We start from the raw sequence: 179,091 nt of genomic DNA on the forward strand, positions 1-179,091 counted from the left end.
ATCGTCAGGTACGGCCCACACCGGGCGTAGCGCACACCCTAGCTCCGTCGGGCGGCGCGAATCCGGACATCACCCGCAGCGCAGTCCATCTCTCACTCCTCCACCGAAAGGCGCACGATGACCACCTCCACGACCGACCCCATCATGGCCCGCATCACCGCCGCCGTCACCGAATCTCGTTCAGGCGATACCGATTCCGCCCGCGCCGCCCTCGTCGCCCTGTGGTCCGAGATCGGCCCGACCGGTGACCCCCTGCACCGCTGCACCCTCGCCCACTACCTCGCCGACCTCCACGACCATCCGGCCGAGGCGCTCACCTGGGACATTCGCGCGCTCGACGCCGCCGACGCCCTGACCGACGACCGCCTCGGCGCCCACCACGCGGGCCTGCGGGTGGCCGGGTTCTACCCGTCCCTGCACCTCAACCTCGCCGACAACTTCCGCCGCCTCGGTGTCTTCCCGGCCGCCGCGCACCATCTCGACGCCGCCCGCGCCCGCGTGGACACCCTCGCCGACGACGCCTACGGCACGACCATCCGCCGCGCCCTCGACGAACTCACCACCGCCGTCGCCGCCGGGGACACGGCCCGGCGCGCCACGCACTGATCACGATCACCACGCTCGGGCGACGCCGTCGCCGGAGCGTGGTGATCGTCTGTCCGGGAACGGGACGCGGGCTGGAAAGTTGCGGCGAGGGTGGGGCCGTTACCATCGTGATGCTCGGCGGGCGTCGAGGAAACCGGTGGAAATCCGGTGCGGTCGCGCCACTGTGAACAGCCAGACCCTCTCCGGCGAGCACACGACAACCACCCCGTTGGGCGCGTCACCCGAGGAAGGTCTCACCCTGTGATCCTGCTGCTGTCCACCTCCGACACCGACCTGCTGAGCGCGCGCGCGAGCGGCGCCGAGTACCGGTGGGGCAACCCCGCCCGGCTGCTCGTGGCGGACCTGCCGGAGCTGCTCGACGGCGCCGACCTGGTGATCGTGCGCATCCTCGGCGGCAAACGCGCCTGGGAGGACGGCCTGGACGCGATCCGGGCGAGCGGCGTGCCGATGGTCGCCCTCGGCGGTGAGATCGCCCCCGACGCCGAGCTGATGGAATGCTCGACGGTCCCGGTGGGCGTGGCCGCCGACGCGCACAACTACCTCGCCGCCGGTGGCGCGGAGAACCTGCGTCAGCTGCACCACTTCCTCTCCGACACGGTGCTGCTCACCGGCCACGGCTTCGAACCGCCCGTGCAGCTGCCGAGCTGGGGCGAGCTCGAGCGCTCGGCCCGCATCCTGGAACCGCACGCCCCCACCGTCGCGGTGGTCTACTACCGGGCCCAGCACCTCGCGGGCAATACCGGCTACATCGACGCGCTGTGCACCGCCATCGAGGCCAAGGGCGCCCGCGCGCTGCCGGTCTACTGCGCCTCGCTGCGCACCGCCGAACCGGAACTGCTCGCCCTGCTCGGCCGCGCCGACGCGCTGGTGGTCACCGTGCTCGCCGCGGGTGGTAGCAAGCCCGCCACCGCCTCGGCCGGTGGCGACGACGAGGCCTGGGACGTGGCCGCGCTGGCCGCCCTGGACGTGCCGATCCTGCAGGGCCTGTGCCTGACCAGCGGTCGCGCCCAGTGGGAGGGCAACGACGACGGCCTGTCCCCCCTCGATGTGGCCACCCAGGTGGCGGTGCCGGAATTCGACGGCCGCGTCATCACGGTGCCGTTCTCGTTCAAGGAATTCGACGCCGACGGCCTGTCCACCTACGTGCCCGACGCCGAACGCGCGGCCCGCGTCGCCGGGATCGCGGTGCGCCACGCGCGCCTGCGCCACATCCCGGCCGCCGACAAGCGCATCGCGATCATGCTCTCGGCCTACCCGACCAAGCACGCCCGCATCGGCAATGCCGTCGGCCTCGACACCCCCGCCTCGGCCATCCGCCTGCTCACCGAACTGCGCGCCGCGGGCTACGACCTCGGCGCACCCGGCGAGATCCCCGGCCTGGACCAGGGCGACGGCGACGCGCTCATCCACGCCCTGATCGCCGCGGGCGGCCAGGACCCCGACTGGCTCTCCGCCGAACAGCTCGAGGGCAACCCGATCCGCATCGGCGCCGCCACCTACACCCGCTGGTTCGAGTCGCTGCCCGAGGACCTGCGCGAGGCCGTGGTCGAGGCGTGGGGCCCGCCGCCCGGCGAACTCTACGTCGACCGTTCCGCCGACAAGGACGGCGAGATCGTCATCGCCGCCCTGCGTTTCGGCAATGTGGTGCTCATGGTGCAGCCGCCCCGCGGCTTCGGCGAGAACCCGGTCGCCATCTATCACGACCCCGACCTGCCGCCGAGCCACCATTACCTGGCCGCCTACCGCTGGCTGCAGGCACCCGACGGCTTCGCCGCCGACGCCATGGTCCACCTCGGCAAGCACGGCAACCTGGAATGGCTGCCCGGCAAGACCCTGGGCATGTCCGCCTCCTGCGGCACCGACGCCGCCCTGGGCGATTTGCCGCTGATCTACCCGTTCCTGGTCAACGACCCGGGCGAGGGCACCCAGGCCAAGCGCCGCGCCCACGCCACCCTGGTCGACCACCTGATCCCGCCGATGGCCCGCGCCGAGAGCTACGGCGACATCTCCCGCCTCGAGCAGCTGCTCGACGAGCACGCCAATATCTCCGCCCTCGACCCGGCCAAGCTGCCCGCCATCCGCCAGCAGATCTGGACCCTCATGCGCGCGGCCAAGATGGACCACGACCTGGGCCTGGCCGAACGCCCCGAAGAAGACGTCTTCGACGACATGCTGCTGCACGTCGACGGCTGGCTCTGCGAGATCAAGGACGTCCAGATCCGCGACGGCCTGCACATCCTGGGCCAGGCCCCCGAGGCCGAGATGGAACTCGACCTGGTGCTGGCCATGCTGCGCGCCCGTCAGCTGTGGGGTGGCGAGCAGAACGTCCCCGGCCTGCGCGAAGCCCTCGGCCTCAGCGAAGCCGGTGACGAAGCCCGCGAGCGGGTCGACCTGGTGGAGGCGCGCGCCCGCGAACTCCTCGCCGCCCTCCAGGCCACGGACTGGTCGGTGGACGCCGTCGACACCCTGGTCGGCGACTACGCCACCGCCGTCCTCGCCGGGGGCGACCGTCACGCGACCACCGCCGCCGTCCCCGCCACGACCAACCCGCCCGCCGCCACCGCTGACGCTGATGCCGTGGCCGTCGACTCCGCTGCAGCCGCCACCGCTGCGGCTCCCGCCGACGCTGCTGCTGGTGCCACCGCGAACGGGACTGCGTTCTCGGACGACGAGACCGCGCGCCTGGACGCGGTCAAGACCGTCCTGCGTTTCGCCGCCACCGAGGTCGTCCCCCGCCTGCGCGAGACCAGCATCGAGATCGCTCGCGTCCTGCACGCCCTGAACGGCGGCTTCATCCCCGCCGGTCCCAGCGGTTCCCCCCTGCGCGGCCTGATCAACGTGCTCCCGACGGGCCGCAACTTCTACTCCGTCGATCCCAAGGCCGTCCCCTCGCGCCTGGCCTGGGAAACCGGTCAGGCCATGGCCGAATCGCTGCTTGCCCGCTACCTGAGCGACCACGGTGAGTACCCGAAGTCGGTGGGCCTGTCGGTGTGGGGCACCTCGGCCATGCGGACCTCCGGCGACGACATCGCCGAGGTCCTGGCCCTGCTCGGCGTGCGCCCGGTCTGGGACGAGGCCAGCCGCCGCGTCACCTCCCTCGAGGTCATCGCCCTCGACGAACTCGGCCGCCCGCGCATCGATGTCACCGTGCGCATCTCCGGCTTCTTCCGCGACGCCTTCCCGCACGTGCTGGCCCTGCTCGACGACGCGGTGCGCCTGGTCGCCGACCTCGACGAGCCCGCAGAGTCCAATTACGTGCGCGCGCACGCCCAGTCGGATCTGGCCGAGCACGGCGACACCCGCCGCGCCACCACCCGCATCTTCGGCTCCAAGCCCGGCACCTACGGCGCGGGTCTGCTCCAGCTCATCGACTCCAAGAGCTGGCGCACCGACGACGACCTCGCGCAGGTCTACACCACCTGGGGCGGCTACGCCTACGGCCGCGACCTCGACGGCGCTCCCGCCGCCGACGACATGCGCACCGCCTACCAGCGGATCGCGGTGGCGGCCAAGAACACCGACACCCGCGAACACGACATCGCCGACTCCGACGACTACTTCCAGTACCACGGCGGCATGGTCGCCACCGTGCGCGCGCTGACCGGCAAGAACCCCGAGGCCTACATCGGTGACTCCACCCGCCCCGACGCCGTGCGCACCCGCACCCTGTCGGAGGAGACCGCCCGGGTCTTCCGCGCCCGCGTGGTGAACCCGCGCTGGCTCGAGGCCATGCGCCGCCACGGCTACAAGGGCGCTTTCGAGATGGCCGCCACCGTCGACTACCTGTTCGGCTACGACGCCACCACCAATGTGGTCGCCGACTGGATGTACGAGAAGCTCACCGAGAGCTACGTCTTCGACGAGGTCAACCGCAAGTTCATGGAGCAGTCCAACCCGTGGGCGCTGCACGGGATCGCCGAGCGCTTGCTCGAGGCCGCCGAGCGCGAGCTCTGGGAACAGCCCGAGCAGGAGACCCTCGACCGGCTGCGCCAGATCTACCTGGAGACCGAGGGCGAGCTGGAGTAGCTTGCCGCCGGACTGGAATGCGTTCTACTGTGAACGTATTACAGTGTAAGAAAGGGTGTCGATGAGTAACTCTCCGGCGTACTTCACGCAGGTCGACGGCGTCTTCCGGCCGACTCCGTTCTCGATGAGCCTGTGGGCACCGAACACCCTGTCCGGGCCGCCGGTGTGCGGGCTGCTGGCGCGCGAGGTCGAGCGGCGCTACTGCACCGGCGGCTTCGTCCCGGCGCGCCTGACCGTCGACCTGCACCGGGCGGTGCCCGCCGTGCCGCTGACGGTCGTCAGCGAGGTGATCCGCGACGGGAAGCGGGTGCGCGCGGTCTCGCTCGAGCTGCGCGCCGAGGACGCGGTGGTGGTGCGGGGCAGCGCGCTGCTGCTCGCGCGCTCCAACCAGCCCCCGGGCGAGGTGTGGCGACCCGACCGCGACCGGCCGCTGCCCCCGGCCAGCGCGCTGGCGCGGATCGACGAGGCCATGCACCTGTTCGGCAGCGACGGCCACGCCGAGGGCTGGTCGCCGAAGATGACCGAGCACCAGAACGACACCCGCAAGCGCAAGTGGGTGCGCAATATCCCCGTCGTCGACGGCGAGCCCGCCTCGCCGTTCTGCTTCGCCGCCATGACCGGCGAGCAGACCAGCCTGGTCACCAACTGGGGCACCGAGGGTATCGGCTTCATCAATACCGATGTCTCGATCACGTTCTCGCGCATGCCGATCGGGGTCGACATGGGCATCGAGGCGGAGAGCCACCTCAGCGACGACGGGATCGCCGCGGGCGCCGCGGTGCTCTACGACGAGCAGGGCGCCTTCGGGATCTGCACCACCACCGCGCTGGCCAACGAGCGGCACCAGATCCGCGGCGCGGTGATCGACGAACTGGCCGACACCATCTTGGCCGCCGGGCAGCCGGTCACACCGGATCGAGCCCGCTGAACGCCAGCCCCACCGTGGTCGCGCACAGCACCGTGCCGACCGCGGTGGTGGCGAGCAGATAGCCCAGCGCGAGCAGCCGGGCAGGTGGCAGCAGGGCCAGCACCACGGCCGGGATCAGCAGCACCGCCAGCGTGGCCGCCCAGCTGAGCCAGAACGAGGTGGCGATCGGTTCGAGTTCGGCGAAGGCTACCGGCCGCGGTACCGGGACGTGCCAGGCGCTCTGCACCGCGAACGTCGCCGGGACCAGCACGAACACCGCCACGAACACCCCGAGCCCGACACCCCAGCCCGCCCGCCACCTGACCTGCTCCACCCGCGTCACCTTTCCCCGTCCCGCACCGGCCTGCCGGTGCCATGCTGCCTCGAGCGGCCCCGCCCCGCGCAGATCCACCCGTTCGGTGGCGATTCCCCGGACCGGTCAAGCCAGGGTGACCAGCAGTTCGTCGGCGACGGTCTCGACCTTCACCATGCCCCCGGTCAGATACAGCGTCGCGGCGCGCGGACGGCCGTCGGCGAGCGAGATCACCGACACCGCCTCCACGCGGGCCCCGGTCAGCACGACATACGGATCCTCGTCGGTGACGTCGAAGGCGGTGTACTTGCCCGACGCGGCCACGTACTCGATATTGACCGGGTCGACCAGCGGCTCGAACGGGTCCCGCCACGGCGCCACCCCGATCCGCAGCTCCTCGCCGTCGAGCCCGGCGTCCAGCAGCAGCGTCGACCCGTCGTGGAAGGTGAACTCGATCGGCCCCTCGCTGCGATCGATGTCCGTGCCGAGGACATAGAACATCCGGCGCACGGCGATGATGGTCGCGTCGACGGCGGCATTGAGCGCGCCGCGGCCGTGTTCGTCGTTGTCGGACACGGGTTTTCCCCTGACGGTCGATCTGCGCGCGGACGAGTCATCATGTCGCCGCGGCGCACCACCGCGCAACTCCACCCCGGCGTGTTCGGGCAGTGCCGCCGGGCGCTCGTAGAGTGGGGCCATGGCGGACTCCACCCCGGACGGCACCGCGCTGCGCCGCGCGAGCGCCCTGCTGGCCGGGCGCCGGATCGTGGTGGTCACCGGTGCGGGCCTGAGCACCGACAGCGGCATTCCCGACTACCGCGGTCCCGGCTCGCCGCCGCGGAACCCGATGACCTATCAGCAGTTCGTCGGTGACCCGGAGTTCCGGCAGCGGTACTGGGCCCGCAACCACCTCGGCTGGCGCCGCATGGACGCCGCCCGCCCCAATCCCGGGCACCGGGCCCTCGCGCGCCTGGAACGCGCGGGCGTGGTCGCGGGGGTCATCACGCAGAACGTGGATCTGCTGCACACCAAGGCGGGCGCGCGCCGGGTGATCGACCTGCACGGCACCTACGCATCGACGCGGGTTGCTCGGAAACGCTGTGCGCCTTGGCCGATCGGCTGACCGCCGCACCGGCACCGGACCTCGCAGCTCCTGCCGCCGGGTGCTGAACGCGCCCTCGCCGAACGGTCCGGCCCGCTCGCGGGCAGTGGTCGATGCGGGGTGAAATCGGCGGTCACTTGATCCCTCCGTGCGGGGCCCGGACGCGGCGTGGGTAAGCTCGGCGCACCAGTGCATGAAGAGTTCCACCCGCGGCGCGATGTTTTCCTCGCAGCGGGGTTGTCGGCCCTCGTGTGGGCCGAATGATCGACCCCCACTTGCCAGCCGATCAGAACCAGGGCTTTTCCATGACCGATACCGCCGTTGCCGAATCACGCCTCACGCACCGCCAGACACTCACCATTCTGTCCGGCCTGCTACTGGGGGTGTTCCTCGCCGCGCTCGACCAGAACATCGTCAGCGTCGCGATCGTGCGGATCGCGAACAGTCTCGACGGGTTCGACGAACAGGCCTGGGCGACAACGGCGTATCTGATCACCGCCACCGTCACCACGCCGCTCTACGGCAAGCTCGCCGACATCTACGGCCGCAAACCGTTCTATCTGATCGCCATCGCGGTGTTCGTGATCGGCTCGGCGGCCTGCTGCTTCGCCACCACCATGTACCAGCTGGCCGGGTGCCGGGCGGTGCAGGGCATCGGCGCTGGCGGGCTGATGTCGTTGGCGTTCACCATCGTCGGCGATATCGTGCCCGCCCGCGAACGGGTCCGCTACCAGGGGTATTTCCTCATGGTGTTCGGCATCGCGACGGTGCTCGGACCGGTGGTGGGCGGATTCCTGTCCGGCTACGAGAGTCTCGGCGGCATCGAGGGCTGGCGCTGGGTGTTCCTGGTGAACGTGCCGGTGGGCGTGATCGCGTTCCTGGTCGTGGCGCGGGTGCTGAACGTGGCGCATGTGCGCCGACCCAGCCGGATCGACTGGTTCGGCGCGGCGACCCTGGTGGTGGGTGTGGTGCCGCTGCTGATCGTGGCCGAGCAGGGGCGCCTGTGGGGCTGGACCTCGCAGAAATCGCTGCTCTGCTACGGCATCTGCGTGGCGGGCCTGCTGCTGTTCCTGCTGGTGGAGTATCTGATGAAGGACGCGGCGCTGATCCCGCTGCGCCTGTTCCGCAATTCGACGTTCAGCATCGCCATCCTCGGCGGCTTCCTGGTGGGTGTCGCGATGTTCGGCGCGATCACCATGGTGCCGCAGTACCTGCAGGTCGTGCGGGGGTTCTCGCCCACCGAGGCGGGGCTGCTCATGCTGCCGCTGGTACTGGGAATCATGGTGGGTTCGCAGCTGTCGGGCCTGATCACCAAGGCGAGCGGCCGCTACAAGGTGCTGCCCGTATTGGGCGCGCTCATCCTGGCGGTCGGCTGCGCGCTGTTCGCCCGGGTGGACTTCGACGGGCCGCTGTGGCAGCCGCTGGCCTACAGCACCATCATGGGTTTCGGGCTCGGTGGCTGCATGCAGACGCTGGTGATCGCCGCGCAGAACGCGGTGGGGCGCACCGAGATGGGGGTGTCGACCGCGGCGGCGACCTTCTTCCGTCAGCTCGGCGGCACCCTCGGCGTCGCGGTGTTCCTGACGGTCCTGTTCGACCGGCTGCCCGGCTCCATCCTGGGCGCCTTCGGCGGCCACCTGCCCGCCGGTTTCGACGCCGAGCAGCTCGCCGCCCTGCAGAGCAATACCAGCGGGATCGCCGCGCTGCCCGACGAGCTGCGCATCCCGATCCTCACCGGGTTCACCGACGCCATGCACAGCGTGTTCTTCCTGGCCGCCGACCTGGCCGTGGTGGCGTGCCTGGTGCTGGTGTTCATGAAAGAGATCCCGCTGCGCGAGGATCCGGTGCCCGGCGAGGACGCCGAGGCCACGCTGCTGCGCGATGTGAGCCTGCACGATGCCCAGGAGATGGCGGGGCAGTTGCGGCCCGCCGCCACCGGCCGGGTGATCGCGGGCCTGCTGCGGCGCGATGACGCGCGGCCCGTGTCGGCGGCGATCCTCACCCTGATCGACCAGCACGGGCGGCAGGTCGCGCGCGGCAGCGGCGATGCCGACGGCGCGTATGTCATCGAGGCGCCGGAGCCCGGCAACTATGTGCTCATCGCCGCGGCGCCGGGACATCAGCCCGAGGCGGTGAGCGTATCGATGGGCGAGCGCGCCCAGCACGTGGACCTCATGCTCATCGGGGCAGGAGAGCTCACCGGTGTGGTGCGGTCCGCGCGCCGGGGCGAGCCCCTGTTCGGGGCGACCATCACGCTCACCGACGCGGAGGGTGATGTCGTCGGGGCGGCCATCACCGGCGAGGACGGGGTGTACGTGTGCCGCGATGTCGTCAGCGGGACCTACACGCTGGTCGCGGTGGCCGACCACATGCGCCCGGCCGCGGTCGCGCTGACCGTGCCCGATACCGGCTCCCTGCACCACGACATCGATCTGGAGCCGATGGCCATCCTGGTCGGCTCGGCCTGGGTCGACGGTGACCGTCCCGTCGCCGACGTGCAGATCACCGTGCTCGACGCCGGTGGCGACCAGGCGGCCACCACCCGCACCGACGAGAAGGGCCGCTACCTGGTGCCGGACCTGCCCGAGGGCGAGTACACCGTCGTGGCCCGCGGCTACCCGCCGATCGCCAGCCAGGTCTCGGTCACCCGGGGCGAGATCACCCACGACGTCACCCTCGGCTACGACACCGAGGAATCGATACACCGGCGCTGACCGGTCATCCGGCCGCCGGTTCGAGGCCCCGCAGCAGCCGGGCGCGATAGGTGCGCACCGCCGCGACCACGGCGAACACCGCGGTGAGCGCGCCGAGTACGATCCGCACCGAATGCGCCACCTCGACCTCCCGCACCGTCCGCCGCAGTTCCTCGATGGTGTGCTGGTCGCGCTCGTCGAACAGGATCGTCCAGCGTTCCCACAGGTACAGCGCCGACAGCAGGAACAGCCCCGACACCAGCGACACCAACGAGGCCACCGTCCACACCCGGGCGGTCCGCGCCCACACACTGACGGCGGTAGCCACGATCGCGGTCACCATCAGCACCGCCCCCAACGGCCGCATCACACTACCCACCGACACCGCCGCGGTGAACTCGTCGGCCACGATCAGCGACCGCGGAATATCGTGAAAGTAGTTGGGATACAGGAACACCGTCTCAGCGATCATGGTGCAGAACACCAGCGTCGCGAGCGCGGCATAGAGGGTGGTAGCGGTCAGTGAAACGGTGAGTGTGCGCATGATTCCAGCAAAGCCCGAATCCGCCCCCACCACATCCGGTATCAGCCCTGATCCCGCATCAGGGTGTCCCTAGGGTGCCGGATGCGTGGCCGGTCGCCACGGGATCCGCCCATTGCCGTCACCGGTACTCGTGCGCTGCTCGGACCAGTCCCACAGCGGTTGCAGCGCCTCGGCCAGCAACGCGCCCTCGGTGGTGAGTTCGTAGGCCCCGCGCGGACCGTCCTTACGGGTCAGCCCGGCGGATTGGAGCTGCTGCAACCGGTCCGAGAGCATGCTCGACGAACAGTTGCCCATCCGCCTGCGCAGGTCGAGGAAACCGAGCGGTCCCGGCTCCAATTCCCAGACCACGCGCAGCATCCAGCGCTGCCCGAGCAGATCGATGGCGGCCAGGATCTTCGCCGACGGCTCGGCCGGGGCACCGTCGTCCGCAGTTGCGCTTCTCATTCAGAAGCACGATAGTTGCTTCTGAATCAGAAGCATGCGACGCCGTGCGGGTCGGCGGGAGGAGACGATCGATGGAACGGGTGCAGCGGCGGGTCGTGTTGGTGACCGGGGCCTCGCGCGGAATAGGCGCGGAAGCCGCGGCGCAGTTCGGGGCGACCGGGGCGCATGTCGTGGTCAACTACCGGGAGAAGCGCAAGCGGGCCCAGGTCGTGGTGGACGGGATCGTCGCGGCAGGCGGCAGTGCGTCGGTGCTCGGTGCGGACGTGTCGGATCCGGCGGCGGTCGAGGGAATGGCCGCCGAGCTGGGGGAGCGGTTCGGGCGCCTGGATACCCTGGTGCTCAATGCTTCCGGGGGGCTCGAGCGCGACGCCGATCCCGGGTACGCGCTGCGCCTGAACCGGGATGCCCAGGTGCGCCTGGCGGTTTCGGTGCTGCCGCTCATGCCCGAGGGTGGACGGATCGTGTTCGTCACCAGCCATCAGGCGCATTTCGTGCACGAGCAGGGCGAGGTGCCCGCCGGGTACGCCCCGATCGCGCTGAGCAAGCGGGCGGGTGAGGACGCGCTGCGGTCCCGGATCCCCGAATTCCGGGATCGCGGAGTGGGGTTCACGGTGGTGTCCGGCGACATGATCGACGGCACGATCATCGTCCGCCTCCTGGAACGCCGCGACCCCGGCAGCGTCGCCGCGCGCCGCGCCGCGGGCCCGCTCCCGACCGTCGAGGAATTCGCCCGCGTCATCGTGCGCGCTGGCACAGAACCCGCCACTCTCGGCCAGACCTTCTACGTCGGCGGCGAGGATTTTCTCACCGTATCGGCCCGGTGACGGCATCGGACAGTTGATCACCATGCTCTGGTGGCGGCATCGCCCGAGGGCGCACCGCCACCAGAGCGTGGTGATCGCATGTCCAGGTCTCAGGCGCGGGTGGTGGCTTCGCGCTGGAGTTCTAGGGCGATGTCGATGAGCTGGTCTTCCTGGCCGCCGATGAGTTTGCGGCGGCCCGCGCGGACGAGCATCTCGGCGGCGGAGACGTTGTAGCGTTCGGCTTGGCGTTCGGCGTGGCGCAGGAAGCTCGAGTAGACGCCCGCGTAGCCCATCATGAGGGCCTGCCGGTCCAGCAGGCATTCGGTGGGCATGGCCGGGCGGACGACGTCTTCGGCGGCATCGGTGACGGCGAAGAAGTCGACGCCGGTCTCGATGCCGAGTTTGTCGCAGACACCGATGAACGCTTCGACGGGGAGATTGCCCGCACCCGCGCCGAAGCGGCGGGCGGACCCGTCGATCTGGGTGGCGCCGGCGCGCACCGCGTACACCGAATTCGCCACCGCCAGACCGAGATTCTCGTGGCCGTGGAAGCCGACCTGGGCGTCGGCGCCGAGTTCGGCGACGAGCGCGCCGACACGATCGGAGACCTGTTCGAGCACCAGCGCCCCGGCGGAGTCGACGACATACACGCACTGGCAGCCCGCGTCGGCCATGATGCGGGCCTGCTTCGCCAGCGCTTCCGGCGGCTGGGTGTGCGACATCATCAGGAAGCCGACGGTCTCCAGACCGAGTTCGCGGGCGTACCCGAAATGCTGGACGGAGACATCGGCCTCGGTGCAGTGCGTGGCGACCCGGCAGATCGTGGCGCCGTTGTCCCGCGCGATCGCGATGTCCTCCTTGACACCGACACCGGGCAGCATGAGGACGGCGATGGCGGCGTTCTTCGCGGCCTCGGCGGCGGTCTTGACGAGCTCCTGCTCCGGCGTGCGGGAGAACCCGTAGTTGAACGAGGACCCGCCGAGGCCGTCGCCGTGGGTCACCTCGATGACCGGCACCCCGGCCCCGTCGAGCGCGATGACGATGTCACGGACCTCGGCGGCGGTGAACTGGTGACGCTTGTGGTGGGACCCGTCACGCAGGGACGTGTCGGTGACCCGGATGTCGAGTTCGGCGGAATAGACCATGGTTCGCTCCTTACACCCGCGCCGCGAGGATCTGCCCGGCGACGACTTCACCGACGCGGGTCGCGGCGGCGGTCATGATGTCGAGATTGCCCGCGTAGGGCGGCAGGAAGTCCCCGGCGCCCTCGACCTCGACGAACACCGAGACCTTCGCCAGCCCACCGGATACCAGCGAGGGCTCGTCGAACTGGGGTTCGTTGAGCAGCCGGTAGCCGGGCACATAGGTCTGGATATCGGCGACCATCCGGTGGATCGACGCGCGGATGGCGTCGTGGTCCGCGTCCTCGGGGATGGCGCAGAAGATGGTGTCGCGCATGATCATCGGCGGCTCGGCGGGGTTCAGGATGATGATCGCCTTGCCCTTCCGGGCGCCACCGATGGTCTCCACCCCCCGGCTGGTGGTCTTGGTGAACTCGTCGATATTGGCGCGGGTCCCCGGCCCGGCCGACACCGACGACACCGACGCCACGATCTCGGCATAGGTGACCGGCACGACCCGGGACACGGCGGCCACGATCGGAATGGTGGCCTGGCCACCGCAGGTGATCATATTGACGTTCGGCGCGTCCAGCAGCGCGTCCAGGTTCACCGGCGGCACCACCGCGGGCCCGACCGCGGCGGGGGTGAGATCGACCGCGCGGATACCGAGTTCGGCATAGCGGGGCGCGGCGGCCCGGTGCACGTAGGCGGAGGTGGCCTCGAAGACGATGTCCGGCTTCTCGTCCTGGGCGAGCAGCCAGTCCACCCCGTCGGCCGAGGTCTCCAGCCCCAGCCCGCGGGCCCGCTTCAACCCCTCGCTGCCGGGGTCGATCCCGATCATCCAGCGCGGTGTGATGGATGCCGACCGCAGCAGTTTGTAGAGCAGGTCGGTGCTGATATTGCCGGATCCCACGATCGCGGCGTCGACGGTCCCCTGGGACACGGTCGCCTCCTGAAGAGTAGGGAGCGCGCGTTCACGGCGCTCGGGATGGATCAGACGAAACGCAGGTCCACGGCACCGAGTCCGGTGAACTCCGCGCGGAAGTCGTCACCGGCCCTGGCATCGATGGCCCGGGTGCAGGAGCCGGGCAACACGACATCGCCCGCCCTCAGCCGCACCCCGAAGCTCGCGACCTTGCGCGCCAGCCACGCCACCGCGATCAGCGGATCACCGAGCACGGCATCGGAACGCCCTTCGGCGATGACCTCGCCGTTGCGGGTGAGCACGGCGTCGATGGCGGTGACGTCGATGTCACCGGGTGCCACGCGCGCCTTGCCCAGCACGAACCCGGCCGAGGACGCGTTGTCGGAAATGGTGTCGCACAGGCTGATCCGCCAGTCGGTGATGCGCGAATCGATGAGTTCGATGGCGGGGGCGTAGGCGACGGTGGCGGCGCGGACATCGTCCTCGGTGCAGTCGGCACCGGGCAGATCGGCGCCGAGCACGAAGCCGACCTCGACCTCGACCCGGGGCAGCAGGAACGCCGAGGTGTCGACCGGGGTGTCCTCGAACAGTTCCATGTCGGCCAGCAGGTGACCGTAGTCGGGTTCGTCGACGCCCATCATCTGCTGCATCGCCACCGACGACAGCCCCACCTTGTGCCCGACGATCCGGCCGCCGCCGTCCAGCTTGCGCCGGATATTGAGCAGCTGGATCTCGTAGGCGTCGACCACATCGATGTCCGGGTACCGGGCGGCGAGGGGGGACACCGCCACCCGGTCCCGTTCGGCGCGCGCCAGTTCGTCCGCGAGCTCGGTGCGCACGCTGGTTGTCAGCATCCTGGTTCCTCCTCTGGTGATGCGTTCCCATCCTGGGTGCGCGCGGGCCCGTCGGGATCGGACGTTCCCGCTGGATGGGCGGGAATCCCGGTGAGCCCGCCCGGAACCAGCGCGCAGACCGCCACCAGCACCACGGTGAGAACGGCGATGGTGGCGAACACCAGGTGGATCGCGCCCGCGAGTACGTCCGGGGTGGCCGCGCCGGTGTCATCGAGCCGCGCGTTGACCAGCGCGCCGAATACCGCCACCCCCACCGCGCTGCCCAGCGACCGCGCGAACATGGTGGCCGAGGTGACGACTCCGCGCTCGGACCAGCGCGCACTGGTCTGCGCCGCGATGAGCGTGGGGGTGGCGACCAGGCCCATGCCCGCGCCGACCACGAAACACGAGACCGCCACCTGCCACAGCTCCGAGTGCTCGTCGAGCAGCAGGGTGCTCGCCGCACCGAGCGCCGCGACCGAACTGCCCAGCACCGCGCACGCCCGGAAGCCGAAGCGCAGATACACCTTTCCGGCCTGGGCGGCCGACAGCGGCCAGCCGAGGGTGAGCGCCCCGGTGACCAGCCCCGCGACCAGCGCGCTCGACCCGAGCACACCCTGATTGAACAGCGGCACATAGGTCGTGAACCCGAACAGCAGCGCGCTGCCCAGCACCGCGGCCACCGCGCCCGCGACGACCACCCGGCGGGTGAACACCCACAGCGGCAGAATCGGTTGCGCCGCCCGCGTTTCCGCCACCACGAACAGCAGCAGGGCCAGCGCGGCACCGCCGAAGACCGCCAGGGAGGTCGGTGACCGCCAGGCCCAGGCGTGCCCGCCTTCGAGCAGCCCGAGGACCAGCCCACCCGCGCCGAGCGTCAGCAGGATCGCGCCGAGGTAGTCGATGCGGCGCGGCTGCCGGGTCACCGATTCCTGGAAGTGCCGCACCAGCGTCCACCCGGCCAGTGCCGCCAGCGGCAGGTTGACCAGGAAGATCCAGCGCCAGCCCAGATAGTCGGCGCAGATCCCGCCCAGCAGCGGCCCGGTCACCGAGGCCACCGCCCACACCCCGGCCAGATAGCCCTGCACGGTGGCGCGTTCGGCCAGGGTGTACAGGTCGCTCGCGATGACCATGGTGGTCGGCTGGATCGCGCCCGCGCCGATACCCTGGACCGCCCGGAACACGATGAGCGCGAGCATGCTGCCCGCCAGGCCGCACAGCAGCGACCCGAGCGCGAACACCACGACCCCGCACAGCATCACCGGCTTGCGGCCGAACGCGTCGGCCAGCGCGCCGTAGATCGGGACCGTGATCGCCTGGGCGAGCAGATAACTGGTGAACAGCCAGGGGAACAGCGCGAAATCGCCGAGGTCGTCGGTGATCGCCAGCACGGCGGTGGCCAGGATGGTCGAGTCCAGCGCGACCAGGCCGGTGGCGAGCATGAGCGCGGCCAGCACCGGGCCACGGTCCGAGCCGAAGCCGACCTCGGCCCGTACGGTATCGGTTGCCAACGGGCACCTCTCGGCTCAGAAGCGGATACGGACCTGATCGCTGGTGGGCCGGGCCTGACACGCGAGGGTGTAGCCTGCCTCGATGTCGTCCTGGTCGAGGATCGCCGACGGCGGCGTGCTCACCGCGCCGTCGAGGACGGTGCACGCGCACGATCCGCATTCGCCCTCGCGGCAGGAATAGGGCACGTCCAGGCCGTCGGCGAGCATGACGTCGACGAGGGTGCGGGAGCGCGGCCAGCGCAGGGCGTGCACGGCGCCGTCGAGTTCCACCTCGACCTGGGCGGCGTCGGCGTCGGCGTCGTCGGCGGGATCGAGGGGTTCGGGTGCGGCGAACGGGTCACCCGAGAGCGAGACGAACACCTCGGTGGTGATCCGCTCGCGCGGCCAGCCCGCCCCCGACAGTGCCTCGGTGACCGCCGCCATGAATGGTGCGGGCCCGCACACGAACGCCTCGTAGCCCGGATACGGTGCCGCGAACCGTGCCAGCTGCGGCCCGCTCGGCAGGCCCTGGAGTGATTCCAGCCAGTGCGCCACGGTGAGCCGGTCCGGATACCGTTCCGCCAGGTCGCGCAGGGCCGCGGCGAAGATCACCGACTCCGGACCGCGATTGGCGTAGAACAGCACCACCCGGCCGGTGCCCCGGACCAGCGCCGAGCGCAGGATCGACAGCACCGGCGTGATCCCGCTGCCCGCCGCCCACAGCAGCAGATCGGTGTCCAGGGAGGCCGGGGTGAAGGCGCCCTGCGGTGGCAGTACGTCGAGGGTGTCACCGACGGAGACGTTGTCGCACAACCAGTTCGAGCCGTAGCCGTCGGCGGTGCGCTTGACCGTCACCTGCGGCGGGTCGCCGGTGAACGGCGAACTCGCGAGGGAGTAGCAGCGCGCGACCGGCTCGGGTCGCTCGCTCGGGATACGCAGGGTGAGGAACTGGCCGGGACGGTAGGCGAAACGACCGGCGGCTTCCGGCGGCACGTCGAAGACGAGCGAGCGCGCGTCGGCGGTCTCCTCGATCACCGCGGCCACCCGCAGCGTCACCACCCGTGGAACCTCGGCTGTCGTCACTGGTGCCCTCCTCGCTCACAGAACCGGTGTGCCGACACCGTCGCAGCCCGCCGCCCGCGCGGACCCTGCGGTTCCCGGTGGCCGGGAGATCGCCGCGCGAGTGCCCGCTGACCGGGAAGACCAGGGCGGATGCCGGACGCGGCGACCCTAGCGTCGGCGGCGTGGACACTCGATCTCCCGGGGGCGCCCGATGAACCGCATGCAGCACACCGTCGCGCTGGTGACCGGCGCGGCAGGGGGAATGGGCCGCGCCCATTGCCGTCGGCTGGCCGAAGAGGGCGCCGACATCATCGCCGTCGACATCGACTCCGCCGCCGCCGAACTGGCGGCTACGGCGGCCGAGGTGGCGGCGGTGGGCCGGGTCTGCGTGACCGGCATCGCCGACGTGCGGGACCAGGCCGCCCTGGATGTGGCGGTCGCCGACGGCGTCGCCGCGCTGGGCAGGCTCGACGTGATCGTCGCCAATGCCGGGATCTACGCCGACCTCGGCTCGTCTTGGGAACTCACCGACCAGGCCTGGCAGCGCACCGTCGACATCAATCTCACCGGCGTGTGGCACACCGTGCGCGCGGCGGTGCCCGCGCTGACCGACGGCGGCTCGATCGTGATCGTCAGCTCGACCAACGGCCTGGTCGGGGCGGCGTCCGCCGCGCACTACGCGGCGAGCAAGCACGCGGTGGTCGGTCTGGCCCGCACCCTCGCCAACGAGCTGGGCCCGCGCAATATCCGGGTCAATACGGTGCATCCCGGGTCGGTGGCCACGCCGATGATCCTCAACGACACGGTCTACGCCAAGCTCCGTCCCGATCTGCCGCATCCCACGCGGGCCGACGCGGCCGAGGTGCTGGCCCGCCGCACGCTGCTGCCGGTGCCCTGGGTCGACCCGGTCGACGTCAGCAATGCCGTGCTCTTCCTCGCATCCGACGAGTCCCGTTACGTGACGGGAACCCAGCTCGTGGTGGATGCCGGACTGACTCAGAAGGTGTGACATGGGACGAGTTACGGGCAAGATCGCGCTGGTCACCGGCGCCGCGCGCGGCATCGGCCGCGCCCAGGCCATCCGGCTCGCCGAGGAGGGCGCCGATATCGTCGCCGTGGACATCTGCGGTCCGGTCGAGTCGGTGCTGACCCCGCCCGCGAGCGCGGCGGACCTCGCCGAGACCGCCGCGGCTGTCACCGCGACGGGCAGGCGGGTCGTCACCGCCACCGTGGATGTGCGCGACGGGACCGCGCTGCGCGGCGCCGTCGACGCGGCCGTCGCCGAACTGGGTGGGCTCGATATCGTCTGCGCCACTGCGGGAATCAGTTCCAGCGGCGGCGCGCTCGAGCTGACCGAACAGCAGTGGCAGACCATGATCGATGTCAACCTGACCGGCGTCTGGCAGACCTGCAAGGCCGCCACCGGGCACCTGATCGCCCGCGACGGTGGCGCGATGATCCTCACCAGTTCGATCGCCGGACTGCGCGGCCTGGTCGGGGTCGCCCACTACACCGCGGCCAAGCACGGTGTCGTCGGGCTGATGCGCTCCCTCGCCAAAGAGCTGGCCCCGCACCACATCCGGGTGACCTCGGTGCATCCCACCAATGTCGACACGCTCATGATCCAGAACGACTCGGTGCGCCGCGCGTTCCGGCCCGATCTCACGTCACCCACGCGGGAGGAGTTCGCCGAGGCCGCGGTCACGATGAACATGCTGCCGATTCCGTGGGTCGACCCGGTCGACATCGCCAACGCCACCCTGTTCCTGGCCTCGGACGAGGCCCGCTACATCACCGCGGTGACCCTGCCGGTCGACGCGGGCAGCACCCAGCGCTGACACACACACGAAAGCGGGGGCCTGGTCACCAGGCCCCCGCTTTGTGTGCGCCGATGTCAGGCGGTGCCGGACTCCTTGCGGGTCAGGAACGCCAGCACGGCCGACTCGAACTCGTCCTTGCGCTCGATCATCGCCCAGTGCCCACAGTTCGGGAACACGTGCAGTTCGGCGCGCGGGATGGTCCGCATCGGGATGAGCGCCATATCGAGGGGGCTCACCCGGTCGTCACGGCCCCAGGTGATCAGGGTCGGGGCCTGCACCTTGTGCAGCATGGCCCACGGCGGCGGCACGTCGGCGGCCTCCATGGCGCGCACCATCATGGCGAAGGCGGCCTTGCTGTACATGCGGCGGGCACTGTCGAGGGTGGCCGGGTCGGTGGCCTGGGTCCAGCGTTCCTCGATGAGCTCCTCGGTGACCATGGCCGGGTCGTAGACCATCGAGTGCAGCCACTGGATCAGCCGCTCCCGGGTGGGTTCCTCGGTGAACTCCTGGAGCAGCTTGATGCCCTCGCCCGGGCCGGGGCTGAACAGGTTGCGGCCGATCCCGCCGATGGTCACCAGCTTGCCGACTCTGTCGGGATGCGCGATGGCGTAGTTCAGCGCCACGCCGCCACCCATCGAATTGCCGATGATGTCGACGGTGTCCAGGCCCAGCGCGTCGACGAAGCGGACCACCGCTTCCAGCGCGGTGACCATGGGGTGTCCGCCGAAGTCGTCGCTGACGCCGAAACCGGGGAATTCCAGGACCAGGCAGCGGAACCGGTCGGCGAAGGCCGCGAGATTGCCGCGGAAATTACGCCAGCCGGTGACGCCGGGCCCGGAGCCGTGCAACAGCAGCAGCGGGGGACCGTCCCCGATCTCGTGATAGCGCAGGACACCCGCGTCGGTGCGGATCTCCTTCAGGGTGTCGGCGTAGCTGGGTTCGGTCATCGCGGGTCCTCCGGGGTGTGTGGGTGCGGGCTCACGCGTGGGTGCCGCCGTCGATACGGATCTCGGTGCCGGTGATGAAGGCGCCGTCCTCGGAGACCAGCATGGCGATCACCCCGGCCACCGCGGTCGGGTCGCCCATGCCCGCGCCACCGGATTCCCGGTCGGTCGGCAGCACCGGCGACAGCTTCGAGAACAGCGCCCAATCCGCGTCCGCCGGAACGTAACCCGGGGTCGCGTCGGTGATGCCGGACTTGATGCTGCCCGGCGCGACACACACCGCGCGCAGCCCCTTGCCGCCGAACTCCAGCGCCAGGGCGTGCGTGAAGGACTGGATGCCGCCCTTGCTCGCCGCGTACGCCGCCATGTACGGGTGCGCGAACGCCGCCGAGGTGGAGCTGAAATTCACCACGCTGGCACGGGAATTCGCGAGCAGCGCGGGCAGCGCCTCGCGGACCACCAGGAAGGTGCCGGTGAGATTGACCCGCAGGATCAGGTCCCACAGCTCCAGGGAGGTCTGTTCGGTGTGCGAGGCGCGCAGGATGCCCGCGGCGTTGACCAGGGAATCCAGGCCGCCGAGGGTGTCGACCGCGCCGCGCACGCCGTCGATCACCGACTGTTCGTCGCCGATGTCGATGGTCAGGGTGGTGAGCCGGTCGGCGGTGCCGCGTTCGGTGGCCTGGGCGCGGGTGGCGGCCAGGCCGTCGGCCGAGACATCGGCGCCGACCACGCGGGCGCCTTCGTCGAGCAGCCGGAGCACGGTGGCCTGGCCGATGCCGGAGGCGGCGCCGGTGACGAGGGTGCGAAGGTCGTCGAGTCTGTTCATGGGATGTCCTTCGGGTCGGTGGCTCACCCGAGCCGGCCGGGCACGGGCTCGTGCCGCAGCTGGTCGGTGGCCAGAGTGCCTGCGCGGACCGCGTTCTCGATCGAGTCGCGCAGGGCGGGGCAGGTGGGGATCGAGCCGCTCGGTTCCCCGAGGGCGGCCCGGCGGGCGAACTCCGGGCACGCGGACTCGGCGTCGTCGAGCCATTGCACGCTGGTGTGGCTGGGACTGAACTTCTCGGCCAGCACCTTGTTGCCGCAGGTGGCGCATTGCACGGGTTGCATGATCGCCCCCTCAGCGTTGCCCGGCGGCACGACGCGCGGCGATATAGCCGAACACCATCGCCGGGCCGATGGTGGCGCCCGCGCCCGCGTAGTCGTTGCCCATGACCGCGGCCGAGGTGTTGCCCGCGGCGTAGAGGCCCGGGATGACGGTGCCGTCGGCGCGCAGCACCTGGGCGTCGGCGTTGTAGACCAGGCCGCCCTTGGTGCCCAGATCACCGATCCGCACGCGCAGCGCGTAGTACGGGCCCTTGTCCAGGACATCCAGTGCCGGGGTCGCCAGGGTGGGGTCGCCGTAGTAGTTGTCGTAGGCGCTCCCGCCGCGCCCGAAGTCGGCGTCGTGGCCGTCGCGGGCAAACCCGTTGAACCGCCGCACGGTCGTACCAAGGGACTCGGCGGGGACACCGATGGCGGCGGCCAGCCCGGCGAGGTCCGGCGCGCTGTGCATCAGCCCGGTCGAGGTCCAGGAGGCCGGGAACTTCTGGCCGGGCACGATCCCGCCGATCGGGTAGCGGCTCTTGGCCTTCGCGTCGAAGATCAGCCAGGCCGGATCGTGGCGACCGGCCAGCTGCGCGTGCACGAAGGTCACATATGGCGAGGCCTCGTTGGTGAAGCGCGCCCCGGTGCTGTCGACGATGATCGAGCGCGGAATGGACCGCTCCGAGACCAGCACCTGATTGATGCCCTCCGGCCGCTGGAACGACGGCATCCACCAGGCATCGTCCATCAGGTCCACCGCCGCGCCGACCTGCTCCCCGGCCACGATGCCGTCGCCGGTGTTGTCGGTGGAGGCCGCGCTGAAGTTGTCGCGGCCGCCCTCGGGCAGGTAGCGCTTGCGCAGCGCCTGATTGTGCTCGAAACCGCCGGTGGCCAGCAGCACGCCGTCGCGGGCGCGGATCCGGAACTCGCGGCCGTCGCGTTCGGCGAGTACGCCGAGCACAGCGCCGGTGTCGTCGGTGATCAGCGACCGCAGGGGCGTGTTCAGCCACAGCGGCACCCCGGCGTCGCGCAGGGCCAGCCGCAGCCGGGCGATGAGCGCGCGGCCGAGGGTGTCCATGTGCCTGCGCAGCACGATCGCCTTGATCGCGCGCAGCCCGGTGAGCAGCGCGGTCCAGCGGGCCTTCCAGGTGCGGGTCACCATATTGAGCTGGACGAAGTCCTTGGAGGTGATGAACAGCCCCGGCGGGGTGGCCAGAGCGGCCGGGCGCAGCAGATCCTCGTCGGCGCCGAGCTGCTTCAGATCGACCGGCAGCGGCTCGATCGAGCGACCCGCCGGACGGCCACCGGGCGCTTCGGGGTGATAGTCGGAATAGCCGGTGCACCACTGGAACCGCAGGTGCGGGCTGGTCTCCAGGAACTCCAGCATGCGCGGGCCCGCGTCGATGAAGGCGTCGAGATTGGCCGAGGGCACCCGGTCACCGACGACGGCGTCGAGGTAGGCGCGCACGTCGGCGCGGGCATCGCCCAGGCCCTCGCGCAGCAGCACCGGATTGTTGGGCACCCAGATGCCGCCGCCGGAGAGCGCGGTGCTGCCGCCGTACACCCCGGCCTTCTCGATGACCAGGGTGTCCAGGCCGCGCTCGGCGGCGGCCAGCGCGCCGGTGAGCCCGCCCGCGCCGCTGCCGACGACGAGGAAACCGACTTCGTGATCCCAGTGCTGTTCGGTCGCGGTCATGCTCGCCTCAGCCCACGACCATGTCGTCCTGCGACCAGAACGCCCGCATGCTCGCGATCCGCGCGTTCTCGTCGAAGGTCATGACATCGATCGGCTCGAGGGTGAAGTCCTGGTCGCCGAACCGGGTGACCACCCGGAAACTGAACGCCGCGCTGTTGCCCGCGACCCGCACGAAGAACAGTTCGCTGGAGCGCTCCAGCTGTTCGAAGGACTCGTAGAACTTCCGGATCGCCGCGTGGCCGACATGCGGTTCGCTGCCGACCGGGTCCTCCACCGTCGCGTCCTCGCGGTAGAGGGCGACGATGTCGGCAGCGGAGCCGCTGCCGACGGCCTCCACGTAGTCGCGCACCGTCGCGCGGATGTCGTCGGCTGAAGCCATCGTCTCGCTCCTGAAATATCGAAAAGGGGTTGGTGGTGTGAACGGAACCACATCCGGGGGCCGGTCGGTGGCGGTCCGTCCCGGCCAGCGGGAGGGACCGCCGCCGGGTCAGTCGCCGAGGATGTGGCGCACGGCGAGGTGGCTGAACAGCATGGACGCGCCGATCGGATTGCCGCCGCCGGGATAGACCTCGCCGCTGACGGCGGCCATGGTGTTGCCCGCGGCGTAGAGCCCCGGAATCGGCGCGCCCGCGCGGTCGAGCACGCGGGCCGCGGTGTCGGTGCGCAGACCGCCCTTGGTGCCCAGATCGGAGATGCCGAACGCGGCCGCGTGATACGGGCCCTTGTCGATCGTCACCAGCGGCGGTTCGCCGTTCGAGAACGCGCGGTCGTAGGCCTCGTCGCCGCGCCCGAAATCGGGATCGACGCCCGTGGCGACCATGTCGTTGAACCGGGCGACGGTCGCCTCGAGCTCCGCCGCCGGAACGCCGATCTTCGCGGCGAGTCCGGCGAGGGTGTCGGCGGTGTGCCACAGCCCGGCCGCCACGTACTTCTCGGTCTCGACCATGGACACATTGGTGGCCTTGATCGGCGGGACCTCGCCCTCCTTGTCGTCGTAGATCATCCAGAACGGCAGGCGCAGGCCGCGCTCGCTCATCTGCCGGATCACCTCGCGTCCGAGCCGGTCGTAGGGAGCAGACTCGTTGACGAACCGGCGCCCGTCCTGGTCGACGAAGATGCCGCCGGTGAACCACAGCGCGAAGGCCGACCGCCCGTCCGGATGGGTCAGCCCCGGCGACCACCACGCCTGATCCATCAGGTCGGTATCGGCGCCCGCCGCGATCCCCGCCTGATGCGCCAGGCCCTGATTTCCCCAGGGCCCCATGGTGTCCCGCGCCTCACCGGGCACCCCGTAGTGCACGCGCAACTCCGCGTTCTGCTCGAAACCGCCCGCCGCGAGCACCACCCCGCGCCGGGCGCGAATGGCGTGCCGGGCGCCGTCGCGTTCCACGATCGCCCCGGTGACCGCCCCGTCCTCGACGACGAGTTCGACCAGCGGCGACTCCAGATGCAGGCGCGCGTGCGGGTAGGCCGACAGCGCGCGCAGGAAACGCCCGATCAGCGCCTGGCCGCCGATCAGCAGCTCCGGCAGCGGGGCGCCGAGCCGGTCGGTGTCGAGCGGGCCGCGCAGCGATTCCCGCAGCGGGCCCAGCTCGGCGGCGGGCAGCGGGGTGGGCATGATGTGGCGCTGCCCGTCCAGGCGGGCCTTGGGGGCCTTGCCGAAGTAGTCCGGCCACGGGAGCATCTGGAAGGCGAAATGGTCGTCGGCCTCGAGATACTCGATGAGGTCGCGGCCGCGGCGCACGTAGGTCTGTTGGAGCTCGTCGGGGGTGCGGTCGCCGACGACGGCGCGGTAGTAGGTGAGCGCGTCGTCGATCGTGTCGTCGGTGCCCGCCCGCTCCAGCACCGGGTTGCACGGGAACCACACCCCGCCGCCGCCCGAATAGGCGGTCGTGCCGCCGAACTTGTCGGTCGCCTCGACCACCGCGACGCTGAGCCCCTCGCGGGCGGCGGTGTAGGCCCCGGCCAGGCCACCGCCCGAGCCCGCGACCAGCACATCCACCTCGTCGTTCCAGTCCACCACTGTTTCCTCCTGGTACCACCTCGAATTGCCGACGACGGTAGGTGCGGGGACCGGGCGCGCGGTGCAGATCGTCCCGATCACCGGGAGGCGATCGAAGCGCCGAATGTGCCGGTCAGCGGGAAGGACATCTGCTGGTGGCGGGCGCGCGGACCTAGCGTCGCCGCGGAGAACCGGTCTCCATCGAAAGGTAGGCACTGTGAACCCCGAGACCCCATCGGCTTCCGCCCCCGGCCCCGCCGACGTCGACGTGGTCGTCGTCGGCGCGGGCATCGCCGGTCTGTACGCCCTGCACCGATTCCGCGGCAGCGGGCTGTCGGTGCGGGTGTTCGAGGCGGGCGCGGGCGTGGGCGGCGTCTGGTACTGGAACCGCTACCCGGGCGCGCGCTGCGACGTGGAGAGCGTCGACTACTCCTACTCCTTCGACGACGCGCTGCAACAGGAGTGGGAGTGGAGCGAGAAGTACGCCACCCAGCCCGAGATCCTGGCCTATCTCGAGCACGTCGCCGACCGATACGACCTGCGCCGCGATATCGAATTCCGCACGCGCGTCACCGATATCGTGCTCGACGAGCAGACCCTGCGCTGGCAGGTCGCCACCGACACCGGACGCGCGGTCTCGGCCCGCTTCGTGGTGCTGGCCACCGGCCCGCTGTCCAATGCCAACACCCCCGCCATCGACGGCCTCGACACCTTCGCGGGACGGGTCCTGCACACCTCGCACTGGCCGCACGAGGGCGTCGATCTCACCGGGCAGCGCGTCGGTGTCATCGGCACCGGGTCCTCCGGCATCCAGACCATTCCGTGCCTGGCCGAGCAGGCCCGGCAGCTGCACGTGTTCCAGCGCACCGCCAATTACAGTGTGCCCGCGGGCAATACGCCGCTCAGCGCGGCCGATCGGGCGGCGCAGAAGGCGAACTACGCCGAGCGCAGGCGGTTGTCGATGGCCAGCGGCGGCGGATCACCGCACCAGGCGCACCCGGAATCCGCGCTGGCGGTGAGCGAACAGGAACTGCGTGACGCCTACGAGCAGCGGTGGGCGCTGGGCGGGGTGCTGTTCAGCAAGACCTTCCCCGACCAGCTGGTGAACCTGCCCGCCAACGACACCGCCCGGCTGTTCTGGGAGGAGAAGGTGCGCGCGGTCATCGACGACCCGCGGGTGGCCGAGCTGCTCATCCCGCGCGATCACCCGATCGGCACCAAGCGCATCTGCACCGACACGAACTACTACCAGACCTACAACCGCGACAATGTCGCGCTGGTCGACCTGAAATCCACGCCCATCACCCGTATCGACGCCGACGGTGTGCACACCACCGACGCGCACTACCCCCTCGACACCCTGGTGCTGGCCACCGGCTTCGACGCCATGACCGGGTCGGTCGCGCGGATGAACATCGTCGGCCGCGGCGGGGAATCGCTCAACGAGGCGTGGCGGGAAGGGCCGAAAACCTATCTGGGACTGGGGATGACGGGCTTCCCCAACCTGTTCAACCTGACCGGGCCCGGCAGCCCCTCGGTGCTGGCCAATATGGTGCTGCACTCGGAACTGCACGTCGACTGGGTGGCCGAGGCCATCGCCTACCTCGACAGCAGGGGAGCGGTGGCCCTGGAAGCCCGGCCCGACGCGGTGGCCGACTGGGTGCGTGAATGCGCGGCGCGGGCGGCGGGAACCCTGATGACCCAGGCGAATTCGTGGTATCTGGGCGCGAACATCCCGGGCAGGCCGCGGGTGTTCATGCCCTTCGTCGGCGGGTTCGGGGTCTACGGGCAGATCATCGCCGAGGTCGCCGCCGCCGGATACAAGGGCTTCGACATCCTCGAGGGGTGAGACACGACGACGGGGTGCCCGCGCGGGGCACCCCGTCGTCTGTTCAGGCCGCGAAGCCGCCGAAGCCGCCGCGGTAGAACAGCAGCGGCTTGCGGTCCTCGGCGGCCCGCAGCGCGCCGACCCGCGCCAGCACGAGGGTGTGATCGCCTGCGTCGTGCTCGAGTTCCACACTCACCTCGATCTGCGCGAGCGCCCCGGCCAGCGCGGGCGCGCCGTTGCCCGCCCGCTCCCACTCGACCCCGGCGAACTTGTCGGCGCCGCTCACCGCGAACTGGCGGCACAGCGCGCTCTGCTCTTCGGCCAGGATATTGACGCACAGGGCGCCTTGGGCGCGTAGCAGCGGCCAGCTGGTGGAGGTCTTGGCCGGGCAGAACGACACGTACGGCGGGTCCAGCGAGACCGAGACCACCGACTGACAGGTGAACCCGAGCGGTCGCGTCCCGTCGTGGGCGGCGATCACCGCGACGCCGGTGGCGAAGTGACCGAGCACCCGGCGCAGCTCGGCGGCCGGGATCCCGGCCTCGACGATGACGTTGTCAGCATTCATACCCCCACCCTCGACGGTGCGGGGTCGGTGACTCAAGATGTTCTCCCGGTCAGCGGTTGTCGACCGGCCGAGTGTGTCAAGCGTGGTTGCTACCATGCACCGATGGCGACTCCCGACCCCGATCCCGGCGTGCCCAACCTGCCGCCGACCAGCTGGGCGGTGCTCGCCATGCTCTCCTACGAGGAGGAGATCTCCGGCTACGACCTGAAGAAATGGGCCGACTGGAGCCTGCGCTACGTCTACTGGACCCCGTCCTACAGCCAGATCTACGCCGAGCTGAAGAAACTCGAACAGCACGGTTTCGCCAGCTCCCGCCTCGACCACGACAACGCCATGCGCGGGCGCCGCCTCTACCGGATCACCGACTCCGGCCGCGCCGCCGTCACCACCTGGTGGAACAAGGCCCCCGTCGACCCGTCGGTCCTCAAACACCATGTGCTGCTGCGCGTCATGTTCGGCCACCTCGGCTCCCCGGACCGGCTCAAGCAGATCCTGCGCGACCACATCGCCGACGTCGACCAGCTCGAACAGCGCGCCGCCATCGACGCCGAAGCCGCCAAATCCGAACCCGGCTGGGCCTATTCGCAGATCGTGCTCCAGTGGGCCCAGCGCCACTACGCCGCCGAACGCGAACTCGCCGAACAACTCATCGCCGACATCGACGCCGCCGCCACCGTCCTGGCCGGTGCCGAACACGACGACCGCACCGACTACCCCCACCCCACCCCCGGCCGCTGGCGTGAGATCGAACAGCGGGTCCGCGAGGAACACGAGGACACCGACGCGATCGACCGGTGACGCGGCGTCCTCGCGTGACCCTCGGGCCGTGCCGGGGGGACGCGGCTGTTGGTGGAGTGCGCGTAGGCAGGGGAGGCCGGACGCCCAGGCCGTGGCGGGGCGCAGAGGTGGCCCTATGCCGGACCGAGGACGTTGCGTACCATCGCCCACACTTCCTGACGGGCGGCGAGGGTGGCCGACAGGGACGGGATGGTCAAGAACCCGTGGAACAGGCCGTTGTAGCGGCGGTGACGGACTGCGACGCCGTCCCCGGCCAGGCGCTGGGCGTAGGCGTCTCCGGCGGAGCAGGGTGGATCCAGCTCGGCGGTGACCACCACCGCGGGCGGGAGTCCGGCGAGCGAGGCGGCCCGGGTCGGGACGAGACGGGGGTCGTCGGTGCCGTGGGGGGCGTACTGCTGCCAGTACCAGCGCATGGCGCGGGTGGTGTTGTAGTGGCCGGTGCCGAAGCGGCGGTAGGACTCGGTATCGAAGTCGTCGTCGATGACGGGATAGAGCAGGATCTGCGCGGCCAGGGCCGGACCGCCGTGGTCACGAACGGCCAGGGCGACGGTAGCGGCCAGATTCCCACCCGCGCTGTCCCCGGCCACCGCGATCCGCGCCGGATCCCCGCCGTACTCGCCCGCGTGTTCGGCGGCCCAGCGCAGGGCGGCGAGCATGTCGTCGTGCGCGGCCGGACCCTGATGTTCGGGGGCAAGGCGGTAGTCGACGGAAATCACCACGGCACCGACTCCGGCCGCCATCGAGCGGCAGAACTCGTCGTGACTGTCGAGATCGCAGAACACGAAACCACCACCGTGCGCGAACACGATCACCGGCAGCGCGGCGCCGTCGGCTGGTAGCGCGGTGCTGTGGGTCGGCACGGTGGTGCTGTTGTCGATCCGCGGCAGTGCTCCGTTCGATGGCCGTGTGGCGGTGTCGACCTGCGTTGTGGCGCTGTCGATCTGGGGAGAGACAGCGGCGGCGGGCTCTTGCGGTCGATAGATCCGCAGGGGTAGGGGGCCGCCGGGGCCGTCGATGGTGACGTCGCGGGCGGTGTGCATGGCGGGAAGGCGTCGCAAGGGGCCGCGTCTGGCCTTGATGGCGGCGCGGACCTCGGTGGGGTGCATGGTGGCGACGTCGGGGAAGCCGGTGTCGAGGGCCGTCAGCATCGCGGCCACTTCCGGGTCGGGGACGGCGCCCGGGCCGGTGGTCGGGAAATCGCGCACGGTCACGGGTTCTCCTGGGGGGGTCGGGGACGGGATCGGTGCTGGTCCACCGGTGTCCCGGTCACCGTAGGGGCGGTGGTGGGCGGCGCGAACCGCGTTCTCCCACTGGGCGGAAACCCGCGCCGCGGGGGCGGCGGCCGCTGCCTACGGTCGGCGGATGAGCACCGTCTATGTGATCGACACCGTGGTGACGAAACCGGGCCGGGCCAGGGACTTCGTCGACGCCTACCTGCGCGACTACGCCCCCGGCGCGCGCGATCGGGGGATGCGGCTGGAGCACCTCGTGGTGAGCCCACCGGTGTGGTTCACCGACGCGCCGAACACCGTCATCGCGACCTGGACGCTCGACAGTGCCGAGGACTGGTGGGCCATGACGTGGCGTGGCCGCCCCGACGAATCCGTGCGCGGCTGGTGGACGCGGGCCCAGGAATGGATTCTCGACCGTTCCCGCCACACCGCCGCTCCCGCCGACGAGGTGGACGGGCTCAACGATGTATGAGGTGATCCGGCTCGTGCACCTGTCCCCGGCCGCCGACAGCGCGGCCCTGACCGCACGCCTGCGCGCGTGGGCCGCGCCGAGTCGGGACGACCGTGCCACGGCATCTCTGCCCGCCCACCTGCGCTGGTGCGCGGGCACCGCCCGGCACGCCCTGATCCAGCCGACCCTGCCCGGCGTCCGCAACGGCGGTGACCTCCTGGTGCACCTGCGCTTCGACGACCCCGACACCTGCTCGGCCGCGGCGGCCCAGCTCGACGCGGTGCTGGCCGACCCGACTGTGACTCACCTGGACGGCGCCGAATACACCGGCGGCACAGCAGGATCCGCCGATCCTCACACCCCCGCCACCGTCCACCGCGTCCTGCTGCTGCGCGTCGCACCCGACACCCCACCCGCCACGGTGCGCGCCTTCGAAGCCGACCTGCTCCGCATGCCCACCCACATCCCGACCATCCGCTCCTGGCAGCTCAGCACCGTGCGCCACCCCACCGGATCGATCCCGTGGACCCATGTCTGGGAACAGGAATTCACCGACCTCGCCGCCTTACAGGGCCCCTACCTCCTGCACCCGATCCACTGGGCCCACGTCGACCGCTGGTTCGACCCGGAATGCCCGGAGTCGATCGTCCGCGACCGCGTCTGCCACAGCTTCTGCCCGAACGAACCACTCCCACCCACCTGACGACCTACACACGTCGGCCACCGCGTCGCCGCCGAGCGCCGGATCGAGCGCGGTCCGGCGCTCGACGCCGAGCTCGGCGTAGTCCTGCTTCGGTGTCGAGTTCGGGCGCGGTCCTCCTGCGGCGTCGTGCTCGGCCGCGGTCCTGAGCCGGATCGGCAGCGACCCCGTGGCTCAATCCGTCGGTGCTGCTCGCGGATACGTGTGCCGCCGAGGTACGACGGTCGGTCGAGGGTGCGGCACGGCCCAGACGAGCCTGTCCGGGGACACCCTCGACCGCGAGCAGCTCCTGCGCTACCCGCGTGATCAGGGCGAGGACCCGAGGCGGGCGGATGCGTCGGCGGCCCCGGCTCAGGCCGTACGGGTGGCCTGCGGATAGGCGTGCGGTCGGGGTGCGGGGCCGCCGGTGAGGGGGCGGGGGTGCTGCTGGAGGGTCGGGTGGACCCGGACGCGGCCGTCGTCGACGTGGCGCCAGATATTGAGCGCGGTGGTGCGGACCGGCGCGGTGAGGCGGTGGTCGAACAGGAGACGGTCGACGGGGCCGCAGACCGAGACCGCCGCGACGGCGGGTTCGCCGAGTTCGCCGATGGGGGCCGCGATACAGCCGAAGCCGGGGAGCGACTCCTCGCGTTCGACGGCGATGCCGTGCGCGCGCACCTTGGCCAGTTCCGCGTCGAGCTGGGCTTTGGTGCGGGTGCGCGTGGCGGACTGCCCGGCGAGCACCTCGGCCAGCCGGTGCTCGCCGGAGTGGGCCAGGATCGCCTTGCCCACCGCGGTACCCGCCGCGGGCCGCCTGCCGCCGACTCGGGTCGGGACGGCCGCGGCCAGATCGCCGCCGACCTTGTCCAGGTACACCACATCCGGGCCGTCGAGCACGGCCAGATGCACCACGAACCCGGTGACCCGGTGCAGTTCGTGCAGGAACGGCATGGCCGCGCGATGCAGCCGGTCCTGGTGCACGGCCAGCGAGCCCAGCTCCATCAGCCGCAGGCCCAGCTCGTAGTCGCGCCCTTCGCGGCGTAGCCAGCGCAGTTGCACGAGCCGCTCCAGCATGCGATGCGCCGAGGACCGGGGTAGGCCGGTCCGGCGCACGATCTGGGCGAGGGTGAGCCTGCCCGGCCCGTCGAAGGCGTCGAGCAGCAGGGACGCGCGATCGAGGATCGCGCTGGGGGTGGTGGCCTCGGCCTGGATGACCATGGAGCGCTCCATTCGGATTACGAGCTGATGCCGAGTCGCATATTTCGATTAGGCATATACCTATTGATACCATCTGCTGTGCCCGTTGTCACATGAATGGCTCGAGGTGTATCGACGACGAAGGCCCCCGATCCGGGCGCGCGGCGCGGATCGGGGGCCTGTGACGGCGGGTGGGCGGACTACATGGCCGCCAGCGGCTCGCTCCCGGACCAGTCGTGGCCCCAGTAGCTGTCGGCGGTGATCTCCTCGGCGGTGTAGTACCGCTCGTCGACGCGCATGCCCTCGGTGCCGAACTCGATGTCCCAGCCGCCGGGGGCGCGCACGTAGAACGACACCATCTTGTCGTTGGTGTGCCTGCCCAGCGTCGAGGACACCGAGAACCCGTCCTTGGTCACCCGGTCCAGGGCCTGGCCGACCGCGTCGAGGCTGTCGACCTCGACCATGATGTGCACCAGCCCGGGCGCGCCCGCGTGCGGCGCCGGGCACAGCGCCAGGCTGTGGTGGCGCTCGTTGATGCCAAGGAAACGCACCCGCATCGGCCCGAACTCCGGCGGCGCCGGAATCCGGAACGCGCCGCGCGGCAGGAAGCCGAGCACCTCGGTGTAGAACGCGAACGCGCCGTTCGGGTCCATGGTCGGCAGCACCACGTGGCCCAGCCCCTGCGCCCCGGTGACGAACCGCGCGCCGAAGGGCGTCACCACCGGGCTGTGGTCGAGCACCGCGCCGTGGAACACCTCCAGCGTGGCTCCGGTCGGATCCTCGAAGGTGATGACCTCCTCGACCCGGCGCGCGTCGGCCTCCTCGACCGAGAGCGGCTTGACCGCGATCCCGGCGGCGGTCACCGCCTCCCGCACCCGGACCAGCGCGGCGTGGTCCCGCACCTCCCAGCCGATGGTCACCACGGCGTCGGTCTCGCCGGGCACCACGGTGATCCGGGCGGCGCGTTCGTCCATCCGCAGATACAGCGCGTCCGGGTCCGGGCCGCTGCCCTGGGCGAAGCCGAGCACGTCGAAGGCGAAGGCGCGCCAGCGGTCCATGTCGGCGGTCTGGATCGTGACGTAGCCGAGGCCCTTGATGTCTGTCATGTCGGTGTGTCCTTCGTGGTGGTTCGGTCAGATCATCGAGCGCAGGTTGTCCGCGGGCTCGATACCCAGCGAACTCAGCGCCGAGGCGTGGTAGACGGTGCTGGGCACGTGGATGGCGTGGGCCAGGCCGACGTGAGCGTCGCGCCAGAAGCGTTGCAGCGGTTTGTCGGTGCGCATCGCGTTGCCGCCGGAGCGGGCGAAGATCTGGTCCACCGCGGTCACCGCGCGCCAGGCCGCGCGGACCTGGGTGCGCCGGACCGCGGCCCGCTCGGCGAAACCGATCTCCTTGCCCGCCTCGACCAGATCGAAGACCCGGTCGACATTGCTCAGCAGTTCCTGGCGGGCGGCATTGATGTCGGCGGCGGCCTCGCCGATGGCGAACAGCACATACGGGTCGTCCTTGACCGCGGTGCCCTGGGCGCCGACCCGGTCGCGCTGGTAGTCCAGGTGCGCGGCCAGCGCGCCCTCGGCGATCCCGACCACCGCCGAGCTGATGCCCAGCGGGAACATCGTCGACCACGGCATCTTGTACAGCGTCTCGGTGACGCCGTATTCCCGCTGCGCGGTGCCGTCGATGACGTGGTCACCGTTCATCACCCGGTAGTCGGGCACGAAGGCGTCCTTGACGATGATGTCCTTGGACCCGGTGCCCTGCAGGCCAACCACATTCCAGGAGTCCTCGACGATGGTGTAGTCCTGGCGCGGCAGGATCATGTGCAGCATGGTCGGCGGCAGCGCCATCGACCCGTCCGGATTGCCGAGCATGGCGCCCAGGAAGATCCAGTCGCAGTGATCGGTGCCGGAACTGAACTGCCAGCGGCCGTTGAAGATATAGCCGCCCTCCACCGGCCGGGCGATGCCGGTGGGCGCGTACGGCGAGGCGATCCAGGTGTCGTGGTCGTCGGCCCACACCTCGTCCTGCACCTTCGGGTCGGCGAAGGCCAGCTGCCACGGGTGCACGCCGACGATGCCGGTGATCCAGCCGCTGGCGCCGTCCAGGGCGGCGGTGGCCATCACCGTTTCGGCGAACTCGCGCGGGTGCGCCTCGAATCCGCTGTATTTCTTGGGCTGCAACAGGCGGATCGAGCCCGCGTCTTTGAGCAGCCGCGCCGTCGCGTCGGGGAGCTGTCCGTGCCGCTCCGCCTCGGGAGCCTGCGCGCGCAGCTGATCGGCGATCGCGGCGATGTTGTCGAGAACCTTGGTCATCGCGGGTGGTGCTTTCTGTTCGGGGGAATCAGGACAGGGTGTTGATGACGGCGCCGCGGGCGATATTGTCGGCCACCTCGGCTTCCCAGCTGGTCACCGCGCGCTCGGTGTCGATCTCGAACTCGAAGCGCTTGGTCATGTCATCGGTGACGTCCTCGACGTCGACGTAGAACTGCTTGTACCAGCGGCGCAGCTGGTAGACCGGCCCGTCCTCCTCCGACAGCAGCGGATTGTCGATGGGGGCCTTGTTCTTCCAGATGGCCACGTCCTGCTCGAAGCCGTACTCGACGCCCTGGGCGAACTGGGCGGCCATCGCGTTCGCGTCCTCGTCGGACATGCCCTGCGGCTTCTTGACCATCGCGCCGTACTGCAGCACGAAGGAGTTCTCGCTGACCGGGTAGTGGCAGTTGATCAGCACCGTCTCGATGGTCATGCCGTTGGCCTCGCTCCAGAGCCAGTCGACCATGTACGACGGGCCGAAATACGAGGCGTCCGAACGCAGGGTGGAGTTCGGGTCGTCGTAGCTGGTGCCCACCTCGATGTCGTGGCGCGGGGTCGAGCGCATGTACTGGGTGGCGACGGGGCCCTCGAAGACGTTCTTGAAGTAGCGCGGAAAGGCGTAGTGCACGTAGAAGAAGTGCGCCATGTCGACCACGTTGTCGACGATCTCGCGGCAGTGCGAGCCCTCGATGAGCATCGAGTTCCAGGTCCAGTCGGTCCACTCCGGGGTGCCGTAACCCTCGATCTCGGGGATGGTCACCGCGTCGGTGGGCTTGCTGCCCTGCGGGTCGTGCCAGATGTAGAGCTGGCCGTTGCGTTCGAGGGTCGGCCACGAGCGGGTCTTGGCCAGTGGCGGCACCCGGCGCGCGTAGGGGATGGCGGTGCACTTGCCATTGCCGCCCCAGCGCCAGTCGTGGAACGGGCAGGCGATCGAGTCGCCCTTGACGGTGCCGTGCGCCAGATTGCCGCCCATGTGACGGCAGAACCCGTCGAGCACGTGCAGGGTGCCGTCGGTCTCGGACTGGAACACCACCAGCGTGGTGCCGAAAGCCTTGACCTCGTGCGGCTTTCCGTCGCGGAACGACGAGAGCAGCCCGAGGCAGTGCCAGCCGCGGGCGAAGCGGGTGGGCGCAGCGGCGGCCTCGATCTGACGATAGTCGGCGGTGGCGTCCAGTGATCGGCCGTTCGGCGGGTTCTCCGGCATCGAAACCTCCATGGTCTGACGGAGCGGGATGAGCTGCGCCGATGGTCGCGCCGTGAGCGGGTGCCCGCGCCGCCGTGTTCCCGGTCAGCGGACATGTTTTCGGCGCGACCGGGCGGTGTCCCGATCAGCGGGAGAGGAACCGGTCACAGCGTGCGTGCGGTTCTAGCGTGACGGCACCTGCCGAAGAGAGGACTGCTCATGGGTGACGTCGCGATGGTGCTCGAGACCGAGGCGATCCGGGTGTTCGCCGCGGCCGCGCGCTCGGACAATCCGGCCTACCGGCTCGCCGAGCACCCGGTGGTCCCGCCGACCTTCCTGCCCGCCGACACCGCGCCGGGCGAACGCGCCGAGACCGATCACCGGTTCTTCGGCCCGCCGCCGCGCGCCGGCGACCGGCTCACCCTGGTCCGCGCCGCCGCACCCGCCGAATCGCTGACCCGCTACTTCGACCGCACCGGCGGCCTGGTCGCCGAATCCTGGGCGGCCACCGACACCTTGCGCGGCGTTCCCGCCACCGCCCAGGCCACCGCGCAACTGGCCACCTACGCCACCGACTGGCTCGGCGCGGAGAACATCCGCCGCTTCCGCACCCGCGCGGTCCGGGCCCTGTCCTCGGGCGAAGTGCTGACCTGCACCGGCCGCATCACGCAGAGTTACCGGCAGGACGGCGAAGCCCGCGTGGACGTCACCCTGTGCGGGACCGACGCGGCGGGCACCGTCGTCGTCCGCGCCTGGGCGAGCTTCGCCCACGACCGACCCTGAGCAGGAGCGCCATGACCGACCCCGACCTCGCCGCCCGGATCGCCCGACTGGAGGCCGTCGCCGCCATCACCGCGGTGAAACACCGCTACTTCCGCGCGTGCGACGCCAAGGACCCGACCGGCTTCCTCGCCTGCTTCGTGCCCGGCGCGCCGCTGGACTACGGCCCGCTGGGCACGCACGACGCCGAGGGCATGGCCGCGCTGTTCGCCTCGATCGCGCTGCGCCGGGTCGACGACGGACCCGCCGTCCTCGACATGCATCACGGCGTGCACCCCGACATCACCGTGCACGACGACACCACCGCGAGCGGCGCGTGGACCCTGAAGTTCCGGCAGGTCAACCTGCTCACCGGCACCGAATCGGTGGCCACCGGCGAATACGCCGACGAGTACCGGCGGGTGGACGGCGAGTGGCGGATCGCGCGCAGCACCTTCACCCAGCTCTGGTCGATCACCCGACCACTCGGTCCGGACCATCGCGTGAAAAACGGCTGAATCGCTTCCGGACAACCGTCCGAAATGGTGGAGTGTTCATAATGCACATCGAGGTTCGGAGGTAGTTCGACATGACGCGACGCTACGAAGGCAAAGTCGCCTTCATCACCGGCGCGGCCCGCGGCCAGGGCCGCGCCGAGGCGGTCCGCTTCGCGGAGGAGGGCGCGAACATCATCGCGATCGACGCCTGCGCGGAATTCGCCAGCACGCCCTATCCGGGCGCCACCGAGGCCGATCTGGCCGAGACGGTGCGGCTGGTCGAGGCGGCCGGGGGCAAGATCGTCGCGAGCAAGGCCGACGTGCGGGACTTCGACGCGCTCGCGGCGGCCCTGGCCGCGGGCATCGAGCAGCTGGGCCGCCTGGACGTGGTGGTGGCCAATGCCGGGATCTGTTCGGCGGCGCTGTCCTGGGAGATCACCGCCGAGCAGTGGCAGGAGACCGTCGACGTCAACCTGACCGGCGTCTTCCATACCGCCAAGGCCGCGGTGCCGCACCTGATCGCGCAGGGCGAGGGCGGGGCGATGGTGTTCATCAGCTCGGTCTCCGGCCTCAAGGGCACGCCGTTCACCGGCCACTACGTCGCCACCAAGCACGCCATCACCGGCCTGGCCAAGACCATGGCCAACGAGCTGGGCGAGCACCGCATCCGGGTCAACACCGTGCACCCGGCCGGGGTGGCGACCGGCATGCAGCTCCTCGACATGGGCCCGCTGCTGGAGAGGTACGCCACCACGCTGGCGCCCATCTTCATGAACGCCCTGCCCACCTACATCACCGAGCCGACCGATATCGCCGCCGCGGTGGCGTGGTTGTGCTCGGACGAGGCGGTGCACGTCACCGGCGCGCAGATCCCCGTGGACATGGGCAACCTGAATCGCTGACCGTCCCGGATTGGTATTTTTATACCGCCCGCTCTAGGGTGGTATAAAAATACCAACTGGAGGCGTGATGGTGGAGTTGAAGTCGCCCGCGGAGATCGAGCGCATGCGGGTGACCGGCCGGTTCGTCGCCGACGTGCTGGCCGGGGTGCGGGCCGCGGCGGCCGTCGGGGTGAATCTGCTGGAGCTGGAAGCGTATGTGCGGGAACGGATCCGGGAGCGCGGCGCGGTGTCGTGCTACTGGGACTATTCGCCCTCGTTCGGGCGCGGGCCGTTCCGCAATACCGTGTGTCTGTCGGTCAATGACGCGGTGCTGCACGGACTTCCGTTCGACTACGTCCTGCGGGACGGTGACGTGCTGACCGCCGATCTGGCTGTCTCCCTCGACGGCTGGGTCGCCGACGCCGCGGTGACCACCATCGTCGGCACTCCCGCGCCCGCCGATCAGCGCCTCGTCCGTGCCACCGAGGACGCCCTCGCCGCCGGGATCGCGGCCGCGCAACCGGGCGGGCGCCTGGGTGACATCTCCGCGGCCATCGCCGCCGTCGCCCGCGACTACGGCTTTCCGGTGAACACCGAATTCGGCGGCCACGGCCTGGGCCGGACCATGCACGAGGACCCGCACGTCGCCAACGGCGGCCGGGCCGGTCGCGGATTCCCGCTGCGGCCCGGGCTCACGATCGCCATCGAACCGTGGTTCGCCGCGGGCACCGACCGCGTGGTCACCGATGCCGACGGGTGGACCATCCGCTCGGCCGACGGCTCCCGCTGCGCGCACAGCGAGCACACCATCGCCATCACGGCCGACGGGCCACGCGTCCTGACGCTGGCGGACTGATCAGGCGGATTCGGCGACCGGCTCGGCGCGGTAGATCCCGGCCAGCTCGGTCAGCGGGATGTCCAGGGCCTCGGCCAGGCCGACGACGGTGCCGAAGGCGGGCGAGGGCAGGCGGCCCGACTCGATCTTGCGCAGGGTCTCGGGGGAGATGCCCGCCGCGTGCGCCACCTCGGCGAGCTCGCGGTCGCCGCGCGCGGACCGCAGGCGGCGGCCGAGGCGGCGGCCAGCTTCGACCTGGGCGGGGCTGAGGGGGAGGCGCACCATGGGATAGAGGGTAGGGGCGGTATTTAAATACCGCAAGTCGCCGTCGCCGGGATGAGACCTGGTGGTTTGCTCGGCGGTCGCGAAAAGGTCTACGTCGCAGGGGGTTTCGAATTTCCCCGTTACCCCCTCGTGAGTTATAGCGATAGCGCATCATGAAGGGGTATCCAGTCGATCCCGGGGTAGGTCGGATCGGCGAGTCGGAGGGAAATCCCATGAAGTTCAACCGTGTGCTGGCCGCCTGCGTGCTCACCGTCGCCGCGACCGGCATCACCGCCGCCACCGTCCACGGCGCTCCGGTCGCCGGACCCACCGTCAGCGGGGTCGACGGTGCCGTCGCCTATACGGCCACCGTCGCCCCCGACGGCTCGCAGACCGGCATCACCCTGGCCGCGGGCACCTTCGAACTCGCGCCCGGCGCGGTCGCGGTGCTCGCCCCAGACGGCAGCCGGGTCGGGCTCATCCCGACCACGGTGCAGACCGTGGCCGGACCGGCCGTCCAGGTGATTCCCGAGGTCGACGCGACCGCCACCACCCTCACCCTGACCCCGGTCGGCGCGCCCGCGCCGAACCCGGTGGCGCTGCAGCAGATCGACCAGACCGGCAATATCGTCGCCGGGATCGCCATCGGCTGTGTGATCGGCGCGCTCATCGGGCTGATCTTCCTGTTCGTCAGCGCGATTCCCGGCTGTGTCATCGGGGCGGTGATCGGCGGCATCATCGGATCGAATCAGTAGTTGTTCCCGGCGCGGGGTGGGCGTCCGCGCGCCCACCCCGCGCGGGTCAGCGGGTTCCGCTCCGGATGTCGGTGAACGCGCCGTCGAGGAGGACGGGGACGGTGTGATCGGCGTCGAGGTCGACGGCCAGGGCGACGTCGTCAGCGAACCCGATCGCGGCGAGTTCACGCCCGGAGGCGCTGTCGGTGATCAGTTCGGCCATCGCCGGTGTGCCGCGGAAGGTGCTCGCGGCGGCCCTCGCCTCGGGGGAGAGCGCGCCGATGCCCCGCTCACTCAACGCCGTCACCAGCGCGCCCGCCCCGAGCCAGTCCTCGATGGCGGGCCGCACGGTCTCGGTGCCCGGCCACTGCTCCCCGGCCGGGACGACGGCGATCGGCCGATCCACCCCACCCCAGCCGTCCTGATCCACCAGCCACGCCGCCACCGCGGCCACATTCCGCAGGCACGCCGCCACCACCGGGGTATCCCGCACGGTGGTGGCGATCGCGGAACCGTTGGGGGAGGGCAGCACCAGCCGCTCGGTCACCGGTGCCCGGCGCAGGGCGGCCGGGGACAACGACCACGGCGCGTCCGGCCCGGCCTCGCGACGACCGACCGCGAGCGCGGCCCGATGCTCAGCGGCGAAGGCCCGCGCGGATTCGTCCCGCCAGCGGTACGGGTACACGACGGTCCCGGCGGCGGTCGCGATCGACACCGAGGTCGTGAACGACAGCACATCGATCACCACCACACACGCCGCCCCTGCCCCGATCGCCGCCGCGCCCGCCCGGCCCCACTCCACCCGCACGCCGAACCCCTGCTGCTGCGCCCACTGCGGTGACACCCGAACCTCCCGTTCCTCGGACGAAACCTCCAGTCCATCATGAGAATCCGGCGCGCGCCACGACCCGGTCGCGTGGGTAGTGGGCATCCCTGGCCGGACTGGCGCCGCCTCGACGGCTTCCGGGGACGCGCGACCCCCGCGCCTGGAGTGGATCAGCGGACGTACGACGGGGTGAGATCCCTATCCGCCGGTGGGCGCAGGCGGCGGAGGGTGCCGTCGATGCTGGTGACGTAGAGGGACCAGCCGTCGCCGTCGCGGGCGAGGCGGGCCGAGGTGGGGCCGATGGGCGGGGGATCGGGGATCAGGTCCTGCGGGGTGGTCCAGCCGGTGGCCAGGGTGCACCAGGTGCCGGTGGCGGTGTCGAGCTGGTAGACGCTGCCCGCGTAGTCGCCGGTGACGAAGGCCAGGCCCGACGCGGTGAGGTCGAGATCGTCGAGGCCGGGCAGGAGGCCGTCGGAGAGCGTGGCGAGCACGGTCGGGCGGTCGGGGGCGTCGAGGGGGACGCGCAGGATCTGGGAGGTGGCGATGTCCTCGGTGAGCACGGCCCGGTGATCGGCGGTGAGGGCCAGGCCGTTGGGGCGCGGCACCGGGGACCAGCCGAGGGTGAATTCGCCGGTGGCGGGCCGGTACCGGCTGATCCCGACCGGTGGCCACGGCACCGAGAGCTGGGAGATCAGCAGATCGCCGTCGGGGAGCAGCAGGAGCCCGTTGGGCTGCACCAGATCCGGCAGCAGCACCGTGACCGTCCCCGTCGCCAGGTCCAGCTGGCTGAGGGTGCCGCCGCCGGACGGCGTGGACCCGTCCCCGGTGACGAAGTACAGGGTGTCGCCGTCCAGGCGCAGCCCGGCCGGATTGTCCAGCCCGGTCAGGAGGGTGGTCACCGTGCCGTGCGCGTCGACGTGCAGCAGTTCCCCGCGCACGATGCCGCTGAGATAGAACCCGCCCCGGCCGTCGGCCTCGAGATTCTCCAGGCCGCCCAGGTCACCGGCGACGACATCGACCTGCCAGCCCGCGGCGCAGCCGGGCGGACCCGCCTGCGCCGGGGCGGCGGGACCGAACCCGAGCACCGCCGCCACCACGAGTGCCGATGCCGCACAGGGGATTCCCCGGTTCCGTCCACGCATGGCGGCAGCCTACCGGGGGTCGGGCGCCGCCGCCGGATCCCGCTCGCCGAGCCAGGTGGTGAGCAGCGCGGGCGCGGCCGCGTCGGTGGCGAGCGCGGTCCGGTCGTCGGTGGTGAGCTCGACCGCGGCGAACTCGGCCTGCCAGTGCGCCCGCCGGTCGTCGTCGCCTGCCGACACCGCGAGCTCGGCCAGCGCGGCGTAGGCCCTGGCGCGGTCGGCGGCGCTCGCGGTGTTCGCGAAGCGGCGCAGGCCGGTCTCCAGCGCGCGGGTGGCGGCACGCTCGTCGTTCTTGAAATCCCGCAGGATCCGGGCATTGTCGAGCACCTTGCGCAGCCCCGTCAGCGCTGTGGACCCGCCGTACTCGAGCTCCATCGGCTCGTCCCGCTGGATGACGATGATCGTATTGCCGACCGGATCGACCAGGCTGAACCGCGACTGCCCCGGCCGGAACCGGGTGATCCGCGGATACCCCTTGGCAGGCACCCTGTTGTAGTGCGCACGCAGCGCAGCGGCGTACTCGGCGTGGCGGGCGGCGACATCGTCGACCATCAGCAGGGCGGCCGCCCGCTCGACCGGCAGCTCTACCCCCGGCGGTGGCGGGGTGAAATGCAGTGCGCACCCGTGCATCTCGACAGCGCCGTAGAGATAGGGCCGGGTCTGCTCGTAGGTGACGGTGAAGCCGAGCGCGCGATAGAAGACGAGAGTGGCGGCCAGATCGCCGCTCCACAGCAGGGGTACCGCAGTATCAGTGGTCACCGAGCCGACCCTACGAACGTTTTCCCGATCGCGCCCATGCCGATTCCGGCCGGGATCGACGAGCCCGCCGACGGTCCCGGCGCTAGGCTGCGAGCATGACCAATCGCCTGGGTGAGGCCGCCACCGCGAACTACGTCCTGCTCACCACCTTTCGCAAGGACGGCACGCCGGTGGCCACGCCGGTCTGGGCGGTCGCCCGCGCGGACAAGCTCTACGTCTGGACCGTCACCGACAGCTGGAAGGTCAAGCGGATCCGGCGCAATGCCGAGGTCACCGTGCAGGCCTGCAATGCCCGCGGCGGCGACGCCCACGGTGCCGTCGTCAGCGGGACCGCCCGCCTGCTCGACGGCACCGAGACCGAGCAGGTGCGCTCCTGGCTGCGCCGCAAGTACTGGCTGACCGGCCCGCTGGTGATCCTCGGCAGCAACCTGCGCCGCGGCAAGGACGGCACCATCGGTATCGAGATCACCCCCGCCTGAATTCCCCCGAACCCATATCCGGTACCGCTGGTATCGGATACTCTGGGCGCATGGCCGAGAAACGCAATCGCGCAGTCATCGTCGCGGGCGCGCGCACCCCGTTCGTGCGCGCGTTCACCGACTTCACCCGGCTCGACAGCATCGCGCTGGCCGGGGCGGCCGTGCGCGGGCTGCTCGACCGCAGCGGGATCGCGCCCGGGGAGATCCAGTCCATCGTGTGGGGCGGGGTGGTGCTGCCCAGTCACGCGCCCAATATCGCGCGCGAGGTGGCCCTGGACCTGAACCTGGACTTCGGCTGCGAGGGCTACACCGTCACCCGCGCCTGCGCCTCCGGTCTGCAGGCCGTCACCTCGGCGGCGGCCGCGATCGAGCGCGGCGAATACGACATCATGATCGCCGGGGGCAGCGATTCCACCAGCAATGCCGAGATCAAGCTGCCGCAGAAGGTGGTGCACGCGGTCGCGCCCGTCGCCCTGGGCAAACCCAAGGCCAAGGACTATCTCGACGTGGTCCGGCAGCTCGCGCCGTTCACCGACGTGCTGCCGCGTCAGCCCAAGATCGCCGAGCGCACCACCGGCGAGGTGATGGGCGAGTCGGCGGAGAAGATGGCCCGGATCAACGGCATCAGCCGCGCCGACCAGGACGCCTTCGCCGTCCGCTCGCACCACCGCGCGGCCGCGGCGATCGCGTCCGGCCGCTTCGCCGACGAGGTGGTGCCGCTGACCACCCCGGCGGGAACTCGCATCGAGACCGACGGTCTGGTCCGCGCGGGCACCAGCGTCGAGAAGCTGGCCGGTCTGCGCCCGGTGTTCGCCACCGACGGCACGGTCACCGCGGGCAATGCCAGCCCGCTCACCGACGGTGCCGCCGCGGTGCTGCTGATGAGCGAGGAGAAGGCGCGCGCCCTGGGCTTCACCCCGCTGGCCGCGTTCCGGTCGTGGAGTTTCGTCAGCGTGGACCCGGCCGACCAGGTCCTGCTCGGTCCGGCCATCTCCATGCCGCGCGCCCTGGACAAGGCGGGGCTGTCCCTGGCCGATATCGACCTCGTCGACATCCACGAGGCCTTCGCCGCGCAGACTCTGTCGGTGCTGCGCATGCTCGAGAGCTCCCGGTGGGCCAAGGAACGGCTGGACCGCGACGAGCCGGTCGGCTCGGTCGACATCGACAGGCTCAATGTGCACGGCGGGTCGATCTCGCTCGGTCACCCCTTCGGCGCGACCGGTGCGCGCATGGTCACCACCATGGCCAACGAGCTCGCGCGGACCGGCAAAGAGACGGCGCTGCTGGGGATCTGCGCCGCGGGCGGGATCGGTGCGTCGGCGGTGCTCGAGCGGGTCTGAGTACGGACGATGACGGTGCGCCCTGCCGTCCCGGCGGCCTCGGGGTGATCTGGCACGGGTAGCCGGTAAGGCCCGACGATCCGCGGCGGCGAGGGGCCTGCCGAACCGGGCGATCCCGGCTGCCGTGGTGCGTACTCGCGCCACGCCCCCGGCCCGTCGCCGGTATGGCAGCGGGCCGATAGCGGGTCTGAGCTAGCGCGCGGAGATGGCGTGATAGCGGCTGAGTTCGGCGGCCGCGTCGAGCATGTCGACGCCCTGGGCCGTGAGTTTGCGCTGCCAGCGATCCAGGGCGGTGGCGAGTGCCGCGGTGCTGCCCGCCGAGCGGACCTGCCGCACGATCTCGGCGATAGTGCCGAGGAGGTAGCCGCCGCGGCGGAGGAGATGGGCGAGTTCGGCATCGCGGAGGTCGGTGGGGCCGTAGCGGCGGTAGCCGGTGGCGGGATCGCGTGCGGGGGTGAGGATTCCGGCGTCTTCCCAGGCGCGCAGGGTCGCGGGGGTCACCTGGAGGCGGTGCGCGAGTTCGCCGATGGTTCTGGTGCCGGTTGGGAGCTCGGGGGCGCCGTCGGGTGCGGCGGTGAGGTGGCCGACGGCGCGGCGGACGGCGGCGAGTGTTTCGCGGTCGTGGAGTAGCTGGGTGTGGCCGCGATCGATGAGCGTCAGCGCTTTGTCGAGGTCGTCGCCGTGCAGGGCGAGCATGATCGCGCCCGCGGTCGCGTGCCCGAACGCGGCGATCAGGGCGAGGTAGGCGCGCAGGGCTGCGGCGTGCGCCTCGGTGTAGATCCGGTAGCCGGTGGGGGTGCGCTCGGCCGTGGGCAGGAAGCCCGATTCCTCGTAGTTGCGGACCGCTTGGGTCGAGATGCCGTGCTCGCGGGCGAGGTCGGCGGGTCGTAGGTTTCTCACTGGTTGGAGACTTTACCCGGCTCGATCAGGGATATTCATGGCAAAGTCTCTACCGTTCTTTCAACGATACGATCGAGACACATGAGCCAGGAAATCACCACCTTCGTCCCGTCCTCGTGTGCCGTGCTGGCGCTGGGGGAGCCCGCCCATCGCGAACCCGGCTTCGCCCTGCTCCGCAACGAGCTGGTGCCCCGGCTGGTCGAGCGCGGTTTCCGCTCGATCGCCCTCGAAACCGACCGGGTCGCCGCCCTCGCCGTGAACGACTACGTGTGCGGCGGACCCGGCACCCTCGACGAGGTGCTGCGCTCGGGCCTGTCGCACGGCTTCGGCGAAACGACGGCCAACCGCGAGCTGATCGCGTGGCTGCGCGCCCACAATGCCCAGCGGCCCGCCGCCGACCACGTCACCTGCCACGGTTTCGACGCCCCCATGGAGACGATGAGCGCCCCCAGCCCGCGCCGCCACCTCGAATTCGTCCGCGACTACCTGGATCTGGACCTCGACATCGCCGAGCTGCTCGGCCCCGACGACCGCTGGAGCCGCACCGAAGCCGTCCTGGACCCGGCCGCCTCCCCGGGCGCGACCCCCGAAGCCGACCGGCTGCGCGTCCTGGCCGACGACCTGCTCGTCACCCTGCACACCCGGGCCCCCGAACGCATCGCCACCACCTCCTACCCCGAATGGCGCAGGGCCGCACTCCATCTCACGGCCGCCCTGGGACTGTTGCGCTACCACCGGGCCGCTGCACAGCCCCTCGACCCCGCCGCCCGCTGGTCACACCTGTCGGCCACCCGCGACGCCCTCATGGCCCAGAACCTCCTCGACCTCCGCACCGACGAAGCCCGCCGCGGCCCGACCCTGGTCTACGCGCACAACCTGCACCTGCGCCGCAACGCGAGCACCATGCGGATGGGCCCGATGGACCTCACCTGGGCCGGTGCGGGCGAAATCCTCGGCGCGCTGCTGGGCGAGGAGTACACGGTGATCCTCGGCAGCCTCGGCCGCAGCGATACCCTCGGCCTGGCCGACTCCGCGCCGGGCACGTACGAGAGTGCCCTCCAGGACAGCGTCGAGACCTGGGGACTCACCCCGGCCTCGGCCCTGGCCGCAGCCGGGACTCGCACGGACATCACGCCCGACCAGGGCTACTTCCCCCTCGATCCGGATACCGTCGCCGGATCGGACGCCATCCTCCACCTGAACACTGGTCACCCGAACCCCGACGAAGGCTACGAGCGTTATATCGATCGCGCGCGTCGCGAGGCCATCCGCTGACGCGCCAAGGCTGCCCGATGACGGTCGGCACACCACGCCGCGCGCGTCACGCCTGACAGCGGCCCGCACGGGACAACGTCAGTCCGGCTGCCGGTAGCCATGCCCATGCCCTGCCCGTGCCGGTGCCCATGCCCTGCCCGTGCCCTGCCGGTGCCGGTGCCGGTGCCCGTGCGCGTGCGCGTGCGGGTGCCCGTGCCCGTGCGCGTGCCGGTGCCGGTGCCGGTGCCGGTGTCAGTGTCCGCGTCGGCATCGCCTCCGCATCCCGATGTCATCACCGTCGAGCGGCTACACAGCGAGCGTCCGGCCTCGCGCCACGACGACCCGCCGGTGTGGTGGTGGGTGGTCCGGCGCGGGGCCGAGTTCACCAGGCGACCAGCTCCTCGAGGTATTCGGCCACCCCGTCCTCGTCATTGCTCGCCAGCACCCGATCGGCCAGGGCCAGTACCTCCGGACGGGCGTTGGCGGGGGCCAGGGCGGTGCCCGCCCAGGTCAGCATGGCGATGTCGTTGGTGGCGTCACCGGCGGCGGCGACCTCGACCAGGTCGATGCCGTCGAGGGCGCACAGCCGGGCCAGTGCGCTGGCCTTCGACACGCCCGCCGCCGCCATCTCCATGTACGGCGCGCCGGAATGTGTGAGCTCCACCCCGCCGACACCCGCGGCGGCCGTGGCGCGGTACAGCTCGGCACCGGTGACCTCCGGATGCCGGGCCACGATCTTCACCATCGGCTCGGTGCGGGTCGGCAGAACATCCGAGACCGCCATCTCCTGCGGGTCGCGATGGTGATCGGCGAAGGTGCACAGGGCCGCGTAGGCGGGTTCGGCGACGAACTGGGTCGCGCCGACCGTCGCGAACACCACACCGGGAATCAAGGTGCGGATGCGGGTCATCGCGGCCACCGCGGACTCGGCGTCGATCGAGACGGTGTCGATGATCTCGGGCGCACCGGTGGCGAGATCGAGCAGCACGGCACCGTTGGCGCACACCACCTTTCCGCGGAATCCGCACGACAGCGCGAATTCGTGCACGGAGTGCCGCGCCCGCGCCGTCGCCCACACGACCTCGATCCCGGCCCGCTGCGCCGCGGCCATGGCGGCGGCGGTGCGCGGCGAGATACTGCGATCGGAGCGCAGCAGGGTGCCGTCGAGGTCGGTGGCGAACAGCCGGATGCGAGTCACCCGACCATGCTGTCACGGCCCGCTGGAGCCCCGGTGGAGCCGGTGACTCAGGTGGCCTGGCTCACCGAGGACATGTGGAAGTCCGGGATCCGCAGCGGCGGCATGGCGGCGCGGCTGAACCAGTCCTTCCACTCCCGGGGCAGGGTGAGCTGGGTGGCGCCCGCCTCCGAGACCCGGCGCAGCAGATCCAGGGGGCTCTCGTTGAAGCGGAAGTTGTTCACCGCCCCGGTGACCGCACCGTTCTCGACCAGGTACACGCCGTCCCGGGTGAGCCCGGTCAGCAGCAGCGTCGCCGGGTCGACCTCGCGGATGTACCACAGGCAGGTGAGCAGCAGGCCGCGTTCGGTGCGGGCGATCATGTCGTCCAGTGACGCGTCGCTGCCGCCGGTGAGCAGCAGGTTCTCGCCGGGAACCGTGGCGGGAGCGTCGAATTCGGCGGCGGTGGCCCGCGGATACACCAGCGACTCGATCACCCCGGAGCCGATCCAGTCCACCCGCTGCGCGGACAACCCGTTGTCGAACACCGACAGCGACTCCGACGACGACGGCGTCGCCACGAACGGCCGGTACTCCAGACCGTTCGCACCGGGATCGGAGAACAACGTCAGCGGGATATCGGTGAGCCGCTCGCCGATCCGGGTGCCCCCGGCCCGGGCGAAGGCGGTGTGCCCTTCGTGCGCGCCACGGCCCTCCATCGACCAGGCCAGATAGATCATCAGATCGGCCACCGCCGAGGGCGGCAGCAAGGTCTCGTAGCGCCCGGCGGGCAGCTCCACCCGGCGCCCCGCCCAGTCCAGGCGGCGCGAGAGCTCGGCGAGCAGGCCGGGAGTGTCGACATCGGTGAAATCGGCGGTGCCGACCCCCACCCACGCGCTCGCCAGATCCGCGCCCGCGCCGCGCTTTCCATTGATCTCCACCGAGCCGGTCGGCTGGCGGAACCGGCGGCGGACGCCGGTGGAGGTACCCAGCCAGGTGGTGTGCACCTGATGGTGGGCGAAACCGTAGAGCCGGTCGGTGCCGTCGAACCCGGTCGACAGATCGCGGGCCAGCGCGGTGAACACGTCGATCTCGGTGGCGCCGGGCGCATGATCCCAGGTGGCGGTGTCGTCGTCGGTGGGCTCGAGCAGCGGCATGGCGTCGCGGGACGGCGTCGCCGCGCGGGCCGCCTCCTCGCTCGCGCGCACCACCGCCTCGATCTCGTCCGGATCCACACTGGTGGAGCTGATGCTGCCCACCCGCGCGGAGTTCGGGCCGTCGCGCAGCACGGAGATCACCGCCCAGTCCCGGGAGACCGAGGAACCGTTGGTGGTCATCGAATTGCCCGCCCAGCGCAGCGAGGCCTCGTGCGCGTCGGTGACGATCACGATCGCCTCGTCGGCCTTCGACGCCGCCAGCGCCCGCTCGACCACGGCGCCCGCCGGGAACACACCCGCTCCGGTCACTGTCCGCCCTCCGTCCGGGTGTTGAGAATACTGACCCCGCGCACCAGCACCGACGGGCAGCCGTGACTGACCGCCGCTACCTGCCCCGGCTGCGCTTTACCGCAGTTGAACGCCCCGCCGAGCTGCCAGGTGCCCGGCCCGCCCACCGCCTCCATCGACCCCCAGAAATCGGTGGTCGTGGCCTGGTAGGCGACATCGCGCAGCTGACCGGCCAGCTCCCCGTGACGGATCCGGAAGAACCGCTGCCCGGTGAACTGGAAGTTGTAGCGCTGCATATCGATCGACCACGACTTGTCGCCGACGATATAGATCCCGTCCTCGACCCGGGAGATGAGTTCGGCGGTGGTGGTGTCGCGCACCGGATCGGGCTGCAGCGACACATTCGCCATCCGCTGGATCGGCACGTGGTGCGGGGAGTCGGCGTAGGAGCAGCCGTTGGACCGCTCCAGACCGAGCCGCGGAGCGAAGACCCGGTCGAGCTGATAACCGACCAGGACCCCGTCGCGCACCAGATCCCAGCGCTGCCCGGCCACGCCCTCGTCGTCCCAGCCGACCGTGGCCAGCCCGTTGACCTGGGTGCGATCCCCGGTGACCTGCATGATCGGTGTCCCGTACCGCAAGGTGCCCAGCTGGTCGGGAGTGGCGAAAGACGTGCCCGCGTAGGCGGACTCGTAGCCGATGGCGCGATCGTATTCGGTGGCGTGACCGATGGATTCGTGGATCGTGAGCCACAGGTTCGTCGGATCGATCACCAGATCGGTGGGACCCGCGACGACACTGGGCGCCTTCACCTTCTCGGCCAGCCACTCCGGGATCCGCGCGAGTTCGCCCGTCCAGTCCCAGGTTCCGTCGGCCCCGGTGACGTACTCCCAGCCGCGGCCCGCGGGCGCGGCGAGGGTGCGCATGGTCTCGAACACCCCGGCCGCCGAATCCACGGTGACCGCTTCCAGTTGCGGATGCAGGCGCACCCGCTGCTGGGTGATCGAGGAGCCCGCGGTGTCGGCGTAGAAGCTCTGCTCCTTGACCTGCAGCACCGAGGCCGTCACATGGTCGACCCCGTCGGCGCTCGACAGCCGCTCCGAATAGTCCTGCAGCAACGCCACTTTCTCGGCCGTCGGCACCGCGAACGGGTCCAGGTCGTAGGCCGACACCCAGGACACGTCGGCGTAGCGCGGTTCGTCGGCGAGTTCGACACGTTCCCGATTCAGCGCGCGCAGCGTGCGCGCCACGGTGACCGCGCGCCGCGCCACCTCGGCGGCGGTCTCGGGGGTGAGCGCGGCGTGCGAGGCGAAACCCCAGGTGCCCTCGACGATCACGCGCACCGCCAGCCCCACCTCGGTCGCGTCGGTGACCGCCTCGACCCGGCCGTCGCGCAGCCGGATCGATTGCGTCACCAGACGTTGCACGCGCAGATCCGCGTGGTCGGCGCCGGCCGCGCGCGCGGCCGAGAGCGCCGCCTCGGCGAGGGTGCCGAGCCCGAGCGCGCGGAACTCCTCGTCCACATCCCTGGAAGTCGTGGTATCGCTCACCGGACCTACGCTAGCCGCTGCCACCGACACACGGGCGCCGTGCGCGCCAACGTGTCCGCTGCCAGTGCGGATTTCGCGTCGCCGAGCGCGAAAAACCGGGCCAGGCAAGCCCCGCCGCGGACGCGCGGGGGTCACGCTCCTCCCGCCGGGAACAGCGCCGATGACGTAGGGTGCCCGCGTGCCGCCTTCCGCCCTGCGTGATCGAAAAAGGGAACGAACCCGCCGTGCGATTCTGCTTGCCGCGGTCGACTTGTTCGAGGCGGGCGGCTATGAGGAGACCACGGTCGCCGACATCGCGGCCGAGGCCGAGGTCGGCACCCGCACCTTCTTCAACTACTTCGCCAGCAAGGAAGAACTGCTCTTCCCGGAACCCGACGACCGGGTCCGCGCGGCGGTGGCCGCCATCGCCACCCGGCGCCCGGGCGAGCGGCCGGTAGAGGTCCTGCTGCGCGCGCTGCGGGCCGCGGGCGACAACCCCGGCGAACACCGCGCGGGCGATCTGAGCTCACGCATCGCCGCCCTGCGCGCCCAGGTCTCGCGCACGGTGCCGTCGGTGAGCGGGCGCGCCGCGCACGCCCAGCTGATCGCCCAGCGCGAGATCGCCCGTCAGCTGCACGCCGCCTTCCCGCACGAGCTCGACGAGATCGGCGCCGCCGCCTTGGTCGGCGCGGTCGTCGGCGCGGTGTCGGGCGCGCTGACGGTGCTGTTCCAGCAGCCCAGCATCGAGGACGGTGAACACCTGCACCGCAAGATCCACGAGACCACCTCGCGGGTGCTGCAACCCTGGCTGACCGCCGCGGCGCCGGTCGAACCGGTCCGCTAACCGAACTGCTGCCAGCCCAGCCGCACCACCATCACCACCACCACGACCAGCAGCACGATCCGCACGAACCCCGCGCCCCGGGCCAGCGCCATCCGCGACCCCACCAGCGCCCCGGCCACATTCGCCACCGCCATCCCGGCGCCCAGCCCCCACAGGATGTGCCCGGTCGCGCCGAGGAACACCAGCGCGCCCACATTCGACCCGCAGTTGATCACCTTCGCCATCGCCGCCGCCCGCACGAACTCGGTGCCCAGCAGGGTCGCGAAGGTGATGATCAGGAAGGTGCCGGTGCCCGGCCCGAGCAGGCCGTCGTAGAGGCCGATCAGGCCCGCGGCCAGCGCGACCACCAGGATCACCCGGCGCCGGGTCGGCGGATGGGTGGCCATCGTCATGCCGACCGAGGGCCGCAGGGTCACGAACACCGCCACACCCACCAGCACCACCATGACCAACGGGATGAACAGGTCGCGGTCGATCAGCGAGACCGCCGCGGCACCGCAGGCGGCGGTGATCGCGGCGATCACCGCACCGGGGACCAGGACCTTCCACTGCATCGGCACCCGGCGGGCGAAGGTGACCACCGCCGTCGCGGTGCCCGAGAGCGCGGCCAGTTTGTTCGTGCCCAGCGCGGTCTGCGGGGCGATGCCGGGCATCACCAGGAACAGCGTCGGCAGGATGATCAGCCCGCCGCCACCGACCACCGCGTCCACCCAGCCCGCCGCGGCCGCCGCCACCAGCAGGACCGTCCAGTCTCCCAGTTGCACCCGACCAGGCAATCAAGATCACGCGCGAAAAGCCAGCTCGGGCCTAGGCTGGGCCGGTGCGCCGGTTCAGCTTGTGGCTCCGCGACCGACCCGTCGTCGCCGATCTCCACCTCGCGATCTTCCTCATGGTGCTCGATGCCCTCGGCGTGGCCGACGAGCCGCATCCGGCCGTCTACCTGGCCTTCTCCGCCGTCCTGCCGCTGCCGCTGATCCTGCGCCGGGTCTACCCGCGGGCCATGGCGGCCTCGATCTTCGTGCTGTCGATCCTGTGCACGCTGGTCACCGCCGCGATCGGCGGCGACACCACCGGGCACGTCGCGCTGATCGGGCTCGGGGTGATGCTCTACACCCTGGTCGCCTACGTCGGCAGGCGCGACGGGCTGATCTACCTGGTCTGCCTCGCGACCGACCTCGGGTTGTCGCTGTGGTTGCTGCGCGAACCCGAGGGCGGCGACATCGCGCTGGTCGGGGTGATCTACGCGCTGTGCTGGACGCTCGCGGAGTTCAACGGCGCCCGCCACGCCTACGACGCCGAGGTCGCCGCCCGGCTGGCCGTGGCCGACTACGACAAGGAACGTCGCGCCCACGAGGCCGTCGCCGCCGAACGCACCCGCATCGCCCGCGAACTCCACGATGTCGTCGCGCACGCGGTGAGCGTGATCATCGTGCAGGCCGACGGCGCCAAGTACGCCCTGCGCCAGGACCCCGAGGTGGCCGAACGCGCGCTGGCCACCATCGCCGGGACCGGCCGCGACGCCCTGCGCGAACTGCGCCGCACGGTCGCCCTGCTGCGCACCGAGCACGCCCCGGAACTGCTCCCGCAGCACGGCAGCGCGGGCATCGCCAAGCTGGTCGAGATGATGCGCGAGGCCGGGCTGGCCGTCGACCTGGAACTGGCGGGCGAACTCGACGACATCGCGCCCGAAGTCAGCCTGGGCGTGCACCGGATCGTGCAGGAATCACTCACCAACACCCTGCGGCACGCCGAGGCCAGCCCCAAGGCCGTGGTGCGGGTGCATCGCCACGACGACGAGGTGGTGGTCGAGGTCACCGACAGCGGCGGGGTACCGGTGCGGCCGAGCACGGCGCCCGGCGGCGGGATGGGCCTGGTCGGCATGCGCGAGCGGGTCGCGGTGCTCGGCGGCACCCTCTCGGCGGGCAGGCTCGACGACGGGCGCTGGCGGGTCCGCGCCGGTCTGCCACTGCGGACCGACCAGGACTGACCGGGCCGTTGGGGCAGGGCTCGGCCGTTAGGGTAGGGAAATGCCGATCAGCGTGCTCGTGGTGGACGATCAGGAACTCATGCGGATGGGCCTGAAGATGGTGCTGGGCGCCCACCCAGACATCGAGGTGATCGGGGAGGCGGCCAACGGCGACGAAGCGGTACGCCGCGCGGGGGAGCTGCGCCCGGACGTGGTGCTCATGGACGTGCGCATGCCGGTCGTCGACGGCGTCACCGCCACCGGCCGGATCGTCGCCGCGGGCGACGGCGTCCGGGTGCTCGTCATGACCACCTTCGACCTCGACGAACACGCCCTGGGCGCGCTGCGCGCCGGAGCCAGCGGATTCCTGCTGAAGGACACCCCGCCCGAGGACCTGATCTCGGCGATCCGCAGCGTGGCCGCCGGGGACGCGGTCGTCTCGCCCAAGGTCACCAAGCGCCTGCTCGACCGCCTCGTCGCCGACGACCCCGCCGGTCTGCGCGACCCCGGCGTGCTCGACGTGCTCACCGCCCGCGAACGCGAGGTGCTCGAGCAGATCGCGGCCGGGCGGTCCAATGCCGAGATCGCCGCCGCGCTGTTCCTGTCCGAGGCCACGGTCAAGACCCATGTGGGCCGGGTACTGACCAAACTCGGGCTGCGTGACCGGGTGCAGGCGGTGGTGCTGGCCTACGAGACGGGCCTGGTCCGGCCGGGTGGCTGAGCGGGCCGGGAGAAAAATCGGCCGCTCGTGCGTTGTAGGGGGAGATCGTCCGAAAGGATCGCCATGACCGCCCTGCTGTTCGTGCTCTACCTCGTCGTCGAGATCGCCGCCCTGATCGGTCTCGCCCAGCTGATCGGTGTCGGTTGGGCGCTGCTCGTGCTGGTGGCCGTGTCCGGCGTGGGTCTGCTGCTGCTGGGTGCCCAGGGCAGGCGGGTCTTCGAGCGGTTCCGCCGCGCCGCGCGCGGGGAGGTCACCGCGGAGAGCGCGGTCGCCGACGGGCTGCTCGTCGCCACCGGTTCGGTGCTGCTGTTCGTGCCCGGCCTGGTCACCGGTCTGGTCGGGTTGCTCGCGCTGTTCCCGCCCACCCGCGCGCTGCTGCGCCCGGTCCTGGAGAAGCTCGGCACCCGCCGCTTCGGGCCGCTGCCGTCCTTCGCGCCCTCGCGGTACCGGGGCATGGTCGTCGACGCCGACAGCGGTGATGTGGTCGACGGCGTGGTCGTCGGGCAGTGGTACGACGACGGACACACCAGCGGCCCAAGGGCACTCGGCTCCGCCTGATCCCGGCGATGCCGCCTTCGGGCGCGGGAGGGTCTACAGTGTCCGGATGGCCACCGAGCAGATCACCATCACGGTGAGCGAGCAACTGGCCGACGCGGTGCGCAAAGCGAGCACCGCCGCCGGACAGTCCCTGTCGGATTTCACCGTCGCCGCCTGGCGACTGGAACTCATCGCCGCCGAGGCGGGCGGGCACACCCCCGCCGGGTTGCGCCAGGGCGACGTCCACGCCCTGCTGTCCCTGCCGACCTGACGAATCGCCGATACGGCAGACTGGGTGACCGTGAGTACCCAGTTGCTGATCGGCGGTCGTTTCTACAGTTCCAGCTCCCCGGACGCGACCGCCATGGCGGTCACCGACGGCACCGTGGTCTGGCTCGGCGCCGAAGCGCCCGGCCGCGCCCTGCACCCCGACGCGGAGATCGTCGACCTCGGCGGCGCCTTCGTGGCGCCCGCCTTCGTCGACCCGCACGTGCACGTGACCGCGCTCGGCCTGCAGCTGACCGGACTCGACCTCGGCGCCACGGCCTCGCTGGCCGACCTGCTCGCCGCCGTGCGGACCCACGCCCAGGCGCACCCCGACGGCGTGCTCATCGGCGAGGGCTGGGACGACACCACCTGGCCGGAGGGCAGGCCACCCACCGTCGCCGAACTCGACGACGCGGCGGGCCCCGGCAGACTGGTCTATCTCGCGCGGGTCGACGCGCACTCGGCGGTCGCCTCCTCGGCGCTGCTGGACGCGGCCGGACCGCTCGGTGAGGGCTTCACCCGCGGCGAGCCCGTCCGCGCCGACGCGCACCATCGCGTGCGTGCCGTCGCGCTCGCCGAACTGGGTCGCGCCCAGCGTGATTCGGCTCGCGCCGCCGCCCTGGACGCGGCCGCCGCGCACGGCATCGTCGCGGTGCACGAATGCGCCGGACCCGACATCTCCGGCCGCGACGACGTGCGCGAACTGCTCGCCTTCGACCACGGCGTGCAGGTGCGCGCCTACTGGGGCGAGGCCGTGCGCACCGTCGAGGAAGCCCGCGCGCTGGTCGCCGACCTCGGCGTGCACGCCCTCGGTGGCGACCTGTTCGTCGACGGCTCGCTCGGCTCGCACACCGCCCTGCTGCGCGAGAACTACGCCGACGCGGCGGGCTGCGGCAAGAGCTTCCTCGATGCCGACGCCGTCACCGCGCACCTGCTGGCCTGCACCGAGGCCGGGATCCAGGCGGGCTTCCACGCCATCGGCGACGCCGCCCTGGACACCGTGGTCGCCGGATTCGCCCGCGTCGCCGCCGAACTCGGCGGACCGGCGGTCGCCGCGCGCGGGCACCGGGTCGAGCACGCCGAGATGATCGACGCGGCCGGGATCGCGCAGCTCGCCGCCGTCGGCGCGATCGCGTCGGTCCAACCGGCCTTCGACGCCACCTGGGGCGGACCGGACGGCATGTACGCCACCCGCCTCGGCGCCGAACGCGCCGCGGGCCTGAATCCCTTCGCCGCCATGGCCGCCGCGGGCATCTCCCTCGCCATCGGGTCGGACGCTCCCGTCACAGTGATGAATCCCTGGGAGCAGATCCGCGCCGCCGCGCACCACCGCACCCCGGGACACGGACTCTCACCACGTGCCGCGTTCGCCGCCGCCACCCGTGGGGCCTGGCGCGCCGGTGGCGTCCGCGACGGCGTGGCGGGCACCCTCACGCCCGGCGCGCCCGCCTCCTACGCGGTCTGGGACGCCGGTGACCTCGTCGTCGCCGCGGCCGCCGACACCGTCCAGCGCTGGTCCACCGACCCGCGCTCCCGCGTGCCCGGCCTGCCCTCGCTCGAGCCCGGCGCCCCCCTGCCCACCTGCCTGCGCACGGTCCACCACGGCACCACGATCTACTCCGCCTGACCGGCCGACCTCGCGAATCACGGAGCCCCACACCATGATCGACCCCGCCACCGGCCACCGTCGCGACCCCGCGCCGGGTACACCGGGCGAGCCCGACAGCGAAGCGGCCGACGCGGTGCGCTCGGACGCCCGGTCCACCGCACCGGCGGACGGCCGATGGGGTCAGGCGCTGCTGCTCCGCATGCTCGCCGCCGTGCTGGGTGGGCTGCTGCTGTACGGCAGCTTCCCGCCGCGGCCGTGGTGGTTCCTGGCGCCGGTCGCCGTCGCCCTGCTCACCCTGGCGGTGCGCGGGCCCGGGAAGCCGCGTGGTGGCTTCGGGTACGGAATGCTCGGCGGACTGGCGTTCTTCCTGCCGCTGCTGCCGTGGACCGGCATCTATGTGGGACCGGTGCCGTGGCTGGCGCTGTCCACAGCCTGTGCGGTGTTCTTCGGGCTGTGGGGGGTGCTGGCGCGGTGGCTGAGCGCGCTGCCCGGCTGGCCGGTCTGGCTCGCGCTGGCCTGGACCACCGCCGAATGGGCCAGATCGAACTTTCCGTTCGGCGGATTCCCGTGGGGGCGCATCGCTTTCGGCCAGGCCGACGGTTGGTACCTGCCGCTGGCCGCCTACGGTGGCGCACCCCTGATCGGCTTCGCCGTCGCCTTGACCGGCACCGGGCTGGCCGCGCTGGCCCTGCGTGTACGGGCCTGGCTGCGCACCCCGGCGCCGCGCACCGCCGACCGCGCGGTACGCCGCGGATTCGCCACGGCGCTGGTGGCCGTGTCCGTCATGCCGCTCGCCGGAGCGATCCTCCGGCCGACGCTGCCCGCCCCGGACGCGGGCCACCGGTCGATCACGGTGGCGGCCATCCAGGGCAGTGTGCCGCGCCTGGGCCTGGACTTCAACGCCCAGCGCCGCGCTGTCCTCGACAATCACGTCCGCCGCACCGAGGAACTCGCCGACGACGTCGCCGAGGGCCGCGCCCCGCGCCCCGACGTCGTGATCTGGCCGGAGAACTCCTCCGATATCGACCCGCTGCGCAATGCCGACGCCGCCGCCCTGATCACCCGCGCATCGACCAGGATCGGCGCGCCGATCCTGGTGGGCTCGGTCCTGGTGAACGGCGACCGCACCACCACCAACTCGGTGATCGTCTGGAACGGTGCCGACGGACCGGGGGAGCGGCACGACAAGAAGATCATCCAGCCCTTCGGCGAATACCTGCCGATGCGAGGTTTCTTCCGTTTGTTCTCTTCCTATGCCGACCGCGCCGGATATTTCGTTCCGGGAACAGGTGACGGAACGGTCACGGCCGCCGGGATTCCGATCGGCGTGGCGACCTGCTACGAAGTCGCCTTCGATCGGGCATTTCGGGAATCTCTGGCATCGGGCGCGCAACTGCTGACAGTGCCGACCAACAACGCCACCTTCGGCGAGAGCGAAATGACCTACCAGCAACTGGCGATGTCGCGGGTACGCGCGGTGGAACACGGCCGGGCCCTGGTGGTCGCGGCGACCACCGGCGTCAGCGCGATCATCACCGCCGACGGCGCGCTCGCCCAGCAGAGCGCGCAGGTGGTCCCGGCCGCTCTGGTGGCGAGCCTACCGTTGCGCGACACGTCGACAATCGCTTCGCGAATCGGCCCAGCCCCGGAACTGGTGTCCGTTATCCTGTGCGCGATCGGCGTCGGGCTGGTGTTTTTCCGGCGCCGCCGAGTGAATCCGACGCAGGATGCGCGGAGTTCGGACAATTCTGAATAAGCGGTTTGTTTCAACCCGGGGGAAGCGGGCGAAAGTCGCCGCTGTAGGGGTGTAATCCATTGAGCTCGAAATAAATCCACCTCGGTAGCCATCCGGCTGCCGGAGTACTCCGAATCATGGGCGTGGAAAAGCCACGCCCTGGGCCTTCTCGTGCCCGGGCGCTGCTCGGGGAGTCGTGAGACAAGGCAGAACGGAGTGCTTGATGAGTTCAGTGGCCACCGACCGCGTCAGCTCATGCGTCACCGACGGGGATGTCGGCCAACCGTTCGCCCTCTCACCCGGCCAGACGGCGCTCTGGTACGCGCAACGGATCAGGCCCGACATCCCGCTCACCATCGCCCACTACGTCGAACTGCATGGTGCTCTCGACGTCGGCAGGCTGCTCTACGCGGTGGAGCGCTACGGCGCCGAATCCCAGGTGGGACACGTGCGCCTACTCGAGGTCGACGGGGTGCCCCACCAGCGGGTGGACCCCACCTGGCGGCCCGGCTGGGCTCGGATCGACCTTCGCGGCGAACCCGACCCCCGGGCCGCCGCACTGCGCTGGATGAACGATCACGCCAGCACCCCCATCGATATGGAGCGCGAACCGCTCACCATCAATGTCGTATTGCGGATCGGTGACGAGGACTGGTTCTGGTACGAACGCGGTCACCACATCGTGATCGACGGTTACGGTGCGATGAACGCGCTCACCCGCACCGCCGAGATCTACACCGCCGTCGGCGAACAGCGCGAGCCGTCGGTCTCCCGCGCCGCCGCGCTGGTGGATCTCTACGCCGACGAGTCCCGCTACCGCGAGTCCAGCCGCTTCCGCGCCGACCGGGAATACTGGATGGAACAGCTCGCCGGGGTCGGCGAGCCGATGACGCTGTCCTCGGTGACCGCCGCGGGCGACACCCACGACCCGGGCAGGCACCGCGCGACCGCCGTGCTGGCCCCCGAGGTCGACACCCTGCTCACCGACGCGATCGCCACGCACAGTTCGGCCAACTCCGCGCTCATCGTCGCCGCGCTGGCCGCCTACGTCCGCTCGGTCACCGGGGACCCGGATGTGGTGCTGAGCCTGCCGGTCTCGGCGCGCACCACCGTCGCGCTGCGCCGCTCGGCCGGTGTGGTGTCGAATGTGGTGCCGCTGCGGGTGCGTTTCGACGCGCACACCACCGTCGCCGACGTGGTGCGCCAGACCGAACTGCAGATCACCGGCGCGCTGCGTCATCAGCGCTACCGCTCCGACGACATCCGCCGCGACTGCGGGTACTCGCGCGACGCGCGCGGGTTCTTCGGGCCGATGGTCAACATCATGCTCTTCCACGACGAGCTGAAGTTCGACGAGATGGCCGGGCAGTTGCACGTGCTGGCCACCGGCCCGGTCGAGGACCTGTCGATCAATATCTACAACGGCGACGGCGGCCGCATCCAGCTCGACTTCGAGGCCAACCCCAAGCTCTACGGGGAGACCGAGGTCGCCGCGCACCACGGCCGTTACCTGGACTTCCTGGCCCGCTTCCTGGCCGCCGACCCGAGCACCCCGGCCCACGCGCTGACCGCGATCACCGCCGCCGAGCGGACCACCGTGCTGCGCACCTGGAACGCCACCGAGATGCCGGTGCCCCCGGCCACCCTGGTCTCGCTGTTCGAGGACCAGGTGCGCCGCAGCCCGCACGCCGTCGCGCTCGAATTCGGTGACCGCGCCATCGGCTACACCGAGCTCGGCGACCGGGTCAACCAGCTGGCGCGCGAACTCCTCGCGCGCGGCGCCGGGCCCGAGACCACCGTCGGATTGTGCCTGCACCGCAGCATCGAGATGGTCATCGGCATGTACGCGGTGCTGGCCACCGGTGCCGCCTACCTCCCGCTGGACCCCGAACACCCGGTCGACCGGATCGACGCCGTCGTCACCCAGGCGCGGCCGGTGTTCGTGCTGACCGCCGCCCGCGACGGCGTGCGGCTGCCCGCCGGGACCGAGCGCCTGGACCTCGACACCCTCGATGTCACCGGCCACCGCATCGCGCCGATCACCGACGCCGAGCGGCCCGCGCCGCTGCGCGCCGACCAGCTCGCCTACGTCCTGTTCACCTCCGGCTCCACCGGAAAACCCAAGGGCGTCGGCATCACCCACGCCGCCATCGTGAACCGGCTGCGCTGGATGCAGGCCGAGTACACCCTCGATCACACCGACGCGGTGCTGCAGAAGACCCCGGCCACCTTCGACGTGTCGGTCTGGGAGTTCTTCTGGCCGTTGCAGGTCGGCGCCCGGCTCGTCGTCGCCGCACCCGACGGGCACCGCGATCCCGCGTACCTGGCCCGCATCATCACCGAGAAGTCCGTCACCACGGCACATTTCGTGCCCTCGATGCTGTCGCTGTTCGTCACCGATCCGCGGGTGCGCGGCGGGGCCGGGCTGCGGCGGGTGTTCTGCAGCGGCGAGGCGCTGCCCGGTGCCACCGTCGCCGATTTCCACGCCGCGCTGCACGGCCCCGACGGTGGGCCGGAGCTGCACAACCTCTACGGGCCCACCGAGGCCGCCGTCGACGTCACCTACTGGCCGTGCCCGGCCGAGGCGACCACGGTGCCGATCGGCTCGCCGGTCTGGAACACCCAGACCTATGTGCTCGACACGCACCTGCGGCCGGTGCCGCCCGGCGTGGTGGGTGAGCTGTACCTGGCCGGGGTGCAGCTGGCCCGCGGCTACCTCGGCCGCCCCGATCTCACCGCCGACCGGTTCGTGGCCAACCCGTACACCCCCGGCACCCGGATGTACCGCACCGGCGACCTGGCTCGATGGCAGGTCGAGACCGGCGTGCTGGAATACCTGGGGCGCACCGACTTCCAGGTCAAGATCCGCGGCCTGCGCATCGAGCTCGGCGAGATCGAGTCCGCGCTGCTCGCCCAGGAGGGCATCGCCCGCGCGGTCTGCGTGGCCAGGGCGGGCCGCACCGGCGAGGACGAACTGGTCGGCTATGTGGTCGCCGCCGCCGACGCACCCGCGCCCGACGTCACCGCGCTGCTGTCCGGGCTGCGCCGGGGCCTGCCGTCCTACATGGTGCCCTCCGCGCTGGTGGTGCTCGACGAACTGCCGCTGAGCGCCAACGGCAAGGTCGACCGCAAGGCCCTGCCCGCCCCCGCGTCCGGGGTGCGGCTCACCACCGGGGCCGCCGCGCCGCAGACCGAACTGGAATGCGCGCTGGCCGAGATCTTCACCGAGGTCCTCGCGCTGGACGGCACCACGATCGGGGTGGAGGACAGCTTCTTCGACCTCGGCGGCAACTCGCTGATCGCCGCGCGCGCGGTGGCCCGGATCAACACCACCCTCGACGCCAACCTCACCATCCGCAACCTGTTCGAGGCGTCCACCATCGCCACCCTGGCCGCCTACATCGGCACCCACCGGCCCGAAACCTCCACGCCCAAACTGGTTCCGGTGCACCGGCCCGAGCGCGTCCCGCTCTCGCTGGCCCAGCAGCGGCTGTGGATCCTCAACCGCTTCGCCGAACACGCCGCCGCCTACAACATGCCGCTGGCCCTGCGGCTGACCGGCCCGCTGGATCTCGGCGCCCTGCGCGCCGGTCTGCGCGACGTGCTGGAGCGGCACGAAAGCCTGCGCACCAGTTTCCCCGAGGGCCCCGAGGGGCCCTACCAGCTGATCCAGCCCGCCACGCACCTCGAGCTCGAGCCGATCGACGCCATCGCCGCCGACGTGCCCACACTCGCCGCCGAGGTCGCCGGTCGCGGCTTCGACCTGCGCGCCGAGACCCCCCTGCGGGTAGCCCTGTACCGGGTCGGCGCCGACGATCACCTGCTGCTGGTGGTGCTGCACCACATCAGCGGTGACGGCTGGTCGGTCGCCCCGCTCGCCCGCGACCTCATGGTGGCGGTGAGCGCGCGCGCCGGTGGCGCGGCACCGCAGTGGACGCCGCTGCCCGTGCAGTACGCCGATTTCGCGCTGTGGCAGCGCGAACTGCTCGGCGCCGAAACCGATCCCGAGGCGCCGCTGGGCAAGCAACTCGGCCACTGGCGCCAGGCCCTCGCGGGGCTGCCCGATCAGCTGGACCTCCCGCTGGACCGCCCGCGGCCGCTGCAGCGCGACACCGGCGGCGACACCGTGGCCTTCACCATCGATGCCGAGATCCGGCGCGCGGCAGGCGAGCTCGCCACCGCACACGGGGTCAGCATGTTCATGGTGCTGCACGCCGCGCTGGCCACCCTGCTGGCGCGGCTGTGCGGCAGCACCGACATCACCGTCGGCACGCCGATCGCGGGCCGCTCCGATCCGGCGCTCGACGAGCTGGTCGGCATGTTCGTCAACACCCTGGTGCTGCGCACCGAGGTCGACCCGGCCGCGGGCTTCGATCGCATGCTGGCCCAGGTCCGCGACACCGACCTGGACGCCTTCGCCAACCCCGACGTGCCGTTCGAGCGGCTGGTCGAACTGGTGAACCCGGAGCGCTCCACCACCCGGCACCCGCTGTTCCAGGTGATGCTGTCCTACGACCGCACCCCGGAACTGCGGATCGAACTGCCCGGCGTGGCCGCCGAACTCGTCCCGCTGGAGACCGGCGTGGCCAAGTTCGACCTGCAGCTCGAGGTGCGCGACAACCACGACGACGGGCCCCTCGAAGCCGAATTCGGCTTCGCCACCGACGTCTTCGACCGCGCCACGGTCGAGGCGATCGCCCGCCGCTTCACCGCGCTGCTCACCGCCGTGATCGCCGCACCGACCACCCCGACCGGCGATCTCGACCTGCTCGACCGCAAGGAGATCGCCCGGCTGGTGCCCATCGCCGGTGCCCCCGCCGAGCCCGCGGGGACCCTCGCGCGGCTCTTCTGCGACACCGCCCAGCGCCTGGCCGACGCGGTCGCCGTGCGCTACCTCGGCTTCGACACCACCTACCGCGAGCTCGACGAACGCTCGAACCGGCTGGCGCGCAGCCTGATCGCGCACGGCGCCGGTCCCGAGTCGGTCGTCGCGGTCGCCCTGCCGCGCAGTCTGGAATCGATCGTCGCCGTCTGGGCGGTCGCCAAGACCGGTGCGGCCTATGTTCCCGTCGATCCGGCCTACCCGGCCGAGCGCATCGCGCACATGATCGGCGACTCCGGCGCGGTGCTCGGGCTCACCCTGCCCGAGCACCTCGCCGCCCTGCCCACCACCACCGGCAAGCATCGCCGCGCCCCGGAGTGGCTGGTCTTCGGCACCGCCGACTTCGAGGCCGACTGCGCGAGCCGGGCGGCCGGTCCGGTCACCGACGCCGACCGCAGGCTGCCGATGCGGCCCGGTCAGCCCGCGTATCTCATCTACACCTCGGGCTCGACCGGCACCCCCAAGGCGGTCGTCGTCACCCACGCGGGCATCGCCTCGCTGGCCAGCGAGCAGACCCAGCTGTTCAAGGTGGGCGACACCTCGCGCACCATGCACTTCTCCTCGCCGAGCTTCGACGCCTCGGTGCTGGAACTGCTGCTCGGCTTCGCCGCCGGTGCCACCATCGTGGTGGCCCCCGCCGACCTCTACGGCGGCGCGGAACTGGCCGCGTTCCTGCGCTCGGAGCGCATCACCCATGCCTTCATCACCCCGGCCGCGCTGGCCACCGTGCCCGCCGGGGACTTCCCCGAACTGGGCACCGTGATCGTCGGCGGCGAGGCGTGCTCCGACGAGCTGGTCGCCACCTGGGCGGGCCGGTACCGGATGCACAACATGTACGGCCCCTCGGAGGCGACCGTCGCGGTCACCGCCAGCGCGGCCGTGCTGCCGGGGGAGCCGGTGCCGCTCGGCGGACCGGTGCGCGGCATGCGGCTGTTCGTGCTCGACGGGCGGCTGCACCCGGTGCCGCCGGGCACGCCCGGTGAGCTGTACGTCTCCGGGCCCGGCCTGGCTCGCGGCTACCTCGGCAAGCTCGCGCTCACCGCGCAGCGTTTCGTGGCCAACCCGCACGGCCGGGTGGGCGAGCGGATGTACCGCACCGGTGACCTGGTGGTCTCCGATCCCGCCGGGCGCCTGCGGTTCCTCGGCCGCGCCGACGACCAGATCAAGATCCGCGGCTTCCGCGTGGAACTGCGCGAGATCGACCACGTGCTGCGCGAACACCCGGGCGTGCGCTCGGCGCTGACGCTGGTGCACGTCGACGAGCAGGGCCAGCAGCGGCTGGCCTCCTACGTCACCGTCGACGGCCCGGTCGACCCGGCCGCCGTCCTCGACACCGCGCGCGGCAGGCTGCCCGGCTACATGGTGCCCGCCGCCCTGGCGGTGCTGGACCGGATGCCGGTCACCCCGGCGGGCAAACTGGACCGCAAGGCCCTGCCCACCCCGGAATTCGCCGCCACCGCGGGCTCCCGCGCACCGCGCACCCACCTGGAGATGCGGGTCGCCGCGGTGTTCACCGAGATCCTGGGCCGCCCGGTCCCCGGCGCCGAGGACAGCTTCTTCGACATCGGCGGCAACTCGCTGCTGGCCACCCGGCTGGCGGCGGCGCTGCACGCGGACTTCGAGGTGGACCTGCCGGTGCGGCAGATCTTCGACGCGCCGACCGTGGCGGGGATCGCCGGACTGATCGCGGAAGCGCCCCGGACGCAGCGGGTGGCGCTGGCGGTACACACCCCGCGCCCGGGACGCATACCACTGTCGCTGCCGCAGCAGCGGCTGTGGTTCCTGAACCGATTGTCCCCCGAATCCAGCGCCTACAACATCGCGTTCGTCTTGCGAATCGGCGGAGATCTGGACATCGCCGCCCTGCGCGCCGCCCTCACCGACCTGGTGGCCCGGCACGAGGTGCTGCGCACCGTCTTCCCCGAGGACCTCTCCGGCGCCCAGCAGGTGGTCCTGCCGCTGGCCCAGGCGGTGCCCACCGTGGAACCGGTCGACACCGACGCCGCGGGCGCGCGAGCGGCACTCACCGCACTGGCGCGCACCGGCTTCGACCTCACCCGCCAGACCCCGCTGCGGATCTCGTTGCAGCGCACCGCCGTAGGCGAACACCTGCTCGGCGTGGTCGTGCACCACATCGCCGCCGACGGCTGGTCGCTCGGCCCGCTCACCCGCGACCTGGCGGTGGCCTACGTGGCCCGGACGGCGGGCGCCGCCCCGCTGCGCGAACCGCTGCCGGTGCAGTACGCGGACTTCAGCCTCTGGCAGCGGGCCGTGCTCGGCGCCGAGGACGATCCGGAGAGCATCGCCGCCACCCAGGTGGCGTACTGGCGCGCGGCGCTGGCCGAACTGCCCGACGAGCTGCCGCTGCCGTTCGACCGGCCGCGCCCGGCCGAACCGGTCGGCGAGGCGGGCACGGTGCGCTGCGCGGTCCCGGCGCGGCTGCAGGAGGCCATGGCCGAGCTGGCCGCGCAGACCGGCGTCAGCCTGTTCATGGTGGTGCGCTCGGCGCTGGCGGTGCTGCTGCGCGGGGTCACCGGCGGGCGCGACATCCCGATCGGCACCCCGGTCGCGGGCCGCACCGACGTCCAGCTCGACGAGCTGGTCGGCATGTTCGTCAACACGCTCGTGCTGCGCTCCGACGTCGATCCCGACCACAGCTTCGTGGAACTGCTGCACGCCGACCGCGACACCGAACTGGCCGCCCTGGCCCACGCCGACCTGCCGTTCGAACGGGTCGTCGACGCGCTCGGCCGCGACAGCCGGGCGAGCAACCGGCACCCGCTGTTCCAGGTCGCGCTGAGCATGCAGGACGACCGGACCCCGGAACTGGAACTGCCCGGCCTGCACCTCAGTGCCGAGGAACTCGACATCGCCCGCGCCAAGTTCGACCTGGAACTGCGGGTCGCGCCCGGCGACGCCGACGGACAGCGCTACGAATTCGTCTACGCCGCAGAGCTTTTCGACGAGACGACGATCGCGACGCTGGCCGAGCGGTTCGTGCGGATCCTCACCCAGATCACCGCCGACCCCCGGCAGCTGGTCCGCGATCTCGACCCGCTGACGGTCACCGAACACCGCACCTTGGTGCCCGCCCAGGGCCCGGCCATGGTGACCCCGGTGGTGCTGTCCGACATCGTCGAACGCGCCGCCACCCTGTTCCCGGACCGGCCCGCGCTGCGCTGGTTCGCGGGCGGCAGCGTCGCGGGGGAGATCGGCGAGCTCGACTACGCCGAGGTCGCCCACCGGGCGCACCGGCTCGGCCGGGCGCTCATCGCGCGCGGCATCGGGACCGGTGACCGGGTCGCGGTCGGGCTCACCCGGTCACTGGACTGCGCGCTGGCGATCTTCGGTGTCGCCTCCAGCGGTGCCGCGTTCGTGCCCGTCGACCCGCGCTACCCGGCCGACCGGGTCCGGCACATGCTCACCGACTCCGGTGCCCGCGCGGTCCTCACCAGCAGCGCCGACGCCGACGCGCTGCGCGAGGCCGCCGGGCCGCTGGAGACCCAGTGGCTGCTGATGGACGACGACACCCTGCACGCCGAGCTGGCCGGGTACTCCGGCGCGCCGATCACCGACGCCGACCGGGTCCGCCCGGTCCGCCCGGCCGATCTGGCGTATCAGATCTACACCTCCGGCTCCACCGGTCTGCCCAAGGGCGTCACCGTCACCCACAGCGGGCTGGTCAGCCTGGCACTGGACCTGCGCGAGCGGATGGGCCTGGACCGCTTCTCCAAGACGTTCTTCTTCTCCACCCCCAGCTTCGATGTCTCGGTGCTGGACATGCTGCTGGCGGTCTACTCCGGCGCCGAGATGGTGATCGGCCCGATCGACATCTACGGCGGCGACGAACTCGGCGCGCTGCTCGACCGCGAGCACGTGACGCACACCTTCCTCACCCCGGCCGTGCTGGCCTCGATCGACGCCGAGCGCTGGCCGCTGCCACACCTGCGCGGGCTGATGGCCGGTGGTGAGGCGGTGCCGCCGGACCTGGTGGCGAACTGGGCGCCGGGGCGGCGGTTCGTCAACGCCTACGGGCCCACCGAGTTCACCGTTATCGCGGCCATGTCCGAACTGCGCGTGGGGGTTCCGGTCACCATCGGTACGCCGGTGCGCGGCTCGCGCGCGCTGGTTCTCGACGAGCGGCTGCGCCCGGTCGTGGTCGGCGTGCCCGGCGAGCTCTACATCGGCGGCGCCGGGATCGCGCAGGGCTACCACCGGCGCCTGGGCCTGACGGCCGGACGTTTCGTGGCCGATCCGTTCGGCCCGGCGGGCAGCCGGATGTACCGCACCGGTGACGTGGTCCGCTGGACGCCCGCGGGCGAGCTGGACTACCTCGGCCGCAGCGACCACCAGGTGAAGGTGCGCGGCTTCCGCATCGAACTCGGCGAGATCAGCGCCGTGCTCGGCAGTCACCCCGAGGTCCGTTTCGCCCACACCGAGGTGCGCACGATCGCCGGTGACGACCGGATCGTGGCCTGGGTGCAGCTGTCCGAGGACACCGACCCGGCCACCCTGGCGGAGGTGCGCAACCACGCGGTCGCCCACCTGGCCGGGCACATGGTGCCCGCCTCGCTGACCCTGCTGGACCGGGTGCCGCTGACTCCGGTCGGCAAGCTGGATCGCGGCGCCCTGCCCGAGCCGGAGTTCACCACCGTCGCGGGCCGGGCACCGCGCACCGAGTCCGAGCGCCTGGTCGCCCGGGTGATCGGCGAGCTGGTCGGCGCGTCCGAGGTGTCGGCCACCGACAGCTTCTTCGACGTCGGCGGCAATTCGCTGCTGGCCACCCAGCTGGTGGCCCGGCTGGCCGCGGCCAGCAATGTGCGACTGGAGGTGCGCACCGTGTTCGCCGCGCCGACCGTCGCGGAACTGGCCGCGCTGATCGATTCCGGCCCGTCCGGGGACGACAACCGGCCCGAACTGGTGCGCGCGATCCGGCCCGAGCGGATCCCGCTGTCGGCGGCCCAGCACCGGCTGTGGTTCCTCAACCGGTTCAACGCCGGTGCGGGCCGCGAGAGCCAGTCGGCGGGTGCCTACAACATCCCGGTCGTGCTGCGCCTGCACGGCACCGTCGACCTCGATGCGCTCATCGCGGCTTTGCACACGGTGCAGCGACGGCACGAAACGCTGCGCACGGTGTTCCCGGAGAGCTCGGGGGAGCCCGAGCAGCTGGTGCTCGACCCCGAGGTCGCCGCGGTGACGTTGTTCCACGCCACGGCCGCCCCGCACGAGGTCGACAGCGCGGTGACGAGGTTCGCCACACCGGGATTCGACCTGGCGGCCTCGGTCCCGATGCGGGCCGCGCTGATCACCGTCGACCACACCGGGCTGCCGGTGCCCGCCCGGGCCAAGCTGGCCGTGGCCGGGTCCAAGGAGCACGTGCTGGTGCTGGTCGTGCACCACATCGCCATGGACGGCTGGTCACTGGAACCGCTCGCCGCCGAGGTCGCTGCCGCCTACCGGGCCCTCCGGGCGGGCGAACCGGCGGGCGCGGAGATCCCCGAGATCCAGTACGCCGACTACACGCTGTGGCAGCGTGACCTGCTCGGCACCGAGGACGACCCGGACGCGCTGATCAGCAAGCAGCTCGCGCACTGGCGCGGGGTGCTCGACGGCCTGCCCGAACTGCTGTCGGTCCCCGCCGACCGCTCGCGCCCGCCGGTGCCCTCCTACCGGGGCGGCACCGTGGACTGCGCGGTCGACGCGGCCACCCACCGGGCGCTGCGCAGCATCGCCACCGCCAACAACGTCAGCATGTTCATGGTGCTGCACGCCGCGCTGGCGGTGCTGCTGCACCGGGTCACCGGCACCGACGACATCGCGGTCGGCACCGCCAGCGCCGGGCGCGGGCACCCCGCGCTCGACGCGATGATCGGCATGTTCGTCAACACCCTGGTGCTGCGCACCGAGGTCGCCGACGACCAAGCCTTCGTCGACCTGCTGCGCACCGTCCGCGACGGCGACCTCGACGCCTTCGCGCACGCCGACCTGCCCTTCGAACGGCTCGTCGAGGTGCTCAATCCGGCGCGCTCGCAGGCACATCACCCGCTGTTCCAGGTGATGCTCTCGGTGCGCAACACCCCGGTCCGGATGCTGGAGCTGCCCGGCCTGCGGATCGAGGCGGTCGATACCGACGCGGGCATCGCCAAGTTCGACCTGCAGTTCACCTTCCAGGAATCCCAGACCGCCGACCGGGTCGGTGACGGCATCTCCCTGTCGGTGAACTACGCCGCCGACCTGTTCGACGAGGTCACCGCGCGCAAGCTCGGCGACCGGCTGGTCCGGCTGCTCACCGCGGTGGCCGCCGACCCGAACACCGCCGTCGGCGACCTGGCCCTGCTCGACGCCGTCGAGTGGACCGCGCTGGCCCCGGTGCACGGCAGCCGGGCCGACCGTCCGGTCACCCTGCCCGTGGTGTTCGGCGCCGCGGTCGCCCGCTCTCGCGACGGCGTCGCGCTCAGCGCGGGCGACACGGTGGTCACCTACGATGCCCTCGACCGCTGGACCAACCGGCTGGCCCGGGTGCTCATCGCGCACGGCATCGGCCCGGAAAGCCTGGTGGCCCTGGGTATTCCGCGCTCGGTGGAATCGGTGGCGACCATGCTCGCGGTCGCCAAAGCCGGTGCCGCCTTCGTGCCGGTCGACCCGAACTACCCGGCGGGGCGGATCAGTCACATGCTCACCGACTCCGGCGCGGTCCTCGGGCTCACCCTGCTCGCGCATCGCGACCGGCTGCCCGGCGACACCCGCTGGCTGGTCCTCGACGACCCGCACACCAGGGCCACGGTGCTGGGCACCGACGACTCACCGGTCACCGACGCCGACCGGATCCGTCCGCTGCGGCTGGCCAACCCGGCCTACGTGGTCTACACCTCCGGGTCCACCGGCACCCCGAAGGGCGTGGTCGTCACCCACGGCGGTCTGTCCAACTTCGCCGCCGAGACCGCCGAACGTTACGACGTGCGCCCCGGCAGCCGGATCCTGCACTTCGCCACCCCGAGCTTCGACGGCGCCCAGCTCGACATCCTCTTCGCGCTGGGTGGTGCCGCGACCCTGGTGATCGCCCCGGCCGGGGTGGTCGGCGGCGAGGACCTGCGCCAGCTGTTCATCCGGGAACGGATCACGCACGCGTTCATCACCACCGCCGCGCTCGGCACCGTCGACCCGGCGGGCGTGCACTCGCTCGCGCACGTTCTCGTCGGCGGCGAGGCACTACCGCCGGACCTGCTCGCCCGCTGGGCACCCGGCCGCAACTTCTACAACGTCTACGGCCCCACCGAGACGACCATCGTCACCCTGATGCCGCAGCCGATGAGCCCGCAGGGCCCGATCACCATCGGCGGCCCGATCCGCGGGGTGGCCGCCACCGTGCTCGACCGGCGCCTGCACCCCACGCCGATCGGTGTCACCGGCGAACTCCAGCTGGCCGGTTCCGCGCTGGCCCGCGGCTACCACAACCGGCCCGGCCTGACCGCGCAGCGCTTCGTCGCCGATCCCTACGGTGCCCCGGGCGAGCGCATGTACCGCACCGGTGACCTGGTGCGCTGGCGGGCGGGCGCGAGCTCGGCGCTCGAGGTGGAGTACGTCGGCCGCACCGACCACCAGGTGAAGGTGCGCGGATTCCGGATCGAACTCGGCGAGATCGACGTCGCCTTCGGCAGGCACGGCGATGTCGAGTTCGCCCTCACCATCGGGCACACCACACCGGCGGGGGCGACCGCGCTGGTGTCGTATGTCAAGGTGCGGGACGGCTCGGCACCGACCACGGCCGACCTGCTCGACCACGTGGGCGAGCACGTGCCCAACTACATGGTCCCGCAGGTGGTCATGCTGCTCGACGAGGTGCCGCTGAGCCCGGTCGGCAAGCTCGACCGCGCCCGGCTGCCCGAACCGGTGTTCAGCACCACCGAGGGCTACCGCGCGCCGGTGACCCCGGCCGAGGTGGCGCTGTGCGCGGTCTTCGCCGAGGTGCTCGGGCTCGAGCGGGTGGGCGCCGACGACGGCTTCTTCGAACTCGGCGGCAACTCGCTGCTGGCCACCAAAGTCGTTGCCGCCCTCCGGGACCGGGGCTTCGAGATGCCGGTGCAGATGATGTTCGGCGACGCCAGCCCGGCGGGCATCGCGGCCCGGCTCGACTCCGGCGACGCCGAGGCGGTGATGGCCGCGGCCACCGGCCCGGTGCTGGCGCTGCGGCCCTCGACCGGCCCGCACGACACCCCGCTGTTCTGCGTGCACCCGGCGATCGGCCTGTCCTGGTGCTACGCGGGCCTGCTCACCCACCTGGCCCCGCAGCGCCCGCTCTACGGCCTGCAGGCACCGCACGTGTCCGGCGACGACGGCTTCACCTCGATCCCCGAGGCTGCGGGACACTATGTCGCGCACATCAAGTCGATCCAGCCGCACGGTCCCTACCACCTGCTCGGCTGGTCGCTCGGCGGCCTGATCGCGCACGAGGTGGCGGTCCAGCTGCAGGAGCTGGGCGAGGACGTCGCGCTGCTGGCCATGCTCGACAGCTACCAGCTCGGCGACCGCTGGCTCGACACCGCGATGCCCAGCGTCGCCGACATCCTCGGCGAGTTCGGCGCCGATCTGCTCGACGGCGCGCCCCTGCCCGCCGACCTCGATCTGCCCGCCGCGGCCGATCTGCTGCGGGCGCAGCCGGGCCCGTTCGCCGCGCTCTCGGTGGAGAACCTGCAGCGCCTCTACACCGGCTACGCCGACGGCACGGTGATGGCCAATCAGTTCCGGCCCCGCCGCTACGACGGTGACCTGCTGTTCTTCACCGCCGCGGCGGACGAGATCAACGCCGCCGACCCCGGCCGCCGCGCCGAGGCCTGGCAGCCGTTCGTCACCGGCAACATCCACAACCACGACCTGCCCTGCAGGCACGCGGCGATGACCACCCCGGACTCGCTGGCGGCGATCGGCCCCGTGCTGCATCGCCACCTCGACGCGGTCCCGGAGATCACCGTGTGCGGCGGCGGCCAGAAGGAGATGCGTCCGTGAGTTTGGCGGTAGAAGTGCGTGGCCTGGCCAAGAGTTACGGCAAGGTCCGCGTACTGAAGGAGATCGACCTGGAGATCCCGGCCGGGACCGTGCTGGGCCTGCTCGGGCCCAACGGCGCGGGCAAGACGACGACCGTGCGGATCGTCACCACCCTGCTACGACCCGACGCGGGCTCGATCCGGGTCGCCGGGGTCGACGTGCTGGCCGACCCGGCCACCGCGCGCACCCGGATCGGGCTGTCGGGCCAGTACGCCGCGGTCGACGCGAACCTCACCGGCTACGAGAACCTGCGCATGGTGGCCCGCCTGTACGGCATGTCGCAGAAGCAGGCCGTGGCCCGGGTCGAGGAGCTGCTCACCGCGTTCGGCCTGGACTACGCGGCAGGCCGCCGGGCGGGCACCTACTCCGGCGGTATGGCCCGGCGCCTGGACCTCGCGGGCGCGCTGGTGGCCCGGCCGCCGGTGGTGGTGCTCGACGAACCCACCACCGGCCTGGATCCGCGCGGACGCCTGGACATGTGGAAGGTGATCGGCGACCTCGTCGACGACGGCACCACCGTGCTGCTCACCACCCAGTACCTCGAGGAAGCCGACCTGCTCGCCGACCGGATCACCGTGATCGACAAGGGCGGGGTGATCGCGCGCGGCTCGGCCGACGAACTCAAGACCTCCATCGGCGGCGACCGGCTCACCGTCACCCTCGCCGCCGGGCAGAACCCGAGCGCCGCGGTGTCGGTGCTGCGGCAGGTGGGCGTCGGCGAGCCGATCCACGAACCCGGCACCGACGAGGTCTCGGTGGTCGTCGGCAACGGCTCGCGCACCATGGTCGAGGCCCTGCGCCGCCTCGACGACGCCGGTGTCTGCGTGCTCGACGCCGAGGTGGTGCGGCCCACCCTCGACGATGTGTTCCTGTCCCTCACCGGAACCCCGGCCGCGCCCCTTCCGGAACCCGAAACCGACGAAGTGCAAGAGGAGATCCTGTCGTGAGTGCCCCGGACCTCGCGGTCGACGACTACGCGACACGCGACCTGCCCATCCAGCCGCCCACCCCACGCCCCGCCGTCCCCGTCGAGGTCCAGCCGCGCGCCCGGTTCCTGCGCGACAGCGGGATCGTGGCCTACCGCAACCTGCTCACCATCCTGCGCGTACCGACGCTGCTGGTGACCGCCACCGTCCAGCCGCTGATGTTCGTGTTCCTGTTCGCCTATATCTTCGGCGCCTCGCTCGGCGGGGACCAGTACCGGGAATTCCTGCTGGCGGGCATCTTCACCCAGACCGTCGCCTTCAACGCCGCCTTCACCACCGTCGGGCTGGCCGGTGACCTGCAGAAGGGCATCATCGACCGGATGCGCACGCTGCCGATGTCGCGGCTGGCGGTGCTGATGGGCCGGACCCTCTCAGACCTGGTCGTCAATATCCTGAGCCTGGGCGTGATGGTGATCTGCGGCTACATCGTGGGCTGGCGGATCAACGGCAGCGTCGCCGACGCGGCGCTGGCCTTCGGCATCATCCTGCTGTTCGCCTTCGCCATGTCCTGGGTCGGCGCGCTCACCGGCCTGATCTCGCCCACGGTCGAAGTGGCCCAGAGCGCGGGGCTGATCTGGATGTTCCCGCTGTCGTTCATCTCCTCGGCGTTCATCTCCGCGCAGACCCTGCCCGGCCCGCTGCGCACCATCGCCGAATGGAATCCGATCACCGCCGTCTCGGCCGCGGGCCGCAAACTCTTCGAGAACGACTCGCCGCCCAGCTTCGGCACCCCCACCGGGTGGCCCGCCGACAACTGCGTGCTCTACGCGGTGCTCTGCTCGCTGGCGATCCTCGCCATCGCCATGCCTGCGGCGCTGCTGCAATACCGCAAAGTCGCCAGCCACTAGCCGCGATACGCCGAAGGCCGCCTTCCCGGACGGGAGGCGGCCTTCGGCGTATCGATTCTCTCTCGGCTACCCGCGGCGGCGGGTCTTGAGCAGGTCGAGGCGCTCCTTGAGCAGCTCCTCGAGCTCTTCCTTGCTGCGACGTTCCAGCAGCATGTCCCAGTGGGTCCGCGGCGGCTTGACCTTCTTGGTCTCCACCGAGGTGCCCTCCATGAGCTGACCCTCCTGGCCGTTCCGGCACAGCCAGGTCGGCGGGATCTCCGCGTCGTCGGCGAACGGGACGTCGAACTCCTCACCGTTGTCGGTGCGGTAACGGGCGATCCGGCGCGGGGCCAGGTCGTGGTCGCGATCGGTCTCGTAGCTCACCGCTCCGAGCCGACTGCCTCGGAGTACGCGATCTGCCATGTGTGCTCCTGTGTTGTGTGGCGGCTGGCGCCGTGGGTTCTGTCATACAACCAACGCGCGCGAAGTCTGAACTGTTCCATTGTAGTCGCTGCCCGCTGAGCGAGACCTGCGCCGCCGGATCGGGGGGCGGGCGGCTAGGGTTTCGCAGCATGTCGCGCAGTCGCCTGCTGTCCTGCCTGTGGTGCGGGCGGGAGATCGTGGATTCCGAATCGGGTCGTCGTCGCCGGTATTGCCGCCAGTCGTGCAGGCAGCGGGCCTACGAGCACCGGAGCAGCCTGAAGGGAACCGGGATTCCGGAGGACGCGGTGGTGCTCTCCGCCCAGGAGGCCGCCGATCTGGCCGATCGCTGGTTCGCCGCCCGCTGCGCCGCCGAGGATGTGGCGACCGCGGTCGGCGAGGGCGCCGACGTCACCGAACTCGCCGAGCTCAGCGCCACCCTGGTCCAGCTCGCCCGGGAGGCCGAGCGGCTACGCTAAGCCGTGACCGGCTCGTCGCCGGAGCGCGCACGCAGGTACACCGCCGTCGTGCCCGCGCCGAGGAACAGGGCCACCGCCGCGGCCGCGCCCAGCGTCGCCGGGTCCGGCGCGGTGAGCGGCTGACCGCGCAGGGCCTGCCAGAGCACCAGGGTCAGCAGCCCGAAATAGCCGATCACCGCCACCCCGAGCAGCGCGGCCCGGGAGGTCTCCGCGCGCAGCCAGCGGTAGCGCGGCGCCAGCGCGGCCAGCACCACCGCGAGGACCAGCAGCACCTGGATGCCGTGCAGGCCGACGAAGTGCGGGATGCGCAGATCGCCGCCGGTGGTACTCCAGTGGGTGATCGGCATCGCGCCGAGCCCGTCCCGGGCGGCATCGCCCGCCGCACCGGGCCGCACGGTGTGCCCGGCCATCAACCCGACCACGGTGCCGTCGGACTGCCGCACCAGCTGCGGGCCGGTGAAACCCATCAGATAACCCAGCGCCATCCCGGTGATCGCCAGCCACAACCCTGCCTTCAGCGCGATCCGGGTCGGCCGGTCGGCCAGCTTCTGCCACGAGATGATCAGCGCCAGCACCAGAGTCGCGAGGAACAGCCCGGGCACGCCCGAGGCGAACACCTGCTGACCGATCGTGTTCACCGGATCGGTGGCGGTATTGAAGTGACTGAAGGTGCCGCGCGCGGCCTGTAGCGCGATGAATCCGACATCGGCGATCCCGGTGACCGCGATGACGGTCCCCAGCCACCAGGTCGCCCGCCTGCCGCGATGTGGCAGCCGCAGGATCCAGGCCAGCGTCAGCCCGTAGACGGCGAACGCGAGACCGAACTTGGCCGGTTTGAGCCAGACCGACTCGCCCAGCAGCATCCGGTCGTCGACGATCATGCCGACCACCGACACCAGCACGAGCGCGGTCATCACCGCGGAGTTCACCAGCAGCGGCCGGTGCCAGGGGTGTCCGTCGCGGGGCCCGGCGGACGCGAACGCGAAGCGGGGCAGGGAGCGGGGGAACTCGATCGTCGCCATGGTTCGACGGTAGGAATCCGGTGTGCTCCAACACCTCCCGCTGCGGAGCGGGATCACCGCCCGTACCCGGGTAGGGGGTCGGCCTTACCCGGGTTCTAGGGGTCAGATGCCCATGCGCCAGATCGCGGCGTCGACCGCGCGCGGCGAGATCGTCGCCAGGGTCTGCAGCACCCGGGTGTAGCGCGGGTAGAGCTCGATCGGGCGGGTGCGGATCGCGGTGAGGATCCAGGCGGCCGCGTCCTCGGCCGACAGCGCCGCGGCGTCGGCGTATTTGCCGGTGGGCGCGATCATCTCGGTGCGCACCAGCGGGAAACCGAGCGTGGTGACGTGCACCCCGCGCGCCCTGGTCTCCGCGCCGAGGCTGCGCCCGAACGCGCCCAGCGCCGCCTTGGACGCGTGATAGGCGGTGAACAGCGGCATCGATCCGGCCGCGACACCCCAGGTCGCCACATTCACGACGTGGCCGTCGCCCGCCTCGAGCATCGAGGGCAGCAGGCCCATGGTCAGCCGCGCGGCACCGAAGTAGTTCAGCGCCATGGTGCGCTCGTAGTCGTGGAAGCGGTCGGTGGCCTCGGCGGCACCGCGCCGGATGGACCGGCCCGCGTTGTTGACCAGCACGTCGATCCGGCCGTACCGCTCGAGCAGGGTCTTCACCAGCTCGTCGGTCTGCTCGGCGTCGGCGAGATCGCAGGGGAGCATCTCGGCGTCGCCGCCCTCGGCGCGCACCGCGTCGCGGACCGCGGCCAGCGGCTCGGGGGTGCGGGCCACCAGGATCACCCGGGCGCCCGCCCCTGCGAGCGCGTGCGCGGCGGCCTTGCCGACCCCCGAGGACGCGCCGGTCAGCACGACGGTCTTGCCCGCGATCTCGTGACGTTCACCGAGCACCAGCCGGGCCAGCGCGCGGGGGAGCGCGGGTGGGTTGAGCAGCACCGATTGGGCGAGTTCGGCGAACACGGGATCTCCTGTCGGACGGGGCGCATGAATTGACTAATCAGTAAATTACAAAATGGTCAGTGTGGCGTCAACGATAGCGCCGCCCGATGGTTGGATGGATCGGTGAGCACAGCCGGAACCAAGGGCGTCCCGCGTCCCGAACGCGAACAGCAGATTCTCGACGCGGCCGTGGCCGAGATCGGCCGCGTGGGGTACGCGGGCCTGTCGCTGGCCGATGTCGCCGCGCGGGCGGGAGTGTCCAAGCCGCTGGTCTACACCTATTTCCAGTCCAAGGACGGGCTCTACATCGCCTGCGTGCAGCGCGCGGCCACCGTGCTCTACGACGCGATCGAGGGCGCGATCACCGGTCCCGGCGGGCTGACCAAGGCCGAGCGCACCCTCGACGCGATCTTCGCCGCCCTCGAGCCGCGCCCGCACGACTGGACCGTGCTGTTCGATCGCTCGCACCCTGACGAGGGTCCGGCCGCCGAGGTCTCCCGGACCGCGCGCAGGCGGATCGCGGCGCAGGCGGCGCGCGGGGTCGCCGACGCGATCGGCGCCGTGGCCGTCACCGACCCGGTCGACCTGTCCGCGCTCACCGATGTCTGGATGGGCGCGGTGACCTCTCTGGTCCTGTGGTGGCTGCGGCACCCCGAGCAGACGGCGGCCGAGATGACCGCCCGCTGCCACCGCCTGCTCGGCGCGCTCCGTACCGTCCGCTGACCGTCAGGCGCTGATCGCGTCCTCGGGCAGCAGATCCGCCAGCAGCGGTGCCCATTCGTGGCGCCGGTGCGGGAAGCATCGGTCGAGCAGGTCCCGCATGATCGCCGGGGCGATGGAGGCGCCGGGGGAGGCGCCGAGCAGCCCGGCGACGGTGCCGTCGGCGCCGGTGACCAGCTCGGTCCCGAATTCGAGCACGCCGCCGTGGCGCGGATCGGGCTTCACCAGCTGCGCGCGCTGCCCGGCCTGGACCAGCTCCCAGTCGGCGGGATCGGCGGTCGGGTAGAACCGCTGGAGCTGCGCGAACTTGCGCGTCGGTGAGGCCAGCAGCTGCCCGATCAGGTAGCGCACCAGGCCGAGATCGCGCAGGCCCGCCGCGGCCATCGGCACGATATTGTGCGGCCGCAGCGTGGTGAACAGGTCGGTCAGCTTGCCGTGACGCAGCAGCCGGGTGCTGAAGGTGGCGTAGGGACCGAACAGCAGGGCGCCCCCGCCGTCGACTTCCCGCCGGTCCAGATGCGGCACCGACATCGGCGGCGCGCCCAGATCGGCCTGGCTGTAGACCTTGGCCCGGTGCTCGGCCACCACCGCCGGATTGTCGGTGCGCAGGAACTGCGCCCCCAGCGGGAACACCCCGTAGCCGCGCACCTCGGGCAGCTTCGCCCGCTGCAACAGTCGCAGCGCGTACCCGCCCGCGCCGACGAACACGAACCAGGCGCGCACGGTGAAGCGCCTGCCGCTGTCGAGATCGCGGCCGCGCACCGTCCACAGCCCGTCCTTGTCGCGGCGCAGCCCGGTGATCTCGCGCCGCAGCCGCACGGGATGACCCGCCTCGGTCATGGTGGCCAGCAGGGCTCGGGTGAGCGCGCCGAAATCGATATCGGTGCCCGCGAGGTGCCGGGTGGCGGCCATCGGCTCACCGTCGGCGCGCCCGCGCACCAGCAGCGGCGCCCACTCGGCGATCACCGCGCGGTCCTCGGTGTATTCGAGCCCGGCGAACGCGGGCAGCGCGCGCAAGGTCGCGTACCGCTGCCGCAGGTAGGCGATATCGCGCTCGCCGAAGACCACGGTGAGATGTGGGGTCGGGGTGAGGAACAGGGCGGGGTCCAGCGCGTCCCGGTGGGCCAGGGCGGACCAGAACCGGCGGGAGAGCGCGAACTGGTCGGAGATGGCCGCGGCCCGGGTGCCGTCGGCGGGGTCGGGCATGTAGTTCAGTTCGCACAGGCCCGCGTGCCCGGTGCCCGCGTTGTGCCACGGATGACTGCTCTCCGCGGCGGGCTCGCCGAGCCGCTCGAACAGCGCGATCGACCAGTCCGGCGCGAGGGTGCTCAGCAAGGCGCCGAGCGTGGCCGACATGATGCCGCCGCCGATCAGCACGGCATCGAGAACCTCGGCGTCCCCGGCGGTATCGCGCGGAGTGGGTGTCGTAGCGGTCATGATCGGAACCTCCCTGTGCGGTGTCCGACCATCCTCACGCCGCCCGGAGTCATCCGTCCAACACGGATTCAGGCGGGATATGATCCGGAAATGGATGATTCGGGCGAGCCGGGTGCCCAGGCGCTGGCCCCGCTGCTGGCCGCCTTCGACGCCGCGGCCACCGAGGGGCACTTCACCCGCGCGGCGGAGCGTCTCGGGGTGCCGCAGTCCTCGCTCAGCCGCCGGATCCGGGCGCTCGAACACGCCCTGGGCGTGGTGCTGTTCCAGCCGGTCGGACGCGGGGTCACCCTGACACCACAGGGCCGCGACCTGCACGAACGCACCCGCGGCGTGGTGCGCGCCCTCGACGACGCGGTGCGGCGGGTGCGCGCCGACGCCGACCCCGAGAGCGGACTGGTCCGCTTCGGCTTCCCGCTCACCCTGGGCCCGGTGAGTATCCCGTCGCTGCTCGCGCAGTTCCACACCCGCGCGCCCCGGGTGCGCCTGCACCTGGTGCAGGCCCACGGCGAGGAACTGGCCGACCAGGTCCGTGACGGCCGCCTGGACCTGGCGGTAATGATCCCGCCGCCGCCCGATCTGCCCTCGCTCGATCTGGGCCGCCAGCGCATCGCGCTGCACGTGGCCCGCACCCACCCCCTGGCCGCGCGCACCCGCGTCGACCTCGCCGAACTCGCCGACGCGGCCTTCATCGCCAACCCGCCCAGCTACCACCTGCGCACCCTGCTCGACACCTGGTGCGCCGCAGCCGGTTTCACGCCGCGCGTACTGTTCGAGATCACCGAGTTCGAGACGGTGCGCGCGCTGGTCGCCCTGGGGCTCGGGGTCGCGCTGCTGCCCGCGGCGGAGGTGCCGCAACCGGATCTGGCCGTCGTACCCATCGATGGCGAACGCGACCGCGAGATCGGCCTGGTCTCGGGAGACCATCGGCCGACACTCGCGGTCGCGCGGCTACGGGAATTCCTGATCGACCGCGGGGCGGCGATCAGTGGAGCGTGAGGATCAGTCCTGGGCGACACCGGCGTCGACGCCACGCGCGGCGAGCCACGGGTGCGGGTCGATCGGGGCGCCGTAGAGCGAGCCGTCCGGCACGTGCACCTCGTAGTGCAGGTGGGGGCCGGTCGAATTGCCGCGGTTACCGACGGTGGCGATGACGTCACCGGCGTTCACGTGCTGGCCGACCTGGACCAGGATCTCGTTGACGTGACCGAACACGCCGATGGTGCCGTCGTCCTGCTGGACCCGGACCCACAGGCCGAAGCCGGTGGCGGGACCGGTCTCGATGACGGTACCGTCGGTGACGGCGAAGATCGGCGCGCCGATCGGATCGCCGAAGTCGATGCCGTTGTGCGCGGTGCCCCAGCGGGCGCCGAAGTAGGAGGTCAGCCGGCCGTTCACCGGGCGGACGGTGTGCGGTCGCGGCGCGATGAACGGGATCTCCGGCAGCGCGACCTCGACCGCTTCGCGGTGCTCCTCCCACGCGATGGGCGCCGAAGCGGCCTCGCCCTGCGGGCCCTGGGCCTCGGCGGGGGTGTAGGAGGTGAAGCGGTAGGGCGACTGGCCCTGGGCGACGGCCTCGGTGCTGCTGGCCGCGATGGTGGTGGGGGACGGGGCCTCGGCGTCGCTGAAGGTGGCGACGGAGGTACCGACGAGTGCGGACAGAGCCACCGCACCCGCGACAACGCCTCCCCAGCGGCCGGCGAAGGCGTCGGAGACTCGAGCAGATAACGGGTTGGTCACGAACATGTCTCGAACGTATCGAAGCCGTGACCTCGGCGGCGAATCCTGTGGCTGCGATCACGAACCGCTATAACCCCAGTTGATCTATAACAGGGGTGTAACGAAAGTCCTACATTCGGATGACGACCGGGGGAAATGCCGCCGGAGCAAGATCATTGCCGGACCTGCGGAATCGGCGCACACTGATTCAGTGGACGCTAACGGAGTTCGGGCCATCACCGCCCTGTCCGACCCCACCCGGCGCGCGATCTTCGAGTCGCTGCCCTCGGGTGCGCGCTCGGTGGCCGAGCTCGCCGCCGCCACCGGGATCACCAGCTCGGCCGCCTCCCAGCACCTCAAGGTGCTGCGCGAAGCGCACCTGGTGGCCATGCGCCGCGACGGCAACCGGCACCTCTACTCGCTGGACCCGCGCGGGCTCAGCGACGCGCGCGACTATCTCGAGCAGTTCTGGCCCAGCGCGCTGGCCGCGCACGCCGCCGCGTTGCGCGACGCCACCGGCGGCTTCCCCGCTCAGCCCACCCGGCGGTAACGGGAGGACTTGGTCGACTCGGCCCAGTCCTGCTTGTCGAGCTGGGCGTCGACCGCGGCGAGCACCTCGGGGACGCCGATCCGCAGCAGGCCGGGGTCGGGCGTGCGGGCGTCCGGGTCGCCGACCTGGCCCGCCCAGAGCACCGCGTGCCTGCCCAGCAGATGCGCGGGCGGTCCGCCGCGGCGCGGCGGGGTGGGGCCGAACAGCAGCACAGTGCGGGTGCCGAAGGCGGTCGCCAGGTGCGCGACGCCGGTGTCGCCGCTGATCACCAGCGCGGCCTCGGCCACCGTGGCCGCCAGATCGGTGAGGTTCTGCCTGCCCGCCAGCACGCGATCGTCGGGCAGGCCCGCCTGTGCCGCCACCTCCATCGCGATCTCGCGTTCGAACGGGTCGCCGGTGAGGACCACGCCGCGGCCGAGGACCAGCAGGTGGCGCACCACCGCGGCGAAGCGCTCCGGCGGCCAGCGGCGCGCGGGCGCGCCCGCGCCGATGTGGACCACCACGCAGTCGCGGCGGCTGATCGAGGCCACCGGCGGGACCAGCCCGAGATTGCGGCGATCGGCGGCGATGCCCTCGAATTCGAGCAGCTTGCACCACCGGTCGACCACGTGCACCTCCGGATCCCAGCGGGGGCCCGCCAGTTTCGGCAGCTCGGGGGTGCGGTGGCCGATGATCCGCGCGGCGCCTGTGTCGGCCAGGGCCCGCGCGCTCGCGCCGTCGGGACCGTGCAGGTTCACCGCCAGCTCGGGGGCGGGGCCGTCCCAGATGAGGGCGGCCGGATCGGCGGTGGGGACCAGTTCGTCGACCGAGGAGATCAGGTCGACGATGCGCTCCAATCGATGGGGAGCAGCCAGGATGATCCGGCTGCGTGGTTCGGCCCGGCGCAGGGCACGCAGAGCCGGGACCGCGGCGAGCAGATCACCGAGGCCCCGAGCTTGCAGCACGAGTACAACCGACACTTCTTTGTCCTACCCGGCGACTGTGCGGACCAAACGTTCGTGCAGGTGTGGACGTGGCCGCCGTCACGGCGGTCGCGACACGATCACGGCGCCAGCTAATATCGGGAAAACCAGAGCGACCGGGCATAACATCTCGTCATGACGACAAATACCGTGCTGGAGAGCCCGATTGCGGCGCTGGCCAAGAAGACCTGGCAAACGATTCTGGTCACCGGCGTCCTCGCGGTGGTGCTGGGCATCATCATCCTGGTCTGGCCCGGTCCGTCGCTGCTCGTGGCGGGCGTGCTGTTCGGTATCTACATGGTGGTCAGCGGCATCTTCCAGCTGATCGCCGCCTTCACCCACCTGCCCAGCACCAGCTTCCGCGTGCTGTCCTTCATCTCCGGTGTGCTGTCGCTGATCATCGGTGTCTTCTGCTTCCGCGACGACATCACCTCGATCGTGCTGCTGGGCCTGTTCATCGGGATCGGCTGGCTGTTCCGCGGGGTCGCGATGCTGTTCGCGGCGATCGCCGACAAGGGCGTGCCCGGCCGCGGCTGGCAGATCTTCTACGGTCTGCTCAGTGCCATCGCCGGTGTGGTGCTGATCGTCTGGCCGATCAGCTCGGTGGCCACCCTGGTTCTGGTGGTCGGCATCTTCCTGATCATCATCGGCATCATGGAGATCATCACCGCCTTCGGCGTCCGCAAGGACGCGCACCTGCTGGACGCGCAGGTGTAGACGACCCGCCACGGAAAGTTCGTCGGAAACCGGCCGGTGCCTTCGGGCACCGGCCGGTGTCGTCTCTACTACGCTCGGCGTTCATGGATTTCGTTTATAACCTGGTGGTCGTCACCCACCTGCTCGGGATGGCCGCCGTGGTCGGTGGCTATGTCGCCGGGCGTCCCGCGGTCTCGGAACTGATGGTCTGGGGTGCGCGGGCCCAGCTGATCACCGGCATCGCGCTGGCCGGGCTGGCCTCCGCGATCGACTCGCTGGGCAAGGACCCGAACACCACCAAGCTCGCGGTGAAGCTCGCCATCGCGGTGGCGGTCTGCGCGTTCGCCGAGATCGCCCGGGCCGACGCCAAGCGCGGCGAGCGAGCCGACTGGATGACCGACGCCGCCGGTGGGCTGGCCATCCTCAATGTGCTCGTCGCCGTGCTCTGGGTCTGAGCGGCGGGAACCGGGTCAGTCCGCGGCGCGCGCCAGCTTCGCCAAAGCGACTGTGGCCGAACGGAGTTCGCCGATCTCGGTGAGCGGCTCGGCGTAGCCGACGCGGGTGCGCGCCACCCCGCGGGGCGTCTCCACGCGCAGCTGGAGGCCGTAGCGGTCGGCGCGTTCGCAGCTCGCCGCGGTGGCATCGGGGAACCCGCCCAGGTGCCGGGCCATCTCCAGCAGCGTGTCGGCGTGGTCGGCATTGAGGTGGGCGATGCCGGGGGCGGCCCGCGGCACGATCGGATCAGGTTGCGCGGCAAGGTATTCCGCCGCCGAGGCCGAATCCATCCGGCCGTAGCCGCCGACCCAGCGCACGCGCTGCACCCGCAGCACCCACAGGGTGAAATCGCTGTAGTCGATGTAGTATCGGGCCGCCGGGACCGCGGCCAGGTGCGCCGCGCGCGCCGCTTCGGCCTCGGCGCCCTCGGGACGTTCGACCACTCCGGCCAGGGTGATCCTGGTGCCCGCCAGCGGGTCCGCCGGGATGTCGGGGGTCACGATGGCGATGCTCGCGCGCGGGTCGGCGGCCAGATTGCGGCCGTGCTCGGCCATATGCGACACACTGAGCACCGGCGCTCCGTCGAGCAGGCCGTAGGTGATGAACGAGGCCCACGGTGCCCCGTCGGTGGTCAGGCTGGCCAGGGTGCCGATATTGGTCGCCGCCGCGATGGTGCGGGCCTCCTCGGCGGCCGAGGGGTGGGCCTCGTTGGCCAGGGGAGTGGTCGGCAGCGGGATGGCGGGTGCGTCGCCGGGGTCGCCGTGGTCGAGAGTCATGGCCACAGCGTATCCACCCGGGCCGCTCGGCGGGGGGTGCTCGACAGCCAGCTGCGCAGGGCCTGGTAGACGGCGTCGTGGTTGAGCAGGCTGAAGTGGTTGGCCGCTGGCACGTGCAGGCCGTTCACCCCGGCCAGCCCGATCCGCCGGGTCCGGCCGCGTCCCGAGCCGCTGCCCGCGAGCACCAGGCCGTCGCCGATCACCCGGCCCACCGGATGCCGGGGGCTGCGGGTGATGGTCGCGGTGACGAAGTAGTGGTCGGCGTGCGCGAGCAGCGGCACCTCCTGCACGGCCCGGGCGCGCAGGGTGTCGACGTCGAGATCGCGCCAGTCCTCGTCGACGAGCGAGCCCTGCCGCAGATCGCGGATGCCCGCGCTGCGCCTGCGCAGCAGCGCGCCCAGCGGCCGGGTCTCGGGCAGCAGGTCGAAGGCCGCGGCGGCGTAGTGGACGATCTGTTCCAGCGGGGCACCCAGGTGCGGCGAGCCGAGGCAGACCACCTGCCGCACCGCGCGCACCCAGTCCGCGTCCTGCCGCTCGGCCAGATGGCACGCGCCCCGGGCGACGAGTCCGCCCATCGAATGCCCGATCAGGCAGATCTCGTGCACCGGCAGCGGCCAGCTCGCCACCAGCCGTTCCAGCAGCGCGGCCAGCTGGGCGGCGTTCTCGGAGATGTGCAGGCCGGTGTTGTAGCGCAGGTACACCGGGGTGTAGCCGAGCTCCTGCTCGAGCAGCTCGCCGTAGTCGGGCCCGCCGCCGAGCCGCCAGGCGTGTTCGGTCTCGACCAGGCCGTGGACCAGGACCACCAGCCGCGAGGTGGGCACCGTGGTGTGGGCGGGCAGCTGCTCGGGTGGCACCGGGGCGCCGTCGACGCGAATGGTCATGGGGGAGGCCAGGATCGGGGCCTGGTCCTCGAGCGCGTCACCGATGAGGCCCTGTAGCGCGGCCAGCACACCCGCGCCCCAGACAGTCCGCGAGGGCGCGGGCACCCCGGGCACCTGCACCGCGCTCGCCACCTCACCCACCACGAAGCCGGTGCCACCGACCACCGCGTACACGCTGTCGGTGATCGCGTCGTGCACGACCTTCACCGGATCGGCGGCCACGCCCACCCCGGTGCGCACCGCCGCGAAGACGCGATCGGAGATGGCCCGGTGGATGGCCGCGATCCCGTCGACCGCGCCGACGAATTCGTCACCGGCCAGCCGGGTGAGGGCCTGTACTTCGGCCTGGGATTGGGGGAGCTGCTCCGTCACGGGTTTGAGAGTACAACTGTGCACTGAAAAAGGGGCAGTTCGGTCCGTTTCTGAGAGTAGTCACAATCATCATGGTGATACGCAGATATGCGCATCGAAATATATATGCGACCGAGAAGTCAAAAGCCGAAAATCGGCAAGGACGGCCGGGGGTGGCCGCCCTTGCCGCGCAGGGGATTACACGTGGTGGACGATGGCGTACCACAGCGCTCCGCACGCCCCGGCCACGAACAGCGGGGACAGCACCCACGTTTCGACGCGATTGCCGGTCCGCTCGATGACGGGAATCCGGGTGCGGAAGGGGAAGGGCCACAGCAGACGGCAGCCGCGGTCGGTGAGACAGTCACCGAGCAGATGGGCCAGACAGCCCAGGCCGACGCAGATCGGCAGCCAGGCGGGCCGGTCGACGATCCAGTGGTCGACGGCGAAGGTGCCCGCCGAGGCCAGCACGATGACGGTGCCGTAGGTGCGCAGGCTCTTCCCGGGCGGGCACAGGTGCAGGGACCGCACGGCCAGCGCCAGCAGGAAGAAGACCAGGCTCAGGGTGAACGGACGGCCGAGCCAGTGCTCCCCGGCCCAGGTGGCCGCGACGGCGGCGACCACGAACAGCAGCGAATGGGTACCGTGCCGGTGTCCGCCGGAGGCCCAGGAGATGAAGCGGCACAGGTGATGGGTCACCGGACCGAGGACGTGCGAGATCGTTCCGCTCGGATGATCGGCGTCCGGCAGCAGGGCCGCGCCCGCGGTGAGCAGCGTGCCCATGATGAGCTCGGCGATCCCGAATCGGGTTGTGTCGCTGTCGAACAGGGGGAAAGCGGCGACGGTGAGCGGCAGCGCCGCGGCGGTCGCCGCCCAGGCCAGCGCCCCGCTCGTCGCGTGTGAATGTCCAAGCACCCCTGAACGTTAGAGGACCTCACTATCCGGGCGCATATGCCCAGGACCGCGGTTCCGCGCACCCTCGAGCCGAAAGGTTGCGGGGCCGCGGCGGCGCTGGTTGCATCGGCCGGGTGACCGAAACCATCGACGTACCCCGCATCGTGCACGCCTCCCGGGAGGTCGCGGCGAGCGCCGCCGCGATCTTCGAACTGATCGCCGACCCGGCCCAGCAACCGCGCTGGGACGGTAACGACAACCTCGCCGAGGCGGTATCGGGCCAGCGGGTCCGCGCCACCGGTGCCGTGTTCACCACCACGCTCACCAACGGGGCCGACCGGGACAACCACATCGTGGAGTTCGAGGAGGGCAGGCGCATCGCGTGGAACCCGTCCGAGCGCGGTAAGACCCCGCCCGGGCATCTGTGGCGCTGGGAGCTCGAGCCGATCGACGACACCCACACCCGGGTGACCCACACCTACGACTGGACCGAGCTGCGCGACGAGCTGCGCCAGGTGCGCGCCAAGGCCACCACCGCCGACAAGCTCCAGGCCTCGGTGGACCGCCTCGCGGCGCTGGCGGAATCCGGCGCCTGACGCCTTTCCCGCAGCGAAACACCCTGTGACTCCGGCAGAGTCACAGGGTGTTTCGCTGTCAGCGGACGATCAGGCCAGATCGAACCGGTCCAGCTCGCTCACCTTGGTCCACGCGGCGACGAAGTCGTGCACGAACTTCTCCTTCGCGTCGTCGGTGGCGTAGGCCTCGGCCACGGCCCGCAGCTGTGAGTTCGAGCCGAACACCAGGTCGACCCGGCTGCCGGTCCAGGTGACCGCACCGGTGGCGCGATCCTTGCCCTCGAAGACGTTCTCGTCGCCGGGCGAGGGCGCCCAGGCGGTGCCCATGTCCAGCAGGTTGACGAAGAAGTCGTTGGTGAGCGTGCCCGGCCGGTCGGTGAACACACCCAGCGGCGACTGCTGGTAGTTCGCGCCCAGCACTCGCAGACCGCCGATGAGCACGGTCATCTCCGGCGCGCTCAGGGTGAGCAGGTTCGCCTTGTCGATCAGCAGGTACTCCGCCGGGATCTGCGCGTCCTTGGCGAGGTAGTTGCGGAACCCGTCGGCGGTGGTCTCCAGGGCGGCGAACGACTCGATGTCGGTCTGCTCCTGGGTGGCGTCGGTGCGACCCGGCGTGAAGGGCACCGTCACCGGGAAACCGGCGGCCTGCGCGGCCTGCTCGACACCGACCGCGCCACCGAGCACGACCAGATCGGCGAAGGATACCTGCGCCCCACCGGCCGCGTTGAAGGTCTCCTGGATGCCCTCGAGCACCCGGATCACCTGCGCGAGCTCGTCGGGCTGGTTGACCTCCCAGCCCGCCTGCGGCTGCAGCCGGATCCGGCCGCCGTTGGCGCCGCCGCGCTTGTCGCTGCCGCGGAACGAGGACGCCGCGGCCCAGGCGGTGGTGACCAGCTGGGCGACGGTCAGCCCGGCGGCCTGGATCTGGCCCTTGAGCGCAGCGATGTCGCTGTCGGCGACGAGTTCCCCGGTGCGCGCGGGGATCGGGTCCTGCCAGAGCAGTTCCTCCGACGGCACCAGCGGGCCGAGGTAGCGGGCGACCGGGCCCATGTCGCGGTGGGTGAGCTTGTACCAGGCGCGCGCGAAGGCGTCGGCGAACTCGGCCGGGTTCTCGAGCCAGCGGCGGGTGATCGGCCCGTAGATCGGGTCGACCCGCAGCGACAGGTCGGTGGTGAGCATGACCGGGGTCTGCTTCTTGTCCGCGTCGAACGGGTCGGGCACGGTCCCGGCCCCGGCGCCGTCCTTCGGCACCCACTGGTGCGCCCCGGCCGGGCTCTTGCTGAGCTCCCACTCGTAGCCGTAGAGGGTTTCGAGGAAGCTGTTGTCCCAGGCGGTCGGGGTGGGCGTCCAGATGCCCTCCAGGCCGGAGGTGATCGCGTCCGCGCCGACGCCGGTGCGGTAGCCGCTCTTCCAGCCCAGACCCTGCTCCTCGAGCGGGGCGCCCTCGGGTTCGGGGCCGACGTGGTCGGCCGGACCGGCGCCGTGGGTCTTGCCGAAGGTGTGGCCACCGGCGATGAGCGCGGCGGTCTCCTCGTCGTTCATCGCCATCCGGGCGAAGGTCTCGCGGATGTCGATGGCGGCGGCGATCGGGTCCGGATTGCCGTTGGGGCCTTCGGGATTGACGTAGATCAGGCCCATCTGCACCGCCGCGAGCGGGCGTTCCAGATTGCGCGGCCCGGTGTAGCGCTCGTCGCCGAGCCAGGTGCGCTCGGGACCCCAGTAGACGTCCTCCTCCGGCTCCCAGGCGTCCACGCGGCCGCCGCCGAAGCCGAAGGTCTCGAAGCCCATCGACTCGAGCGCCACATTGCCCGCGTAGACGATGAGGTCGGCCCAGGACAGCTTGCGGCCGTACTTCTGCTTCACCGGCCACAGCAGCCGACGTGCCTTGTCCAGGCTGGCGTTGTCGGGCCAGCTGTTGAGCGGGGCGAAGCGCTGCAGGCCCGCGCCCGCGCCGCCGCGGCCGTCGCCCACGCGGTAGGTGCCCGCCGAGTGCCAGGCCATCCGGATGAACAGCGGGCCGTAGTGGCCGAAGTCGGCGGGCCACCAGGGCTGCGAGGTCGTCATGACCTGTTCGATATCGGCCTTGACCTCGGCCAGATCGAGGGTGGCGAACTCGGCGGCGTAATCGAAGTCCGCGCCGAACGGGTTGGCCACCGGCGGGTTCTTCTGCAGGATCGAGAGGTTGAGCTGATGCGGCCACCAGTCGGCATTGCTGCCGCGGGTGTCCGCGGCTGCGAAGGGACGGTGCGACGCTACGGGGCAACCACTTTCACCCGGTTCCGTGTTGGCTTCCGCGATGGGTGGGTGTTCCTCGGGCACGGTGATTCCTTTCAGGACGGTGATCGTGATGACGAGCAATCGGGGCACAGGCCCCAATAGATGACCTCGGCCTCGTCGATGACGAAACCCTGGTCATCGGGCGCCGTCAGGCAGGGCGCATCGCCGACCGCACAGTCGATATCGACGATCACGCCACAGGATCGGCACACCAGGTGATGATGGTTGTCACCGACACGGGTCTCGTATCGGGCGACGGTGCCCATGGGCTGGATCCGCCGGAGCAGGCCCGCGTCGGTGAGGACCCGCAGCACGTCGTAGACGGCCTGCTGGCTCACCGTGCCGAGGGATTCCCTGACCCGGCCGATGATCACGTCGGTTTCGGCATGGGGCTGGTGATGCACCGCGGTGAGCACCGCAAGGCGCGGCGCGGTGACGCGGAGCGAGGCCGCGCGGAGCATCTGCTCGAATTCCGACTTACTGGACACGTTCCAGATTATGACTCATTCCAGATGAGAAGGGAAGGCTTTCGGGCGACGAGTTGTGTCCGCAATCTGCGCCCCGGCCGCGCGGGGCCGCTATCCTGCCGGAGTCCGTTCCTCGAACAAAGGTTGGTTTCACGGTGAATGCGGTGGTCGATGCACCCGATATCGCGTCGAAGGTAGGGCACTACTACCGGATGGACGGCACCTACGAGGTGGGCCGGGAGAAGGTCCGCGAATACGCCAGGGCGGTCCAGGACTACCACCCGGCGCACTGGGACGAGGACGCCGCCGCCGCGCTCGGGTACAAGGGCCTGGTCGCGCCGCTGACCTTCGTCTCCATCCCGGCCATGGCCGCCAACCGGAAGCTGTTCGAGACGGTCGTGGTCGGCTACGACACCTTCGTGCAGACCGAGCAGGTCTTCGAGCAGCACAAGCCGATCGTCGCCGGGGACCGGCTGATCACCGACGTGGAGCTGTCCTCGGTGCGCCGGATCGCGGGCAAGGACCTGATCACGGTCACCAACACCTTCACCGACGAACTCGGCGAGACCGTGCACGTCATGCACACCACGGTCGTCGGCGTCACCGGCGAGGAGGTGGACCCGGCGATCACCACCGCGGTGGAGAACATCATGGTGCACGGGGTGAGCATGTTCGGCCGCGCGGCCGAGCCCGTCGACGACGGCGGGGAGGTGCCGCGCCGTCCCGAGGGCGAGCTGCGGCTGTCCACGGCCGGGTCGACCCGCGCCCCCGGCACCACGCTCTCGTTCGACGACCTCGAGGTCGGCACCGAGGTGACGCTGCGCGACGCCAAGCTCACCCGGGGCGACCTGGTGAACTACGCGGGTGTCTCCGGCGACAACAACCCCATCCACTGGGACGAGCGGGTGGCCGGGCTGGCCGGGCTGCCCGACATCATCGCCCACGGCATGCTCACCATGGGCCTGGGCGCCGGGTTCCTCTCGTCCTGGTCGGGCGACCCGGGCGCGGTCACCCGCTACGGCGTGCGGCTGTCGAACTACACCGTCGTCGACCGCGCGGCGGGCGGTCAGGTGGAGTACACCGGCAAGGTGAAGTCCCTCGATCCCGAGAACCGCAGCGCGGTCATCCTGATCGTGGCCAAGTCCGGTGGTCGCAAGATCTACGGTCTCGCCACCGCCGACATCCGCTTCCGCTGAGCCGTCCGGCGCCCGGGTTCAGCCCGCGGCGGCGGTGGCAGCCGTTGCCGCGGTGCCGGATCCGGGCGTCACCGGGAGTACCCGCACGCGGGTGCTGTTGACCGCGGCCGCGCCGCTGAACACATCGGTGCGGCCCGGGTCGTGCAGCAGGTTGACATTCGCGCCGCCGTGCGCGGCCGCGACCGTCCAGCCGACGCCGGGTTCGCGATGGCCCCAGCCGTGCGGGATCGCCACGACCCCGGCGCGGATGTCGGTGCTGAGCTCCACCGGCACCACGATGGTGCCCGCCGGGGATTCGACAGTGGCCGGGGCGCCGTCGGCCAGACCGCGCGCGGCCGCGTCGTCGGGGTGCATGAGCACGGTGCAGCGGTCGCGGCCCTTGACCATGGTCTCGATATTGTGCAACCAGGAGTTGTTGCTGCGCAGGTGCCGTCGGCCGATGAGCTGCAGGTCGTAGCCGTCGGCGGGGGTGTCGGCGGTGTCGACGGCCTGGCGGGCGGCGGTGAGGAAGTCCGCCGGTGCCAGCCGGACCTTGCGGTCGCTGGTGCCGATGAGCTGGCGTAGCCGGGGCCGGCGCGGGCCGAGGTCGATGCCGCCGGGCGTGCGGCGGATCTTGCCGACGGTCAACCCGTCGCGGCCGCGCCGCAGGATGCCGTACGGGCCGGTGGCTATGGCGGCCGCGGTCAGCCGCGCGGGGCTCAGCTGCTCGAACACGCCGGTGAGCGCGCGGCCGGTGACGCGCCGGGCGGGCAGCGGAACCAGTTCGGTGATCAGACGCGCCAGGATCTGCCAGTCCTCGAGTCCGTCGGCCGGTGGCTCGAAGACCCGCGCGTCGTAGCGGATGTTGTTGCGGACGCTGAACACCGGGAACACCAGATTGAGTTCCTCGCGTTCGAGCGCGGAGATGGGCGGCAGCACGATATCGGCGTGCCGGGTGGTCTCGGTGAGGTACATGTCGACGGCGACATAGAAGTCCAGCGAGGCCAGCGCCTCGTCGAGCCGCCCGCCCTGCGGCGTCGACAGCACCGGGTTGCCCGCGTAGGTGATCATCGCCCGGATCCGGCCGGGGCCGTCGGTGAGGATCTCCTCGGCCATGACCGCTGCGGGCAGTTCGGTGCGGAAGGACTTGTGCTTGCCGGAGCGGTCGGTCCACGCGCCGTAGCCCATCGGCAGGTATTTGCCGAAGCGGGCGGCGTCGACGGGCGGGGTGGCGAACATCTGGCCACCCGCGCGATCGAGATTGCCGGTGACGGCATTGATCGTGTTCACCAGCCAGTGGGTGAGCGTGCCGGTGGTCTGCAGACACACGCCGAGCCGCGCGTAGAGCACCGCCGATGGTGCCGCGGCGTGGTCGCGGGCCAGCCCGCGGATGGTCTCGGCGTCGACCCCGGCGTGCGGTGCCATCCGCTCCGGGGTGGTGTCGGCGACCAGCGCGGTGATCTCGTCCCAGCCCGAGCACTGGGCCCGCACCGCCCGTTCGTCACAGAGCCCCTCGGTGACCAGCACGTGCAGCATCCCCAGCAGCAGGTACAGGTCGCCGCCGGGTCGCACGGCCACGTGCTCGTCGGCCAGCCGGGCGGTCTCGGTGCGCCGCGGATCGATGACCACCACCGTGCCGCCGCGTGTGCGTACCTCCCGGATGCGCCGCTTGGCATCGGGCATGGTGGTGATGGACCCGTTGGACACCGCCGGGTTGGCGCCGAGCACCACCAGCCGGTCGGTGCGGTCGATATCGGTGACCGGCATGAGCACATTGGCGCCGAACATCCGCCACGCCACGAACTCCTGCGGGAACTGGTCCATCGAGGAGGCGGAGAAGAAGTTCCTGGTGAGCAGGGCGGCGCGCAGCGCGGCGCCGTAGATCACCGAGGAGCTGTGCGCGGCCGGATTGCCCATGTACATGCCGATGGCGCTGGGCCCGTGGGCGGCGCGCACGGCCCGCAGCCGCTGCCCGATCTCGCGGAAGGCCTCGTCCCAGCCGATCGGCTCGAAGCCGTCGCCGACCCGGCGCATCGGGGTGCGCAGCCGATCGGGATCGTGGTGCAGCCCGCCCATCGCGGTCGCCTTGGGGCAGATGTAGCCCCGCGACAGCACGTCGTCGGGATTGCCCTCGATGCGGGTGACCCGCGTGTCCTCGACCGTGACCAGAATCCCGCAGTGCGCCTCGCACAGGCTGCATTGCCGCGCGATCGTCGTGCTGTCCACCGTATTTCCCCACTTCCGCCGGAACCGCTGGTCTCACGCTAACCCGGCGCGGCACGCCGCAGATCCGTCCACGGTCGGATCTTTCCCCAGCGGTACGGTGAGCCCGGGTAACGATCCCCGGGTCGGTCCCGACACCCCAGCGAACCGTTTTCCGCCCGAGTGAGGAGCAGAAATGTCGTGTTCTCCCGTCCGCGGCGGGCTGGTCGCCGCCGCGATCACCGCTGCCGCCGTCACCGGTCTCGCGCCCGTGGCCGCCGCGCAGCCGACCTACTACGACCCCGTCATCACCCCGTGTAGTCATCTGTTCCGCACACCGCTGGAGCTGCCGCGCCCGGGCACCGATGTCTACTGGAGCCCGTTCGGCACCGGCGGCATCGTCTGCTACGACGACGGCACCGGCATGGAGAACTACTACCAGCGCGACCCGTGGGGCCGCTGGCACGACATGAACGAGCTCGCCCCCGGCCACTTCTTCTACGTCGTCTTCGACTCGACCGTGCCCGATCAGGCCACCTGGGGCTGAGCCGCGGTCACCACCGTTCCCGGAGCGCGGCGGCGATCGTCGCGAGCGCGGCCGGGTCCGTCATCCGCCAGTGCGTGGCGGGGACCAGGTGGTTACGGACGGTGCCGGTGAGGGCGGTGGTCCACGAGTCCGCGGCGGTGGTGCCGGTCGGGTCGTCGGCGGCGGCGGTGAAGAAGACGAGGTCGCCGTCGAACGGGCGTGGGCGGTAGGCGGCGTCGAGGGGGAGCGCGTCGAGCGCGGTGGTGAGGAGGCGTTCGATGCGGTCCGGGCCCAGCGTCGCGAGCGGACCGGCGTGCTCGGCCAGCCGCCGGGCCAGGTCAGGTAGGTCGGCGGCGGCGTCGAGTTCGCCGGTGTCACCGGTGAATCCGCCGAGCAGGTCGGCGGTGGTGACGGTGCCGCTGCGCGCGGGCACGGCGCAGGTGAGGGTGCTGTCGAGCATGGCCAGCAGCGCCACCTGCTCGCCCTCGGCCTGCAACTGCACCGCCATGGCGTGCGCGAGCACGCCACCCAGCGACCAGCCCAGCAGGTGGTACGGGCCTTCGGCCTGGACCGCGCGCAGATGCTTGACGTAGAGCCGCGCCCACTCCTCGATGGAATCCGGCAGCGGCTCCGCCGAACTCAGGGCCGGGGACTGCAAGCCGTAGAGCGGGCGGTCGGGGTCGAGGTGGGCGGCCAGACCGCTGAACGACCAGGCCACACCACCGATCGGGTGCACGCAGAACAGCGGTTCGCGGCTGCCGGTGGTACGCAATGGCAACAGCACATCGAAGGCCGCGTCGGTGCCCGCGCTGTCGGCGCCCGCCGCCCGCAGGCTCGTGAGCAGCCCGGCCGGGGTGGGCGTGGTGAAGATCCAGGTGACCGGAACGGTCGCCGCCACGGCCTCGCCGAGCTGGGCGGCCAGCCGGGTGGCGCTGAGCGAGGTGCCGCCGAGTTCGAAGAAGTGGTCGTCGAGCCCGACCCGGTCGACCCGCAGGACCTCGGCGAAGATCTCGCAGACGGTCCGTTCGACGGCGGAGCCGGGGGCGCGATAGGCCCGGACGGCGAGGTCGGGGGCGGGCAGGGCGGCGCGGTCGAGTTTGCCGTGGGCGGTCAGCGGGAGGCTGTCGAGGACCACGACCGTGTTGGGCACCAGGTGAGTGGGCAGGGCGCGGGTGGCCCAGGCGAGGACGTCCTCGGCGACCACCGGGTGGCCCGATGCGGGCACGACATAGGAGACCAGCACGGTCGCCCCCGCCTGGTTCGTCCGTCCGAGGGTGACCGCGGCGCCGATCTCGGGACGTTCCGCGAGCACGGCGTCGATCTCCCCGGTCTCGATCCGGAAGCCCCGGATCTTGAGCTGGAAGTCGGTGCGGCCGCGATAGTCCAGGTCACCCGCGGGGGTCCAGGCGGCGAGGTCGCCGGTGCGGTAGAGCCGGGTGCCCGGGTCGAACGGGTTGGCGACGAATCGTTCGGCGGTGAGGTCGGGGCGGCCCAGATAGCCGGTGGCGAGCTGGGTTCCGGCCAGATACAGCTCGCCGGGGACGCCGACCGGCACCGGCCGCAGCCACGCGTCCAGGACGTAGACGCGGCTGTTCCAGACCGGCGCGCCGATCGGCACACTCACGGTGTCGGCGGCGTCCACGCGATGGCTGGTGATCGAGACCGCGGCCTCGGTGGGCCCGTACACATTGAACAGCGCGAGTCGCGGTGCGGCGGTGACGATCCGGCGCGCCAGGGCCGGGGACAGGGCCTCGCCGATGGCGAGGATCCGGCGCAGCGTGCCCGGAATCCGCACGGTGAGTAGGGCTTCCAGCAGGGAGGGCACCGCGTGCAGGGTGGTGACCCCGGTGCGGTCGATCAGCTCGGCGAGGTAGGCCGGATCGCGATGCCCACCGGGTGCGGCGAGCACCAGGCGACCGCCGCACGTCGCCGCCGACCAGAACTCCCACACCGACAGATCGAAGGTGGCCGCCGTCTTCAACAGCACGGCATCCCCGGCGGTGAGCCCGAATTCGGCGGTCTTCCAGCGCAATTGGTTGACGATGGCGGCATGGGACACCGCCACGCCCTTCGGCCGTCCGGTCGAGCCGGAGGTGAAGATGACGTAGGCGGTGTTCGCCGGGCGCAGGACCGCGCGGCGATCGCGATCGGTGAGCGGGGCGTCGTCGTAGACCGAGAGATCGAGCCGGTCGACCACCCGCACCGGCGCGCCGTCGGCCGCGAAACCGGTGGCGGCGTCGGTGAGGACGAGCACCGGCGCGGCCGCCTCGAGCAGGTACCTGGTCCGCGCGGCGGGCTGCTCGGGATCGATCGGCACATACGCGCCACCGGCGGCCGCGACCGCGTACATGGCCACCACCAGCTCGGGGGAGCGCCGGAATGCCAGGGCCACCCGCGATTCCGGGCCGACCCCGGCCGCGACCAGATACCGGGCCAGGCGATGGACCCGCGCACCCAGGTCGGCATAGCTCCAGTGCCGGTCCTCGGCGACCAGCGCCGGTGCGTCCGGGGTGGCGACGACCGTCGCGGCCAGCAGCGCGGGCAGGGTGGTGGCGCTCTCCCGGGACCGGGCCGTGCGATTCCAGGTATCGAGGATGGTCGCCCGCTCGGCCGGGGCGAGCAGGTCGAGGGTGTGCAGGGGCGCGCCCGGTTCGGTGACCACCGCGGTGACGAAGCGGGCCAGCCGGTCCAGGAATCCGCGCACGGTCGCCCCGTCGAACAGGTCGGTGGCGTAGGTGCAGTAGCCGGTGATCCCGGCGGGCGTGCCGTCGGCGGTGTAGCGGTCGGCCAGGATCAGATGCAGATCGAACTGGGACAGCGCCCGGTCCAGCTCAACCGACTCGACCTCGACCTCGGGCAGTGCCATCCGCACCTCGGCCAGGTTCTGGAACGACAGACCCACCTGGAACAGCGGATGCCGGGCCGTGGAGCGGGCGGGGTCGAGGACCTCCACCAGACGTTCGAACGGCACGTCGGCGTGCGCGAAGGCGCCCAGGTCCGCGTCGCGCTGGCGCACGAGCTGCTCGGTGAAGCTCGCCGCGCCGTCGACCCGGGTGCGGAAGACCAGGGTGTTGACGAACATGCCGATGAGCTCGTCGAGCACCGCCTCGCCGCGTCCGGCGACCGGCGTGCCGATGGCGATATCGGTGGTGCCGGACAGCCCGGACAGCACCACGGCCAGCGCGGTGTGCACGGCCATGAACAGCGTCGCCCCGTGCGCCCGGGCCAGTTCGGTGAGCGCGGCGTGGGTGGCGGTGTCGAGGGTGAACGGTTCCCGGCCGCCCGCGTAGGACTGGACCGCGGGGCGCGGCCGGTCGCGGGGGAGGTCGAGCTGATCGGGCAGCCCGGCCAGGGCCTCGCGCCAGTAGGTGAGCTGGGCGGCGCCGAGGGAATCGGGGTCGGTGTCGTCGCCGAGCAGTGCCTGCTGCCAGACCGCGTAGTCGGCGTACTGCATGGCCAGCGGCGGCCAGGCGGGTGAATTGCAGTGGGCGCGTGCGATGTAGGCCGTCACCAGGTCGCGGGTGAGGGGGCCGCCGGAGAAGCCGTCGGCGGCGATGTGGTGCACCGTGAGGGCGAGCACGAACCCGGCCGGGTCGGCGGTGAACAGCGTGGCCCGCAACGGAACCTCGGCGGTGACGTCGAAGGTGGTGGACACCAGATGCACCACGGCACTGCCGATATCGGTAGTGGTGTCGTCGATACGCAGTCCGGGGATCTCGGGATGATCGACGGGCAGCACGACCTGTGTCGGCGTGTGGTCCACGGCCGGGTAGACCGTGCGCAGGATCTCGTGCCGGGCCACCACATCGGCGAAGGCCGACCGCATGGCCGCGATGTCGAGCGCGCCGGTGAGACGCAGCACCACCGGGATGTTGTAGGCGGCGGTGCCGGTGTCGAAGCGGTTGAGGAACCACATGCGCTGCTGGGCGGGCGAGAGCGGCAGCCGGTCCGGGCGCGGGCGGGCGCGCAGCGCGGGACGGCGGTCCGCACGGGTCAATCGGGTGATCTCGCGGGCGCACTCGGCGACGGTCGGGGCGGCGAAGAGCACCCGCACCGGAACGCGCACGTCCACGGCGGCACCGAGCCGCGCGGTGACCCGGGTGGCCAGCAGGGAGTTGCCGCCGCGCTCGAAGAAATCGTCGTCGGCGCCGACCCGGTCGGCCCCGAGCAGCTCGGCGAACACCTCGGCCACCAGACGTTCGGTGCCCGGCGCGGGCTCGCGGTAGGGGCGGGTGGCGAACACCGGTGCGGGCAGCGCGGCCCGGTCGACCTTGCCCGCCGCCGACACCGGCACCCGGTCCAGCACGACCACCGCCGCGGGCACCAGGTGCGCGGGCAGCAGCGCCGCCGACCAGCGGGCCACCGCGGCGGGATCGAGCTCGCGCCCGGTCACATAGGAGACCAGCGCGGTCTCCCCGGCCGGATTCGGCGCCCCCACGGTAAGCGCGAAACCGATGCGCGGGTGCCGCAGCAGCACGGCGTCGACCTCGCCCGGCTCGATCCGGAAGCCACGGATCTTGATCTGGAAATCGCCACGCCCCAGGTATTCCAGTTCGTGCGTATCGGGCACCCAGCGGACGAGATCGCCGGTGCGGTACATCCGCTCGCCGGGCCCGGCCCACGGATTCGCGACGAACCGCTCCGCCGTCGCCGCGCCGCGCCCGCGATAGCCGCGGGCCAGTGCGGGCCCGGCCAGATACAGCTCCCCGGTGACGCCCACCGGCACCGGTCGCAGCCGCTCGTCGAGGACCATCGCGTGCGCGCCCGGGACGGGCCTGCCGATGGTGACCCGCGCGTCGGCGCGCAGCCGGGCGTAGCTGGTGCCGATGGTCGCCTCGGTCGGGCCGTAGCCGTTCAGGAAGCGGCGGCCCGGCTGCCAGGCGGCCAGTAGCTCACCGGTGGTCGCCTCGCCACCGGCCGACACGCAGGTCAGGTCCGGGAGGGCAGCGGGATTCAGGGTGCTGAGCAGTGCGGGCGTGATGATCGTGTGGGTCACCAGTTCGGCGCGCAGCAGGTCCTCGAGCTCGGCACCGCCGACGGTGTCCGGCGGCGCGACGACGAGGGTGGCGCCGCGGTGGAAGGCGGTGGTGATCTCCTCGATCGACTGGTCGAAGCTGGGTGAGCAGACATGCAACATCCGGTGCTCGTGGCGCAGGTCCATCAGTGCGGCCGAATGCCCGATGAGGGCGCCGAGCCCGGCGTGGGTGACGGTGACGCCCTTGGGCCGTCCGGTGGAACCGGAGGTGTAGATGACATAGGCGGCGTGGTCCGGGCGCAGCGGTGCCCGGCGGTCCCGGTCGCGGACGCGGGTCGCGGATTCGGCCGCGATCCTGGCCCGCACGGCCGGATCGTCGAGGACCAGCCGCCGCACCGGGGGCAGGCCGGTGGAGGTGTCGACGGGCAGTGCACCGGCCTGCGCGGTGACGGTGAGCACGAGGCTCGCGCCGGAGTCGGTGAGCATGTGCCGGACCCGGTCGGCGGGATAATTCGGGTCGACCGGCACATACACCCCGCCCGCCTTCGCCACCGCCCACAACGCGAGAATCGACGCATACGACCGGGAAACAGCCACGGCCACCACGGTTTCCGGCCCGACACCCTCCGCGACGAGCACCCGGGCGAGCCGGGCGGACTCGGCGTCGAGCGTGCCGTAGGTGTAGGTCCGGCCCTGATCCCGCACGGCGATCCGGTGCTGGCCGTACCCGGTGCCACGCACGAGCAGTTCGGGCAGGGTGGCCCGCGTCGGCGGCGCGGGAACGTCACCGAGGGCGAGCAGGGTGGCGTGTTCGGCGCGGGTGGTCACCGGGAGATCACCCACCGGCGTGTGCGGGGCGCGGGCGATCGCGGTCAGGATGGTGAGCAGGCGGCTGCCGAGCTCCTCGGCATCGGCAAACCCTGCGGCGCAGGATATTTCGAGGTGAGTGCCGGTCTCGGGTGCCAGCACGGCGAGATCGGTGTCCGGCGTGGGGGAGTTCGCGCTGTGGAACGTCACTTGACTCCGGGCGTGAACGCGGCCGTCGCTGTCGGGGGAGACCGGCTTCTGGCCGTGGTCGTCGGGGCGGACCGGGTCATGGACGTGGCCGTCGAAGGCAACCCGGTTCTGGCCGTGGCCGTCGAGGGTTACCTGGCTCAGGGAGTGGTTGTGGCCGAGGAGCGCGGCCAGTTCGCCGAGGGGGATCCCGGCGTGCGCGAGTGCCGCCGCTTCGGCGCGGTGGGCCCGAGCGAGCAGGTCGGTGAAAGGAGTGGCGAGGTCGACGCCGGTGCGGACGATAAGGGGTTGCGGTGTGGTGGCGGCGATCACGATGTCGTCGGTGCCGCTGAGGCGCGCGAGCACCACCGCCAGCGCCGAGCGCACCAGGGCCGACCAGGTCACGCCCGCGGACTCGCCCAACCGGTGCAGATCCCGGCGCACAGCCGGAGGCAGAGTCACCCGAGCGTGGTCGGTGCCGGTTTTCCCACCGGGCAGGCCCAGCGGGCCGGGCAGACCCGCGAGAGTCCGCCGCCAGAAACGAGAGCGGGTGAGCGGGTCGGCCTGGGCTGAGCCGCGTTGATCGGTGACCGGTGCCGCCGGGTCGGTCGGAGTCGCGCCGAGTTGGTCGATCAGCGGTGCCGCCGGGTCAGTCGGAGTCGCGCCGAGTTGGTCGATCGGCGGTGCGGCCGCGTCGGTCGGAGTCTCGCCGGGCTGCACGGTGGGGTGTGCCGCTGTGCTGTCCGGGGCGGTGCCCAGTTGGTCGGCGAGGCGCGCTGCGGGGGTGTCCGGGTGGGTGACGAGGGCGTCCAGGGCGGTGCGGAGGCGGTTGGTGACGGCCTGGGCGGCGGGGTCGGAGACCAGGTCGCGGCGGTATTTGACCTGGACCTGGGTGGTGGTGCCGAGGAAGACCAGGATGGTGAGGGGGTAGTGGGTGTGGTCGGCGCCGCGGAGGTCGTCGATGTGGAGGTCGCCGAGTGCGCCACCGGCTCGGCGGAGTCCTTCGACGTCGACGGGGAAGGACTCGAAGGCCAGCATGGTGTCGAAGAGTTCGCCGAGGCCGCTAGCTCGCTGGATCGCGCCGAGACCGAGGTGGTGGTGGTCGAGCAGGGCGGCCTGTTCGGTCTGGACCGCGCGCAGCAGCTCGCGCGCGGTGCCGTCGACGCGCACCCGGACCGGGATCGCGTCGACGAACAGGCCGATCATCTCGCCGACCCCGTCGAGATGCGGCGGACGGCCGGAGACGGTCGCGCCGAAGACCACGTCGGTGGCGTCGGTGGTCGCGGCCACGACCAGGCCCCACGCGGTCTGGAACACGGTGTTCGCGGTGACCTCGGCCGTGGCGGCCAGCGCAGTGAGGGCGCCGGTGCGGGCCGCGTCGAGGGTGAACTCGCACAGGCCGAAACCGGTGCCGGTGGCCGGGGGCCAGGTGAGTTCGGGCGCGAGCACGGTCGGGCGCACTCCGGCGAGGGACTCCGCCCAGGCGCGTTCGGCCAGCGTCCGGTCCTGGCGGGTGAGCCAGGCGAGATAGTCGCGGTAGGGCCGCACCGCCGGGAGCGGGGTGGCGTCGCCGTCGGTGGCGTAGAGGACCAGCAGTTCCTTCATGAGCAGCGGCATGGACCAGCCGTCGAGCAGGATGTGATGCCCGGTCAGCACCAGGTGGTGCCGTCCGGAACCGGTGCTGTACACCGTGAATCGCAGCAGCGGCGCCAGTTCCGGATCGAAGCCCGCGTGCTGATCGGCGACCAGCAATGCCGGGAGCTCGCCCTCGCCGAGGTCGTCGACCACTCGCAGCGGCGCGCGCAGGTGTTCGGTGACCAGCTGCACCGGCGTGCCGTCGGCCGCGGTGACGAAGGCCGAACGCAGGTTCGCGTGCCGGGCCAGGACGGTGTCGGCGGCACGGCGCAGCCGGTCGAGGTCGAGCGGACCGGTGAGGTCGGCGACGAGCTGGATGACGTAGGCGTGCACCGATTCGTCGAGCAGTTCGTCCAGCGCCAGCAGCGACTGTTGCAGCGGCGAGAGCGGCAGCACCTCCGCCAGGGCGGGGTAGCGGCCGCGCCAGGTGTCGAGATCGGCTTGGGTGACCCGCACCAGCGCGATATCCGACGGGGTGAGACCCCCGGCCGCGGCATCGTGGGTGTGGTCGGCGAGGACGGCCAGGGTAGCGGTCCAGATGTCGGCCAGCTCGCGCACGGCGGGCTCGTCGAGAATGCCGGTGGCATAGCGGAACTCGGCTTGCAGGCGAGGTCCGTCGCCGGTGGCGACGGCGATCGCGGTGATATCGATGACCGCATCGGCGGGCAATGCCGGGTCGTAGTCGACGCTGAGTTCGCCGAGATCGGCGGTGGGCAGCCAGGATTCGTCGCCGCCGGGGTGTGCCGGGGTGGTCGCGCGACCGAGGTAGTTGAAGCCGATCTGGCCGAGGCCAGTGGTGCCCAGGTCGGCCGATCCGGCCTGCGAGTGCCGCAGCAGGCCGAACCCGATGCCGTTGCCGGGGACCGCGCGGAGCTGTTCCTTGACCGCGCGCAGGGTGGTCGCCAGGTCGTCGGCGGTGGTCGCGGTCAGGTCGAGGAGGACCGGGTGGATGCTGGTGAACCAGCCGACGGTGCGGGTCAGGTCGGCGCCGGGCAGGAGGTCTTCCTCGCGGCCGTGGCTCTCGACGCGCAGGCGCAGGGTGTCGGCGTGGACGCCGCGGCGGGCGCGCCAGTCGCGCACCGCCAGCGCCAGCGCGGCGAGCAGGGCGTGGTCGGCACCGGCGCGGTACAGGGCGGGCAGCGTGGTGAGTACCGCCTCGGTGACCTCCGCCGGGACCCGGACCGTCACCGAGGCCAGGGTCGACTCGGTGTCGAGGGTCCGGTCCAGGGCACGTTCGCCGAGCAAGGGGTCGGGTGCGGCGAGTACCTCACGCCAGTAGTCGATTTCGGCACGCCGGTCGGCCCGGCTCAGGCCGTGGGCCCAGCAGCGGAACGAGGTTCCCACCGGGGGCAGCGCGATCGGCTGTCCGGCGGCGTACTGCGCCCAGGCCAGCACCAGATCGGGCAGCAGGATGCGCCAGGACACCCCGTCGATCGCGTAATGGTGGGCGGCCACGGCGAGCACATCGCGGGCGTCGGTGCGGCGGATCCAGGTGCAGGCGAACATCCGGCCCTCGGCCGGGTTCAGCGCGGACAGCGCCGAATCCAGTGCGGCACTGCCGATCCGGGACAGATCGGCACCGGTGGGCGCGTCGAGTTCGGTGACCAGGCTGTCCGCGTCGACGGTCTCGGGCCCGAGTGCCTCGAAGCGCCAGTCCTGTCCATCGTGGTGGAGCCGGGAGCGCAGCATGTCGTGGTGGCGCAGGACGGCGTCGAGCACGGCGAGCAGACCGGGCCGGTCGATGCCCTCGGGGAGCGCCAGGGTCATGGTCTGGGCGAAGCGGTCACTGCCGCCGCCAGTGAGGAATTCGGCCAGCACCGGGGTCGGGGTGATCTCGCCGATGCCGCCGCCGGGGAGTTCCGCGAGCGTGGTGATCGACGGTCCGTCGAGGGTGGCGATCTCGGCGAGTTTCGCGACGGTGCGGTGCTCGAAGACCGCGCGCGTGGTGAGGACCAAGCCCGCCGCGCGGGCGAGCGAGACCAGCTGGATCGACAGGATACTGTCGCCGCCGAGGGCGAAGAACGAATCGTCCACGCCGACCGACACCACACCGAGGACCTGGGCGAACAGGGTGGCGAGGAGGGTCTCTCGCTCGCCCCGCGGAGCCCGGGTGGGGGTGGTCGTGACGGCGGGTTCCGGGAGGGCGGCGCGGTCGAGTTTGCCGTTGGTGGTCAGTGGCAGGGTGTCGAGGAGAACGATCGCCGAGGGCACCAGGTGCGCGGGGAGGCGCTCGGACGCGAACCTGGTGAGCGCGGCCGGGTCGGGTGAATGATGCGGTGCGGCAATAACATACGCGACCAGTGTCGTGGCCCCGGTCGAGGTCGAGCGGCCGACGGTGACCGCCGTCGCGACCTCCGGGTGTCCGGTGAGCACGGCATCGACCTCGCCCGGTTCGATCCGGAATCCGCGCACCTTGAGCTGGGTGTCCACCCGGCCGAGATAGTCGAGTTCGCCGTCGGGACGTCGGCGCACCAGATCGCCCGTACGATACAGGCGGGTGCCGGGCGGGCCGAACGGATCGGCGACGAAGCGGGCCGCGGTCGTGCCCGGCTGCCGGTGGTATCCCCGCGCCAGTGCGGGACCGGCCAGGTAGAGCTCACCGGTGACACCGTTCGGCACCGGATGCAGCCGGGTGTCGAGCACGAGCGCGTGCGTGTCGCGGACCGGGGTGCCGATCGAGATGGGTTGCCCGGCAGTGAGTTCCGCGTAGGCGGAGATGATCGTGGTCTCCGTCGGGCCGTACCCGTTCAGATACCGGCGCCCCGGCTGCCAGGCCGCGAGCAGCTCGGGCGTGGTCACATCACCACCGACCGAGACCACCGCGAGCGAGTCCACAGCCGCCGGGTCCAGGGTGCCCAGGACGGCGGGTGTGATGATGGCATGGGTGACGGTCTCGGCCGCCATGACCTCGGCGAGCTCCACACCACCGGTGATCTCCGCGGGCACGATCACCAGCGTCGCCCCGGTCGCGAACGCGCACAGCCATTCCAGGACCGACGGGTCGAAACTCGGCGAGCAGACGTGCAGGAACCGGTGTTCGGCGGTGAGGGCGTAGCGCTGCGTCGCCTCGGCGAGCAGACTGCTCAGCCCCGCATGGGTGACGGTGACGCCCTTGGGCAGACCGGTCGAGCCCGAGGTGTAGATGACATAGGCGGGATGCTGGACGCGCAAGGGTGCGCGGCGGTCGGCGTCGGTCACCGGAGTGGCCGGGCGCGCGGCGCAGGATGCGCCCAGGGCGGGGTCATCGAGGGACAGCCAGACGAGCTCGCTGTCGCCCGGCTGCGGGTTCGCGGGGACCACCTGGGCAGGGCCGGGTTCGTCGGAAGCGGACCGGAGCACGTCGGCGGGATCGCCGTGTGCGGCGTGCGTGAGCGCGGTATTGCCCAGCGCCGGTTGAGGTCCTCCTGGGGTCCGATGGAGTGCGGATGCCCGAGCGGGCGCGTCGACCGCCGGGGCGGCGCGGTGCCCGGCGAGGCGTTCGTGGTGCGCGGAGGAGGTGATGCCCACGGCCGCGCCCGAATCGGTGATCAGGTGGCGGAGACGGTGGGCGGGATAGTTCGGGTCCACCGGCACGTACACGCCACCGGCCTTGGCGATCGCCACCGCCGCGATCACCAGCTCGGCCGATCGTGGCAGGGCGACGACGACCGGCACCTCGGGGCCGACTCCGCGCGAGATGAGCTCACGCGCCAGTCGCGCACTGCGCGCATCGAATTCGCCGTAGGTGATCGAGCCACCCCGGTAGCGGATCGCGATCCGGTCCGCACCGAGCGCCACACCCTGTGCCACCAGGTCGGGGAACAGCACCGGGTCGAGACCGGCGTCGACCGTGCGCGCGGTGAGCGTCGCCGCTTCCGCCGGGTCGAGGAAGACCAGGTCACCGACCGCTGCCCGCGGCCGGTCGGACATCTCCGCAAGCAGCCGCACCAGGCGCTGGGCGAACACCGAGGCCGTGCTCCGGTCGAACAGTGCGGCGGCATAAGCCAATTCGGCGGTCAGGGTGCCCTCGGATGCTGTCCGGACGATGAGTGCCAGTTCGCACTGCGTCGCATCGATGAGTGGTTCCTGCGCCATGCGGTCGGCCTCGGCGCCGATCGGTGCGGGATTCGGCACGCAGTGAAGGCCGCCGGTGTGGTGTCCGGGTTCGCGGGTCGCGGTGGTGGTGGGTGCGATGGTGGTGGGTGCGGATTCGGTGGTCGTGGTGGTCGGTCTGTATTCGGTCGTCGCGGCGGTGACCGGGGCGGATTCGGTGGTGGTAGCGGCGGAACCGGGCAGCTGTCCGTCGTGCTCGTAGGCGGTGGATTCCGGCTCGACCGCGCAGCGTCCGTCGAGGCTTCCAGTCTTCTCATCGGTGTCTGTGCGCAGGAGCCGGGGAGCCAGGTGTGCGGCAGGCGGTGGTCCGGTGATCAGCATGGCGCTGACTACGTACCCGGCTCGCCCTCGGTGGACGGACTCGGCGAGATGTTCGAGCGGCGCGGTGCCGGTGTCGCCGACAACCCGGTCACCCTCGGCATCGCCGGACTGCGGGATGCGCAGGGCCGCCGTTTCCGTGGGGGAGAGGTGTTGGTGGAGGAAGGTGCGGCGGGTGGCGGTGACGGCGTCGGCGAGGAGATCGGTGACGCGGCGGGCACTGTCGACGCGTAGTCGCAGGGGAAGGAGGTGTCCGGTCGCGGGGGACGGGGTGGCAATGGCGATGTCATCGGTGCCGGAGAGGCGGGCCAAGAGGACGGCGAAGGCGACGTGGGCGATCGTAGACGCCGCAGCGCCGGTGGAATCGGCGAGATCGCGGATGCGGTGCTGGACGTCAGCGGGGATGTCAACGGGGACATGCTCGTCCGTGGACGCTGTCGGCGCAGTGAACGTCGTGGAGGCATGGGGCGTCCAGGACGCTGGGGTCGCGGTGGATCCAGTGGTCGGCGTGGACGTCGTAAGCGCCGTAGTGCCGGTGGATTCGGCTAGATGGCGGTCGGGGTGCTGGATGTTGACCGGGATGTCGACGGGGACATGCTCGTCCGTGGACGCGGTGGACGCGGTGGACGCGGTGGACGCGGTGGACGCGGTGGACGCGGTGGATGCGGTGGTCGCTGGGGTTGCCGGGGTCACGAAGGTGCTTGGGGTGCCCGGGGCGGGGTGTTCTCCGGGACGGCTTTCGCTGGTTCTCGGGCGGGGGCGGTCGGTGGGGAGGGTGAGGGTGGGTGGGAGGTCGGTGAGGATTGTGCGCCAGTGGGCGAGGCGGGCTAGGGGGGTGTCGGTGCGGGCGAGGGTGTCGAGGAGGGTGGTGGTGGGGTGGTCGGGGGTGTGGACCAGGGTGTGGAGGGCGGTGTGGAGGTGGTGGGTGAGGGCGTCGGCGATGGGGGGATCGATGGTGTCGCGGCGGTATTGGAGGCCGATGCGGATGCCGTCGCCGACTTCGATGCCGACGGCGATCGGGTAGTGGGTGGCGTTGGCGGCGGTGACGCCGGTGATGGCGAGGCCGTCGAGGGCGCCGTGGGCGTCGCGCAGGCCCTCGGTGTCGACGGGGTAGGACTCGAAGGCCAGGAGGGTGTCGAACAGGTCGCCGGTGTGCGCGGCGCGCTGGATGTCGGTGAGTCCCAGGTGATGTCCGTCGAGGACGGCGACCTGTGCGGCCTGGACCTGCGTCAGCAGAGTGCGCAGGGGCAGTGCGGCGGTGGCGATGACCCGCACCGGCACGGTGTTGGCGAACAAGCCCACCATGGCGTCGACACCGTCGAGCTGGGGTGGGCGGCCCGAGACCACCGCGCCGAACACGACATCGTCGCGGCCGAGCGCGGCGGCGAGAACCAGTCCCCACGCCGCCTGGAACAGCGTATTGACCGTGACCTCGTGGGTGGCGGCGCAGCGCGCGAGCACCTCGGCCTCGGCGCGCGACAGTTCGACGGTCGACGTGCCGAACCCGGTCGACGGATGCGCGGGTACGGCGAGAGCCGGGGCGAGCAGCGTGGGGGTGTGCCCGGCCAGCGCGTCGGACCAGGCTCGCAGGGCGGCGTCGCGATCCTGGCGGTCGAGCCAGACCAGGTAATCGCGATACGGCCGGACCGGGGGGAGCAGTGCGGCGGTGCCGTCGGCGGCGTAGCAGACCAGCAGTTCGCGCATGAGCAACGGCATCGACCAGCCGTCCACCAGCAGGTGATGGGCGGTCAGCAGGAGGTGGGTGGTGCCGGTGGCCGTGCGGTACACGGTGAATCGCAGCAGCGGCGGAGCGGACAGGTCGAAACCGACGCGTGCCTCGGCGGCCAGCAGCTCCGCGGGGTCGGTCGCGGTGGTCTCGACGACCCGCCACGGCACCGCCACCCCGTCGACGACGAAACCGACCGGCGTGCCCGCGGAACAGGTCCCGAAGGCGGTGCGCAGGATGGCGTGCCGGTCGAGCACCGCCTGCGCGGCCCGGCGCAACCGTTCGGTGTCCACCGTGCCCGACAATTCCACGGCCAGCTGCACGAGATACGGGTCCGCCGTGGACATCTGGGCCAGGAACAGCAGCCCGAGCTGCAACGGCGCGGGCGGCAGCACATCACTGAGCCCGGGCCGGGCCGCGTGCCAGGCATCCAGCTCGTGCTGGTCGACGCGCACCAGCGGCACATCGGCGGGCGTCAGACCACCGGCCGCCGGATGGTGGAGATGGTCGGCGAGCACCGTCAGCGCCGCCGTCCAGCACTCGGCCAGCTCCCGCGCCGACGCCTCGTCGACGATCCCGGCCGCGTAGGAGAACGAGGCCCGCAGCCGCAGGTCGCTCGCGGTCCCGATGGCCAGGGCGTTGATATCGATCACGGCGGCGGCGGGCAGCGCCGGATCCTGCTCGGCGGCGGGCTCACCCCATTCGGCGGTGGGCAGCCACTCGTGCTCGGCGGGCGCGTCACCCGCGGCGACGCGGCCCAGATAGTTGAAGCCGAGCTGGCCGAGCGGGCCGTCGAGCGTCCCGGCCGACCCGTCGTCCAGATGCCGCAGCAGGCCGAAGCCGATGCCCTTGTGCGGCACCGCCAGCAGCTGTTCCTTGACCGCCTTCACCACGGCGGCGGTGGCGGCCCCGCCCTGCCACGCGGCTTCGGGGTCGATCCCGGCCAGATCGAGCGCGACCGGATACATGGTGGTGAACCAGCCGACCGTGCGGGTCAGATCGGCGCCGGGCACCGCGGCTTCCTCGCGGCCGTGCCCTTCCAGACGCACTCGGGTCGCGGACACGTCGAGCCCGCGCCGGGCCCGCCAGGTGCGGGTGGCCAGGGCTAGCGCCGCCAGCAGACCGTCCTCGGCGCCCGCGCGATAGCGGGCGGGCAGCTCGGTGAGCAGCGCGTGGGTGATCTCGGCGGGCACCTCGACCGAGAAGGTGCGCACGGTCGCGGCGGTGTCCACGACGGGATCCAGCGGCCGGGCACCCAGCAGCGGGTCCGCGACGGCGAGAACACCGCGCCAGTATTCGAGTTCGGGTCGGCGATCAGCGGCCACGTCGGCGAGACCGTGCGCCCACCGGCGGAACGAGGTGCCCACCGGCGGCAGCGCGATCGGCTGACCGGCGCGATACTGCGCCCACGCCGTGACCAGATCCGGCAGCAGGACGCGCCAGGACACCCCGTCGATCACCGCGTGATGGGCCGCCACGATCAGCGCGTCCGGTCCGTCGGCACGCGAAAGCCGAGCGAACGCGATCATCCGCGACGACATCGGATCCAGCTGCGCGAGAACGGCTTCCATGGCCGCTGTGGCGATCGTGTGCAGGTCGGTGGTGTCGGTTCCCGTCGGGACTTCGTGGTGCACGAGCAGGTCATCGACCTCGACCGATCCCGGTGGCGGGACATGCAGCCGCCACTGTCCGTCGATCTGCCGCAGGCGTGCCCGCAGCAGATCGTGGTGGTCGAGGATCGCGGTGAGTACGGCGACAAGCCCGGCGCGATCGATCCCCTCGGGCAGCGCGAGCACCATCTGCTGACTGAATCGCCGGGGCATCTCCCCGTGCGCGACCGCACCGGCCAGTACCGGGGTCAACGGGATCTCGCCCACCCCACCACCGGGCAATTCCGCCAGCGCGGGGGTGGCCGCACCACCGAGTTCGGCCACTCGCGCCAGCCCGGCGACGGTCCGGTGTTCGAAGACCTGCTGTGGCGTGAACGCGATTCCCGCCGCCCGCGCCCGGGTCACCAGCTGGATCGAGAGGATGCTGTCACCACCGGCGGTGAAGAACGAATCCTCGGCACCGATCTCCCGCACACCCAGGACCTGGGTGAACAGCTCGGCGATCCGCGTCTCCACCGGTCCGCGCGGGGCCCGCGAGCCCGCCGCGCCGAAGACCGGTGCGGGTAAAGCGCCGCGATCCAGCTTGCCGTTCGGGGTCAGCGGGAGCTCGTCGAGGACGACGAGCAGCGTCGGCACCATGTGGCCGGGCAGGGCGGCACCGGCGAAGCGGAGCACCTCCGCCGTGTCGATCTCGGCACCGGGGCGGGCCAGCACATACGAAACCAGCACTGTCGCACCGGAATCGGCGGTCACCCCGAGCGTGACGGCGTAGTCGAGATCGGGATGCGCGGTGAGGGCGACGTCGATTTCGCCGAGCTCCACGCGGAACCCGCGGATCTTCACCTGGAAGTCGGAGCGGCCCAGATATTCGAGCTCGCCGTCCCCGGTGCGGCGCACCAGGTCGCCGGTCCGGTACATCCGCGCGCCCGCCCCGGCGAACGGCGCGGCGACGAAACGCTCGGCGGTGAGTCCCGGGCGGCCCAGATAGCTCTGCGCCAGCGCGGGCCCCGATAGATACAGCTCACCCGCGACGCCGGGCGGCACCGGCCGCAACCGGGCATCCAGCACCACCGCGCCGACCCCGGGGAAGGCCGACCCGATGGTGATCGGCGCACCCGGACGCAAGGCCGCGCTGCCGGTGGCCAGCACCGTCGCCTCGGTCGGCCCGTAACCGTTGAAGAAGGCCCGCTCGCCGACCGCCCAGCGCTCGACCAGCCCCGGCCCGAAGGCGTCCCCGGCCACCACCACGCAACGCAGCGAGTCCAGCCCGCCCGGCTCCACCGATTCCAGCGCCGCGGGCGTGATCAGCATGTGCGTCACCCGCTCGCGGTCCACCAGTGCGGCCAGCTCGGGTCCACCGAACACCGACGGCGGCGAGATCACCAGCGTCGCGCCCGCCTGGAAGGTCACCAGCAGCTCGAGCACCGAGACATCGAAGTTCGGCGAGCACACGTGCAGCACCCGGTCGCCCGCGCGCACGTCGTAGCGTTCCCGCGCGGCGGTGACCAGCGCGCCGAGACCGGTGTGGGTCACCACCACACCCTTGGGCCTGCCGGTCGACCCGGAGGTGTAGATGACATAGGCCGGGTGCTGATCGGTCAGCGCCCGCACCCGGTCCAGATAGGAGATCGGGTGCGCGGGCCGCGCGGCGACGCGTTCGCGCCGCGGCGAGGTATCGATCGCCAGCCAGGCGATCGACTCGCCGAGCATGGTGCGATGCGCCGCGCAGGTCAGCCCGAGCCGGGCGCCGGAGTCGGCCAGCAGATAGGCGATCCGGTCGGCGGGCAGACCCGGATCCACCGGAACATAGGCCGCGCCGGTCTTGGCGACGGCCCAGACCGCCGCCACCGATTCGATCGAGCGGGTGAACCCCAGCGCCACCACGTCACCGGGACCGACCCCGTGCTCGATCAGCTCCCTGGCCAGCCGCGAGGAGTACTCGTCGAGCTCGGTGTAGGTGAGCGTGCGGCGTTCGCCGTGCGCGGGGGAGTAGCACAGGGCGACCGCCTCACCCGCGGTGTCGACCGCCGCGGTCAGCAGCTGCGCGAAGAGCGGCGTGCTCGGCTTGCGGTTTCCTCGACCTCGCGGCGCACGGCGAACTTCACTCATCCGGGGTACTTCATCCTTCTTGCACAACGGGCCCGCGGCAGTGCCGCATCAACGAACCCGGGCCGGATTCGGCGACCATGAGACCACAGGTCAGGGCGTCCCGACCACACGACCGGTCTGTTCTGCGGCACCGAGTGCCAACTCGGCCGGAAATTTGTGCGGATGGCACGATAACGGGGACGGTTTTTGTTCAACGGACGGGAGCGCGCGCCATGGCGTCGTACGGATCGCTGGTCTGGGTGGGCCAGGCGCTGGGACCCCGCGTCGGCGCCATCACCGAGGAGCTGATCCGGGTCACCGAGGAGCTCATCTCGGTCCGCGACCTGGCCTTCGACCTGGCCGAGCTGCGCGCGGCCAGCATCGCCGAGAACGTCAGCCTGGTGCAGTACGTGCTCGCCAGCAATATCGATCCGGCCACCGTCGTCCCGCCCGCCGCCGCGGCCGCCTATGCCCAGCGGCTGGCGCGGCGCGGAGTGCCACTGACCGTGCTGCTGCGCGCCTACGGCCTCGGCCAGTACCGTCTGCTCGACGCCGCCATCGGGGTCGTGCTGGCCGTCCCCGGGCGTGATCAGGCCGTCCGGGTGGCCGAGCTGCTGGAGTTCGCTGGCACCTACCTCGACCGGCTCAACTCCTCGATGGGCCGGATCTACGAGGCCGAACGCGACCGCTGGCTCAGCAGCCGCCAGGCCGCCCGCCAGCAGTGGATCGCCCGGCTGCTCGACGGCGACGAGGACGTCGACGTGGCGACCGCCGAAACCGCCCTGGGCTACCGCCTCGAGCAGCGGCACCTGGCCGCCGAGGTGTGGGCCGCGCCGAGCACCCCCGGACCCGATGCGGTCCGCGCGCTCGAGCAGGCGCGCGAGGTGCTGTCGGTGCGGCTGGGCGCGGGCGGTGCCGAACTGGCCTCGGCGACCGGCGCGCGCGATCTGCGCCTGTGGCTGCCGGTGGGCGGGACCGTCGATATCGACGAGCTCGCCGCCGCGCTCGGCGCCGCCGAGCTGCCGGTCCGGGTGGCCTTCGGTCCACCAGGGGACGGTGTGGCCGGGTTCCGCCGCTCCGCGCGCGGCGCGGGCCGGGCCAAGGCCCTGGCCGTGTCGGCCGGTGCCGACGCGCCGCCGGTGGTGGACTTCGACACGGTCGCGCCCTTCGCCCTGCTGACCGAGGACGCCGACGAGCTCGCCGGTGTCGTCGAGCGCCTTCTCGGCCCGCTGGCCCGCGACACCACCAAGATGGCCTTGCTGCGCCACACCCTGGATGTATTCCTGGCCGAGTCCAACAGCTACTCGCGCACCGCGCGCGTGCTCGGCGTGCACCGCAACACCGTGCAGTACCGCATCCAGCAGGTCACCGGCCGCTACGGCCTCGCCGTCGACACCGACACCTTCGACATCCGCTTCGCCCTCGGCGTGTGCCGCTGGTACCCGCGGGTGCTGACCCGGACATTCTGACTCCCACCGGTTTGTGCGTGACGCACAGTTACGTCTTTCTCTCCCGGCCACCGGATTCCGGATATTCCGGACACCGAACCAAGCGCTTGCTACGCTCGCGCGATGATCCCCACGATCGTCTGGGGCACCGGCAATGTAGGCCGTGCGGCCATCAGAGCCGTGGCTGCCCATCCCGCTCTGGAACTGACCGGTGTGCTGGTCCACAACCCGGACAAGATCGGCCGCGACGCGGGCGCGCTCGCCGGGCTCGACGACCCGCTGGGGGTGGCGGCCACCGGTGACGTGGCCGCCCTGCTGGCCACCGGCCCGCGCGCCGTCGTCTACGCCGCCTCCGGCGACATCCGCCCCGACGACGCGCTCGCCGATATCGTCCGGGCCCTGCGCGCGGGCGCCGTCGTCGTCACCCCCGCGCTGTACGCCCTCTACGACCCGTCCAACGCGCCCGCCGAGATGCGTGAGCCGGTGCTGGCCGCGATCGCCGAGGGCGGCGGCTCGCTGTTCGTCTCCGGCGTCGATCCCGGCTGGGGCAACGACGTCCTGCCGCTGTTGATCAGCGGCGTCGCCGGGAGCATCGACGTGGTGCGCTGCCAGGAGATCTTCGACTACTGCACCTACGACCAGCCCGACTCGGTGCGCTATCTGGTCGGCATGGGCCAGCCGATGGACTACCAGCCGCCGATGCTGCTGCCCTCGGTGCCGACCATGGTGTGGGGCGGGCAGATCCGGCTGATGGCCAGGGCGCTGGGCGTCGAACTCGACGAGATCCGCGAGACCGTCGACCGGCGGGCACTGGATGCGACCGTGCAGACGGTGCAGATGGGCGAGTTCGAGGCGGGCACGCAGGGCGCGGTGCGCTTCGAGGTGCAGGGCATCGTCGAGGGTGAACCGCGCATCGTGATCGAGCACGTCACCCGCATCCACGCCAGTTGCGCGCCGGACTGGCCGATGCCGCCCGACGGCGACGGCGCGCACCGGGTGATCATCGAGGGCAGTCCGCGCATCGAGGTCAGTATCGAGGCCTCCGACGAGGGCGGCAACCGCGCGGCGGGCGGAAACGCCACGGCGGTGGGGCGATTGGTCAATGCCATCGACTGGCTGACGCAGGCCGCACCCGGTCTCTACGACGCACTCGATGTGCCGCTGCGCGCCGCGGTCGGCAAACTCGGAAGGAAGACATCATGATCATCGACGTTCCCCAGGGCAAGGATCCGATCGGCTACGTGTGGGGCGAGATGGTGCCCGGCATCGGCGTCGCCGCCGCCGCGTTCTCGCTGTCGGTCTACGAGCACTCCACCCTCGGCCTGCGCGAATTCGAGGCCGCCCGTTTGCGGATCGCGCAGATCAACGGCTGCCTGTTCTGCCAGGACTGGCGCACCGAACGGGACGGCACCAAGGTCGAGGAGGAGTTCGCCGAGGCGGTCACGCACTGGCGCGACACCGACCGCTTCGACGAACGTACCCGCCTGGCCGCCGAATACGCCGAACGCTACGCCACCGACCACCACGGCCTCGACGACGAGTTCTGGGCCAGGATGTTCGAGCACTACACCCAACCCGAGGTCGTCGAACTCAGCATGAGCATCGGCTCCTGGCTCGCCTTCGGCCGCCTCAACCGCGTCCTCGGCCTCGACACCGCCTGCGTCCTCCCCGGCCACTGATCCCCGCGCTAGGCTGCGGGTCGTGGCTTCTTCCCCGCCTGCATTGATCGATACGGTGGCCTGGGTCCTGATCGAGGACGGGCGCATTCTGTGCGGCCGTCCTCGCGGCAAGGACGTCTTCTTCATTCCCGGCGGTAAACGGGAAGGCGGGGAGACGGATCTGCAGACGCTGGTCCGGGAGGTCGCCGAGGAGCTGGCCGTCGAGCTCGCGCCCGAGAGTGCCGTGCACGTGGGCACCTACGAGGCGGGCGTGCCTGGGCACGACGGGACTGTCGTCCGGATGGCCTGTTACACCGCCGAATACCGCGGGGTGCTCACCGCCAGCAGTGAGATCGAGGCGCTGGCCTGGTTCGGGGCCGCCGATCGAGATCTGGTGCCGCCGGTGGACCAGCTGCTCTTCGACGACCTCGCCGCGGCGGGCGCACTCCGGTAATCAGCCCCGGAAAATAAAACGAGACGTTGCGTCTTGACAACCGTCGAGACGCGCGGCATGCTGGTGTACATGAACGAGACGGACCGTCTCGTCTAGATAAGGAGTTCGCCATGCGCACCGCCGCTACCACCGCCCCTCGCACCTGGTTCATCACCGGGGCCAGCCGTGGCCTCGGTCGCGCGTTCGCCGAAGCCGCGCTGGCCGCGGGCGACCGGGTGGCCGCCGCGGCCCGCACCGGCTCGGCGCTGGACGAGCTCGCCGCGGCCCAGCCCGGCCGGGTACTGCCGCTGGTCCTCGATGTCACCGACCGCGCCGCGGTGATCACCGCCGTCGACGCCGCGGTCGCCCACTTCGGTGCCATCGACATCGTCGTCAACAACGCGGGCACCCTGTCGATGGGCATGATCGAGGAGTTCACCGAAGCCGAGGCCCGCGAACAGATGGAGGTGAACTTCTTCGGCGCGCTGTGGGTCAGCCAGGCCGTGCTACCGCACCTGCGTCGGCAGGGCTCCGGGCACATCGTGCAGGTCTCGAGCATCGGCGGCCTGGCCGGGTTCCCGCTGTCGGGCATGTACGCGGCCAGCAAGTTCGCGCTCGAGGGCATGAGCGAGGCACTGGCCAGGGAGGCCGCCGAATTCGGTGTGCGCGTGAGCATCCTGCAGCCGGGCGGCTACTGGACCGAGCTGTACTCGGCCATGCGCAACACCACGCCGATCGAGGCCTACGCCCCGCTGCGCGCGCAGCTCGAGGCCCAGTGGGCGGAGGGCTCCATCGACAGCGACCCGAGCCTGGCGGCCGAGGCGCTGCTGGAGCTGGTCGGCAGCGACAACCCGCCGCTGCGCCTGCTGCTCGGCGACATGGTCTACGACCTGGCCTTCGACCTCGCCCGCGCCAAGATGGCCGACTGGTCGGCCTGGGAGCAGACCAGCCGCGCCGCCGAACGCGCCGTGGCCGCACCCGATCCCGCCTGACCCCGGACACACGTCGACCCTCCTGTCCCGCGTCGTCGCGGAGCAGGAGGGTTGTCGAGGACGATCCGCCGGGTGCTAGGTGGTGACCGGGGTGCGGGTCGCGCGGTCGATCAGGTACTCCACCAGGTGGGTGAGTACCGCCTTGGCCGAGGGCCGGTCGCGCGCGTCGCACAGGATCACCGGGGTGTTGGGATCCAGGTCGAGCGCGTCGCGCACCTCGTCGACGGTGTAGCGCGGCGCGCCGTCGAAGCAGTTCACCGCGATCAGGAACGGCAGCCCCCGCCGTTCGAAGAAGTCCACCGCCGCGAAGGAATTGCTCAGCCGCCGGGTGTCGGCCAGCACGATCGCGCCCAGCGCGCCGCGGCACAGCTCGTCCCACAGGAACCAGAACCGGTCCTGGCCGGGCGTACCGAACAGGTACAGCACCAGATCCCGGTCGATGGTGATCCGGCCGAAATCCAGCGCGACGGTGGTCGTGTGCTTCTGCTCCACCCCCGACAGGTCGTCGACACCGGAGCTGACCTCGGTGATCAGCTCCTCGGTGCGCAGCGGCGCGATCTCGCTGATCGAGGAGACCATGGTGGTCTTGCCGACGCCGAAGCCGCCGGCGATGAGGATCTTGACCGAGGCGGCCAGGTGCTGGCCGCCCGCGGACGTCGGGTCAAAGTTTTCGGATGCCATCCAGAACCGCTCGCAATACGTTGAGGTCACCGGCACCGGCCTCGGCCTGTACCGGAGCCCGGAAGATGAGGTGGCCATCGCCGATGAGATCACCGACGAGGATCTTGGTCACCGCCAGAGGAAGTTTCAGCACGGCCGAGACCTCGGCCACCGACTGCGGACGCTTGCACAGCTGTGCGATCGTCGCGTACTCGGGTTCCGGGCGTCGCAGGGTGGGGGCGGGATGCACCGCCACCACCACTGTGAGCATGTCCAGATCGTGCGCCGCACCCATGGTCCGGCCGCGGGTCACCGCGTACGGCCGGACGAGAGGTCCGGCCGCGTCGTCGAACCACGGATCGCCGAGTCGAGTCATGGTGCCGCGTCCTAGAGTTCGGCCAGACCGTGCCGCGGCTCGGTCGACAGGTAGTTGCCGACCCGCTGCACGGTGAGGTTCATTTCGTAGGCGACCATGCCGAGATTCGCCGACTCGGTGGCCTGCAGGGCCAGGCAGGCGTTGTCCCCGGCGGAGGTCACGAACAGGACGGCGCGATCGAGTTCGATCACCGCTTGCCGCACACCGCCGCCGTCGAACCGGCTGCCCGCACTGCGCGCCAACCCGTAGAGGGTCGACGACATGGCGGCGAAATGTTCGGCGTCCTCGCGCTTCATCTGCGAGGAGCGACCGAGCAGCAGCCCGTCGGTGGACAGCACGACCGCGTAGCGGACCCCCGCCAGCCGATCGACGAGATCGTCGAGCAACCAGTTGAGATCACCTGGGTGGGAAGAGTTCACCTCAGCCTTCCTGTTCGTCCTGATTCGATTCCGTCAGGGGTTTGCGGCCCTGCCGGGTACCGTTCTCGATCGCCGACATGATGTCGCGCGCCTGCTCGGCCGAGCGCGGCCGCTCCGGCGCCCGGGGCGCCTCGGCGGCGGGCTCGGTGAGCTCGGGGGCGATATTGGCCTGCCGGTTGCGGCGCGGCAGCGCGGGCCGCTCGTCGGTGGTGTACTGGGGCACGGCGGGCGCTTCCGGGGCGGGCGCCACCGGGCGCGGCGGCGCGGGCGGATCGGCGACCAAGGTGGCCACCGGCGCGGGCGCCTGCTCGATCGCGACCACCGGCGCGGGTTCCGGGGCGGGCGGCAGACCGCGGCGCAGCGGACCGGTCATCGCGGGCGGGAGGGTCGAGGCGTCGGCCTCGCCCGCCAGCAGCTGCTGCGGGATGAGCACGATGGCCCGGATGCCGCCGTAGTCGGATTCGCTGAGCCGCACCGAGACTCCGTGCGCGGTGGACAGGCGCGCGACCACGAACAGGCCGAGACGCGAGTCCGAGGACAGCGTGCCGACACCGAAGTCCGGCGGATCGGCCAGCATGTCGTTGTAGCGGGCCAGGTCCTCGGGGCTCATGCCCATGCCCTGGTCGGTGATCTCGATGACCACGCCCTTGCCGACGATATTGCCGCCCGCCTCCACCCGCGACTGCGGCGGGGAGAACGCGGTGGCGTTGTCGACCAGCTCGGCGAGCAGGTGCACGAGGTCGGCGACCACGGTGCCCACCACGTTCACCTCGGGCAGCTTGGTGACGCGCACCCGCGCGTAGTCGAGGGTCTCGCCGATGGCCGAGCGCACCACGTCCATGACCGGAATCGGGTTGCGCCACTGGCGGCCCGGGCGGCCGCCGCCCAGGATGATCAGGTTCTCGGCGTTGCGGCGTTCGCGGGTGGCCAGGTGGTCGAGCCGGAACAGCGTCTCGAGCAGCGCCGGATCCTCCTGGCGCCGTTCGGCTTCGTCGAGGATCTCGAGCTGGCGGTGCACCACGATCTGGCTGCGGTGGGCGATATTGAGGAACACCGCGCGCACGCCCTCGCGGGTGCGGGCCTCGTCGACGGCGGCGCGCAGCGCGGCCGAGGCGGCGTGCTCGAAGGCCTTGGCCACCTGGCCGATCTCGTCGTGGCCGAAGTCCAGCGTCGGGGTCGTCTCGGCGGCGTCGATATCGCCGCCCTCGCGCAGGGTGCGCATGGTGGCGGGCAGCTGTTCGTCGGCCAGCGCCAGGGTTTCGGTGCGCAGCCTGCGCAGCCGGCGGATGATCCGGTTGGCCAGGATGACCGCGATCAGGAACACCAGCACGGTCAGCGCGAGCACGCCGCCACCGGCCAGCGCCGCGTTGATCTCGGCCTGACGCGCGGTGTCCTGCGCCACCCGCTGCACCTCGCGGTTGTGGCCGGTGTAGGCGTCGAGTAGACCGCGATTCACCTCGGCCGCGGCGGTCTGCCACTCGGCGGTGGTGAATGGCAGTGACGGCAGCGACGGCTGCTTGGCACCGGCCGCGGTGGCGGCGTTGAGCGCCGCGTAGTACTGGGCGACGGCGTTTTCCATCTCGGTGAGCTGCTGCCAGGCCGAGGAGGAGGTCAGCGCGCCGAGCGCGGCGCGCTGCGCCTCGGTGAGTTCGGCGGTGATGTTGGCGACTTCGTTGTGGTAGAAGCCGCTCTGGCGGGTGAACTCCTCGAGCGGGATTCCGGAGGACCCGTCGGTGGCCACCAGCGACAGCGCCAGCGCGTTGCTGCGCGACATCGACTCCGCGGCATTGAGCACGCGCAGGCCCTCGGCCACACCCGAGGCGACCACGGCGTCGGGCGCCGCGCGCTCGGCGACCTTGGTGCCCTGGGTGAACACGTCGAGCAGCCGGTTGTAGAAGGTGTAGGCGTCCGCGGCGGGCAGCATGCGGGCGTCGGCGCCACCGCGCACGCCGTTGAGATGGGTGCCGAGGGTGTTGAAACCGCCCTTGTCGTCACCGATCTCGGAATCGTCGATCTCGCGGATACCCTCGGAGATGTCGATGAGCGCCTTGAAGGCGGCGTCCAGGCGCGCGCGGGCGGGCGGCAGCGCGGTCGCGGCGGTCTCGTCACCGGCGAGATGGGCCAGGGTCAGCTGACGTTCGGACTGCACCGATTCGATCAGTTCACGGGTGAACGGCCCCGCCGCTTCCATCTCCGAGGCCCAGCTCTTGGCCTTGTTGCTCTCTTCGACGAGGTAGCCCGCCGTACCGACGCCGACCACCACCAGGGTGAGACTGGGTACAAGAGCGATCGCCAGAATCCGGGTGCGAACACCGAGTCTCGCTAAGAACATCGCCATAACGTAACGGAATCGTTGCAGATCTGTCGTGCGTGTCTCGGTGAGCGGGATGTGATTTGGATTGCGGCGGAACGTGTTTGCTATGCGCGGGGGTCGGCGAGCGCGCCCCGCCGGCTGAGCCGCGATGGCCCAGTCGGCGGGGGCTCGCCGTGGCCTGGCGGTACCGGGAAGATCCCGCCAGGTCAGGTCGTGGGGCGCCGCTACAGCGTGCGGTCGGCGCCCGTGCGTGGGGGCGGTCCGGCGGCCAGCGCCGCGTTCTCCGCGTCGGTGAGCCTGCGGGCGCGCAGCACGAACCGCATGCCCGCCCCGGCCTCCAGCGACTCGGCACCGGCCTGGCCGCGCACCGCGTCGACGGTGAGGTGGGTGCCCTTCCAGCATTCGTATTGCTCAGGGCTGATCCAGAATTCGGTGTGCCAGCTCAGCCGCCCGAGCAGCACGTCGTCCTTCTCGATCGGGAACTGCTTGGCCGATAGGCACACCGGGGTGAGATTGTCGTCGCGGCATTCGCCCGTCTGGCGGAACAGCACGGGGCCGTTGTCCTCGATGAGGCGCCGGAGCAGGGTCTGCGCGCGTTCGGTGATCTCCACACGGTGTATCCGGTTCTGCATCAGAACATCCCGAGTTTCGTCGTCGAGTAGCTGACCAGCAGGTTCTTGGTCTGCTGATAGTGGCCTAGCGTCATGGCGTGGTTCTCCCCGGCGGCGTGCGCCGGGTAGGCGTGCGAGCAGTTCATCCAGACCCGAGCGGCGTCGAGGCCGCGACCGAGCCGATGCGCGGTGGGCAGATCGCGGGTCCAGACCCCCGCACCGAGGCCGTGGCGGGTGTCGTTCGCGATGCGGATGGCCTCGTCGGTGCTGTCGAAGCGGGTGACCGCCACGACCGGGCCGAGGATCTCCTCCTGGAAGATCCGCATCGTGTTCTCACCCTCGAAGATGGTGGGTTCGATGTAGTACCCACCCGGCAGTCCGTCGACCTTGCGTGCTTCCCCTCCAGTCAGCACGCGGGCGCCTTCGGCTCTGCCGATGTCCAGGTAGGACAGGATCTTCTCGTACTGGTCGTTGCCTGCCTGCGCGCCGATCATCGTCTCGGTGTCGAGCGGATGACCGGACACGACGGCCTCGGTGCGGGCGATGCAGCGGGCGAGGAATTCGTCGTAGATCGACGCGTGGATCAGCGCGCGTGACGGGCACGTGCACACCTCGCCCTGGTTCAGGGCGAACATCACGAAACCTTCGACGGCCTTGTCGAGATAGTCGTCGTCGGCGGCCATGACATCCGGCAGGAAGATGTTGGGGCTCTTACCCCCCAACTCGAGCGACACCGGGACGAGGTTCTCCCCGGCGTACCGCAGGATCAGCTGGGCCGTGGCGGTCTCGCCGGTGAACGCGATCTTGGCGACCTTCGGGTGCTGGGCCAGCGGCTTGCCCGCCTCCAGACCGAGACCGTTGACCACATTGAGCACGCCCGGCGGCAGCAGATCCGCGATCAGTTCCACGATGAGCAGCAGCGAAGCCGGGGTCTGCTCGGCGGGCTTGACGACCACGCAGTTGCCCGCGGCCAGCGCGGGGGCGAGCTGCCAGGCCGCCATCACGATCGGGAAGGTCCACGGCAGGATCTGGCCGACGACGCCGAGCGGTTCGTGCAGATGGTAGGCGACGGTGTCGGCGTCGATCTGCGAGATGCCGCCCTCCTGGGCGCGCAGCACCCCGGCGAAGTAGCGGAAGTGGTCGATGGCCAGCGGCAGGTCCGCGTGCAGGGTCTCGCGGATGGGCTTGCCGTTGTCCCAGGTCTCGGCCACGGCCAGGGGTTCGAGGCTGTTCTCGATCCGGTCGGCGATGGTGAGCAGGATCTCGGCGCGCTCGGCGACGGAGGTGGCGGCCCAGCGGTCACCAGCGGCGTGGGCGGCGCGGACCGCGCGGTCGACATCGGCGGCGGTGGAACGGGCGACGGCGCAGAAGATCTCGCCGTCGACCGGCGAGGTGTTGTCGAAGTACCGGCCTTCGACGGGGGCGACCCAGTCGCCTCCGATGAAGTTGTCGTACCGGGCGGCATAGCTGACTATGCCGGTATCCGATCCGGGCTTGCCGTAGATCATGCGCCTCGCTCCTCGCGACCTGTGCGTGGTGGCTCACACTATGGTCGGCGAAGGTTGGTACGAGGTTGGTGACGGTGTTCGCGCAGGTCAGAAGGTGGATCAGGACTGACGCGCGGTGAAGAGACGGGCCGTGACGACGGCCCGGCGGACATCGTCGCGGGGCAGCAGCCGCAGGGCGTGCTCGTGGATGGCGATATCGCCGGGGCAGCGCTGGCCGAAGGCCACGGCGTGCTCGGGCCGGTCGCTGGTGAGCACCGCGTTGCGGATGCCCACATCCAGGTGCGCGCGCCACTGTTCCACGCCGGGCAGATCCGAACCGGGCAGCAGCGGCCCGCGATACAGCCACAGCGCGGAGGTGAGATCGCCGCCCTCGATGGCGGCGAGCAGATCGACCGCGTCGCAGGAGACCGGGCCGGTGAGCATGTAGCGCCGGTTGGCGATCTCGCCGCGGGTGGCCCGGCGCAGGTGCGAGACATCGGCTTTGAGTGTATTGAGCGAGACCCCGCGATCGCCGTACACCGCGGCGTGCAGCTGTTCGGGGGTGTAGCCCTCGGGTTCGAGCGCCAGCAGTGCCAGGATCTCGAGCTGGCGGGGCGGCAGCGGCACCGGCCGTCCGTCGCGCAACAGCCGTGCGGCACCGAGACATTCGAGCCGCACGCCCGGCGCGGGCGCGGGGGCCTCGGCGCGCAGCATGGTCTCCACGGCGGTCACCAGGGCACGCACCGAGGTCATCACCATCGGATGCGAGCGCTCCCAGGTGGAGGACAGATCCAGCACGCCGACCTGCCTGCCGTCGGGTCCGTGGATGGGCGCGGAATAGCAGACCCAGCCGTGCAGGGCGGCGACGAGATGTTCGGCGGAGAACACCGTGACGGCCTTGTCGTCGTGCAGCGCCAGCGACAGGCCGTTGGTGCCCATGTGGCTCTCGTCCCAGACCCCGCCGGGCGCGAAGTTCACCTGCTCGCCCTGCCTGCGCAGCGTCCGGTCGCCCGCGGTCCACAGAATGGTGCCCGACTCGTCACTGACCACCGCCAGATAGCCGGATTCCTCGGCCATCCCGCGCAACTGGCCCGCGAGCTCGGTGACCGGCCTGCGCAGCGGCGATTCCGACCAGCGGTCGCTGATGTCGTTGAAGCCGGGCGCGACGGTGCGGTGCGGGTCCACGGTGTGCAGGGAACGCTGCCAGGATTCGGCGACCTCGGTGCGCACAGGGCCGGTGTCGCGGGGCAGCCGCATCGGGCGCGAGGGGCCCGCCAGCCGGTCCCACTGCTTCTCCAGCGCGCCGCGGTAGTCCGAGAGCCGGTCGGGCCGGGGCGGGCCGGCGATCGGGTCGTCGTGTGCGCCCACGTTCACTCCCTGCTCGTCGGTGACGCACCGGTCAGCGGCGAGAACCGGTGTGGCGCTTCCTGTTCTATCAGGTGCGCCCCGGCGGCGCATACCGTTTGCGGCAGCCAGCGCGGTCGTCGTGAGCGGGGGTGTCGCGGTGCCTTGACGGCCCGCGCGTCACTTGTTGAGGAACAGTCCCGCGATATCGGCGTTCTTGATCGGGGTGTCGACATTGCGCTGGCCCGCGCACAGCAGATCCACCTGCACGATCATCGAGTCGACCAGGGTGCCCGCCGGTTCGTTGTCGGTGCCGTTGCGCTGCTTGATCGCCTTGGTGATGGTGATCCGCTTGGTGTCGGGGTCCTGGTTGACGTAGTCGCGGCAGCTGGTCTCGCCACCCTGGTTCAGGACGCGCTCCACCTCGGCGCACCCGCCGGTCAGCACGGCCAGCACGGCCACGCCCACCGCGATGGCGCCGGTTCGGGTGCTGGCGTGCATGGTTCCTCCTGGAGGGTCCGCTGTGCGCTCGTGCGCACCGAGTCGCTGACAGCCTATGCGGTGGGCCTCAGGTGCGGTGGATCCGCAGCGGAACCAGCACTTCCTCGGGGGTCAGCGAGCCGTGATGACCGATCATCAGCGTCTGTAGCGCCTCGGTGTTGGACCGGATCACCCCGGCGTCGCCGGTGGCCAGCACGACCAGATCGCCGATCCGCGCCGCCGCGTCCGCGCTGACCCGCGGCCCGAACCAGCCCGCGGCGATCGCCTCGGCCCTGGTCCGCACGACGAAACGGTCCCCGAGCACACCGCGCCAGGTCTCGGCGACCCGGTCCAGCGCGCCGTCCTCGGTGTAGACGTGGCGGGCGCGCGGTTCCCCGGCCAGCGCGACGACCTCGTCGGACAGGGACGGGTCGGTGGCGAAGTCGATGCGGTCGACCAGCTCGACCATCCCGTGGTCGGCGGTGACGATCAGCGCCGAGCGCGGGGGCAGCACGGCGGCGACCTCGGCGGCGATCCGGTCGACATTGGCCAGCTCGTACCGCCAGGCGTTGGCGGCGGGCCCGCGGGCGTGCCCGGTGCTGTCCAGATCCGCGTGGTAGGTGTACACCAGCGTCTTGGGCGCGGAGCTGATGGCCTGGGCGACACCGTCGACCAGATCGCCCACCGAGAACGCGGCCCGGAAACCACCACCGCGCCAGCCCGCCCTGGTCAGCCCCGACCCGTCCTGGTAGCCCGGCGCGACCTGCACCGCGGCGATCCCGGCGGCGCTCGCGCGCTCGAACACGGTGGGGCACGGCTGGATTCGCTCCGGCGGGAACGCGGTCATGGTGTCGACCTTGGGACCGTCGCCGACCAGCTGCCAGCGCAGCATGTTGAAGAGCCGCTCCTCGCCGGGCAGCCGCACCTGGTAGCCGACCACACCGTGCTCGCCGGGCGGGACGCCCGCGCCGAGGGTGGTGAGGCTGGTGGCGGTGGTGCTGGGGAAGCCGGTGGTGAGGGTGGCGGCGGGCAGGCTGGTCAGGAACGGTGCCGCGGCGGCGTGCGCGGCCAGCGCCAGGGCGCCGAGGCCGTCGACGAGCAGGACGCACACGTGGTCGACGTCGAGCGCGAGCCCGATCCGGTCGGTCTCGCCGGGGGCGCCGAGGCAGGCCAGGACGGAGGGGAGGAGATCGGCGAGCGAGCCGTCGCCGTAACGCGGAATCAGAAAGTTGTCGTCGGTCACGCCTGCCCGGTTTCGAATCGGCTGATCAGCCCGTCCCGCAGGACGAACCGCCAGGTGGTACGCATCGATCCCCAGCGACTGTTGGTGTAGTCGGCGGTCAGTGCCAGGCCGCCGTCGTCGACCGATTCGACGACGAGATGTCCGTTGGCGCTGAAGATCTCGGCTTCGGTCCACTGCGCCAGATTGCGTTCCACGCCGTCGTCGGACATGGTGGCGTCCTCGGTCAGCACACCGTAGAACCGGTCGGTGTCCTGGGTGTTGAGCGCGTCGACGAACGCCTCGACCACCGGGTCGAGTTTCGCGGTGCCAGTCATCCGGCCTCCTGGTCGAGTCGAAAACGCAACGGTGGAGCAGTGTTGTCCACTCTAGGGGAGTGACCAGGCCGGATCACGGGAATAACGGCGGCGCGTCAGGACTCGGTGCGCGGCGCCGCGACGAGCGCGGTGAAGCCCCGCATGATCGCCTCGACCAGCTCCGGGGTCGGTGTGCCGAGTTGCGCGCTGCGGTTGTCGAGATGGCCGTCGAGCCACAGTGAGGACAGGCCGTGCGCGAGCCCCCACCAGGTGATGGCGAGGGTGGCCGCGCGGTCGGCGGGCAGCACGCCGGCGGCGACGGCCTCGGTGACGGTGCCCGCCAGGATCTCGAAGGCGGCGTCCCCGGCGGCGTGCGCGTCCGGATGCTTCTCCGGCTGGGACAGTTCGGGCCGGAACATCAGCCGGAACTGCGCGGGATGCTCGCGGGAGAAGCGCACGTAGCCCTCGGCCAGCCGCGTCAGCGCGTCCAGCGGCGAGTCCGCGTCCGCCTTGGCCGTGGTGAGCTCGGCGGCGAGCTGCTGGAAGCCGTCGACCGACAGTGCCGAGAGCAGCGCGGCGCGATCGGCGAAATGGTGGTACGGCGCGCCGCTGCTGACCCCGGCCTCCCTGGCTACCCGGCGCAGGCTCACCGCCGCCAGCCCCTCGGTCTCGATCAGGCGCAGGCAGGCGTCCATCAGCGTGGCCCGCAGGTCGCCGTGGTGGTACTTGGTGCGCTTCACGCTGCGAGCGTAGGCCAGAGCTCCGCCGGAATCGGCACTGGACAGGAAATCTATGCGGTGTTTAGATTATTTGAGCACCGCTCAGATGGGCGGCTTCCCACGAAGGGTGAACCACCATGACCACTCGGGTACTCGTCACCGGCGCGACGGGATTCGTCGCGGGCCACGTCATCGCCGAACTGCTCCACCACGGCTACGCCGTGCGCGGCACCGTGCGCGACCTCGGCGCGCACGCCAAGCGCGCTCACCTCGTCGAGCTCGCCCGCCACACCGGGGGCGAGCTGGACTTCGCTGCCGCCTCGCTCGACACCGACGCGGGCTGGGCCGAGGCCGTGGCGGGCTGCGACACGGTATTCCACGTCGCCTCGCCGTTCCCGTCGGCCCCGCCCGCGCACGAGCGCGACCTGATCGAACCCGCCGTCGAGGGCACGCTGCGGGTGCTGCGCGCCGCCGCGGCCGCGGGCGTGCGCCGGGTGGTGCTCACCTCCTCGGTGGCCGCTGTCGCCTACGGCCACGAGGTCGACGCCGTCCGCACCGAACAGGACTGGACGGTCCTGGACCGGGCCGCGGCCTATCAGAAGAGCAAAACCCTGGCCGAGCGCGCGGCCTGGGACTTCACCGAATCACACAGCGACGGAGCAGAACTCGTCGTGCTGAACCCGGGCATGATCCTGGGCCCGCTGCTCGAACCCCGGACCAGCACCTCGCACGTCCCGGTGCAGCGGCTGCTGGGCGCCGAGGTGCCGGGCTCGGTGCGCACCGGCTGGAGCCCGGTCGATGTCCGCGATCTGGCGGTGGCGCATCGCCTGGCGATGGAAGTGCCTGCCGCCGCGGGCAATCGCTACATCTGCGCGGGCGATCCGCTGTGGATGGGGGATCTGGCGCGGCTGCTGGCACGTGACTACACCGCGCAGGGCTTCCGGGTGCCGACCAGGGTGCTGCCGGATGTGCTGATCCGCCTGGTCGCGCTGTTCGACAAGAGCGTCCGGCTGACGCTACCCACGCTGGGCCGCACCGAATGGGTCACCGCCGACAAGGCCCGCCGCGAACTGGGCTGGACCATGCGCCCGATCGAGCAGACCGTCCGCGACACCGCCGACAGCCTGATCGCCTTCGGCATCGTCACCGCGCCGGGCGCCCGACCCCGCCGGGCGGCTGTGACCGCTGGACGGGCGTGACCGCTGGGCGGGCGCGTGACCACCGGGCGGGCGTGACCACCGGGTGGCCGTGACCACGAGGGGACCGTGGCCGTGGCGGTCAGCGCCACTCCTGGCGTTGCAGGTCCAGGATCACCGGGTGCATGAGCGTGGACGCCTCGGGGTCAGCCGCGCGACGATCGGGGGCGAAGACGGTGGCCGCGGTGAGGGTACGGTCGTCGAGCGAGCGCAGCGGGCCGGGGGTGCGCAGGGCCGGGACCGGGGTGTCGGCGGCGGCCAGGACGAAACCCCAGTCGCCGAAGCTCGGCACGTCCACGTGGTAGGGCGTGGTGCGCAACCCGGCCGCGCGCACGGTGGCGTCGATGGTCCAGAACGAGCGCGGCGCGAAGAACGGGGACCCGGACTGCACCACCATCCGCGCACCGGGGGCCAGCACGTTCGCCGTCATGGCGTAGAACTCCTGGGAGTACAGCTTGGCCACCGAGGTCTGGTCCGGGTCGGGCAGGTCGACGATCACCGCGTCGAAAAGTCCTGGGGCGCCGCGTAACCAGGCGAACGCGTCCGCGGTGACCACCCGCACCCGGGGGTCGTCGAAGGAGTGCCGGTTGAGTGCGGTGAGGCGCGGGTCGGTGCGGGCGAGCTCGATCATGGCCGGGTCGAGTTCCACCAGCGTCACCTGCTCGACCTCGCGGTAGCGCAGGATCTCGCGCAGCGCGAGCCCGTCGCCGCCCCCGAGCACCAGCACCGAGCGCCGGGACCCCGCGAGCACGGGATGGACCAGCGCCTCGTGATAGCGGTACTCGTCGACCGAGGAGAACTGCAGCCCGCCGTTGAGATAGAGCCGGGTGTCGGTGGTGCCGAAGGGGGAGAACGACTCGGTGAGCACGATCTGCTGATACGGCGTGCGGGTCTGCCAGACGATCGGGTGCGCGAACAGCGCCTGCTGCGCGGTCGCCTCGAACCGGTCGGCGTAGAGATAGGCGCTGGTGAGTCCGGTCGCCACCACCAGGGTCGCGGCGACCAGGCTGTGCCGGGCGGCCCGGGTCATCTTGTCGCGGAAGAAGAAGAACGCCAGCGCCAGCCCCGCGACGGCATTGACCACGCCCACCACCAGGCTGCCGCGGATCTGGCCGAACACCGGCAGCAGCAGGAACGGGAACGCCAGCCCGCCCAGCAGCGCGCCGACGTAGTCCGCGGCGAACAGGTCGGCCACCGCACTGCTGGCCTCCTGCTTGCGGACCTGCTGCAGCAGCTCCATCAGCAGCGGGATCTCCGCGCCGACCAGCGTGCCGATCACCGCGGCCGCCACCACCAGGGCCGCGGTGTAGAGATTGAGCCAGGCGTAGCTGGCGTACAGCGCGGCCACCGAGAGCCCGCCGATCACCGCCAGCGCCAGCTCCACCGCGACGAACGCCGCGGCCGCGCAACGGCGCAGCGGTTTGGCGGCCAGCGCGCCGACACCCATGGCGCACACCATCACGCTCAGCGTGATCGAGGCCTGCGCGGCGGTGTCGCCGATCAGGTAGCTGCCCAGGGTCACCAGCGACAGCTCGTACACCAGACCGCAGGCGGCGCAGACGAACACCGTCGCCAGCAGGGCCGCCCTGGCCAGGCGGTGCCGGGGCATCAGGTCAGGCCCGCGGCCACCACCAGCGCCACCGCCACATGCGCCGACGCGGTCACCCACACCGCCGGATGCGGTTCCGGATCAGCCACCACGGCCCGGAAGTCACCCGGGGTGAGCGCGTCGAGCAGCACGAACGCCGCCGCCATGGCGGCCAGGCCGATCACGCCGTAGATCGCGCTGGCCAGCAGCGCCTGCGCGATCCGGCCCTCGGAAGTCCAGATGGCGGCGGCCACGATGACGCCGACACCGAACAGATTCGAGGCCAGCAGGATCGCGGCATTGCGATTGCGTTCGAGCCAGATCTGGGCGCGCAGATCGCCGGGCGTGAGCAGGTCGACGAGACCGAAACCGACGGCCATCAACACGATTCCCACCGCGGAATAGGCGAGCGCTGCGCCCGCGTCCGCCGCCAGGTCGGCGAGCATGAGTGTCCTCCTTCTACTTGCCGCCGGAATCGCTACCGCCACCGCGGTAGTCGCCCGCGGCCGAACCGCTGGTCCAGCCGTAGCTGGTGACGTGCGAGTGGTGCCTGCGGACACCGTTGGCGAGACTGTCCACCAGGATCAGCGAGCCGCCCGCGTGCGGCGACACCGCGATCAGGTCGTCGGCGAAACGCAGGTAGTGGTTGTCGCCGGTGTTGCGCCGGTCGCGCGGGTCGGTGGCCTTGGCGATGGCGGCGGCCACCGCCGCGGGGGTGCCGGTCGTGGTGAACGCGATGCCGTTGTTGGCCTGGTCGAGCGCGCGGGACCGCTGGTATTTCTCGGCGACGAATTCGCGCGGATCCTCGGCGCCGGTCACCAGCACCACGATGAAGGCGGTGATGATCACGGCCACCGTGGCCAGAATCCCCGCCACGATCCAGCGCGTCCGGTTCACCGTGCCACCCCGATCCCGGTGTGCCGCACGGCAGTCGGCGTTGTACTGATGAGAAGCCCTCCCCGTAGAAATCCCGCCGGACTCTATCACCCCCGCCCGGGGAACCGGACATACCGGTTGTCAGGGCAGTGCAGGACGCTGTCGCGCAGCTGGCCGGGCCGCAGCGCGGTCGCGGTGGCGAGCGGGTGGTCGGGCCCGAGCAGGACGTCGACCGGTTCCAGGCGGATCAGCCGGTGGGTCAGGCCCGCGGGCAGCGGCGGGTGGACGCGGCCGAACCCGGCGTCGATCTCGCCGCGGGCCAGCGCGGCGGCGACATCGGGCAGGTCGCGGCCGTGCCCGGGGGCCAGGGCGGGCGCGTCGGGGTCGTCCGCGAGCGGGGCGAGGGTGCGCAGCGGCGCGTACAGGTGACCCCACACATCCAGGCGCAGCGGACGCCGTTCGTCGCGCAGGATCGACACGGCCCGATCGGCGGCGGCGAGGGCCTCGCGCGCCGCGGGAAGGAAGCGTGCCCCGTCCTCGGTGAGCCGGGCGCGCGGATCGCGAATTCGGCGCTGTCGGTGGACTATCCGTCGGTCATCGGCGCGGCCGTCGACGCGCTCGGTGTCGACCGGGTGAGCATCGTCGGGCTGAGCCTGGGCGGCTATTACGTCGCGGCCGCGGCCCTGCGGGTTCCCGGTGGCGACCACCTCGTCGGCAACAACCACCCCGCCTGGCTCCCCGCCCTGGCCGACCACCTCACCGGAGGACACGCATGACCCGCTACACCGGCAAGATCGCCCTCGTCACCGGCGGCACCAGCGGCATGGGACTCGCCACCGCGCGCCGTCTCCTGTCCGAGGGCGCGACGGTCGTCGTCACCGGACGCGGCGAGGACCGTCACCGCCGCCGCCACCGAACTCGGGCCGCGCGGCATCCGGGTGAACTCCATCAGCCCCGGCTACATCGACACCCCCATGTCCACCGCCGCCATGACCCCCGACTTCGCCACCGCGGCGGCCGCCCGTGTCGTCGCGGGGCGTTTCGGGCGCGCCGACGAAATCGCCGACCTCGTCGCCTTCCTCGGCTCCGCGGAAGCCGCCTACGTCACCGGCCAGGACATCGTCATCGACGGCGGTCTGGTGAGCGCCTATGCGCAGTGACCCGTGTTCTGCCAGAGCAGGGTGTAGCGCCACAGCAGGCGGCGGCGCAGCTGGGCGCCGGGGAGGTGGGTGGCGGCGGCCTCGCGGATGTCGGCGAGGGTGTCCTCGGGGTCGCGGATCGCGACCTCGGGGCCGCCCGCGACGGCGCGGTGGCGGCGGTCGGTGGCCCAGATGACCGGCAGCAGGGGGAGATAGCCGATATCGGTGAGGGGGTGCATCTTCCACAAGCCGACGACGGCGAGGACGCCACCGGGAGCTACCAGCGCGCGTAAGGCGGCCATGCCCTCGGCCAGGGGGACGTGATGCAGGGTGGCCACCGCGGTGACGACATCGAAGGTGTCGTCCACATCGCGGAAGTCGGCCTTCTCGTAGTGGACATTCGGTGCGGTCGGGGCCGCGGCGACGGCCTGCCCGTCGAGGTCGACGCCGAGGACCGCGTCGCAGCGGGTGGCCAGCTTGCGGGCGAGCAGGCCGTCACCGCAGCCGATATCGAGTGCCGTGCGGGCGTGGGCGGGCACCTGGTCGAGGATCCAGGGGTGGTAGTGGGTGTTGTGGTTCCAGTAGGGGTCCGTCGGCATGACCGGTCAACGGGCAACGCGCCCACGGGGTTCCGGTCCGGCCCGAAAAGCTGCGGTGCGCTCAGCCGATGCTCGCCGCGTGCGCGGACAGCCACTCGGTGAATCCGGTGAGGTCGTCGAGGACGATATCGGCACCCGCGGTACGCAATCCGTCGGCGTCGTAGGGCCCGGTCGTCACCCCGACCGCCAGCACCCCGGCGGCCTTGGCCCCGCGCATGTCGCCCGCGTGATCGCCGACGAAGACGTCGGCGGACTGCGCGGTGAGCACCTCGGCCTTGCCGGTGGACCACAGGTCACCGGCGAGATGGTCGACCTCCCAGCCGAGGTGCTCGACGTGCAGCCGCGCGTGCGGCTCGTACTTGCCGGTCACCACCAGCGCCCGCCCGCCATCCGCGCGCACGGCGGCGAGCGCGTCGGCCGCGCCGGGCAGGGCGGGGATGCGGTCGATGACGCCGGGGTAGAGCTCGCGGTAGCGGGTGACCAGGTGCGGGATCAGGTCGTCGGGGGCACCGGCGTCACCGAGCAGGGTCGCCAGCGGCGGGCCCAGATGCTCGGCGAAGTGCGCGCCGACCATCGGCAGATCGAACTCGGCGGCCAGGGTGTCGATCGCCACGGCCACCCCGGGGCGCGAGTCGATGAGCGTCATATCCAGATCGAAGCCGACGGTGAGAGTCACCCGGCGAGCCTAGCGACGGCGGCCGCCGCGGGTGTGCGGTCGTGCGCCTCTGGGGGTGCGTGCGTACGCGTCACTGATTCACGTGGAACCCCCGCTGCACAGGCTGCCGAAAAGTGATGGGGGAGGGGACAAGCACGCGGCATCGCGTGCCGGTTCGACATCACAGCAGGTCAGAGTGTTTTCGCTCGGTGATGAAAACCCTTGCGCACGACAAGGGTCCGCCGGTTGGCGTCGAGTGCACATCCGCACCGTCTGCCGATTCACCCGGCGCACACCGGAACAGGACGCCATCGTGCCGACGACGACGCCCTGTTCCGGCCGTACTCAGCTACTGGCGGCTGCCGTGAACGGCGCCACCGACGGCACCGCGACCGGCCGCGACGGATGCCGCCACACCCCCTTGCGCTCCAGGATCGGCAGCACCCCCTCGCCGAACCAGTACGCCTCCTCCAGATGCGGATACCCCGACAGCACGAAGTGGTCGATGCCGATCGCGGCGTACTCCAGCAGCCGCTCGGCGACCTCCGCGTGCGAGCCGACCAGCGCCGTGCCCGCGCCGCCGCGCACCAGCCCGACCCCGGCCCACAGATTCGGCGCGATCTCCAGGCTGTCGGTGCGCCCGTTGTGCAGCCGCGCCATCCGGCGCTGCCCCTCCGAATCGCTCTTGGCCAGGTTCGCCTGCACCCGCTCGATCTCCCCGGGCGCGATCCCGGACAGCAGCTTGTCGGCCTCGGCCCACGCCTCGGCGGCGGTATCGCGGCTGATCACATGGATACGCAGCCCGAAATCGACGGTGCGGTTCTCCAGCGCGGCCAGCCCGCGGATCCAGTCCAGCTTCTTCGCCACCGCGTCGACCGGTTCACCCCAGGTCAGATACGTATCGGCGTACTTCGCGGCGATCGGGCCCGCCGGACCCGACGACCCACCGAAGAACACCGGCGGAACCGGATCCGGACGGGCGCCCAGTACGGCCTCCTTCACCTGGAGGTACTCGCCGTCGAAGCTGAACGGCGCGCTCGACTCCCACAGCGAACGCACGATGTGCAGGAACTCACCGGTGCGGGCGTAGCGCTGGGACTTGTCCAGGAAATCGCCGTAGGCCTCCTGTTCGCGCTGCTCACCGCCGGTGACGACATTGAGCAGCAGCCGCCCGCCGGAATGACGCTGGAAGGTCGCGGCCATCTGGGCGGCCAGGGTCGGGCTGGTCAGACCAGGGCGGAAGGCGACCAGGAACTTCAGCGTCTCGCTGGTCTGGACGAGCATCGCGGTGGTCAGCCAGGCGTCCTCACACCAGGCGCCGGTCGGGGTCAGCACGCCCGCGAAGCCGTTGTCCTCGGCGGCCGCGGTGAGCTGGTTGAGATAGCGCAGGGTCGCGGGCCGGTCACCGGACATGAAACTGCCGTGTCCGCCCGCCATCAACCCGCGCGAGTCGCCGTAGGTGGGCAGGAACCAGTGGAACGACAGGTGCTGTTCGGTCATGCAGTCGATGCTGACCGGCCGCCACGGTCCCGTCACCGATTGCGCTCACGCTGCGCGGAAGTGCCGGTCCGGACCCGAACCGGCCACGGAACTAGACGTAACTAGGCGAAACACGTAACCTCGAAGCAGGCTCGGGCGACGGTGCCCGGGCGGCGACGACCCTACGAAACGAGTTTCCTCAATGACGCGGCATGTCGACGTACTGATCATCGGCGCTGGCCTGTCCGGAATCGGCACGGCTTGTCACCTCACCCGCGAGCAGACCGGACGCAGCTACGCGATCCTGGAACGCCGCGCCAATATCGGTGGCACCTGGGACCTGTTCAAGTACCCCGGCATCCGCTCCGACTCGGACATGCTCACCTTCGGCTTCGGTTTCCGCCCCTGGATCGGCACCAAGGTGCTCGCCGACGGCGCCAGCATCCGCCAGTACGTCGAGGACACCGCCAAGGAATACGGCGTCACCGACCACATCAATTTCGGCCGCAAGGTCGTCACCGCCGACTTCGACCGCACCGCGGCCCAGTGGACCGTCACCGCGGTGATCGAGGAGACCGGCGAGACCGAGACCTGGACCGCCAATGTGCTCGTCGGCGCCAGCGGCTACTACAACTACGACGAGGGCTACCAGCCCACCTTCCCCGGTCAGGACCAGTTCCAGGGCCAGATCGTGCACCCGCAGCACTGGCCCGAGGACCTGGACTACACCGGCAAGAAGGTCGTGGTCATCGGCTCCGGCGCCACCGCCATCACGCTGATCCCGTCGATGGCCGACGAGGCCGCCCACGTCACCATGCTGCAGCGCTCGCCCACCTGGATCCAGGCGCTGCCCTCGGACGACCCGGTCGCGATCGGCCTGAAGAAGTCGCGCGTGCCCGACCACATCGCCTACAAGATCGGTCGCGCCCGCAATATCGCGCTGCAGCGCGCCAGCTTCCAGCTCTCGCGCACCAACCCGGAGCTGGCCAAGAAGCTCATGCTGGCCCAGGTGCGGCTGCAGGTCGGCAAGAACGTGGACCTGCGCCACTTCACCCCCAGCTACAACCCGTGGGACCAGCGCCTGTGCGTGGTGCCCAACGGTGACCTGTTCAAGGTGCTCAAGAGCGGCAAGGCCGACATCGTCACCGACCACATCGAGACCTTCACCGAGAAGGGCATCCGGACCAAGTCCGGCCAGGAGCTCGAGGCCGACATCATCGTCACCGCGACGGGCCTGAACGTGCAGATGCTCGGCGGCATCACCATGAGCATCGACGAGCAGCCGGTGAAGTTCAACGAGACGGTCGCCTACAAGAGCGTGCTGTACTCCGACATCCCGAACTTCCTGATGATCATCGGCTACACCAACGCCTCCTGGACGCTCAAGGCCGACCTGGCCGCCGCGTACCTGTGCCGCGTGCTCAACATCATGCGCGACCGCGGCTTCACCACCTTCGAGGTGCACGCCAACCCCGAGGACATCGCCGACGAGTCGCTCATGGGCGGCGCGCTCACCTCGGGCTACATCCAGCGCGGCAACGCCGCGATGCCCCGTCAGGGCGCGCGCGGCGCGTGGAAGCTGGTCAACAACTACTACCGGGACCGCACGCTGATGCACAAGGCGCCCGTCGACGACGGCGTCCTGCAGTTCAGCAAAGTCGGCACCGCCGCCGAACCCGGCGCGAAGGTCGCCAGCGCCTGACCCAGGCATCCCCCGGCGGGGCCCGGCACACCACCGCGTGCCGGGCCCCGTTGTCTGCGTGGGGGCGGGTTCTGTTCACGCGGGCGAACTTTCAGCGTCTCCCGTACTATCGCGGGCGAGGGACACCGCCCGGGGAGATGAAGGAGGACGGTGTGGGAGTCTGGGAGTGGGTGCGGCGCTTCGCCGCGACGACACCGGGTGTCATCGGCGCGGTGCTGGTGGTCACCACGATCGCCTGTCTGCTCGCCGGATCGACGGTCGGCGGCCAGCTCGACGCGAAGATCGAGCGCACCGACCAGGTGCTCGACCGCACCGAACCCCTGGCCTTCGCCGCGCAGAGCCTCTATGTCTCGCTCTCGGCCGCCGACGCGGGCGCGGCCACCGCCTTCCTGTCCGGCGGCATCGAATCCCCGCAGGTCCGCGACACCTACGAGCAGGCACTGGCCGACGCCGCCGCGGCGCTGGCCGAGGCGACCGCCGGGGCCACCGACGCGCAGAGCCGCGCCATCGTCGCCCGGATCGCCGCCGACCTGCCCACCTACACCGGCCTGGTGGAGACCGCCCGCGCCAACAACCGGCAGGGCTTCCCGGTCGGCTCGGCCTACCTGCGCCAGGCCTCCGACCTCATGCAGACCTCGCTGCTGCCGCAGGCCGAACAGCTCAACGAAGCCCGCTTCGCCGCCGTGCGCGCCGACCAGGACCGCGTCGGCGCGCTGCCGTGGACCGGCGTGCTGCTGCTCCTGCTGGTGCTGGTGGCCTGCGCGGTGGGCTCGCTGCTGTTGCTGCGCCGCACCAACCGGCTGGTCAACGCCGGGGTGGCGCTGGCCGCGGCGGCCACCCTGCTGGCCCTGCTGTGGACCGCGGGCGCCACCGTCGCCGCCGCGCAGGTGCTCGACACCGGCGACGACGGCGCGGGCGCGCGGCTGGAACACCTGGCCGGTGCGCGCATCCTGGCCCAGCAGGCCCGCACCGACGAGACCCTGGCCCTGATCACCCGCGGTGACATCACCGTCCCGGAGAAGTCCTTCCAGACCCACACCACAGAGCTGGCCCAGCGCCTCAACGACGCGGGCGCGGGCGACTCCGATGCCGTACGCGCCCTGACGAATTGGACCGCGGGCCACAATGCCCAGCGCACCGCCTACGAGAAGGCCGACTACGCGGGCGCGGTCGCCCAGGCCATCGGCACCGCCCCCGACAGCTCGGCGACCAGCTTCGCCCGCCTCGACGAGGAACTGCGCGGCGCGCTGGCCCAGGCCCGCGCCGACCTGCGCGACGGCGTCGACGACGCGGGAACCCTGTTGACGCTGAGCCCCTTCGGCACCCTTGCCCTGCTGCTGGCCGCCGCGGGCGCGGTGATCACCGGCCTGTGGCCCCGGATCAAGGAGTTCCTGTGAGCACCCGACGCCCCCTGCTGGCGGCGGCCCTCGCCGCGCTCGCCGTGCTGGCCACCGGATGCGGTGACGCGCCCGCCCCGTCCACCATCGCCGCCACCGCGGTCGCGCCGCCGCTGCCCGGCGCCGAGGCGATCACCGAGGCACCGGTGGAACAGGGCGGCGGCATCTGCGACACCGAAGGCACCCTCGCCCCCGGCGCGCAGCCCCGCCCCGGCGCGATGCCCGCGGGGTCGACCATGGCCGCGATCGTGGCCAATGGACGGCTGCGGGTCGGCGTCGACCAGAACACCTACATGTTCGGCTTCCGCAACCCCGCCACCGGTCGGCTCGAGGGCTTCGACATCGACCTGGCCCGCGAGATCGCGCGCGACCTGTTCGGCGATCCCGACAAGATCGAGTTCCGGTCGGTGACCGCCGCCGAGCGCATCCCGCTGCTGCGGGAGAAGAAGCTCGACATGATCGTGCGCACCTTCTCGGCCACCTGCGAACGCCGCCGCGAGGTCGGCTTCTCCAGCGCCTATTACGTGGCGGCACAGCGGATCGTGGCCCCGCGCGGCTCCGGGATCGATTCCGCGGCGGCGCTGGCGGGCAGGCGGGTGTGCGTGGCCAAGGGCACCACCGCGGCCGCGCCGCTGTTCGCGCTGGCGACCCCGCCATCGGTGCTCGGGGTGACCAACTGGACCGACTGCCTGGCGGCGCTGCAACAGGGCACCGTCGACGCGATCAGCGGGGACGAGCCGATCGTGGCCGGGCTGGTGGCCCAGGACCACAATCTGGCGATCGTGGGCGAGCCGATCGGCACCGGAGCCTACGCGGTCGGTGTCCCCCAGGGCGACGAGGACCTGGTGCGCTTCGTCAACGGCGTGCTCGACCGGGCCCGTGCCGACGGCACCTGGCAGCGCATCTACCAGCAGCACCTGGCCGCGCTGGGCCCCTCGCCCGGCCCGCCCGCGCCGCGGTACGTCGGATGAGCTCGCCGATACTCGGCACCGCCGAGATCGATCGCGAACTGTCCACCCGCACCGCCGAACTGGCGACAGTGACCAGCACCCTGCTGGACCTGGACCGGCATCCCGGCCTGGCCCTGGTGCGCCGGTATCCGCCGACGGGGGAGACCGCCCGCCGCTGGACCCCCGTGGACCGCGCGCTCGGCGCGCTGTGGGAGGACCTGGGCCGGGTGCGCGCCATCCTCGCTGAGGCGGAGACGGTGCGCGCCGGGCGATCCCGGCTCGACGAACGCGCCCGCGCCCGGCTGACCGTCCTGCTGCGCGGCCGCCCGCACGAGATCGACCGTGTCCCGATCCCGCTGGCCCAGCGCGGGCTCACCGGTCCGAGCGAAACCGTCGTCACCGTCGGCATCGCGGACTGCCTGGACCGGATGCGCGCCGCGTTCGCCTTCGTCGTCCCGTTCGCCGAGGAGGTCGAGGCGGTCGACCGCAGGGTGCTCGGCGCGCTGGCCCCGCTGCAACAGCGGGTCGAGCGAGCCCACGGCGTCCTCGATGCCGCCGCCGCACCCCTCGCCGCCCTGCTGCGCCGGGCGGGCACCGACCCGCTCGGCTTCGCCCCGGGCGAGGTGGACACCGCGCTGACCACCCTGACCGCGCTGGTCGACACCGAATCCGCCCGCCACGCCGACCATCTCGCCGTCGCGGCCGACCTGCCCGCCGCCGTCGCCGCGCTGCGCGCCGCGCTGTCGGCCCTGGACGCGGCGCAGTCGCGCGCCGCCGATTCCGCGCGGCAGGCGCGGCACAAGATCGCCACCGCCGAACTCCCGGACGGTGGCGAACCGGCCCGCACGCTGTCCGCCGAACTCGGCACGCTCGGCACCGAGCCCACCCGCCCGACCGTCGAGCACCTGCTCGCGCTGCGCGCCCGCGTCGGCGCCGCGCACGAAATCGCCATGCGCCGAACGGAATTAGCCGAGGGACTGCTCGACCGGCGCGCCGAACTGCGCGGTAGGCTCACCGCCTACCGCGCCAAGGCGGACCGGCTCGGCCTGAGCGAGGACCGCGACGTCCTCGCCGCCGACCGGATCGCGGCGGGGCTGCTCGGGCGGCTTCCCTGCGATCTCGCCGCGGTCACCCGCGCGGTCGCCGACTATCGTTCGATCATCGGGGAGAAAGCGGGGCGGAGAGCATGACATGTAGTGAACCCGGGTGCGGGGGTGCCGTCGAGGACGGGTACTGCGCCGTCTGCGGCACCGCGCCTGTGGCGAGCGCGGCCCCGGCCGAGGAGATCCCCCCGCGCGCACGCACCACCGCCCAGCCCCGCGCGGGCGCTCCCGTCGTCCCAGCCCGTGCGCCCGGCGTCTGCGCCGAACCCGGCTGTCCCGGAACGATCGCCGACGGTTACTGCGAGATCTGCGGCACCGCCCCGACTGCCACGCCGAGCGGAAGCGGCGCCACGCCCACCGCGACCGGCACGGCTCCGGCGGGCGCGGCCGCGACCGGCCTCGCCCCGAGCGGCACCGTCTACAGTCCCTCCGCGCCCACCATCAGCGAACGCGGCCGCACCTCCAGCCGCTCGGTGCGCACGCGCAGCGGCTCGGCCCGCTCGGCCGCCCGCGGCAGGCTCGGCGCCGGACTCGTCGAGATCCCGCCGGTGCCGCGCGTCGACCCCGCTACCGCCGTCCTCGCCGACCCCCAGGTCCCCGAATCCGATCGCTACTGCGGCAAGTGCGACAAGCCGGTCGGGCGCGGCCACGACGGTGTCGCGGGCCGCACCGCCGGATTCTGCCCGCACTGCGGCACCCGCTACTCGTTCGTCCCGCGCCTGCGCGCGGGCGATCTGGTCGGCGGCCAGTACGAGGTGGCTGGCGCCCTGGCGCACGGCGGGCTGGGCTGGATCTATCTGGCCACCGACCACCGGGTCAACCGGCGCTGGGTGGTGCTCAAGGGCCTCATCGACACCGGCGATCCGGACGCGCTGGCCGCCGCCCTGGCCGAGCGCCGCTTCCTCGCCGAGGTCGACCACCCCAATATCGTCAAGATCCACAACTTCACCGAGCACCTCGACACCGCGGGCGACCCCGTCGGCTACATCGTGATGGCCTATGTCGGCGGCACCTCGCTCAAGCAGATCCTGCGCGCCCACCGCGCCGCGACCCAGCGCTACCTGCCGCCCGCCCAGGCCATCGCCTACGTCCTCGAGATGCTGCCCGCCCTGGGCTATCTGCACGCCCGCGGCTGGGCCTATTGTGATTTCAAGCCCGACAACGTGATGCAGACCGAGGAACGCCTCGAGCTGATCGACCTCGGTGCCGTCATCGCCATGGACGACACCACCAGCCCCATCTACGGCACCCTCGGCTACCAGGCCCCCGAGATCGCCGAGACCGGTCCCACCGTGGCGACCGAGATCTACACCGCGGGCCGCACCCTGGCCGTGCTGATGATGCGCGTCCCATCGGTCGACGGCCGCCTCGGCCCGCTGCCCACCCCCGACGCCGAACCACTACTGGCCGAACACGATTCGCTGCACCGGTTCCTGCTGCGCGCCACCGACCCCGACCCGCTGCACCGCTTCGCCTCGATGAGCGAGATGGCCGACCAGCTCACCGGCGTGCTGCGCGAGGTCCTCGCCACCGGCGACGGCGTCCCGCGCCCCGGCATGTCGAGCTCGTTCGGCCCGGCCCGCGCGGTCTTCGGCATCGACAGCGCCACCCCCGAACCCGCCGCCCTGATCGCCGGACTGCCCGCGCCCCTGGTCGATCCCGGCGACAGCGGCGCCGCCCTGCTGGCCACCACCGACGCCGCCACCCCCGCCGAACTGGAGCAGGCGCTCACCGCCGGTCCGCGCGCGGTGGTCACCGGCGGCGGCGAGTCGACCGAGATCCCGCTGCGCCTGGTCCGCGCCGAACTGGAAGCCGGGGACGCGACCGCCGCCGTGGCCCGCCTCGACGCCCTCGGCCCCGAGCTGGAATTCGACTGGCGGCCGGTCTGGTACCGGGCCCAGGCCGCCCTGCTCACCGGCGACCACCTCGCCGCGGCCCAGGATCTCGAGTCCGTCTACGCGGCGCTGCCCGGCGAGTCGGCGCCCAAGCTGGCCCTGGCCGCGGCCCTCGAACTCGCCGTGCGCGCGGCCGGGCCCGCGCCGATCGACGAAGCGGGCCTACGCCGCGCGCTGGCGCTCTACGATCTGGTCTGGCGCACCGACCACACCTACCTGGCGGCGGCCTTCGGCGCTGCCCGGCTGCGGCGCGCCCTCGGCGACCGGCTCGGCGCGGTCGCGGTGCTCGACCAGGTGGAGCGCGCCTCGGCGATGTTCACCGAGGCACGGGTAGTGGCGGTGGAAACGCTGCTGGCCGACCGTGATCCGGGGGAGCTGGACGAGACACTGCTGCGCGAGGCCGGGCAGCGGGTCGAGGACCTGCGGCTGGACTCGCGCAAGCGGGCCGCGCGGGTGCGGATGTATGTGCTGGAAGCGGCGCTGAACTGGATCCGGTCGGGGCAGCGGCCGCAGGCGCCGGGCAAGCTGTTGGATGTGGAATTCACCGAGCAGGGAGTGCGGACGGGGTTGGAACGATGCTTGCGGACATTGGCGCGCGACGCCGAGGACATGTGGACGCGGTTCGTGCTGGTGGATCAGGCGAACGCGGTGCGGCCGAGGACCACGCTGTGAACGCGCCGGGATGTCCGGACTGTGGGGGGTCGGCCAGGGCGGGACACCGCTTCTGTGAGGGCTGCGGCCGGGAGCTGGGAGTGCGCAAAGCCGCGATCCCCGTGCACGACCCGGTCTCGGTGCCGCAGTGCTCGACCTGCGGGGAACGCCGCTACGAGGGCGGGCTGTGCGTGCAGTGCGGCAGCCCCAAGCCGATGCCGGACCGGTTCGAGGAGGATCTGGGCGCGGTCTACGTGCTCACCGATCGCGGGATCAGCCACTCCCGCAACGAGGACGCCGTCGCGGCCGCCGTGCGCGAGGGCGACGGCATCCGGGTGATCGTGGTCAGCGACGGCGTCTCCACCTCGCAGGACCCGCAGGCCGCCTCCGGCACCGCGGCCCGCACCGGCGTCGACGCCGCCCTGGCCGCGCTGGCCGACGGCCGCTCCGACACCGACAGCGTGATGGCCGGGCTGGCCACCGCCACCGCGGCCGTGCGCGGCATGTCCCGCACCGCCGAGTACGCGCCCTCGTGCACCTACGTCTCGGCCATCGTGCGCGAGACCGCGGCGGGCACCGAGATCACCGTCGCCAATGTCGGTGACAGCCGGGCCTTCTGGCTCGCCGCGGGCGATCCCACCGCCTCGCGCAGGCTCAGCGTCGACGACTCGTGGGCCCAGGCCCTCGTCGACGCGGGCGCCATGGACGAGGAGGCGGCCATGCGCGATCCCCGCGCGCACACGCTGCTGCGCTGGCTCGGCGCCGACGGCAGCGAGGCGCCGTGGTCGGGCAACTGCCTGCAACGCATGACCGTCACCGAACCGGGAACCCTGCTGCTGTGCAGCGACGGATTGTGGAACTATCTGCCCGACGCTGTCGCGCTGGCCGGGTTCACCGTCGAGACCTCGCCGCAGGCCGCCGCCCGCGCGCTGGCCGACTTCGCGTTGAACAGCGGTGGCAGCGACAACATCACGGTCGCGCTGGCCCCGGTGACGGTGTCCGGCGCCGCGTCACCAGATCCAGGAGTGCAATGAGTTCGGCAGAGAACGCGGGGATATCGATCGCCGTCGACCAGAACGAGTTCCTCGCCGAGGGCGCGAGCGTGGTCGACGCGGTCCTGACGGTGACTACCAGCTCCGAGCTGGCCGCCGTCGCCACGCCGCCGCCGCGGCTGGAGATCCTGATCATCGACTGCTCGGGGTCGATGGGCAACAAGCAGAAGTTCGAGCACGCGCGCACCGCCACCCGCACCGCGATCGACGAGATCCCGGACGGCACCGCCTTCGCCATCATCGAGGGCACCGAGACGGCCCGGATGATCTATCCGGCCGACGGCACCCTGTCCGCGCCCGCCGACCGCGCCAACCGGGGCGCGGCCCGCACCGCGCTGGGCACGCTGCGGCCCGACGGCGGCACCGCCATGGGGTCCTGGCTGGCGCTGGCCCGCCAGGTCGCCGCCGCCCACCCCGGAGCCCAGGCGCACGCGATCCTGCTCACCGACGGCAAGAACGAGCACGAGACGCCCCAGCAGCTGGCCACCGAACTCGACCGCGCCGAAGGGCTTTTCGTCTGCGACTGCCGCGGCGTGGGCGCCGACTGGGCCGCCGCCGACCTGCACACCATCTCCGCGAAACTCTCCGGCGATGCCGACCTGGTCGCCGACCCCAAGGACCTCGCCCGCGATTTCGCGGCCATGATGCGCTCCTCGACGGCCCGGGTGATCCCCGAGCTCACGCTGCGGGTGTGGACGCCGGTCGGGGCGCGGGTGCGGATGGTCAAGCAGGTCGCCCCGGTGCTCGAGGACCTCACCGCCCGGCGCGCCGACACCGGCGCGCAGGTGGGGGAGTACCCGCTGTCGTCGTGGGCCGCCGAGGAACGCGAATACCACGTGCAGATCGAGCTGGAACCCGCCGCGCCGGGCCGGGAGAAGCTGGCCGCGCGTCTGAGCGTGCTGGCGGGCGAGGAGATCCTCGGCCAGGGCCTGGTGCGCGCGGTGTGGACCACCGACACCACGCTGTCCACCCGGATCAGCACCCGGGTGGCCCACTACACCGGGCAGGTCGAGCTGGCCCAGGCCGTGCAGGAGGGCCTGGCCGCGCGCCGCAGCGGTGATCTGTCCACCGCCACCGCCAAGCTGCGCCGGGCCGTGGAACTGGCGGCGGCGTCCGGCCACGAGGCCACCGCCAAGCTGCTGCGCGGCGTGGTGGAAGTCGACGACCGCGACGGCACGGTGAAACTGCGCGGCCAGGTCGCCGCGGCCGACGAACTCGCCCTCGACATCCGCTCGACCAAGACCGCGCGGGTCCGGCCGGAGGGCGGCTGACATGCCGGTGTGCGCGGACGGCCACCAGTCGCGGGCCATCGACTACTGCGATGTCTGCGGATCGGCGCTGACCGGCGGCCCGACCCCCGATCCCGCCGCGGCCCTGCGCCTGTGCACCGCGTGCGCCACGCCCACCAGTGGGCGGTTCTGCGAGGTGTGCGGGCACGATTCGGCTCTGCCCGCCGCGGCCGCCGCCCGGCCCGGCGACGCCCCACCGGTCGACGAGCGCCCGCTCGCGGGCCGCCGCTGGGTCGCCCGGGTCTACGCCGACCGCGAGTTCTACACCCGGGTCCAGGCCCGCAAGGGACCCGACGCCGAACGGGTGGCGTTCCCCGAGTCGTATCCGGAACGCCGGATCGAGTTGCGCGGCAACCAGATCCTGATCGGCAAGCGCTCGACCTCGCAGGGCATCGTGCCCGAGATCGACCTGGGTATCGCCCCGGCCGACCTCGGGGTCTCCCGCGCGCACGCCATGATCCGGGTGGACGAGACCGGCGCGCTCACCGTCACCGACCTCGGCTCCACCAACGGCACCAGCCTCGACGGCGCCGAATCGCCGATCATCCCGCAGGTGGCGATCACCGTGCGCGACGGCAGCCGGATCCACGTCGGCGGCTGGACGACCATCGCGATCACCGCCGAACCATAGACGTAGCTGTTCTTCGAACCGTAGGGTCTGCAGATCATGACGAAGTTCGACGGGAAGACCTGCCTGATCACCGGCGCGGCCAGCGGCCTCGGGCGTGCGACCGCGTTCGCGGCCGCGGCGAAGGGCGCTGACCTCGTGCTCACCGACATCACCGAGGACACCCTGGCCCAGACCGCCGCCGAGCTGCGCGCGCAGGGTGCCACGGTGCATCTGGCGCACGCGGCCGATGTCAGCGACCACAGCGCGGTGGTCGGGCTGGCCGCGCACACCTTCGAGGCCGTCGGCCGGGTCGACATCGTCATGAACGTGGCGGGCATCGCCACCTGGGGCACCGTCGACAAGCTGAGCCACCAGCAGTGGCGGCGCACCGTGGACATCAACCTGATGGGGCCGATCCACGTCATCGAGGAGTTCGTGCCGCCGATGATCGCCGCGGGCCGCGGCGGGCACATCGTGAATGTCTCCTCGGCGGCCGGGCTGTTCGGCCTGCCCTGGCACGCGCCCTACAGCGCCACCAAGTTCGGTCTGCGCGGCGTCTCGGAGGTGCTGCGCTTCGATCTGCGCCGCCACAAGATCGGCGTCAGCCTGGTGTGCCCCGGCGCGATGGCCACCCCCATGGTCGACAGCCTCGACATCGCCGGGGTGGACCGCGACTCCGAGGCCCTGCACAAGGCCATGAAGTTGTTCCTGCGCCACGCCGTCACCCCCGACCAGGCCGCCACCGCGGTGATCAAGGGGGTCGAACGCAACCGCTACTTCGTCTACACCTCGCGCGACATCCAGCTCGCGCACTGGGGCCAGCGCTACGTCCCCTACGGCTACACCCTGGCCATGCGCGGGCTCAACAAGGTGATGACCGACTACGCGACCAAGAACGCCCTGGTGCGCTGACCTACCCGCTGAGGTCGGCGGGGTCGGTATTGGCCCCGCAGAGCACGACACAGACCCGTTCGCCCGGTTCCGGCCGGTAGGCCGGGCCCGAGCCGGTGTCGAGCAGCGCGGCCAGCGCGGTGGCCGCGCCGTACTCGACCGCGATCCGGTGCTCGTGCCACAGTCGACGGCGCGCGGCGCGGATGGTCTCGTCGTCGACGAGGACCGAGCGCACATCGCCCTGCTGTGCCGCCGCCAGCGCCATGGCGGACACATTCGGCGCGCCCAGGGAGTCGGCCGCGATCGAGTCCACGCTCACCTGTACCGGCCGCCCCGCCGCCAGCGCGGCGTGCAGCGAGGAACATCCGGCCGGTTCCACCGCGATCGTGCGGATCCCCGCGTGCCGGGCGGCGATCGCGGTGCCGGTGAACAGCCCGCCCCCGCCGACCGCGACCACCACGGTGTCCAGATCGGGAACGCGCGCGCTGATCTCGCGCAGCAGCGTGCCCGCGCCCGCGGCGATCAGCGGATGGTCGTAGGCGTGCGCGGCGAGCGCCCCGGTGCTCGCGGCGAACTCCCGGCACGCGGCCAGCGCCTGCTTGTACTCCGGACCGATCAGTCGCACCTCGGCGCCGTAGTCACGGAGTCGATCGATTTTGACCCGCGGCGCGGTCTCCGGCAGGAACACCGTCGCGGGCACCCCCGCCGCGCGGGCCGCCCACGCGCACGCCAGCCCGGCATTGCCGCCGGAGGCGATCGTCACACCGGCGTCGGGCAGGGTGCCCGCCGCCGCGTGCGCGCGCACGAAGTTCTGCGCGCCGCGCGCCTTGAACGAGCCGGTGAACTGCAGGAATTCCAGCGCGAACCACCGCGGATCCGGCCCGGGAGCCGACGGTGCGACGGTGATCGGGCGGACCAGCCCGTCGATCCGGGCCGCGGCCGCGGTGATGTCGTCATAGGTGGGCGTCACTCCTCGACTATGCCACCGCCGTCCCGCGTGTCGCGGCGTGTCGAACCGCCTGGTGAGCGGGCGAATTGTTACAGCGGGTTTACGCGAGGCCCGGTCTGGGTACATAACAGATCGGTAACAAGCTCGAAGGCGGGATGTCGTGTCGGATTGGGGACGCGAGTTCCCCACCGATCCGGCGCACACCCCGGCGTGTCAGCAAAGGATGTGCACATGAGCGAGCGAACTGAGCGATCGATGATCGTGCCCCGCGACAGCGAGGTGCGAGCATGAGCGCGAACCTGATGATCGTGGACGACGATGTCCAGATGCGCGGCAGCCTCCGGCGCGCGATGGAGGACGAGGGCTACGCCGTCGCCGAGGCCGGTATCCCGGCCGACGCCCTCGATCAGCTCCGCAGCGACGGGCCACCCGATCTGATGATCGTCGACCTGATGCGCGGCGAGACCGACGGCTTCGACTGCATCCGGGAGATCCGGCGCGACCACGACGTGCCGATCATCGTGATCAGCACCCGCTACGACACCCACGACGTCGTGGCGGCCCTCGAGGCGGGTGCCGACGACTTCGTCAGCAAGCCGTTCGAGATCAAGGAGATCACCGCCCGCATGCGCGCCCTGCGCCGCCGGGCCCGGATCACCGCCGATCGCGACGCCACCCCGGAGGTCGTGCTCGACGACGATCCGGTGGCACCGCTGGTGCTCGCCACCGACGCCGGCGCCGTCCGGCGCGGCGAGGAGGAGATCCACCTCACGGTCACCGAATTCCGGCTGCTGTGCGAACTGGCCGAGACCCCGGGGCGTGTGCTCAGCCGATCCGTACTGCTCGAAAGAGTGTGGGATCAAGGATTTTTCGGTGACGAACGCATCGTCGATGTCCACGTGCGCCGACTGCGCACCAAAATCGAACGCGATCCCTCGGATCCGCGCATCGTCGTCACCGTGCGCGGGCTGGGTTATCGCCTCGACGTGCAGTCGTAGTCAACAATTCGTCATAGAACCGCAAAGAGCTCGACACAAAGACCGCAAAGTCGGTTGGACATGTTAGATGTATGCCAACGTCCACCATGTCCATCGAGCCCGCGGCCACCCCGGCGGAGCCCGGTTCGGAAACAAGATTGCGCCCGCCGCGTTTGGGCGACGGAGCACAGTTGTGGCGGATCGCCCGCGATTCACAGGTGCTCGACGTCAATTCGAGCTACGCCTATCTCCTGTGGTGTCGCGATTTCGCGGCCAGCTCCCTGATCGCCGAAATCAACGGGCACGCGGCAGGTTTCGTCATCGGGTACGTGCGTCCCGAAGTCCCGGACACCCTGTTCGTCTGGCAGATCGCGGTCGATGCCGAATTCCGGGGCCGCGGCCTCGCCGCGGGCATCCTGCACGCCCTGCTCGATTCGGTGGCCGACGCCGGAATCACCACACTGGAAACCACGATTTCACCCGGAAACACCGCCTCGCAGGCGTTGTTCTCCGCGGTGGCCCGGGAGCGCGGGGCGCAATTGCGCGTCGTCTCCCTGTTCGAAGAGAACGATTTTCCCGATTCACACGAGGCCGAACAGCTGTATGTCATCTCACCTGTTCAGCGCCAGGAGGAACGACGATGATCACGACCACCGACACCAGCATCTTCGATGCGATGGAATCGAATGTGCGCGGATACTGCCGTGACTGGCCGTCCGTCTTCTCCTCCGCCCAGGGCGCCTGGCTGCGCGACGAGCAGGGGCGCGAATACCTCGATTTCTTCGCCGGCGCGGGCGCGCTCAACTACGGCCACAACAACCCGATTCTCAAGCGCGCGCTGATCGACTACATCGCGAGCGACGGCATCACCCACGGCCTGGACATGTCCACGGTCGCCAAACGGGAGCTGCTCGAGACCATCCGTGACACCCTCCTCTCGCCGCGCGGGCTCGACTACAAGGTGCAGTTCCCCGGCCCGACCGGCGCCAACGCGGTGGAGGCCGCGCTCAAGCTGGCCCGCAAGGTGACCGGCCGCAAGACCGTGCTCAGCTTCACCAACGCCTTCCACGGCATGACCCTGGGCGCGCTGTCGGTCACCGGTAACGCCGCCAAGCGCGCCGGTGCCGGGGTGCCGCTCGAGCACGCCACCCCGATGCCCTACGACGGCTACTTCGACAACACCATCGAGGACTTCGGCTGGATGCAGCGCGTCCTCGACGACAGTTCCTCGGGCTTCGACCGCCCCGCCGCGGTGATCGTGGAGACCGTGCAGGGCGAGGGTGGCGTCAACCTGGCCCGCGCCGAATGGCTGCGCCACCTGGCCGGGCTGTGCGCCGCGCGCGACATCCTGCTCATCGTCGACGACGTGCAGATGGGCTGCGGCCGCACCGGCCCGTTCTTCTCCTTCGAGATCGCGGGCATCACCCCCGACATCGTGACGCTGTCCAAGTCGATCGGTGGCTACGGCCTGCCGATGGCGCTGGTGCTGCTCAAGCCCGAGCACGACCAGTGGGCGCCCGGCGAGCACAACGGCACCTTCCGCGGCAACAACCCCGCCTTCGTCACGGCCACCGCCGCGCTGCGCGAGTACTGGTCCGACGACAAGCTGGCCCAGAAGACCGCCGCCAACGGCGATTACGTCGCGCGCACCCTGTCCGCGGTCGCCGACCGGCACACGGGCGTCTCGACCCGGGGCCGCGGCATGGTGCACGGCATCGTCTTCGACGACCCGTCGCAGGCGGCCAAGGTGTGCCGTACCGCCTTCGAGCAGGGCCTGCTGGTGGAGACCTCGGGCTCGATGGACGAGGTGGTGAAACTGCTGCCGCCGTTGACCCTCGGCAGCGACGAACTCGACAAGGGGCTGTCCGTGCTGACGTCCTCGATCGATACCGTGTGTGGCGGTGCCGCATGATCGTGCGCACCACCGCCGAGATCACCGGCACCGAACGCGACGTCGCGGGTCCCGGCTGGCGCAGCAAGCGCATCGTGCTGGCCGGTGACCGGGTCGGTTTCTCCTTCCACGAGACCACCATCGAGGAAGGCACCGTCCACGAATTCCATTACCAGAACCATGTGGAGGCCGTCTGGCTGGTCGAGGGCGAGGGCAGCTTGCTCGATCTCGACAACCAGCAGGTCTACCAGCTGGGCCCCGGCTCGATGTACCTGCTCGACGGCAACGAACGCCATCAGGTCACCGCGCGCACCCGCCTGCGGATGCTGTGTGTGTTCAATCCGCCGGTCACCGGCCGCGAGGTACACGATGAGAACGGGGTGTATCCGCTGATCGTCGAGGAGGATGCCCGTGTCTGACCGGCTCGACCGTTACCCCACCCGGTTGGCCGAACCCGCCCCCCATGTCGAGCGCACCGATCCCACGGTGTGGGGGCGGGTCACCTCGCCGGAGCTGGCGGGCTTCGACGCGAACGGTTTCGCGACGATCCCCGCGCTGCTCAGCCCGGAGGAGGTGGCCGCCTTCGGTGCCGAGATCGGCCATCTGGCCGCTGATCCGCTGCTCTACGGCGACGAGCGGGTGATCACCGAGCCGGGCAGCGGGCAGGTCAGGTCGGTGTTCCAGGTGCATCAGCTCAGCAAGCCCATCGCCGGGCTGCTGGCTGAGTCGCGGGTCGTCGGCCTGGCCGAGGAGATCCTGGGTTCGGCGGTATACCTGCACCAGAGCCGGGTGAACTACATGCCCGGCTTCGGCGGCAACGGTTTCGGCTGGCACTCCGATTTCGAGACCTGGCACGCCGAGGACGGGATGCCCGCGCCGCGGGCGGTGAGTCTGTCGATCGCGCTGACCGACAACTTCCCGTTCAACGGCAGCCTGATGGTGATGCCCGGTTCGCACCGCACCTTCGTGCCGTGCCTGGGTGAGACGCCCGACGGGCACTACCGGGAGTCGTTGAAGCAGCAGCGGTTCGGCGTGCCGACCACCGACGACATCACCTTCCTGGCCGCCCGCTACGGCATCACGCAGTTCACCGGTAAGGCAGGCTCGGCGCTGCTGTTCGATTCGAATGTGATGCACGGGTCGTCGAACAACATCACGCCCTACCCGCGCTCGAACATCTTCCTGGTGTTCAACAGTGTCGAGAACGCGCTGGCGGAGCCGTTCGCGGCGCCGCGGCCGCGTCCCCGGCACATCGCCGCGCGGGACTTCACGCCGGTGCGCGAGTACGCCCTGGCGGATCAGGTGCGCTAGAGGAGCCGGGACAGCTCGGACAGGGAGGCCGCGGCCCGCGGATCATCGGGGGCCGCGGCCTTCCACCAGTGTTCGGCACCGGCCCGATCGCCCGCCCGCAGCGCCAGCACGCCGAGATCGTAGGCGGCGGCGCTGTGCCCGGCGCGAGCCGCCTGGGTCCACAGCAGGCGGGCCGAATCGTGTTCGCCGCGTTCGTGCATCGCGGTGCCGAGATCGTGCAGGGCCCGGCCGAAGCCGGGCTGATCCGGTGGGGGTGGGGGAGCGGTCGAGATCGGTGGCGGCTGCTCGACGGTGGGCGGATCGGCGGCGGGACCGGTGCTGAGTTCCACGACGAGCTCGTTGAAATCCGGGGTGCCCGGCCCGGTGCTGCACCACAGCGTGGACGCGCCGTCGGGCAGCAGATCGACCACCATGCCGTAATTACCGGTCCAGGACTGCTGCCCGCGCCCGCCCGCCACCCAGACCGGGGTGAGCGTGAACAGTGCCTCGGGCGCGTGCGCGGTGACCTCGATGTCCACCCCGGCGGTCAGCGCGTCAGCCCAGATGTCCACGCCCGCCAGCGATTTCCCGTTCAGGCGCACGTGCCCGTCGTGCACGCTCAACCCCAGCCCGAGCCCGGACACCTCCGCGGGCGGCATCACCGACAGCGCCCGCAGCCGCAGGGCCGTGGTCCCGGCGGGCAGTGTCTCGGCGTACATCGGATAGACCTCCGCGCCGCACCACTCGATCGGGTCGGCACCGGTGTAGCGCCGCTCCAGCGGGAGCGGATCGAGCGGGCGTCGCGCGCCGGGATCATTCATCGGTGCAGCCCACCCTTTCCGCGTGCCAACCCCCTCGCGGCACCGGCCCGGTCCGCGGTTGCGCGCTACACCGTACCCGGCCCGGCGCGGCCCCGCGGGCGATTCGCGACAACGTCGCGGCCCCGTCTGACCTGCCCCGGACGCCGGATCCGGCGCGCGGCAGCGGGATTCGCCAGGACGTAGCCGGACCGATCGGGCCGGGTCAGACAGCGACCGCTTCGCCGATCTCCTCCTCGACCGCGGCGGGCGCCACGGGCCGGGGCGCCACCCGCGTCTCGTGCTGCCCGGCGACCAGCACCAGCACGACACCGACCGCGAGCCACCCGAACAGTCCGAGTAGCCGCGCGCCGAAGCCCGCGCCGCCGTCGAAGGAGAGCAGATCGCGCAGCCCCTCGACGAAGTCCGCGCCGTTCCAGAACGCGTGCAGCGCCCCGAAGAAGCCGTTCTGCAACTGCGGCCCGTACACCCCGCCCGAGGTGGTGAAGTTCAGCATCACGAACAGCGTGATGAGCGCGAGGGTGGTCCAGCGCTTCAGGAAGGTGTGCAGTCCGACCCCGATCAGGCTGACCACCAGCGCCGTCACCACGCCCACCGCGGCGCGCACCCGCATCCGCAGCGTCGTGCCCGCCACGCCGATCACCGCGACACTGCCGTAGGCGCCCACGCTCAACGCGACCAGCAGGAAGAACAGCCCCTGCCCCGACGGATCCCCGTCGGTCTTCACCGTCACATCGGTGACGACCTTCGCCCGCCGCGCCCGCGGCCGGGCCGCCGAACTGCACCCCGAGCTGAGCTTGGTCGCCTACAGCATCTTCGACCTGGTCCTCGAACACGGCGGCTGCCAGGCCACCGACCTGGCCGAGCAATTCCTGCTCGACAAGTCGACCGTCAGCCGACAGGTGAGCGCCCTGGAGAAGCAGGGCTATCTCACCCGCGAGGTCGACCCCGGCAACCGGCGCAACCACCTCCTGCACGCCACCGCCGCGGGCCGCGCGGTCGCCCGCGCCGCCGAACGCCGCCGTCGCGAGGCATTCACCGCCCGCTTCGCCGACTGGACCGACACCGATGTCGCCACCCTGGCCGCGTACCTGACCCGCTACAACCACGGCGACTGACCGGCCCGGACGGGATTCCGGCATCCGCACGGCTATCGAGGACGGCTGTCGCGCGCGTCACCGCCGGGCGCGGTCGGTTCCGCGACCAGGCTCGGGAGTCGGTATAGTCGCCGCGGATGAGTAGTGACACCACCCACCCCGAGCAGCAGCGAAGCCCACGCCCGATCCATCGAGCATGGTGGCTGGTGCCGGTGCTGCTCACGATCGCGGCGCTCGTCTACATCGAGCTTCCCGGCTGGCCGTTCAAGGGCTACTCCGGCGGCTTCATCGACCTGCAGGTCTATCGCCTCGGCATCGAGGCGATGCGCGACGGCGCCGACATGTACGGCCAGCTGCCCAAGACCACGGCCGGGATCGGGCTGCCGTTCATCTATCCGCCCTTCGCCGCCATCGCGCTGGCACCGTTCGCGCTGCTGCCCTGGGGCGCGGCGAAGGTGCTCTATGTGGTCGCCTCGATCGCCGCGGTCGCCTGGACCCTCTATCTGGTCGCGCGCCGCTATCACGCCGACAGCAAGCAGGTCGCGCTGTTCGTGACCGCCTGCGCCCTGCCGGTGGCGATGGTGCTGGAACCGGTGCGCTCGACCATCGATTTCGGTCAGGTCAACCTGCTGCTCATGGTCCTGGTGGCCACCGACTGCCTGCTGCCCAAGACCCGCTATCCGCGCGGCATGCTGGTCGGCCTCGCCGCGGCGATCAAGCTGACCCCGGCCGCGTTCGTCCTCTACTTCCTGGTCCGCAAGGACTACAAGGCCGCCGCCACCGCCGCGGCCACCGGTGCGATCGCCACCATCGCCTCCTTCGCGCTGCTGCCCACCGAGTCCACCCGCTACTGGTTCGGCGGCCTCGGCAATGTCTCGGGCCTGAGCGGCTCGGCCTTCCACACCAACCAGTCCATCCAGGCCGTGCTGGCCCGCCTGCAGATCACCGGGCTGCCCTTCGACGCCCTGTGGCTGTTCTTCGGCGCGCTGCTGCTGGCCCTGGTCGTGCTGGCCATGCGCAAGGCCGCCGACGCGCCCGCGATCGCGTTGTCACTCAACGCCGTGTTCACCCTGCTGCTCTCGCCGATCTCCTGGTCGCACCACTGGGTCTGGATCGCGCCCGCGCTGCTGGCCATGGTCTGCCAGGCCCGCACTCTGCCCGCCGCTAGCGCGCGCGGCTGGTACGCGACCTCGGCCGCGGTGGCCCTGGTCTTCATCGTGGGCCCGCACAATCTGCTCCCCGACGGCGAGCATCGCGAGACCGCCTGGGACTGGTGGCAGCACCTCGTCGGTGACACCTATGTCTGGCTGGCCGTGGCCCTGGTCGTGCTGTTCCTGGTCACCGGCAGGCGCCCGGCCGCCGCCGCGGACACACCCACCCAGGTGGAGGAACCCGCCCGCGCGGGCTGAGCGTTGTCCTGTCCGGCGGCTCGGTTACTCCGCGGTGCTCGCGAGGTGGGTGTTGACGCGGCCGAGGAGGCGGAACAGCTGGGCGCGTTCGTTCTGGTCGAGCGGGGCCATGATCTGTTCGTTGACGCCGTCGAGGAGGCGGTCGAGTTCGGCGAGGCGCGCGTCGCCGAGGTCGGTGATGGTGATGATGTTGCGGCGCCGGTCGGCCGGGTCGGGATCGCGGCGCGCCCATCCGCCCCGCGTGAGATCGTTGAGGACGGCCACGAGGTCGCTGGTGAAGATGTCGGTCCGCTCCGACAGCGCCGCCTGGCTCGCCGGACCGAACTCGGCCAGCGCGGCCAGCACCACGAAGTGATCCTTGCGCGCGCCCACGGTTCGTAGCGTCGCGCGCGACACCCGCGTCATCTGCGCGGCCGTCATCGACGTGAGTCGGGAGAGCTGCTTGCGCAGCAGCGCCGGGGTGTGCTCCCCGTGTTCGAAACGCAGTTCCGCACCGGTCTCCATGGCCAGACCATAGCGCACTTGCGTTAGTGCCACTAACAACCATCGAACTCGACGCCGACACCGCCACCGTCCGCGCCCACGACCTCGCCGTCTACCTCCTCGACGACAAGACCGAGGCCATCGCCGCCGCGATCCACCGCTACCACGCCCGCACCCCCCACGGCTGGCGCTTCGACCACCTCGAGGTCACCCCGGTCGCCCTGACCGAACCCCTAGCCCGAGCCCTCTGATGCCGCTCGCACCAGTCGGCGTCACCAGGTCTTCGGCGCCGCGTCGTCGAAGACCTGGTCGCAGCCCTCACAACCGTGTTCGATTCGCAGAGGTCGGACTCGGACTCGTGCCATGATGGTGAACCCGTGTCGACGCGCTCGCCAGCCATCACGGGCAACGCCGAAGTGTTGGTCGAGGGAGCGAAGTATGTGGGACTTGACGTCGCCGATATTCATCGTGGGCGTCTGCTGTGTGCTGGTTTCGCTGGGCTCCGCCTGGGCTGTGAGGCGTGGAACGCATATTCCCGTATTGTCCAGCAATAGAAATCAATATGCCGTGCTGCTGGTGGGCATATCCCTTATCGTTGCGCCGCAGATCATGCTCCACTTCGGCGAGACGCGTGTCCGCTCCATTGAATTGTTTATGCCCTCGAATGTCGATTGTGATGGATATATTCCTTTTCGGGCGGAGGTGCGCACCGCCGGCGGTAGCGGAGTTGTCATTCTGGACCCGGAAGGTCCGGACTGGACATTTCAGTCGTACACGTTCGGCGTCGGCGGCGCCGGAGCGCACGAGATGCGCGGACGACTGCGGATGCGCTTCGGGGACAACGCGAATGCGCATTATGACACCGCGCTGTACCTGGTTTCGCGAGACCCTGGCGAGGAAGTGCGGTCGAATTCTGAGGTGATCAGGGTGGACTGCTGAGCACTGTGGAGTCATGAATGTGGGATGCGAACTCTCCGGTCACGATCATTGCTGTTTCCTGCATTATCGCAGCAGCGGTCGGTGGCGGAATACAAATATCGGGCCACGAGATGCCGATTATCAACAGCAAGGCCAGGCAGCTGATTCTCGCAGCGATCGGCGTGGTTCTTCTTTTGGCGCCGTATGTTCAGAACAGCTATTTCGGTTCTTTTCGAGTGCTTGCGGCGGAAGTCAGCTGGGACTCGGGATCGATCGTTAGCGGTTGCAATTCCCGACTTCGATTCACAATCAAGATAACGACGCGGAAGACCGGTGTGTTCACATATCGCAGGGTCTACAGCAATGGATTGGTGAAAAGTACGGTCGAGTCCGTGGAGGCGAAATCTGATGGAGTTCAGGTGATAGAGCATTCTTATGACGTCACTGTGGCGCAGGGGGACACCGGATATTTTGCCGTGTTCGTGGAAGTTCTGTCACCGAACGAGAAGGTCTCCGATACTGCCAACATCACGGTGCGTTGCTGAACGCTGTCCGATACCGGATGATTGCCCCGTCGCCGCTGTGGCGACCTTGTCGACGGAAAGGCAACGCCCGTGCTGCGTCTCGTGATCGCGGCGGCGGTTCTGGGTCTGGTCCACCTGCTTCTGCATCGGCGGCTCGTGCGGGCCACCGGCCTGAGCAAGCGCTGGGCGGTGGCCGCGGATGGGGTGCTCGTGGCCGGGTGGATGCTCGCGATCGCCGGAACCCTTGTCGGGGCGGAGATCTCCCCGCACCCCTGGCGGCCGCTGGGCTTCCTCGGCCTCACCTGGCTGGCCGTGGTGTTCTACCTGCTCCTCGGCCTCGCGGTGCTCGGCCTCGTCCTGCTGGTGCTTCGCCTGGTGGGCCGGTTCCGGGGGAGTCCCGGCGAACAGGCCCGGCGGGGATTCCTGCGGATAGCGACCGCCGTCGTGGTGGTGGCGGCGGTGGCGACCACGGCCTACGGGGTCGTCGAGGCCGCGTCGCCGCGGGTGGTGCACGAGACGGTCCGGACATACCCACGGCGGCCAGATGTGGCCGCTGCGCACCATCGTCGAATGGGTCCACGACACCGAGGTCACCGGCCTCGACACCGTTGACGGCACCACCTTGTTCACCACCTACGGCGCAGGCGCCTGGGGCCCACCGGTCCGCGTCGGCGCGCCCCCCGAGATCGCCATCCTCGAACTGGTCCCGGCCCCCGCGAACCGGTGATGCCATCGCGATCGCTGAAATCTGTTGCGGTGCAGGTATTGTGCGAAACGTCCCCGTGCGCGGCGGGGAGATGCGAACCTCGATACGCACACCCGTGGCTCGCCGAAAGGACACCCGATGACTGTCGAGAAGCTGGTCATCCCCGACTCCTGGGTCGACTATCCCAAGGTCCGCACCAGCGACCTCACTCTCCAGCGGCTCATGACCGGGCACGCCAAGGGGATCTCACACGCGACCGGCCACACCGCCGACCGGCTCAGTGTCGTCACCCGGCTGGTCGGCGGCACCTTCAGCGTGAATCGCAAGGGCACCAATGTGCTCGTCAGCGACGACGAGGGCGATGTCATCGAGAAGTGGCCACTCCAGCTCCACGTGAGCGGCCACGACTTCATGCTGACACCGAAGCTCTTGGAGGAGGGCCACCGCCTCAAGCTCACCCTCACGACGCGGGACGGTCAGGCCGTGTCGAGGCCCGCCGGTGCCGCCGCCGCGCCCGGCATCGCCCTGCGCAGCCCACGCAGCGAATCGGACCTCACCCGTTGCATCATGGGCATCGGCTTCTCCACCGGCGCCTTCATCGGCGCGGTGATCGGCGGCATCATCGCGCTCCCCACCCTCGAACTCGCGGGCGTGGTCACCATCCCCGCCGGGCTGTTCATCGGCGGCGCGGCGGGCACCCTCGTCGGCGGCATCATCGCCGAGATCGTCACCTGAGGTCAGTACGGTGTGGGCTGATTCGTCCGGGCCCACACCCGCCCGGTGTCGATCCGGACACCTCCCGTCGTGTCGCCCCGATTACCGGTGCGGGAAACGGTTATGTCCCTGCTGTCGGGCCCTCGCGGCGCACGCTCAACACCAGGGACGGGAACCAGTATGGAGATGCGAAAAGCAGTCGTGACGGCAGGTGCGGTCCTGGCCGTGTTCGGTGCCGCCACCGGCTGTAGTGAGGTGGAGAAGGCTGTCAACAAGGGTGGCGACACCACGTGCAGTGACTACACCGCCCAGGACGCGGAGAAGAAGAACACGACGGTGACGAAGTTCCTCGAGGAGAAGCGCGGCGACGACACGACCCCGGATCAGAACACCGTCGACCTGGCCGTCGCCGCCATCGACCTCATGTGCGGCGCGCAGGCCAACCCCGACACCCCGATCCGGGACGCGGATCTGAGCGGCATCCTGGTGCCGAAGTAGGCGCGACGAACTCAGTGGGTGAGGACGCCGTCGACCTCCGATGCCGTGACGGCGAGGAAGTCGCGGATCGCCGCCCAGCTGCTGGTGCGGGCTTCGGGCCCGGCGATGATGCCCAGATGGCTGCCGTCCACCTCGACGACGGTGACCGAGCTGCCGGTGAGGACCTCGGCCCCCGCGGCGACCGAGGCGGCTGAGGCCAGGCTGTCGCGGCGCCCGCCGATCAGCAGGACCGGTGCCGTGATCGCGGCCAGCTCGATCGCCTGGTCGGCATGGAGATGCACAGTGCCGGTCCACATTTCGTTGCGGAGGATCAGCTGGCGGTACACCTGCCGGTAGAACCGGCCGGGGTAGCCGGGCATCTCGTCCATGAACCGGTCGACGGCCTGCATCCTGGCCAGCGATTCGGGATCGTCCGCGTGCCGCGCGATGAACCACGGTTTGGTCAGCTCCCGCTCCAGCGACTGTGCCCGGAAACCCACGCGCACCGCCTGTTTCGGGATGCCGCCGAGCAGCCGGACCGGTTCGGTGACGATCCGGGTGGGCGCGAGCCTGCCGACGGACCGGGCCAGCGCCATCTGCCCGTTGCGCCGCTGATCGAAGGGCGTGCCCACGGCGGTGAGCGACGCGATCGGCAGCGCCGGGTCGGCCGCGGCGGTCAGCAGGCTGATGGTGCCGCCGAACGACCAGCCGATCACCGCGACCGGGGCGTGCGCGTGCTCGGCGCTGACGCGGCGGATCGCGTCGGGCACGATGTCGTCGACCCACTCCTCGAACCCGAGATCGCGGTCGGCGTACCCGATCTCGCCGTAGTCGATGACATAGACCTCGTGCCCCAGCTCCAGCAGGTATTCGACCAGGCTCTGGCTCGGCCGCAGGTCGTAGCAGGAGATGGTGACGGCCAGCGGTGGCACCAGCAGGATCGGCGCCCCGCTGCCCGGTGTCGCGCGCCGGTAATGCCGCAGCCGCCGATGCGGATAGTGATACACGTCCACCGACGGTGTCGGAGCGGGCTGTTCGATGCCGTCCCCGAACAGCGCCCCGATATTCCGCAGCGCGGCACCCCACCTGGCCATCGTCGTCCTCCGTCACGCCCGAACACTCATTGACTTGGACATAGTGTCTCACTTATCTTTGCGCTGCAAACCGACCGCCTACCGCAGGGACGACGATGCCGACACCGCCGCCGCATGTTTTCGAGCGCTTGCGCCGCCTCGCGGCCATCGACGAACCCGACCAGCGTGCGCACGCGACGCTGACCGAGGTCTTCACGGGAGCCGACCTGGCGCGGATCCCGATCGGCACCGCGGTCGATGTGGAGCGCGCCTTCGCCAGGGCGCGCGCGGCCCAGGTCGAGTGGGCGCGACGACCGGCCACCGACCGCGCGGCGGTCGTGGATCGGTACCGTCGCGCGGTGGTGGCGCAGCGTGCGCTGCTGATGGATATCGCGCAGGCCGAGACCGGAAAATCGCGCCCGGCCGCGCAGGAGGATGTCGTCGCGCTGCTGCTCGGTGCCCGCTACTACGTCAAAGCCGGACCCAAGCTGATCGCGCCGAAGCCGGTCGCGGGGCTGCTGCCGGGGCTGACCAAGACCGTGGTGCGCTACCAGCCCAAGGGTGTCGTCGGGATCATCTCGCCCTGGAACTATCCGATGGCCCTGTCGGTCGGCGACGCGATCCCCGCGCTCATCGCCGGGAACGCGGTCGTCATCAAGCCGGACAGTCAGACGCCGTACTGCACCCTGGCGCTGGCCGAACTGCTGTATGAGGCCGGGCTGCCGCGGGAGGTCCTGGCGGTGGTGCCCGGTCCCGGCTCGGTAGTCGGGACAGCGATCGCGGATACCTGCGACTATCTGATGTTCACCGGGTCCTCGGCGACCGGCCGCACGCTCGCGCGGGCGGCGGGCGCGCGGCTGATCGGGTTCTCCGCCGAACTCGGTGGCAAGAACCCGATGATCGTCACTCGCACCGCGGATCTCGACATCGTCGCGCAGGCCGCCACGCGGGCCTGTTTCGCCAACTCCGGCCAGCTGTGCATCTCGATCGAACGCGTCTACGTCGAGTCCGCCGTCGCCGCGGAGTTCACCGAGAAGTTCGCGGCGGCGACCCGCGCGATGGTCGTCGGCCCCGGCTACGACTGGGGCACCACGATGGGCAGCCTGGCCTCGCCCGGCCGGGTCGACGCGGTCGACGCCCATGTCGCCGACGCGGTCGCCAAGGGGGCCACGGTGGTCGCCGGTGGCCGCCGCAGGCCGGACCTCGGCCCTTCGTTCTACGAGCCCACCGTGCTCACCGGGGTCACCGAGGAGATGACGGTGGCGCGGGAGGAGACGTTCGGGCCGGTGGTGTCGATCTATCCGGTCGCCGACGTGGACGAAGCCGTCACGCGCGCCAACGATTCCGAGTACGGCCTCAATGCCAGTGTCTGGGCGGGCAGCCACGCCGAGGGCGAGGCGATCGGCGCGCGCCTGCGCTGCGGACTGGTCAATGTCGGTGAGGGCTACGGCCCGGCCTCGGGCAGCGTCGAGGCGCCCATGGGCGGGATGCGGGCCTCGGGCCTCGGACGGCGTCACGGCCCGGAGGGCATTCTCAAATACACCGAGGCCCAGACCATCGCCACCCAGCGGGTCCTGACCCTCGACGCGCCGTTCGGCATCCCGGAAGCCTGGTGGCAGAAGGCATTCACCCCGATCGTCGCGGCGATCGGGTTCCTGCCCGGTCGCTGATTCCGCCCTGTCAGGCACCAGATCACGGCCGGTTTCCGCGGCCGTCGAGTGAGGAGTTCTCCATGGCATCCGTCGCCGTTCCGGACCACGGCTCGGCTGGACCGCTCGCCGGTCTTCGCGTGGTCGAGATCGCCAGCCTGGCGCCGGGCCCGTTCGCCTGCATGGTGCTGGCCGACCTCGGCGCCGAGGTGATCCGGGTCGACCGGGTCGGTGACTCGGCCGCGTTGATGGCCCCGTCGGGAGTCCTCGACCGTGGTCGGCGCTCGATCGCGGTCGACCTGAAGTCCCCCGAGGGGCGCGAGGTGGTGTTGCGGCTGGTCGAGACCGCCGACATTCTCGTCGAGGGCTTCCGGCCCGGCGTGGCCGAGCGGATGGGCATCGGCCCCGAAGATTGCGCGGCCCGCAATCCCCGGCTGATCTACGGCCGGATGACCGGCTGGGGTCAGGACGGTCCCCTGGCCGACGCCGCCGGACACGACATCAACTACATCGGCCTGGCAGGCGCGCTGGATCTGCTCGGCCGGGCCGGGCAGCAGCCGACCCCACCGGTGAACCTGCTCGGCGACTTCGGTGGCGGCGGCCTGCTGCTCGTGGTCGGCGTGCTGGCCGCCCTGCAGGAACGGACCCGATCCGGGCAGGGCCAGGTGGTCGACGCGGCCATGGTCGACGGCGCCGCCCTGCTCACGGCCTTCGTGCACGGGATGCACGCCGCCGGTCTGTGGGAGGGCGGGCGCGGGGAGAACCTGCTCGACGGTGGCGGCGCCTACTACGACACCTACGCGTGCGCCGACGGCGGATTCATGGCGGTCGGCGCGGTCGAACCGCATTTCTACGCCGAGCTGCTCGACCGGCTCGGGCTGTCGGAGGCCGACCTGCCCGCCCAGTACGACCTCGATCGCGCCGACGAGCTGCGCGCCGTCTTCGCCGAGGCGTTCGCGACCAGACCCCGCGACGAGTGGGCGGCGCTGTTCGCCGGGTCCGACGCCTGTGTCTCGCCGGTCCTGTCGCCGTGGCAGGCCCACGAGCACCCGCACAACCGGGCTCGGGAGGCGTTCGTCGAGGTCGGCGGGATCCGGCAACCAGCGCCCGCCCCGCGCTTCGGGCGCACCCCCGCCCCGGCACCCCGGCCGGGCAGTGCGACCGGAGCCGATACCTCGGCGGTGCTGGCAGAACTCGGCTACACCGAACAGCAGCTGACCGAGCTGCGCCGCGCCGCGGCGATCGAGTGATGCGCCGACCCCGGCTCGGCGACACCCATCTATATTGGACGTAAGTCCCAGACACTTTTGAGGTTCGCGGCCTTAGATGGAGACAGCCGCCCACCTCGTCAGGAGCGAAGAATGCCGTACGTTGTCACGCAGTCGTGCTGTAGCGACGCGTCGTGTGTGTACGCGTGCCCGGTCAACTGCATCCATCCGACCCCGGATGAGCCGGACTTCCTGACCGCGGAGATGCTGTATGTGGATCCGGCGGCGTGTGTGGATTGTGGCGCGTGTGCCACGGCCTGTCCCGTGGACGCGATCACCTCGTCGAAGAAGTTGAGCGAGGAGCAGAAGCCGTTCATCGAGATCAACGCGGATTTCTATCGGATCCAGCGGGATCGGCCCACTCTGGCTCGTCCGGTGATGCCGCCTGCGATCGATACCCGGCGTGCGGCGTTGCGGGTCGCGGTGGTCGGTTCCGGGCCGTCGGCGATGTATGCCGCTGATGAGTTGTTGACCCAGCCGGGGGTGTCGGTGACGATGTTCGACCGGTTGCCGCAGCCCTACGGTCTGGCCCGGTTGGGCGTGGCGCCGGATCACAAGCGGACTCGTAAGGTCGCGGATCTGTTCGACATCATGTCCGAGCAGGACGATTTCTCGACCTATCTGGATGTGGAGATCGGCAAGCACATCACCCACGCCGAACTGCTCGAGCATTTCCATGGCGTGATCTATGCGGTGGGTGCGTCGGCGGATCGCAAGCTCGGTATCCCTGGTGAGGGTTTGCCGGGCAATGTGTCGGCGACCGATTTCGTGGCTTGGTACAACGGTCATCCCGATCATGCCGAGGATGTGTTCGATCTCGCGCAGAAGCGGGTGGTGATCGTCGGTAACGGCAACGTCGCCCTCGATGTCGCCCGCATCCTCACGGTCGATCCGGCGACGTTGGCGGGGACCGATATCGCGCCGTATGCGTTGCAGGCGTTGCGGGAGAGCAAGGTCGAAGAGGTCGTGATCCTGGGTCGTCGTGGTCCGGCGGAGTCGGCGTTCACGGTGCCGGAGTTCGTCGGCCTGCTGGCGGCTGATATCGATATCGCGATCGATGGTGTGCTGCCGGAGGTGACTGCGGATCTGTCGTACAAGGTGGAGCAGAAGTTGCGTCTGCTGCACAGTGTGGCGCAGCGGCCCTTCGGTGCGCGTCGCCGGATCGTGTTCCGTTACTTGTCTTCGCCGGTGGAGATCGTCGGTGCGGGTGCGGGTGCGGGTGCGGGTGCGGGTGCGGTGACGGGTGTGCGGGTCGAGCGTAATGAGCTGGTCGCTGACGAGTCGGGTCGTACCAGCGCGGTCGCGACCGGTGAGTCCGCGTTGCTCGAGGCCGGTGTGGTGCTGACCTCGGTGGGTTACCGGGGTGTGCCGACGAGGGATCTGCCGTTCGATGACGCGCGCGGGGTGATCCCGAACGCGCAGGGCCGGGTGCTGACCGCCCCCGACGGGGAGGTTGTGACCGGTACGTATGTGACGGGTTGGATCAAGCGTGGTCCGACCGGTTTCATCGGGACGAACAAGTCCTGTGCGCAGGAAACCGTCCAGCAGCTCGCCGAGGACTTCAACTCCAGCCGCCTGCGAGCCCCCCGCCGGGGCGCGAAGGAGTTGGATCGTCTGGTGCGCGCGCGCCGCCCGCAGGCGCGCTTCCCCGCTGGCACGGAACCCCATCGCGGCCGCCTCGCGGGCCTGTTCGCGCGCAGATCAGGCACCGATCCCGCGGTGTAGGGTCCCACTGTGCCGAACCCAGAATCCGCCCCGAGCACCACGACTTCCGACGGTCGATCACAGCGCTGGAACGGGCACAAGGCCGAACGACGCGACCAGATCCTGGTCGCCGCGGTCACGGCGATCCGCCAGGGCGGAGCCGAGGTCGGCGTGAAGGACATCGCCGAGCGGGCCGGCGTCCCCCGGTCGGTGGTGTACCGGCTGTTCGGCGACCGCGACGACCTCGACGAACACGTCCGCATCCGGATCATCTCCGAACTCATGACGCGCCTGACGCCGGTGCTCAGCCCCGAGGGGACGGTCGGCAACGCGGTCACCCGAGCCGTCGAAACCTATCTCGGCTGGATCGTCACCAATCCACACCTGCACCGGTTCCTCGCCGCCGGATCGAAACGCGCGGCAACCAGTTCGACCTCGGTCTCGGAAGCCCGCACCGCTGTCGCGGAACAGGTTTCGCGCCTGTTCGCGAGCAGCATCGAACGCCACGGGGGAGCGGCCGACATCGCCGAACCCTTGGCCTTCGGTCTCGTCGGCATGGTGGACAACTCGGTCAACCGCTGGCTCGGTCGCGGCATGCAGCCACTGACGGCCGACGAACTGTCGCGCGTCCTCCAGCGCTGGATCGTGCACACCATCGTCGTCGCCATGGCCGATGTCGGCGTCGACGTGAAGGAACAGACTCCGGTCATCGACCTGTTCGGACCTGCCCCGAAGTAACCGAGACTACCTTGTGCCGGGGTGGCGGCCGAGGGGAGTGACGGTGGTGATCGTCGCGGCGGCGGCGATGGCGGCGGCGGTGATCAGGGCCGTGGCCGGCCACCCGAACCATTCGGCGGACGCGGCACCGAAGGCGGTCCCGAGGCTGCCGCCCACGAAGTAGACCAGCATGTACGCGCTGTTGAAGCGGGCGGGCGCGGCGGGGTCGATCGCCAGGACGGTGCTCTGGTTGGCCACCTGGGCGGCGAACAGCCCCGCGTCGAAGACCGCCAGGCATACCAGCGTGACGAACGTGCTCGCCAGGCCGAAACCCAGGACGACCGCGGCGCCCCCGGCCAGGACGAGACCGGCCAGGATCACCCGCCGCGCACCGTCGCGATCGGTTCGCGCGCCCGCGAACCGCGTGGCCAGGACACCGGAGAGACCCGCCAGCGCGTACAAGCCGATCCGCTCGGCCGAATAGGAGTATGGCGGCTCCGACAGCGCCACCGCGATGCCCGCCCAGACCGCGCAGAACGCGAAGAACCACAGGAAGCCGCGGAGCGCGGCGATGCGCAGGGTCGCGTGGTGGCGGAACAGGCCGGGCAGGGAACGCAAGGTCGCGAAATAGCCGCGTTCGGTGTGACCGGGCGCCGCGGGCAGCATCAGCGGGCAGCACACCGCGAGCAGGCCGCAGGCCGCCGCGAACACGAGCAGCATTCCGCGCCAGCCGAATTCGTCGGCCAGCCATCCACCCACGATCCGGCCCGCGAGAATGCCGACGGAGATCCCCGCCGTCACCGTCCCCAGCACCGTCGCCCGCCGCCGCTGCGGCGCCAACCGCCCGGCGACCGAACTCAATCCGGCCCCGACCGCCGAACACGCCCCGACCACCCCGACCACCATGCCCAGCACGGCGACGGTGCCGACGGCGGCACCGGCCGCGAGCACACCCGCGAGGACCGCGAACTGCGCGGCGAGGACACGCCGAGGAGAGAAGCGGTCGACCAGCGGCACAAGAAGACCGAGCCCGACCATGTAGCCCACGGGCCCGCACGCGAGCGCGAGCCCGACGGCGGTCAGCGGCGTCCCCAACGACACCGCCACATCGGCGATCGCGGGTTGCAGCGGATAGATGGTCGATGTCCCGACGGCCGCCGCGACCGCCATGAACAGGATGACAGGACCGCGGAGCCGATCCCCGACAGGCGCTTCGGCACTCGTTTCGATTCGCACGCGATCGACGGTAGGGACGCGCGCCCCGGGTGACCGGCGGAAATCCGCCGTGACCGTGGCTCAGGTGGCGAGCGGTCTGGTTCAGGCGCGCTGTGGCCGCACCTCCGTCGGCGACCTACCGAACCATCGCCCATCCAGACCCGGCCGGTGGCCGAGCCGTCGACAACGACGGTCAGCGGACTACTGGCGGACTACCTGCACGCGCAGCGGGAAACGATCATGGACGGGCAGGTCGCTGCCCGCCACGATGATCCGGAACGCCGTCGATGCTGCGATGCACGATCTGCGGAAATCGGTGCGTCGCACGCGCTACTACCTGGAGTCGGTGCGCGCGTCGGACCCGTCCCGAAGTGACCAGGCCGCGGCGGGTCTGGCGGCCCTGCAGGATCTGCTCGGCGAGCACCAGGACGCCGCGGTGGCCAAGCACCACCTGATCCAGCTGACCAGGGAAGCCGAGAACGCGGGCGAGTCCACCTTCACCTACGGGCTCCTGGTGCACCGCGAAATCGACTGCGCGTCCCCACCTCCGGCGCCTCCGCAAGGTCGAACTCGTCGCGCTGCACGCGTTCAGCGATTCCAGCGCACTGGACCTTCCCGCGTTCGGATGGGAAGTCGGCCGCCGCTCGGCCGAAGCCGACCTGGCCGAATCGCTCGCCGGGTACGCCGAACGCTATCCCGATGTGAAACCCCGACCATCGTGGTCCGGGCCTAGCCCGGCGCCACCGGGAACCAACGGCGAGGTGCGGTCTGGGACAGTGAAGTATCCGAGCTGGACCCGACCGGTACCCGAACGGAGCGCGGCATGATGCGAGCGTGGCGAGTGACCCGACCCGGTCCCGTCGGGTCTGCGGATCCGCTGCGGTTCGGCACGGAACCGATTCCGGTTCCCGGTCCCGGCGAACTGCTGGTGCGGGTCCTGTCCTGCGGTGTCTGCCGCACAGATCTGCACGTGGTCGGAGGCGACCTGCCGGTCCACCGTGACGGCGTGACACCCGGACACGAAGTGGTTGCCGAGGTGATCACCGTGCCGGACGAGTGCACCGCCGTCGCGATCGGCGACCGGGTCGGCATCCCATGGCTGCGCTACACCTGCGGGGAGTGCCGGTACTGCCTGCGCGGGGCGGAGAACCTGTGCCCGCGCTCGCGCTACACCGGGTGGGACGCCGACGGCGGATATGCCGAATTCGCGACTGTCCCTGTCGACTTCGCCCTGCCGCTCCCGTCCGGGTACAGCGATGAGGATCTGGCCCCGCTGCTGTGCGCCGGGGTCATCGGCTACCACGCGCTGCTGCGGGCGGAGCTACCCGACAACGGCGTCCTCGGGATCTACGGCTTCGGCGGCAGCGCCCATCTCACCGCCCAGATCGCCCTCGCGCGCGGCGCCCGCGTCCACGTGATGACCCGCGACGCGGCAGCCAGAGACCTCGCCATGGAACTCGGCGCCGACTCGGCACAGGGCGCCGCCGACCCCGCCCCGGAACCTCTGGACCACGCCGACCACGCCCTGCGCGACCTGTCCCTCGGCCGATTCGACGGCGCCGCCGTCCTGGTTCCGTAAGCGGCGTCGGCCGACTGCGGCGATCGATAGCTTCGGGTCACTGGTCGACGGAATCGGTGGGGCGGAGCCAGCGTCGCAGTGCCGCGCGGAGTGCCTGTCGGTCCGCGGCGTCCGGTTCGGACGCCCAGGCGACATAGCAATCCGGACGCAGGAGCAGGGCGGCGGGCATTCCGGGTTGTGGTTGCGCGGCGACGATGTCGAGTCGGTCGTGCCATTCGGGAAGCGATTCCGCCAGCCGTTCGTCGCCGGTCAGATCGAGGAGCAGCGGCCGTGCGTTCCTGGTCAGCTCGGCCAGCCGGGTCGTCCCGTTCGGGGTGCGCAGTTCCATGTCCGGGGCGAACCGGCCGATGAGCGGGTGGGCGCCGGATCCGCCCATGTCGTAGCGGATGTCGGCGCCCGCGGTGAGGGCGGCGAGGCGCTGCACGGTGTCCTGGTCGCGGAGTAGTTCGGTGAACAGGGCGCGCAGTGCGGTGACATCGCTGCCCGGGGCGATCAGCGCGGATTGCGCCTGGGCGTAGGTGACCATGCGGGCGGCGGCTTGCCGTCGTTCGGTCTCGTAGCTGTCCAGCAGCCCGGACGGGGCGTCGCCCAGGAGGGTGGCGGCGAGTTTCCAGCCGAGGTTGGCCGCGTCTTGCAGACCGAGGTTGAGTCCGGGGCCGCCTCCCGCGGTGTAGATGTGGGCGGCGTCGCCGATGAGGAACACGCGGCGGTCGCGGAATCGGTCGGCGATCCTGGTGTTGCCGCCGCTGAGCCGTCGCAGCACGTGCGGGCCCTGGCCGGTGGGCGCGCCGAGGGGCACCTCGGCGGCGAGCACTCGCCGGATGCTGGCCTGGAGCTCGGCGAGGCTCATGGGAATGTCGGTCTGCGGTTGGTCCCATTCGACGGTGCTGATCAGTGGCGGATGATCCGGGAACGGCGCGTAGGAGAATCCGCCGTGCTCGGTGCGCAGCGGCAGGAACGGGTGGACGGTCCCGTAGCCGGGCACGGTCAACGCGCCGGTCGCCGGGTCCACCCAGTCGGGCGGGATGGTGGCGTGTGCCGTCCGGCTGGTCGTGCGGTCGTAGCTGACACCGGGGAATCCGATGCCGGACAGTTTTCGGGTGAGGCTGTGCGCCCCGTCGGCGCCGACGAGATACGCGGCGCGCAGCTGGTAGGTGCCGTCCGGCCCGGCGACGTCCACGACGACCGCGTCGTCGTCCTGCGCCAGGCCGATGACCTCGTGTCCGCGCCGGATCTGCGCGCCGAGCTCGACAGCGCGCTGTTCCAGCACCTGTGTGATGCGGTGCTGCGGGGCGGCCAGCCCGTAGAGGGGGCTGTCGTCGAGCAGGCTCAGATCCAGCGCCATCGCGGCGAACATGAAGGAGGTGGAGTTCGGTCGCGGCGGTGCCGCGCTGCCGCTAAGCGCCTCGTACAGGCCCCGGCGGTCCACCAGTTGCACGACTTGGCCGAGCAGTCCATTGGCTTTCGGTTCCTCGCTCGGTGTGGCCAGCCGCTCCAACACCAGCGGTCGCACCCCGGCCAGACTCAGCTCGCAGGCCAGCATCAGCCCGTTGGGGCCACCTCCGCTGATCACAACATCGACAGTCACGAGTGTCCTTTCTGTTCGATGGCCGCCAGGCTAGAGCCAAAAGATGCGTGCACGCAAATTTGCGTGCACGCATGCAATGGTGAGATGCTGGGACCGTGACACAGCGGAGCGGGTTGCGCGAACAGAAGAAGCAGGCCACCCGGGAGGCCTTGCGTGCGGCGGCGCTTCGGCTGGCGCTCGAGCGCGGGCCCGGCAATGTGCGCGTCGACGACATCGCCGAGGCCGCCGGCGTCTCACCGCGGACCTACAACAACTACTTCTCCAGTCGCGAACAGGCGATCGTCGCCGCCGTGACCAGCGAACGCGAAACGCGGGTCGCGGCGGCGGTGGCCGCCCGGCCCGCAACCGTGCGTCTCGCCGACGCGGTCATCGACGCGATCGTGGATCAGTACACGACCCAGGGCGAGTCAGGGCGCGACGCGCTGCTGCTGATCGCCACCAGCCCCGCCCTGCGTGACGCGTTCGTCCACGCCGCCACCACCATCGAACATCCCCTCACCGCCGCGATCGCCGAACGCCTCGGAGACGTGGACCCGCACACCGCCCACGTCCTCGCGGCCTGCGTGGCCGCCGCGGTTCGTGTCTCCCTCGAACGATGGTTGCAGCCCACCAGCCCGGCCGCCACGGGACTGGTCGTGCCGTCCGGCGCGTTGCCGGACCTGCTACGCGCCTCACTCGCACCACTCGCCCCCGCACTCGATGCCGCCGAGAAACGATCGGACTGCCGACGTCGGTGAACTCTGTGAGCGGAGCCCGGCCTGGTTCAGGTTGGCCGGAACTCACAACTACTCGGCCGTAGCGCGCCGTCGTCCGGTCGCGCCGAACGACTGACCGAAGCCGGGATGTCCGGCCCCGCCGCCGATCTGGTGACCGTGGCCGACACGCCTTCTCCCAGTCTGTTTCGCACACAAGTCTGGTGGCCACGGTCTTACTCGGCATCGGGACCGTGGTCGTCGCGGCACTGTTGCCAGGGCGCGGTCGTCGCTGATCCGCGGCGCGGGACGGCCAGGGTAGGTGCTCGATGAGAAGAATGCCGCAGAGGGCACGGCCTTGAACCAGGAGGCTGTCGAATAACGAAAACACACGGATGGTTGTCGCCGAAGCGAAACCATCCGTGTGCGTAAATAACGTGTCCGGAGGGGGACTTGAACCCCCACGCCCTAATACGGGCACTAGCACCTCAAGCTAGCGCGTCTGCCATTCCGCCACCCGGACTTGCTGGTGTGCCAAAAGATTATCCGACGCGGTGCAGGAATCCAAATCGCCTAGGTGACCTGCTGTTTTGCCCACTGTGCCCACTCCTGGTTCATGCGGTGGAAGCGCTCGCCCCATTCGAGGGCCAGGCGGCCGTTGGTGGCCAGGGGGGTGTCGGTCCAGTCGGTGGTGGACTTGACGGTCTGGAGGGTGGTGAGGGCGGTGGTGGAGCGGGATTCGAGGGTGGTGAGGTAGGTGGTGGCTTCTTCGGGGGTGAGGGGTGTCGAGGAAGAAGGCGCGCAGGAGGGTTTCGTTGCGAGCGGGGGGTGGTGGGGTGGGGTCGGTGAGCCAGGTGTGGAGGTCGGCGCGGCCCTGGGGGGTGATCGTGTATTCCTTGCGGCCGCGGGGGCCGTGGTCGGAGACGGTGATGCGGGCGGTGGCGGCGAGCTTGGTGAGTTCGGTGTAGATCTGGCTCTGGGTGGCGGGCCAGACGTTGGCCAGGGATTCCTTGAAGCGGCCGAGGAGGTCGTAGCCGCTGGCGGGGCGTTCGGCCAGCAGGCCGAGGTGGCGATGCGGCGGCGTGGGGGAGTGGGGTTCGACGCGCTCGTGCTCGAGTTCGGCACGGCCGTGTTCTTCGTGGTGCTCACCGTGCTCGCCTTCCTCGCCCCGGAGACCGCGCTGCACGACTACACTCCCGCCCTGTCGAGCGCGGTGCTGGCCCTGCTGGCCGGTGGATCACTGGCCGCCGGAACGCCGTTCACCTTGGGTATCGCGAAACAGACCACCCCGCAAGAGGTCTGGACCCAGCCGCTGTTCCGCCGGACGACTTCGGTGCTCGCCGCGGTGTGGACGGTCTCCTTCACCGTCGGTAGCGTCGTGCTGGCGGCGCTCGCGCACGCGCAGCCGGTGGCGCGGGTGGGCGCGCAGGTGCTCGTCTTCGTGGTGCCGATGGTGTTCACGGTGCGCTATGTCGCGCACGTCCGGGGCCGGGCGGCGGTGCCGAGGGGGAAGGTGGTGCTATGCGGAACGGATGGGCCGCGGACCGGAGATTCCACCGCGCGATGAGGCAGCGCTGCCGTCGGCGGCTGGCCGAGACCGGGCTTCGCGCGGTCGACCTGCACGAGCTCTGCGCCGAATTCGGTTCCCGGCGTGCCCGTCCGGTCGTGCTGAGTTCGATGACGATGCCGTCCAACAACATTCACGCCATGCTGGTGCGGGCCAGCGAGGCCGACTACATCGTCTACGAGCGGGACACCACGCCGCTGCATCAGCAGCATCTCATCGCCCACGAGCTGGGCCACCTGATCTGGGATCACCGGGGGCTGACCGGCCTGAGCGGCGGGCACGCCGACTACGATCCGGTCGAGGAACTCGAGGCCGAGACGACGGCCACCCTGCTGCTGGAACGGCAGCACCGGACCCTGGCGGGGCTGGCCCGCTCGGAGCGGACCCGGACGATGGGACAGGCGCTCGGGTTCGAATTCGGACGGTGGTGACGGCCGGTCAGTGCGCGGAATGCCACCGCGCGGCGCGCACCCGATCGGCCTTGCGGCGCTTGGGGCCGGGCAGGATGCCGAGCAGCAGGGTCTCCCACATCTCGTCGACGCGCTGCTCGAGATCCCGGCGTTCGGTCAGCACCGTCGACACCAGCTGCACGCCCATGAACGCCGAGATGGTGAAGCGCGCCAGCTCCGGCGGCGAGACGGTGTCGATGATGTCGCCCTCGTCGATCGCCCGGCGGATCATGTCCTCGCAGGCCATGATGCACCCGAGATAGGGCTCTTTGGGACTGTCCACGAAGGTCAGCTCCAGCGACAGTCGGGCCCCGGCGCGCACGATCGGATCCGTGATGACCATGCGGGCCATCTCGTGGGCGAGCATGACGATCTGCTCGATCGCGGGGGTGTCCCCGTCGGCGAGCTTCTGGATGGTCTCCAGTTCGCGCTGACTCTGCTCGGCCATCACCGCGCGCGCCAGCTCCTCCTTGGTCTTGAAATGGAAGTGCAGCGCGCCCCGGGTGGTGCCCGCCGCGGCGACGATCATGCCCATGGTCGCGCCCGCGAAACCCTCGCGGTCGAAGACCTCGGCGGCGCCGCAGACGATCTGATTTCGCGTCGCGACCGCCCGCTCCTGCTGGACCACTTGCGCCACTCCCGTCGACTAGCTGAGCTGGTGATAGTACTGGTCACGGTAGCGCTGAACGCCCGGGCGTGGCGCCCAGTCGGCCGACTCGACTGAGCGCGCTCCCAGATGAAATTCTCAACGGGGTGGGTTAGGCTCGCGGCATGACGGATGCCGGGTCGCAGCACCGAGCGCTCCTGGCCGAGCGGCTCGACGTGCTGTTCCGGACGTCCCGGCCCGGTGGCCGGTACTGGACCAACGACGACGTCGCCGCCGAGATCAAGCGCATCGACCCCACGGTCCGGGTCAGCGGGGCGTATCTGTCCGCGCTGCGCACCGGCAGGCGCGCGAATCCGGCACCCCGGTTGCTCGCGGCCCTGTGCCGGTTCTTCGGCGTTCCCGGCGATCATCTGACCGAACCATCCGTGGCGGGACCGACCCCGCGGCATCAGGCAGTACTGGAAGCGGCGCGGCACACCGGCGTGCACGCCATCGCACTTCGCGCGGTCGGGCTCAACGACGAATCACTCGCCACGGTCGCGGCGGTCCTGGATCACATCCGTGAGCTCCAGGGCCTGCCGCCGGTGGACGAGCCCGTCGCCGGGCCCGAGTGACGGACGTATCCGGCCGGGGGGGAATCCGATGGACACAGTGGGGGGATTGGCGGCGGTCGGGCGGCACGCCGAAACCGGTGCCGCGCTGGTGATGTGGGCGGTCACGGTGCTGCGGCTGCCGGGGGTGCTGCGCCGTCCGGAACATCGGCCGCTGTGGCTGGCGGTTGCCGCCGCGGCGGTGGCGTACTCGTTCGACCTGTCGCTGGTCGCCGAATCCTGCGCGGCGATCGCCGGAGCGTGGACCCGGCTGATCGGGGATCTGTTCGGGTTGCTCGCCGCCACCGCGATCCTGCGCTTCAGCGCGACGGTGGCCGGTGCGCGGCGGCTGATCCCGGCGCTGTGGGTGCTCATGTCCGCGGCGGCGGTGGTGCTGGTGGCCCTGGATGTGCTCGTGCTGCCACACGGCGCGGGCGCCGAGATCTACGACGACCGCGGGCTGTCCGGCGGCGCGGTCTATCTGGTGGTGCTGGCGGGCGCGCACCTCGCGGCGGGGAGCTGTTGCGCGCTGCTGTGCTGGACGCACGGCCGCCGGGACGCGCGTGGCGCGCTGCGTGTCTCGCTGCTGACCTTCGGGGCCGGTGCGGTCCTGCTGTGCCTGGGCTGGATCGCCGATCTGCTGTATTTCCTGACCCGGTTCCGGCCGCTGCACGAGCTGTCGCCGTTGCTGGTCGGGCTCGGCGGCGCGGGCTACGCGGTCGCCACGCAGGTGCCCTTCGCCGACCGTCTCGCGCGTGCGACACGCAAGCTCCGGGCGCTGTGGCGGCTCTCGCCCCTGTGGTCCCGGCTGGTTTCGGCGGTGCCGGAGGTGACGATGGCGCCGTCGACCTCACGGGCGGGTGGCTGGGCGTACTTCGCCGGTGAACCCGGTCTCGGGGTGCACCGGATGCTCGTCGAGTCGCAGGACGCGCTGCTGGCGCTGCGCGGGTACGTCTCCGCGCGGGCGGTGGCGGCGGCCGCGGCGGTGGCGGCCGGTACGGCGAATCCGCGGGTGTCGCAGACGGCGTGCTGGCTGCGGGTCGCGCTGCGCGCCGAGCGCAGTGGTGACCCGCCGGGGGTGGTCCACATGAAACCGGCCGTGCACGCCCTGTCCGGTGACCTCGCAGACGAGGTGGCCTTCTTCACCGCACTCGCCCGGACGATCGACGCGCGCGCGGCCGTCGAGTTCGAGAATCGTTGGGAAGAACCGGTGCTCAGCGACTGCGCGGCCTGACGGGCCGCAGGTTTCGCGTACGCAGATCGAAAGTGGCTGTGCGACAACAGAAGTGAGAAACAGGATGATCAGCATGATTCAAAACTCATAACAGGACGAGCAACCTGTTTCGTGCTAGTGTCGGCTCGTGCGGGGGCACCGATTCTTCTCGCACCTGAGATCCGGAAGTAAGGGGAAAAATGTCACGGGTGGCGCTGATCTACCTGCTCGTCGCGATCACCTGCGAGGTCGCCGCGACGATGGCGTTGAAGGCGACCGACGGATTCAAGAATCCCGGCCCGATCGCCATCGTCGTCATCGGGTACGGCGGCGCTTTCTACGCCTTGAGTATGACGCTGCGAGAGCTGCCGGTAGGCATCGCCTATGCCCTCTGGTCGGCGATCGGAACGGTTCTGCTGACCGTCCTCGCCGCCATCGTCTACAAGCAGAACCTCGGGCTGACAACGCTGGCCGGTATGGCGCTGACCATCGGCGGCGTGGTGTTGATAAATCTGGGAAACCAGAACGTTCACTAAGGATTGATCATGATTGTCCTGAACAAGGTCCGGACCGCCGTCAAACACCTCACCTATTCCGCGCGCGGACAGTACTCGGATGTCCGGGGCGACTATCAGAAGGTCGCCGACACCTATGACGAGTACTACTCGCACAATCTCGAGGCCGCGGCCCGCCAGTTCCGCGGACTGCTGCCCTGGCCGGAACTGGCGCGCCCCGGCCTGCACCTCGTCGAGCTCGCGGCGGGGACCGGGGCCATCACGGTGCCGCTGGCGGAGAACCTGGGCGCGGACAGCGTGCTCACCGCCGTGGACATCTCCGAGGCGATGCTCGCCGAGAACCGGCGCAAGACCGAATCCGGGGAGCACGGCGTCGATTACGTGGTCGGCGACGCGCTCGAGTATCTGGCCGCGCAGCCGCCGAACTCGGTCGGCGCATTGGTGTGTGCCTGGGGTGTGTGCTACATGAATCACCCCAAGCTGAAACGGGAACTGACCCGGGTGCTCCAGCCGGGCGCGTTTCTCGGCATCATGGAGAACCGCAAGGGAACATTGGCCGAACTCGAGGCGATTCTGCTCGATGTGATCACCGATGACCCGCGGTTGCTGCGCCGGGCCATCCGGCTCGAACTTCCCAAGGACGGCGCGTATATCGCGCGGCGTATCGTGCCGGACAACGGCCGGGTGATCGAATCGCTCGACGCCGAATCGGGACGGACCGACAGCGATACCGACGATATCCTGGCCTACCTGACGAAATCCGGGGTCGCCTCCGGATATCTCGACGCCATCGCGCCGGAATTGTATGACGATCTCCTCGACGGATTGCGGAAACGGATCGAGGCGCTCGGGCCACGAAATGTTCCCATCGTGCATCGCTATTCGATTGTCACGGCGCACGCCTGATACCGGATTCGGCGTGCGAGAGAGAACAAGGCTCGATCATGACAACGACGACTACGTCGCCGCAGCGCTCCGTCATGCCCAAATCGGTGTGGGCGAATCTGACCGGCCTGCGCGGAATTTGCGCATTCTACGTTCTCATCAGCCACATCTGGTTCCAGGTGTGGCCGGCCGCCGAGCCGCCACTCGGCTACGGCCGGTATCCGGACGGGATCCTGTACTGGCTGACCAGCTGGCTGTATCACGGGCATTTCGCCGTGATCGCGTTCATCGTGGTGAGTGGCTACTCGCTGCAGGCCGCGCGGATCGGCCGGGGCGACGCCTACACCACGCTGGGCTTCCTGAAACGGCGGTGCAGGCGGATCCTGCCGCCGTACTACGCGGCGATGGTGCTCTCGGCCGTGATCGGCGTGACGGTGGCCGCCGAGATGACCGGCAGCCAGTGGGACATCTCCCTGCCGGTCACCTGGAATTCGCTGCTGACCCATTCCCTGCTCCTGCAGGACCTGGTCGACTACACGAAGATCAACTACGCGCACTGGTCGATCGCCGCGGAATTCCATCTGTACCTGATGTTCCCGCTGTTCATCTGGCTGCTCGGCCGGGTCGGTGCCCGGTGGGGGACGGCCGTCGTGGCGACGGGGGTCGCGGGGCTGATCGCCTACGTGATGATCTCCTCGGACGCGCCCGCCTTCTTCTTCGGGCTGATCCTGTACTTCTTCCTCGGCATGGTGACCGCGAGTGCCGCGGCGCGGATGCGGTTCGCGCTGACCGCGGAGGTCAGGAGGACGGTGCGGTGGGCGGCCGGGGCGAGTCTGGCGACGCTGCTCGCGGTGGCCGTCGGGGTGGGCTTCGCCCGCGTCGAAGCGGTCCTGCCCGCCTTCGATCTCGGTGTCGCCCTGGCGATCTGCGCGCTGATCCTCGGATTCCTGCCCGTCCGGGACGTGCCGGTGGAGGCGGTTCCCGCCGCGCGGACCTCGCTGGGCGGCCAGGTGGCGGCGACGCTCGAGCGGCTGGGCCGGTTCTCCTACAGCCTCTACCTGATCCATCCGCCGATCGTGATGATCGTGTGGTTGTGCCTGGGCGGCAACGACCTGGACAAACCCCTCATGTTCGGCGCGCTGCTGGCGGCGGCGGTGCCGGTGGCCCTGATTCTCTCCTACCTCTTCTATCGCATCTTCGAGCGGCCGTTCACGCAGTGAGCGGCGCGGCCCGGTACCCGTCACGAATGAAGGAGACGCCGCCATGGCGCTACGTTGGATGACCGAGGAATACGACGCGTTCTTGACATTCAAGAGCGGACTCACCGAGAGCGACGGTTCGTTCGCCTACCTGAAGAGCCTGCCGCACGGCAATGTGCACAGCTACCGGTCGAAAGGCCGCTCCGTCGTCAACTTCTCGACCTACGACTACCTCGGTCTGGGCGAGAACGAGCAGGTCCGCGCGGCCGCGAAGCGGGCCATCGACACCTACGGTGTCTCGACCAGCGCCAGCCGCATGGTGTCCGGCGAGCTCGATATCCACACCGAGCTCGAGGAGTCGCTGACCGATTTCCTGGGCACCGAGGACACCGTCACGTTCGTCAGCGGGCACGCCACCAATGTGATGACGCTGGGCTACCTGTTCGGCCCGCAGGACCTGCTGCTGTGCGATCAATACGCGCACAACAGCATCGAGGTCGGCGCGCGGCTGTCCGGCGGCGAGGTGCGCAAGTTCCGGCACAACGATGTCGCCGATCTGGAACGGCTGCTGCTGCAGGCCGAGCCGGGGCGGCGCACGGTCGTCTGCGTCGAGGGCCTCTACAGCATGGACGGCGACCTGACGCCGCTGCCGGAGATCCTGGCGCTGAAGCGGCGTTTCGAGTTCGTGCTCTACGTCGACGAGGCGCACTCGATCGGCACCGTGGGCGCGACCGGGCGCGGTGTCTGCGAGCACTTCGGTGTCGATGTACGCGAGGTCGACGTGCTCATGGGCACGCTGAGCAAGACCATGGGCAGCTGCGGTGGATTCATCAGCGGTTCCCGGGAATTGGTGGACTACCTGCGGATCTCGGGTCCGGGGTTCATGTTCTCCACCGGTCTGCCCGGCCCGGCCGCTGGCGCGGCGCTCGAGGCGCTGCGGCTGCTGCGTGAGCACCCCGAGTACGTGGCCGACGTCCAGCACAAGTCGCGCCTGTTCAGCACCCGGTTGCTCGGTGGGGCAGGCCAGCAGACGCCGATCATTCCGCTGCTGGTCCGGCACGACTGGGTCAATGATTTCGCCCTGCACTGCCAGCAGGCGGGCGTGCGGGTGTTCCCGATCTCGTATCCGGCGGTGGCGCGCAATGCCACCCGGGTGCGGTTCTTCCTGTCCCGGCTGCACACCGAAGCCCAGCTCCGCGACACGGCCGAGCTGATCAATTTTCTGCACAACCAATTCACTCTGGAAAGGAGTGCCTCGTGAGGTTGAAGGTGGGAAAGATCCTCCTGCTTGTCACCGATGCTCTGCTCGTGCTCTATTGGGTCGCGGTGGCGGTGAACGCCATCCCCAAGGAATCGGCGTTCCGCGACTACACCAATCCCATTGTCCAGGCGTGGAACTGGTCGTTCTTCCCGCTGGACGTGGCGGCCTCGGTCTTCGGATTCGCCGGGGTGTACCTGGTGCGGATCCGGCACCGGCTGGGCTGGCTGGTCCTCACGGTGGGTCTCACCCTCACCTTCTGCGCCGGATTCATGGCCATTTCGTTCTGGGCCTATTACGGCGACTTCAACTTCGCCTGGTGGGCGTCCAACGCGATGCTCATGATCGTTCCCGCCCTGGTCTTCGGCATCCTCGTCTTCGATCGTGAGGCGACCGCGGAAGTGGCCGCGCAATTCCGGGGTGCCGACACCACCGAGAAGGAGACGGTATGAACGCCCAGACGTGGCAGGGCAGCCGGTTGTTCACCAGTGAATCGGTCACCGAGGGACATCCGGACAAGATCTGTGATGCCGTCAGCGACACGATCCTGGACGCGCTGCTGGCCGCCGACCCCGCCGCCCGCGTGGCGGTGGAGACGCTGGTGACCACCGGCCAGGTGCATGTCGCGGGGGAGGTCACCACCACGGCCTACGTCGATGTCCCGGCACTCGTGCGCGAGACGGTGCTGGCGATCGGCTACGACAGCTCCGCCACCGGATTCGACGGGCACACCTGCGGGGTGAATGTCGCGATCGGCGCGCAGTCACCCGATATCGCGCAGGGCGTCGACGCGGCCTACGAAGCCCGCGTCGACGGGGACGACGACCCGATCTCGCGGCAGGGTGCGGGCGATCAGGGGCTGATGTTCGGCTATGCCACCGTCGACACCCCCGAGCTGATGCCCCTGCCGATCGCCCTGGCGCACCGCCTGTCCCGGCGGTTGACCGCGGTCCGCAAGGACCGGACGGTGCCGTATCTGCGCCCGGACGGCAAGACCCAGGTGACCATCGAATACGCCGGTGACCGGCCGGTGCGGCTGGACACGGTGGTCATCTCCACCCAGCACGCGCCCGGGATCGACCTGGACGCGCTGCTGGCGGTCGACCTGCGCGCCCAGGTGGTCGAACCGGTGCTCGCCGAGCTGCCGGGCGATATCGCCACCGACGATGTGCGGCTGCTGATCAACCCCACCGGCAAATTCGTGATCGGTGGCCCGATGGGGGACGCCGGGCTGACCGGTCGCAAGATCATCGTCGACACCTACGGCGGCATGGCCCGCCACGGTGGCGGCGCGTTCTCCGGCAAGGACCCGTCCAAGGTGGACCGGAGCGCGGCCTACGCGCTGCGATGGGTCGCCAAGAACGCCGTCGCGGCCGGGCTCGCCGACCGGCTCGAGGTACAGGTGGCCTACGCGATCGGCAAGGCCGCGCCGGTGGGGCTGTTCGTGGAGACCTTCGGCACCGAGAACTTCGATCCGCGGCGGATCGAGGCGGCGATCCTGGAGGTCTTCGATCTGCGGCCGGGCGCGATCGTCCGGGATCTGGATCTGCTGCGCCCGATCTACCGGCCCACCGCCGCCTACGGGCATTTCGGCCGCCCGGACCTGGATCTGCCGTGGGAGCGCACCGACCGCGCCGACGCGCTGAAGGACGCCGTCACATGATTCTGGTGACCGGGTCCGTGGCGACGGACCATCTGATGAAGTTCCCCGGGCGCTTCGCCGAGCAGCTGCTGCCCGATCATCTGGACCATGTGTCGCTGAGCTTCCTGGTCGACGATCTGGTGGTGCAGCGCGGTGGCGTGGCGGGCAATATCTGCTATGGGCTGGGTGTGCTCGGGCACCGGCCGGTGCTGGCCGCCGCGGTCGGCACCGATTTCCGCGACTACGAGCTGTGGTTGTCGGGGCACGGCGTGGAGACCGGCGGCGTGCGGGTGTCCTACCAGGAGCGCACCGCGCGCTTCACCTGCACGACCGACGACGATATGGCCCAGCTCGCCAGCTTCTATCCCGGTGCCATGGCCGAGGCCGCGCGGATCTCGATCGCGGAGCTGGTGGCGCGGTTCGGGCGTCCGGAGCTGGTGGTGATCGGCGCCAACGATCCGGCGGCGATGCTCGCGCACACCGCCGAGTGCCGTGAGCTGGGGCTGCCGTTCGTGGCCGACCCGTCCCAGCAGCTGGCCCGGCTCGAGCCCGCGCAGATCCGGGAGTTGCTGGACGGGGCGGAATATTTGCTGAGCAACGAGTACGAATGGGGCCTGCTGCAATCGAAGGCCGGTGTCACGGCGGCGGAGGTGATCCGGAACGGGTGCGTGCGGGTGACCACGCTCGGCGCCCGCGGTGTGGAGATCACCGATCGCGACGGCGCGGTGACCCGGGTGGCCGCGGTCCCGGAGAACGCGAAGGTGGACCCGACCGGTGTCGGGGACGGGTTCCGGGCGGGATTCCTGTTCGGGCGTGCACGCGGTGCCGACCTGCGCCGTGCGGCCGAACTCGGTTCCGCGGTGGCGGTTCTCGTGCTCGAGGCGAGCGGACCGCAGGGGTGGCGGTGGGATCGCGACGTCGCCGTCAAGCGGATCACCGGTGCCTTCGGGCCCGAGGCGGCCGAGGACATCGGCGCGCTGTGGGGCCGACCGTGACGGGGTTCGACACCTCGCTGCTGGAGACCCTGGCCCGTCGCGTCGTCATCGGTGACGGCGCGATGGGCACCATGCTGCAGGACGCGGAGCTGACCCTCGACGATTTCCGCGGGCTGGAAGGGTGCAACGAGATCCTCAACGACACTCGGCCCGATGTGCTGCGCCATATCCACCGCGCGTACTTCGCGGCGGGCGCGGATGCGGTGGAGACCAACACCTTCGGCTGCAATCTGCCCAACCTGGCCGATTACGGCATTGCCGACCGGATTCGCGACTTGTCGGAGCGGGGCACCCGGCTCGCCAGGGAGGTCGCCGACGAGATGGGTCCCTCGGCCGACGGCACCCCGCGCTATGTGCTGGGTTCGATGGGCCCGGGCACCAAACTGCCGACCCTGGGGCACGCGCCGTACGCCCAGTTGCGTGACGCCTACACCGAGGCCGCGCTCGGCATGCTCGACGGCGGCGCCGACGCCGTTCTGGTCGAGACCTGCCAGGACCTGTTGCAGGTCAAGGCCGCGATCACCGGGAGCCGCCGGGCGATGGCGCGGGCGGGGCGCCGGATTCCGATCATCACCCATGTCACGGTGGAGACGACCGGCACCATGCTGGTCGGCTCGGAGATCGGCGCGGCGCTCACCGCGCTCGAGCCCCTCGGTATCGACATGATCGGCCTGAACTGCGCTACCGGGCCGAACGAGATGAGTGAGCATCTGCGGCACCTGTCGCGGCACGCGCGGATTCCGGTGTCGGTGATGCCCAATGCCGGGCTGCCGGTGCTGGGCGCCGCCGGGGCGGAGTATCCGCTGACTCCCGGGGAATTGGCGGCCGCCCTGACGGGGTTCGTGGTGGAGTTCGGGCCTGCCCTGGTCGGTGGATGCTGTGGGACGACGCCCGAGCACATTCGGGAGGTCGCGGCGGCGGTGCGGGAGGTGTCCCGGAGCACGGTCGCGCCGCGGCCGGAACCGAGCGTGTCCTCGGTGTATTCCGCGGTGCCGTTCGC

General features: G+C 71.0%; 156 protein-coding genes, 1 tRNA gene and 2 pseudogenes. 88 read left to right on the forward strand and 71 right to left on the reverse strand.

The genetic code is table 11. The annotated features are described in order from the left end of the window. Positions 1–117: 117 nt before the first annotated feature. The 3 genes from WA675_RS16990 (at position 118) to WA675_RS17000 (ending at position 5,560) form a co-directional block, all read left to right on the forward strand. Positions 118–606 (forward strand): hypothetical protein, encoded by a 489-nt coding sequence (locus WA675_RS16990; protein WP_336085533.1) that lies wholly within the window; start codon positions 118–120, stop codon positions 604–606. A 240-nt stretch (positions 607–846) separates the two neighbouring features. Next, complete coding sequence (gene cobN, locus WA675_RS16995; protein ID WP_336085534.1) at positions 847–4,632, forward strand: cobaltochelatase subunit CobN; 3,786 nt, start codon at positions 847–849, stop codon at positions 4,630–4,632. Positions 4,633–4,693: 61 nt separating this feature from the next. Then, positions 4,694–5,560, forward strand: coding sequence for an acyl-CoA thioesterase domain-containing protein (locus tag WA675_RS17000; RefSeq protein ID WP_336085535.1), 867 nt, complete (start codon positions 4,694–4,696; stop codon positions 5,558–5,560). Here the strand turns inward: WA675_RS17000 and WA675_RS17005 are convergent. Continuing rightward, positions 5,538–5,873, reverse strand: a complete 336-nt coding sequence (locus WA675_RS17005) for a hypothetical protein (protein ID WP_336085536.1) — start codon at positions 5,871–5,873, stop codon at positions 5,538–5,540. The genes WA675_RS17000 and WA675_RS17005 overlap by 23 nt on opposite strands. Before the next feature lie 105 nt (positions 5,874–5,978). Further along, a complete protein-coding gene (locus WA675_RS17010; protein ID WP_336085537.1) occupies positions 5,979–6,428 on the reverse strand; it encodes a hypothetical protein in 450 nt (149 codons plus the stop codon). A 121-nt stretch (positions 6,429–6,549) separates the two neighbouring features. Between WA675_RS17010 and WA675_RS17015 the strand changes: the two are divergent. Together WA675_RS17015 and WA675_RS17020 are read left to right on the forward strand one after the other, a co-directional pair. Further along, a pseudogene (locus tag WA675_RS17015) lies at positions 6,550–6,936 on the forward strand (Sir2 family NAD-dependent protein deacetylase); the annotation flags it as partial. A gap of 323 nt (positions 6,937–7,259) precedes the next feature. Then, positions 7,260–9,668, forward strand: coding sequence for an MFS transporter (locus WA675_RS17020; RefSeq protein WP_336085538.1), 2,409 nt, complete (start codon positions 7,260–7,262; stop codon positions 9,666–9,668). 4 nt (positions 9,669–9,672) lie between these two features. On the opposite strand, the gene WA675_RS17025 is transcribed toward WA675_RS17020, so the two are convergent. After that, on the reverse strand, positions 9,673–10,191 hold the full coding sequence (locus WA675_RS17025) for a hypothetical protein (protein ID WP_336085539.1): 519 nt from the start codon (positions 10,189–10,191) through the stop codon (positions 9,673–9,675). 69 nt (positions 10,192–10,260) lie between these two features. After that, positions 10,261–10,635: a winged helix-turn-helix transcriptional regulator gene (locus tag WA675_RS17030; protein WP_336085540.1), complete on the reverse strand. Its 375-nt coding sequence runs from the start codon at positions 10,633–10,635 to the stop codon at positions 10,261–10,263. A gap of 71 nt (positions 10,636–10,706) precedes the next feature. Here WA675_RS17030 and WA675_RS17035 point away from each other — a divergent pair, with 71 nt between their 5' ends. Further along, positions 10,707–11,459, forward strand: a complete 753-nt coding sequence (locus WA675_RS17035) for an SDR family oxidoreductase (protein ID WP_336085541.1) — start codon at positions 10,707–10,709, stop codon at positions 11,457–11,459. A gap of 89 nt (positions 11,460–11,548) precedes the next feature. On the opposite strand, the gene dmpG is transcribed toward WA675_RS17035, so the two are convergent. From dmpG to WA675_RS17060, 5 genes are read right to left on the reverse strand one after another with little or no spacing between them, the layout of a single operon-like run. Continuing rightward, positions 11,549–12,583 (reverse strand): 4-hydroxy-2-oxovalerate aldolase, encoded by a 1,035-nt coding sequence (gene dmpG, locus WA675_RS17040; protein WP_336085542.1) that lies wholly within the window; start codon positions 12,581–12,583, stop codon positions 11,549–11,551. Between the two features lie 10 nt (positions 12,584–12,593). Beyond that, positions 12,594–13,502 (reverse strand): acetaldehyde dehydrogenase (acetylating), encoded by a 909-nt coding sequence (locus WA675_RS17045; protein WP_336085543.1) that lies wholly within the window; start codon positions 13,500–13,502, stop codon positions 12,594–12,596. A 50-nt stretch (positions 13,503–13,552) separates the two neighbouring features. Then, entirely contained in the window at positions 13,553–14,338 is a 786-nt protein-coding gene (locus tag WA675_RS17050) for a 2-keto-4-pentenoate hydratase (RefSeq protein ID WP_336085544.1), read from the reverse strand. Continuing rightward, entirely contained in the window at positions 14,332–15,828 is a 1,497-nt protein-coding gene (locus WA675_RS17055) for an MDR family MFS transporter (RefSeq protein WP_336085545.1), read from the reverse strand. Before WA675_RS17055 ends, WA675_RS17050 begins: the two co-directional genes overlap by 7 nt. Positions 15,829–15,843: 15 nt before the next feature. After that, positions 15,844–16,890 (reverse strand): ferredoxin--NADP reductase, encoded by a 1,047-nt coding sequence (locus tag WA675_RS17060; RefSeq protein ID WP_336085546.1) that lies wholly within the window; start codon positions 16,888–16,890, stop codon positions 15,844–15,846. A 190-nt stretch (positions 16,891–17,080) separates the two neighbouring features. Here WA675_RS17060 and WA675_RS17065 point away from each other — a divergent pair, with 190 nt between their 5' ends. Further along, positions 17,081–17,878: a mycofactocin-coupled SDR family oxidoreductase gene (locus WA675_RS17065; RefSeq protein ID WP_336085547.1), complete on the forward strand. Its 798-nt coding sequence runs from the start codon at positions 17,081–17,083 to the stop codon at positions 17,876–17,878. Between the two features lies 1 nt (position 17,879). Further along, positions 17,880–18,707, forward strand: coding sequence for a mycofactocin-coupled SDR family oxidoreductase (locus WA675_RS17070; protein WP_336085548.1), 828 nt, complete (start codon positions 17,880–17,882; stop codon positions 18,705–18,707). Between the two features lie 56 nt (positions 18,708–18,763). On the opposite strand, the gene WA675_RS17075 is transcribed toward WA675_RS17070, so the two are convergent. From WA675_RS17075 to WA675_RS17100, 6 genes are all read right to left on the reverse strand, one after another. Next, complete coding sequence (locus tag WA675_RS17075) at positions 18,764–19,636, reverse strand: alpha/beta fold hydrolase (protein WP_336085549.1); 873 nt, start codon at positions 19,634–19,636, stop codon at positions 18,764–18,766. Between the two features lie 31 nt (positions 19,637–19,667). After that, positions 19,668–20,459 (reverse strand): SDR family NAD(P)-dependent oxidoreductase, encoded by a 792-nt coding sequence (locus tag WA675_RS17080; RefSeq protein ID WP_336085551.1) that lies wholly within the window; start codon positions 20,457–20,459, stop codon positions 19,668–19,670. A gap of 23 nt (positions 20,460–20,482) precedes the next feature. After that, complete coding sequence (locus WA675_RS17085; protein WP_336085552.1) at positions 20,483–20,740, reverse strand: hypothetical protein; 258 nt, start codon at positions 20,738–20,740, stop codon at positions 20,483–20,485. 10 nt (positions 20,741–20,750) lie between these two features. Next, entirely contained in the window at positions 20,751–22,412 is a 1,662-nt protein-coding gene (locus tag WA675_RS17090) for an FAD-binding protein (protein ID WP_336085553.1), read from the reverse strand. A gap of 7 nt (positions 22,413–22,419) precedes the next feature. Beyond that, entirely contained in the window at positions 22,420–22,791 is a 372-nt protein-coding gene (locus WA675_RS17095) for a nuclear transport factor 2 family protein (RefSeq protein ID WP_336085554.1), read from the reverse strand. Between the two features lie 108 nt (positions 22,792–22,899). Beyond that, positions 22,900–24,435, reverse strand: coding sequence for an FAD-binding protein (locus tag WA675_RS17100; protein WP_336085555.1), 1,536 nt, complete (start codon positions 24,433–24,435; stop codon positions 22,900–22,902). 196 nt (positions 24,436–24,631) lie between these two features. Here WA675_RS17100 and WA675_RS17105 point away from each other — a divergent pair, with 196 nt between their 5' ends. Then, positions 24,632–26,263, forward strand: coding sequence for a flavin-containing monooxygenase (locus WA675_RS17105; RefSeq protein WP_336085556.1), 1,632 nt, complete (start codon positions 24,632–24,634; stop codon positions 26,261–26,263). 43 nt (positions 26,264–26,306) lie between these two features. Here the strand turns inward: WA675_RS17105 and WA675_RS17110 are convergent, their stop codons facing one another. Then, entirely contained in the window at positions 26,307–26,810 is a 504-nt protein-coding gene (locus WA675_RS17110) for a flavin reductase family protein (RefSeq protein ID WP_336085557.1), read from the reverse strand. A gap of 102 nt (positions 26,811–26,912) precedes the next feature. On the opposite strand from WA675_RS17110, the gene WA675_RS17115 reads away from it, so the two are divergent. Then, a complete protein-coding gene (locus WA675_RS17115; RefSeq protein WP_336085558.1) occupies positions 26,913–27,608 on the forward strand; it encodes a PadR family transcriptional regulator in 696 nt (231 codons plus the stop codon). A gap of 113 nt (positions 27,609–27,721) precedes the next feature. Here WA675_RS17115 and WA675_RS17120 read toward each other — a convergent pair whose 3' ends face one another. Beyond that, entirely contained in the window at positions 27,722–28,819 is a 1,098-nt protein-coding gene (locus WA675_RS17120; protein WP_336085559.1) for an alpha/beta hydrolase, read from the reverse strand. A 151-nt stretch (positions 28,820–28,970) separates the two neighbouring features. Here WA675_RS17120 and WA675_RS17125 point away from each other — a divergent pair, with 151 nt between their 5' ends. Together WA675_RS17125 and WA675_RS17130 are read left to right on the forward strand one after the other, a co-directional pair. After that, entirely contained in the window at positions 28,971–29,312 is a 342-nt protein-coding gene (locus WA675_RS17125) for a hypothetical protein (RefSeq protein WP_336085560.1), read from the forward strand. Beyond that, a complete protein-coding gene (locus tag WA675_RS17130; protein ID WP_336085561.1) occupies positions 29,305–29,994 on the forward strand; it encodes a Dabb family protein in 690 nt (229 codons plus the stop codon). The genes WA675_RS17125 and WA675_RS17130 overlap by 8 nt, the downstream gene beginning before the upstream one ends. A 348-nt stretch (positions 29,995–30,342) precedes the next feature. Here WA675_RS17130 and WA675_RS17135 read toward each other — a convergent pair whose 3' ends face one another. From WA675_RS17135 to WA675_RS17150, 4 genes are all read right to left on the reverse strand, one after another. Then, complete coding sequence (locus WA675_RS17135; protein ID WP_336085562.1) at positions 30,343–31,188, reverse strand: IclR family transcriptional regulator; 846 nt, start codon at positions 31,186–31,188, stop codon at positions 30,343–30,345. Positions 31,189–31,367: 179 nt separating this feature from the next. After that, entirely contained in the window at positions 31,368–32,273 is a 906-nt protein-coding gene (bphC, locus tag WA675_RS17140) for a biphenyl-2,3-diol 1,2-dioxygenase (protein WP_336085563.1), read from the reverse strand. Between the two features lie 27 nt (positions 32,274–32,300). After that, positions 32,301–33,479 (reverse strand): acyl-CoA dehydrogenase family protein, encoded by a 1,179-nt coding sequence (locus WA675_RS17145; RefSeq protein ID WP_336085564.1) that lies wholly within the window; start codon positions 33,477–33,479, stop codon positions 32,301–32,303. 28 nt (positions 33,480–33,507) lie between these two features. Next, the gene (locus WA675_RS17150) at positions 33,508–34,683 is read right to left on the reverse strand and encodes a Rieske 2Fe-2S domain-containing protein (protein WP_442945645.1); all 1,176 of its coding nucleotides are present in this window, start codon (positions 34,681–34,683) and stop codon (positions 33,508–33,510) included. A gap of 198 nt (positions 34,684–34,881) precedes the next feature. On the opposite strand from WA675_RS17150, the gene WA675_RS17155 reads away from it, so the two are divergent. The 4 genes from WA675_RS17155 to map all read left to right on the forward strand — a co-directional run bounded on the left by WA675_RS17155 (position 34,882) and on the right by map (position 37,655). Further along, positions 34,882–35,445 (forward strand): hypothetical protein, encoded by a 564-nt coding sequence (locus tag WA675_RS17155; protein WP_336085566.1) that lies wholly within the window; start codon positions 34,882–34,884, stop codon positions 35,443–35,445. Positions 35,446–35,456: 11 nt separating this feature from the next. Next, positions 35,457–35,939, forward strand: coding sequence for a nuclear transport factor 2 family protein (locus WA675_RS17160; protein WP_336085567.1), 483 nt, complete (start codon positions 35,457–35,459; stop codon positions 35,937–35,939). Between the two features lie 71 nt (positions 35,940–36,010). Then, positions 36,011–36,820, forward strand: coding sequence for a mycofactocin-coupled SDR family oxidoreductase (locus tag WA675_RS17165; RefSeq protein ID WP_336085568.1), 810 nt, complete (start codon positions 36,011–36,013; stop codon positions 36,818–36,820). Between the two features lie 67 nt (positions 36,821–36,887). Beyond that, the gene (gene map, locus WA675_RS17170) at positions 36,888–37,655 is read left to right on the forward strand and encodes a type I methionyl aminopeptidase (RefSeq protein ID WP_336085569.1); all 768 of its coding nucleotides are present in this window, start codon (positions 36,888–36,890) and stop codon (positions 37,653–37,655) included. Here the strand turns inward: map and WA675_RS17175 are convergent, their stop codons facing one another. Then, a complete protein-coding gene (locus WA675_RS17175; RefSeq protein ID WP_336085570.1) occupies positions 37,656–37,919 on the reverse strand; it encodes a helix-turn-helix domain-containing protein in 264 nt (87 codons plus the stop codon). A 212-nt stretch (positions 37,920–38,131) separates the two neighbouring features. On the opposite strand from WA675_RS17175, the gene WA675_RS17180 reads away from it, so the two are divergent. Further along, complete coding sequence (locus WA675_RS17180) at positions 38,132–38,653, forward strand: hypothetical protein (RefSeq protein WP_336085571.1); 522 nt, start codon at positions 38,132–38,134, stop codon at positions 38,651–38,653. Between the two features lie 46 nt (positions 38,654–38,699). On the opposite strand, the gene WA675_RS17185 is transcribed toward WA675_RS17180, so the two are convergent. The 3 genes from WA675_RS17185 to WA675_RS17195 form a co-directional block, all read right to left on the reverse strand. Then, entirely contained in the window at positions 38,700–39,476 is a 777-nt protein-coding gene (locus tag WA675_RS17185) for a 2-phosphosulfolactate phosphatase (protein WP_336085572.1), read from the reverse strand. 152 nt (positions 39,477–39,628) lie between these two features. Further along, a complete protein-coding gene (locus tag WA675_RS17190) occupies positions 39,629–40,600 on the reverse strand; it encodes a hypothetical protein (RefSeq protein WP_336085574.1) in 972 nt (323 codons plus the stop codon). A gap of 9 nt (positions 40,601–40,609) precedes the next feature. Next, positions 40,610–41,356, reverse strand: coding sequence for a glyoxalase (locus tag WA675_RS17195; RefSeq protein WP_336085575.1), 747 nt, complete (start codon positions 41,354–41,356; stop codon positions 40,610–40,612). Positions 41,357–41,451: 95 nt separating this feature from the next. On the opposite strand from WA675_RS17195, the gene WA675_RS17200 reads away from it, so the two are divergent. Next, positions 41,452–41,835 (forward strand): PPOX class F420-dependent oxidoreductase, encoded by a 384-nt coding sequence (locus WA675_RS17200; RefSeq protein ID WP_336085576.1) that lies wholly within the window; start codon positions 41,452–41,454, stop codon positions 41,833–41,835. A gap of 50 nt (positions 41,836–41,885) precedes the next feature. Then, entirely contained in the window at positions 41,886–43,175 is a 1,290-nt protein-coding gene (locus WA675_RS17205) for an acetyl-CoA C-acyltransferase (RefSeq protein ID WP_336085577.1), read from the forward strand. Between the two features lie 192 nt (positions 43,176–43,367). On the opposite strand, the gene WA675_RS17210 is transcribed toward WA675_RS17205, so the two are convergent. Continuing rightward, entirely contained in the window at positions 43,368–44,075 is a 708-nt protein-coding gene (locus WA675_RS17210) for a TioE family transcriptional regulator (protein ID WP_336085578.1), read from the reverse strand. An 81-nt stretch (positions 44,076–44,156) separates the two neighbouring features. Between WA675_RS17210 and WA675_RS17215 the strand changes: the two genes are divergently transcribed. Then, entirely contained in the window at positions 44,157–45,350 is a 1,194-nt protein-coding gene (locus WA675_RS17215) for an erythromycin esterase family protein (protein WP_336085579.1), read from the forward strand. A 361-nt stretch (positions 45,351–45,711) separates the two neighbouring features. Here the strand turns inward: WA675_RS17215 and WA675_RS17220 are convergent, their stop codons facing one another. From WA675_RS17220 to WA675_RS17230, 3 genes are read right to left on the reverse strand one after another with little or no spacing between them, the layout of a single operon-like run. Beyond that, positions 45,712–46,527 carry an HAD family hydrolase gene (locus WA675_RS17220; protein WP_336085580.1) on the reverse strand — a complete coding sequence of 272 codons (816 nt, stop codon included), beginning with the start codon at positions 46,525–46,527 and terminating at the stop codon, positions 45,712–45,714. Positions 46,528–46,574: 47 nt separating this feature from the next. Then, positions 46,575–47,969 carry a metallopeptidase TldD-related protein gene (locus WA675_RS17225; RefSeq protein ID WP_442945646.1) on the reverse strand — a complete coding sequence of 465 codons (1,395 nt, stop codon included), beginning with the start codon at positions 47,967–47,969 and terminating at the stop codon, positions 46,575–46,577. Continuing rightward, a complete protein-coding gene (locus WA675_RS17230) occupies positions 47,966–49,498 on the reverse strand; it encodes a TldD/PmbA family protein (protein WP_336085581.1) in 1,533 nt (510 codons plus the stop codon). Before WA675_RS17230 ends, WA675_RS17225 begins: the two co-directional genes overlap by 4 nt. Before the next feature lie 178 nt (positions 49,499–49,676). Here WA675_RS17230 and WA675_RS17235 point away from each other — a divergent pair, with 178 nt between their 5' ends. After that, positions 49,677–50,321 (forward strand): TetR/AcrR family transcriptional regulator, encoded by a 645-nt coding sequence (locus WA675_RS17235; RefSeq protein ID WP_336085582.1) that lies wholly within the window; start codon positions 49,677–49,679, stop codon positions 50,319–50,321. Here WA675_RS17235 and WA675_RS17240 read toward each other — a convergent pair. Next, positions 50,318–51,085 (reverse strand): TSUP family transporter, encoded by a 768-nt coding sequence (locus WA675_RS17240; protein ID WP_336085584.1) that lies wholly within the window; start codon positions 51,083–51,085, stop codon positions 50,318–50,320. The two genes, WA675_RS17235 and WA675_RS17240, sit on opposite strands and share 4 nt — an antisense overlap. A 56-nt stretch (positions 51,086–51,141) precedes the next feature. Here WA675_RS17240 and WA675_RS17245 point away from each other — a divergent pair, with 56 nt between their 5' ends. From WA675_RS17245 to WA675_RS17285, 9 genes are all read left to right on the forward strand, one after another. Continuing rightward, entirely contained in the window at positions 51,142–52,308 is a 1,167-nt protein-coding gene (locus WA675_RS17245) for a sensor histidine kinase (RefSeq protein WP_336085585.1), read from the forward strand. 40 nt (positions 52,309–52,348) lie between these two features. Next, a complete protein-coding gene (locus WA675_RS17250; RefSeq protein ID WP_336085586.1) occupies positions 52,349–53,008 on the forward strand; it encodes a response regulator transcription factor in 660 nt (219 codons plus the stop codon). A gap of 63 nt (positions 53,009–53,071) precedes the next feature. Beyond that, entirely contained in the window at positions 53,072–53,566 is a 495-nt protein-coding gene (locus WA675_RS17255; protein WP_336085587.1) for an FxsA family protein, read from the forward strand. 46 nt (positions 53,567–53,612) lie between these two features. Further along, a complete protein-coding gene (locus WA675_RS17260; RefSeq protein WP_336085588.1) occupies positions 53,613–53,816 on the forward strand; it encodes a hypothetical protein in 204 nt (67 codons plus the stop codon). Positions 53,817–53,846: 30 nt separating this feature from the next. Next, entirely contained in the window at positions 53,847–55,439 is a 1,593-nt protein-coding gene (locus tag WA675_RS17265; protein ID WP_336085589.1) for an amidohydrolase, read from the forward strand. 181 nt (positions 55,440–55,620) lie between these two features. Further along, positions 55,621–57,177 carry an apolipoprotein N-acyltransferase gene (gene lnt, locus WA675_RS17270; RefSeq protein ID WP_336085694.1) on the forward strand — a complete coding sequence of 519 codons (1,557 nt, stop codon included), beginning with the start codon at positions 55,621–55,623 and terminating at the stop codon, positions 57,175–57,177. Positions 57,178–57,379: 202 nt separating this feature from the next. Next, the gene (locus WA675_RS17275) at positions 57,380–71,041 is read left to right on the forward strand and encodes an amino acid adenylation domain-containing protein (RefSeq protein WP_336085591.1); all 13,662 of its coding nucleotides are present in this window, start codon (positions 57,380–57,382) and stop codon (positions 71,039–71,041) included. After that, complete coding sequence (locus WA675_RS17280) at positions 71,038–72,027, forward strand: ATP-binding cassette domain-containing protein (RefSeq protein ID WP_336085592.1); 990 nt, start codon at positions 71,038–71,040, stop codon at positions 72,025–72,027. The genes WA675_RS17275 and WA675_RS17280 overlap by 4 nt, the downstream gene beginning before the upstream one ends. Before the next feature lie 107 nt (positions 72,028–72,134). After that, positions 72,135–72,914 carry an ABC transporter permease gene (locus WA675_RS17285; protein ID WP_336085695.1) on the forward strand — a complete coding sequence of 260 codons (780 nt, stop codon included), beginning with the start codon at positions 72,135–72,137 and terminating at the stop codon, positions 72,912–72,914. A gap of 66 nt (positions 72,915–72,980) precedes the next feature. On the opposite strand, the gene WA675_RS17290 is transcribed toward WA675_RS17285, so the two are convergent. Next, positions 72,981–73,316, reverse strand: coding sequence for an RNA polymerase-binding protein RbpA (locus tag WA675_RS17290; RefSeq protein WP_067453486.1), 336 nt, complete (start codon positions 73,314–73,316; stop codon positions 72,981–72,983). Positions 73,317–73,465: 149 nt separating this feature from the next. Between WA675_RS17290 and WA675_RS17295 the strand changes: the two genes are divergently transcribed. Beyond that, complete coding sequence (locus tag WA675_RS17295; protein WP_336085594.1) at positions 73,466–73,792, forward strand: hypothetical protein; 327 nt, start codon at positions 73,466–73,468, stop codon at positions 73,790–73,792. Here WA675_RS17295 and WA675_RS17300 read toward each other — a convergent pair. Continuing rightward, positions 73,789–74,814: a hypothetical protein gene (locus WA675_RS17300; RefSeq protein WP_336085595.1), complete on the reverse strand. Its 1,026-nt coding sequence runs from the start codon at positions 74,812–74,814 to the stop codon at positions 73,789–73,791. The genes WA675_RS17295 and WA675_RS17300 overlap by 4 nt on opposite strands. A gap of 102 nt (positions 74,815–74,916) precedes the next feature. Further along, on the reverse strand, positions 74,917–75,768 hold the full coding sequence (locus WA675_RS17305; protein ID WP_336085596.1) for an SDR family oxidoreductase: 852 nt from the start codon (positions 75,766–75,768) through the stop codon (positions 74,917–74,919). 102 nt (positions 75,769–75,870) lie between these two features. On the opposite strand from WA675_RS17305, the gene WA675_RS17310 reads away from it, so the two are divergent. Beyond that, on the forward strand, positions 75,871–76,470 hold the full coding sequence (locus tag WA675_RS17310) for a TetR/AcrR family transcriptional regulator (protein WP_336085597.1): 600 nt from the start codon (positions 75,871–75,873) through the stop codon (positions 76,468–76,470). A gap of 3 nt (positions 76,471–76,473) precedes the next feature. Here WA675_RS17310 and mqo read toward each other — a convergent pair whose 3' ends face one another. Further along, positions 76,474–77,904: a malate dehydrogenase (quinone) gene (gene mqo / locus WA675_RS17315; RefSeq protein ID WP_336085598.1), complete on the reverse strand. Its 1,431-nt coding sequence runs from the start codon at positions 77,902–77,904 to the stop codon at positions 76,474–76,476. Positions 77,905–77,994: 90 nt separating this feature from the next. On the opposite strand from mqo, the gene WA675_RS17320 reads away from it, so the two are divergent. Then, positions 77,995–78,900, forward strand: coding sequence for a LysR family transcriptional regulator (locus tag WA675_RS17320; protein WP_336085599.1), 906 nt, complete (start codon positions 77,995–77,997; stop codon positions 78,898–78,900). Positions 78,901–78,903: 3 nt separating this feature from the next. Here the strand turns inward: WA675_RS17320 and WA675_RS17325 are convergent, their stop codons facing one another. Further along, complete coding sequence (locus tag WA675_RS17325) at positions 78,904–79,563, reverse strand: M23 family metallopeptidase (RefSeq protein ID WP_442945650.1); 660 nt, start codon at positions 79,561–79,563, stop codon at positions 78,904–78,906. A 268-nt stretch (positions 79,564–79,831) separates the two neighbouring features. Between WA675_RS17325 and WA675_RS17330 the strand changes: the two genes are divergently transcribed. Next, a complete protein-coding gene (locus WA675_RS17330; protein ID WP_336085601.1) occupies positions 79,832–80,170 on the forward strand; it encodes an ArsR/SmtB family transcription factor in 339 nt (112 codons plus the stop codon). Here the strand turns inward: WA675_RS17330 and WA675_RS17335 are convergent. Next, positions 80,152–81,129, reverse strand: coding sequence for a glycosyltransferase family 9 protein (locus WA675_RS17335; RefSeq protein WP_336085602.1), 978 nt, complete (start codon positions 81,127–81,129; stop codon positions 80,152–80,154). The two genes, WA675_RS17330 and WA675_RS17335, sit on opposite strands and share 19 nt — an antisense overlap. Positions 81,130–81,267: 138 nt before the next feature. On the opposite strand from WA675_RS17335, the gene WA675_RS17340 reads away from it, so the two are divergent. Both WA675_RS17340 and WA675_RS17345 read left to right on the forward strand, forming a co-directional pair. After that, a complete protein-coding gene (locus WA675_RS17340; RefSeq protein ID WP_336085603.1) occupies positions 81,268–81,849 on the forward strand; it encodes an HdeD family acid-resistance protein in 582 nt (193 codons plus the stop codon). 83 nt (positions 81,850–81,932) lie between these two features. Next, a complete protein-coding gene (locus WA675_RS17345) occupies positions 81,933–82,283 on the forward strand; it encodes a hypothetical protein (protein ID WP_336085604.1) in 351 nt (116 codons plus the stop codon). 15 nt (positions 82,284–82,298) lie between these two features. On the opposite strand, the gene WA675_RS17350 is transcribed toward WA675_RS17345, so the two are convergent. The 3 genes from WA675_RS17350 to WA675_RS17360 form a co-directional block, all read right to left on the reverse strand. Beyond that, a complete protein-coding gene (locus WA675_RS17350; protein WP_336085605.1) occupies positions 82,299–83,099 on the reverse strand; it encodes a HugZ family pyridoxamine 5'-phosphate oxidase in 801 nt (266 codons plus the stop codon). After that, positions 83,096–84,352: an esterase/lipase family protein gene (locus WA675_RS17355; RefSeq protein ID WP_336085606.1), complete on the reverse strand. Its 1,257-nt coding sequence runs from the start codon at positions 84,350–84,352 to the stop codon at positions 83,096–83,098. Before WA675_RS17355 ends, WA675_RS17350 begins: the two co-directional genes overlap by 4 nt. Positions 84,353–84,529: 177 nt before the next feature. After that, positions 84,530–85,246 (reverse strand): metal-dependent hydrolase, encoded by a 717-nt coding sequence (locus tag WA675_RS17360; RefSeq protein ID WP_336085607.1) that lies wholly within the window; start codon positions 85,244–85,246, stop codon positions 84,530–84,532. A gap of 113 nt (positions 85,247–85,359) precedes the next feature. On the opposite strand from WA675_RS17360, the gene WA675_RS17365 reads away from it, so the two are divergent. After that, positions 85,360–85,821 (forward strand): SRPBCC family protein, encoded by a 462-nt coding sequence (locus WA675_RS17365; RefSeq protein ID WP_336085608.1) that lies wholly within the window; start codon positions 85,360–85,362, stop codon positions 85,819–85,821. A gap of 69 nt (positions 85,822–85,890) precedes the next feature. On the opposite strand, the gene katG is transcribed toward WA675_RS17365, so the two are convergent. Both katG and WA675_RS17375 read right to left on the reverse strand, forming a co-directional pair. Continuing rightward, positions 85,891–88,119, reverse strand: a complete 2,229-nt coding sequence (gene katG / locus WA675_RS17370) for a catalase/peroxidase HPI (protein WP_336085609.1) — start codon at positions 88,117–88,119, stop codon at positions 85,891–85,893. 11 nt (positions 88,120–88,130) lie between these two features. Then, entirely contained in the window at positions 88,131–88,538 is a 408-nt protein-coding gene (locus WA675_RS17375; RefSeq protein WP_442945651.1) for a Fur family transcriptional regulator, read from the reverse strand. Positions 88,539–88,756: 218 nt separating this feature from the next. Here WA675_RS17375 and WA675_RS17380 point away from each other — a divergent pair, with 218 nt between their 5' ends. After that, positions 88,757–89,740 carry a fused (3R)-hydroxyacyl-ACP dehydratase subunits HadA/HadB gene (locus tag WA675_RS17380; protein ID WP_442945652.1) on the forward strand — a complete coding sequence of 328 codons (984 nt, stop codon included), beginning with the start codon at positions 88,757–88,759 and terminating at the stop codon, positions 89,738–89,740. Between the two features lie 18 nt (positions 89,741–89,758). On the opposite strand, the gene WA675_RS17385 is transcribed toward WA675_RS17380, so the two are convergent. Beyond that, a complete protein-coding gene (locus WA675_RS17385; RefSeq protein WP_336085613.1) occupies positions 89,759–91,945 on the reverse strand; it encodes a molybdopterin-dependent oxidoreductase in 2,187 nt (728 codons plus the stop codon). A 172-nt stretch (positions 91,946–92,117) separates the two neighbouring features. On the opposite strand from WA675_RS17385, the gene WA675_RS17390 reads away from it, so the two are divergent. Then, positions 92,118–92,468 carry a hypothetical protein gene (locus WA675_RS17390; protein WP_336085614.1) on the forward strand — a complete coding sequence of 117 codons (351 nt, stop codon included), beginning with the start codon at positions 92,118–92,120 and terminating at the stop codon, positions 92,466–92,468. A 7-nt stretch (positions 92,469–92,475) separates the two neighbouring features. Here the strand turns inward: WA675_RS17390 and WA675_RS17395 are convergent, their stop codons facing one another. Beyond that, positions 92,476–109,905: an amino acid adenylation domain-containing protein gene (locus tag WA675_RS17395; RefSeq protein WP_336085615.1), complete on the reverse strand. Its 17,430-nt coding sequence runs from the start codon at positions 109,903–109,905 to the stop codon at positions 92,476–92,478. A gap of 212 nt (positions 109,906–110,117) precedes the next feature. Here WA675_RS17395 and WA675_RS17400 point away from each other — a divergent pair, with 212 nt between their 5' ends. The 5 genes from WA675_RS17400 (at position 110,118) to WA675_RS17420 (ending at position 114,415) form a co-directional block, all read left to right on the forward strand. Continuing rightward, positions 110,118–111,353, forward strand: a complete 1,236-nt coding sequence (locus WA675_RS17400; RefSeq protein WP_336085617.1) for a PucR family transcriptional regulator — start codon at positions 110,118–110,120, stop codon at positions 111,351–111,353. 102 nt (positions 111,354–111,455) lie between these two features. Further along, on the forward strand, positions 111,456–112,535 hold the full coding sequence (locus WA675_RS17405) for an NAD(P)H-dependent amine dehydrogenase family protein (protein ID WP_336085618.1): 1,080 nt from the start codon (positions 111,456–111,458) through the stop codon (positions 112,533–112,535). Next, the gene (locus WA675_RS17410) at positions 112,532–113,011 is read left to right on the forward strand and encodes a carboxymuconolactone decarboxylase family protein (RefSeq protein ID WP_336085619.1); all 480 of its coding nucleotides are present in this window, start codon (positions 112,532–112,534) and stop codon (positions 113,009–113,011) included. Before WA675_RS17405 ends, WA675_RS17410 begins: the two co-directional genes overlap by 4 nt. Positions 113,012–113,033: 22 nt before the next feature. After that, positions 113,034–113,444, forward strand: a complete 411-nt coding sequence (locus WA675_RS17415; RefSeq protein ID WP_336085620.1) for an NUDIX hydrolase — start codon at positions 113,034–113,036, stop codon at positions 113,442–113,444. Positions 113,445–113,554: 110 nt separating this feature from the next. Then, a complete protein-coding gene (locus tag WA675_RS17420) occupies positions 113,555–114,415 on the forward strand; it encodes an SDR family NAD(P)-dependent oxidoreductase (RefSeq protein ID WP_336085621.1) in 861 nt (286 codons plus the stop codon). A gap of 75 nt (positions 114,416–114,490) precedes the next feature. Here WA675_RS17420 and WA675_RS17425 read toward each other — a convergent pair whose 3' ends face one another. From WA675_RS17425 to WA675_RS17475, 11 genes are all read right to left on the reverse strand, one after another. After that, positions 114,491–115,096, reverse strand: coding sequence for a GTP-binding protein (locus tag WA675_RS17425; RefSeq protein ID WP_336085622.1), 606 nt, complete (start codon positions 115,094–115,096; stop codon positions 114,491–114,493). Then, positions 115,077–115,451: a DUF742 domain-containing protein gene (locus WA675_RS17430; RefSeq protein WP_336085623.1), complete on the reverse strand. Its 375-nt coding sequence runs from the start codon at positions 115,449–115,451 to the stop codon at positions 115,077–115,079. The genes WA675_RS17425 and WA675_RS17430 overlap by 20 nt, the downstream gene beginning before the upstream one ends. Before the next feature lie 11 nt (positions 115,452–115,462). Then, positions 115,463–115,870 carry a roadblock/LC7 domain-containing protein gene (locus WA675_RS17435; RefSeq protein ID WP_278265697.1) on the reverse strand — a complete coding sequence of 136 codons (408 nt, stop codon included), beginning with the start codon at positions 115,868–115,870 and terminating at the stop codon, positions 115,463–115,465. Position 115,871: 1 nt separating this feature from the next. Next, on the reverse strand, positions 115,872–118,202 hold the full coding sequence (locus WA675_RS17440; RefSeq protein ID WP_336085624.1) for a sensor histidine kinase: 2,331 nt from the start codon (positions 118,200–118,202) through the stop codon (positions 115,872–115,874). A gap of 206 nt (positions 118,203–118,408) precedes the next feature. Continuing rightward, positions 118,409–118,816 (reverse strand): DUF779 domain-containing protein, encoded by a 408-nt coding sequence (locus WA675_RS17445; RefSeq protein WP_336085625.1) that lies wholly within the window; start codon positions 118,814–118,816, stop codon positions 118,409–118,411. Further along, complete coding sequence (locus WA675_RS17450) at positions 118,816–120,303, reverse strand: aldehyde dehydrogenase family protein (RefSeq protein ID WP_336085627.1); 1,488 nt, start codon at positions 120,301–120,303, stop codon at positions 118,816–118,818. The genes WA675_RS17445 and WA675_RS17450 overlap by 1 nt, the downstream gene beginning before the upstream one ends. Before the next feature lie 99 nt (positions 120,304–120,402). Next, positions 120,403–121,650: a transcriptional regulator gene (locus WA675_RS17455; RefSeq protein ID WP_336085628.1), complete on the reverse strand. Its 1,248-nt coding sequence runs from the start codon at positions 121,648–121,650 to the stop codon at positions 120,403–120,405. Between the two features lie 156 nt (positions 121,651–121,806). Beyond that, positions 121,807–122,127 carry a hypothetical protein gene (locus WA675_RS17460; protein ID WP_336085629.1) on the reverse strand — a complete coding sequence of 107 codons (321 nt, stop codon included), beginning with the start codon at positions 122,125–122,127 and terminating at the stop codon, positions 121,807–121,809. 67 nt (positions 122,128–122,194) lie between these two features. Continuing rightward, complete coding sequence (locus WA675_RS17465; RefSeq protein WP_336085630.1) at positions 122,195–123,349, reverse strand: alkaline phosphatase family protein; 1,155 nt, start codon at positions 123,347–123,349, stop codon at positions 122,195–122,197. Then, positions 123,346–123,663, reverse strand: a complete 318-nt coding sequence (locus tag WA675_RS17470) for a nuclear transport factor 2 family protein (protein ID WP_336085631.1) — start codon at positions 123,661–123,663, stop codon at positions 123,346–123,348. Before WA675_RS17470 ends, WA675_RS17465 begins: the two co-directional genes overlap by 4 nt. A 95-nt stretch (positions 123,664–123,758) precedes the next feature. Then, positions 123,759–124,382: a TetR/AcrR family transcriptional regulator gene (locus WA675_RS17475; RefSeq protein WP_336085632.1), complete on the reverse strand. Its 624-nt coding sequence runs from the start codon at positions 124,380–124,382 to the stop codon at positions 123,759–123,761. Between the two features lie 116 nt (positions 124,383–124,498). Between WA675_RS17475 and WA675_RS17480 the strand changes: the two genes are divergently transcribed. After that, complete coding sequence (locus WA675_RS17480) at positions 124,499–125,560, forward strand: NAD-dependent epimerase/dehydratase family protein (protein ID WP_336085633.1); 1,062 nt, start codon at positions 124,499–124,501, stop codon at positions 125,558–125,560. Between the two features lie 79 nt (positions 125,561–125,639). On the opposite strand, the gene WA675_RS17485 is transcribed toward WA675_RS17480, so the two are convergent. The 4 genes from WA675_RS17485 to WA675_RS17500 form a co-directional block, all read right to left on the reverse strand. Continuing rightward, positions 125,640–127,166 carry a polyamine aminopropyltransferase gene (locus WA675_RS17485; RefSeq protein ID WP_336085634.1) on the reverse strand — a complete coding sequence of 509 codons (1,527 nt, stop codon included), beginning with the start codon at positions 127,164–127,166 and terminating at the stop codon, positions 125,640–125,642. Further along, positions 127,166–127,591: a DUF350 domain-containing protein gene (locus tag WA675_RS17490; RefSeq protein ID WP_336085635.1), complete on the reverse strand. Its 426-nt coding sequence runs from the start codon at positions 127,589–127,591 to the stop codon at positions 127,166–127,168. The genes WA675_RS17485 and WA675_RS17490 overlap by 1 nt, the downstream gene beginning before the upstream one ends. Positions 127,592–127,604: 13 nt before the next feature. Beyond that, positions 127,605–128,042: a DUF4247 domain-containing protein gene (locus WA675_RS17495; protein WP_336085637.1), complete on the reverse strand. Its 438-nt coding sequence runs from the start codon at positions 128,040–128,042 to the stop codon at positions 127,605–127,607. A gap of 86 nt (positions 128,043–128,128) precedes the next feature. Beyond that, positions 128,129–128,500 (reverse strand): LysR substrate-binding domain-containing protein, encoded by a 372-nt coding sequence (locus WA675_RS17500; protein WP_336085638.1) that lies wholly within the window; start codon positions 128,498–128,500, stop codon positions 128,129–128,131. A 99-nt stretch (positions 128,501–128,599) separates the two neighbouring features. On the opposite strand from WA675_RS17500, the gene WA675_RS17505 reads away from it, so the two are divergent. Further along, positions 128,600–128,797 (forward strand): hypothetical protein, encoded by a 198-nt coding sequence (locus tag WA675_RS17505; protein ID WP_336085639.1) that lies wholly within the window; start codon positions 128,600–128,602, stop codon positions 128,795–128,797. 162 nt (positions 128,798–128,959) lie between these two features. Beyond that, complete coding sequence (locus tag WA675_RS17510; protein WP_336085640.1) at positions 128,960–129,181, forward strand: SDR family oxidoreductase; 222 nt, start codon at positions 128,960–128,962, stop codon at positions 129,179–129,181. Here WA675_RS17510 and WA675_RS17515 read toward each other — a convergent pair. The 3 genes from WA675_RS17515 to WA675_RS17525 all read right to left on the reverse strand — a co-directional run bounded on the left by WA675_RS17515 (position 129,169) and on the right by WA675_RS17525 (position 131,914). Further along, entirely contained in the window at positions 129,169–129,759 is a 591-nt protein-coding gene (locus WA675_RS17515) for a class I SAM-dependent methyltransferase (RefSeq protein ID WP_336085641.1), read from the reverse strand. The two genes, WA675_RS17510 and WA675_RS17515, sit on opposite strands and share 13 nt — an antisense overlap. 61 nt (positions 129,760–129,820) lie before the next feature. Beyond that, on the reverse strand, positions 129,821–130,435 hold the full coding sequence (locus tag WA675_RS17520; protein ID WP_336085642.1) for an HAD family hydrolase: 615 nt from the start codon (positions 130,433–130,435) through the stop codon (positions 129,821–129,823). Between the two features lie 324 nt (positions 130,436–130,759). Further along, the gene (locus WA675_RS17525; RefSeq protein WP_336085643.1) at positions 130,760–131,914 is read right to left on the reverse strand and encodes an LLM class flavin-dependent oxidoreductase; all 1,155 of its coding nucleotides are present in this window, start codon (positions 131,912–131,914) and stop codon (positions 130,760–130,762) included. A gap of 181 nt (positions 131,915–132,095) precedes the next feature. On the opposite strand from WA675_RS17525, the gene WA675_RS17530 reads away from it, so the two are divergent. From WA675_RS17530 to WA675_RS17570, 9 genes are all read left to right on the forward strand, one after another. Further along, positions 132,096–133,595, forward strand: a complete 1,500-nt coding sequence (locus WA675_RS17530; RefSeq protein WP_336085644.1) for a flavin-containing monooxygenase — start codon at positions 132,096–132,098, stop codon at positions 133,593–133,595. Positions 133,596–133,747: 152 nt separating this feature from the next. Further along, on the forward strand, positions 133,748–134,992 hold the full coding sequence (locus WA675_RS17535; protein ID WP_336085645.1) for a hypothetical protein: 1,245 nt from the start codon (positions 133,748–133,750) through the stop codon (positions 134,990–134,992). Then, positions 134,989–135,963: a glutamate ABC transporter substrate-binding protein gene (locus WA675_RS17540; protein WP_336085646.1), complete on the forward strand. Its 975-nt coding sequence runs from the start codon at positions 134,989–134,991 to the stop codon at positions 135,961–135,963. The genes WA675_RS17535 and WA675_RS17540 overlap by 4 nt, the downstream gene beginning before the upstream one ends. Further along, on the forward strand, positions 135,960–137,132 hold the full coding sequence (locus WA675_RS17545; protein WP_336085647.1) for a hypothetical protein: 1,173 nt from the start codon (positions 135,960–135,962) through the stop codon (positions 137,130–137,132). Before WA675_RS17540 ends, WA675_RS17545 begins: the two co-directional genes overlap by 4 nt. Further along, entirely contained in the window at positions 137,129–139,612 is a 2,484-nt protein-coding gene (locus tag WA675_RS17550) for a serine/threonine-protein kinase (RefSeq protein WP_336085649.1), read from the forward strand. The genes WA675_RS17545 and WA675_RS17550 overlap by 4 nt, the downstream gene beginning before the upstream one ends. Before the next feature lie 80 nt (positions 139,613–139,692). Continuing rightward, positions 139,693–140,625, forward strand: a complete 933-nt coding sequence (locus WA675_RS17555; RefSeq protein ID WP_336085650.1) for a PP2C family protein-serine/threonine phosphatase — start codon at positions 139,693–139,695, stop codon at positions 140,623–140,625. Further along, the gene (locus tag WA675_RS17560) at positions 140,622–141,914 is read left to right on the forward strand and encodes a vWA domain-containing protein (protein ID WP_336085651.1); all 1,293 of its coding nucleotides are present in this window, start codon (positions 140,622–140,624) and stop codon (positions 141,912–141,914) included. The genes WA675_RS17555 and WA675_RS17560 overlap by 4 nt, the downstream gene beginning before the upstream one ends. Position 141,915: 1 nt before the next feature. Next, entirely contained in the window at positions 141,916–142,563 is a 648-nt protein-coding gene (locus WA675_RS17565; protein WP_336085652.1) for an FHA domain-containing protein, read from the forward strand. Between the two features lie 36 nt (positions 142,564–142,599). Beyond that, the gene (locus WA675_RS17570) at positions 142,600–143,454 is read left to right on the forward strand and encodes an SDR family oxidoreductase (protein ID WP_336085653.1); all 855 of its coding nucleotides are present in this window, start codon (positions 142,600–142,602) and stop codon (positions 143,452–143,454) included. A 1-nt stretch (position 143,455) separates the two neighbouring features. On the opposite strand, the gene WA675_RS17575 is transcribed toward WA675_RS17570, so the two are convergent. After that, the gene (locus WA675_RS17575; protein ID WP_336085654.1) at positions 143,456–144,403 is read right to left on the reverse strand and encodes a serine/threonine dehydratase; all 948 of its coding nucleotides are present in this window, start codon (positions 144,401–144,403) and stop codon (positions 143,456–143,458) included. Between the two features lie 266 nt (positions 144,404–144,669). Between WA675_RS17575 and WA675_RS17580 the strand changes: the two genes are divergently transcribed. From WA675_RS17580 to thpD, 5 genes are all read left to right on the forward strand, one after another. Next, the gene (locus WA675_RS17580; protein WP_336085655.1) at positions 144,670–145,380 is read left to right on the forward strand and encodes a response regulator transcription factor; all 711 of its coding nucleotides are present in this window, start codon (positions 144,670–144,672) and stop codon (positions 145,378–145,380) included. Between the two features lie 71 nt (positions 145,381–145,451). Beyond that, positions 145,452–146,003 carry a diaminobutyrate acetyltransferase gene (gene ectA / locus WA675_RS17585; protein ID WP_442945648.1) on the forward strand — a complete coding sequence of 184 codons (552 nt, stop codon included), beginning with the start codon at positions 145,452–145,454 and terminating at the stop codon, positions 146,001–146,003. Further along, positions 146,003–147,271: a diaminobutyrate--2-oxoglutarate transaminase gene (ectB, locus tag WA675_RS17590; protein ID WP_336085697.1), complete on the forward strand. Its 1,269-nt coding sequence runs from the start codon at positions 146,003–146,005 to the stop codon at positions 147,269–147,271. The genes ectA and ectB overlap by 1 nt, the downstream gene beginning before the upstream one ends. Beyond that, the gene (locus WA675_RS17595; RefSeq protein WP_278265729.1) at positions 147,268–147,669 is read left to right on the forward strand and encodes an ectoine synthase; all 402 of its coding nucleotides are present in this window, start codon (positions 147,268–147,270) and stop codon (positions 147,667–147,669) included. The genes ectB and WA675_RS17595 overlap by 4 nt, the downstream gene beginning before the upstream one ends. Further along, the gene (thpD, locus tag WA675_RS17600; protein WP_336085656.1) at positions 147,656–148,561 is read left to right on the forward strand and encodes an ectoine hydroxylase; all 906 of its coding nucleotides are present in this window, start codon (positions 147,656–147,658) and stop codon (positions 148,559–148,561) included. Before WA675_RS17595 ends, thpD begins: the two co-directional genes overlap by 14 nt. Here the strand turns inward: thpD and WA675_RS17605 are convergent. Continuing rightward, a complete protein-coding gene (locus tag WA675_RS17605) occupies positions 148,558–149,361 on the reverse strand; it encodes a hypothetical protein (protein ID WP_336085657.1) in 804 nt (267 codons plus the stop codon). The two genes, thpD and WA675_RS17605, sit on opposite strands and share 4 nt — an antisense overlap. Before the next feature lie 202 nt (positions 149,362–149,563). Continuing rightward, a complete protein-coding gene (locus WA675_RS17610; RefSeq protein WP_336085658.1) occupies positions 149,564–150,091 on the reverse strand; it encodes a hypothetical protein in 528 nt (175 codons plus the stop codon). 4 nt (positions 150,092–150,095) lie between these two features. Between WA675_RS17610 and WA675_RS17615 the strand changes: the two genes are divergently transcribed. Both WA675_RS17615 and WA675_RS17620 read left to right on the forward strand, forming a co-directional pair. Next, positions 150,096–150,476, forward strand: coding sequence for a MarR family winged helix-turn-helix transcriptional regulator (locus WA675_RS17615; RefSeq protein WP_336085659.1), 381 nt, complete (start codon positions 150,096–150,098; stop codon positions 150,474–150,476). 116 nt (positions 150,477–150,592) lie between these two features. Then, positions 150,593–151,864, forward strand: a complete 1,272-nt coding sequence (locus WA675_RS17620; RefSeq protein WP_336085660.1) for a glycosyltransferase 87 family protein — start codon at positions 150,593–150,595, stop codon at positions 151,862–151,864. Between the two features lie 24 nt (positions 151,865–151,888). On the opposite strand, the gene WA675_RS17625 is transcribed toward WA675_RS17620, so the two are convergent. Then, positions 151,889–152,368, reverse strand: a complete 480-nt coding sequence (locus WA675_RS17625; RefSeq protein ID WP_336085661.1) for a MarR family winged helix-turn-helix transcriptional regulator — start codon at positions 152,366–152,368, stop codon at positions 151,889–151,891. A 26-nt stretch (positions 152,369–152,394) separates the two neighbouring features. Here WA675_RS17625 and WA675_RS17630 point away from each other — a divergent pair, with 26 nt between their 5' ends. From WA675_RS17630 to WA675_RS17655, 6 genes are all read left to right on the forward strand, one after another. Further along, a complete protein-coding gene (locus WA675_RS17630; protein WP_336085662.1) occupies positions 152,395–152,598 on the forward strand; it encodes a nuclear transport factor 2 family protein in 204 nt (67 codons plus the stop codon). 187 nt (positions 152,599–152,785) lie between these two features. Beyond that, on the forward strand, positions 152,786–153,286 hold the full coding sequence (locus tag WA675_RS17635) for a hypothetical protein (protein WP_336085663.1): 501 nt from the start codon (positions 152,786–152,788) through the stop codon (positions 153,284–153,286). A gap of 17 nt (positions 153,287–153,303) precedes the next feature. After that, the gene (locus tag WA675_RS17640; protein ID WP_336085664.1) at positions 153,304–153,810 is read left to right on the forward strand and encodes a hypothetical protein; all 507 of its coding nucleotides are present in this window, start codon (positions 153,304–153,306) and stop codon (positions 153,808–153,810) included. Between the two features lie 69 nt (positions 153,811–153,879). Further along, the gene (locus WA675_RS17645) at positions 153,880–154,401 is read left to right on the forward strand and encodes a hypothetical protein (RefSeq protein WP_442945649.1); all 522 of its coding nucleotides are present in this window, start codon (positions 153,880–153,882) and stop codon (positions 154,399–154,401) included. Positions 154,402–154,633: 232 nt separating this feature from the next. Next, positions 154,634–155,230, forward strand: a complete 597-nt coding sequence (locus WA675_RS17650; RefSeq protein WP_336085666.1) for a hypothetical protein — start codon at positions 154,634–154,636, stop codon at positions 155,228–155,230. Positions 155,231–155,395: 165 nt separating this feature from the next. Next, positions 155,396–155,707 carry a hypothetical protein gene (locus WA675_RS17655; protein WP_336085668.1) on the forward strand — a complete coding sequence of 104 codons (312 nt, stop codon included), beginning with the start codon at positions 155,396–155,398 and terminating at the stop codon, positions 155,705–155,707. An 11-nt stretch (positions 155,708–155,718) separates the two neighbouring features. Here the strand turns inward: WA675_RS17655 and WA675_RS17660 are convergent, their stop codons facing one another. After that, a complete protein-coding gene (locus WA675_RS17660) occupies positions 155,719–156,780 on the reverse strand; it encodes an alpha/beta fold hydrolase (protein WP_336085670.1) in 1,062 nt (353 codons plus the stop codon). A 95-nt stretch (positions 156,781–156,875) separates the two neighbouring features. On the opposite strand from WA675_RS17660, the gene WA675_RS17665 reads away from it, so the two are divergent. The 4 genes from WA675_RS17665 (at position 156,876) to WA675_RS17680 (ending at position 162,118) form a co-directional block, all read left to right on the forward strand. Beyond that, positions 156,876–158,429 (forward strand): succinic semialdehyde dehydrogenase, encoded by a 1,554-nt coding sequence (locus WA675_RS17665; RefSeq protein WP_336085671.1) that lies wholly within the window; start codon positions 156,876–156,878, stop codon positions 158,427–158,429. Positions 158,430–158,491: 62 nt separating this feature from the next. Next, the gene (locus WA675_RS17670; protein WP_336085672.1) at positions 158,492–159,658 is read left to right on the forward strand and encodes a CaiB/BaiF CoA transferase family protein; all 1,167 of its coding nucleotides are present in this window, start codon (positions 158,492–158,494) and stop codon (positions 159,656–159,658) included. 111 nt (positions 159,659–159,769) lie between these two features. Further along, a complete protein-coding gene (locus WA675_RS17675) occupies positions 159,770–161,401 on the forward strand; it encodes an FAD-dependent oxidoreductase (RefSeq protein WP_336085698.1) in 1,632 nt (543 codons plus the stop codon). A 9-nt stretch (positions 161,402–161,410) separates the two neighbouring features. Continuing rightward, positions 161,411–162,118 (forward strand): TetR/AcrR family transcriptional regulator, encoded by a 708-nt coding sequence (locus tag WA675_RS17680; protein WP_336085673.1) that lies wholly within the window; start codon positions 161,411–161,413, stop codon positions 162,116–162,118. 6 nt (positions 162,119–162,124) lie between these two features. Here WA675_RS17680 and WA675_RS17685 read toward each other — a convergent pair whose 3' ends face one another. Further along, a complete protein-coding gene (locus WA675_RS17685) occupies positions 162,125–163,267 on the reverse strand; it encodes an MFS transporter (protein WP_336085674.1) in 1,143 nt (380 codons plus the stop codon). 7 nt (positions 163,268–163,274) lie between these two features. On the opposite strand from WA675_RS17685, the gene WA675_RS27405 reads away from it, so the two are divergent. Both WA675_RS27405 and WA675_RS17690 read left to right on the forward strand, forming a co-directional pair. Then, positions 163,275–164,045, forward strand: a complete 771-nt coding sequence (locus WA675_RS27405; RefSeq protein WP_442945653.1) for a CHAD domain-containing protein — start codon at positions 163,275–163,277, stop codon at positions 164,043–164,045. 93 nt (positions 164,046–164,138) lie between these two features. Continuing rightward, positions 164,139–164,828 (forward strand): annotated as a pseudogene (locus tag WA675_RS17690) (zinc-binding alcohol dehydrogenase family protein); the annotation flags it as partial. Between the two features lie 100 nt (positions 164,829–164,928). Here WA675_RS17690 and WA675_RS17695 read toward each other — a convergent pair. Next, the gene (locus tag WA675_RS17695; protein ID WP_336085675.1) at positions 164,929–166,479 is read right to left on the reverse strand and encodes an FAD-dependent monooxygenase; all 1,551 of its coding nucleotides are present in this window, start codon (positions 166,477–166,479) and stop codon (positions 164,929–164,931) included. A 95-nt stretch (positions 166,480–166,574) separates the two neighbouring features. Between WA675_RS17695 and WA675_RS17700 the strand changes: the two genes are divergently transcribed. Further along, a complete protein-coding gene (locus tag WA675_RS17700) occupies positions 166,575–167,216 on the forward strand; it encodes a TetR/AcrR family transcriptional regulator (RefSeq protein ID WP_336085676.1) in 642 nt (213 codons plus the stop codon). Positions 167,217–167,609: 393 nt separating this feature from the next. On the opposite strand, the gene WA675_RS17705 is transcribed toward WA675_RS17700, so the two are convergent. After that, a tRNA-Leu gene (locus WA675_RS17705) sits at positions 167,610–167,694 on the reverse strand. Beyond that, complete coding sequence (locus WA675_RS17710; protein ID WP_336085677.1) at positions 167,665–168,357, reverse strand: PadR family transcriptional regulator; 693 nt, start codon at positions 168,355–168,357, stop codon at positions 167,665–167,667. Before WA675_RS17710 ends, WA675_RS17705 begins: the two co-directional genes overlap by 30 nt. Here WA675_RS17710 and WA675_RS17715 point away from each other — a divergent pair. Then, positions 168,244–168,738, forward strand: coding sequence for a hypothetical protein (locus WA675_RS17715; protein ID WP_336085702.1), 495 nt, complete (start codon positions 168,244–168,246; stop codon positions 168,736–168,738). The two genes, WA675_RS17710 and WA675_RS17715, sit on opposite strands and share 114 nt — an antisense overlap. Continuing rightward, a complete protein-coding gene (locus WA675_RS17720; protein ID WP_336085700.1) occupies positions 168,735–169,169 on the forward strand; it encodes an ImmA/IrrE family metallo-endopeptidase in 435 nt (144 codons plus the stop codon). Before WA675_RS17715 ends, WA675_RS17720 begins: the two co-directional genes overlap by 4 nt. Before the next feature lie 7 nt (positions 169,170–169,176). Here WA675_RS17720 and WA675_RS17725 read toward each other — a convergent pair whose 3' ends face one another. Continuing rightward, positions 169,177–169,815: a ScbR family autoregulator-binding transcription factor gene (locus tag WA675_RS17725; RefSeq protein ID WP_336085678.1), complete on the reverse strand. Its 639-nt coding sequence runs from the start codon at positions 169,813–169,815 to the stop codon at positions 169,177–169,179. Positions 169,816–169,958: 143 nt separating this feature from the next. Between WA675_RS17725 and WA675_RS17730 the strand changes: the two genes are divergently transcribed. The 10 genes from WA675_RS17730 to WA675_RS17775 form a co-directional block, all read left to right on the forward strand. Next, positions 169,959–170,408, forward strand: coding sequence for an XRE family transcriptional regulator (locus WA675_RS17730; protein ID WP_336085679.1), 450 nt, complete (start codon positions 169,959–169,961; stop codon positions 170,406–170,408). A 28-nt stretch (positions 170,409–170,436) separates the two neighbouring features. Then, complete coding sequence (locus WA675_RS17735; RefSeq protein WP_336085680.1) at positions 170,437–171,618, forward strand: MAB_1171c family putative transporter; 1,182 nt, start codon at positions 170,437–170,439, stop codon at positions 171,616–171,618. 179 nt (positions 171,619–171,797) lie between these two features. Beyond that, positions 171,798–172,133: a DMT family transporter gene (locus WA675_RS17740; RefSeq protein ID WP_336085681.1), complete on the forward strand. Its 336-nt coding sequence runs from the start codon at positions 171,798–171,800 to the stop codon at positions 172,131–172,133. A 9-nt stretch (positions 172,134–172,142) separates the two neighbouring features. Continuing rightward, the gene (locus tag WA675_RS17745; RefSeq protein ID WP_336085682.1) at positions 172,143–173,018 is read left to right on the forward strand and encodes a class I SAM-dependent methyltransferase; all 876 of its coding nucleotides are present in this window, start codon (positions 172,143–172,145) and stop codon (positions 173,016–173,018) included. 38 nt (positions 173,019–173,056) lie between these two features. Beyond that, positions 173,057–174,217: an acyltransferase family protein gene (locus tag WA675_RS17750; RefSeq protein WP_336085683.1), complete on the forward strand. Its 1,161-nt coding sequence runs from the start codon at positions 173,057–173,059 to the stop codon at positions 174,215–174,217. Between the two features lie 43 nt (positions 174,218–174,260). Further along, positions 174,261–175,457, forward strand: coding sequence for an aminotransferase class I/II-fold pyridoxal phosphate-dependent enzyme (locus WA675_RS17755; protein WP_336085685.1), 1,197 nt, complete (start codon positions 174,261–174,263; stop codon positions 175,455–175,457). Further along, positions 175,454–175,906: a DUF5360 family protein gene (locus WA675_RS17760; protein WP_336085686.1), complete on the forward strand. Its 453-nt coding sequence runs from the start codon at positions 175,454–175,456 to the stop codon at positions 175,904–175,906. Before WA675_RS17755 ends, WA675_RS17760 begins: the two co-directional genes overlap by 4 nt. Further along, complete coding sequence (metK, locus tag WA675_RS17765; protein WP_336085687.1) at positions 175,903–177,117, forward strand: methionine adenosyltransferase; 1,215 nt, start codon at positions 175,903–175,905, stop codon at positions 177,115–177,117. The genes WA675_RS17760 and metK overlap by 4 nt, the downstream gene beginning before the upstream one ends. Beyond that, positions 177,114–178,091: a carbohydrate kinase family protein gene (locus WA675_RS17770; RefSeq protein ID WP_336085688.1), complete on the forward strand. Its 978-nt coding sequence runs from the start codon at positions 177,114–177,116 to the stop codon at positions 178,089–178,091. Before metK ends, WA675_RS17770 begins: the two co-directional genes overlap by 4 nt. Before the next feature lie 62 nt (positions 178,092–178,153). Continuing rightward, positions 178,154–179,091: homocysteine S-methyltransferase family protein (locus WA675_RS17775; protein WP_336085701.1), on the forward strand; the 938-nt coding region annotated here is incomplete at its 3' end.

The organism is Nocardia sp. SSK8 (assembly GCF_037034205.1).
Classification (GTDB): domain Bacteria; phylum Actinomycetota; class Actinomycetes; order Mycobacteriales; family Mycobacteriaceae; genus Nocardia.

Coding starts and splice junctions, on each gene's coding strand:
- WA675_RS17660 (WP_336085670.1), bottom strand. CDS start 156,780: ATGGCCAGGTGGGGTGCCGCGCTGCGGAATATCGGGGCGCTGTTCGGG.
- WA675_RS17400 (WP_336085617.1), top strand. CDS start 110,118: ATGGCGTCGTACGGATCGCTGGTCTGGGTGGGCCAGGCGCTGGGACCC.
- lnt (WP_336085694.1), top strand. CDS start 55,621: ATGCTCGCCGCCGTGCTGGGTGGGCTGCTGCTGTACGGCAGCTTCCCG.
- WA675_RS17560 (WP_336085651.1), top strand. CDS start 140,622: ATGAGTTCGGCAGAGAACGCGGGGATATCGATCGCCGTCGACCAGAAC.
- WA675_RS17405 (WP_336085618.1), top strand. CDS start 111,456: ATGATCCCCACGATCGTCTGGGGCACCGGCAATGTAGGCCGTGCGGCC.
- dmpG (WP_336085542.1), bottom strand. CDS start 12,583: ATGGTCTATTCCGCCGAACTCGACATCCGGGTCACCGACACGTCCCTG.
- WA675_RS17605 (WP_336085657.1), bottom strand. CDS start 149,361: ATGAATGATCCCGGCGCGCGACGCCCGCTCGATCCGCTCCCGCTGGAG.
- WA675_RS17300 (WP_336085595.1), bottom strand. CDS start 74,814: ATGGCGACGATCGAGTTCCCCCGCTCCCTGCCCCGCTTCGCGTTCGCG.
- WA675_RS17755 (WP_336085685.1), top strand. CDS start 174,261: ATGGCGCTACGTTGGATGACCGAGGAATACGACGCGTTCTTGACATTC.
- WA675_RS16990 (WP_336085533.1), top strand. CDS start 118: ATGACCACCTCCACGACCGACCCCATCATGGCCCGCATCACCGCCGCC.
- WA675_RS17020 (WP_336085538.1), top strand. CDS start 7,260: ATGACCGATACCGCCGTTGCCGAATCACGCCTCACGCACCGCCAGACA.
- WA675_RS17295 (WP_336085594.1), top strand. CDS start 73,466: ATGTCGCGCAGTCGCCTGCTGTCCTGCCTGTGGTGCGGGCGGGAGATC.
- WA675_RS17130 (WP_336085561.1), top strand. CDS start 29,305: ATGTATGAGGTGATCCGGCTCGTGCACCTGTCCCCGGCCGCCGACAGC.
- WA675_RS17720 (WP_336085700.1), top strand. CDS start 168,735: ATGAGGCAGCGCTGCCGTCGGCGGCTGGCCGAGACCGGGCTTCGCGCG.
- WA675_RS17375 (WP_442945651.1), bottom strand. CDS start 88,538: ATGCTCCGCGCGGCCTCGCTCCGCGTCACCGCGCCGCGCCTTGCGGTG.
- WA675_RS17155 (WP_336085566.1), top strand. CDS start 34,882: ATGGGTGACGTCGCGATGGTGCTCGAGACCGAGGCGATCCGGGTGTTC.
- WA675_RS17675 (WP_336085698.1), top strand. CDS start 159,770: ATGCCGTACGTTGTCACGCAGTCGTGCTGTAGCGACGCGTCGTGTGTG.
- WA675_RS17050 (WP_336085544.1), bottom strand. CDS start 14,338: ATGCTGACAACCAGCGTGCGCACCGAGCTCGCGGACGAACTGGCGCGC.
- WA675_RS17115 (WP_336085558.1), top strand. CDS start 26,913: ATGGCGACTCCCGACCCCGATCCCGGCGTGCCCAACCTGCCGCCGACC.
- WA675_RS17165 (WP_336085568.1), top strand. CDS start 36,011: ATGACGCGACGCTACGAAGGCAAAGTCGCCTTCATCACCGGCGCGGCC.
- WA675_RS17470 (WP_336085631.1), bottom strand. CDS start 123,663: ATGACTGGCACCGCGAAACTCGACCCGGTGGTCGAGGCGTTCGTCGAC.
- WA675_RS17175 (WP_336085570.1), bottom strand. CDS start 37,919: ATGGTGCGCCTCCCCCTCAGCCCCGCCCAGGTCGAAGCTGGCCGCCGC.
- WA675_RS17440 (WP_336085624.1), bottom strand. CDS start 118,202: ATGTTCTTAGCGAGACTCGGTGTTCGCACCCGGATTCTGGCGATCGCT.
- WA675_RS17515 (WP_336085641.1), bottom strand. CDS start 129,759: ATGCCGACGGACCCCTACTGGAACCACAACACCCACTACCACCCCTGG.
- WA675_RS17580 (WP_336085655.1), top strand. CDS start 144,670: ATGAGCGCGAACCTGATGATCGTGGACGACGATGTCCAGATGCGCGGC.
- WA675_RS17480 (WP_336085633.1), top strand. CDS start 124,499: ATGACCACTCGGGTACTCGTCACCGGCGCGACGGGATTCGTCGCGGGC.
- WA675_RS17740 (WP_336085681.1), top strand. CDS start 171,798: ATGTCACGGGTGGCGCTGATCTACCTGCTCGTCGCGATCACCTGCGAG.
- WA675_RS17200 (WP_336085576.1), top strand. CDS start 41,452: ATGACCAATCGCCTGGGTGAGGCCGCCACCGCGAACTACGTCCTGCTC.
- WA675_RS17070 (WP_336085548.1), top strand. CDS start 17,880: ATGGGACGAGTTACGGGCAAGATCGCGCTGGTCACCGGCGCCGCGCGC.
- mqo (WP_336085598.1), bottom strand. CDS start 77,904: ATGACCGCTACGACACCCACTCCGCGCGATACCGCCGGGGACGCCGAG.
- WA675_RS17430 (WP_336085623.1), bottom strand. CDS start 115,451: ATGACTCGACTCGGCGATCCGTGGTTCGACGACGCGGCCGGACCTCTC.
- WA675_RS17625 (WP_336085661.1), bottom strand. CDS start 152,368: ATGGAGACCGGTGCGGAACTGCGTTTCGAACACGGGGAGCACACCCCG.
- WA675_RS17135 (WP_336085562.1), bottom strand. CDS start 31,188: ATGGTCATCCAGGCCGAGGCCACCACCCCCAGCGCGATCCTCGATCGC.
- WA675_RS17390 (WP_336085614.1), top strand. CDS start 92,118: ATGTCGTGTTCTCCCGTCCGCGGCGGGCTGGTCGCCGCCGCGATCACC.
- WA675_RS17635 (WP_336085663.1), top strand. CDS start 152,786: ATGTGGGACTTGACGTCGCCGATATTCATCGTGGGCGTCTGCTGTGTG.
- WA675_RS17570 (WP_336085653.1), top strand. CDS start 142,600: ATGACGAAGTTCGACGGGAAGACCTGCCTGATCACCGGCGCGGCCAGC.
- WA675_RS17345 (WP_336085604.1), top strand. CDS start 81,933: ATGGATTTCGTTTATAACCTGGTGGTCGTCACCCACCTGCTCGGGATG.
- WA675_RS17395 (WP_336085615.1), bottom strand. CDS start 109,905: ATGAGTGAAGTTCGCCGTGCGCCGCGAGGTCGAGGAAACCGCAAGCCG.
- map (WP_336085569.1), top strand. CDS start 36,888: ATGGTGGAGTTGAAGTCGCCCGCGGAGATCGAGCGCATGCGGGTGACC.
- WA675_RS17340 (WP_336085603.1), top strand. CDS start 81,268: ATGACGACAAATACCGTGCTGGAGAGCCCGATTGCGGCGCTGGCCAAG.
- WA675_RS17000 (WP_336085535.1), top strand. CDS start 4,694: ATGAGTAACTCTCCGGCGTACTTCACGCAGGTCGACGGCGTCTTCCGG.
- thpD (WP_336085656.1), top strand. CDS start 147,656: ATGCCCGTGTCTGACCGGCTCGACCGTTACCCCACCCGGTTGGCCGAA.
- WA675_RS17090 (WP_336085553.1), bottom strand. CDS start 22,412: ATGACCGCGACCGAACAGCACTGGGATCACGAAGTCGGTTTCCTCGTC.
- WA675_RS17450 (WP_336085627.1), bottom strand. CDS start 120,303: ATGATCTACGGCAAGCCCGGATCGGATACCGGCATAGTCAGCTATGCC.
- WA675_RS17525 (WP_336085643.1), bottom strand. CDS start 131,914: ATGACCGAACAGCACCTGTCGTTCCACTGGTTCCTGCCCACCTACGGC.
- WA675_RS17640 (WP_336085664.1), top strand. CDS start 153,304: ATGTGGGATGCGAACTCTCCGGTCACGATCATTGCTGTTTCCTGCATT.
- WA675_RS17260 (WP_336085588.1), top strand. CDS start 53,613: ATGGCCACCGAGCAGATCACCATCACGGTGAGCGAGCAACTGGCCGAC.
- WA675_RS17275 (WP_336085591.1), top strand. CDS start 57,380: ATGAGTTCAGTGGCCACCGACCGCGTCAGCTCATGCGTCACCGACGGG.
- metK (WP_336085687.1), top strand. CDS start 175,903: ATGAACGCCCAGACGTGGCAGGGCAGCCGGTTGTTCACCAGTGAATCG.
- WA675_RS17735 (WP_336085680.1), top strand. CDS start 170,437: ATGGACACAGTGGGGGGATTGGCGGCGGTCGGGCGGCACGCCGAAACC.
- WA675_RS17670 (WP_336085672.1), top strand. CDS start 158,492: ATGGCATCCGTCGCCGTTCCGGACCACGGCTCGGCTGGACCGCTCGCC.
- WA675_RS17320 (WP_336085599.1), top strand. CDS start 77,995: ATGGATGATTCGGGCGAGCCGGGTGCCCAGGCGCTGGCCCCGCTGCTG.
- WA675_RS17215 (WP_336085579.1), top strand. CDS start 44,157: ATGAGCCAGGAAATCACCACCTTCGTCCCGTCCTCGTGTGCCGTGCTG.
- WA675_RS17030 (WP_336085540.1), bottom strand. CDS start 10,635: ATGAGAAGCGCAACTGCGGACGACGGTGCCCCGGCCGAGCCGTCGGCG.
- WA675_RS17665 (WP_336085671.1), top strand. CDS start 156,876: ATGCCGACACCGCCGCCGCATGTTTTCGAGCGCTTGCGCCGCCTCGCG.
- WA675_RS17180 (WP_336085571.1), top strand. CDS start 38,132: ATGAAGTTCAACCGTGTGCTGGCCGCCTGCGTGCTCACCGTCGCCGCG.
- WA675_RS17075 (WP_336085549.1), bottom strand. CDS start 19,636: ATGACCGAACCCAGCTACGCCGACACCCTGAAGGAGATCCGCACCGAC.
- WA675_RS17445 (WP_336085625.1), bottom strand. CDS start 118,816: ATGCAGAACCGGATACACCGTGTGGAGATCACCGAACGCGCGCAGACC.
- WA675_RS17025 (WP_336085539.1), bottom strand. CDS start 10,191: ATGCGCACACTCACCGTTTCACTGACCGCTACCACCCTCTATGCCGCG.
- WA675_RS17145 (WP_336085564.1), bottom strand. CDS start 33,479: ATGACCAAGGTTCTCGACAACATCGCCGCGATCGCCGATCAGCTGCGC.
- WA675_RS17410 (WP_336085619.1), top strand. CDS start 112,532: ATGATCATCGACGTTCCCCAGGGCAAGGATCCGATCGGCTACGTGTGG.
- WA675_RS17350 (WP_336085605.1), bottom strand. CDS start 83,099: ATGACTCTCGACCACGGCGACCCCGGCGACGCACCCGCCATCCCGCTG.
- WA675_RS17620 (WP_336085660.1), top strand. CDS start 150,593: ATGAGTAGTGACACCACCCACCCCGAGCAGCAGCGAAGCCCACGCCCG.
- WA675_RS17065 (WP_336085547.1), top strand. CDS start 17,081: ATGAACCGCATGCAGCACACCGTCGCGCTGGTGACCGGCGCGGCAGGG.
- WA675_RS17085 (WP_336085552.1), bottom strand. CDS start 20,740: ATGCAACCCGTGCAATGCGCCACCTGCGGCAACAAGGTGCTGGCCGAG.
- WA675_RS17460 (WP_336085629.1), bottom strand. CDS start 122,127: ATGCACGCCAGCACCCGAACCGGCGCCATCGCGGTGGGCGTGGCCGTG.
- WA675_RS17715 (WP_336085702.1), top strand. CDS start 168,244: ATGCGGCGGCGTGGGGGAGTGGGGTTCGACGCGCTCGTGCTCGAGTTC.
- WA675_RS17250 (WP_336085586.1), top strand. CDS start 52,349: ATGCCGATCAGCGTGCTCGTGGTGGACGATCAGGAACTCATGCGGATG.
- WA675_RS17125 (WP_336085560.1), top strand. CDS start 28,971: ATGAGCACCGTCTATGTGATCGACACCGTGGTGACGAAACCGGGCCGG.
- WA675_RS17255 (WP_336085587.1), top strand. CDS start 53,072: ATGACCGCCCTGCTGTTCGTGCTCTACCTCGTCGTCGAGATCGCCGCC.
- WA675_RS17550 (WP_336085649.1), top strand. CDS start 137,129: ATGACATGTAGTGAACCCGGGTGCGGGGGTGCCGTCGAGGACGGGTAC.
- WA675_RS17080 (WP_336085551.1), bottom strand. CDS start 20,459: ATGAACAGACTCGACGACCTTCGCACCCTCGTCACCGGCGCCGCCTCC.
- WA675_RS17110 (WP_336085557.1), bottom strand. CDS start 26,810: ATGAATGCTGACAACGTCATCGTCGAGGCCGGGATCCCGGCCGCCGAG.
- WA675_RS17205 (WP_336085577.1), top strand. CDS start 41,886: ATGGCCGAGAAACGCAATCGCGCAGTCATCGTCGCGGGCGCGCGCACC.
- WA675_RS17485 (WP_336085634.1), bottom strand. CDS start 127,166: ATGCCCCGGCACCGCCTGGCCAGGGCGGCCCTGCTGGCGACGGTGTTC.
- WA675_RS17530 (WP_336085644.1), top strand. CDS start 132,096: ATGACGCGGCATGTCGACGTACTGATCATCGGCGCTGGCCTGTCCGGA.
- ectA (WP_442945648.1), top strand. CDS start 145,452: ATGCCAACGTCCACCATGTCCATCGAGCCCGCGGCCACCCCGGCGGAG.
- bphC (WP_336085563.1), bottom strand. CDS start 32,273: ATGACAGACATCAAGGGCCTCGGCTACGTCACGATCCAGACCGCCGAC.
- WA675_RS17035 (WP_336085541.1), top strand. CDS start 10,707: ATGGAACGGGTGCAGCGGCGGGTCGTGTTGGTGACCGGGGCCTCGCGC.
- WA675_RS17770 (WP_336085688.1), top strand. CDS start 177,114: ATGATTCTGGTGACCGGGTCCGTGGCGACGGACCATCTGATGAAGTTC.
- WA675_RS27405 (WP_442945653.1), top strand. CDS start 163,275: ATGACAGGACCGCGGAGCCGATCCCCGACAGGCGCTTCGGCACTCGTT.
- WA675_RS17160 (WP_336085567.1), top strand. CDS start 35,457: ATGACCGACCCCGACCTCGCCGCCCGGATCGCCCGACTGGAGGCCGTC.
- WA675_RS17745 (WP_336085682.1), top strand. CDS start 172,143: ATGATTGTCCTGAACAAGGTCCGGACCGCCGTCAAACACCTCACCTAT.
- WA675_RS17685 (WP_336085674.1), bottom strand. CDS start 163,267: ATGGCGGTCGCGGCGGCCGTCGGGACATCGACCATCTATCCGCTGCAA.
- WA675_RS17490 (WP_336085635.1), bottom strand. CDS start 127,591: ATGCTCGCCGACCTGGCGGCGGACGCGGGCGCAGCGCTCGCCTATTCC.
- WA675_RS17190 (WP_336085574.1), bottom strand. CDS start 40,600: ATGCGTGGACGGAACCGGGGAATCCCCTGTGCGGCATCGGCACTCGTG.
- WA675_RS17650 (WP_336085666.1), top strand. CDS start 154,634: ATGACTGTCGAGAAGCTGGTCATCCCCGACTCCTGGGTCGACTATCCC.
- WA675_RS17595 (WP_278265729.1), top strand. CDS start 147,268: ATGATCGTGCGCACCACCGCCGAGATCACCGGCACCGAACGCGACGTC.
- WA675_RS17150 (WP_442945645.1), bottom strand. CDS start 34,683: ATGCCGGAGAACCCGCCGAACGGCCGATCACTGGACGCCACCGCCGAC.
- WA675_RS17750 (WP_336085683.1), top strand. CDS start 173,057: ATGACAACGACGACTACGTCGCCGCAGCGCTCCGTCATGCCCAAATCG.
- WA675_RS17730 (WP_336085679.1), top strand. CDS start 169,959: ATGACGGATGCCGGGTCGCAGCACCGAGCGCTCCTGGCCGAGCGGCTC.
- WA675_RS17565 (WP_336085652.1), top strand. CDS start 141,916: ATGCCGGTGTGCGCGGACGGCCACCAGTCGCGGGCCATCGACTACTGC.
- WA675_RS17290 (WP_067453486.1), bottom strand. CDS start 73,316: ATGGCAGATCGCGTACTCCGAGGCAGTCGGCTCGGAGCGGTGAGCTAC.
- WA675_RS17655 (WP_336085668.1), top strand. CDS start 155,396: ATGCGAAAAGCAGTCGTGACGGCAGGTGCGGTCCTGGCCGTGTTCGGT.
- WA675_RS17425 (WP_336085622.1), bottom strand. CDS start 115,096: ATGGCATCCGAAAACTTTGACCCGACGTCCGCGGGCGGCCAGCACCTG.
- WA675_RS17380 (WP_442945652.1), top strand. CDS start 88,757: ATGGACGGCACCTACGAGGTGGGCCGGGAGAAGGTCCGCGAATACGCC.
- WA675_RS17545 (WP_336085647.1), top strand. CDS start 135,960: ATGAGCTCGCCGATACTCGGCACCGCCGAGATCGATCGCGAACTGTCC.
- WA675_RS17095 (WP_336085554.1), bottom strand. CDS start 22,791: ATGGCTTCAGCCGACGACATCCGCGCGACGGTGCGCGACTACGTGGAG.
- WA675_RS17420 (WP_336085621.1), top strand. CDS start 113,555: ATGCGCACCGCCGCTACCACCGCCCCTCGCACCTGGTTCATCACCGGG.